We start from the raw sequence: 225,398 nt of genomic DNA on the forward strand, positions 1-225,398 counted from the left end.
GCAGGCCCTGCGGCTGGGTTACGCCGGCCTGATCCCGTTTGTCATCGGGGTGCTGCTGGCGTGGCTGGTCGAGCACGACGAGGCGCACGACTTCGTGCTCCGGGCGATCAACGTCTATGCCGCGGTGATCGTGTCGTTTCTCGGTGCGCTGCACTGGGGGCTGGCGATGCGCGCGCAGCCGGGCGAGTCGACCGCCTTCGTCTGGGGCATCGTGCCCTCGCTGGTCGGCTGGGTGGCGGCGCTGATGCCGGCCGGCGCCGGCCTGGTGATCCAGAGCGCCGTGCTGATCGCCTGTTACCTGGTCGATCGGCGGGCCTACCCGCTGCACGGCGTGGCCGGCTGGCTGACGCTGCGTTTCCGCCTGACGGTGGTGGCCACGCTGAGCTGCCTGCTCGCGGCATCGTTCGCCTGAGGGGCCGACCATGATCAGCTACCACGTCGAGATCGCCGACCTGCACGCCCACCTGTTCCGCGTCACGCTGACGGTGGCCAAACCGGCGGCCGAGCAGACCCTGAGCCTGCCGGTGTGGATCCCCGGCAGCTACCTGGTGCGCGAGTTCTCGCGCCACCTCAGCGGCCTGCAGGCGCGCCAGGGCCAGACCGAACGGGCGCTCGAACAGCTCGACAAGCGCAGCTGGCGGGTGCGCTGCAGCGGCCGGGCGGCGCTGGTGGTGAGCTACCTCGTCTACGCCTTCGACGCCTCGGTGCGCACCGCCTGGCTCGACAGTCAGCGCGGCTTCTTCAACGCCACCAGCCTGTGCCTGTGCGCCGAAGGCCACGAGGCCGACGAGCACCGCCTGAGCCTGGGCGCGCTGCCGGCCGGCTGGCAGGTCGCGACCGGCCTCGAGCGCACCGCCAAGAGCGGCAAGAACGCCTGGCGCGCCGACAGCTACGACGCGCTGATCGACCACCCGTTCGAGCTCGGTGCGTTCTGGCGCGGCGAGTTCACGGCCTGCGGCGTGCCGCATGAATTTGTCGTGGCCGGCGCCGCACCCGGCTTCGACGGCGAACGCCTGCTGGCCGACGCGCGCCGCATCTGCGAGGCGCAGATCCGCTTCTGGCACGCCGACGCCAAGCCACCGTTCGAGCGCTACGTCTTCATGCTGGCCGCCACCGACGACGGCTACGGCGGCCTCGAACACCGCAACAGCACCGCGCTGATCTGCAACCGCCGCGACCTGCCGCGCCGCCCGGCGCCGGGCAACGGCGTGGGCCTGAGCGAGGGCTACGTGACGCTGCTGGGCCTGATCAGCCACGAGTACTTCCACACCTGGAACGTCAAGCGCCTCAAGCCCGCCGAGTTCGCGCCCTACGACCTGACACGCGAGAACCCCACCGAGCTGCTGTGGTTCTTCGAGGGTTTCACCAGCTACTACGACGACCTGTTCCTGCTGCGCGCCGGCCTGATCGACGAGGGGCGCTATTTCAAGCTGCTCGCCAAGACGATCAACCAGGTGCTCGGCACGCCCGGGCGCCAGGTGCAGAGCGTGGCGCAGTCGAGCTTCGACGCCTGGCTCAAGTACTACCGGCCCGACGAGAACACCGCCAACGCCACCGTCAGCTACTACACCAAGGGCGCGCTGGTGGCGCTGGCGCTCGACCTGACGCTGCGCCGCGCCGGACGCGGCACGCTCGACGCCGTGATGCGCACGCTCTGGCAGCGCAGCGGCGGCGGGCCGATCAGCGAGGCCGACATCGCCGCGGCCTTGCAGCAGGTCGGCCGACGCGACTTCGCCGACGAACTGGCCGCCTGGGTGCACGGCACCGCCGACCTGCCGCTGGCCGAGCTGCTGGCGCTGATCGGCGTCGAGCTCAAGCGCGACCCGCCGACGCTGGCACAGCGCCTGGGTGCGCGCGTCAACGAGAGCCTGAAGGTGCAGGCGGTGCTGCGCGGTGGCGCGGCCGAACAGGCCGGGCTGGCGGCCGGCGACGAGCTGCTGGCGCTCGACGGCTGGCGGCTGGCCAAGCTCGACGACCTGCCGCTGTACGGCGGCTTCGAGCGGCCGCTGCCGCTGCTGGTCAGCCGCGACCGGCGCCTGCTGACCTTGACGCTGCCGGCGCCCAAGGTCGAGGGCGCCGTCAGCCTGACGGCCACGCCCAAGGCCGCGGCACCGGCGCTGCGACGCCGCCGCAGCTGGCTGGCGCAGTCGCTCGCCTGAGCGCGGGCGGGCGCGTCGTGAGAGCCCGTCCCGGTGACGTCTGATCGGCCCCGTCCCCGGTGGCGTGTCGTGCGCCGACCGGCGCTGGCCTGGGCCGCGCTGGCGGCGCTGCTGCTGCACCTGCTGGCGCTCGACGAACTGCACGAGTCGATGCAGTCGATCGACTTCCAGAAGCCCGCGATGGAGCGCCTCGAGGCGGTCTACACCCGCGTGCTGGCGCCGGTCGAGCCGGTCGAGGTGTCCGCGCCGGCTGCGCGGCCGACGGCGCGTCGCGCCAACCGCGCCGCGGTTGTGGCGGCAGCGGCTTCTGCGCCCGCCGAGGCCGCGTCTGCCGCGGCCGCGTCTGCGGCCGAGTCCGTTGCCCGTGCGGCCGACGAGGCCGCGTCCGCCGCGCTGGCCGGCATCGCGCCGGGCGTGGACGAGGCGGCTTCGGCGCCGACGGCCGACCTGGCCGCTGCGGCCGCCTCGGCCTCGGCTGCGGCGGGCGAAGCCGGGCCGGACGGCTCCACCGCCGGCGAGCCGGCCGCCAGTGCCGTGGCCCGGGCCGCGCCGGCCAGTGCGCCGGCCAGCCCCCAGGCGGGCGCATCGGCGCCGCTGCCGGCGTTCAGCTGGCCGGCTTCGACCCGCCTGAGCTACAAGCTCGACGGCTGGTACAACGGCGAGGTGCTCGGTCAGGCGCAGGTCGAGTGGCTGCGTCACGGCGAGCGCTATCAGGTGCACCTGGATGTCTCGGTCGGCCCGAGCTTTGCGCCGCTGGTGCGCCGGCGCATGAGCAGCGATGGCCGCATCACCGCCGACGGCCTGGCGCCGCAGCGCTACGAGCAGGAGACGACGCAGATCATCGGCCGCGACCGGCGCGTGCAGATGGCCTTCAGCGACACCGCCATCGTGCTGTCCAACGGCGAGCGGGTGCCCGCCCAGGCCGACGTGCAGGACACCGCCAGCCAGTTCATCCAGATCATCTACCTGCTGACCACCCGGCCGGCGCTGCGCCAGGTCGGCCAGTCGATCGAGTTCGGCCTGGCGCTGCCCAAGCGGGTCGACCGCTGGGTCTACGAGGTGGTCGAGCGGGTGGTGGTGGAGACCCCGCTCGGCCCGATCCCGACCCTGCACGTCAAGCCGCGCCGCCGCGCCGCGCCCGGCAACCTGACGGCGCAGATGTGGTACGCGCCGAGCCTGCAGATGCTGCCGGTGCGCATCCGCATCGAGCAGGACGAGGGCGTGTGGATCGACCTGCGGCTCGAACGCGCGCCCGAACAATCGGGCCCGTGAGCGCGCCGCGCGGTGTCAGCGCGGTCCGGCGCCGTGCTCGGTATAGTGCGCCGCAGCACGTTTGAAGCGTCGACAAACCCCTCCAGGAGACCCGCACCGATGAGCACGCCCTACGAAAACATCCTCGTCGAAACCCGCACCGGCGCGGGCTCGATGAACTACGGCTGGATCGCGCTGAACCGCCCCAAGGCGCTCAACGCGCTCAACGATCCGCTGATGGACGAACTCGGCGCCGCGCTGCTGGCCTTCGAGGCCGACGACCGCATCGCCTGCATCGTGCTGACCGGCAGCGAGAAGGCGTTTGCCGCCGGTGCCGACATCGCCATGATGGCGCCGTTCAACTTTGCCAACGCCTACCGCAAGGGCCTGATCTCGCGCAACTGGGACACCCTGCGCCAGGTGCGCAAGCCGGTGATCGCCGCGGTGGCGGGCTTTGCGCTGGGCGGCGGCTGCGAGGTGGCGATGGCCTGCGACCTGATCATCGCCGCCGACAACGCCCGCTTCGGCCAGCCCGAGGTCAAGCTCGGCATCATCCCCGGCGCCGGTGGCACGCAGCGCCTGCCGCGTGCGGTCGGCAAGAGCAAGGCGATGGACCTGGCGCTGACCGGCCGCATGATGGACGCCGCCGAGGCCGAACGCGCCGGGCTGGTCTCGCGGGTGGTGCCGGCCGCCGATCTGCACGCTGAAGCCGACAAGATCGCCCAGACGCTGTGCGGCTACTCGACCCTGACGCTGATGGCGATCAAGGAGAGCGTCAACCGCGCCTACGAGGCGCCGCTGTCGGAGGGCCTGCTGTTCGAGCGCCGGCTGTTCCACGCGCTGTTCTCGAGCAACGACCAGAAGGAAGGCATGGGCGCCTTCCTCGAGAAGCGCCCGCCGAGCTTCACGCACGACTGATCGGCCTTTCGGCCGCCGCAATGACAAACGCCCCGCAGTGCGGGGCGTTGTTCATGGCGCGAGGTCAGGTCAGGACTTGGCGGCCATGCGCCGTTCGATCTCGGCTGCGGGGATCGCGCCCGGGGCGCGGCTGCCGTCCTCGAACACGATCGCCGGCGTGCCGGTGACGCGGTGCTTGCGCGCCAGCGCGCTGTTGCGCTCGATCGCCGAGGCGTCGCAGTTGCCCATCGCCTTGGGCGGCAGGGTGCCGTCGACCATCCAGTTGCGCCAGGTGGCGGTGCTGTCCTTGGCGCACCAGATCGATTTCGATTTCTCGGGCGAATCGCCACCCAGGATCGGGATCACGAAGGTGTAGACGGTGACGTCCTTGACGTTGAGCAGGTCGCGCTCGAGCTTCTTGCAATAGCCGCAGTTGGGGTCGGCGAAGACCGCGATCTTGCGTGTGCCCTTGCCGTTCTTCCAGACCACCGCGTCCTTGAGCGGCAGGCTGTTGAAGTCGATCGCGGTGAGCTTGTCGACCCGCTCCTCGGTCAGGTTGCGGCGTGTGGCGGTCTCGATCAGCGAGCCCTGCAGCAGGTAGGTGCCCTTGGCGTCGCTGTACATCAGGTCGGTGCCGATGCGGACCTCGAACACGCCGGGGATCGGCGTCGGGCGGATCTCGTCGATCTTGGGCAGGCCCTGGAAACGCTCGGTCAGCGTCTTGCGGATGTCGGCCTCGTCGGCCAGGGCCGCACCGGCCCAGAGGGAGCAGGCGATGGCGATCAGGCGCAGCAGCATGGTGGTTTCCTTGTTCGGTCGGGCAACGGTTGCGCCGATGTTAGTGGGGGCTCAGGCGCCGAGCGCGGCGAGGTGTCTTGCCGGCGCGGCGCGGGTGTCGATCAGGTGTCGAGCGCGCGCGCGGCCAGCCAGCGCTTGACGGGGCTCAGGCGGTCGACCAGGGTCAGGCCGTGGTTGCGCAGGTCCTTCAGCGGGCCGGGCGGGGCGGCGAACAGCTGCAGCAGGCCGTCGGTCAGCGTGCCCATCATGCGCGTGGGCGCCAGGCGTTCGCGGGCGTAGCGGCGCAGCGTGCGCTCGTCGCCGGCGCTGCGCCAGGGGCTCGTGCGGCGCGCGTCGTGCAGCACGCGCACGAGGCAGCGCACGTCGGCCAGGCCGAGGTTCAGGCCCTGGCCCGACAGCGGATGCACCGCGTGCGCGGCGTCGCCCAGCAGCGCCCAGCCCGGGCCGATCCAGCGCTGTGCACGCGCGAGCATCAGCGGCCAGCCGGCGCGTTCGCCCGACAGCCGCAGCGTGCCGGCCGCGCCGCCGCTGGCCTCGTCCAGCGCCGCCTCGAAATCGGCCGGCGTGCAGGCCATCAGCTCGGCGGCACGGGCCTCGGGCAGCGACCACACCAGGCCGTAGGAATGGCCGATCTGCGGGCGGTCGAACGGCAGCAGCGCCAGGATGTCCGGGCTGCGGAACCACTGGCGGGCGATGCCGTGGTGCGGCGCATCGGCCACCAGCCGCGCCGCCACCGCGTGGTGGCCGTAGGGCCAGCGCTCGAAGACGGCGCCCAGCGCCTCGCGGGTGGCCGAATCGCGGCCCTCGCAGACCGCCAGCAGCGCGGCCGGCGCGTTCTGCTCGAGCCGCTGCACGTGCGGCGCGTAACGCAGCGCCTCGGCCAGCGCGGCGTCGAGCGCGGCGGCGTCGACGATCCAGGCCAGCGCGTCGACCGTCTGCTGCCAGGCGCTGAATTCGAGGTGGCCGCCGGCATCGCCGTCGATCTGCATCTCGTCGACGGCGGTGATGGCGTCGGCCGGCAGGGCGTCCCACACGCGCAGCTCGCGCAGCAGTTGCGCCGAGCCGGCGTTGAGCGCGTAGGTGCGCACGTCGGGGCCGCTGCGCGTGGGCGCCGGGGGCGTCACCAGCCCGACCTGCCAGCCCAGCCGGCTCAGCGCCAGCGCCAGGCTGGCACCGACCGGTCCGCCGCCGCGGATGCAGACATCGAGGGGGCGCGTTGCACTCGTGTTCATGGCGGCCATTGTAGAAAGCGGCAACGGCGCCTTGTGGCGCCGTTTCAGCGGGGGAGGGGTGTGGCGATCAGGCGCGTTGGGGGTAGACGCCGTTGAGCGCGATCTGGTAGCTCATGCCTTGTGCAGGGGCGGCCATCTTGGGGATCCCGAAGGTGGACTGGCCGTCGCCGCCATAGGTCGTTCCCATCAGCGAATACAGCGCCTGGTACTGCATGATCGGCAACAGCCGCCCGTCACACGGGGCCCAGCCCTCCATCTGGAACGGGAACGAGAACAACGCGATCATGCCGAGAATGGGGTCCATGGGGCTCACTCGAAAAGGTTGGTTGGGACGCTGTTCATGGTAGGTCGACGGCGCTGGGATCGCGTTGATTCGACGCACCGATTTGTCCGAAAGTGAAAAATCGCAACACTCCTGGCCCGCGCTATCCTGCCGTCCACCTGGATTCCCCGCCCGCCCATGTCCGACTTCATTCCCGACGACGGCAGCAGCCCGCTGCGCATCGCCAGCCTGCACATCTACCCGGTCAAGTCGTGCACGGGCATCACGCTCGACGAGGCGCTGCTGGCCGACACCGGCCTCGACCGCGATCGCCAGTGGATGGTGGTCGATCCGCAAGGCCTGTTCGTCAGCCAGCGCGAGACCCCCCGCATGGCGCTGATCCAGGTCAGCCTCAAGAACGGCGAGGCGGTGCTGCGCGCGCCCGGCATGCTGGCGCTGCACCTGCCGCTCGACGCCGCCGAGGATCCGATCGACGTGCAGGTGTGGGATGACCGCCTGAGCGCCTGCAGCATGGGCCGGACCGCCGACCAGTGGCTGAGCGATTTCCTCGGCCGGCCGCTGCGCCTGGCGCGCTTCGACCCCGAGCAGCAGCGCTACTCGAGCCGGCGCTGGACCGGCGACGTCGCCGCGGCCAACCTGTTTTCCGACGGTTACCCGATCCTCGTCACCGCCACCGCGTCGCTGGCCGACCTGAACCGGCGCCTCGCCGAGCGCGGCCAGCCGGCGGTGACGATGGCGCGCTTTCGGCCCAACCTGGTGCTCGACGGCATCGACGCCTATGCCGAGGACCATCTCGACGAGCTGCAGTTCGACACCCCCGACGGCCCGGTCACGCTGCGGCTGGTCAAGCCCTGCCCGCGCTGCCCGATCCCGAACACCGACCCGCTGACCGCCGAACGCGGCGACGAGCCCGGCCTGACGCTGGCCGGCTACCGCGCCGACGCGCGGCTCGACGGTGCTGTCACCTTCGGCATGAACGCGGTGATCGTCGCGGGCATCGACTGCCGCCTGAAGGTCGGCCAAAAAGGCCGCGGCACGGTCAGGTACTGAGCGCCCCCAAGGCCGCCGCTTGCGGCGTCCGCCCCCCCGAGGGGGAGCAAGGAAACTTGGGGCGGCCCGGCGTTTCCTTGAGCCCGGCGGGCGGCTCTCTACAATCGGTCCCTGTCCGGCGGTCGCCCTGGCCGCTCCTGCTCCTCCCCCCGAGATCCCCACCATGAGCCTCAAGTGCGGCATCGTGGGCCTGCCCAACGTCGGCAAGTCCACCCTCTTCAATGCGCTGACCAAGGCCGGCATCGCCGCCGAGAACTACCCGTTCTGCACCATCGAGCCCAACGTGGGGGTGGTCGAGCTGCCCGATCCGCGCCTGCAAGGTCTGGCACAGATCGTCCAGCCCGAGCGCATCCTGCCGGCGATCGTCGAATTCGTGGACATCGCCGGCCTGGTGGCCGGCGCCTCGCAGGGTGAGGGCCTGGGCAACAAGTTCCTCAGCCACATCCGCGAGACCGACGCCATCGTCAACGTGGTGCGCTGCTTCGAGGACGACAACGTCATCCACGTCGCCGGCAAGATCGACCCGATCTCCGACATCGAGGTGATCCAGACCGAACTCTGCCTGGCCGACCTCGGCACGGTCGAGAAGACGCTGCACCGCTCGCTCAAGGCGGCCCGCTCGGGCAACGACAAGGAAGCCGCCGCGCTGGTCAAGGTGCTCGAGAAGTGCCAGGCCGCGCTCGACCAGGCCCAGCCGGTGCGCAGCCTCGACTTCAGCAAGGAAGAGCTGGTCATCCTCAAGCCGCTGTGCCTGATCACCGCCAAGCCGGCGATGTTCGTCGGCAACGTCGACGAGACCGGCTTCGAGAACAACCCCTTCCTGGATCGCCTGAAGGAGTTCGCCGCCAAGCAGAACGCGCCGGTGGTGGCGATCTGCGCCAAGACCGAGGCCGAGCTGGCCGAGATGGAGGACGACGACCGCGCGATGTTCCTGGCCGAGATGGGCCAGGACGAGCCGGGCCTGAACCGCCTGATCCGCGCCGCCTTCAAGCTGCTGGGCCTGCAGACCTACTTCACCGCCGGGGTCAAGGAAGTGCGCGCCTGGACCATCCACGTCGGCGACACCGCGCCGCAGGCCGCGGGCGTGATCCACACCGATTTCGAGCGCGGCTTCATCCGCGCCCAGACCATCGCCTATGACGACTTCATCACCTTCAAGGGCGAGCAGGGCGCCAAGGACGCCGGCAAGATGCGCGCCGAAGGCAAGGAGTACGTCGTCAAGGATGGCGACGTGCTGAACTTCCTGTTCAACGTCTGAAGCCGGGCGCTAGCGCGATTCCGCCATGGCCCAGCCCAAGATCACCCGCATCGAAGTGCAGCGCTACAAGGCGGCACGCAACCTCACGGGGCTGGTCGAGATCGGTTTCGACGGCCTGTTCCTGCAGAAGCCGGCGCCCGAAGACCGCGAGCCGATGCACGTGCTGAGCATGAGCGAGGCCGATGCGCGCTCGCTGATGATGCTGCTCAAGTCGCAGCTGGCCGAGTTCGACAAGCGCAAGGCGCGCAGCCAGCGCTGAGACGGCCGTGCGCGGCGGGGCCGGTCACGCGGCGTCTGGTGCCGTGACTGCGGCGGCGGCGGGGGCTGCGACCGATGCGGGGCCCGCCTGCGCAGCGGCGGGTTCGTCGCCATCCGCCGCGGCTGCGTCGGCTTCCGGCTCCACCGTCACCGTGACCTCGACCGTCATGCCCAGGTAGGCCTCCTTGGGGCCCACGTAACTGCCGGTCAGCGGCACCGCCAGCGACGGGTCGCGCGCCACCGCGACGCGGATCAGGTTGCGCCCGCCGATGATGGCGTTGGTCGGGTCGAAAGGCAGCCAGCCGGCGCCCGGCAGATAGACGTGCACCCAGGCATGGGTCGCACCGCCGCCGACCACGCCGCCGGCGGCGTCGGTCAGCGTGTCGTCGTAGAGATAGCCCGACACGAAGCGTGCCGCCAGGCCCAGGCTGCGCACCGCCTCCATCATGAACAGCGCGAAATCGCGACAGCTGCCGCTGCCGAGCGCGAGCGTTTCGGTGGGCGTGCGGGTGCCTTCTTCGTCGCGCGATTCGTAGCTGAACTGCGCCTTGATGGCGCGCGTGATGGCGATCAGCACGTCCAGCGTCTTGTCGGTGCCGGCCTCGGCACAGACGGCGCGCACCCAGGCGTCGACGCGGTGGCCCGGGTCGGCGTGGTGGCGCTCGATGCTGCGGGCCAGATCGGGAATCTCGCGTGCCTCGTAGCTGAACGGCAGGCGCTCGGCATAGTCCTCGATCATGTCGACATCGGGCTCGACCGGGAAATGCTCGGCCACGAAGGTCGACTCGAAGCTCAGCTCGTCGGCCGGCTCCGCGAAGGTCGCCACCAGGATCGAGTTGGCGTTGACGTCGTGGGCCCAGCGCACGGTCGGCTGCGGCACGATGCGGATGCCGGTGTGCAGCAGCCGCAGGTCGTGGCTGTCACGCGGCCGGCACATGAAGCGGTGTTCGCTGAACTGCACCGGCTCGCGGTAGCGGTAGACGGTCTTGTGCGAGATCTTGAGCCGAGCCATGCCGGATCCTCCTGGGCGCGACTCTAAGCGCTTCATGTGTCGCCCGGACGGCACGACACCGCCCGGGCGGCGTGTCAGCCCAGGCTCACCGGCACGAAGATCTTGTCGCCGTCGCGCTGCACCAGCAGCGCCACGCGCTTGGGCTTCTTCATCAGCACCGACTGCAGCTGCTCGATGCTGCGCACCGGCTGGCCGTTGATCGCCAGCAGCACGTCGCCGGCCTCGATGCCCGCGCTCCTGGCCGCGCCGGTCACCTGTTCGACGAGCAGGCCCTGTTCGACCTGGGCGTCGCGGCGCTCCTGCGGCGTGAGCGGCCGCAGCGCCAGGCCGATCTGGCCGCCGCGCTGGGCGTCGTCCTCGGCCTGGGCGGTCGGGTTGGCGCCGTCGTCGGCGCTGCCCAGCTTGGCGTCGATGTCGCGGGCGGCGTGGTCGCGCCAGACCTTGAGCTGCACCTTCTGACCCGGCGTCGACAGCCCGATCAGGCTCGACAGCGAACCCGAGCGCAGCACCGGCTCGCCGTTGACCGCGGTGATCACGTCACCGGGCTGCAGGCCGGCGGCCGCCGCGGCGCTCTGGGGCGCCACGCTCGAGATCAGCGCGCCGTCCGGCCGGGGCAAACCGAAGGATTCGGCCAGCGCCTGGTCGACGTCCTGCACCGTCACGCCCAGCCGGGCGTGGCTGGCGCGGCCGGTGGCGACGATCTGGTCCTTGACCTGCAGCGCCACGTTGATCGGGATCGCGAAGCTCAGGCCCTGGTAGCCGCCGCTTTGCGAGTAGATCTGCGCGTTGATGCCGACCACCGCGCCGCCGCCGTCGAACAGCGGGCCGCCCGAGTTGCCGGGGTTGACGGCCGCGTCGGTCTGGATGAACGGCACCACCGCGTCACCCGGCAGCGAGCGGCCCTTGGCGCTGACGATGCCCTGCGTAGCGCTCTGCTCCAGCCCGTAGGGCGCACCGATGGCGAGCACCGGGTCGCCCACTTCGAGCTGGCGCGGGTCGCCCAGGCGCACGGTCGGCAGATCCTTGGCCTCGATGCGCAGCACGGCGATGTCGGTGGCCGGGTCGACCCCCAGCACCTTGGCCACGAACTCGCGCCGGTCGCTGAGCTTGACGGTGACCTCCTTGGCGTCGCGCACCACGTGGGCGTTGGTCAGGATCAGGCCGTCGGTCGAGATGATGAAACCCGAGCCCTGGCCGCGGAACGGCTGGTTCGGCTGCGCGCCGCGGCCGCGCCCGGGCTGGCCCGGCATGCCGCGGAAGAAGCGGAAGTACGGGTCGTTCTCGATGCCCGGCGGCAGGCCGCCCTGCGCCTGTTCCTCGGCGCTGGCCTGGCGTTCGCCCTTGACCACCACGCCGACCACCGCCGGGCCGAACTTGCGCACGATGCCGCGGTAGTCGGGCACCGCGCCGTCACCGGCGAGCATCGGCACGGGGGCCGGATTGACGGTGCCGAGCGCGAGCTGCGTCTGGGCCGCGGCCTGGGTCGCCTCGGTGTTGACGGCCGGGCGGCCCTTCATCCAGTCGGGCAGGCCGATCGCTGTGGCGGCGCCGGCACCCAGCACGCCGGCCGCGACCAGCGCGACCGTCAGGTTCTTGGTTTTCATCGCAGATCCTTCAAGGCTGTGGCGGGGGATTCCGCATGCCTGGCACGGTAGAAGGCGGCGATGAAGGGGGCGTGAGGCGAAGGTGAAGCGAAGGTGAAGGGGCGGTGCCGATTCAGGTCGAGGCCGGGGCGACCGCCGGCTCGGGAAACCTCAGCGTCACCCGCAGCCCGCCGAGCGGCGAATCGTCCAAAGTGAGCGTCGCGCCATGCCGCTGCGCCACCTGCCGCACGATCGCCAGGCCCAGGCCGCTGCCCGATTCGCTGCTGCTGGCGGCGCCGCGCACGAAGCGCTGGAACACCCGCTCGCGCTCGGCGGCCGGGATGCCGGGGCCGCTGTCGTCGACTTCGAGCACCGGCCGGCCGTCTTGCATATGCACGCTGATGCGCACCTGCGCGCCCTCGGGGCTGTAGCGCAACGCGTTGTCGACTAGGTTGCGCGCCAGCGCCAGCAGCGCGGCCGGGTCGCCGGACACCGTCACCGCCTGCGCCGGCAGATCGCTCTCGACACGGCTGCCGCGCGAGCGCGCGAGCGCCTCGTTGTGGGCGAGCGCCTGGCGGGCGATGTCGCACAGGTCGAGCTCGCTGGGTTCGACCGGCGGCGCGCCGGGCTCGCTGCGCGCCAGCGCGAGCAGCTGCTCGACCAGCCGCACGGCGCGCTCGATGCCGGCGCGCAGAGTGGCGATGGCCTCGTCGCGGTCGCCGTCGTTGCCGGCGCGCTGCAGCAGGTGGAGCTGGAGTTTCAGCGCCGTCAGCGGCGAGCGCAGCTCGTGCGCGGCGTCGGCGACGAAGGCGCGCTGGGTGTCGAGCGAGCCGCCCACGCGTTGCAGCAGCTCGTTGAGCGCGCGTGCCAGCGGCGCCAGTTCATCGGGCAGGCCGTCGGCGGGCAGCGGCGCGAGCGACGCGGCATCGCGCTGCCGCAAGCCGGCCGCCAACTGCTGCAGCGGCCGCAGCGCCCAGGTGGCCAGCACGCCGAGCGCCAGTGCCAGCAGCGGCGCCAGCAGCAGCAGCGGCGTGACGCTGCGCAGCGCCGCGTCGGCCGCCAGCCGCTGGCGCACGCGCACCGGTTGCGCCACCTGGATCACGCGGGTGCGGGTGGCGACGCTGTAGGTGCGCCAGAGCTGGTCGCCGGCGCGGATCTCGGCCAGCCCGAGCAGCGCACGCGCCGGCAGATCGGTGTGCAGGCGCGAGGCGTAGATGCTGCGGCCGTCGGCGCTCCAGATCTGCACCACGAAATCGAAATCCTCCTCGGCCAGCGCGCCGGCCTGCTCGGGCGCGATCTCGCCCTGGTCACGCAGCGACAGCGCCATCTGGCGCAGCTGGTAGTCGAACAGCGCCTCGCTCTCGGCCCGCACCTGGCGGTAGGTCAGCGCGGCAAACGCACCTGCGGCCAGCGCGATCAGCAGCAGCAGGCCGACCAGCAGTCGCGTGCGGATGGAAGTCAATTGAGCCCCTCGTCCGACGGGTACGTCGACCGATCCCCCACGGGGATGCGGGCCGGCTTGGGAGCGGCCCGGCGCTCGTCCCGCGCGTCTGGCAGTTTCATGGGCTGGCGCCGCCGTCGTCGGCCAGGCTGTAGCCCAGCCCGCGCATCGTGCGGATGAACCCCGGCCCGAGCTTGCGGCGCAGCTGGTAGATGTAGACCGAGACCGCGTTGCTCTCGATCTCCTCGCCCCAGCCGTAGAGCCGGTCTTCGAGCTGGGCGCGGGTGAGCATCGCGCCCGGCCGCGTCATCAGCGCTTCGAGCACGGCGATCTCGCGCGCCGACAGCAGCACCGGCTGGCCGTCGCGCGTGACCTGGCGGGTGGCCGGGTCGAGCGTGACGCCGCGGTGGCTGAGCACGCTCTGCGCGCGGCCGCTGTGGCGGCGCATCACGGCGCGGATGCGGGCGGCGAGTTCATCGAGCTCGAAGGGCTTGACGAGGTAGTCGTCGGCGCCGGCGTCGAGGCCGCGCACGCGGTCGCCCGGGCCGTCGCGCGCGGTCAGCACGATCACCGGCGTGCTGTCTTCGCGCGAACGCAGGCTGCGCAGCAGGCTGAGGCCGTCGGTTCCCGGTTCGGTCAGGTTGGAGGCGGCGCGACCGGGTGGCAGGCCGAGATCGAGCAGCACCAGGTCGAAACGTTCACTCGCCAGCGTGGCCTGCGCGGCGGCGACGTCGCGCACCCAGTCGACCGCCATGCCTTCGAGGCGCAGCGCGGCGCGCAGGCTGCTGCCGATCATCGGATCGTCTTCGACGAGCAGGAGGCGCATCAGCCCATCCGGTAGGTTTGAAGGTGGATGCTGGTTTCGGTGGCGCCGATGCCCTTGATCAGCCGCACCCGCTCCAGCACCGCGGCCAGTTCGGCCAGGTCGGCGGAGCGCAGTTCGGCCAGCAGATCCCAGCGGCCGTTGGTATCGTGCAGCGCGGCGATGCCGGGTTCGCCGAGCAGGGTGGCGATCACCTGGCGGGTCTGGTTGCCCTCGATCGCGATGCTCATCCAGGCGCTGATGTGCTGCGGCTGGCTGTCGGGTTTGAGGCGCACCGTGTAGCCGACGATCACGCCGGCGTCTTCGAGCTTGGTGATGCGGTTGCTGACCGTGCCGCGCGACACGCCGAGCTTGTGCGCCAGCGTGGCGACGCTGGTGCGGGCATCGGCGCGCAGCAGGGCGAGCAGTTGGAGATCGACGCTGTCCATTGCGCATTATGCGAACGATCGCTGTCAGAACGGCAGATGCCTGACAGATGCGCAGCGGTTTGGGGGCTGGCGGCTGACACGGCCGGGCCGAACAATCGATCTCAAGCATTGCCGCATATCAAGAGACACCGCCATGACCACGCTCCTCACCCCCCACGACATCGCCCGCATCGTTGCCGCCCAGGGCATCGCCGGGGCCTTGCAGCGCCTGGCCGGCTACATCGAGGCCGACTACCGCCGCTGGGCACAGTTCGACAAGACCGCGCGTGTCGCCAGCCACTCCGAATCCGGCGTGATCGAGCTGATGCCCGCCGCCGACGGCCAGCTCTACAGCTTCAAGTACGTCAACGGCCACCCCGGCAACACCCGGCTCGGCCTGTCGACGGTGATGGCTTTCGGCGTGCTGGCCGACGTCGCCACCGGCACGCCGCAGCTGCTGAGCGAACTCACGCTGACCACCGCGCTGCGCACCGCGGCGATGTCGGCGCTGGCCGCGCGTGTGCTGGCGCGGCCGGGCAGCCGTACGATGGCGCTGATCGGCAACGGCGCGCAGAGCGAGTTCCAGGCGCTGGCTTTCCACCACCTGCTGGGCATCGACGAGATCCGCCTGTTCGATATCGACCGCGCCGCCACCGCCAAGCTGATGCGCCACCTCGGCGGCGTGCCGGGCCTGGCGCTGATCGCCTGCGACAGCACCGCGCAGGCGGTGCGCGGCGCGCACATCGTCACCACCGTGACGGCCGACAAGACCTGCGCCACCATCCTGACGCCCGAGATGATCGAGCCCGGCATGCACCTCAACGCGGTCGGCGGCGACTGCCCGGGCAAGACCGAGCTGCACGCCGATATCCTGCTCGGCGCCAGCGTGTTCGTCGAATACGAGCCGCAGAGCCGCATCGAGGGCGAGATCCAGCACCTGCCGGCCGACTTTGCCGTCACCGAGTTCTGGCGCGTGCTGCTGCGTGTGGCGCCGGGCCGCCGGCGTGACGACGAAGTGACGGTGTTCGACTCGGTCGGCTTCGCGCTCGAAGACTTTGCCGCCCTGCGCTGGCTGCGCGACAGCGCCCGCGAGCTGGGCCTGGGCGAAACCATCGACCTGATCCCGCAGATGGCCGATCCGAAGGACCTGTTCGGCGAGCTGCGGCTGCCGCCGGCGCAGCACCGGCCCGTGCGCGCGGCCTGACGCACGGCGGCCGGCCTGGCCGGATCGTTCAGGCGTCGGCCAGCAGTACCCAGTGGTTGTCGGGCGCCATCGGCATCGGCCAGGGCAGGGCCTGGGCGGCCTGGCGCGGATGCCAGCGCGCCAGGCCGCGCGCCGCGGCGATCAGCACGCCGCGCTCGGCGGCGTCGGCAAAAGAGGCGAGCGCACAGGCATCGCCGAGTTCGGCCACCGTCTGCAGGCGCTGCGGCGCGCCCGGATGCCACCACAGCCCGAGGCCGGCCTTCTGGCCGCTGAGGATCAGGCCGCCACCGGGGCCGGCGGCGATGTCGCCGGCGTAACCCCCGGCCGTGGCCGGCGCGCGGGCGCCGGGTGTCTGCAGCGACCGGCCGTCCCACAGCGCCAGCAGCGGCGCCTCTGCGCGCTGCTGCGGCGTGTCGTGTTCGGCCTGCAGCGCCACGCCGAGCCGGCGGGAGTCGTCGTCGGTCCAGGCCAGATGGCGGATGCTCAGGCGCGCATCGGCCAGCCGCCACTGGCCCAGCAGCGCGCCGCTGCGTGCATCGAGCCGCACCAGCGACGGCGCCATCCGCTCGAGCGCCACCTTGTGGCCTTGCGGCGTGCGCCAGATGCCGCCGTTGGCGACGATCAGGCCACCGTCGCCATCGAGCAGGCACTGGTGCGGATCGACGCCGTGGCTGGGCCATTGCGCCACGCGCCGCAGGCTGCGCGGGTCGCGTACCGAGATCCAGCCCTCGCCCCTGGCCGGATCGGTTTCGGGGGTGTAGAGCCAGCCGGTCGAGGTGTCGGCCTCGACATGGCCGTTGAGCGTGCGCGCCGACGGCTCCTGAGACAGGTCCAGGCGCTGGCGCAGCCGACCGTCGCGATCGGCCGCCAGCAGCCAGCGTCCGGGCCGGTTGGCCACCGCGATGAAACCGCCGTCGGCGCCGGCCAGCAGGCCGTGGGCGCGGCCGGGGTTGTCGATCGCGCCGACCACCCGCACCGTGCCGGCGGCCCAGTCGCAATCGAGCACGCCGACCTGGTCGCGCTCGATGCCGTCGGCGCCGCGACCGCGCCAGGCCGCCGCCAGCCGCTGACGCGGCATCGGCTCGGCCGGCGGCCCGGCCTGCAACGCCGGCCGCCACGAAGCCAGCAGCGCCAGAGAACTCGATTGCAGGAAGAAGCGACGATGCATGGACGTCTCACAGGTTTGTAAATGCGAATGAATCGCATTATCTTGTGAGGACCGGCCACCGACCTTGCGCTGGCGCAGAAGCGGGCGACGAACTTGTCTCCCGATGCCTGCGGGTAAATACTATCTTCAATAGTTTTTCAATAGCTATCGTTGGCTTAGCGACAAACGAACCCCGGGCAGGCCCGCTCTTCATAGACTGACCATCCTGACGCGGCAAGGCGCTGCGATCCCTGCGAACCCACCTTGAAGGAGACCCCGATGGACCCCAAGACCTCTGCCGGACAATGCCCGGTCATGCACGGCGCCAACACCACGGCGGCCCAGTCCAACACCGCCTGGTGGCCGAACGCGCTGAACCTGGACATCCTGCACCAGCACGACACCAAGACCAATCCGCTCGGTGAGGGCTACCGCTACCGCGAGGCCGTCAAGCAGCTCGACGTCGCCGCGCTGAAGGCCGACCTCACCGCGCTGATGACCCGCAGCCAGCCCTGGTGGCCGGCCGACTGGGGCCATTACGGCGGCCTGATGATCCGCATGGCCTGGCACGCCGCCGGCTCCTACCGCGTCGCCGACGGCCGCGGCGGCGCCGGCACCGGCAACCAGCGCTTTGCGCCGCTGAACTCGTGGCCCGACAACGCCAACCTCGACAAGGCGCGCCGCCTGCTGTGGCCGATCAAGAAGAAGTACGGCGCGAAGATCAGCTGGGCCGACCTGATCGTCCTGGCCGGCAACGTGGCCTACGAGTCGATGGGCCTGAAGACCTACGGTTTCGCCTTCGGCCGCGAGGACATCTGGCACCCCGAGAAGGACATCTACTGGGGCTCCGAGAAGGCCTGGCTGGCGCCCACCGGCGGCGAAGGCAGCCGCTACTCCGGCCAGCGCGACCTCGAGAACCCGCTGGCGGCGGTGATGATGGGCCTGATCTACGTCAACCCCGAGGGCGTGGACGGCCAGCCCGACCCGCTCAAGACCGCGCAGGACGTGCGCGTCACCTTCGCCCGCATGGCGATGGACGACGAGGAAACCGTGGCGCTGACCGCCGGCGGCCACACCGTGGGCAAGTCCCATGGCAACGGCAGTGCCGCCAACCTGGGTCCGGCTCCCGAAGGCGCCGACGTGCACGAGCAGGGCCTGGGCTGGAACAACCACAGCTCGCGCGGCATCGGTCGCGACACCGTCACCAGCGGCATCGAAGGCGCCTGGACCACGCACCCCACGCAGTGGGACAACGGCTACTTCAAGCTGCTGCTCGGCTACGACTGGGAGCTCAAGAAGAGCCCGGCCGGCGCCTGGCAGTGGGAGCCCGTGGGCATCAAGGAAGACGACAAGCCCGTCGATGTGGAAGACCCCTCGATCCGCCTGAACCCCATCATGACCGACGCCGACATGGCGATGAAGATGGACCCGGCGTACCGCCGGATCAGCGAGCGCTTCGCCGCCGACCAGGCGTATTTCAGCGAGGTCTTCGCGCGCGCCTGGTTCAAGCTGACCCACCGCGACCTCGGCCCCAAGAGCCGCTACATCGGCCCGGAGATCCCGGCCGAAGACCTGCTCTGGCAGGACCCGGTGCCGGTGGGCCCGACCGCCTACGACGTCGGCGCCGTCAAGTCGCGCATCGCCACCAGCGGCCTGTCCGTCGGTGAACTGGTCGCCACCGCCTGGGACAGCGCCCGCACCTGGCGCGGCTCCGATTACCGCGGCGGCGCCAACGGCGCGCGCATCCGCCTGGCGCCGCAGAAGGATTGGGCCGGCAACGAGCCCGAGCGGCTGGCCCGCGTGCTGGCGGTGCTCGAGCCCATCGCTGCCGCCGCCGGCGCCAGCGTGGCCGACGTCATCGTGCTGGCCGGCAACGTGGGCGTCGAACTTGCCGCCAAGGCGGCCGGGTTCGACGTCACCGTGCCTTTCGCCCCGGGCCGTGGTGATGCGACCCAGGCGCAGACCGATGTCGAGTCCTTCGAGGTCCTGGAGCCGGTGGCCGACGGTTTCCGCAACTGGCAGCAGAGGTCCTTTGCCGTCCAGCCCGAGGAGATGCTGCTCGACCGGGCCCAGCTGATGGGCCTGTCTGCACCCGAGATGACGGTGCTGGTCGGCGGCCTGCGCGTGCTGGGCGCCAACCACGGCGGATCGAAGCACGGCGTCTTCACCGATCGCGTCGGCGCGCTTACGAACGACTTCTTCGTCACCCTCACCGACATGGCTCATGCCTGGGTGCCCACCGGCCGCAACAGCTACGAGATCCGCGAGCGCGCCAGCGGTGTGGTGAAGTACACCGCCACCCGCGCCGACCTGGTGTTCGGCTCCAACTCGGTGCTGCGCGCCTACGCCGAGGTCTACGCCCAGGACGACAGCCGCGAGAAGTTCGTGCGCGACTTCGTCGCCGCCTGGGTCAAGGTGATGAACGCCGACCGCTACGAGCTGCAGGGCTGAACCGCGGCGGTTCAGGGCTGGCTGCCGATGTGCAGCCAGCTCAGCTTGCGCCGCGGCAGCAGGTAGTCGATCTCGGCCTCGCTGCGCTCCTGCACGTGCAGCGAGCGTTCGATCTTGAGCGAGTCGTCGCGGCTCAGGTCGATGATCTCGGCGTGGCGGCGCGGCACGCTCGGTTCGTAGATCAGCACCTGCGGGCGCAGCGGGCTCTCGGTGGCGGCCGATGCCACCACCACGCCGCTGTGGCCGTCGCTCAGCTGCACCAGCGAGCCCGGCGGATAGATGCCCATGGCGCGCACGAACAGCTGCAGCAGCGTGACGTCGAAGGCGGCCTTTTCCTTCGACCACATCGTCGCCAGCGACTCCGACGGCGACAGCGCACGGCGCGGGTCGGCCGGATTGGTCAGGTTGTCGAAGCGGTTGGCGATGCCGATGATGCGTGCGGCCATCGGGATGTGGGCGCCCGTCAGCCCGGACGGATAGCCGTTGCCGTCGGCGCGCTCGTGGTGGTGCAGGACCGCCCCCAGCGCCTGCGCCGACAGGCAGCCGGCCCGCTCGGCGAGTTCGTGCCCTTTGCGGCAGTGGCCCTGGTAGATCGTCTCCTCGAAATGGCTGCGCTCGTGCTCGGGCTTGCGCAGCAGCGAGAGGTCGAGCGACACCTTGCCGATGTCGTGCAGCAGCGCGGCAACGCCGAGGTCCGTGAGCACCTTCTCGGGCAGCCGCGCCTGCTTGCCCAGCAGCAGCGCCAGCGTCATGACCGACAGGGCGTGCGCGTTGTGGGCGTCGGTGTGGCCTTTTTCGGCGATCAGCGCCAGCGCGCTGTCGGCGTCGCGGATCAGCACGGCGGCCGATTGCGCACTCACCTCCATCATCTGGCGCACGCTCTTGCGCGGATCCGACTCGAAGCCCTTGATCGCCGCGCCGACCTCCTTGGCCGCGTTCAGGTAGTGCGTCTGCGCTGCATCGAGCCGCGTGCGCAGCGCGTCGACCTTCTCGGCGCGGGCCTGCTTGTCGGCCATCTCGCGCGCCATCTGGGCGGCCAGCTCGGCGCGCTGGCGTTCTTCCTCAGGCGAGGGTGGCACCACCACCTTCGGCCGCGGCAGCGGCGCCGCGGTGCAGCGGCGCGGATCCGAAAACAGCTGCGGCAGGTTCAGCGCGGCGATCTTCTCGACCTGGTTCTGGTCGGAGACGACGAACGAGCTGCGGATGAACGGGTGATCCATCCAGTTCACCGGCAGCCGCACGTGCACGCCCGGCTGCAGCTGCGAGGCGTCGATGGCGACCTCGCCCTCGCGCTGCTGGGCGATGGACTTGTCGTGTTCGGGGGCAGATCCGCTGTCCGCGCTGTCCGGTGTCGTCATGGTCGGAATTGTGCCCTCGCCCCCGACGACCCTGCGCGAGGCCGCACCACGGCTTGTTGCGCTTTCATGGCGGCGAGCAGGCCGTCTTGCGGCTACGCTCACGGCCCATCTGCACATCCGTTCGATCGCCCCCGTTGCCATGAGCCCAGTCGCTGCGCCTGACCTGCCGGCCTCGCCGTCCCCCACCCCGCCGCGCCGCCTGCCGCGCTGGGCCCGCGTCTCGTTGTGGACCGCCGGCACGCTCGCCGTGCTGGCGCTGGCCTGGACGCTGCTGATCGGCAGCTGGCTGCCCGGTTTCATCAAGCCGCGCATCGAGGCCGCCGGCAGCGACGCGCTGGGCACGCCGATGGTGCTCGACCGCATCACCATCGCGCCCTGGAAGCTGGTGGTGCAGCTCGACGGCCTGCGGGTGGGCGAGGCCGCCGCGCCGCTGTTCACGCTGGGCAGCGCGCAGACGCAGCTCTCGTTGCAGAGCATCCGCCAGCGCGCCCCGGTGCTGGCCAGCCTGACGCTGCAGCAGCCGCGCGTGAACGTCGAGCGCCTGAGCGCCGAGCGCTTCAACTTCAGCGCCGTGCTCGACCACGTCAAGGCCCGCCAGGCCGCCCAGCCGCCCGCGCCGCCGAGCCCCGAGCCGGCCCGCTTCGCGCTGCACAACATCCGGCTCGAAGGCGGCGCGCTGCACTACCGCGACGCGGTGCTGCAGACCGAGCACCACGTCGAGGCGCTGCGCATCGGCCTGCCGTTCATCTCGTCGCTGCCCAGCGATGTCGAGACCGAGGTGCAGCCGCTGCTCGAAGCCCGCATCGACGGCAGCGCCTTGCGGCTCGACGGCCACGCCCGGCCGTTCGCGGCCGCCAAGCCGGCCGAACTGGCGCTCGACCTGCAAGGCGTCAAGCTGGCCGACTGGGCCAGCCTGCTGCGCGCAGTGCTGCCGGCCGAGTTCGCGCCGCAGGTGCTGCAAGGCCAGCTCGACACGAAGCTGGCGATCAGCTTCGAGGCCCGACCCGAACCGGCGCCGCCGAGCCTGCGCGTGCGCGGCGAGCTGGCGATCAGCGGCTTCGACCTGGCCGTGCCGACGCAGGGCGTGACGGCGGCCTGGCAGTCGTTCAGGCTCGAACAGATCGACCTCGCGCCGCTGGAGCGCCAGCACGCGCTGGCCCGGGTCGTGATCGACGGGCTGAAGCTGCAGCTCGTGCGCCAGAAACCCGGCGCTGCGAAGCCCGTGGCATCGGCATCGGCGGCATCGGCCTCGACCGCGGCCGCCGCTGCGCCCGCGCCGCTGCAATGGCAGCTCGGCGAACTGCGCTGCAACGGCTGCGCGGTGACGCTGCGCGACACCGGCATGACGCCGCCGGTGCAGCTCGACCTGGCCGACCTCCAGCTCGGGCTCAAGAACCTTGCCGGCCCGGCCACGGCGCCGATCGGCTTCGACCTGGCCACGCAGCTGAGCGCGGTGACCGGCAGCGCCAAGCCGTCGCCCGGCACGCTGAAGCTGGCGGGCGAGGTCAGCGGTCTGCTGCCCGGCCCGGCCGGTGCCGCGTTGCCGCTGGCGCTGAGCGCCGACGTCGGCCTCGACGCCATCGACCTGCGCGCCCTGCAGCCGTATCTGGCGCCGCACCTGAACCTCACGCTGGTGGGCGCCAAGGTCGGCACCGCCGGGCAGCTGAAAGTGAATGCGCCGGCCGGCGCCGGCTTCGCGCCCGAGACGCTGCGGGTCGACTACCGCGGCGCCGCCAGCCTGGCCGGCCTGCAGACGCAGGACAGCGTCAACGGCGCCGACTTCGTCGGCTGGCGCCGGCTGGCCCTCGACGGTCTGGCGGTCGACTGGCAGGGCGGGCCGGGTGGCGGCGCGACCAACGCCGACCTCGGCCGCATCAGCCTCGACGGCCTGCAGGCGCGCGTGATCCTGCACCCCGACGCGCACCTGAACCTGGCCGACATCGTCAAGCGCGAGCAGGGCGCGGCGCCGCAGTCGATCACCACGCCGCAGACCACGCCGCAGACGACCGCGCGCGCCAGCGCCGCCCCGGCCAGCGCGCCGGTGCCTGCGGCGGGCGGCGCGGCCGCGCCGCTCAAGCTGCGCTGGCAGGCGATCACGCTGCGCGACGGCGCGGTGCAGTTCACCGACAACTTCGTCAAGCCCAACTACACGGCGCGCCTGACGCAGCTCAAGGGCGAGGTCTCGGCGCTCAGCTCGGCGGCGCCCGAGCCGGCCCGGGTGTCGATCGCGGGCGCGCTCGACGACGGCGCGCCGCTGCGCATCGCCGGGCGCCTGCACCCGCTGGGCGCGCGGCTCTACACCGACATCGAGGCCTCGGCACGTGGCATCGCGCTGACGCGCATGAGCACCTACGCCGAGCGCTACGCCGGCTACGCGATCGAGAAGGGCTCGATGTCGGTCAACGTGCGCTACAAGATCGAGCAGGGCAAGCTCGAAGCCGAGAACCAGCTCTTCCTCGACCAGCTCACCTTCGGCGACGCGGTCGACAGCCCCGACGCGCTCAAGCTGCCGGTGCGCCTGGCGGTGGCGCTGCTCAAGAACAGCCGCGGCGAGATCGACCTGCGCATGCCGGTGGCCGGCACGCTCGACGACCCGCAGTTCTCGATCGGCGGCGTGGTCTGGCAGGTGGTGCTCAACCTGCTGGAGCGCGCGGTGACGGCGCCGTTCGCGATGCTGTTCGGCAGCGACAGCAACGAGGCCAGCCACCTGCCGTTCGAGCCAGGCTCGGCCGAACTCGATGCCGCGGCACGCGAGCGGCTCGACGCGATGGCCCGGCGCCTGATCGACAAACCGACGCTCAAGCTCGAAGCCACCGGTCGCGCCGACCCGCTGACCGACGGCGCCGCGCTGCAGTCGGCGTTTGCCGAGAAGGCCCGGGCCCAGGCCGCGGCCAGTGCCGCCAGCGCAGCGGCCAAGGGCACGGCCCGTCCCGACATGCGCACCTTCCAGGTGCCGGCGGCTGCCTCGGCGCCGGCGGCCGCCGCTTCGGCGCCCGTTCCGGCGCTCGACGCCGCTGCGCTGGACCGCGCCTTGCGCCAGCTGGCCGACCAGCGCGCCGACCGCGTGATGGCCTATCTGGCCACCCAGCTGCCGGCCGAGCGGGTGTTGCTGACGCGCTCGCAGCTCACCTCCGAACGCCCCGAAGGCGATCAGGGCCCGACCAGCCGGGTGCAGTTCGAATTGCGCTGAGCGGGCTCAGCGGTAGCCGATCAGCCGCCCGAGGGTGATGACGCCCAGCCACAGCCCGATCGAGAGCGCGCCGGCCCAGCGCCAGGCGGGCCGGGGCGCGGCGCCCGGCGTCACGCCCAGCAGCGCCCAGTGCGGCGAGCGGCGCAGCAGCAGCGCGTTGCACAGCGCCGCGCCGAGCAGCGCCAGCTTGATGCCGAACAGCGGCTCGTCGAGGTAGTCGGGCGGGCGTGTCGCGAACATCAGCGCGCCGGTCGACAGGGCCAGCACCAGCCCGCACACGGCCACCGGGATCAGGACGCGGGCGAGGGGTTCGAGCGGCACCGGCTTCCAGCAGCCGATCAGCCGCAGGTCGAGCGGCACGATGGCGCCGAACAGCAGGGCGATGCCGACGACATGCCCGGTGTTGACCAGCGGGTAGAGCCACAGCGACGCGCGCAGCGCCTGCGACAGCGTGCTGGCTTCGAGCGCGGCCGCCAGGGCCTCGAGCGGCATCAGCCGGCGCCGGCCGCGCGGTGCGTCAGGGCGGCCATTCAGTCGCGATCGGGGTAGAGGTCGAACTTCTGGCCGTCGATGAACACGCGTTCGGCCTTGAACACCTTCTTCTTCGGGTCGGCGTGGCGGTGGCCGGCGACGCTGAGCGTCACGCCCTTGACGAGCATCTCGTCCTTGAGCCCGATGCGCTCGTGGCGCCAGGGCTGGCCGACCTCGACGATCCACCGCACGCCGTCGACGTTCAGCGTCAGCTCGCCATGCGGGTTGCCCAGCTTGGCGGCGACGATCTCGCCGCGCAGTTCGGAGTTGCCGTCTTCGGCCCACGACCAGCCGTGATGCGCCACAGCCGGCAGCGCCAGCGCGGCGGCGAGCGCGGCGCCGCTCAGGGATCGAAGCCAGAGACGGCGCGGCAGATCGGCCGGTGTGTGTGACATGGGCAGCTCTCCTGGATGCCCAAAAATCCTACACCTGCGCGGCTATCCCCTGTCGTCTGTCGCGGTCACTGCGGCTTGAAACCGCTGGCCGCGATGATGCGCTGCCATACCTTCGCATACGCCTGCTCACGCGCGCCGAGCTGGGTGCCGCTCGTCAGTCCGACGCTCAGGCCCATCGCGGTCAGGCGGTCGTGCACCTCGCGCTGGGCGATGACGCGGCCGAGCGCGGCCGAGAAGGCGTCGAGGTTCGCCTTGGGCGTGCCGGCGGGCGCGAACACGCCGTAATACGGCACGTCCTCGAAGCCCGCCAGGCCGAGCTCGGCAAAGGTCGGCACGTCCGGCAGCGCCGGCTGGCGTGCGCCGCCCAGCACCGCCACCACGCGGATCTTGCCGGCCTTGTGGTTCTCGATGAAATCGGGGATCGAGCCGACGCCGGCGGCGATCTGGTTTCCGAGCATGTCGGTGATCATCGGCGCGCTGCCGCGGTAGGGCGCCGAGATCAGGTCGAGCTGGTACTTCTCGCCGATCACCTTGACGAGGAACTCCGGCACCGACGCCGGCGCCGGCACGCCCACCGCGCCCTTGCCGCCGCCCTGGGTCTTCACCCACGCCACGTACTCGGCCAGGCTGCGCGCAGGCGTGCCGCCCGAGACCGCCAGCGCATTGACGAAGGTGGCAAAACCCGCCACCGGCACGAAATCGCGCGCCGGCTCGAAGCCCGGCGTCTTCACCACCAGCGGCAGGATCGTGATGGTGTGGTCGTGCGACAGGAAGAACGTGCTGCCGTCGGCCGGCGACGCCTTCAAGGTCTGCGCGGCCAGCTGTCCACCGGCACCGGGCTTGTTCTCGACCAGCACCTGCGTGCCGAGCTCGTCCTTCAGCCGCTCGGCCAGCAGCCGCGCGATCGCGTCGGTGCCGCCGCCGGGCGGGAAACCCACCAGCAGCCGGATCGGTTTGGCCGTATCGGCCCGGGCCGGCGTGAACGGCGCTGCCGCAGCGGCCAGGCCGAGGGCGAGCGCCTGCCGGCGGGTGGGGTTGCGCGGGGTGCGTGGCGAGGCGGGCTGGGTCATGGTGCAGATCTCCGGGGCGGTCAGGTCAGGCTCAGGCGTTGAACGGCTGCGCGGCGGCGATCAGGTCGATCTCGACCGCGGCGTTCTTGGGCAGCGCGAACACGCCCACCGAGGTGCGCGTGTGCAGGCCGGCCGGGCCCAGCACGGTGGCGAACACCTCCGAGGCGCCGTCGCCTACTTCGCTGATCTGGGTGAACTCGGCGCTGCACTGCACGAACACGTTGACGCGCAGGATCTTGCGCACCCGCGACAGCGTGCCCAGCTCGCGCTGCAGCAGGGTCAGCGCGCGCAGGGCGCAGATCTGCGCCGCGCGCTGCGCATCGGCCAGCGCCACCTCGGCGCCTACCCGGCCGGTATAGGCCATGCGATCGCCCACCCGCGGCGTCTGGCCGCTGACGAACACCTGATCGCCATCGGCGACGACCGCGGTGTAGTTGCCGCCGACCTTGATCCCGGGGTCGATCAGGTAGCCGATGCGTTCGGCGAATTGGGCGAAGAGGGTGTCCGGATCGTGTTTCATGCGATCAGCCCTCGCGCCGCAGCGCCGGGAACAGCACCACGTCGCGGATGCTCACGCTGTCGGTCAGCAGCATCATCAGCCGGTCGATGCCGATGCCGCAGCCGCCCGTCGGGGGCATGCCGTATTCGAGCGCGCGGATGAAGTCGGCGTCGTAGAACATCGCCTCTTCATCGCCGGCGTCCTTGTTGGCGACCTGGCTCTGGAAGCGCGCGGCCTGGTCCTCGGCGTCGTTCAGCTCGCTGAAGCCGTTGCCGAATTCGCGGCCGGTGATGAACAGCTCGAAGCGCTCGGTGATCGACGGGTTGGCGTCGGATGCGCGCGCCAGCGGCGACACCTCGACCGGGTAGTCGATGATGAATGTCGGCTGCCAGAGCTTCTCTTCGACCACCGCCTCGAACAGGCCGAACTGCAGCGCCGCCAGCTTCCAGTGCTTGGGCGGCTCTTCACCGAGCGAGGTCAGCTTGGCGTGGATCACCGCGGCATCGTCGGCTTCGGCTTCGGTGAGACCGGCATGCACCACCAGCGAATCACGCACCGACAGCCGCGCGAACGGCTCGTCCAGATGCACCGGCTTGCCGGCGTAGCTGACCCGCGCCGAGCCGGTGGCCTGCGTGGCGGCGTGGCGCAGCAGCTGCTCGGTGAAGTCCATCAGGTCGTGGTGATTCCAGTACGCCGCGTAGAACTCCATCATCGTGAATTCGGGGTTGTGCCGAACCGAGATGCCTTCGTTGCGGAAGTTGCGGTTGATCTCGAACACGCGCTCGAAACCGCCCACCACCAAGCGCTTGAGGTACAGCTCGGGCGCGATGCGCAGGAACATCTCCTGGTCGAGCGCGTTGTGGTGCGTGACAAACGGCTTTGCGTTCGCGCCACCCGGGATCGGGTGCAGCATCGGCGTCTCGACCTCCAGGAACTGGTGCTCCAGCATGAAGCCGCGGATGCTCGCCACCGCCTTGCTGCGGGCGCGGAAACGCTCGCGCGCGCTGTCGTCGGTCATCAGGTCGACGTAGCGCTGGCGGTACTTCTGCTCCTGGTCGGTCATGCCGTGGTGCTTGTCGGGCATCGGCCGCAGGCTCTTGGTGAGCAGGCGCAGGCCGGTCACCTTGATCGACAGCTCGCCGCTCTTGGTGCGAAACAGCGTGCCGGTGGCACCCAGGATGTCGCCCAGGTCCCAGTGCTTGAAGGCGGCCAGCAGTTCGGCACCGACGTTGTCCTGCGTGATGTAGAGCTGGATGCGCGGGTTGCCGTCGGCCGAGCCGTCCTGCAGCGTGGCGAAACAGGCCTTGCCCATCACGCGCTTGAGCATCATGCGGCCGGCCACGCAGGCGGTGATCGGCGCGGCTTCGAGCGCCTCGTTGTCCTTGCCTTCATGCAGGCGGTGCAGGTCGGTGGCGTGGTCGGTGGGCTTGAAGTCGTTCGGGAAGACCGCGGTGCCGGCCTCGCGGTGCTGCTGGCGCATCACGGCGAGTTTTTCGCGGCGTTCGGCCATGAGCTGGTTTTCGTCGGCCGCGACGGGGGCTGCGGCGTGATGGGGAGTCGGGTGGCTCATGGGCGGTGGGCTCGGTGGAATGGCGGGAACGAAGCGGTTGAATCTGCTGCGATTTTAGGCGGCGGGGCGGCGCCTAAAATTCGTGGCTTCGCCCATCGAGCGCCCAGCGCCTGCGTCCATGCCAGCCGATCTGCCCATCACCGACCGAAAAATCAAGTTCGCGCTGGTGGGCTGCGGTCGCATCGCCAAGAATCACTTCGCCTCGCTGGCCCAGCACGGCGAGCGCGCCGAACTGGTCGCGGTGTGCGACAACCAGCCCGCCGCACTCGCTGCCGCCGTCGCCGCCACCGGCGCGCAAGGGTTCGCGTCGCTCGATGCGCTGCTCGCCGGATCGGACGCCGACATCGTCGTGCTGACCACGCCCAGCGGCCTGCACTCGCGCCAGGCCATCCGCGTCGCCGCCGCCGGCCGTCACGTGCTGAGCGAGAAGCCGATGGCGACCAAGTGGGACGAGGGCATGGCGATGGTGCAGGCCTGCCGCGACGCGGGCGTCAAGCTGTTCGTCGTCAAGCAGAACCGCCTGAACGCGACCATGCAGCTGCTGAAGAAGGCGATCGACGCCAAGCGCTTCGGCCGCATCCACATGGTCACGGTCAACGTCTTCTGGACCCGCCCGCAAAGCTATTACGACGAGGCGCCGTGGCGCGGCCGCTGGGACATGGACGGTGGTGCCTTCATGAACCAGGCCAGCCACTACGTCGACATGGTCGACTGGCTGGTCGGCCCGGTCGACAACGTGCACGCCTACACCGCCACCCAGGCGCGCGACATCGAGGCCGAAGACAGCGGCATCATGAGCCTGCGCCTGCGTGCCGGCGGCCTGGCGAGCATCGCGGTGACGATGCTGACCTACCCGAAGAACCTCGAAGGTTCGATCACCGTGCTGGGCGAACGCGGCACCGTGCGCATCGGCGGCGTGGCGATCAACGACATCCAGCACTGGGAATTCGACGAGCCGCGCCCCGAAGACGCCGAGGTCAAGGCGGCGAGCTACGCCACCACCTCGGTCTACGGCTTCGGCCACCCGCTCTATTACGACAATGTCATCAACACCCTGCGCGGCGAGGCGCATGCCGAGGTCGACGGCTACTCCGGCCTGCGCTCGCTGGAGGTGCTGATCGCCGGCTACCGCAGCGCGCGTGACGGCGTGCGGGTCGGCCTGCCGCTGGTGTTCTGAAACTCCCGAGGATCCTGCAATGAACCACTGGCAACACGAATCAGCCATCGTCGACCCCGGCGCACAGCTGGGCGAGGGCACCAAGGTCTGGCACTTCAGCCACGTCTGCCCGGGCGCGCGCATCGGCGACAACTGCTCGCTGGGCCAGAACGTCTTCATCGCCAACGACGTGTCGATCGGCCACGGCGTGAAGATCCAGAACAACGTCTCGGTCTACGACGCGGTGACGCTCGAAGACGACGTGTTCGTCGGCCCGAGCGTGGTCTTCACCAACGTCTACAACCCGCGTGCGGCGGTGTCGCGCAAGAGCGAGTACCTGCAAACGCGGGTCAAGCGCGGCGCCACGCTGGGCGCCAACTGCACCATCGTCTGCGGCACCACGATCGGCGAATACGCCTTCGTCGGCGCCGGCGCAGTGATCACGCGCGACGTGCCCGCCTACGCCCTGATGGCCGGCGTGCCCGCGCGGCGCATCGGCTGGATGAGCCGCAACGGCGAGCGGCTCGGGTTGCCGGTGCATGGCGAGGACGAGGCGGTGTGCCCGGTGACGGGGGAGCGGTATCGGTTGCGGGGGGATGTGGTGACGCGGGTCTCCACATCATGACTGAGGCAGAACCCGTGCCTACGATTGCCAAAGCCGAGCCACGCCGCGTCGACGGATTGCCGCGGCTTCAGGTCGAGCAGATGGGACCGATCCAGCATGCGGACGTGACTTTCGGTGATCTGACCGTCATCGTCGGTCCGCAGGCCACCGGGAAAAGCCTATTTTTGCAGACGCTCAAGCTGCTGATCGACCGGGACCAGATTCATGAGACCTTTCGCCACCACAGCATGAATTTCAGTGGGCGTGCCGATGCCTTTTTGGATGGCTATTACGGCCGTGGCATGGCGGGTGCGTGGAATGTCGAACAGTCGCGTTTGGTCTGGAACGGCAAACGCGTCCAACTTCCCGAGTACGCATCGCCGACCAAATCACCTAAGAGCAAGGTGATGCATGAACGTTTGTTCTACATCCCGGCTCAACGTGTCATGAGCCTCCCAGGAGGGGTCTCTCAGAACTTCGGCCAGTTCAACTATGGCGATCCGTACGCGCTGCGGGTTTTCAGCGATGCCGTCCATGATCTGATTCAGAACGAGTTTGGCGCGAAAGGCGAGTTGTTCCCCGCCGCCAATCGTCTTAATGCCACCTTGCGTGAGCCGATCAATGCACATCTGTTCGGCGGCAACAAGCTGGTTATCGACGATTCGGATTTCACCAAGCGTTTGGCGCTGGCGGTTCCCGGACAGTCGAAGCCGCTGGGATTCTTGTCGTGGTCCGCGGGACAACGAGAATTCGCACCGATGCTGATGGGGCTGTACTGGCTGTGTGCGGTAAGGCACCCACAGCGCATGTCCGGGAGGACCCAGGCCGAAATCATCGAATGGGTCGTGATCGAGGAACCCGAGATGGGCCTGCATCCGCAAGGCATCTCAGCCGTGTTGCTGATGGTGCTGGAGTTGCTGCGGAGAGGCTACCGGGTCGTGATCTCGACGCATTCGCCCGTGGTGCTGGAATTGGTCTGGGCGCTGCAGGAGTTCAAGAAACTTGGCGCGGATGAATCCGATGTCCGCAGACTGTTCGATCTGAAAGCCTCCGCCCCTGCCAAGGATTTGGGCAGGGTCGCGTTGGGCAAGGACTACCGGGTCTACCACTTCGACCGACAGCACGCAGTCCGCGACATCTCGAACCTGAGCCCTGGCGCCGAGGCGATCGCAGAATCCGAGTGGGGCGGCATCACTGGTTTCTCGTCACGTGTCAACGAAGTCATCGCAGCGGCGGTGAACCGTGCCGACGCTCGCACAAGGTTGCCACACTGATGGCAACGAGCCGCAAGCGCACAAGCACGTTGGCCCAGACTTCAGCCTTTGATGCGGCGGCCCGTGCGGCTGGAATAACGCCATGCACTGGCCTGGGCGCGGTCAAGGCCGAATACCGTTCCGGTGTGTCGCTGAAGCCGGAGCACCGGCACACCGCGAGCATCGACATTGACTCCCATTTCCACGCTACTGAGCCGACAGCGTCCCGCTGGGACTATGGCTTAGGCCTGCGCACCGAATCCGGTGACGAACTGATGGTCTGGCTCGAGCCGCATCCGGCGTCCAGCACAGGCGAAGTGCAGAAGATGCTCGATAAGCTGGTCTGGCTCAAGAACAAACTCGCTCAGCCGACCTTCGACGGTCTGCGTGTCTTGGAGCTGACCAGCCTTCGCAGACAGATCGTCCTCTACCGCTGGTTGGCCCTCACTGGGTCCATACGTATCTTGCCGAACAGCAAAGAGGCGCGCCGGCTTACACGGGCCGGTCTGTCGCAACCGCAGCGACACGTCCAGCTTCCTTGACTCCCAGAATTCACCATGCAATTCACCGACCTCAAAGCCCAATACACCGCCCTCAAGCCGCAGATCGATGCCGGCATCCAGGCGGTGCTTGACCACGGTCAATACATCATGGGCCCCGAGGTCAAGGCACTCGAAACCCGTCTCGCCGCGCGCACCGGGGTCAAACATTGCGTGACGGTGGCCAGCGGCACCGAAGCCTTGCTGATCGCGCTGATGGCGCTGGGTATCAAGGCGGGCGACGAGGTGATCACCAGCCCGTTCACCTTTGCCGCCACCGGCGAGGTGATCGCGTTGCTGGGCGCCAGGCCGGTGTTCGTCGACATCGAGCCCGATACCTGCAACCTCGACGCGACGCTGATCGAAGCGGCGATCACGCCGCGTACGCGGGCCATCATGCCGGTCAGCCTGTACGGCCAGGTGGCGGACATGGATGCGATCAACACCGTCGCCGCCCGCCACGGCCTGCCGGTGATCGAGGATGCGGCGCAGAGCTACGGCGCCACGTATCAAGGCAAGGCCAGCGGCGGGCTCAGCACGATCGGCTGCACCAGCTTCTTCCCGAGCAAGCCGCTGGGCTGCTACGGCGACGGCGGTGCGCTGTTCACCGACGACGACGCGCTGGCGCAGGCCGCGCGCGAGATCCGCGTGCATGGCCAGAGCGCGCGCTACACGCACACCCGCATCGGCGTCGGCGGACGCATGGACACGCTGCAGTGCGCGGTGGTGCTGGCCAAGCTCGAACGTTTCGACTGGGAGCTGGCGCGCCGGCGCGAGATCGGGGCGCGTTATCACCGGCTGCTGGCGCCGCTGACGGCATTGCCAAATGAGCGTGGATTGGGGTTGATCACGGTGCGGCCGGATCGCGACAGCGTCTGGGGCCAGTACACCGTGTTCGTGCCGCAGCGCGACAAGGTGCAGGCCGCGCTGCAGGCCGCGGGCGTGCCGACCGCCGTGCATTACCCGAAGCCGTTGCACCATCAAGCCGCTTACGCCGAGTTCTGCTGCCCCGATTGCTGCCCCAACAGCATCGCCGCCGCCGCGCGGGTGATGAGCCTGCCGATGAGCGCCGACCTGAGCGAGGAGGACCAGGACGCCGTGGTCGCCGCGCTGGCCGCTGCGCTCGACGCCCTCGCGCGTGACGGCGCCGCGCCCGCCGCACCTTGAGCGACCCCGCCCCGCCCGCGCCCACCCGCGGCCTGCTGCGCGCCACGCTCACGCTGCTGGCCGGCGGCGCGTTTGCGCAGGCCCTGCCGCTGCTGCTCGGGCCGTGGCTGACGCGGCTCTACACGCCCGAGGCCTACGGGCGTTATCAGCTGTTCGCGACGGTGGCGATCAACCTGTCGGTGGTGGCGTGTGCGCGGTACGAGTTCGCGTTGCCGTTGGCGCGCGCCGATGCCGAGGTGCAGGCTCTGCGCCGGCTGTGTTTGCGCATCCTGATGGTCGTCAGCGGGCTGGCGCTGCTGGGTGGCGTCGGCTGGGCCTGGACGCAGGGCGCCGCCTGGCCGCTGTGGCTCGGGCCGGCGGTGGCGGTGGGCGGGGCGCTGTCGCTGGCGACGATGCTGGCGGCGCGGCGGCAGGCGTTTCAGGTGCTGGCGTTCGGGCGGGTGCTGCAGTACGGCGGCGCGGCGATCGGCCAGGTCGGCGCGGGCCTGATGCAGTGGGGCGTGAGCGGGTTGGTGATGGCACCGGTGCTGGCGCAGTTGGCGACGACGTGGTTGCTGGGGCGCGGTGCCGTGAAGGCCCCGGCTGCTGATGACGCGGCGGCTCTGCGCCTGCGCGACGTGGCCCGGCGCTGGCGCGAGTTCCCGCTGCTCAATACGCCGCACGCCTTTGCTGGCGCGCTGCAGGACACGCTCGCGGTCGGCCTGATCGCCGCCACGCTGGGCCCGGCCGCCGCGGGTTTCTGGGGCCTGGCGCTGCGTTACCTGAAGGCGCCGGCCACGCTGGTGGGTGCCGCGGTGTCGCAGGCGCTGTATCCCAAGCTGGCCGAAGCCGGCCCGGGCGTGACGCTGGCCGGCCGGGCCGCCGTGCGGCGCGTGATGGCGGTGCTGATGCTGGCTGCCGCGCCGCTGGTGCTGGGCCTGTGGGCGCTCGGGCCGTGGCTGTTCGGCTGGTTGTTCGGCGCGGACTGGGCCGAGTCCGGCCAACTGGCACGGGCGTTGGCGCTGTACATCGGCGCGCACTTCGTGGCCTCGCCGCTGGCGGTCGTCACGATGGCCTGGGGCGCGCAGGCCTGGGCCTTGCGGCTGGCGATCTGGGGGCAGCTCGGCTTCGTGCTGGCGCTGGTCGGCGGACTGCAGGTCGGTGGCCTGGCGGGCGCGGGCTGGGCGGTGTCGCTGGTGATGGCGGGGTATTTCGGCTGGTACTTCTGGCGCCTGGCCAACTGGCCGCTGGCCGCCGGGCAGGCATCATCGGCGGCTGGACAAGGAGGAACGTCTTGAATTCGGGTCAACAAGAACAGGGTCGAGCGGGCAGGGGATGGTCATGATTCGGGCACATCTGAATCGCTGGCGCCGCCGGCTGCTGCATGCGCTGCAGTTCCGCACCGTCTTCGGCGAGCGCTCGCAGGGCCGCTGGCTGCCCAACACGCGCATCTCGCCGTCGACCTGCATCGAGTTCGAGGATCGGCTGACGCTGGGCGACCACGTCTACATCGGCCACTTCAACCTGATCGAGGCCAGCGGCGGGGTGGTGATCGAGGAGGGCGTGCAGATCACCAACCACGTCAGCATCGTCACCCACAGCTCGCACCGCAGCCAGCGCCTGCTCGGCCAGGCGTTCGTCACCTGGCCCAAGGGCGTACCACCGCCGATGGCGCCCGAGGCGCCGCCCGAGCTCGACTGGATCTCCGGCAAGCCGATCGAACGCCAACGCGCCGCGCCGAAGCAGCCTCCGGGCTGGGTGGCCGGGCCGGTGCACATCGGCGCCTACAGCTTCATCGGCCCGCACAGCCTGATCGAGGCCAACAGCCGGCTCGGCCGCGGCTGCATCGTCTGCGCGGGCAGCCAGGTGCGCGGCGAGTTCACCGAGTTCTCGATCCTCGAAGGCGCACCGGCGCGCGTGATCGGCGATGCCCGCCGTGCCGACCAGCGGCTGCTGAGGCAGCACCCTGAACTGCACGATCTGTACGCCGCCTGGGCCGGCGAGCCGGGCCGCGCGCGTTGAGCGGGGCCGGCTTGATCGCGCCGGTTGCGGCCCGCCCGGGTGGCTGGCGCCATGTGCTGATCGGCGATGCGCAGAGCCCGCATCTGCTGAAGTGGGCGCGCGCGCTGGCGCCGCGGGTGGAGCTGTACGTGGCGTCGAGCCGCGGTTTCGATGCCGGTTTCGATGGCCTGGTGAGCGCCGAGCGCCGGCTGGCCCTGGACGCCGACGTGCGGCATGGCGGCGGCAATGTCGCGACCTTGCGGCGCCTGCCCGAGCTGGCGCGCTGGCTGCGGCGCATCGACGCCGACTGGCTGCATCCGCATTACCTGACCTCGCACGGCACGCTGGCCGTGGCGGCCCGGTTCGGCTGGCGGCTGCGTGGCCGGATCGTCGGCTCGGCCTGGGGCAGCGACATCCTCGTCACGCCGCAGCAGGGCGCCGCGTGGCGCTGGCTGACGCGCCGGGTGCTGCGCGGTTGCGCGCTCAGCACCAGCGATTCGATGCACATGGCCGAGCAGATGCGCCGGCTCGGCGCGGGCGAGGTGATGGTGTTCCCGTTCGGCCTGGAGGCGCTGCCGCCGCCACCGCCGGCCAAGCAGCCGTGGCTGTTCTTCGCCAATCGCGGGCTGGAGCCGATCTATGCGCCCGAGCGGGTGCTCGACGTGTTCGCGGCCATCGCGCAGCAGCAGCCCGCGGCGCGGCTGGTGGTGGCCAACGACGGCTCGCTGCGCGCGGCCTTGCAGGCGCGCGCAGCCGCGATCGGACTGGGCGATCGGGTGCGGTTCGTCGGCCGGCTCGATGCCGTCGCGCAGGCTCGTGAGTACGCCCGCGCGGCCGGGTACCTGAGCCTGCCGGTCAGCGACTCGGTGTCGGTGTCGGTGCTCGAGGCGATGGCGCACGGCTGCGTGCCGCTGCTCAGCGACCTGCCGGCCAACCGCGAGCTGGTCGAGTCGGGCCGCAACGGGCTGATCCTGACCGGCATGCCGCAGCCGGCCGAGCTGGCCGCGCTGATGGCACGTGCCGACCCGATCGCCCGTGACAACCGCGCCTGGGTGCAGCAACATGGCCTTTTCGAACCGGCCGTGCAGCGGCTGCTGGCGCGGTTGGCGCAGTTGATGCCTGAGCGATGAACATCCTTTATCTGAATCACTACGCGGGCGCGCCGTCGCTCGGCATGGAGTACCGGCCCTACTACCTGGCGCGTGAATGGGCGCGCATGGGGCACCGGGTGCACATGGTGGCCGCGGGCTTCTCGCATGTGCGTTCACGCCAGCCGCTGCACGACGGGGCGCCGCTGCGCGCGCCGCTGCAGCAGGCCATCGACGGCATCACCTACCACTGGTTTCCGGCGCCGGCGTATCGCGGCAACGGCGTCGGCCGGGTGCGCAACATCGGTGCCTTCCTGGGCCGGGTCTGGCGCGCCACCGATGCGCTGATCACGCAGATCCGCCCGCAGGTGGTGATCGCATCGAGCACCTATCCGCTCGACATCTGGGTGGCGCGCCGCATCGCCCGCAAGGCCGGCGCCAAGCTGGTGTTCGAGGTGCACGACCTGTGGCCGCTGTCGCCGATCGAACTGGCCGGCATGTCGCCGAATCACCCGTTCATCCGCCTGTGCCAATGGGCCGAGGACACCGCCTACCGCGATGCCGATGTCGTGGTGTCGATGCTGCCCAAGGTGCACGACCACATGGCCAGCCACGGCCTCGACCTGGCCAAGCTGCACATCGTGCCCAACGGCATCGACCCCGACGAATGGGCCGGCACCACCGCGTCATTGCGCCAGGACGTCGCCACCGCCATCGTGCGCGCGCGCGCCGCCGGCCACAGCGTGGTCTGCTACGCCGGCTCGATGGGCTTGCCCAACGCGCTCGACACCCTGCTCGACGCCGCCGCGCTGCTGCGCGACGCGCCGATCACACTGCTGCTGGTGGGCGACGGCCACGAGCGCGAGCGCCTGACCGCGCGCGTGCAGGCCGAGCACCTGAACCGCGTGCAGGTCTTCGCGCCGGTGCCGAAGGCGCAGATCCCGGCGCTGCTCGACGCCATCGACATCGCCTACATCGGCTGGCAGCGGGTGCCGATCTACCGCTTCGGCATCGCGCCCAACAAGCTGATGGACTACATGATGGCCGGCTGCGCGGTGCTGCATTCGGTCGAGGCCGGCAACGATCCGGTGGCCGACGCCGGCTGCGGCCTGACGGTGCCGCCCGAGTCGCCGCAGGCGGTGGCCGAAGGGCTGCGTGCGCTGGCCGCGCTCAGCCGCGAAGACCGCCATCGCATGGGCGAGCGCGGCCGCGGCTACGTGCAGGCGCATCACACCTATCCGGTGCTGGCGCGGCGGTTCCTGGCGGCGTGCGGCGCGCAGGAGGGCTGAACATGTCGCAGCGCACACCGTCGCCCCGTCCCGCGCCCGGCTCCGCGGCGCGCCCGTTGACGGCCGGGGGCGATCTCCGCGAGATCGATGCGGTGGCGCAGCGCTACGAGCGCCGCGAGGCGGTGGCGCAGGCGCTGGCCGCCAGCGAAACCCTCGACCGCTACAGCCTGCTGCGGCCCGACGTCTGGCAGACCGTGCAGGAGCGCCAGCGCGTGATGCTGCAGATGCTGGCCGCGCGCGGCTGGTTCGACCTGGCGTCACGCCGGCTGGTCGAGGTGGGGTGCGGCGCGGGCGGCAATCTGCTCGAGTTCCTGCGCATGGGCTTCGTGCCGCAGCACCTCACCGGGCTGGAACTGCTGCGCCCGCGGTATGCGCAGGCGCGCCAGGTCCTGCCGCAGCAGTTGCGTCTGCACCTGGGCGATGCGCAGCGGGCGCCGATCGCCGAGGAGAGCATCGACCTGGTGTTCCAGGCCACGGTGTTCTCGTCGCTGCTCGACGACGCCTACCAGCAGCAGCTGGCCGACACGATGTGGCGCTGGGTCAAGCCGGGCGGGGCGGTGCTCTGGTACGACTTCACCGTCGACAACCCGCGCAACCCCGACGTGCGCGGCGTGCCGCTGGCGCGGGTGCGGGCGCTGTTTCCGGGCGCGCGGGTCGAGGCCCGGCGCGTCACGCTGGCGCCGCCGATCGCGCGTGGCATCTGCCGACTGCACCCGTCGCTCTACAGGCTGTTCAACAGCCTGCCGCTGCTGCGCACGCACATGCTGGTGTGGCTGGGCAAGCCGGCCAACTGAACTAGCATGCTGCGCCGGCACACGCGCCGGCACGCCGTTTTCTCCCACGTCAGCCTGTCTCAACCGCCGTCATGTCGCAGCCTTTTCTCCCCTTTGCACTGCCCGAGATCGGCGACGAAGAAATCGCCGAGGTGGTCGACACGCTGAAATCGGGCTGGGTCACGACCGGCCCGAAGGCGCGCCGCTTCGAGCAGGATTTCGCCGCCTTCCTGACCGAAGGGGCCGAGCCGGGCGCGGCGCCGATCGAGTGCATCGCCGTCAACTCGGCCACCGCCGGCCTGCACCTGGCGCTCGAGGCGCTGGGCATCGGCGCTGGCGACGAGGTCATCACGACCACGCACACCTTCACCGCCAGCGCCGAGGTGGCGCGCTACCTGGGCGCCGACGTCAAGCTGGTCGACATCGACCCGGCGACGCTCAACATTCACCCGGCGGCGATCGAGGCCGCCATCACGCCGCGTACCAAGGCGATCGTGCCGGTGCACTACGCCGGGCTGGCGGCCGACATGCCGGCGATCCTCGACATCGCGCGCCGCCACGGCCTGAAGGTGGTCGAGGACGCCGCGCACGCCTTGCCCAGCACGCTGGGCGGGCGGCTGATCGGCACGCTGGGCAGCGACGTCACGGTCTTCAGCTTCTACGCCAACAAGACCATCACCACCGGCGAGGGCGGCATGATCGCCACCCGCGACCCGGCGATCGCCGCGCGCTGCAAGGTGATGCGCCTGCACGGCATCAACCGCGACGCCTTCGACCGCTTCACCGCCAAGGTGCCGAGCTGGTACTACGAGATCGTGGCGCCGGGCTTCAAGTACAACCTGACCGACATCGCCGCGGCGCTGGGCATCCACCAGCTGCGCCGCGCGCACGCCTTCCAGGAAAAGCGCGACGAGCTGGCCTCGCTCTACAACGAGCTGCTGGCCGAGCTGCCGCTGATCCTGCCGCCGATGCCGGCGCTGGGCGAGCTGCACTCGTGGCACCTGTACGTGGTGCGCCTGACCGACCACGCCCGCATCGGCCGCGACGCGCTGATCGAGCAGCTCTACGCCGCCGGCATCGGCTGCAGCGTGCACTACATCCCGCTGCACCTGCACCCGTACTGGCGCGAGCGTTACGCGCTGCGCGCCGAGGACTTCCCGCACAGCCAGCACGCCTACGAGCGCATGCTGAGCCTGCCGCTCTACACCCGCATGACGGCCGACGACGTGCACCGCGTGGTGCAGGCGTTGCGCACCGCGCTGCTGGGCTGAGCGATGTTCGAGGGGATCGAGGTGATGCACGGCGCGAACCGGCGCGCGGGCTGAACGTGGTCAAACGCCTGTTCGATCTGGCCGTGGCCAGCCTCGCGCTGCTGCTGCTCGCACCGCTGCTGGCGGGCGTGGCGATCGCGGTCAAGCTCGATACACCCGGGCCGGTGTTCTACCGCCAGGTGCGGGTGGGGCGCGGCGGGCGCGAGTTCCGCATCCACAAGTTCCGCACCATGACGCACGACCCGGCCGACCGCGGCCCGCAGCTGACGGTGGGCGCCGATGCGCGCATCACCCGCGTGGGCGCCTTCCTGCGGCACAGCAAGTGGGACGAGCTGGCGCAGCTGATCGACGTCTGGCGCGGCGACATGAGCATCGTCGGCCCGCGCCCGGAGGTGCCGCGTTACGTGGCGCTGTATCCGGCGGACTTGCGTGAGCAGGTGCTGTCGGTGCGTCCGGGCATCACCGACGACTGCTCGCTCGATTTCCGCGACGAGGGCACGCTGCTGGCGCAATCGGCCGACCCCGAGCGCACGTATGTGGATCAGATCCTGCCGATCAAGCTGCGGCTGCAGGCGCGGTACGTGGCGCAGGCGGGGGTGCGGACTGACTTGCGCATCCTGGCGCGCACCTTCGCCGTGCTGGCCGGCCGGGTGACGCGGTGACTTGCGTGATGCCCCGCCCCGCTATGCTTGCCGCCCCATGATCTGGCAATCGCTCGACAGCATCCTCACCCGCATCCGCCCGCGCCGCGAAGTGCTCGCGCTGGCGATCGACGCGCTGGTGGTGGCGGCCTGCTGGCACATCACCTACCTGTTCCGGCTCGGCTTCGAGCGCTGGCACAGCGCCCGGCCGGATTACGACGTCTGGGTCATGCTGGCGCTGGTGGCGCTGTATCTGGGCGTGTTCGTCGCCTTGCGCGTGCCCAAGGGCATGTGGCGCTTCTCGGGTTTCGGCGAGGTGCAGCGGCTCACGTTGGCGTGTGCGATCGCCGGGCTGGTCGGCGCGGTGGCCGTGCTGATGGCGCAGCTGTCGCAGGTGCCGCGCGCGGTGCTGGCGCTGCACCCGGTCGTCAGCCTGATGGGGCTGGCGATGGTGCGCATCGGCTACCGCATGTTGTACGAACACATGCGTGGGCGCATCTCCGGCAGCGCCACCGAAACCCGCCGCGCGCTGGTGATGGGCGCGGGCGACGCGGCGCGGCTCTTGATCGCCGGCATCCAGCACCACGGCTGGGTGGTGGTCGGCCTGCTCGACGACGATCGGCGGCGCCTGGGCACACGCGTCAGCAACGTGCCGGTGCTCGGGCCGCTGGACAGTGCGCCGCGCTGGGCCGAGCTGCACGGCATCAGCCACATCATCGTCGCGCTGCCGTCGGCCACGCCGGCCGAACGCCGCCGCGCGCTCGACCTGGCCGCCGCCACCCATCTGCCGGTGGTGACGGTGCCCAGCGCCGCCGAGCTGCGCGAGGGAACCACGGTGACGCGGGTGCGCGAGATCGAGGCCGAAGACCTGCTCGGCCGCGAGCCGGTGCAGCTCGACGAAGGCGGCATCAGCGAGGCGCTGGGTGGCAAGGTGGTGCTGATCACCGGCGCGGGCGGTTCGATCGGCTCGGAGCTGTGCCGCCAGGTGGCGCGTTACGGCCCGCTCAAGCTGGTGCTCTACGAGCTGAGCGAGTTCGCGCTCTACCGCATCGAGCAGGAGCTGAGCGAGCACTTCCCGCATATCCCGCTGGTGCGGCTGGTGGGCGACGTGCGCGACCCGGAGCACCTGCGCGCCACCTTCACACGCGTGCGCCCGCAGGTGGTGTTCCACGCCGCGGCCTACAAGCACGTGCCGCTGATGGAGGAGGACAACGCCTTCGCCGCCTTGCGCAACAACACGCTCGGCACCTGGCGCGCAGCCAGCGCGGCGGCCGAGGCGGGCGCCGAACGTTTCGTGCTGATCTCGACCGACAAGGCCGTCAACCCGACCAACGTGATGGGCGCGAGCAAACGCGCGGCCGAGATGGTGATCGCCAAGCTCGCGGCCGAGGTGCTGGCGCGCGGCGGGCGCACGCGTTTCATGGCGGTGCGTTTTGGCAATGTGCTGGGTTCGTCGGGCAGCGTGATCCCGAAGTTCAAGGAGCAGATCGCCCGCGGCGGGCCGGTGACGGTGACACACCCCGACATCACGCGCTTCTTCATGACCATCCCCGAGGCTGCGCGACTGGTGGTGCAGGCCGCGGCGATCGGCGAGGGCGGTCAGGTGTTCGTGCTCGACATGGGCGAGCCGGTGCGCATCGTCGACCTGGCGCGCGACCTGATCCGCATGAGCGGCCATTCGGCCGACGAGATCCCGATCACCTTCAGCGGCCTGCGCCCGGGCGAAAAGCTCTACGAAGAACTGCTGGCCGACGCCGACGCGACGCTTGCGACGCGCTTCGAGCGCCTGCGCATCGCCCGCCTCGACGACCGCGGCCACGACGTGCAGGCATTGCTCGACTGGGCCGCCGAGCGCAGCAGCGCGCCCGACGACGAAGTGCGCGAACGGCTGGCGCGGCTGGTGTCGGAATACCGCCGCGCCGGGCATTGAAAACGGGGAATTCGCTTCCGGCCCGACAATCCGGCCGGTTCCAATCCTCGGGTTTCTTGACGTGATGCATCGCCGCTCCCTGTTGTCCCTCGCCGCTGTCGCCTTGTTGTTGACCGCCTGTGCCTCGGCGCCGCCGGTGGCCGTCAAGCCGCCGCCGTTGCCGCGCATCGGCCTGGCGCTGGGCGGTGGTGCCGCCAAAGGCTTCGCCCATGTCGGCGTGATCAAGGTGCTGGAAGCCGCCGGGCTGACGCCCACCGTGGTGGCCGGCACCAGCGCCGGCAGCGTGGTCGGGGCGCTCTACGCCTCGGGCTTGAGCGGTTTTGCGCTGCAGGAGCAGTCGTTTGCGCTCGACGAGGAGCGCATCAAGGACCTGACGCTGTTCGGCGTCGGCGGCGTGATCAAGGGCGACAAGCTGCAGGCCTATGTCAACGAGCTGATCAAGAACAAGCCGCTGGAGCAGATGAGCAAGCCGTTCGCGGCGGTGGCCACCGACCTCGACAGCGGCGAGCGGGTGATCTTCACGCGTGGGAACACCGGCCAGGCGGTCCGCGCCTCGTGCAGTGTGCCGGGGGTGTTCCAGCCGGCGCTGATCGGCGGCAAGCGTTATGTCGACGGTGGCCTGGTCAGCCCGGTGCCGGTGGACGCGGCGCGCCAGCTCGGCGCCGACATCGTCATCGCGGTCGACATCTCGTCGAAGGCGCGCGACGGCAAGGCGGCCGGCATGCTCAGCAACCTGAACCAGACCATCACGATCATGGGCCAGAAGCTCGGCGAGCAGGAGATGACACGCGCCGAGGTGGTGATCCGCCCGCGTGTGGGCCAGATCGGCGCGACCGATCTCGACCAGAAACACGTGGCGGTGCTCGAAGGCGAAAAGGCCGCCCAGGCCGCGCTGCCGCAGATCCGCGCAGCGATCGAGCGCTGGCAGCAGGCCCAGCTGGCGCGGGACGCGGCCACGGCCGTCAGGCGCTGAGGTCGCGCTCGCGGCGTGCGGGGTTGGCGCCGAGCGACCCGCCCGGCGCCGCGTTCATCGCGCCAGCAGCGGCTTGAGGAAGCGCCCGGTGTGGCTCTCGGCGCACTCGGCGATCTCTTCGGGCGTGCCGGCGATCAGCAGCCGCCCGCCGCCCGAGCCGCCTTCAGGGCCCATGTCGAGCAGCCAGTCGGCGGTCTTGATGACGTCGAGGTTGTGCTCGATCACGACGATGGTGTTGCCGGCGTCGCGCAGCTGGTGCAGCACTTTCAGCAGCAGGCCGATGTCGTGGAAGTGCAGGCCGGTGGTCGGCTCGTCCAATATGTAGAGCGTGCGGCCGGTGTCGCGCTTGGACAGCTCCAGCGCCAGCTTGACGCGCTGCGCCTCGCCGCCCGACAGCGTGGTCGCCGCCTGGCCGAGCTTGATGTAGCCCAGTCCGACGTCGAGCAGCGTCTGCAGCTTGCGCGCGATGCTGGGCACGGCGTTGAAGTAGGCGTGTGCGTCCTCGACCGTCAGCTCCAGCACCTGGGTGATGTTCTTGCCCTTGTAGAGCACCTCCAGCGTTTCGCGGTTGTAGCGCTTGCCGTGGCAGACGTCGCAGGCGACGTAGACGTCGGGCAGGAAGTGCATCTCGACCTTCAGCACACCGTCGCCCTGGCAGGACTCGCAGCGCCCGCCGGCGACATTGAAGCTGAAGCGCCCCGGCCCGTAGCCACGTTCGCGCGCCATCGGCACCTCGGCGAACATCTCGCGGATCGGCGTGAACAGGCCGGTGTAGGTGGCCGGATTGCTGCGCGGCGTGCGGCCGATCGGGCTCTGGTCGACGTTGATGACCTTGTCGAAGGCGTCCAGGCCTTCGATCTCGTCGTGCGGCGCCGGCTCGAGGTGGCTCTGGTAGAGCTTGCGTGCCACCGCGGCGTAGAGCGTGTCGTTGACCAGCGTGCTCTTGCCCGAGCCCGACACGCCGGTCACGCAGGTGAACAGGCCGACCGGGATCTCGGCCGTCACGCCGCGCAGGTTGTTGCCGTGGGCGTTGACGATGCGCAGCACGCGCGGATCTTTCTGGTCCGACAGCTTGTTGCGGCGCTGGGGGATGGCGATCTTGAGTACCTGGCCGAGGTAGCGACCGGTCAGCGAGTTGGGGTCGGCCGCCACGTGTTCGGGCGTGCCTTGCGACATCACCTGCCCGCCGTGTACGCCGGCACCCGGGCCCATGTCGATGACGTGGTCGGCGGCGCGGATCATGTCCTCGTCGTGTTCGACCACCAGCACGCTGTTGCCGAGATCACGCAGGTGCTTGAGGGTGCCGATCAGGCGATCGTTGTCGCGCTGGTGCAGGCCGATGCTGGGTTCGTCGAGCACGTACATCACGCCCGACAGGCCCGAACCGATCTGGCTGGCCAGGCGGATGCGCTGGGCTTCGCCGCCCGACAGGGTGTCTGCGCTGCGGTCGAGGCTCAGGTAATTGAGGCCGACGTCGTTGAGGAAACGCAGCCGCGCGCGGATCTCGCGCACCACCTTGTCGGCGATCTCGGCCTTGGCGCCCTTGAGGTGCAGGGTCTCGAAGTAGGCCAGGCAGTCGGCCAGCGTGGCGTGTTCGACCTGGTAGATCGCCAGCGGCTTGCGGCCGAGCGCGTCGTCCTGGTCGTCGACCAGCAGGACGTGGCGGGCCTCGCGTCGCAGCCGGGCGCCGTCGCAGTCGGGGCAGTGCTTGACGCTCTGGTAGCGCGTCAGGTCTTCGCGCACGGCGGGGGAATCGGTCTCGCGGAAGCGCCGTTCCAGGCTCGGCAGGATGCCTTCGAAGGGATGCTTGCGCTTGACGCTGCGTTTCTTGCCGCCTGCGCCTTCGGCTTCATACGTGAAGGCGATCTCCTCCTCGCCCGAGCCACGCAGCAGCACCTGCCGGTGTTCGGGGGCGAGTTCTTCGAAGGCGGTGTCGAGGTCGAAGTCGTAGTGCGCGGCCACGCTCTCGAGCAGCGAGAACGTGTACGAGTTGCGGCGGTCCCAGCCCTTGACGGCGCCGCTGGCCAGGCTGAGCGACGGGAAGGCGACCACGCGCTCGGGGTCGAACACGGTGACCATGCCGAGGCCGTCGCAGCTGGGGCAGGCGCCGACCGGCGAGTTGAACGAGAACAAGCGCGGTTCCAGTTCGGACAGCGAGTAGCTGCACACCGGGCAGGCGAACTTGCTGGAGTAGAGGTGTTCCCTGCCCGTGTCCATCTCGAGCGCGATGGCGCGGCCTTCGGCGATGCGCAGCGCGGCTTCGAAGCTCTCGGCCAGGCGCTGGGTGACGTCGGCGCGGCTCTTGAGGCGGTCGATGACGACGTCGATGTCGTGTTTCTCGGCTTTCTTGAGCTTGGGCAGGTCGGCGGCCTCGACCACCTGGCCGTCGACCCGGAAGCGCACGTAGCCTTGCGCCTGCATGCTCTCGAACAGTTCGACGAACTCGCCCTTGCGATCACGCACCACGGGTGCCAGCACCATCAGTCGGGTTTCGGCAGGCATGGCCAGCACGGCGTCGACCATCTGGCTGACGCTCTGAGCTTCGAGCGGCTGGCCGTGGTCGGGGCAATGCGGCGTGCCGGCGCGGGCGTAGAGCAGACGCAGGTAGTCGTGGATCTCGGTGATCGTGCCGACGGTCGAGCGCGGGTTGTGGCTGGTGGCCTTCTGCTCGATCGAGATCGCCGGGCTCAGGCCCTCGATCACGTCGACATCGGGTTTGTCCATCAGTTGCAGGAACTGCCGCGCGTAGGCCGACAGGCTTTCCACGTAGCGGCGTTGGCCCTCCGCATAGAGGGTGTCGAACGCCAGGCTGGACTTGCCCGAGCCGGACAGTCCGGTGATCACGACCAGCGCATGCTTGGGCAGGTCGAGGTCGATGTTCTTGAGGTTGTGGGTGCGGGCACCACGCACGCTGATCTTCGGGTGCGGATGCACGGTGGAAACACCGGTAGACATGAGGATGCAATCTGTCGAGGCCAAGCGGACGATCATAACGACGGGGTTGACGTCATCGGACGTGCACATTGGCTCGAGACTGCCGTGGGTGCCCCGTCGCGCTGGATGCCAATCAGGCGTTCAGCATTGCGGCGCGGCATCGAGTGGTCGCCCGTCGGCTGACGAGGAGTGCTCTATCAACACTCTCTATTTATATAGGCAGGAGGGGGCGGATCCGCTGCCGACGGGGTGGTGCGGATCGCTGTGCTCATGGGCTCTCAAAGAATTTCTCCCCAGCCACTTGCGCGCCGATGAAGTTCCGGTGCATAATTGCGGTCTTCGCTGCTCACCACCTAGTTGGCTTGCAGCAAGACCGGCGGCGATGCCAAAATGATTCAGGTTCTGACCTGCGTCGTGTTGGCGATCAAACAGTCGGTTGGTGATGTTAAAAACTTCTTCGAAAGTTGTTGACGAAACCAAAAAGACGGTTGATAATCTCGCCTCTGCGCTGTTTGCAACAAGTTGCTGACAGCAAGCGCAAGAAGTGGTCTGCAAAGACGGCGGCTTGCGATGTTCTTTAAAAATATACAGCCGATAAGCGTGGGCGTTTGAAGGCGAGTGCCAAGGGTTCTGTAGGCAACTGCGGGCTCGAGGTCTTATGGACTTTAAACGCTCATGGATAGAGAAGTGAAGTTCACTTCGATTCCTTAGAGCAAATCAAGATCGAACTGAAGAGTTTGATCCTGGCTCAGATTGAACGCTGGCGGCATGCCTTACACATGCAAGTCGAACGGTAGAGGAGCAATCCTCGAGAGTGGCGAACGGGTGAGTAATGTATCGGAACGTGCCCAGTAGTGGGGGATAGCCCGGCGAAAGCCGGATTAATACCGCATGAGACCTGAGGGTGAAAGCGGGGGACTCGCAAGAGCCTCGCGCTACTGGAGCGGCCGATATCAGATTAGGTAGTTGGTGGGGTAAAAGCCTACCAAGCCTGCGATCTGTAGCTGGTCTGAGAGGACGACCAGCCACACTGGGACTGAGACACGGCCCAGACTCCTACGGGAGGCAGCAGTGGGGAATTTTGGACAATGGGCGAAAGCCTGATCCAGCCATGCCGCGTGCGGGAAGAAGGCCTTCGGGTTGTAAACCGCTTTTGTCAGGGAAGAAATCCTTTGAGTTAATACCTCGGAGGGATGACGGTACCTGAAGAATAAGCACCGGCTAACTACGTGCCAGCAGCCGCGGTAATACGTAGGGTGCAAGCGTTAATCGGAATTACTGGGCGTAAAGCGTGCGCAGGCGGTTGTGTAAGACAGATGTGAAATCCCCGGGCTCAACCTGGGAACTGCATTTGTGACTGCACAGCTAGAGTACGGTAGAGGGGGATGGAATTCCGCGTGTAGCAGTGAAATGCGTAGATATGCGGAGGAACACCGATGGCGAAGGCAATCCCCTGGACCTGTACTGACGCTCATGCACGAAAGCGTGGGGAGCAAACAGGATTAGATACCCTGGTAGTCCACGCCCTAAACGATGTCAACTGGTTGTTGGGAGGGTTTCTTCTCAGTAACGAAGCTAACGCGTGAAGTTGACCGCCTGGGGAGTACGGCCGCAAGGTTGAAACTCAAAGGAATTGACGGGGACCCGCACAAGCGGTGGATGATGTGGTTTAATTCGATGCAACGCGAAAAACCTTACCTACCCTTGACATGTCAAGAATCTTGCAGAGATGTGGGAGTGCTCGAAAGAGAACTTGAACACAGGTGCTGCATGGCCGTCGTCAGCTCGTGTCGTGAGATGTTGGGTTAAGTCCCGCAACGAGCGCAACCCTTGTCATTAGTTGCTACGAAAGGGCACTCTAATGAGACTGCCGGTGACAAACCGGAGGAAGGTGGGGATGACGTCAGGTCCTCATGGCCCTTATGGGTAGGGCTACACACGTCATACAATGGCCGGTACAGAGGGCTGCCAACCCGCGAGGGGGAGCCAATCCCAGAAAACCGGTCGTAGTCCGGATCGCAGTCTGCAACTCGACTGCGTGAAGTCGGAATCGCTAGTAATCGCGGATCAGCTTGCCGCGGTGAATACGTTCCCGGGTCTTGTACACACCGCCCGTCACACCATGGGAGCGGGTTCTGCCAGAAGTAGTTAGCCTAACCGCAAGGAGGGCGATTACCACGGCAGGGTTCGTGACTGGGGTGAAGTCGTAACAAGGTAGCCGTATCGGAAGGTGCGGCTGGATCACCTCCTTTCTGGAAACAAGCATTCAAATTCTTGCGCCCACACTTATCGGCTGTACAAACGACAGTGACAGAACAGAATTGGGGTCTGTAGCTCAGTCGGTTAGAGCACCGTCTTGATAAGGCGGGGGTCGTTGGTTCGAATCCAACCAGACCCACCACCAATCAGACACGGGGGATTAGCTCAGCTGGGAGAGCACCTGCTTTGCAAGCAGGGGGTCGTCGGTTCGATCCCGTCATCCTCCACCATCCATTCTGTTCTTGCTGTTCGATGCAAACCAAAGTCTCGCGATTGTCGGTCGTGATTTTGGTTTGCCATCGAAAGTTGGCTGTTGTTCTTTAAAAATTCGTAGAGTCGAATCAGATTCACTGGCGGAAAGCGTTCAGCGTGTAAAGTGCTGGGCGCACCGTGCCGTCAGTGATAATTGATTGCGTCACCAGACATCAATACCGTGGAGCAATCTGCGGGAGTTGAAAGTACGGCGAAAACGTAAATACTCAAAATTTGGTCCTGGCCTAGTCCGCTGGGATCGAATCATTCCTTGACGATGTCTGCGAGAGTGGATGTCAAAGTTATAGGGTCAAGTGAATAAGTGCATGTGGTGGATGCCTTGGCGATTACAGGCGATGAAGGACGTGATAGCCTGCGAAAAGCTTCGGGGAGCTGGCAAATTAGCTTTGATCCGGAGATATCCGAATGGGGAAACCCACCCGCAAGGGTATCGCATGCTCAATACATAGGCATGCGAGGCGAACCCGGCGAACTGAAACATCTCAGTAGCTGGAGGAAAAGACATCAACCGAGATTCCGAGAGTAGTGGCGAGCGAAATCGGAAGAGCCTGCACGTTTTAGCAGTCGACTTATCAGAACGGAATGGAAAGTCCGGCCACAGCGGGTGATAGCCCCGTATGGAAAAAGTTGACTGTGGAACTGGGCGTGCGACAAGTAGGGCGGGACACGTGAAATCCTGTCTGAAGATGGGGGGACCATCCTCCAAGGCTAAATACTCGTAATCGACCGATAGTGAACAAGTACCGTGAGGGAAAGGCGAAAAGAACCCCGGGAGGGGAGTGAAATAGATCCTGAAACCGCATGCATACAAAAAGTAGGAGCCTCGCAAGGGGTGACTGCGTACCTTTTGTATAATGGGTCAGCGACTTACATTCAGTGGCAAGCTTAACCGTGTAGGGAAGGCGTAGGGAAACCGAGTCCGAATAGGGCGATTGAGTCGCTGGGTGTAGACCCGAAACCAAGTGATCTATCCATGGCCAGGATGAAGGTGCGGTAACACGCACTGGAGGTCCGAACCGACTAGTGTTGCAAAACTAGCGGATGAGCTGTGGATAGGGGTGAAAGGCTAAACAAACTTGGAAATAGCTGGTTCTCTCCGAAAACTATTTAGGTAGTGCCTCAAGTATTACCGTCGGGGGTAGAGCACTGTTATGGCTAGGGGGTCATGGCGACTTACCAAACCATTGCAAACTCCGAATACCGACGAGTACAGCTTGGGAGACAGAGCACCGGGTGCTAACGTCCGGACTCAAGAGGGAAACAACCCAGACCGCCAGCTAAGGTCCCTAAGATTGGCTAAGTGGGAAACGAAGTGGGAAGGCTAAAACAGTCAGGATGTTGGCTTAGAAGCAGCCATCATTTAAAGAAAGCGTAATAGCTCACTGATCGAGTCGTCCTGCGCGGAAGATGTAACGGGGCTCAAGCCAGTCACCGAAGCTGCGGATTTGCAATTTATTGCAGATGGTAGGAGAGCGTTCTGTAAGCCTGTGAAGGGAGCTTGTGAAGGCTGCTGGAGGTATCAGAAGTGCGAATGCTGACATGAGTAGCGTTAAAGGGGGTGAAAAGCCCCCTCGCCGTAAGCGCAAGGTTTCCTACGCAACGTTCATCGGCGTAGGGTGAGTCGGCCCCTAAGGCGAGGCAGAGATGCGTAGCTGATGGGAAACAGGTCAATATTCCTGTACCGATGTGTAGTGCGATGTGGGGACGGAGAAGGTTAGCTCAGCCAACTGTTGGATATGTTGGTTCAAGCCTGTAGTCATGGCCCTTAGGCAAATCCGGGGGTCTTAGATGAGGGGTGATAAGGAGTCTGCTTGCAGACGAACTGAGTGATACCCTGCTTCCAGGAAAAGCCACTAAGCTCCAGCTACACACGACCGTACCGCAAACCGACACTGGTGCGCGAGATGAGTATTCTCAGGCGCTTGAGAGAACTCTGGAGAAGGAACTCGGCAAATTGACACCGTAACTTCGGAAGAAGGTGTGCCTTTAGTAGGTGAACCATTGACTTGGGGAGCCCAATGAGGTTGCAAAGAATCGGTGGCTGCAACTGTTTAATAAAAACACAGCACTCTGCAAAGACGAAAGTCGACGTATAGGGTGTGACGCCTGCCCGGTGCTGGAAGATTAAATGATGGGGTGCAAGCTCTTGACTGAAGTCCCAGTAAACGGCGGCCGTAACTATAACGGTCCTAAGGTAGCGAAATTCCTTGTCGGGTAAGTTCCGACCTGCACGAATGGCGTAATGATGGCCACACTGTCTCCTCCAGAGACTCAGCGAAGTTGAAATGTTTGTGATGATGCAATCTCCCCGCGGAAAGACGGAAAGACCCCATGAACCTTTACTGTAGCTTTACATTGGACTTTGAACAGATCTGTGTAGGATAGGTGGGAGGCTTTGAAACCTGGTCGCTAGATCAGGTGGAGCCAACGTTGAAATACCACCCTGGTGTGTTTGAGGTTCTAACCTTGTCCCGTTATCCGGGATGGGGACAGTGTATGGTGGGCAGTTTGACTGGGGCGGTCTCCTCCCAAAGTGTAACGGAGGAGTTCGAAGGTACGCTAAATACGGTCGGAAATCGTGTTGATAGTGCATTGGCATAAGCGTGCTTGACTGCGAGACTGACAAGTCGAGCAGGTACGAAAGTAGGACAAAGTGATCCGGTGGTTCTGTATGGAAGGGCCATCGCTCAACGGATAAAAGGTACTCTGGGGATAACAGGCTGATACCGCCCAAGAGTTCATATCGACGGCGGTGTTTGGCACCTCGATGTCGGCTCATCTCATCCTGGGGCTGTAGCCGGTCCCAAGGGTATGGCTGTTCGCCATTTAAAGAGGTACGTGAGCTGGGTTTAAAACGTCGTGAGACAGTTTGGTCCCTATCTTCCGTGGGCGCTGCAGATTTGAGGAAGCCTGCTCCTAGTACGAGAGGACCGGAGTGGACGCACCTCTGGTGTACCGGTTGTCACGCCAGTGGCATCGCCGGGTAGCTATGTGCGGAAGAGATAACCGCTGAAAGCATCTAAGCGGGAAACTCGTTTCAAGATGAGATCTGCCGGGGCCTTGAGCCCCCTGAAGAGTCGTTCTAGACCAGGACGTTGATAGGCTGGGTGTGGAAGCGCAGTAATGCGTTAAGCTAACCAGTACTAATTGCTCGTGAGGCTTGACCCTATAACTTTGAGATCACTAACCTGATCGTCAAAGATGGAGTAATACGTGAACCGTACTGCTCTGGCAACGCAATCAATTATCGATTCGACTCTATGAATTCGCCAATGACCCGAGGAATCTCATTCCGTCTGGTCTTGGCAGCCCGTTACGCCTGACGACCATAGCGAGGTGGTCCCACTCCTTCCCATCCCGAACAGGACAGTGAAACGCCTCAGCGCCGATGATAGTGCGCATTCGCGTGTGAAAGTAGGTCATCGTCAGGCTTCTATTAATCCAAGCCCCCTTCCTCTCGCGAGGTAGGGGGCTTGGTATTTTGGGCGGCAGAATTCGTCTTCAATTGGTGAGCGTCCAGCCACACCACCGTGAGCGTCTGGCGGCGCCATCTTGACGCGCTGTCTGATTGCTGGAAGATGTTCGGCCGTTGCCGGTCGCTGTGCTGCGGCCGGGCTGGGCGATCAGGCTGGTTGCCCGCGATGAGACAGCAGGTCTTCGATGCGCGAAGCTGGGTGGCGATGGATGCGCGCCAGCAAGTCGCGCAGGTAGGTCCAGGGATCGATTTTGTTGAGCTTGGCCGACGTACGTATTCACCCCCCGGTATTGCCCCCTCCCGTCAAGCCGGTGAAGTTCGGATGAGCGGCGGGGCCAAGCGCGGCAAAGTGGCGAGATGGATTCGCAACCCACGCCCGACGAGCCCGGCAACACCACCGTGCCCCCGAAGCCGCAGACGCTGGCGCAATGCCACGCGGTGATCGACGCGCTGGGCCTGCAGATCGCGCAGTTGCGTGAGCACATGAACGCGCTGCAGGAGCGACTCAAGCTGAACTCGCGCAACTCGTCCAAGCCACCGTCCTCGGACGGGCCGGGCTCGGGTGGCAACCGGGCGCAGCGGCGCGCCAGCGGGCGTACTCGCGGGGCGCAACCCGCTGGAGGAGTTGCTGCTGGTGGCCTTCGCAGGCGTGGCCAGCGGGGCCGAAGACTGGGTCAGCGTGGCCGAATGGGGCCAGATCAAGCTCGACTGGCTGCGCCGCTTCCTGCCGCTCGCCGATTGCCTCGCACGACACCTGTGCGATGGGCCGACCTACACGTATCCCCCTCATGGGGGTGTCGATGCCCACCTAAGGGTGATGGCCATTTGCGCGTTTCGATCGCAAGATGAACGCCACACCTTCAGGAGCTCACCATGAATCAGCGCCCAGTCGTTCCGGTCTTCTCCAGTGCGATGCGTCACCTGCCGATGCGTCTGCTGGTCGAGCCGATGGAAGTGGATGCCGCGTTGGCGCGCCTGATGCCGCCCGTCGTTGTTGCCGGGGTGGTCGGTTCGAATCCTGCGAGGGAGACGGACATCGATTGGATGTGGACCGAAACGGGCCCCGGTGCGGTCGAAGTCACCGAGCATCTGTTGCCCGACGGGATCGATTTCCTGCAGTTCCACGCACTGCTGAGTGGTGTGGAACGCTGACGGCTCGTGATCCGTCGGGCTGCTCGTCGCTCGGGCGCGTCAGGCCAGCCGGCCGTTGCGGAAATCCTCGACAGCCTGAAAGATCTCCTGCTGCGTGTTCATGACGAACGGGCCGTACTGCGCAATCGGTTCACCCAGCGGCCGCCCGGCGATCAGCAGGGCGCGAGTCGGCTCTTGCCCGGCCTGCAGGCGCACACCATCACTGTCGGCTGCATTGCCGAGGATGGCCATGCGCTGCATCGGCACTTCGGTGGTGCTGCCGGGTGCGCCGATGCTCAGTTGGCCGCGGTAGACGTACACGAAGGCGTTGTGTTGCGCCGCCAGCGGCTGCTCGAAGCTCGCGCCTGGCTCCAGATGCAGATCGAGATAGAGTGGCTCGGTGGTCTCGCGCTGCATCGCACCCTCGACACCGTGGCTGCGGCCGGCGATCACCCGGACCCGCACGCCCGGCAGTTCAAGCTCCGGGATCTGCTGGCTGCCGATGTCGCGATACCAGGCCGGGCGCATCTTGTCGCGCGCCGCCAGGTTGAGCCAGAGCTGGAAGCCTTCCATGCGGCCCTCTTCCTGCTCGGGCAACTCGCTGTGGATCACGCCCCGCCCGGCGGTCATCCACTGAACGCCGCCGTTGCTCAGCAGGCCTTCGTTGCCGGCTGAATCGCGGTGGCGCATGCGCCCGGCGATCATGTAGGTGACGGTCTCGAAGCCCCGGTGCGGATGATCCGGAAACCCGCCGATGTAGTCCGCCGCCTCGTCGCTGCCGAAGGCGTCGAGCATCAGAAATGGATCGAGCCGGCGCTGCAGGTTCTGCGTCAGGACCCGCGTCAGCTTGACGCCCGCGCCGTCACTGGTCGGTTGCCCGACGATCAGGCGTTCGACCTGGCGTGGCTGCTGCAGCGCGGCTTGCGAGGCATCGGAACGAGGTTGGCTGGACAGGTTCATGCGCGATCTCCGTTCTTGTCATCCGTCAAACACGCGGATTGTGCTGCGCCGGCAGCGGATCTGCCGGCGCGGCCGACCGGTTCAGGCCGGCGGTCAGGCCGTTGCAGTGCCGAGTTGCAGCAGCGCGGCGATCTGTTCGCGGGCCTCGGCCACGCCTTGTGCGCTGGCCTCCGGGCCCATGCCCTGGCGCTCGGCGTAGATGAACTCGACGTCGGTCATGCCCAGGAAGCCCAGCACCTGGCGCAGATACGGCACCTGGTTGTCCGACGCCTGGTCGCGGTAGACGCCCCCTCGCGTCAGGACCACATGCACGCGCTTGCCCTTGAGCAGACCTTCGGGGCCGTTCGCGGTGTACTGGAACGTCACCTTCGCGCGCGCAATCGCGTCGATCCAGTTCTTCAGTTGGGCCGTGATGCCGAAGTTGAACATCGGTGCTGCGATCACCACCACGTCGGCGGCCTGGATCTCGGCGATCAGCGCGTCGTCGAGCGCCACGCGTTCGGCCTGGGCTGGCGTGCGCTGGTCGGCAGGCGTGAACAGCGCCTGCAGTGCGGCTTCGTCCAGCACCGGGTGCGGCGTGCGCGCGAGGTCGCGAACCACCACGCTGGCGGTGGGCTCGCCGTCGCGCAGGCGTGCCACCAGTTCGCCCGCGAGCTGGCTCGAGACCGAGCCCACGCCGTTGGCGAAGTTGCGGGCGCTGGAGTTGACTTGCAGGATCTTCATGGGAATTCCTATCGAACTGTTGAATGGGATGTCGTCACTGTATCGATCCGCCAGAGGTTGCAGAAGCCGTCGATCTGGATAAGATCGTTCCACTCATGCAACGAGCGCACCGCCTTGGACCTCCATGCCGACGATCTGATGCTGTTTTCCCGGGTCATCGACGCCGGCAGCCTGAGTGCTGCGGCCAAACGGCTCGAGTGGCCCAAGTCGACCGTCTCGCGCCGGCTGGCGGCGCTCGAGCGGCACTTCGGGGAGCGGCTGGTGCAGCGCAGCACCCGCAAGCTCACGTTGACGGAGTTCGGCCAGGGGGTGCTCGAACACGCCCGGCAGGTGGCCGCCGAAGTCGATGACGCCCAGGCGCTGGCCGCCCACCGCCAGCAGCGCCCGAGCGGCCGCCTGCGGGTGTCGATGCCGGGCGACGTCGCGACCCAGGTGCTGGGCGACATCCTGTCCGAGTTCATGGCGGCCCATCCGGCGATCGCGCTCGAGATGGACCTGTCGCCGCGCCGCGTCGACCTGATCGCCGAGAACTTCGACCTGGCCGTGCGCATGGGCGAACTGCAGGACGAGGCGCTGCTGAGCGCCCGCCGCCTGGCCGCGTTCACCGCCGGCCTGTACGTGGCACCGAGCTATCTGGCGCGCCATGGCCCGATCGTGCACCCGACCGATCTGGCGCGGGCGGACGGCCTGCTCCTGCTGGGCCGCGGCGGCGATGCCCGGCCGTGGCAGCTGCATGAAAGTGCCGGCGACGGCCACTGGACCGGCTTGCCCGTCACCCGCGCCACGGCCAACTCGCCCGAACTGCTGATCCAGCTCGCCCGCGCCGGTCGTGGCGTCACCGCGGTGTCGGACCTGTACGCTGCGCCGGCCGTGCGCACCGGCGCCCTGGTGCGCGTGCTGCCGGATTGGTGCCTGCCGTCGGTCACCGCCTGGGCGGTGTTTCCCGAGCGCCGGCTGATGCCGGCTCGCACCCGGGTCTTCATCGACGCGCTGCTGGTTGGCCTGGCGAAGCGCTGCGCCGGCCATCGCGGTGAAACCGATCCGCCAGCGGTCGTGCCTGCCGATGCGTCCGGCGCTGGCTCGCCAGGTGAGCCAGCGGCGCCGTAGGCTGGCGGGCATGACCTCGAATCCCGCCACCGAGTCCCCCGGACTCGCAATCTCTGCCGCGCCGATGCCGTCGATCACCACCACGCACCGGCGCCGCCTGCGTGCCATCTGGCGTTCGGCGGGCTGGCCCAGCCACGACATCGTCGACGCCGAGCTGCTGGCGGCCGGCCTGCTCGAACGCCGCGAGGACGTGAACGGCCGCACCACCTTGCGCGTCACCGACGCCGGCGTGCATGAACTGGTGCGCACGGCCGAAGGGCATCGCAGCGCGCGCAGCGCCCACGACGCGCTGGTGTCGCGCGTGGCGGCCACGCTGGCCCGCGACGGCCGCATCGCCTGGTGCGGCCTGAGCTTGCGGGCCTGGGTGACCACGCCGCAGGCGGATCAGCCGGCCGACGCCGTGCCCGACGGGCGCTGGCAGATGGCGATGCCCGACGTCTATTCGGTGCGCCAGACCAGCGTCGCCGCCTATCTGCTGCCGGTGGTGCACGAGATCAAGGTCAACCGGGCCGATCTGCTGGCCGATCTGCGCCAGGTGGCCAAGCGCACGGCGTACCGGCAGATGGCCGGCGCGCTGTTCTACGTGCTCGGCGAAGGGGTGGGCGATGTCGACGACATTCCGCCCGAATGTGGCGTCATCCGGGCCCACGGGGCGATCGGCTCGCATGCCCGCCACGCCGGCGAGCCGGTGCAGCTCGAGGTGCTGCGCAATGCGCCGACCCGCGCGATGGACGAGCCGGCCGGTCTGCCGTTCGCGATCTGGATGGCGCTGGCGCGGCTGACGCCGCAGGGCCTGCCGGACGATCCGCAGCTGCCGCTGATCGACGACGCGCCCTCGGTGCCGCCCGTCGACGCCTGACCGGCGCGTGCGCCTCAGGTGGCGGGCAGCAGGGTGTCGAGCCCACCTTGCAGGGCGCTCCACCAGCGGCTGCGCGGATCGCGTGCACGCCCCGCGACTTCACGTGCGCCGCCGCCCCAGCCGATGTGGCTGCGCACCGCCACGCCACGCTGGCGGGCGACATAGAGCAGGCCTTGCTTGGGCTGTTCCTGGCGCAGCTCGATGGCGCAGCGAACGCCGCCCGACAGCAGCATGCCGAGCGCCTGATCCGCCAGCAGGGGGTCGTGCGAGATCAGGCTGACCTGCGCGCTGCGGCGCTTCGCCGTCGACCCGGCGGCCAGCAGCCTGGCCAGGGCCAGGAAACGTGCGCCGACCGTCTGGCGGCTGATGCGCCCGGCGGTGAACGCCGCGCCGCTGCAGTCGAACGCCGGCCAGTCGTGCTCGAGCCGCACCCGCAGGCCCCAGTCGAGTGCCCGTCGGGCATCGTCGAGACTGCGGTCTCGGCTGGCCAGCAGGCTCAGCCCGAGCCGGGCGTGATGCACCTCCTGCAGATCCATCAGGCAGGCCATCGCCTCGTCGGCGGTTTCGAGTCCACCGTGCTCGAACAGCACCGGCATGGCCAGCGCATCGGCATGGCGGAGCACCTCGTGCAGCAGGCCGCGGTCATGGCCCAGCGCGGCGGGCTGGACCAGCAGCTGCGCCCGCGGCGTCAACCGGGCCGATTCATCCAGTGCCTTGCGATAGGCATCGGCCACTTCACGGTGGCTGGCGCCGCCGGGCGGCGTGAACGCCAGGGTGACGCCGATGCGCCAGCGCGCCAGGCGCTGCGCGTGGCACAGCGCCTGCGACAGGGCGGTCGACTGGCGTCGATCCGACAGCGCGAACGGCGCGCTGAGGTCGCCCGGCCGGGCCGAGAACGCCGGCTCCGCGGCAGCGCATTCGGTGCTTTCCAGGGCAGAAAGCGTCTCAGGGGCTGCAGGGAACTGCGGCCGGGCGTCAGCGTGCATCGGGGGTCTCCGGGCGGAGCCGTTGGCGGGTTGACTGCAACATTCATCAACAACTGTGATGAATTGTGCAGGTTGTCCGCCCACGCTAGCAAGCGGCAGGCCCGGATCCTCGGGTTTTCGATCAGGCGTTACTTGATCAGGCCTTCGGCCTTCATCGCCGCGATCACGGCCGGGCGGGCGGCGATGCGCGCGCGAAACGCCATCAACCGGGGCAGCCCGGAGATGTCCACGCCCACGTACTGGCCCCAGCCCGAGACCACGAACAGGTAGATGTCGGCCACGCTGTACTGCTCGCCGAGCAGGTAGCTGCGGTCGGCGAGCTGCTCGTCGACATAGGCCAGGCGGGCGAGCAGGCGATTGCGCGCGATCGGCTTGTAGTCGTCGGGCGTGTCGGGGGCGAACAGCGGCGAGAAACCCTTGTGCAGCTCGCTGGTGATGAAGTTCAGCCACTCCATCAGCTTGTAGCGCTCGATCGTGCCGGCCGCCGGGGCCAGGCCGCTGGCGGGCGCCTGGTCGGCGATGTACTGCACGATGGCCGGTCCTTCGGTGATCTGGGTGCCGTCGTCGAGCGCCAGCATCGGCACCTGGCCCTTCGGGTTGATGGCCAGGTAGTCGCTGCCGTCGGCCAGCTTCTTGGTCTTGGTGCTGGCGAGCACCAGTTCGAACGGCAGGCCGGTCTCGCGCAGGGCGATGTGGGGCGACAGCGAGCAGGCGCCGGGGCTGTAGTAGAGCTTCATCGATGATCTCTCTGATGGGGTTGTCGGGGTGCGTCCGACGGCCACGGGTCGACCGCCGGACGGCCTTGTACGCTACACGGTTTCGGCCCCGGCCGGCGAGGCCTGCGATCTGCAAGGGCCTGCGCAGCCGACCTGCCGATCCCCGAGCCGCAACCGGACCTGCCGATGACCCGCCCCATCCTCCCGAGCCAACAGATCCATCCCGCCGTGCGCGAGCGGGTGGCGCGCCTTCACGCCGACATCATTGCGCAGGTGCAGGCGGCCATCGAGGCCCATCCGGTGGTGGTGATCGGCATGTCGGGCAACCCGTTCCCGCGCAAGGCCCGGCGCCTGCTCGACGCCGCCGGCATCGCCCACCACGACCTCGATTTCGGCAGCTACCTGAGCCAGTGGAGACGCCGCAATGCACTGAAGATGTGGACCGGCTGGCCGACCTTTCCGATGGTCTTCGTGCACGGCCAGCTGGTCGGCGGCGCCAGCGACCTGCAGCGCCTGCTGGCCAGCGGCGAACTCGCGCTGATGCTGCGGCAGCCCGACCGGGCATGAGCGCCGTGCGCCGGGCGCTTTCGTGGTGCGCTCGGGCGTGCGCAAAGTCCGAACGGGTGCGTCCGACGGAGCTGCGCCATCGAGGTGCATGAGGCAAGCTGACGCTCGAGAACCTCCTCCCTCCGCCGAACCGGGATCCCGCCATGACCTTGCCCTCCGAACTGCGCAACCTCGACGTCGACCTGCCAGCCAGCCCGCGGGTGCTGGTGGAACTGCTCGCGCTGCTGCAGGACGGCGAGGTGCCGCTGGCTGCGGTCGCACAGTTGATCGAGTCGGACATGGCGCTGGCGTCGGCCGTCGTGCGCACCGTCAACTCGGCGATGTTCGGCCTGCTGCGACGGGTGCAGACGGTCGGCGAGGCGGTGCGTTACCTCGGCACCGACGAGGTGGTGGCGATCACCTACGAGAGCGCCTTGCGCGCGGCCTTCCCGCCCACGCCCGCGCTCGACGCGGTGTGGTCGCACGCCTCTCGCGCCGGCCTGCTGATGGGCCGCTCGGCGCAGGCGCTGGGACTGGATGCGCTGCAGGCGCACACCGCGGGCCTGTTCGCGCGCTGCGGTCAGGCGGTGCTGCTGGTCAAGGTGGCGCAGCCGTATGCGGCGCTGCTGGCCGCGGCCCGGGGCGATCGCCAGGCGCTGGTGCAGGCCGAGCAGAAGACCTTCGGCATCAACCACGCCGCCCTCGGCAGCGCGTTGTGTGCGGCCTGGGGCCTGGCGCCGGATGTCGTCAAGTACGTGCGCGAACACGTGCGCCCGCCGGGCCAGTGGGCCGAGCTCCAGACCCCGGTGCGCCGCCTGCTCGGTCTGGGGGCGGTCGTCGAGGCCCTGCTGGCCGACGCCAGCGTGAGCGTGGCCGATGTGGCCGCCGCGGTCTCGCCCGGCAGCGGTTGCGGCCCGGCCGATCTGGTGGCCGCGGTGCAGCCGTCGTGGCGGCGTCTGCAGGCGGTCGACGCCTGATCCGGATCCCCCCGCAAGCACCCGGTGGGCACGCCGCTTGCCAGTGCTTGCACTTCAAGGCCGCAGCAGTATGCTGGGCCACAGCCTTCCAGGAGCAGCTTGAATGGCCCGCGATGTTCCCTCCACGCCCAACCACATCCGCCTGACGTCCCACCCGGGCCAGGGCACCACCGGTGCGCCGGCCATCCAGTGGGGCGCGGCCGATCCGCTGCTGCGCGGCCCGATCGTCGGCAGCACCGTCAACCGCAGCCAGCGCAACGTCATCGGCACCCACAGCGGCAGCTACGGCGTCTACCGGGCCCTCGCCGTGGCGGCCGGCTCGCTCGAACGCGGCCACCGCACCGATCTCACCAACACCTCGCCGACCGACGTCATCGGCCCACACCCGCAGTGGGCCGATCCGCACAAGATCGTCTCGATCGACCCGTGGGGTGCGATGGTGGCGCGGGTCTACGCCGACTACATCGAACAGGGCTACGACATCCGCCCGACGCTGGCCGTCACGCGGGCCCACATCGACCTGCCCGAGATCCGCCAGGCGATGGCCTTCGGTCGCCTGAAGGCCGACGGCGAGGTGCTGCTCGAAAACGGCTCGGCGGTGGTGACCAAGGTGGCGGTCGAGCCGGTCTGGTGGCTGCCGGGCGTGGCCGAGCGCTTCAAGGTCAGCGAGGGCGAACTGCGCCGCACGCTGTTCGAGGAGACCGGCGGCATGTACCCCGAGCTGGTGACGCGCAGCGACATCGAGGTGTTTTTGCCGCCGATCGGCGGGCAGACGATCTACATCTTCGGCAACCCGCAGGACCTGGCCAACCCAGCGGTCACGCTGACCGCGCGGGTGCACGACGAGTGCAACGGCTCCGACGTGTTCGGCTCCGACATCTGCACCTGCCGCCCCTACCTGACGCACGCGATCGAGGAATGCATCGCCGGCGCGCAGAGCGTGGCGCACGGTGGGCGCGGCGGCGTCGGCCTGATCGCCTACAGCCGCAAGGAGGGCCGGGCGCTCGGCGAAGTCACCAAGTTCCTGGTCTACAACGCGCGCAAGCGGCAGGTCGGCGGCGACTCGGCCGACAAGTATTTCCTGCGCACCGAGTGCGTGGCCGGCGTGCAGGACATGCGTTTCCAGGAGCTGATGCCCGACGTGCTGCACTGGCTGGGCATCCGCAAGATCCACCGGCTGGTCAGCATGAGCAACGACAAGTACGACGCCATCACCGGCAGCGGCATCGAAGTGGGCGAGCGCGTCAAGATTCCCGACTCGCTGGTGCCCGCCGATGCGCGGGTCGAGATCGAGGCCAAGATCGCAGCCGGGTATTTCACCGACGGTTCGGTGCCCGACGAGGCGCAGCTGGCGGCCGTCAAGGGCCGCGGCCTGAGCTGAGGGCGCCGCGATGAGCGCGCACCTCCACGCCGCCGGTGACGCGACGGCCACGCCGCCCGCCAGCCTGGCCGATGCATTGCGCACGCTGCGCCAGCCGGCCACCATCCGCCAGCGCTGCACGGCCATCACGCTGGCCGCCAGCCAGGGCGAATCGGCCCACTTCACGATCGACCGCAGCCGCCTCGCCGCGGTGGCGATGCGCATCGCCACCCTCACGCGGGCGCGTTTTCCGAGCCTGACGATCCCGTATCACAGCCGCTGGCGCCACTTCGAGGCCGGCGGGGTCGACCGCAAGGATCAGCTCGACGCCCGGCTGGCCGGCCGCAGCCACGTCGCGGTGGCGCGCTCGCGCATCGACCTGGCGCTGATCAGCGTGCTGCTCGACGCCGGCGCGGGCCCGGATTGGCGTTATCTGGAGGCCGCGACCGGGCTGCATTTCACGCGCAGCGAAGGCCTGGCCGTGGCCAGTTTCGACGCCTTCATGGCCGGGCGGTTTTCAAGTGATCCGGGCGATCCCTACCGGGTCGACGCGGTGGCGCTGCTCAAGCTGCAGGCCGATGATCTGCGCGCGGTCTTCCAGGTGCGTGACGACAACCCGCTGGTCGGGCTCGACGGCCGCGCCGCCTTGCTGCGCAGCCTCGGCGCGGCGCTGCGTGCGCAGCCGCAGGTCTTCACCACCGTCGGCCAGCCCGGCCATCTGTTCGACGCGCTGACGCACCACCGCCACGCCCCGGCGCTCAACCACCACCATCCACAGCCGGGTGGGCACCACCACCAGGTCGGCGCGGCGCGCATCCTGGGCGCCTTGCTCGACGCTTTCAGCGCGATCTGGCCGAGCGGCCAGTGGCTCGTGTCGGGTGATCAGCGCGTGCCGCTCGGCGACGCCTGGCCGCATCCCGCCGCCGGCGGCAGCGGCCCGAGCGCCGGCTGGGTGCCGTTCCACAAGCTGTCGCAGTGGCTGACGTATTCGCTGCTCGAACCCTTCGAGTGGGCCGGCGTGCAGGTCACCGGGCTCGACGAACTGACTGGCCTGCCCGAATACCGCAACGGCGGCCTGCTGCTCGACGCCGGCGTCATCGTGCCGCGCGACCCGGCGTTTGCGGCCTCGCCGCGCACGCCGGCCGACCCGTGGGTGATCGAGTGGCGCGCACTGACCGTGGCGCTGCTCGACGAACTCGCGCCGCTGGTGCGCGCCGAACTCAGCGTCACCGCCGAACAGCTGCCGCTGGCCTGCATCCTCGAAGGTGGCAGCTGGGCCGCCGGCCGGCAGATCGCCGCCGAACGCCGCCTCGGCGGGCCGCCGCCGCTGGCCATCGTCAGCGACGGCACCGTCTTCTGATCTCCGATTTCTGCCCCCGCTCCGGAACAAGGAACCGCTCTCATGACTTCGCCCCAGGTCCACGTCGTCGGCCACCCGCTCGTCCAGCACAAGCTCACGCTGATGCGCCAGAAGGACCTTTCCACCAGCAGCTTCCGGCGCCTGCTCGAGGAGATCAGCCTGTTGATGGCCTACGAGGTCACGCGCGACATGCCGACCCGGCTGATCGAGATCGAGACCCCGCTCGAGACCATGCGCAGCCCGGTGATCGAAGGCCGCAAGACGGTGTTCGTGGTGATCATGCGCGCGGGCAGCGGTTTCCTCGACGGCATGCTGCAGGTGGTGCCGGGCGCGCGGGTGGGCCACATCGGCCTGTACCGCGACCCGAAATCGCTGATCGCGGTCGAGTACTACTTCAAGATGCCGCACGACATGCCCGAGCGCGACGCCATCGTGCTCGATCCGATGCTGGCCACCGGCAACTCGGCGGTGGCGGCGGTCGAGCGGCTCAAGGAGACGCGGCCGCGCTCGATCCGTTTCGTCAGCCTGCTCTCAGCACCCGAGGGGCTCGCGCACTTCCACGCCCACCATCCCGACGTGCCGGTCTACACCGCGGCCGTCGACCGGCAGCTCAACGAGCACGGGTACATCGTGCCGGGCCTGGGCGACGCCGGCGACCGGATGTTCGGCACCAAGTGAAGCCTGACATGACGGCGGCAGCGCCGGGCTGAAGCTGTCGGCGCGGGCGCGCGGCCAGTCGCGCGCGAACACCGCATCCGGCCAGGGGCCTTCACCCCGCTCGGCCGCCAGCACGGCGCCGGGCGGCACGTCGATCAGCCGGTCGGCCAGCGAGCCGACCGCATGGCGGCCGACATGGCGCTGGATGTGCGCCGGGCGGATCTCGTCCGGATGGCTCAGGCCGGCGGCCTGCAGCAGTTCTTTCAGCGCCTCCAGCGTGTAGCGGTGGAAGCGTTCGACGCGCTCGATCTTGTCGGGCATCACCCGTGCGCGCGGCTCGTGCCCGGCCCGTCTGGCGACGCCGGTCGGGCAGGCGCCGGCATGGCAGTCCTGCACCTGGATGCAGCCGAGCGCGAACATGAAGCCGCGTGCCGAGCTGCACCAGTCGGCGCCGAGCGCCATCACGCGGGCGATGTCGAAGGCACTCGCCACCGGGGTGATGCAGCCGATGCGGATGCGCTCGCGCAAGCCCGTGCCGACCAGCGTGTCGTGCACCAGACGCAGGCCGGCCGGCCCGGCCCGATCGAGCGGCGTGGTGCCGTTGTCGTCCTGCAGGCCGTCGACGACGATGAAATCGGGTGTCATGTGGGTGTGCCGCATCGCCTTGACCAGCGAAAACCACGCCAGCGGGTGGCCGGTGCACCACCGGATGCCCACCGGCTTGCCGCCCGAGAGCCGGCGCAGCCGCTCGATGAACAGCATCAGCTCGACCGGATGGCCGAAGGCGCCGCCGCCGGGGTCGGGCCATCGGTCCGGGCCGAGCGTGATCTCGATCATCCGGACCTGCGGCGCGGTGGCCTGTTCGGCAAACCGCACCGGATCGAAGCGGCCCAGCTCGTCGCGGCAGCCGACGTGCCCCGGGCCGATCTGCCAGATCAGGTCGCCGCCGTGCACCCGGTGCTGCGCGCTGATCGGGCCTTCGCTGGTGCCGTGGGCAAAGCCGCCGCGCCTGGCCGCGCCGCCGAGGGCCAGGATCGCGTCGGCCGACAGCGTGTCGGCGCTCGACGCATGGAGGTTGAAGACCGATGCGCGATACGGCTGGCGGCACGACGCCGCGCTGCCGATCAGCACCCGGAAGTCGTGGCCTGCGAGCGTGCTCGGCGTCGTCGCACGCCTCATCCACTCGTGGCCGCAGGCCGGCGCGTCGTGCGGGCTGCCCAGCGAGCAGGGGGCGCTGTCGATGAGGCGGTGGCGCTCCGGGCGCAGCCATTCGAGCAGGACGGGGAAATGGCGATCCAGGTGGCGATCCAGGGCGAGCAACCAGCCAGGCATGTCGACCTCCGCGGCGATCAGGGCATCGGGGATACCGGTGTGCATCGATGCTAGGCCGCACAGGCGTGGCGCCAAGGCTGCATGTGGGTGGGCGGCAGGGCCCAGTTCTGCGTTTTCGGGCCTCGATCCGGCCCTGGTTTTGCGGGATCGGGAGCCCCATTGTGGAAAAACGCGCACTCTGTCGCAGTCATCTCGAACAGTCGTTTGCATACTGAGCACCTCCACGAGCAACAGGTCCGGCCGTCATGCCCGGGGCTGCACAAAAACCAGGGATAGCCATGAACCGACTCCTCAGCCTCGATGAACTCGACACCGCCTGCGTGGCGCAGTGGCGCGAAGGCGCGCTCGATGCGTGTCGTGACACCGCTCGCCAGATGCGTGAACGCGCCATCGAGAGCGGTGATCTGGGCCAGGAGGCGCGTGCCGAACTGCATCTGGCGCTGTGCGATCAGCGCGAGGCGCGTTTTGCGCCGGCGCTGGCGGCTGCACGCCGGGCGGCGGCGCTGAGCCGGGTGGCGGGCGACACCGAGTTCGAGGTCGAGGCGCTGGCGCTGGTCTGTGCGGCCGGCTCGGTGCTCGGCCAGCCCGATGGCGCGCTCGAGGCGGGCTGCCTGGCGCTGCAGCTCGCCACCCAGTGCCCCGGCACGCTGGCGGCGGTGCAGGCCACCGACGTGCTCGGCCTGGCGCAGGCCTGGCTCGGCCAGACCGATGCGGCGCGCAACTGCTTCGCCAGCGGCGCCGGCCAGGCGCGGGCCGCTGGGCGGATCGACTGGGAGGCGCACCTGCTGATCCACGCCGCCTTCGCCGAAACCCTGATGCTGGCCATGCAGTGGGATGCGGCCGCCGGCCTGCCGACGCCAGCCCAGCGCCGCAGCGTCGAACAGGCGCTCGATGCCGCCCTGGCGCGCTGCGAAGTGACGCCCGGCGTGATGGCCGGCAACACCCAGCGCGGCGGCCGTTTCCTGCTCGGCTGGGTGCAGCTGATGCTGGCCTGCTGGCGCGGTGACGTGGCCCAGGCCGACGGCCAGCTCGGTGCCCTGCAGCCGAGGCCGCAGCATGAGCGGGCCTGGCTGGACCTGCTGGTGGCCTGGGCCGGCGTCGCGATCGCCGCGTCGCGTCGCGACTGGCCGCAGGTCGAAACCCAGGCCGCCCGGATGCTCGACGAATCCCGGCAGATGGGTCATCAGCCACTGGCCGAACAGGCCCGCCGGCTGCTGCTCGTGGCGCTGGCACGGCCCGGTCGCATGCGGCAGGGCTCGGCGGCCTTGCAGGCGCTGCAGGGCCGGCCGGCTGCGGCGGACGTCGACGCGCAGGCCCTGCGTCAGGACATGGCGAGCTTCGAGCTGCGCCTGCGTGACCTGAACAAGCGCCCGATCGGCCTGCCGGCCTGGCGCCGCGAAGACAGCCTGACCGGCCTGGCGAGCCGCGAACATTTCCAGGCCCAGGCCGACGAGCTGCTGCAGCGCGCCGACCCGGCCCGCGCGCAGGTCTCGGTGCTGGTGCTGGCGCTCGACCCCGGCCAGGTGCTGGCCGCCCATCACAGCCCGCTGGTGCGCGACCGCGTGCTGTGCACGCTGGCGGCGCTGCTGCGGCAGGTGCTGCGGGCCGGGGACCTGCCGGCGCGCTGGAGCCACGACGAACTCGGCGCCCTGCTGCAGCGCGCCAGCGGCGACGACGCGGCGCGGGCCGGCGAGCGGGTGCTGGCGACCGTGCGGGCCTACGACTGGTCCGGCATCTCGCCCGGCCTGGAGGTGCGGGTCTGCCTGGGCCACGCCAGCGCGCGGGTCGGTGACACACTCGACGCCATGATGCGGCGCTGCGAGTCGGCCCGCTTCGCCAGCCTGCGGCGCGAATACCGCCGCCTGCCGGACGCCGCCTGAGCCGCCGCGGGCACGATGCCTGCAAGGGGTGGCACAGGCTTCTTGTTCCACCCCGAATCACGCCGCCATGCCCGCCAACCCGACGCTCATCACCAACGCCAGCCTGCCCGACGGGCGCAGCGCCCAGGACGTCCTGATCGACGCCGGCCGCATCGTCGCGGTCGGCCCGCAACTGCCGAGCCCGGACGGCGCCGAGCGGATCGACGCCCAGGGCTGGCTGCTCAGCCCGCCCTTCGTCGACGCCCATTTCCACATGGACGCCACGCTCAGCCACGGCCTGCCGCGCGTCAACCGCAGCGGCACGCTGCTCGAAGGCATCGCGCTGTGGGGCGAGTTGAAGCCGCTGCTGACGCAGGAGGCGCTGATCGAGCGCGCGCTGCAGTACTGCGACTGGGCGGTGGCGCGCGGGCTGCTGGCGATCCGCAGCCACGTCGACATCTGCGACGACCGGCTGCTGGCGGTCGAGGCGCTGACCGAGGTGCGCCGGCGGGTCGCGCCCTACCTCGACCTGCAGCTGGTGGCGTTCCCGCAGGACGGCGTGCTGCGCGCGCCGACCGCGCTGGCCAACCTGAAGCGCGCGCTCGACCTGGGTGTCGACGTGGTCGGCGGCATCCCGCATTTCGAGCGCACGATGGCCGACGGCGCCGAGAGCGTGCGGCTGCTGTGCGAGCTGGCCGCCGAGCGCGGCCTGCGCGTCGACATGCATTGCGACGAGAGCGACGACCCGCTGTCGCGCCACATCGAGACGCTGGCGTTTCAGACTCAGCGCCTGGGGCTGCAGGGCCGCGTCACCGGCTCGCACCTGACCTCGATGCACTCGATGGACAACTACTACGTCTCCAAGCTGATCCCGCTGATCGCCGAGGCGCAGGTGCACGCGGTGGCCAATCCGCTGATCAACATCACGCTGCAGGGCCGCCACGACACCTACCCCAAGCGCCGCGGCATGACACGCGTGCCCGAGCTGATGGCCGCGGGCGTCAACGTCGGTTTCGGTCACGATTGCGTGATGGACCCGTGGTACTCGCTCGGTTCGGCCGACATGCTCGAAGTGGCGCAGATGGGCCTGCACGTGGCGCAGATGACCTCGCAGGCGCAGATGCAGGCGTGTTTCGACGCCGTCACGGTCAACAGCGCGCGCATCCTCGGGCTGCAGGATTACGGCCTGGCGCCCGGCTGCCACGCCGATCTGGTGCTGCTGCAGGCGCGTTCGCCGATCGAGGCGATCCGCCTGCGCGCCAACCGGCTGTGGGTGATGCGGCGTGGCCAGGTGATCGCCCGCAATGCGCCGGTCGAAACCCGTCTGTCCCTGCCCGGACGGCCGGCCCGGACCGATTGCACCTTGATGCGCGGATGAACCGGTCGAGCGCTGGCTTTGACTCGGTGTCTGGCTAGAATGATTTTGACCAATTGATGATGGGTTGAGAGCCCTTCGAGCACTGCCCATGAGACTGATCGCATCCCTCACCAGCCCCTACGCCCGCAAGGTGCGCATCGTGCTGGCCGAGAAGAAGCTCGAGTACAAGCTCGAGCTTGACGACCCCTGGTCGGCGCAGCCGCAGGTCGCGTCGCACAACCCGCTGGGCAAGGTGCCTTGCCTGTTGCTCGATGGCGGCGATGCGCTGTTCGATTCGCGCGTGATCGTCGAATACGTCGACACCCTGTCGCCGCTCGGCCGCCTGATCCCCGAGCGCGGCCGTGAGCGCGCCGAGGTGCGCACCTGGGAGGCGCTCGCCGATGGCGTGGTGGACGCCGCGGTGGCTGCGCGCCTCGAAGCCGTCTGGCCCGGTCGCACCGATGCCGAACGTTGCCAGGCCTGGATCGACCGCCACATCGACAAGGTGCAGGCGGGCGTGGCGGCGATGGCCAGGGACCTGGGCGAACAGGCCTGGTGCTGTGGCCTGCACCTGTCGCTGGCCGACATCGCGGTCGGCTGTGCCTTGTCGTACCTGGATTTCCGTTTCCCGGACCTGGCCTGGCGCACGCAATATCCCAATCTGGTGCGCCTGGTCGACAAGCTCGGCCAGCGCCCCAGCTTCGTCCAGACCCAGCCGCCGACCGCCTGAGGCCGTTCAGGCCGGTGCCAGCTGCAGCACCAGTTCGGCGCACCAGCCGTTCGCGTCGATGCCGATCTCGAGTTGCGCGCCGAGTTGCGTCGCGTGGCGCTGGGCCATCGCCAGTTCGTGGCCATGCGAGGCGGGCTGCCGCGCCGGGCCGGTGCTGGTGCGGCCGGTGTCGATGACCGCCATCCGCAGGTGCGAGCCGGTTTCGCCGTGCAGCAGGTCGAGTTCGAGGCGCACCTGGCCCGGTTCGGACGCGTGGCGCAGCACCTCGTCGAGGGCGTCCTGGGCGATCGCCAGCAAGCCCCGGGTCGTGTCCGCGGTCAGGCGCAGCGTGTCCACGCCCGTGCCGCGCGCCCAGCGCAGCGTCAGGCCGACCGCCACCAAGGACCGCGCAGCCTGTTGATGCCAAGGCGCGAAGGCGTCGACGAACCGTGCTTGATGAGCGTCCAGGCGCGACGGCGTGAGCGGGTCGACGGGGGCCCGCCAGACGCGCCGGTTCAGCAGCAGACCGGCGGCGGCCCGCAGCAGCGCGTGCATCGTCGCCGACATCCCGCGGCCCCGCATCACCGCCATGCCCGCCGCGGATGGCGGCGTGTGCCGTGCGGCGGACCCGGGCTCCAGCGCGGGAGGGTGTGCCATGTGCATCGCGGGATGTGTCGGATAACGGGGAAGGTGGCTCGTGTGATGGTTCACGTTGCGGGCCGGTTCGACAGCGCGAACCGGCAGCAAACGTGAAAATTTTCCGGCTCCCCCTTGACGTCGCCCATCCCGGAGATGTGGGGTGGCACCCGCCTGGAGGGCGGCGCCCCCGGGATGCGGGGACGGCAAATGAACGGCGCTACACTGGCCGGACAGCGCCGATTTGATCCGGCTTGCGGGCGCTCTAGAAATGCCGCTAAAGAGGTACACCCGATCAATCCGGTGTCGGCCTCTCGACGGCGCCGCCGGGTTTTTTGCTTTTCGGGATCCATGGTGACACTCGGCCACGTCACGGCCCAGCAGATGTCCTTCAGCGACGCGCTGCCGCTGCGCAGCGGCGCCGCCTTGCGCGACTACACGCTGGTCTACGAAACCTACGGCACGCTCAACGCCGACCGCAGCAACGCGGTGCTGGTGTGCCACGCGCTCAACGCCAGCCACCACGTCGCCGGCACCTACGCCGACAGCGACCGCAGCGAAGGCTGGTGGGACAACCTGATCGGCCCCGGCAAGCCGCTGGACACCAACCGGTTCTTCGTCATCGGCGTCAACAACCCGGGTTCGTGTTTCGGCTCGACCGGCCCGACCCATCCCAATCCCGCCACCGGCCGGCCCTACGGCGCCGATTTTCCGGTCGTGACGGTCGAGGACTGGGTCGACGCCCAGGCCCGCCTGCTCGACGGCCTCGGCATCGAGCGGCTGGCCGCCGTGATCGGCGGCAGCCTGGGCGGCATGCAGGCGCTGAGCTGGACGCTGCGCCATCCGGCGCGGGTCGGCCACGCGCTGATCATCGCCAGCGCGCCCAACCTGTCGGCGCAGAACATCGCCTTCAACGAGGTGGCGCGCCGGGCCATCATCACCGACCCCGATTTCCACGCCGGCCACTTCTACGCCCACGGCGTGGTCCCGAAGCGCGGCCTGCGGGTGGCGCGCATGATCGGTCACATCACCTACCTCAGCGACGACTCGATGGAGGCCAAGTTCGGCCGCGCCCTGCGCAGCGCCGAGCTGGCCTACAGCACCCAGGAGATCGAGTTCCAGATCGAGAGCTACCTGCGCTACCAGGGCGACAAGTTCAGCGAGTACTTCGACGCCAACACCTACCTGCTGATCACCCGTGCGCTGGATTATTTCGACCCGGCACGCGAGTTCGGCGGCAACCTGAGCGCGGCGCTGGCCGTCGCACGGGCGAAGTTCCTGGTCGTCAGCTTCACCACCGACTGGCGCTTCTCGCCGCTGCGCTCGCGCGAGATCGTCAAGGCGCTGCTCGACAACCGCCGCGACGTCAGCTATGCCGAGATCGCGGCCCCGCACGGCCACGATGCCTTCCTGCTCGACGACCCGCGCTATCACGGCGTGCTGCGGGCCTATTTCGAGCGTGTCGCCCAGGAGCTGCCCCGATGATCCGGCGCCAGACGGTGGAAACCATCGCCCAGCTCGTGCCGCACGGCAGCCGGGTGCTCGACCTCGGCTGCGGCGGCGGCGGACTGCTGGAAATGCTGTGCCGCGAGCGTGGCTGCAGCGGCTACGGCGTCGAGCTCGACGATGCCAAGCTGCTCGACTGCGTCAAGCGCGGCGTCAACGTCATCCAGCGCAACCTCGAGGAGGGGCTGTCGATCTTCGAGGACAACAGCTTCGACGTCGTGCTGCAGCTCAACACGCTGCAGAACCTGCGCAACACCGAGGCGATGCTGCGCGAGACCGCGCGCGTGGGCCGCATCGGCATCGTCAGCTTCCCCAACTTCGCGCACTGGCCGAACCGGCTCAGCGTGCTCAAGGGCCGCATGCCGGTGACCAAGGCGCTGCCCTACCAGTGGTTCGACACGCCCAACATCCGGGTCGGCACCTTTGCCGACTTCGAGGTGCTGGCCGGCCAGTGCGGGCTGCGTGTGCTCGAGGCCTTCGGCCTGCACGACGGCCAGGTGGTGCGGCGCTGGCCGAACCTGATGGCCAGCACCGCCGTCTTCAAGTTCGAGCGCGGCTGAGCCGCAGCGGCTGCGCCGTGACGTCCGTCACGGCCAGAGCGTGTGCAAATGTTGCCCGCGGTGTCGCCGTGCGGCCGCTGTATCCGCGCCCCCGTGCCACGACCCGGCCGGGCAACCGAGGCCGAAACCGCGGCCGTGCGGCTGGCCTGACGCCGCAGCGGATCGTGCAAATCCTTACACAAGGAAACCTGCGCGTCGCGGGGCTGTCACACCATCGCGTCACGCTGTCGAGGTGCCACCTGGTGCGCAGTCTCGACCCACGCGCCGTGCCACGGGCCGGGCGTCGATCGGCGTCACGATGACATCCACGCCGATGTCGCGCACAACATCAGAGGAGTACCCATGGTTCTGTCTTCGCCGCTGCATTCCCGTCCCGAATCGACATCGATCCCCCGTGAGCCGGCCGCCAGGCGGTCGCGCGAGGAGGTGGCCGGCATCTCGATGCCGTGGCGCTGCTGGTTGACCGGCTGCATGGCGGTGGTGATGCTGGCGGCCGGCGATGCACGGGCCGAGGACTTCGGCCAGGACCGCCGCCAGACCCACTACTCGACCACCGAGACGATGGCGCGGGTGGTGGCCAGCGCGCAGGCTCGCGGCCTGTCGGTGGTGGCGCGCATCCCGATGCCCGGGCAGCACGTCGAGTGGCTGGTGCTCGGCCCCAGCCCCGACGAGACGGCCGTGATCCAGCACGCCGGCGATGCCACCATCGACCTGCCGCTGACGCTGCAGATCAGCCAGACCGAAGACGGCGGCGCCGAGGTGCGGTTCCACGACGCCAGCATGCCCGGCGCGCACAGCCTGTCCGACGACCTGCGCGAGCGCATGGACGCCTTGCCCGGCCTGCTCGACGACGCCCTGGCGGTGCACTGACGCCCGCGCCGGGGTCGGGCGCTGCGGCCTAAACTGCCGCATCCCCAGCCGCCCCAGGAGCCCCGCATGAACGCACCCGAGCGCCACCCCGTTCTCGACCCCTCCGCGCTCGGCGCCAGCCTGGCGCAAACGTGGGACGCCGACATCCTGCCCGAGCTGCGCGACTACATCGCCGTGCCCGCCAAGAGCCCGATGTTCGATCCGCAGTGGCTCGAAAACGGCCACATCGAGGCGGTGGTGCGGCGCGCCGCGCAGTGGGTCGAGGCCCGCCGCGTCGCCGGCCTGACGCTCGAAGTCATCCGCCTGACCGACGCCGCCGGCCAGCCGCGCACGCCGGTGGTCTTCTTCGAGGTGCCGGCCACCCGGCCCGAGCCCGACGCCGGCGCCGCGCCCACCGTGCTGATGTACGGCCACCTCGACAAGCAGCCCGAGTTCAACGGCTGGCGCAGCGACCTCGGCCCCTGGACGCCGGTGGTCGAGAACGACAAGCTTTACGGCCGCGGCGGCGCCGACGACGGCTACGCGATCTACGCCAGCGTGGCGGCGATCGAGGCGCTGCAGGCGCAGGGCGTGGCGCACCCGCGCATCGTCGGCCTGATCGAGACCTGCGAAGAAAGCGGCTCCTACGACCTGCCGGCCTACGTGGATGCGCTGCGCGAGCGCCTGGGCAACGTCAGCCTGGTGGTCTGCCTCGACTCCGGCGCGGGCAACTACGAGCAGCTCTGGCTCACCACCTCGCTGCGCGGCAACGTCACCGGCACGCTCAAGGTCGAGGTGCTGACCGAAGGCATCCACTCGGGCGATGCCAGCGGCGTGGTGCCGTCGAGCTTTCGCGTGCTGCGCCAGCTGCTCGACCGGCTCGAAGACAGCCGCACCGGCCGCCTGCTGCCCGCCAGCCTGCATTGCGAGGTGCCGCCGCACCGCCTTGCGCAGGCGCGCGCCACCGCCGCGCTGCTGGGCGACGAGGTCTGGCGGCGCCTGCCGTGGTCCTGCGGCGCCGACGGCGGCCCGACCCTGCCGACCACCACCGACCCGACCGAGGTGCTGCTCAACCGCACCTGGCGGCCGACGCTGTCGGTCACCGGCGCCGAGGGGTTCCCGGCGGTGGCCCACGCCGGCAACGTGCTGCGACCCTACAGCGCCTTCAAGCTCAGCCTGCGCCTGCCGCCGCTGGTGGATGGGCCGAGCGCCGCGCTCGAACTCAAGCGCCTGCTCGAAGCCGAGCCGCCCTACAACGCCCGCGTCACCTTCGTGCCCGACGGCCGCGCCGGCGCCGAGGGCGCGACCGGCTGGGACGCGCCGCACCTGTCGCCGTGGCTCGAACGCAGCCTCGACGCGGCCTCGATCGCGCAGTTCGGCGCGCCGCTGGGCTACATCGGCCAGGGCGGCACGATCCCCTTGATGAACATGCTCGAACGCGGTTTCCCGCAGGCCCAGATGATGGTCTGCGGCGTGCTCGGCCCCAAGAGCAACGCCCACGGCCCCAACGAGTTCCTGCACCTGCCGTACGCCAGGCGGCTCACCGCCGCCGTGGCGCAGGTGATCGCCGATCACCCGTGAGCTTCGAAGGCGCCTGTCGGCTGCTCAGACGGGCTGAACCCCGAACAACCACGCCAGCGCCGAGAAGCTGCCGAAGGCGAGCACGGTCGAAGCCAGGATGATGCGGGCGATGCGGCCGTTGTCGGCGCCGTAGCGTTCGGCTAGCAGCGAGACGTTGCTGGCACTGGGCAGCGCCGCGGTCAGCACCAGCACCATCAGCTGGAACGACGACAGCGGCGCGCCCAGCCCGCGCGCCGCCAGGCCGACCAGCAGCACCAGCAGCGGGTGCAGCAGCAGCTTGATCAGCGCCACCGGCAGGTAGCGCGCCAGCGGCGTCGCCAGCGGCGGGCGCACCACCGCCATGCCGTTGACGGCCACCGGCGCATGCGGCTGGCCGGCGCGCCAGAGCACCGCGCCGATCGTGAACAGCGCCACCGGGCTGGCCGCGTTGGCCAGCATGCCGACCACGCTGGCGAGCGGGCCGGGCAGGCTCAGGCCGGTGGCCGAGGCCAGCGCGCCCAGCCCGATCGACCACGGCAGCGGGTTGCCGAACGCCGCGCGCAGCGAGCGCAGCACCGCCGCGCGGGTTTCGGCCGTGGCGCCGGGCGTGCGCACGAGTTCGACGCCCGGCGGCAGGGTGCTGGTGACGTCGTCGATCTGGCTCGGCGGCTGGGTGTGGCGCTCCTGGTGGGCCTGCGCGATCGCGATGCACAGCGAGCTGGTGATGATCATGTCGGCCATCACCGCCGTGATGACCGGCCCCGCGGCGGCCTGGCCGACCAGCGCCACCAGCAGCGGCACGCCCATGAAGCCGGAGTTCGGGAAGGCCGCGACGAGCGCGCCGAAGGCGGCATCCTTCAGGCCGACCGGCGACTTGAGCGTGACCGCGATCGTGAAGCCGACGATCACCAGCGCACACAGCAGGTAGACGCCCAGCACGACCGGATCGAACAGCTCGCGCACCGGCAGCGTCGAGCCGAAGCGGAACAGCAGGCACGGCAGCGCGAAATAGAGGACGAAGGCGTTCAGCCCCGGCACCGCGTCGAGCGGCAGGATGCGCCGCCGCGCGGCCAGGTAACCGGCCAGGATCAGCGCAAAAAACGGGACGGTGACGGAGAAGATCGCCTGCATGGGCGGCGAGTATCGCCGTGCTGCCGCAGCGGCCGAGCCGCCCCGGCGCCCCGCCGATCGCGCTTATTTCCTGGCGCGGATGCGCTCCAGCTCGGCGAACATCTCCTTGGACGTCGCCTCGCCGAACTCCTTGCTGAACTTGGCCACCACCGGCGCCAGCTTGGTGCGCATCCTGGCCTGCTCGGCGGCGGGCAGCTCGGTGATCTGCAGGCCTTCCTTCTTCAGCTCGGCCAGCGCCTTGTCGCTGAAATCACGGATGGTCTTGCGCTCGAACAGCGTGGCCTCGCGCGCGGCGTCCTGCACCGCCTTCTTCTCGTCGGCACTGAAGCCGTCCCAGGTCTTCTTCGACAGCAGCAGCACCCAGGCGCTGTAGATGTGGCGCGAGGTCACCATGTGCTTCTGCACCTCGAAGAACTTGCTCGCCAGGATGGTGGCGCCGGGGTTCTCCTGGCCGTCGACCGCCTTCTGCTCCATCGCCGAATACAGCTCGGTGAACGGCATCGGCGTGGCGTTGGCGCCGAGTGCGGCAAAGCTCTCGATGAACAGCGGGTTCTGGATCACGCGCACCTTCAGGCCGGCGATGTCGTCGGCCTTGGTGATCGGGCGGCGGCTGTTGGTCAGGTGGCGGAAGCCGTTTTCCCAGAACGCCAGGCCGACCAGGCCTTTCTCGGGCAGCTTGTCGAGCAGCTTCTGGCCGAACGGGCCGTCGAGCAGCGCATCGGCCTCCTGCTCGGTGTTGATCGTCAGCGGCAGGTTGATGACCCCGAAATCCTTGGCCAGGCTGACCAGCGTCGAGCTGTCGGGCACCGTCATCTCCAGGGTGCCGCCGCGCAGCGCCGAGGTCATCGTCACGTCGTTGCCCAGCGAGCCGCTGGCGTAGAGCTTGGCGTTGAGCTTGCCGCCGGACTTCTGCGCCAGCAGCTCGCCGAACTTCTTGACCGCCAGACCCTGCGGGTGATCGTCGGACAGGCCGATGCCGACCTTCAGCACTTTTTGCGCCGCGGCCGGGCCGGCCAGGGCCGTCATCAGGGCGGCGGCGAGGAGAAGGGTGCGGGTCTTGAAAGCCATCACGGAATCCTTGGTGGATGAACGGGCAGCGCCGTTCGCAGGTTGTGGAGCGGGAACAGGAAGAGAAACAGGAACAGGAACAGGAAAGGGCCAGGGCCGGATCGCGGCGCTCACGCCGCGCCGCTGTCGTGCAGCCAGGCGCTGACCTCGGCCTGCAGTTGCGCCGGCGCTTCGGTGGCGTCCACGCGCAGCACGCCGGGTTCGCCGATCGGCGATTCGAGGGTGGCGAACTGGCTGTCGACCAGGCTCGCCGAAAAGAAATGGGCGTTGCGGCCGGCCACGCGGGCCAGCGCCGCGTCGCGGTCGATGTCGAGGAACACGAAGCGCAGGCCCGGCGCGGCGCTGCGCAGCCGCTCGCGGTAGCTGCGCTTGAGCGCCGAGCAGGTCAGCACGATGCCTTGCGGCGCGTCGCGCAACTGCGCCGCCAGCGCCGCCAGCCAGTCGTCGCGGTCGGCGTCGGTGAGGGCGATGCCGCGGCTCATCTTGTCGCGATTGGCCGGGCCGTGGAAATCGTCGCCCTCGACCAGTGGCGCCGCTTCGGCCGCCGCCACCGCGGCAGCCAGGCTCGACTTGCCGCAGCCGGCGACGCCCATGAAGACCGTTGAAACCTGCATTTGGATAGCGCTATCTCGTCGGGTTGAAAAAATCCCTGTGGATCGACCGGCTGTCTCCGACTGCATTGACGGGCTGTACGGAGTTTCGATGCCAGGGTTCATGACTGCTTTGGATAGCGCTATCCTAGGCAAGAATGGCAGCCCTCGAATCCGTGTAAACCCTGGGACCATGAATCCAGCCCCCAAGCGGGCGCGTGCCACCGGCCGCGTCACCCTCTCCGACGTGGCGCAGGCAGCGGGCGTGAGCCCGATCACCGTGTCGCGCGCGCTGCGGGGCGAGCGCGCGGTCGATCCCGAGCTGGTGGCGCGCGCGCTGGCGGCGGCGCGCAAGCTGGGTTATGTGCCCGATCCGGCCGCGCGTGCGCTCGCTTCGCAGCGCAGCGCGCATGTCGCGGTGCTGATCCCGATGCTGTCGAACGCGCTGTTCGTCGACCTGCTCGAAGCCGTGCAGCGCACGCTGCGGCGCGCCGGCTACCTGGCGCTGATCGGCATCACCCACTACGACGCCAGCGAAGAAGAACAGCTGCTGCGCGAGCAACTGGTGCACCGGCCGGCCGGCCTGCTGGTCACCGGGCTGGACCGCAACGAGGCCACGCGCACGCTGATCGAGCAGGGTGGCATGCCGTGCGTGCACCTGATGGAGACCAGCCGCGAGCCGGGCGTGCACTGCGTCGGGCTGTCGCAGGCCGATGCGGCGGCGGCGATGACGCGCCACCTGCTCGACCGTGGCCGCCGGCGCATCGCCTTCGCCGCCGCGCAGCTCGACCCGCGCACGCTGCAGCGCCTGGAAGGCTGGCGCCGCGAGCTGAGCGCTGCCGGCCTGCACGACGCCCGGCTCGAATGGCTCAACCCGGCGCCGTCGTCGATGGCGCTGGGCGGGCGCATGTTCGAGCAGATCATGGCGCACACGCCGGCGGTCGACGCGATCTTCTTCTGCAACGACGACCTGGCGCAGGGCGCGCTGCTGGCTGCGGCGCGCGCGCGCATCGCCGTGCCCGAACGGGTCGCGATCGCCGGCTTCAACGACCTGATGGGCAGCGACCTGGTGATCCCGCCGCTGACCACCGTGCGCACGCCGCGCGCCGAGATCGGCGAGGCCGCCGCCACCATGCTGCTCAAGCTGATGCGCGGCGAGCCGGTGCCGCAGCCGTCGATCGACCTGGGTTACACGGTGGTGGTGCGCGAGAGCACCTGAGGCGCCTCGGCCCCTCAGCACTCGACGATGTTCACCGCCAGCCCGCCGCGGGCGGTTTCCTTGTACTTGCTCTGCATGTCGGCGCCGGTCTCGCGCATGGTCTTGATGACCTTGTCGAGGCTGACGAAGTGCGTGCCGTCGCCGCGCAGCGCCATGCGCGCGGCGTTGAGCGCCTGCACCGAGGCGACGGCGTTGCGCTCGATGCACGGGATCTGCACCAGCCCGCCGACGGGATCGCAGGTCAGGCCGAGGTGGTGCTCCATGCCGATCTCGGCGGCGTTCTCGACCTGCGCCGGCGTGCCGCCGAGCACCGCGCACAGCGCGCCGGCGGCCATCGAGCAGGCCACGCCGACCTCGCCCTGGCAGCCGACCTCGGCGCCGCTGATGCTGGCGTTTTCCTTGTAGAGCAGGCCGATCGCGGCGGCGGTGAGCAGGAACTCGATCACCCCGGCGTCGTTGGCGCCGTGCTGGAAACGTGAGTAGTAATGAAGCACCGCCGGCACGATGCCGGCCGCGCCGTTGGTCGGCGCGGTCACCACGCGGCCACCGGCGGCGTTTTCTTCGTTGACTGCCAGCGCGTAGAGGTTGACCCAGTCGAGCACCTGCAGCGGATCGCGCAGCGCGGCCTCGGGATGGCTGGTCAGATGGCGATACAGCTCGGCGGCGCGGCGCTTGACCTTGAAGCCGCCCGGCAGCGTGCCCTCGGTGGCGCAGCCGCGCCGCACGCAGTCCTGCATCACCTGCCAGATGCGCAACAGGCCGGCGTCGATCTCGGCGTCCGTGCGCCAATGGCGCTCGTTGCGGCGCATCACCTCGGCGATGCTGCAGCCATGCGTTTGCGTCAGCGCCAGCAACTCGGCGCCGCTGTGAAACGGCAGCGGCAGCACGGTGCTGTCGGGCGCGATGGCCTGGTGCCGCGTGCCGTCGGCGGCCACCTCGTCGCTGACCACGAAGCCGCCGCCCACCGAGTAGTAGATGCGGCTCTCGATCCGCGCGCCCGCGGCGTCGAAGGCTTCGAGCTTCATGCCGTTGGCATGAAAGGGCAGGGTCTCGCGGCGGTAGAAGGTCAGGTGCTCCTTCTCGACGAAGCCGACGGCGTGGCGCCCGGCCAGCCGCAACTGGCCGCTGCTGCGGATCAGCGCCAGCGTGGCCGGGACGGCCTCGATGTCGACCGACTCGGGCTCCTCGCCGAGCAGCCCGAGCAGCACCGCCTTGTCGCTGCCGTGACCCTTGCCCGTGGCGCCGAGCGAGCCGTAGAGCCGGGCCTCGACGCGCGCCACCTGTTCGAGCTGGCGCTGCTGGTCGAGCCGCTGCACGAACAGCCGCGCCGCCCGCATCGGCCCCACGGTGTGTGAACTCGACGGCCCGATGCCGATCTTGAAGAGGTCGAAGACGCTGACTGCCATGGCCGCGAGCTTGCGCCAGCGCGCGGCGCTTGAACAGGGGCGCGAACCTGGGGGCCGGCCGATCGGCTTCAGGCGGCCAGCGGCTCGTCGATGAAGCGGGCCTCGAACGCCGCCGCCGGCAGCGCCCGGGCACACAGGAAACCCTGGTACTGGTCGATCGCGCGGCCGGCGATCCAGTCGAGCTGGTCGCAGGTCTCGACCCCTTCGGCCACCACCGTCAGGCGCATCAGGCGGCACATCGAGACGATCATGTCGGCCAGCGGCCGGTCGGTGTCGAGGCCCTGGATGAAGGTCTTGTCGATCTTGACGGTGTGGATCGGGTAGCGCTGCAGCGCCGCCAGGTTCGAGTAGCCGGTGCCGAAGTCGTCGAGCGCGATCGACATGCCCATCGCCTCGAACGCGTCGAGCACCTCGCGCGGGCGCTCGTCGCGCGCCAGCAGCATCGACTCGGTGATCTCGATCTCCAGCCGCGCCGGACGGCCGGCCGCAACCCGCAGCGCCGCGCGGATGCCGTCGAGCAGGCCCGGGTGCGAGAACTGGCGCGGCGACAGGTTGACCGAGATCTGCAGGTCGAGCCCGCGCGCGGCCCACTCGGCCTGCTGGCGCGCCACCTGCTCGAACACCCGCAGGCCGATCGGCATGATCAGGCCGCTGCTCTCGCACACCGGGATGAAGTCGTCGGGCATCACCAGGCCGCGCTCGGGCGAGCGCCAGCGCAGCAGCGCCTCGGCGCCGACGACGCGGCGGGTGTGCACGCACACGCGCGGCTGGTAGAAGACCTCGAACTCGTCGCGTTCGAGCGCGTGGCGCAGATCGGCTTCGAGCGAGGTGCGCTGGCGCATCGCCACCGCCAGGCCTTCCTCGTAATAGGCCATGTCGTTGCGGCCGCGCTCCTTGGCGCAGTACATCGCCAGGTCGGCGTTGCGCAGCAGGGTCTCGACGTCGAGGCCGTCGCGCGGGTACAGGCTCACGCCCAGCGTCGGCGTCACGCGCACCTCGGTGCCCGACAGCGACAGCGGCTGGGCGATCGCCTGCGAGATGCGCTGGCGCACCCGCTCGACCTCGCCGACGATGTCCTTCGAGGCCACCAGGATCAGGAACTCGTCGCCGCCCAGCCGCGCCACCTGGTCGCTGCTGCGGATGGCGTTGCGCAGGCGCCGGGCGACGTGCACCAGCAGCTCGTCGCCGGCGGCGTGGCCGAGCGTGTCGTTGACGTCCTTGAAGTGGTCGAGGTCGATGAAGATCAGCGCCGCCGCCATGCCGGCGTCGCGGATGTCGGCCAGCGCCTGGGCGAAGCGCTCCATCACGTGGGCGCGGTTGGGCAGGCCGGTCAGGGCGTCGTGCAGGGCCTGGAAGCTGGCCTGCGCCTCGGTGTGCTTGAGGGCGCTGACATCGGCCTCGCTGACCAGCACCGCGTCGTGGCCGGTGACGGCGTCATGGCAGTGCCGCGCCGACATCTCGTGCCAGCGCTCGCCCTGCGCGGTGTGCACGGCGAGCGTGAAGTTGGCCGCCTGCTCGTGGGCGAGCGCGGCCATGAAACGCTCGCCCGACGCCGGGTCGACGATGCGCTCGCGCAGGGTCTCGCCCGGCGAGCGCACCGACGCGCGTGCGGCCGGGTTGCGGTAGAGCGGCGCGCCCGACAGGTCGTAGAGCGTGATCATCACCGCGGTGTGCAGCAGCGCCTCGACCGAGCGGGTCGACTCGGGCAGCTCGTCGAGCGCCGGCTTGCCCTGGCTGAGCATCGCCATGCGGCCGTCGTCGAGCCGGTGGCCGCTGTAGGTGAGGTTGAGCACCACCGGCGTGCCGCCCGGGTAGAGCGTCCAGCGTTCGTTGAAGACGGCGGCGTGGGTGATGAAGTCGGCCTGGTACTGCGCCAGGCGGCGCGCCACGGTGGCCGACATGTCGGCGCCCATGTCGCGGCGGCACAGCTCCCGCAGCGACTCGGCCTTCCACATCTTCAGCGCGGCGGCGTTGGCCCAGTGCACGCGCCGGCGGTCGAAGTCGTAGATCCAGACCGGCTGCAGGACCAGGTCGAGGGCACCGTAACGGGCGCTGCGACGGGCCAGTTCGACGGCGCCGGCCTCGGCGGGCGGGAGGGTGTGAGACATGGCGCAAACACGGATCGATCGGCCGCGCGCTGCCGCGCGGTACTGCCGGCGGATTGTCCCGGGCACGCGCCCGGCCGGCCGGCGTAGTTGCCGGATGGTTGACATCCGTCAAGGTGTCGCCGCGGCGCCGCCGGCGCCCCGTGTGTCGGGGGGATGGGCTGGATCGACCTCAAGTTAACTGAGGGCTGAAACGGGCTTTCATCTCGGGTTCGAGTTGAGCGGTCGGCCTGAAACTGGATGGGTCACGGGGTATCCCGGTCCGTTCATTCAGTGACGCCATGGCCTTCACGGGCCTGCCGGCGCCGCCTGCTTCCGATCCTGCGAGAACCGCATGAGCCATGTCTTCGACCTGCCCGGCGAGCTGACGATCTTCAGCGCCGCCGAGACCCGCACCGCCCTGCTCGCCTGGCTGGGCGGCCTGCCGGCCGAGCCCGAGCAGCCGATCGAGCTCGACGCCGGCCAGGTGCTCGACATCGACGGCGCCGGGGTGCAGCTGCTGTGCGCGTTCTCGGCGCTGATGTCGCGGCAAGACCGGGCCTGGCGGCTGGTGTCGCCCGGCGACACGCTGATCCAGCGCTGCCGCACGGCCGGCCTGTCGGCCTGGATCGATCGTCACGCCGGCCCGGCCGGGACCGAGGCGCTGTCATGAAAAAGAAGAGTTCCAAGTACGACGGCAGCTTCCTGGCCGACGCCCTCCCGACCTTCATCAACGAGGCCAACGAACAGACCGAGTCGCTCGAACAGCTGCTGCTGCAGCTCGAGGAACAGCCCGGCGACCGCGACCTGCTGGACGCGCTGTTCCGCTGCGCCCACACCGTCAAGGGATCGGCCGGCATGTTCGGTCTGGACAAGGTGGTCGACTTCACCCACCACGTCGAGACGCTGCTGTCGCGCATCCGCGACGGCCTGATCGACCTGGACCTGGGCGTGAGCACGCTGCTGCTGCAGTGCAACGACCAGATCCGCCACCTGATCGGCAGCGCCGCCGACGCCGGTGCCGACACGCCCGAGCAGGTCGAGCGCCGCGCCGACCTGGTGATGCAGCTGCACGCGCTGCTGGGCGCATCCGACCGCCGTGCGGCGGCCGCCGGCCCGGCCGATGCGTCGGTCGATCCGCCGGCCGACGCGCCCGACGACGATGCGCCCATGCTGCGCTGGCACGTGTCGGTGCAGTTCGGCCCCGAGACCTTCCGCAACGGCATGGACCCGCTGGCGGTCATCGCCTACCTCGAGACCCTCGGCAGCGTCGAGGCGATCGGCTGCGATCAGGCGGCGATCCCGGCGCTCGACGTGATCGACGCCGAGCAGTGCCACCTGGCCTTCGAGGTCTGCATCGACACCCGCGCCACCCGCGAGGAGCTTGAAGGTGCCTTCAGCTTCGTGCGCGACGACTGCGTGCTCCACCTGATCGACCTGCCCGAAGGGCCCGGGCGGCTGGCCCGCCTGATCGAGGCGCTGCCCGACCGCCCGCGCCTGGGCGACATCCTGATGTCGATCGGCGCCGTCACCCACGCCCAGTTGCAGGCCTGCCTGAATCAGCAGGCGCAGAACCGGCTCGCCACGCCCGACGAGGTGCCCCTGCTCGGCGAGCTGCTACAGACCAAGGCGGGCGTGCACGGCGAGGTCGTCGCGGCCGCGCTGGACAAGCAGCGCAAGCAGCGCGACCCGGCGCCCGGCGACGAGAACCGCTACATCCGCGTGCACGCCGACCGGCTCGATGCCGTGATCAACCTGCTCGGCGAGCTGGTGATCGCCGGCGCGGGTGCGGCGATGCTGGCGCGCCAGACCCGCCAGCGCAATCTGCACGAGGCCAACCAGAACGTCGTGCGGCTGATCGAGGAGATCCGCAACGGCACGCTGCAGCTGCGCATGGTGCCGATCGGCGAGACCTTCAGCCGCTTCCGCCGGGTGGTGCGCGACACCGCCTCGCAGCTGGGCAAGGAGGTGACGCTGGAGATCGTCGGCGGCGAGACCGAACTCGACAAGTCGATGGTCGAGCGCATCGCCGACCCGCTGATGCACCTGGTGCGCAACGGCCTCGACCACGGCCTGGAGACGCCGGCCGAGCGCCAGGCCGCCGGCAAGCCCGCGGTCGGCCGGCTGGTGCTGAGCGCGCGCCACGAGTCGGGCAGCGTGCTGATCCGCATCGACGACGACGGCCGCGGTATCCACCGCGAACGCGTGCTGCAGCGCGCCTGGGACCGCGGCCTGCTCGAGCGCGGCACGCGCCCGCCCGACGCCGAGATCCTGAAACTGATCTTCGAGCCCGGCTTCTCGACCGCCGAACAGGTCACCAGCCTGTCGGGGCGGGGTGTCGGCATGGACGTGGTGCGCCGCAACATCGAGGCCCTGCGCGGCAGCGTGCAGCTGCACAGCACCGAGGGCCTCGGCACGCGCATCGACATCCGCCTGCCGCTGACGCTGGCGATCATCGACGGCTTCCTGGTCAGCGTCGGGGCGTCGAAGTTCATCTTTCCGCTCGACACCGTGGTCGAGGTGATCGAGAACCGGCCGACCACCACCGGGTTCGATCGCCGCGGCCGCGGCACCGTCGAGCTGCGCGGGCAGGTGCTGCCGGTGGTCAGCCTGCGGGTCTTCTACGACCTCGAATCGCCACCGCCCGAGCGCGACAACATCATCGTCGTCAACGCCGGCGAAGCGCCGTTCGGCATCGTGGTCGACGCGCTGCTCGGCCAGCACCAGACCGTCATCAAGCCGCTCGGGCGCATCTTCAAGATGCTGCGCGGCCTGTCCGGCTCATCGATTCTCGGCAATGGCGAGGTGGCCCTGATCGCCGACGTCATGTCGCTCAGCCACCTGGCGGCGCAGCCGCCACGCGTTCACGTTCCAGCCTCCCGGCGCACCAGCGACAACGGCCCGACGGCCCAAACCCAGTCCGAAGGACAAGCATCATGAATCAGCACCAACCCTCCTGGATCGCCCGACTCCTCATCGGCGCCGAACTCCGCCAGGCCGCCGCCGAGGCGCAGAAGAACGAACAGGCGCGCGCCGACGCCGAATCCGCGCTGGCGCAGGTGAAGGCCCGGCTGGCCGAGGTCGAGTCCGAGCTGAAGGTGCGCACCGACATCATGAACGTGACGAGCATCGTCTCGGAGTCGGACAAGAAGGGCGACATCCTCAGCATCAACGCCAAGTTCTGCGAGGTCTCGAAGTACAGCCGCGACGAGCTGATCGGGCGCCCGCACAACACCACGCGCCACCCCGACATGCCCAAGGAGACCTTCAAGCAGCTGTGGCAGACCATCGGCCGCGGCGACACCTTCCGCGGCATCATCAAGAACCGCGCCAAGGACGGCACGCCGTACTACGTCGACGCGGTGGTGGCGCCGATCCTGGGCGAGAACGGCAAGCCGATGAAGTACCTCGGCGTGCGCTACGACATCACCGAGGCCGAGATCGAGCGCCAGAACGCCCGCGGCATCCTCGGCGCCATCGACGTGTCGTACGCCTACATCGAATTCGACCTGCGCGGCCAGGTGCTGCAGGCCAATGCCAACTTCCTGCAGCTGATGGGCTACCGGCTCGACGAGGTGGTCGGCCACCACCACCGCATGTTCGTCGACCCGGCGCATGCGGCCACGCCGGCCTACGACAACTTCTGGCGCGACCTCAATGCCGGCAAGCCGCAGAGCGAGGTCTTCAAGCGCATCACCAAGGCCGGCCGCGAGGTCTGGATCCAGGCCATCTACGCGCCGGTCAACGACGAGATGGGCCGGGTGGTCAAGATCGTCAAGATCGCCACCGACGTGACCCGCGAGGTCAGCGCCAACAACATGCTGCGCCAGGCCGTCGAGCAGGCGCAGGCCGTGACCGCCGCGGCGCGCGACGGCGACCTGACGCAGCGCATCCCGCTCGAAGGCAAGAGCGGCCCGATCGAGGCGCTGTGCAGCGGCGTCAACTCGCTGATGGAGACCACCTCGGTGATCTCGGCCGACGTCGGCCGGGTGCTGGCCGCACTCGCCGCGGGCGACCTGTCGCAGCGCATCACGCGCGACTACGCCGGCACCTTCGGCCGGCTCAAGGCCGATGCCAACGCCACCAGCGAGGCGCTGTCGGGGATCATCGAGGACGTCGGCCGGGTGTTCTCGGGCCTGGCCGGCGGCGACCTGTCGCAGCGCATCGACCGCGACGCCCAGGGCATCTTCGACCAGGTCAAGCAGGACGCCAACTCGACCGGCGACAAGCTCGCCAGCATCATCGACGAGGTGCGCGGCGCCGCCGACCAGCTCACCAGCGCGGCCAGCCAGGTCAGCGCCACGGCGCAGTCGCTGTCGCAGGCGGCCAGCGAGCAGGCCGCGTCGGTGGAGGAAACCACCGCGTCGATCGAGCAGATGTCGGCCTCGATCTCGCAGAACAGCGACAACGCCAAGGTCACCGACGGCATGGCCACCAAGGCCTCGAAGGAAGCCGGCGAGGGTGGCGAGGCGGTGACGCAGACCGTCAGGGCGATGAAGCAGATCGCCGCCAAGATCAGCATCGTCAACGACATCGCCTACCAGACCAACCTGCTGGCGCTGAACGCGGCGATCGAGGCCGCGCGGGCCGGCGAACACGGCAAGGGCTTCGCGGTGGTGGCCGCCGAGGTGCGCAAGCTGGCCGAGCGCAGCCAGGAGGCCGCCGCCGAGATCGGCGAGCTGGCCGCCAACAGCGTCTCGACCGCCGAGCGCGCCGGCAAGCTGCTCGACGAGATCGTGCCGTCGATCCGCAAGACCTCCGACCTGGTGCAGGAGATCTCGGCGGCGAGCGAGGAGCAGAGCTCGTCGGTCACGCAGATCGGCAGCGCGATGGGCCAGCTCAGCAAGGCGACGCAGCAGAACGCCTCGGCGTCCGAGGAACTGGCGTCCACCAGCGAGGAGCTGTCCGGCCAGGCCGAGCAGCTGCAGCAGGTGATCGGCTTCTTCAATGCCGGCGAGCCGCAGCCGCCGGCGGCGCGACCCGAGCGCCGTGCCGCCAATCAGCCCGACCGGGCCGTGCGACCCAGGGCCGTGGCCACGCAGAAGGCGCCGTCGGTGGCTGCACCGCGGGCCCGGGAAGTCAATTTCCGCCCGTATTGAGGAGCCGCGCATGACCGACCACACCCAGGCCGACGCCGCCGTGCCGGCCCAGTACCTCACGTTCACGCTCGGCGACAGCGTGTTCGCGGTGGGCATCGAGGCCGTGCGCGAGATCATCCAGTACGGCCCGATGGCCACCGTGCCGCTGACGCCGCGCTTCGTGCGCGGGGTCATCAACCTGCGCGGCGCGGTCGTGCCGGTGATCGACCTGCAGGCCCGGCTGGGCCGGGCGGCCGCGACCATCGGCGAGAAGAGCTGCATCGTCATCTTCGACGCCCGCTGCGAGGGCGAACGGGTCGACCTCGGGCTGCTGGTCGACGCGGTCAGCGAGGTGGTCGAGATCGCCCCCGCGCAGATCGAGCCGCCGCCGCAGTTCGGCGCCGTGGTGCGGCGCGACCACATCCGCGGCATGGTCAGGATCAAGGGCCGCTTCGTCGTCATCCTCGAACCCGGCAGCGCGCTCGACATCGAGGAGATGGCGCTGCTGTGCGAGCAGGAACAGGACAGGCTCGCCGCCTGAGCACCATGGTCGCCTTTCCGATCGACAAGCAGGTGCTCAGCGATCGCACCTTCGAGGCCATCACCGCGCTCATCTACGAGGCCATCGGCCTGTCGCTGAACGCGTCGAAGAAATCGCTGGTGGCGTCGCGGCTGGGCCCGCGCATCCAGCGGCTCGGCCTGGGCGGCTTCGACGACTACCTGGCGCTGCTGCGCGACGAGGCCGAGGCGGCCGAGTTCCAGATGGCGGTCGACCTGCTGACCACCAACGAGACCTATTTCTTCCGCGAGCCGGCGCACTACCAGGTGCTCGAACAGGAGCTGGCCTCGCGCAGCAACAAGAACGCGCCGCTGGCGGTGTGGAGCGCCGCGTCGTCGTTCGGCGACGAGGCCTACAGCACCGCGATGCTGCTGGCCGACCTGCAGCAGGCCGGGCGCATCGGCGCCGACTGGCACATCCTCGGCACCGACATCAGCCACCGGGTGCTGCTCGCCGCCAAGGAGGCGGTCTACCCCGAGGACCGGCTGCGCAACGTCTCGCCCGAGCGGCTGCGGCGCTACTGCCTGCGCGGCGAGGGGCCGGCGCAGGGCCAGGCCATGATCCAGGCCAGGCTGCGCGAGCGGGTGCGCTTCGGCCAGCTCAACCTGTGCAAGCCGTTCAGCGGCATCGGCCCGTTCGACGTGGTGTTCCTGCGCAACGTGCTGATCTATTTCGATGCCGAGACCAAGCGCCAGGTGGTCGACCGGGTGGTCGCCACGCTGCGCCCGGGCGGGCTGTTCTTCCTCGGCACCGCCGAAGGCCGGGTGCCGGCCGAGGTGCCGCTGACGGTGATCGTGCCCGGCGCCTTCCGCAAGCCGTCGAAGGTGTAGCGATGCCGGCCCCGACCCCGATCCCGCCCACGCACCGGCCCGTGCCGCCCTGCGCGCCTGCGTCCCGCCCGGTCGACCTGCCGCCACCGCGGTCGGTGCAGCTGGCGCCGGGCGATGTCGTCGTGGGCACCCGGGGCGACCGCTTCGAGACCCTGCTCGGCTCCTGCGTGGCGGTGGTGCTGAGCGACCCGCGGCGCACCGTGGGCGCGATGTGCCACATCGTGCATGCCGGCGAGCCCGGCCGCGACACGCCCGGCGACACCACCTTCGCACGCCCCGCGCTGCAGGCGATGGCCGACGGCCTGGGCCGCATCGGCCTCTCGGCGCGGCTGTGCCAGGCGCGGGTCTACGGCGGCGGCAACATGTTTCCCCAGCTCGTCAAGGCGTCCCACATCGGCGACACCAACGGCCAGCGTGTGCTGGCGCTGCTGGCCGCGGCCGGCATCGAGGTGGTCGCGCAATCGCTGGGCGGCAGCTGCTATCGCAAGCTGGCCTGGGTGGTCGGCCCGGCCGAGCCCGAATGCATCCGGGTCGACGTGCCGGTCCTCTCCAACAACTGAACGGAATCCATCTCCCATGCCCGCCATCAAGGTCTATGTGGTCGACGATTCGGCCGTCGTGCGGCAGACGCTCGCGCACATGCTGTCGGGCCTGGCCGACGTCGAGCTGATCGGCAGCGCCCCCAACCCGCTGATCGCCATCGAGGCGATGCGCAAGATGCGCCCCGACGTGCTGCTGCTCGACATCGAGATGCCCGGCATGGACGGCCTGACCTTCCTGCGCCAGGTGATGTCGAGCGACCCGATCCCGACCGTGATCTGCTCGACGCTGGGCGCCGAAGGCGGCCGGGTGGCGCTCGATGCGCTGGCCGCCGGTGCGGTGGCGGTGCTGGCCAAGCCCAAGTTCGGCCTCAAGCAGCACCTCGAGGAATCGCGCCAGGAAATGATCCAGACGCTGAAGGCGGCGGCGCGCTCCAGGCCGCGAGCCCGTGCTGCCGGCGCCGCGCCTGCAGCCGCCGCCAGGCCCGCCGGTTCACCGCGCCCGGCCTCGATCGGCTCGGTGCACGCGCTGGCGGTCAACAAGCCGGTCGTGATCGGCAGCTCGACCGGCGGCACCCAGGCGCTCGAGCAGGTGCTGACCGCGCTGCCGGCCGACGCACCGGGCATCGCCATCACCCAGCACATGCCCGAGAAGTTCACCGCGATGTACGCCACCCGGCTCGACGGCCTGTGCGCGATGCGTGTGCGCGAGGCACGCGACGGCGACCGGCTCGAGCGCGGCCTGGTGCTGATCGCCCCCGGCGGGCGCCACATGCAGCTGCGCCGCGCCGCCGGCCAGTACTACATGACGGTGGCCGACGGCCCGCCGGTGAACCGCCACAAGCCCTCGGTCGACGTGCTGTTCCGCTCGGCCGCCGACTGCGCCGGCGCCAACGTGCTGGGCATCATCCTGACCGGCATGGGCGACGACGGCGCGCGCGGCATGAAGACGCTGCACGACGGCGGCGCCCGCACGATCGCGCAGAACGAGGAAACCTGCGTCGTCTTCGGCATGCCCAAGGAGGCGATCAAGCTGCAGGCGGTCGACGACATCCTGCCGCTGGAGTCGATCGCCCGCGCCATCCTGCAGTTCGACGCCCGCGCCTGAGGTGGCGCGCGGTCGGGCGGGCGTCACGTCGACCCGCCACAATCGGCCGCCAGCACGCCATGCCTTGGCGTGAAGGAGTGGAAATGTCGATGTTGATCCTGGGACTGGTGCTGTTTCTCGGCGTGCACTCGGTGCGCATCGTGGCCGACGACTGGCGCACCCGCCAGATCGCGCAGCGTGGCGAAGGTGTCTGGAAGGGTGTGTATGCGCTGCTGTCGCTGATCGGCTTCGTGCTGATCGTCCAGGGCTACGGCCAGGCGCGGCTGGCGCCGGTGGTGCTGTGGACGCCGTGGGTCGGCGGGCGTCATCTGGCGAGCCTGCTGACGCTGATCGCCTTCGTGTTGCTGGCCGCGGCCTATGTGCCCGGCAACGCGATCAAGGCGAAGCTCAAGCACCCGATGGTGCTGGGCGTGAAGGTCTGGGCGCTGGCGCACCTGCTGGCCAACCACACGCTGGCCGATGCGCTGCTGTTCGGCGCCTTCCTGGTCTGGGCGGTGCTGGATTTCCGCAGCGCGCGCCGGCGTGCTGCGCCTGCGGTCGCGCCGGTGTCGGCCGCGCGCACCGGCCTGACGGTGGTCGCGGGGCTGGTCGCGTGGGCCGCCTTCGCGTTCTGGGCGCACGGCGCCTGGATCGGCGTGCGGCCGTTCGGCGGCGCGGGCTGATCGGCCATCGGGCCGGGGTGCGGCGGGGCGATCGATATGATCGGCGCCCCCGCAGTACCCGCAGTGCCCGCTCACTGGTCCGCCATGGCTGAAGCCCCGTCGACCCTCAACCCCGCCCAGCTGGAGGCGGTCAACCACCTGCACAGCCCTTGCCTGGTGCTGGCCGGCGCGGGTTCGGGCAAGACGCGCGTGATCACGCACAAGATCGCGCGGCTGCTGCAGGCCGGGCTCAAGCCCGACCAGATCGCCGCCATCACCTTCACCAACAAGGCGGCGCAGGAAATGCGCGAACGCGCCAGGTCGCTGATCGGCGCGCGCGCGGCCAAGCACCTGGTGATCGCGACCTTCCACAGCCTGGGCGTGCGCATGCTGCGCGAGGACGGCGAGTGCATGGGCCTGAAGCCGAAGTTCTCGATCCTCGACGCCGACGACGTGCTCGGCGTGCTGCGCGACGCCGGCGGCACCACCGACCCGAAGGTGGCGCGGCGCTGGCAGTGGACCATCAGCCTGTGGAAGAACCAGGGCCTGAACTGGGAGCAGGCCGAAGCCGCCGCCGCCGATGCCGACGAGCAGGTGGCCGCGCGCGTGATGAAGCTCTATCACGAGCGCCTGGCGGCCTATCAGGCGGTCGATTTCGACGACCTGATCGGCCTGCCGCTCAAGCTGCTGCAGACCAACGAGGCGGCGCGCCTGAAGTGGCGCCGCCAGCTGCGCCACGTGCTGGTCGACGAATACCAGGACACCAACGCCACGCAGTACGACGTGCTGAAAGAGATCGTCGGCCCCGACGGCGTGTTCACCGCCGTGGGCGACGACGACCAGAGCATCTACGGCTGGCGCGGCGCCACGATCGAGAACCTCAAGCGCCTGCCGCAGGACTACCCCACGCTCAAGGTCATCCCGCTGGAGCAGAACTACCGCTCGACGGCGGCGATCCTGAACGCGGCCAACAACGTCATCGCGCTGAACCCGAAGATCTTCCAGAAGAAGCTCTGGAGCGACCTGGGCGAGGGCGAGCCGGTGCGGCTGGTCGAGTGCGACCAGGAAGAGCACGAGGCCGAACGTGCGGTGGCGCGCATCCAGGGCATCCGCGCCAATGCCACCGGCGCCTACACCGGCACGACCGACTGGAAGGATTTCGCGATCCTGTATCGCGCCAACCACCTCAGCCGCAAGCTCGAGGAGGCGCTGCGCAAGGCCCAGATCCCGTACAAGGTGTCGGGCGGGCAGAGCTATTTCGATCGCGCCGAGATCAAGGACCTGTGCGCCTGGCTGCGCCTGCTGGTCAACCAGGACGACGATCCGGCGTTCCTGCGCGCGGTGACCACGCCCAAGCGCGGCATCGGCCACACCACGCTGGGCGCTTTGGGCGAGTTCGCCGGCAAGTGGAAGGTCAGCCTGTTCGAGGCGCTGTTCAAGGAGTCGCTCGCCGCCGCCTTGAGCGCCAAGGCGATCGGCTCGCTGCACGAGTTCGGCCGCTACGTGAACGACCTGGAGCACCGCGCCCGCCACACGGTGGGCGCCGAGGAAGCCAAGCCGATGCTGATGGAGTGGCTCAAGGACATCGGCTACGAGCAGTTCCTCTACGACGGCGAAGAAAACGAGAAGGTCGCCGCGGCGCGCTGGAACAACGTGGTCGACTTCGTCGACTGGATCGCCAAGCGCTGCGGTGGCCAGGTCGAGGCCGACGGCAGCGCGCAGGTCGAGATCGAGCGCAAGAGCGTGCTCGATGTCGCGCAGACCATCAGCGTCATCCTGAGCCTGGCCGAGCGCGGCGACGAGCAGGACATGGTGACGCTGTCGACGCTGCACGCCAGCAAGGGCCTGGAGTGGCCGCACGTGGTGCTGGTGAGCATCAACGAGGGCACGCTGCCGTTCCAGCGCGATGAAGAAGAGATGACGGCCGAGCGCCTCGAAGAAGAGCGCCGGCTGATGTACGTGGGCATCACGCGCGCCCGCAACACGCTGCTGGTGAGCACGCTGCTGCGGCAGAAACGCGGTCGCGAGGTCCGCAAGGCACTGCCGAGCCGCTTCATCGCCGAGATGAAGCTCGACGAGCGCACGGTGAAAGAAGACCCGCGCGAGAAGCTCAAGGCGCTGCGCGCCGAGTTCGCGGCCCGCGCCGCGGCGGCCAAGCCGGCCGTCTGAGCGACCGGCCGATCCGCCGCCGTCCCTTTCCTGATCCCCCCGCTCGATTGCGCGGCGCCGCCCGCGCGGCGCAGCCGTGCGCGCCTGCCCGGGCGTGAAGTCGATGCATGTCAATTTCCGGCTTGTTTTACAAATTGGGCTAATTGACGATGTCAAATGTAAGTTTGGGTGTTGTGACGGAAACAACCTGTGATTAATCGCTCGAATGGGGGTTGATGTTCTAAAAAGATGGGATAAAGTCCCACAAAACAACGGAGCGAGAGACCATGAGCCAGCCTTCCACACCCCTTCGAGTGCGTGCCCGGGCCATCTGGAGGCGGGCCCCGGTGACCGGGCTGCTGGTCTCTTCGCTGTTGGCGGTGGCGGGTGGGGCGGGGGCGTTCGAGCGCGACGACGCGCCGCGCCAGCCCAGTGCCCGCGCCTCGGCGGCGATGCCCGACGACGAGGGCGACACCGACCGCGTGATCGTCAAGTACCGTCGAGCCACCAGTGCCGACGCGCTGGACGAACGCGCGCTCAACGCACTGCGGGTGGCGGGCAACCGCAACGGCCTGGAGATCTCGCGCCTGCGTGGCAACGCCCGCGGCGGCCATGTGCTGCGGGCGAGCCGTCGCATGTCGATGGCCGAGGCGCGCCGCCTGGCCGACGAGCTGCGCAACGGCGATGCCGACATCGAATACGCCGAGCCCGATCGCCTGATGCAGGCGCAGTACCTGCCGAACGACCCGCAATACGCCAGCCAGTGGCACTACAGCGAGGCCGCCGCGGGCATCCGCCTGCCGCTGGCCTGGGACAAGAGCAGCGGCGCCGGCGTGGTGGTGGCGGTGCTCGACACCGGCGTGCGCCGCCACGCCGATCTGGCGGGCAACCTGCTGGCCGGCTACGACTTCATCGTCGACACCACCGTCGCCGCCGACGGCAACGGCCGCGACACCGACCCGACCGACCCCGGCGACTGGGCTGCCGCCGGCGAATGCGGCACCGGCTCGGCCGCGCGCAACAGCAGCTGGCACGGCACCCACGTGGCCGGCACGATCGCGGCGGTGTCCAACAACGGCGTCGGCGTGGCGGGCGTGGCGCGTGGCGCCAAGGTGCTGCCGCTGCGGGTGCTCGGCAAGTGCGGCGGCTACACCTCGGACATCGCCGACGCGATCGTCTGGGCGGCCGGCGGCGCGGTTGCCGGCGTGCCGGTCAATCCGACGCCGGCGCGGGTGATCAACCTGTCGCTCGGCGGCGTGGGGGCCTGCGACATCACCACCCAGAACGCCATCAACAGCGCCCGCAGCCGCGGCGCGGTGGTGGTGGTGGCAGCCGGCAACGCGACCGCCGACGCGGCGCGCTACAGCCCGGCGAGCTGCGCCGGCGTGATCACGGTGGCATCGGTCGGGCGCACCGGCGCGATCGCCAGCTACTCGAACTTCGGCGCCAATGTCGACGTGGCCGCGCCCGGTGGCGACGGCACCGCGACCATCCTGTCGACGCTCAACAGCGGCACCTCGAAGGCCCGCAGCGACAGCTATGCCGGCTACCGCGGCACCTCGATGGCGACGCCGCACGTGGCGGGCGTGGCCGCGCTGATGCTCGCGCGCAATGCGGCGCTGACGCCCGACGAGGTCGAGGCCCGCATCAAGAGCAGCGCGGCGGCGCGCGGTTTTCCGGTGTCATGCGCACAGTGCGGCGTGGGCATCGTCGACGCCAACGCGGCGGTCGACGCGGCGCTGGGCACCGGCACCGCGCCCGCCCCGGCACCGGCTCCCGCACCGGCGCCGACCCTCGGCACGCTGGCCGAGGTCGAGTCGAACAACACGATCGCGACCGCGCAGGCGCTGTCGGGCAGCCTGCTGCAGGTGAATGGCAGCATGGCCAGCGCCACCGATGTCGACCACTTCCGCATCAACATCGCGCCGGGCAAGACGCTGCTGGTCACGCTCGCGCCCAACGCCAGCTCCGACTACGACCTGATCGCCTACAACAGCGCGGGCATCCTGGTGGCGCAGAGCACGCTCGGCGTCGGCGTGGCCGACAGCGTCAGCCTGCTGAACTCGGGCAGCGCGGCGATCAGCGTGACGCTGCGGGTCGGCTATTTCAGCGGTGGCACCGGCAGCCCGGCCGGCAGCTACACGCTCAAGCTGTCGCAGTGAACGGCGGTTGAGCCAGGGGCTCGCCGGTCGGCGACGCCCGCGTGCGCCGGTTTCGATGGCCTGTGTCTACACCGTGGACACAGGCCATTTGTTCGATCCTGTGACGTCGGCGATCGGCGGTAAACAGCCGGCCGTGACAGTGGCATCGGTTTGTTTCCGGCGGTCAAGTTCGACCGCCGGTCTCCGAAGATCGGCGATCGCGACATCCGGCTGCCCCGGATCGCTCCGTCCATCGCCGCACCGAGGTCACATGAATCACAAACGGGAATCCCTGCGCACGAACCCCTGGGCCAGCACGGCGGCCGACTGGGCCTGGGGCATCGCGATCGGTGCGCTGCTGCTGGCGGCCGGCAGCTCGTGGTCGATGGCGCGTGGCGATCGGCGCGATGTCCGCGCCCCGACCCAGGCGACCGCCGACGAGGAGGGCACCGACCGGGTGATCGTCAAGTACCGCAACGCCGATCGCAGCCAGATCGATCCGACCACGCAGGGCTCGGTGCGGGTGGCCGGCAACCGCGCCGGCGTGCGCCTGAGCCGGCTGCGCGGCATGGCGCACGGCGGTCACGTGCTGCGCGCCGATCGGCGCCTGTCGCTGGCCGCGGCGCAGCGGCTGGCCGACGACATCCGCAGCGGCGACGCCGAGGTCGAATACGCCGAGCCGGACCGCATCATGACGATCCAGCTGGTGCCCAACGACCCTTCGTACGCCAGCCAATGGAACCTGTTCGAGGCCACCGCCGGCCTGAACCTGCCCGCCGCCTGGGACAAGAGCACCGGCGCCGGCGTGGTGGTGGCGGTGCTCGACACCGGCGTGCGTCCGCACGTCGACCTGGCCGGCAACCTGCTGGCGGGTTACGACTTCATCAACGACACCACGGTGGCCAACGACGGCAACGGCCGCGACGCCGACGCCTTCGACCCGGGCGACTGGGCCGCTGCCGGCGCCTGCGGCAGCGGCAGCGCGGCCGACAGCAGCAGCTGGCACGGCACCCACGTGGCCGGCACGATCGCCGCGCTGACGCACAACGCCCGCGGCGTGGCCGGTGTGGCGTTCGGCGCCCGGGTGCTGCCGGTGCGGGTGCTGGGCCGCTGTGGCGGCTACACCTCGGACATCGCCGACGGCATGGTCTGGGCGGCCGGCGGCAGCATCACGGGCGTGCCGGCCAATCCGACGCCGGCGCGCGTGATCAACCTGTCGCTGGGCGGCAGCGGCGCCTGCGGCACCACCACCCAGAACGCCATCAACAGCGCCCGCAGCCGCGGTGCGGTGGTGGTGGTGGCGGCCGGCAATTCGGCGGCCAACGCGGCCGGCTTCTCGCCGGCCGGCTGCGCGGGGGTGGTCACGGTGGCGGCGGTCGGGCGCAGCGGCGCGCGGGCCTCGTACTCGAACTACGGCACGGTGGTCGACGTCGCCGCGCCGGGTGGCGACGGCAGCTCGGGCATCCAGTCGACCCTCAACGCCGGCAGCAGCACGCCGGGCGCGGACAGTTATGCGTCGTACATGGGCACCTCGATGGCGACGCCGCACGTGGCCGGCGTGGTGGCGCTGATGCTGGCGCGCAACCCGGCGCTGACGCCCGACGAGGTCGAGGCCCGGCTGAAGTCGAGCGCGGCCGCGCGCGGTTTTCCGGTGGCGTGTTCGCAGTGCGGCAGCGGCCTGCTCGATGCCAACCGTGCGATCGACGCCGCCATCGGCAGCGGCACGACGACGCCCGCCCCGACCCCGGCACCGGCTCCCACGCCGACCCCCGCCCCCACCCCGAGCCTGACGCAGGTTGCCGAAGTCGAATCCAACCATGCCCGCTCGTCGGCGCAGGCGATCAGCGCCAACCCGGCGCAGGTCAACGCCACCATCGGCAGCACCTCGGACACCGACTATTTCCGCGTCACGTTGGCGGCTGGCAGGACCCTGGTCGCCACGCTCGCGCCCAACGCCGGCTCCGACTACGACCTGTACGCCTACAACGCCGCCGGCACGCGGGTGGCGTCGAGCGTGCTGGGCACCGGTGCGGTCGATACCGTATCGGTGCGCAACGCCGGCACCGGCGCGACCACCGTCTACGTGCGGGTGCTGCGCTACAGCGGCGGCACGGGCGCCACCGGCGGCCGGTACACGCTCAAGTTGGCGCAGTGAACGTCGGTTCGCCGGCCTGAAGCGGCGCCGGCCATTGCAGCGCCGCGCCGCTTTCCTGCCGGGGCCGGCGCGCCAGGCTGCGGTGCAGCTGGGCCAGTTCGGGCATCGACGGCGCGGCGGGGTCGGCCGGGGCGGTCGGCAGGGCCGGCGCCGGCGGCACGCGGTACTGGATCGCCGCGCCGGCCAGCACCTCGCCCATGATGGTGGCGCCGAGTGCCGGCGACAGCACATGGCCCTGGAACTCGTCGCAGCCCTGCTCGCGCAGGAAGGCCAGCTGGGCATCGGTCTCGATGCCTTCGGCGATCACCCGCAGGCCCAGCGTGTGGGCCAGGCCGATGATGGCCGCGCAGATCGCCGCGCCGTCGCCGTCGACGTCGGCCACGAAGGAGCGGTCGATCTTCAGGCCGTCCATCGGCAGGCGCCGCAGCATCGCCAGCGACGAGCAGCCGGTGCCGAAGTCGTCGATCGCCAGCTGCACGCCGGCCTCGCGCAGCATCAGCAGGCGCGTGCTCAGCGTGGCGGTGGCGGCGCGGGCGGCGGCGGTGTCGGTCATCAGCGCGGCTTCGGTCAGCTCGATGCAGAGGTGGCGACCGGCCAGCCCGGCGTCGGCCAGCGAGCGCAGCACGCGCGCCACGAAGTCGGGCTGCTGCAGCTCCTGCGGCGTGACGTTGATGGCGATGCGCGGCACCTCGAGCCCGCGGTCGAGCCAGCGGCGGATCTGCCGGCAGACCCGCTGCAGCACCCAGTCGCCCAGCGCGACGATCAGGCCGTTGGCTTCGGCCATCGGGATGAACAGGCTCGGCGGCACGCTGCCGCCGGCGCCGTCGGGCCAGCGCAGCAGCGCTTCGGCGCCGGTCAGCGCGCCGGTCTGCAGGTCGACCTGCGGCTGGTAGTGCAGCTCGAAGCTGCCGTCGGCGATGGCGCGGCGCAGGCGCGCCTCGAGCCGCAGGCGCTCGCGCTGGCGCGGGGCGAGGTCCTGCTCGTGGAACTGGCACTGGCCGGGGCCGCGGCTGCGTGCGTGGTGCAGCGCCCGTTCGGCCGCCTCGAGCAGCGCGGTGGCTTCGACGCCGTCGTGCGGCAGCAGGCCGATGCCGGCGTTGGCGCTCAGGCTGGCTTCTTCGCCGGCCACCGTGAGCGGCTCGCCGGCCTGCTTCAGCAGCTGGCGCGCCAGCTGCAGGGCCTGCTCGCCGTGCGAGATCTGCGGCCAGACGATCGCGAAGCCGCCGTCCCAGCGGTACAGCTCGGCGGCCGGGCGCAGCCGGTGGCGGTCGGCCTCCTGGCGCAGCACGTCGGTCAGCCGCGTCTCGATCGCGTCGACCATGTCGCGGCGGATCGCGGTGCCGAGCGCGGTGTCGATCTCGGCCAGGCGGTTCAGGCCGACGAGCAGCAGCGCGCCCATCGCGCCGAGCTGGCGCGCCTGGCCGACGGCCTCGTCGATGGCGGCGATCAGCTCGGGCGCCGGCCGGGCCGCGCTGCCGCCGTGCAGGCTGCGACTGCTCGTCGGCGCGCGTTCGGGGGAGGCGTGTCCGGGTGTCGTGTGTCCGTGTGTCGCGGGGGCCGGCCGCTGCGCAGCGGCCCCGGGCGGCAGCTGCACCGGCTGCCGGGTCAGCCGCGTCAGCCGGGCCGCCAGGCGGGCCATCGTCTCGATGTCGGCGGCCGTGTCGTCGAGCACCAGCAGCGACAGCGCGCCGGCCCGCAGGGCCTCGTGGCGCCAGTCGATGCCGTCGCTGCGGGCTGCGCCGGGCAGCAGCGCGAGCAGCGCGGGGGCGACCGGTGTCGCACCGGGCCGGGTGGGCGGCTCGCCGGACACGGGCGGGCCGAACTCGCGGATCTCGAGCGCCAGGCCGCGCTGGCCGGCGTGGCCGAGCACCGGTTGCATGCCGCGGGCGAACAGCGCGCTCGCCAGGGGCCCGCGCAGGCGCGCGCCCACCTGCAGCAGGACCCGTGCCGGGCTGGTCCTGGGCGTGCGTGCACCGAGCATCGGGACGGTCGGCTCGGCGGTGTGGCGGGGGAGGGGCGTATCCGTCTTGGCAGGCATGGGGGCGGTGCGGTGGAGCGTCTGAGAAGAGGTGCCGCCGCGCGCTTGCAGCGCCTGGGGCGGGCCCCTGTTCTATCGGCGCGAGTCCCCCTCGGCTTGATGGTCGGGCTGCGCCCTACAATCCAGAGCTTTGTCTTTCGCTCGAGGAGCCTGACGGTGTTCATTTCCAATGCATTCGCGCAAGCGCCCGCCGCCACTGCCGCCGACGGCGGTTCGTCTTTGATGAGCATGCTGCCGCTGGTGCTGATGTTCGTGGTGCTCTACTTCATCATGATCCGCCCGCAGCAGAAGCGCGCGAAGGAGCACAAGGCCATGATCGACGCGATCGGCAAGGGCGACGAGATCGTCACGTCCGGCGGCCTGCTGGGCAAGGTCACCAAGATCGGCGACAACTACCTGTCGATCGAGATCGCCAACGGCGTCGAGGCCCAGTGCCAGCGCGGTTCGGTGATTCAAGTGCTGCCCAAGGGCACCATCAAGTAAGCCACGGCGACCCCGCGGGGTTCAACCCGGGCGGTGCATCCTGCACGCGCCCGGACCCGCCGCCACACGGGGCTCGGCCCCGAGGACGTGACGATGAACCGTTATCCCTGGTGGAAGTACCTGATCCTCGCCATCGCGGTGCTGGTCGGGTCGCTTTACACCCTGCCCAATTTCTTCGGCGAAGCGCCGGCCGTGCAGGTCTCGAGCGGCAAGGCGACCGTGAAGGTCGATGCCTCGCTGGTGCCGCGCGTGCAGCAGGCGCTCGCCGGTGCCGGCCTGTCGCCCGACTTCGTGCAGCTCGAGGGCCTGTCCGTGCGCGCCCGCTTCGGCGACACCGACACCCAGCTCAAGGCGCGGGATGCGGTCGTCAAGGCGCTCAATCCGGATCCGTCCGACCCGAGCTACATCGTCGCGCTGAACCTGATCTCGCGTTCGCCGCAGTGGCTGACGGCGATGCGCGCGCTGCCGATGTACCTGGGCCTGGACCTGCGCGGCGGCGTGCACTTCCTGATGCAGGTCGACATGAAGGCGGCGCTGACCAAGAAGGCCGAGTCGCTGACCGGCGACCTGCGCGCGCTGCTGCGCGACAAGTCGATCCGCCATGCCGGCATCGTGCGCAACGGCGATGGCGTCGAGGTGCGCCTGCGCGACGCGCCAACCCAGGCCCGCGCGCTGGCGCTGCTGCGCGAGCAGCAGCCCGACCTGCTGTGGGTCGAGTCCACCGACGGCACCGAATTCAAGCTCGCCGGCACGCTCAAGCCCGAGGCCGCGCGCAAGGTCCAGGAACAGGCCGTCACGCAGAACATCAACACCCTGCACAACCGCATCAACGAGCTCGGCGTGGCCGAGCCGGTGATCCAGCAGCAGGGCCTCGACCGCGTGGTGGTGCAGCTGCCGGGCGTGCAGGACGTCGCCAAGGCCAAGGACATCATCGGCCGCACGGCCACGCTCGAGGTGCGCCTGGTCGACGACAGCACCGAGGCGCAGGCGGCGCTGTCGGGCGGTGGCCCGGTGCCGTTCGGCACCGAGCGCTACACCGAACGCGGTGCGCGCGCGATCATCGTCAAGCGTCAGGTCATCCTGACCGGCGAGAACCTGACCGACGCGCAGGCCGGCTTCGACGAGAACCAGCAGCCCGCCGTGCACCTCACGCTCGATGCCCGCGGCGCGCGCATCTTCCGCGACGTCACGCGCGAGAACATCAACAAGCGCATGGCCATTCTCCTGTTCGAGAAGGGCAAGGGCGAGGTCGTCACCGCGCCGGTGATCCGCAGTGAAATCGGCGGCGGGCGGGTGCAGATCTCGGGTTCGATGTCGCCGGTCGAGTCGGCCGACACCGCGCTGCTGCTGCGCGCGGGCTCGCTGGCCGCGCCGATGGAGATCATCGAGGAGCGCCTGATCGGCCCCAGCCTGGGCGCCGAGAACATCGCCAAGGGCTTCGACAGCGTGCTGTACGGCTTTGTCGCGATCGCGATCTTCATGTGCTGCTACTACCTGCTGTTCGGCGTCTTCTCGACCCTGTCGCTGGGCGTGAACCTGCTGCTGCTGGTGGCGGTGCTGTCGATGATGCAGGCCACGCTGACGCTGCCGGGCATCGCCGCCATCGCGCTGGTGCTGGGCATGGCGATCGACGCCAACGTGCTGATCAACGAGCGCGTGCGCGAGGAACTGCGTGCCGGCGCCTCGCCGCAGATGGCGATCCACACCGGCTACGAACGCGCCTTCGCGACCATCCTCGACTCGAACGTCACCACGCTGATCGCCGGCCTGGCGCTGCTCGCCTTCGGCTCCGGCCCGGTGCGCGGCTTCGCGGTGGTGCACTGCCTGGGCATCCTGACCTCGATGTTCTCGGCCGTGATGTTCTCGCGCGGCCTGGTGAACCTCTGGTACGGGCGCAAGAAGAAGCTGCAGAAGGTCTCGATCGGCCAGGTGTGGCGACCGGCCGGTGCGGTCGCCGAACCCGGCTCCGGCGTCAGCGTCGGCAAGCAGGCCTGAACCCCGTCGCCCCCAGGAGCATTCATGGAGTTTTTCCGTTTCCGGCGCGACATCCCGTTCATGCGGCATGCGCTGGTCTTCAATGTCATCTCGTTCCTGACCTTCGCGGCAGCGGTGTTCTTCCTGATCACGCGCGGCCTGCACCTGTCGATCGAGTTCACCGGCGGCACGGTCATCGAGACCGAATACGCGCAGAGCGCCGACATCGCCCGCGTGCGCGGCACCATCGAGACGATGGGCCTGGGCGAGGTCCAGGTGCAGAAGTTCGGCACCTCGCGCGACGTGCTGATCCGCCTGCCGCTGCGTGAAGGCGTCAAGCAGAACGAGCTGGTCGGGCGGGTCTTCACGCAGCTGTGCACGGCCGAGCAGGGCACGGTCAGCCAGCAGCAGACCACCACCGACAAGGGCGAGACGATCAGCCGCCAGGTCTGCCAGACCGCCGCGGGTGCCGAGCCGCTGAAGCTCTCGCGCAGCGAGTTCGTCGGCCCGCAGGTCGGCAAGGAACTGGCCGAGGACGGCGCCAAGGCGCTGGCGTTCGTGATCGTCGGCATCATGATCTACCTCGCGCTGCGCTTCGAATGGAAGTTCGCGGTCGCGGCGATCATCGCCAACCTGCACGACGTCATCATCATCCTGGGCTTCTTCGCGTACTTCCAGTGGGAGTTCTCGCTGTCGGTGCTGGCGGCGGTGCTGGCGGTGCTGGGCTACTCGGTCAACGAGTCGGTGGTGATCTTCGACCGCATCCGCGAGGCCTTCCGCCGCTACCGCAAGATGACGACTGTCGAGGTGATCGACCACGCCATCACCAGCACGATGAGCCGCACCATCATCACCCACGGCTCGACCCAGATGATGGTGCTGTCGATGCTGCTGTTCGGTGGCCCGACGCTGCACTACTTCGCGCTGGCGCTGACGATCGGCATCCTGTTCGGCATCTATTCGTCGGTTTTCGTGGCGGCGGCGATCGCCATGTGGCTGGGCGTCAAGCGCGAGGATCTGGTGAGCACCCCGCGCAAGGACCACGATCCGAACGACCCGAACACGGGTGCCGTGGTCTGACGCTGGTGTAGAGTTCCTTCACCGCACCCTTCCGCCACCCGCTGCCCACCCCATCACCCATGGCCTCTGCCGTTCACTCCCCGGCCCTGGCAGCGCAGGCTCGACGGTTCTACTTCGAGCTGCTGCTGCGTGAGTTGCCGCGGGTGATCAAGGCGGTCAACCAGGGGGCACGTGAGCTGATGAGCCAGTCCGGCTCTCCCGAACTGGTGACACGGCGGCGCGATCTGGTGCTGGACCTGCCGCGCCAGGCGCCGCGCTGGCATCAGTGCATGGTGCAGGCCTTGCGTGCCGCGGTGACGCCGCCGCCGCCCGGCACCCAGCGGCCGGCCCACACCCTGATGGCGACCAAGGCCAGCGAGCTGGCGCTGGTCGACGACGACACGATCGAGCTCGAGATCGTCGCCTCGCGCATGGCGCTGGCGATCATGGACAAGGCGTCGTGGGAGTTCTCCGACCTGCGCTATCGCATGTCGGCGCTGGAGCGCCGCGAGGAGATGGACGCCCACGACGTCCTGCGCCCGCACGTGCTGGCACGTGCCACGGTGGATGGCTGGCGCGCCGGGGGGCTCACGCTCGACCACTGGCGCACCGCCCAGCAGGTCATGCACGAGGAGTTCGCCAGCCTGATCCAGGAGGCCTACCACGAGACCAACCGCTGGCTGATCGGCCAGGGCGTGTGCACCGACGTCAACCTGCGGCCCTTCATCCGGCGCAGCCGCGACCTGGGTGTCGCCACCGGCAGCGGTGCCCTCGGTGCGCCGTCGGGCGCTTCGGCACACGGTCCGCACACCGGGCCGGGCACGGCACCGGCGCCGATGTCGCCACCCGCCGCGCCGGCCGCCGGTGCAGGCGGCAGTCCGGCCGCGCGCTATCCGACCCCGACCGGCTACGCCAAGGACAAGATGCAGCCGACGCCGGAGACGGCGCACCAGTTCGCCCCGACGGTGGTCGCCGGCCTGTCGCCGGCGGCACGGCATCCGGGGCCGACCTCGCGCGGATCCGGCTCGGCGGAGGGCTCGGGCGGCGGCGGTGGCGATCGCCGCGATGTCGAGGAAGAAACCCGGCTGATGACACATTCGCCGTCGCTGGTGCGATCGCTGGAGCAGGCCGAAGCGGTGCTGGGGCGGCTGAACCGGCTGGTGTCGCGTCAGGTGCCCGAGTTCAACGGTTCGACCATCGCCCAGCCTCATCCGGCGTCGCCCGGTCTGCGGGCTGCCATCAACGACGCCCAGACCGCGGTTCGCCAGCGGTTTGACGCGCGCGGTGCGCCCGCGGCAACCGGTGGGCCACCGGTGCTGGGCGCTGCCCAGATGGTCAGCACGCCCGCGCTCCTGCAGGAGTTGCAGACCCGCAAGCAGGCCCTGAAGCAGGCGGCGAGCACGCCGGTCGAACGCGCCACGATCGAGATCGTCGCGCTGATGTTCCAGAGCCTGCTGACCGAGGAGCGCATCCCGACCGCGGTGCGGGTCTGGTTTGCCCGGCTGCAGATGCCGGTGCTGCGCGTGGCGATCGTCGAACCCGACTTCTTCGCCACCGTCGACCATCCGGCGCGCCAGCTGATCGACCGCATGGGCGCCTGCGTGATGGGTTTCGAGGCCGGCAGCGCGGGGGTCAGCGAAGCGCTCGAGAAAGAGATCAAGCGTGTCGTGCAGGTGGTCGAGGCCTACCCCGACACCGGCCGGCGGGTGTTCCAGACCGTGCTGACCGAGTTCGAGCGCTTTCTCGAGAACTACTTCAAGACCACCCACGCCGCGGCCAGCAAGGGCGTCAGCCTGGCGCAGCAGATCGAGCAGCGCGAGACGCTGGCGATCCAGTACACCATCGAGTTGCGCAAGATGCTCAACGAGGTGCCGGTGCATGACGGCGTGCGCGAATTCCTGTTCCACGTCTGGGCCGATGTGCTGGCCACGGCCGCGGTCAAGTCCGGCCAGGGCAGCGAGGCCACCAAGCTGATGCAGCGCGCTGCCGCCGATCTGATCTGGCTGGCCAGTGCCAAGGTGTCGCGCGAAGAGCGCTCCGAAGCCATCCGCCGCCTGCCGCCGCTGTTGAAGAAGCTGCGCGAAGGCATGGGCTCGGCCGGTGTGCCGCAGGTCAAGCAGGACGAATACATCCAGGCGCTCAACAACTCGCTGGCCGCCGCCTTCTCGGCACGCACCGCGACGATCCCGACCGAGCGGCTCGAAGAGCTGATGATGCAGCTCGAGACCATCGAGGAACTGCTGCCCGATGCCGAGAACTTCGAGATCGACGAGTCGATGGTGCGCGACCTGTCAGGCCACGAGGATGGCGACATGGAAGTGGTCGCCGAAGGCGGGTCGATGCCCACGCCTGCCATGCTGGCCTGGACCGGCAACCTGCAGGTCGGCTCCTGGTTCAAGCTCGATTACCGTGGCCGTGTCGATCCGGTGCAGATGGCCTGGCAAGGCATGCGCAAGCAGTTCTGCCTGTTCGTGACGCCGACCGGCCGCGGCATCATGTTCCAGAAGCACCGCTTGGCTTCGTTCCTGCAAGCGGGTTTGCTGGTGCCGGTCGAGGAAGAGTCCCTGACCGTGCGCGCCACGCGCGACGCGCTGGCCAAGCTCGACGCCGACCCGGATCGCCTGCTGCATTGACGTCAGGCCTTCCGACAGGCGGGCCGCCGCCGGTCAGTGGATCAGGCGGTCTTCCGCGTCGACGAAGAGTTCGTCCAGGATGAGGGCGTCCGGTTCTTCGCCGAGGCTCCAGAACACCATCAGCACGATGATCTTGAGGTCTTCGAGCGCAACCGGGCCGCCACCGAGGGCCATCGCCCGATCGACCGCGATTTCACGCATGGCCGGCGGCAGCACGCCGGCCGACTCGAGGAAGCTGATGAACGCGATCGATGCGAGGCCCAGGTGGTCCTGTTCGCTCGGCGAATAGACCCGCAACGAAAGCTCGCTCTGGGTGCCGATGTGCGATTCGGCGGCGCCCGCCAGGCCGTCGAGCCAGGTCAGTGCGTCGGCGATCTCTTCGCTCTCGAAGCCGACGGCAGAGAGCTTCTTCGACAGCTGGTCGTGATCCGGACAGGCGTCCGGACGCCAGTAATTTTCGTAGAGGTATACGAGCACGTCGAACATGAAGTGACTATACCCCAGGGCTGTCGGCGCAACGGTCGCGCCACCCGTGTGCGCTGTCACATTTCAGTTCATGCCTGCGCCCGGCGCTGGAACAGCTGCCCCGGCAGGCGCACGACCTGGCCGCTCAATTCGAGATCGAGCAGGTGCACGTTGAGTTCGGCGGTCGCCCAGCCCGTGCGCGCCTGCAGCACGTCCAGGGTGGCGGCGCTCCAGCCCAGGGCCAGCAGGATCGGGTCGTCGACGTCATCAGGGGGCGGGTTGGCGTCGTCGGGTTGCTCTGCGGCCGGTTCCGCGTGTGCAGGGCCGGTGCTGACTGCCGCTGCGGGGACGGCCAGATGGAGTTCTTCGAGCACGTCCTGCGTGCTCTCGACCAGCTTGGCGCCCTGGCGGATCAGGGCGTGACAGCCGCGTGACTGCGGGTTGTGGATCGAGCCGGGGATGGCGAACACCTCGCGGCCGAATTCCGATGCGAGCCGCGCCGTGATCAGCGAACCCGATTTCAGCGCCGCCTCGACCACCAGCGTGCCCATGCCCAGGCCGGCGATCAGGCGGTTGCGCAGCGGGAAGTGGGCCGCCAGCGGTGGCGTGCCGATGGAGAACTCGCTCAGCAGCAGGCCGCGATCGGCGATCTCGCGCGCCAGTTTCAGATGGGCGCGCGGGTAGACCCGATCCAGCCCGGTGCCGACCAGTGCGATCGTGCTGCCGGTGCCGCCCAGTGCGCCTTCGTGGGCGGCTCCGTCGATGCCCGCGGCCAGGCCGGACACGATGGTCAGGCCGGTCCGGCTGAGCGAGGCCGCGAACGCGCGGGCGTTGTCGGTGCCCTCGGGTGTCGGGTGGCGGCTGCCGACGATCGCCAGCGCCGGGCGTTGCAGCAAGTCGAGCTTGCCCTGTGCGTAGAGCAGCAGCGGCGGGTCGGGCAGATTCAGCCAGATCGAGGGATAGGCGGGGTCTGCCAGGGTCAGGATCCGGCGCCCGGGTTCGCCAGTCAGCCACGCGGCGGTGCGCTCCACCAGCAACGCCAGGCCCTCGGGGGCCTGCTCGAGCTTGGCGGCGGTCGCCTTGTCGATCACGCCGGCGCGGGCCGACACGCTGGCCGAGAGCACCGCTTGCGGGCTGCCGAACGCCGCCAGCAGCCGGCGTGCACTCTGGCGGCCGACGCCGGGTGTCTCGAGCAGTTGCAGCCAGGCGGCCAGTTCGTCGCGATCCACGGGCGGGGGCGGTCAGGGCTGCGTGATGCGATCGCCTGCGCGGACGGGGGTCTCGGAGCTCAGGATCAGCCCGTAGGAGACCCGGTTGAAGACGCGGAAGATGAACAGGTTGCCATTGCGCTCGTCGGGCAGGCGCAACGCCTGGCGCTGCGGATCTTCGGCGTCGCGCACCAGCGAGCCGGTCCGCCAGATCGCCAGCACGTGGCCGGGTTCCATGCCGGTGGACTTGCCGCGGTTGACCGACACGATCTGGTTCTGCCCGGCATGCAGGCCGTCGCCGTAGATCGACACGACCAGCGCCTCCAGCGGTGCGGCGGGCGAGTGCGGCACGTACAGGCTGTCGTCTCGCGGCGGCGCGGCGGCCAGGCGGTCGCCCACGCCGGCCTCCTGGCGCAGCGACACCAGGTTGAAGGTGGCCGGCACGAGCTCGGTGGTGTTTTCGGCGCCGGGCTGGGTCCGGCCGGGCTGGATGTATTCGGCGCTGCCGACGAAGGCCGCTTCGTAGCCCAGCACCTCGCCGCTGGCCGGATCGTGCAGGGGTTTGGCCTGGCGGAAGACCTGCCAGTCGCGCCGTGGCGGCAGGTCGCCGCGCACGTAGGCGATGTCGCCACGGCCGAGCAGCACGCGGCCCTCGCGCCCGGCGACGATGCGTGGGGCGCTTTCGAGCTCGTTGCTGTCGAGCACCACGGCATCGTTGAGGAAGGGCTGGATCAGGTGCATCGCGATCGGCCCGATCGGGCCGCGATCGATGCCGGCGGCGCGCGCGCGTGGCGACAATTTCTGTGTGCCGCCCTCGACCGCGCGCCCCATTTCGAGGCGTGCCCGTCCGTTGCTCTTGACCAGCACCAGCAACTGGCCCGGATAGATCAGGTGCGGATTGCGGATCTGTTCGAGGTTCATGCCCCACAGTTCGGGCCAGCGCCACGGGCTGCGCAGGAAGATCTGCGAGATGTCCCAGAGCGTGTCGCCGCGCTTGACGGTGTAGCTGTCGGGGGCGTCGGGCGCCAGCTCGGACAAGGGCACGCCGGCCTGTGCCACCTGCCGGGCAGTGCTGCGCTGGCCCGCGGTAATCGGATAATCGGGAAAAGCCTGCGCCTGGCTGTCGAGCGCCACCGAACACAACGCAAGTCCGAGCAGGCCGCCGAGCAGCGCCGACAGCGGCTGCGAGCGGACGATGGGGGGGTGACGCAGGATCATGGGCCGCAGCTCCGTGGGTGCTGAACAGGCAGTCTGCCAGCGCCAGAGGAAATGAACCGCAGGCCTCGGCATGGCATCCGGACTTGCGCGAAAATCTTCATTCAGTTTCATAAATTCTGCCTCTAAACCCTTGATGCTGCAATGAAATCGGCAGCGCCATCGGACCCCTGTCATGAGCCTGTTACCCATCCTTCGCTACCCCGATCCGCGGCTCAACAAGATCGCCAGGCCGGTGATCCAAGTCGACGAGCGTATCCGCCAACTGGTCTCCGACATGTTCGAAACCATGTACGAGGCACGCGGAATCGGCTTGGCCGCCACACAGGTCGACGTGCATGAGCGCGTGATCGTGATCGACGTCTCCGAAGAGCGCAACGACCCGCTGGTGCTGATCAATCCGCGCATCGTCGCGGCCAGCGAGGAAATGATGGTCGGCGACGAAGGCTGCCTGTCGGTGCCGACCATCTACGACCGCGTCGAGCGGCATGCGCAGGTGCAGGTCGAGGCGCTCGACCGCAACGGCCAGCGCTACGAGTTCGAGGCCGACGGCCTGCTGTCGGTGTGCGTGCAGCACGAGATGGATCACCTGCTCGGCAAGGTGTTCGTCGAATACCTGTCGCCGCTCAAGCGCAATCGCATCCGCAGCAAGATGATCAAACGGGGTCGCGACGACGGCGAGTCGGCATGACGAGTCTGCGGGTCGCGTTTGCCGGCACGCCGGAGTTCGCGCGTGCCGCCCTGGCGCGCATCCATGCAGCCGGCCACGACGTGCCGCTGGTGCTGACGCAGCCCGACCGGCCGGCCGGTCGTGGCATGAAGCTGCAGGCCTCGCCGGTCAAGCAGCTGGCGCTCGATCTCGGTGTGCCGGTCGCCCAGCCCATGAGCCTGCGGCTCGACGGCAAGTACCCGGCCGAGGCGGCGGCTGCGCAGGCTGCGCTGCTGGCGGCGCAGATCGACGTGATGGTGGTGGCCGCCTACGGCCTGATCCTGCCGGCCTGGGTGCTCGAACTGCCACGCCTGGGCTGCCTGAACATCCACGCCTCGCTGCTGCCGCGCTGGCGCGGCGCGGCGCCGATCCACCGCGCCATCGAGGCCGGTGACACGCAGACCGGCATCACGCTGATGCAGATGGACCAGGGCCTCGACACCGGCGCGATGCTGCTGACCGCCGTCGAGCCGATCGGCCCGGCCGACACCACCGCGAGCCTGCACGACCGGCTCGCCGTGCTGGGCGCCGAGCTGGTGCTGCAGGCGCTCGACGCCGCGGCCGCCGGCACCTTGCAGCCGGTGGTGCAGCCGCTCGAAGGCGTGACCTACGCCCACAAGATCGACAAGCGCGAGGCGCCGATCGACTGGTCGCTGCCGGCGGCCGTGATCGAGCGTCGGGTGCGTGCCTTCGATCCGTTTCCCGGCGCCACCTTCAGCCTGGGCGGCGACACGCTCAAGCTCTGGTCGGCGCAGGTGGTCGACCTGCCGGCCGGTCACGGTCATGCCGCCGGCGAGGTGATCTCGACCGAGGGCGGCACGCCGCTCGTCGCCTGCGGCGAGGGCGCCCTGGCCTTGACGCAATTGCAACGGGCCGGCGGCAAGCGGCTGAGCGGGCGCGACTATCTGCAGGCCCGGCCGGTCGTGGTCGGCGTGCGGGCCGGTTGACGCCGGGGCCGTGCGGCGCGGCACTGTCTCAAGTCGGCCCGTCCGTGTGCCGATAAACCGGCAGAGCTGCTGCCCGTCCCCATCATGCGCATCCTGACTGTCCTTGCCCTCCTGCTTGCCAGCGTCCTCGTGGCGGGCTGCGATGCGCTCGGCATCGAGAGCACCACCGCCACGGCGGCCCGCAAGGAGGCCGACGGCATGGCCATCGGCAGCGCCTGCCGGCACGCCCTGCGCGCGATCGAGGACTGCTACACGCTCAATCCGAAGGCGGCCAAGGCGTCGGTCTACGCCGGCTGGCGCGAGATGGACGAATACATGCGCGAGAACAAGATCGAGGGCGTCGTCCCGGTGATCCCGCGCAAGTCGGCCAAGCCGGCCGCGCCGGCCTCGGCCCCGGACGGCGCCGAAACGTCCGATGCCGCTGGCGCCACCGGCGATGAGCGCCACGGCACCGCCCGGTCCGAGGCCGAGGCACCGCCTGCCGAGCCTGCTGCCCGCAGCAAGGCTCACAACAAGGTCGCGGCGCGCGAACTCACCACGCACTGAGCACGCCGCGCTGAATCGTCGGCGCGACCACGCGGCGGGCGCCGCGGCTGTCGTCGCGTCGTGGCGCGCCCGAAACCGCCCGGTGGGAGAATTGCGGGATGCCCCGCCTCGCCGCCCTGCGCCGCGCCTCCCGTGAACTGCTTGCCGACCCGCACTTGCGGCGCGGCGCGGCCGACATGCTGCCGATGCTGCCCGGCGTGGCCGCATGGGGTCTGGTGACCGGCGTGGCGATGGTCAAGAGCGGCCTGAGCGTGCCGCTGGCCCTGCTGATGACGCTGACCGTCTACGCCGGCACCTCGCAGCTCGCCGCCTTGCCGCTGATGGCGGTCGGCGCGCCGATGTGGGTGGTGCTGATGACGGGTTTTGTCGTCAACCTGCGGTTCCTGATCTACAGCGTGCACTGGCGCTGGTACTTCGGCGGCCTGCCGCGGTCGACGCGCCTGTGGCTCGGCTACCTGGCCGCCGACCTCAATTACGCCCTGTTCCTGAAGGCCTGGCCCGAGCCTCGGCCCGAACCCGGCCAGGTGCCGTATTTCATCGGCGGCGTGGCGGTGGTCTGGCTCGGCTGGCAGCTGCCGAGCTTCGTCGGCATCGTCGCGGCCGACGTCATCCCGCCGCAATGGGGGCTCGGATTTGCCGGCACGCTGGCGCTGATCGGGCTGACCTGCACGTTGCTGATCGATCGCGCCACCTGGGTCTGCGCCGCCGTCGCCGCATCGGCGGCCGTGGCGGCTTATGCCTTGCCGTACAAGCTGCACATCGTCGTCGCCGTGGCGGCGGCCGTGGCAGCCGGGCTGATGATGGATGGCCTGGGCGGCAAGGGCCGTGCGCTCGACGCCTTGCGCGCCTGGCGCGACCAGCGCGGGCGCGCCGGCTGAGCGGCACGCCGCTCACGCCTCGAAACTGGCCTCGTTCAACGTCAAGAATCATGGACACCTGGGAAGCCGCTCTCACCATCGTCGGCCTGGCCTTCATCACGCTGCTCACGCGCGGCCTGTTCCTGTATCCGCACAAGGAGTGGCCGCTGCCGCACTGGGCCAAGCGGGCGCTCAAGTACGCGCCGCTGGCTGCGCTGGTGGCCATCGTCGTGCCCGAGGTGCTGCTCACGCAGGGCCGGCTGCTCGGCACGCTGGCCGACGCGCGACTGCTCGGCGCCGTCGCCGGCGTGCTCTATTTCAGCTGGCGCCGCGGCATCCTCGGCACCATCGTGACCGGCATGCTCGTCTACCTGCCGCTGCGCATCGGCCTGGGCTGGTGAGCGAGCATCGGCGCCGGGCCCGTTCTCGTTTCTTCGTTCCTTCGTTCCCAACCAACCACCGTCAGACACCATGAAAATCCTGCGCCTTCAAGACCTCATCGCCGCCGGCCAGGTGGCCGGCCAGCGCGTGTTCATCCGCGCCGACCTCAACGTGCCGCAAGACGACGCCGGCCACATCACCGAAGACACCCGCATCCGCGCCTCGATCCCCTGCATCGAGATGGCGCTCAAAGCCGGCGCCGCGGTGATGGTCACCAGCCACCTGGGCCGCCCGACCGAGGGCGAGTTCAAGCCCGAGGATTCGCTCGCGCCGGTGGCCGCGCGCATGGGCGAGCTGATGGGCCGCGAGATCCCGGTGATCGCCAACTGGACCGACGGCGTCGAGGTCGCGCCCGGCCAGCTCGTGATGCTGGAAAACTGCCGCCTCAACAAGGGCGAGAAGAAGAACAACGAAGCGCTGGCGCAGAAGATGGCCGCGCTGTGCGACATCTTCGTGCACGACGCCTTCGGCACCGCGCACCGCGCCGAAGCCTCGACCTACGGCATCGCCCAGTTCGCCAAGATCGCCTGCGCCGGCCCGCTGCTGGCCGCCGAGATCGACGCCATCAGCCTGGCGCTGGCCAATCCGAAGCGCCCGCTGGTCGCCATCGTCGCCGGCAGCAAGGTCAGCACCAAGCTGACCATCCTGAAGGCGCTGTCGGCCAACGTCGACGGCCTGATCGTCGGCGGCGGCATTGCCAACACCTTCCTGCTGGCCGCGGGCCTGTCGATCGGCAAGAGCCTGGCCGAGCCCGACCTGGTCGGTGAAGCCCGCGCCGTGATCGACGCCATGAAGGCCCGCGGCGCGGCGGTGCCGATCCCTGTCGACGTGGTCTGCGCCAAGACCTTCTCGCCGACCGCCGAAGCCACCGTCAAGGCCGCCACCGACGTGGCCGACGACGACCTGATCCTCGACATCGGCCCGCAGACCGCCGCCATCCTGGCCGCGCAGCTGAAGGCCGCCGGCACCATCGTCTGGAACGGCCCGGTCGGCGTGTTCGAGTTCGACGCCTTCGCCCACGGCACCGAGACGCTGGCGCGCGCCATCGCCGAGAGCGACGCCTTCAGCATCGCCGGCGGCGGCGACACGCTGGCGGCGATCGCCAAGTACGGCATCGAAAAGGATGTCGGCTACATCTCGACCGGCGGTGGGGCTTTCCTGGAGGTGCTCGAAGGCAAGACGCTGCCGGCGTTCGAGATCCTGACGAAGCGCGCGGCGGGTTGATCGCCTGTTGCTCACAGGTCGGTTCCACCGACCTGTGACGCCAGCGAGGGCCGCCGAAAGGCGGCTTTTTTTCATCCTCGACCAAACGCCCTTGCTGCCTATCGTCTGGGCGTCTGTCCCGCCACGCGAGCAGCCTGCAGATGTGGCGTTTGTCGCAGTCCTCGTCGATTGCGACAACACAGCGCCGGATGTGCTGGAGCACGCGTTACGCGTGGTCGCGCAATTTGGACAGGTCGTGCTGCGGCGGGGGTATAGCAGTCACACGACGCTCGCCAACAAATGGCAGGAAGCGCTGGTGCGGCTGGCGTTCACGCCATGTCTGCAATTTCAATACGCGGCTGGCAAGAACACCTCGGACATTGCTTTGGCTCTGGACGCGTTGGAGGCGATGTTCGATCGCCGGTCAGACACCTTTTGTCTGGTGACCAGCGATTCGGATTTCGCGTATCTGGGCGGGCTGGGCCAGTACCTGAAGCGGACCGACCCGGCCTTTTCGCCGAAGACCGACGGGCACTGCGGACTGCTCGACATGCTGCGCACCTACGACCTGCTGGTGGTGCAGCAGGAGCCCGGTGGGCACTGGACTGTGCGGCTCGAGCCCAGGGCGGAAGGCGAAGAGGGCTGACAGGCCGCCGGCACCCTCGTCCATCCCGATATCGAGGCGCTTGTTGTGGGTTGAGTGATGCACACTCATCAACGAAGTCCGATCGATTCAGGAGCTTTTGATGACCGTTCCCGCCCTGATCTCTCTCTCGGCCGGCGATCTGGCACCGATCTGCCGGCGCCACGGCATCCACCGGCTGGCCGTGTTCGGCTCGCGGCTGAAGGGCACGGCTCGCGCAGACAGCGATCTGGATCTGCTGGTCGAATTCGAGCCGGGTCGCGTGCCCGGATTGCTGGGCCTGAGTGCGATCGAGATCGAGTTGACCGAGGCGCTGGGCGTCAAGGTCGATCTGCGCACCGCGCAGGACCTGAGTCCCTACTTCCGCGACGAAGTGCTCCGGCAGGCACAGGTGGCCTATGCAGGCTGACGACCGCATCCGGATTCGGCACATGGTCGATGCGGCCAACGCCGCTCGCGGCTTCCTGTCCGGTCGGCAGCGCGCCGACCTCGATACCGACCAGATGCTGCTGTTTGCCGTGGTGCGAGCCATCGAGATCATCGGCGAGGCTGCCGCGCGGGTCTCCCCGGAATGTCGTGCCGCCGTGCCGGGCGTGCCCTGGCCGGCCATCATCGGCATGCGCAATCGCATGGTGCATGCGTATTTCGACATCGACCACGATGTGGTGTGGCAGACGGTGCAGGTCGAACTGGCGCCGCTGATGTCGGTCTTGCAGGCCGCGTTGAATCGGCCTTGAATCAACGCCACGACACCGATCTGGCCTGAACCCTGCGCGAGGGGGCGCCACCCAACCTCACCTTTGACACCATGCCTCTTGCGCATGGCGTTCAGGCCTGGCCGGCATGAAGGCGGGCTAAGCGTTATCCCGGGCCCAGGGCGGGCATAACGGGGCTGTAATCTGCGCGACCTTTCGAAGATCACAGTCTCAGGAGACTCCGATGCCTGCCCTCACTCCCGCCGAACAGGCCCTGCGCGACGCTGCGCTCGAATATCACCGCTCGCCGGTGCGCGGCAAGATCGCCGTCACGCCGCTCAAGCCGCTGATGAACCAGCGCGACCTGTCGCTGGCCTATTCGCCGGGTGTCGCCTACGCCTGCCTGGCGATCCAGGACGATCCGTCGCTGGCGGCCGAATACACCTCGCGCGCCAACCTGGTCGGCGTGGTCACCAACGGCACCGCGGTGCTGGGCCTGGGCGACATCGGCCCGCTGGCGGGCAAGCCGGTGATGGAAGGCAAGGGCTGCCTGTTCAAGAAGTTCGCCGGCATCGACGTGTTCGACATCGAGCTGGCCGAGCGCGACCCCGACAAGCTGGTCGACATCATCGCCGCGCTGGAGCCGACGCTGGGCGGTGTCAACCTCGAGGACATCAAGGCGCCCGAGTGCTTCTACATCGAGAAGAAGCTGCGCGAGCGCATGAAGATCCCGGTCTTCCACGACGACCAGCACGGCACCGCGATCATCTCGGGCGCGGCGCTGCTCAACGGGCTGGAGCTGGTCGGCAAGCCGATCGGCGACGTCAAGCTGGTGGTGTCGGGCGCGGGTGCGGCGGCGATCGCCTGCCTCGACCTGATGGTCGGCCTGGGCGTTCGACTCGAGAACATCTACGTCTGCGACTCCAAGGGCGTGATCCGCGAGGGCCGCGCCGACGTGCAGGCCGGCAAGCTCGATGAATCGAAGCAGCGTTACTGCCAGCGCACCAACGCGGCCACGCTGGCCGACGTGATCCGCGGCGCCGACGTGTTCCTGGGCTGCTCGGCGCCGGGCGTGCTGACGCAGGACATGGTGGCCACGATGGGCGACAAGCCCATCATCCTGGCGCTGGCCAACCCCGAGCCGGAGATCCGCCCCGAGCTGGCGCGCGCCGCCAAGCCCGACTGCATCATGGCGACCGGCCGTTCTGACTACCCGAACCAGGTCAACAACGTCCTGTGTTTCCCGTACATCTTCCGGGGTGCACTCGACTGCGGCGCCACCACCATCAACGAGGCGATGAAGCTGGCCTGCGTGCGCGAGATCGCCGCGCTGGCCAAGGAAGAAACCAGCGACGAGGTGGCCGCCGCCTACGCCGGCCAGGAGCTGCAGTTCGGGCCCGAGTACATCATCCCCAAGCCCTTCGACGTGCGGCTGATCCTGCGCATCGCGCCGGCGGTGGCGAAGGCAGCGGCCGACTCGGGCGTGGCGGCGCGGCCGATCGCCGACCTGGAGGCCTACCGCGAGTCGCTGACCCGCTACGTCTACCAGACCGGCATGTTCATGCGCCCGGTGTTCGCCGCCGCCAAGCGCGCGCCGGCCCGGGTGGTCTACGCCGAAGGCGAGGACGAGCGCGTGCTGCGCGCGGTCCAGGTGGTGCTGGCCGAGGGCCTGGCCAAGCCGATCCTGGTCGGCCGGCCGAACGTGATCCAGATGCGCATCGAACGCGCCGGCCTGCGCCTGAAGGCCGGTGTCGATTTCGAGGTGGTCGATCCGGAAGACGATCCGCGTTTCCGCGCCTGCTGGGAGGAGTACCACCGCGTGATGGGCCGCGAGGGCGTGTCGGTCGAGGCCGCCAAGGCGGCGGTGCGGCGCTCGACCACGCTGATCTCGGCGCTGCTGCTCAAGCGCGGCGACGCCGACGCGATGCTGTGCGGCCTGCACGGCCGCTACGACAGCCACTTCGAGCACGTCAAGGCGGTGATCGGTGCGCGCCCCTGCACCCGCGTGATGGGCACGATGAACGCGCTGATGCTCGAGGAGCACAACCTCTTCATCACCGACACCTTCATCAACGAGGAGCCGAGTGCCGAGGAACTGGCCGAGATCGCCCGGATGGCGGCCGAGGAAGTGCGCCGCTTCGGCGTGCCGCCGAAGGTGGCGTTCCTGTCGCACTCGGTGTTCGGCTCGTCGAACCGGGCGTCGGCCAGGCGCATGCGCCTGGCGCGCGACCTGTTCGTGGCGCGCTGCCCCGAGATCGAATGCGACGGCGAGATGCACGGCGATGCCGCGCTGTCCGAGAAGATCCGCCGCCAGGTGCTGCCCGAGACCACGCTCACCGGCTCGGCCAACGTGCTGGTGCTGCCCAACATCGACGCGGCCAACATCCTGTTCAACGTGCTGAAGGTGACCTCCGGCCACGGCGTGACGATCGGCCCGATCCTGCTCGGCGCGGCCGCGCCGGTGCACGTGCTGACGCCGTCGGCGACGATGCGGCGGGTGGTCAACATGACCGCGCTGGCGGTGGCCGACGCCGCTGCGCTGCGTCGTTCGTAACCGCGCTGTTCCTGACTGGGCCCGATAATCCGGCGCCGCTGCCCTGTGACCTCTACCTGACGAGGCGCTGACGGCGGTGCCGACCCACCCTGGAGACTGCCTGATGCCCCGCCATACCAAGATCGTTGCCACCCTCGGCCCTGCTTCGTCCGACCCGGCGGTGCTGGAACGCATGATCCGCGCCGGGGTCGACGTGGTGCGATTGAACTTCAGCCATGGCAAGGCCCAGGACCACATCGACCGCGCCAACCTCGTGCGCGACGTGGCGCGGCGGGTCGGCAAGCCGGTGGCGATCATGGCCGACCTGCAGGGCCCGAAGATCCGCGTCGGCAAGTTCGCCGAAGGCAAGGTCATGCTGGAGAACGGCATGCCCTTCGTGCTGGACGCCGCACGCACCGAGCTCGGTGACCTCGGCGGCGTGGGCCTCGACTACAAGGAACTGCCGCGCGACGTGCGCCCCGGCGACACGCTGCTGCTCAACGACGGCCTGATCGTGCTGACGGTCGACGCGGTGCGTGGCGAGGAAGTGCGCACCACGGTCAAGGTGGGCGGCGAGCTGTCCAACAACAAGGGCATCAACAAGCAGGGCGGCGGCCTGACCGCGCCGGCCCTGACGGCCAAGGACATGGACGACATCAAGACCGCGATGTCGTTCCAGTGCGAGTACCTGGCCGTGTCGTTCCCGAAGAACGCCACCGACATGGAGATGGCGCGCCAGCTGGCCAACGTCGCCGGTGAACCGTGGCGCCACAAGCCCGGCATGATCGCCAAGATCGAGCGCAGCGAGGCGATCCCGCTGCTCGATTCGATCCTGCGCGCCAGCGACGGCATCATGGTCGCGCGTGGCGACCTGGCCGTCGAGGTGGGCAACGCCGCGGTGCCGGCGCTGCAGAAACGCATGATCCGCATGGCGCGTGCGCTCGACAAGATCACCATCACCGCCACGCAGATGATGGAGTCGATGATCCTGGCGCCGATCCCCACGCGCGCCGAGGTTTCCGACGTGGCCAACGCCGTGCTCGACGGCACCGACGCCGTGATGCTGTCGGCCGAGACCGCCGCCGGCAAGTACCCGGTCGAGACCATCGAGCAGATGGCCGCCATCGCGCTGGCTGCCGAGGCCGCCGAAGAGACCAAGCTCGACGCCGACTTCCGCAACAAGACCTTCGGCCGCATCGACCAGTCGATCGCGATGGGCGCGCTGTTCACGGCGCACCACCTGGGTTGCAAGGCGATCCTGGCGCTGACCGAGTCGGGTTCGACCGCGCTGTGGATGAGCCGCTACCAGATCGACGTGCCGATCTACGGCCTGACGACCACGCCGCTGTCGGAGCGTCGCATGGCGCTGTACCGCAACGTGCGGCCGATCCTGATGGCCAAGTTCGACGACCGCGACACCGCGCTGGCCGCGGCCGAGCGCCTGCTGGTCGAGCGCGGCGTGCTCATGCCGGGCGATACCTACGCCATCACCTGCGGCGAGCCGATGGGCTACCCGGGCGGCACCAACATGCTCAAGGTCTGCCGGGTCGCCTGAATCGGGGGTGTCGCGGCCGCAGGTTGTGCACGGGAGAGGGTTTCGCGTGCGAGGCGAGTCGGTCGACGCTCGTAGAATTCTCGGAGTTTCAGCGCGGTTTCATGACGGCGTGGCAGCGGGTGTCTCCCGACAGACCGGCTGACCGTCGCGCGGCATGATGGAGCCGGGCCGCGCTCGCCGGTTTTGTCCACACTCTGAGGTTTTGCCATGTCACTCGTCTCGATGCGCCAACTGCTCGACCATGCCGCCGAAAACGGCTACGGCATTCCGGCGTTCAACGTCAACAACCTGGAACAGGTGCAGGCCGTGATGGCCGCGGCCGCCGAAGTCGGCGCGCCGGTGATCCTGCAAGCCAGCGCAGGTGCCCGCAAGTACGCCGGCGAGGCCTTCATCAAGCACCTGATCCAGGCGGCTGTCGAGGCCTACCCGCACATCCCGCTGGTGATGCACCAGGACCACGGCCAGACCCCGGCGATCTGCCAGGGCGCGATCAACCTGGGCTTCGGCTCGGTGATGATGGACGGCTCGCTGCGCGAGGACGGCAAGACCCCGGCCGACTTCGCCTACAACGTCGACGTGACCCGCAAGGTGGTCGACATGGCGCACGCGGTGGGTGTCACGGTCGAAGGCGAACTCGGCTGCCTGGGTTCGCTCGAGACCGGTGAAGCCGGCGAGGAAGACGGCATCGGCGCGGTCGGCAAGCTCGACCACAGCCAGATGCTGACCGACCCCGAGGAGGCGGCCCAGTTCGTCAAGGCGACCCAGCTCGACGCGCTGGCGATCGCCATCGGCACCAGCCACGGCGCCTACAAGTTCACCCGCCCGCCCACCGGCGACGTGCTGGCGATCTCGCGCGTCAAGGAGATCCACGCCCGCATCCCCAACACCCACCTGGTGATGCACGGTTCGTCGAGCGTGCCGCAGGACCTGCTGGCCCTCATCAACCAGTACGGCGGCAAGATGAAGGAAACCTACGGCGTGCCGGTCTCCGAGATCCAGGAAGCGATCAAGTTCGGCGTGCGCAAGATCAACATCGACACCGACATCCGCCTGGCGATGACGGCTGCGGTGCGCAAGTTCATGGCCGAGAACCCCGAGAAGTTCGACGCCCGCGAGTGGCTCAAGCCGGCGCGCGAGGCGGCCACGAAGATCTGCAAGCAGCGCTACATCGAGTTCGGCTGCGAAGGCCAGGCCGGCAAGATCAAGGCGGTCGGCCTCGACGAGATCGCCCGCCGCTACGCCAGCGGCGCGCTGGCGCAGCAGGTGCTCTGATTCCTGCCTGACCGGCGGCGCGGCCAGCGCGCTGCGCACGCGATATCACGACGGCCCGCCTCTGGCGGGCCGTCTTGCTGTCCGCCCTACAATTCCGTCACATTTGGACGTCTGACCGTGACTGCTGCCCTGCTCGAATCCCAACTCCATTCCCTGCCGCTGCTGGCCCGCGGCAAGGTGCGCGACAACTACGCCGTCGGCACCGACCGCATCCTGATGGTCGCCAGCGACCGGCTGTCGGCCTTCGACGTCATCATGGGCGAGGGCATCCCCGGCAAGGGCGAACTGCTGACCCGCGTGGCGCTGTACTGGTTCGACCGGCTCGGCCACATCGTGCCGAACCACCTGACCGGCGCCGATCCGGTGTCGGTGGTGGCGCCCGACGAGGTCGACCAGGTGCGCGGCCGCTCGATGCTGGTCAAGCGGCTCAAGCCGTTGCCGGTCGAGGCGGTGGTGCGTGGCTACCTGGCCGGCAGCGGCTGGAAGGAATACCAGGAAACCCGCTCGGTCTGCGGTGTCGCGCTGCCGTCCGGGCTGACCAATGCGGCCCGCCTGCCGGCGCCGATCTTCACCCCGGCCACCAAGGCCGAGATGGGCGATCACGACATCAACATCAGCTTCGAGCGCATGAGCGAGATCATCGGCGCCGATCTGGCCGAGCGCGTGCGCGCGATCTCGATCCAGCTCTACAGCAGCGCTGCCGAGATCGCGCTGTCCAAGGGCATCATCATTGCCGACACCAAGTTCGAGTTCGGCCTCGATGAAGATGGCACCCTCACGCTGATGGACGAGGTGCTGACGCCCGACTCGTCGCGCTACTGGCCGATCGAGCACTACCAGAGCGCCTACGCGCAGGGTCGCAATCCGCCGAGCTTCGACAAGCAGTTCGTGCGCGACTGGCTCGAGTCGGTGCGCATCGACGGCCAGCCCTGGAACAAGCAGGCGCCGGCGCCGGCCCTGCCGGACGACGTCATCGTCCACACCGCGGCCACCTACCGCGAGGCACTCGAACGCCTGACCGCCTGAATCGCCGGGCCGGTCGCCGTTCACCATGTACCGACTGCTCACGTCGCTCGAGGAGGCGATCGCCCTCGGCCGCATCCCGGGCGAAGTGCCGTTCCTGCGCGCCGAGCGGGCGGTGGTCCATGCGCGGCTCGGTGAGCTGGAGCTGGCGCGGCGCGAGGTCGCGATCCTGCGGGGGCTGTCCGAAACGCAGACCAGTCCGGCCCTCAACGCATGGCTCTGGCTGGCCGAGGGATTGGCCGACTACTACGAGAACCTGAGCCTGCGTGCGCGCGATCGCGTGCACCGTGCGATGGCGCTGGCGGCCTCGCTGAAGTCGGCGCGTGTGCATGCGCTGGCGGCGGCCTGGCTGGCGCACATGAGCTTCCGGGTGCACGACTACACCGCCACCGTGCAGCACCTGGGCACCGCGTTGCGCATGGCCGCGGCCGAGCACCATGCGGCCCGCTCGCGCGCCTGCATCGTCGTGGCCGGCGTCTACCACTACGCCGGGCGCGAGGACCTTGCGCAGCCCTGGTACCTGCAGGCGCGAACCCACGCCGCCACCGAGGGCGACGGCGCTGCGCTCAGTTCGATCATGTACAACATGGCGGCGCTGCGGGTGATGGGGGTGCGCCTGGCCGAGCGCTTCGGCGCGGCCGACGAGCTCAAGGCCAAACGCGCGAGACTCGGCACCGAATCGTCGCTGTTCCTCGACCAGAGCGTGCGGACCAAGGCGCTCAGCAACCACCCGCCGATCCAGCGCGCGTTGATCCTGACGGCACACGGCGAGTTTGCCGAGGCGCTCGGCCTCTACGAACACCACCTGACCGAAGCGCTTGCCGAAGGCCTGACCGGCTCCGAATGCCTGTTCCAGGCCGATCGGGCCTGGTGCCTGCTCGAACTCGGCCGCAGCGACGAGGCCCTGAGCGCCGCACGGCTGGCCGATTCAGCCTTCCTCTACGCCACCGAGCCCGAAGAAGAGGCCATCGCGCACGCGCTGCTGTCGATGGTCTTCGAGCGCCTGGGTCTGCCCGACGTGGCGCTCGTCCATGCCGATGCGGCGCAGCGCATGCACGGGGTCTACCAGGCGCACTGTCGCACCCTGTTGCAGGCGATGGACGCGGCGCAGCTCGAAACCCTGCGCCTCGGCCCGATCGCGGCCTGAGCCGGACCGGGCGATCCGCTCAGCTCAGAACAGCACCATGCTGAGCTTGCGGCGGTACTGATCCAGCAGCGGATCGGCCGGCGCGACGGCGGTCTTGCCGGTGAGTTCCAGCGCGCCCTTGGCTTCTGCCGCCGCGGGCTTGGGTGCGGGCTTGGTCATCAGTTCGAGGATCGCCACGTAGGTCTTGCGCGCCAGGCCTTCCGACCAGGCCTTGTCGCGCATCAGGATCTCGAGCAGCTCGTCCATCGCGGCGGTCAGGTCCTGCTGCGCGAACAGCACCTGGGCGCGCTCGAAGCGGGCCGCGAAATCGCGCTTGTTGGCGGCGATGGCGGCGTCCAGCTCGGCCGCCGGGCGGGCCTGCTGCGCCGCTTCGCCGGCATCGAGCCAGGCGCCGAGCGCGGCCAGCCGGGTGTCGTGGAGCGCCTTGCTCGCCACCGGCTGATAGGCCCGGCGCGCCTCGGCCAGCCGGTTCATCTGCAGCAGCAGCTTGATGTAGTCGTAGCGCGCGGCGTCGTTGGCCGGGTCGATCGCGACCGCCTCCTGCAGCTTGGCCAGCGCGGCGTCGGGGTTGTCCTCGGCCAGTTCGGCGGCCTCTTCGAGGTCGGCCTCGGCTTCGAGCGATTCGAGGCTGGGCACGTGCTTGTCGAGGAACTCGCGGATCTTGTCCTCGGGGATCGCGCCGACGAAGCCGTCGACCGGCTGGCCCTGCGAGAACATCACGCAGAACGGGATCGAGCGCACGCCGAACATCTGGCTGAGCTGGCTCGAGATCTCGGGCACCTCGTCGCTGTTGAGCTTGGCGAGCACGAAGCGGCCTTCGTAGGCGGCCTCGAGCTTTTCGAGCACCGGGCCGAGCTGCTTGCACGGGCCGCACCAGGGCGCCCAGATGTCGAGCAGCACGGGCTGCTGCTGCGATCCATGGATCAGTTCGGATTCGAAGTTCTGGAGGGTGATATCGATCATTGAGGTACCGCCTAAAATCGCGCTTTTGCCTTTTGCCCGGAGTCTGCAGTGAACAGCGCCTCGCCCGTGGTCGGCATCGTCATGGGTTCCAACAGCGATTGGGACACCATGCAGCATGCCGCGCAGATTCTCGCCGACTTCGGCGTGCCCTTCGAGGCGCGTGTCGTCTCGGCTCACCGCATGCCCGACGACATGTTCGCCTACGCCGAAAGCGCGCGTGGGCGCGGCCTGCAAGCCATCATCGCCGGTGCCGGCGGTGCCGCGCACCTGCCCGGCATGCTGGCCGCCAAGACCACCGTGCCGGTGCTCGGCGTGCCGGTGGCGAGCAAGCACCTGCAGGGGGTCGACTCGCTGCATTCGATCGTGCAGATGCCCAAGGGCATCCCGGTCGCGACGTTTGCGATCGGCGTCGCCGGCGCCGCCAACGCGGCCTTGTTCGCGGTGGCGCAGCTGGCCAACCACGACGCCGCGCTGCTCGAAAAGCTCGAAGCCTTCCGGGTGCGCCAGACCGAGGTCGCCCGCGCCATGAAGCTGGGGGACTGATGACGTCGACCTCCCACGTCATCCCGACCCTGCTGCCCGGCCAGGCCTCGCCGGCTGCGCCGCAGCGCCTGGCCACGCTCGGCGTGATGGGCGGCGGCCAGCTCGGGCGCATGTTCGTGCACGCCGCGCAGCAGCTCGGTTTCCGCACCGCGGTGCTCGAACCTGACGCCACCAGCCCGGCCGGCCTGGTCGCCCACGCGCATGTGGTGAGCGACTACCTCGACGCCGCCGGGCTCGATCGCCTGGCCGACGAGGCCGACGCCATCACCACCGAGTTCGAGAACGTGCCCGCCCAGGCGCTGCGCCAGCTCGCCTTGCGCCGGCCGGTGGCGCCCGCGGGTGACGTGGTCGCGGTCTGCCAGGACCGCGCCGCCGAGAAGGCGCATTTCGCCGCCAGCGGCGTGCCCTGCGCGCGCAACCACCTGATCGAGACCGAAGCCGACCTGGCTGCGGTCGACGCCGCGCTGCTGCCCGGCATCCTCAAGACCGCGCGCCTCGGTTACGACGGCAAGGGCCAGCGCCGCGTGTCTGACCGCGCCGAGCTGGCCGCCGCGTGGCGCGAGCTGCAAGGCGTGCCGTGCCTGCTCGAACAGATGTTGCCGCTGGCGCAGGAGCTGAGCGTGATCGTCGCCCGCTCGGCCACCGGCGAGCTGGTGCACCTGCCGGTGCAGCAGAACCTGCACCGCGACGGCATCCTCGCCGTCACCGTCGTGCCCGCGCCCGACATCGATGCCGCGACGCAGGCCGAAGCGGTGGCCGCGGCCGGCCGCATCGCGCACGAACTGGCCTACGTGGGCGTGCTCTGCATCGAGTTCTTCGTGCTCGCCGACGGCCGGCTGGTGGCCAACGAGATGGCGCCGCGGCCGCACAACTCCGGCCATCACAGCGTCGACAGCTGCGATATCTCGCAGTTCGAGCTGCAGGTGCGCACGCTCGCCGGCCTGCCGCTGGCCGAGCCGCGCCTGCATTCGAGCGCGGTGATGCTCAATCTGCTGGGCGACCTCTGGTTCGACGCCGCCGCGGGTGCCGATGCCGCCGAGCGCACGCCCGACTGGCGGCCGATCCTGGCGCTGCCCGGCGCGCACCTGCACCTGTACGGCAAGCAGTCGGCGCGGCGGGGCCGCAAGATGGGCCACCTGACCTTCACCGCGGCCTCCCCGCAGGCCGCGCGTGATGTTGCCCTGCAGGCCGCGGCGCTGCTCGGCATCGAGCCGTTCTGAGTCGGGTCGATCCGATGCCGCAACGCCTGCAGACCCGCACCGAAGCCGAAACCGCCGCCGCGGTGGCCTTGGCCGCGCAGCGCCTGGCCGCGGGCGAACTGGTCGCCTTTCCGACCGAAACCGTCTACGGCCTGGGCGCACGTGCCGACGACGCCGACGCGGTGGTCAAGATCTTCGCCGCCAAGGGCCGGCCGAGCGATCACCCGCTGATCGTGCACGTCGCCGACGCGGCGTCGGCGCTGGCCTTCGCGGCCGAGCTGCCGCCGGTGGCGCGCCGCCTGATGGACGCCTTCTGGCCCGGCCCGCTGAGCCTGGTCGTGCCGCGCCGTGCCGATGTGGCGGCGGCGGCGGCCGGCGGGCAATCGAGCGTCGGCCTGCGCTGCCCGGCGCATCCGGTCGCGCAGGCCTTGCTGCGCGCCGCCGCTGCGGCCGGCGTGCCGGGCGTGGCGGCACCGAGCGCCAACCGCTTCGGCCGCGTCAGCCCGACCCGCGCCGCCCACGTGATCGACGAGTTCGCCGACCTGGCCGACCTGCCGGTGCTCGACGGCGGCGACTGCGAGCTGGGCATCGAGTCGGCCATCGTCGACTGCACGCGCGGCTACCCGGTGCTGCTGCGCCCCGGTTGCCTGGGCGCCGCGCAGATCGAGGCCGCGGCCGGCGAGCCGCTGCGCTCGCGCGACGAGCAGGCGCCACGCGCATCGGGCACGCTCGAAGCCCATTACGCGCCGCGCGCCAAGGTGCGCCTGATGGATCGCCAGCAGATCCAGACCGCCCTGCAGGTGCTGCACGGCAGTTTGCCGGCCGGTAAAGCTGCCAGGGCCGCCGCGCCGGGGCTGACACTGGCGGTATATTCGCGCGGCCCGCGACCGGCCTCCCAGCCGGGCGTGCTCTGGCGCACGATGCCCGCTGATGCGGGGGCCGCGGCGCACGAGTTGTTTGGTGTGCTGCGCGAGCTCGATGACGCGCTCGTGCAGCTGATCTGGGTCGAGCAGCCGCCGTCCGAGCCCGCCTGGGACGGCGTGCGCGATCGGCTCCAGCGCGCCTCGGCGGCCTGAGCCAGGCCCCCGATCCGCCGTCGCCGTTACCCGTTCTTGTGGAGACTTGATGAGTCCGTTGCCCCTGTTCGCGCGCGCCCTGCGCTGCGCTGCCGCCGTTTTTGCGTTCACGGTCCTGCTGTCGGGCTGCGACAGTTCCAGCCGGATCGAGGACTACGTGCCCACGCGGGTGATCTCGTTCGGCGACGAGCTGAGCCTGATCAAGGGCGACGGCAGCAAGTACACGATCAACGGCTTCACCAGCGGCACGACCACGCGCGATTGCACCGTCAATCCGGTCTGGAACCAGTCGCTGGCCAGCAACTTCGGTCTGGCCTTCCCGGCCTGCAAGCCGGCCACCCTTGCGATAGCCAACGGGTCGATGAATGCGGTCCAGGGCGTCAGCGTCGCCGGGGTCGAGACGCAGGTGAATGCGGTCGCGAGCAGCGAATTCGTGCCGTCGACGCTGGTCACGATCCAGGGCGGCATGTGGGACGTCATCAGCGCCTACAACACCTACAAGACCAACGCGAACCGCGATGCGGCCTTCGTGCTGGTGCGCGCCGCAGGGGCCCAGCTGGCCGGCCTGGTCAACCGGATCGCCAACAACGGTGCGGGCGCCCGCGTGCTCTACGCCACCGTGCCGGACCTGGGTTATTCACCGTTGGCCATCACGGAGCAGGCTGCAGCGGGCACCTGCGTGGTCGACTGCCGGCAGTTCCTGATCGACCTGTCGGCGGCCTTCAACGAGTCCTTGCGCGTCAACGTGCTCAACGACGGCCGCTACGCCGGCCTGGTGGCGTTCGACGACATGCTGCGTTCGATGGCCAATCCGACCATCCGCACGACGGTCTACGGCTTGATCAACACCGATGCCGCCACCTCGGTGGCCGCCTGCACCAACCCCGACACCAGCCTCTGCGACACGACGACGCTGGTCCCCGAACTGGCCGGTTCCGCCACCGGCTACCTGTGGGCCAGCGACCGCCTGCCGGGGCCGAACTGGCATTCACGGGTGGCGGGCGTGGCCATCACCCGCGCGCGCAACAACCCGTTCTGACGCATCGACCGGCGCGTCCGTCCGGACGCGCCCGCTCATCGCGGCGCGGTGGGTTCCTCGACACTCCAGCGCAGCACCGCATCCAGCACCTGGCGCGCGCCGTCTCGGCTGGCCTGCGGGTGATTGAGCATCGCGACCACCACCTGGCGCTGACCGTCCGCGCCGTGCACCACGCCCGCGATCGCGGCCACGTTGGCCAGCGAGCCGGTCTTCAGGTGCGCCCGGCCGGCCACTGAAAACGCCCGGCGCGCCGTGCCTTCGCCCGCCAGCGGCAACGAGCCGAGCAGGTCGGGCATCCACGGCTGGCGCCACGACCACTGCAGCCAGCGGCCCAGGCAGCGCGGCGTGATGCGTTCGTCGCGCGACAGGCCCGAGCCGTTGTCGAGCCGCAGCTCGGCGCTGTCGCAGCCGACCGCGCCGAGCAGGTTGGCCACGGGCTGGCGTGCTGCCTCGAACGTGGCCGGCAGCTGCGGGCTCAGCGCCAGCAGCATCTGCTGGGCGATCTGGTTGTTGCTGTGCAGGTTCATGTCGCGCATGACCTCGGCCAGCGGCGGCGACAGGAATGCGGCGGTCTCGGGCAGGCCGGCCGGCACCAGGCCCTCGCGCACGCGGCCCTGCAGGCGCCCGCCGAGGGCGCGCCATTGCGCCTCGATCACGCGGGCGGCGTAGCTGGCGGGCTCGTTGTAGGCGATTGGCCAGTTGCGTTCGCCACAGGCCAGCGGGTAGCTGCCGGTCAGGCGCCAGCGCTGCGGCGAACTGAAATCCGCCTGCAGGCCGGCACGCCAGTCGTTGCAGGGCCCGTCGCTCAGTCGCACGCTGTCGGGCGGTGTCCAGCCGGCGAGCGCCGGCTCGGCGCTGACGCTGGCGACACCGCGGGCCGGATCGGGACGAAAGCCCAGCGTGATGCTCTTGTAGTTGACCAGCAGCGCGTCGGGTCGCACGTTGTACGGCTTGAGCGGCTCGCCGTCGAAGGCGGCCGGGTCGATCTCGGGCAGCGCGTATGCGCTGCGGTCGAGCACGATGTCGCCGCGGATCTCGTCGATGCCGAGCTGCTGCACCTGGCGCAGCAGCAGCCACAGCCGCTCGGGCACCAGTTTCGGGTCGCCGCCGCCCTTGATGTGGAGCGAGCCGGCCAGCACGCCCTGCCGAGGCGTGCCGTCGAGGTGGAGGGTGGTGTGCCATTGAAAGCTGCGGCCGAGCTGCTGCAGCGCCGCCGCCGAGGTCACCAGCTTCATCAGCGAGGCCGGATGCGCCAGCTGCCCGGCCTGGTGGCTCAGGCGCGCCTCGCCGCCGCCGGCCGGGGCGATCCACAGGTAGAGGCTGTCGGCGGGCAGCTGGGCCTGCGCCAGCGCGGTGCGGATCGTCGTGGGCAGCGGCGTGCCCGGCTGGCCCGCCGGCGGCACCTGCGCGCCTGCGGAGGGTGCGCCGGTGCCGCCGGCCAGCAGCATCAGGCCGCACATGGCCCGCAGCGACGGCCCCGGCGGCAGACCGAGCAACGGTGGACGAGACGGGAACCGGTTCGGCAAGGCAGGCATCGGGCGCAAGGTGGAGGGCAGGGCGCGGCAGTATCCCCGGCCTGCGCCGCGTGCGCGGCTGCCCCGCTGCACGAGGGGCGGCCGTTACACTGAAAGCGCCTTTCGCCGCCCAGGAAACCATGTCGTCGCCCCGACTGCTCGCCCTCGATACCGCCACCGAAACCCTGCACCTGGCCCTCGTGCAGGGGGATCAGGTGCTGACCCGCGCACTGCCGGGCGGGGCACAGTCGTCGGCCCTGCTGCTGCCGGCGGTGGCCGAGCTGCTGGCGCAGGCCGGCTGGACGCTCGCGCAGCTCGATGCCGTCGCCTTCGGCCGCGGGCCGGGCGCCTTCACGGGGCTGCGCAGCGCCTGCTCGGTCAGCCAGGGGCTGGCGCTCGGGCTGGATCGGCCGCTGATCGCGCTCGACACGCTGGCGGCGGTGGCCGAGGCGGCATTCCAGCGCGGCGCCGGCGCGCAGGTGTGGGCTCTGCTCGACGCCCGCATGGGCGAGATCTACGCGGCGCCCTGGCGTCGCATCGGGCCCGGCCACTGGGCGGCGCCCGACGATCTGGCCGCGGGTGTTGATCCGGCGCCGTGCCTGTACACGCCGGCCGCCCTGCTGCGGGCGATCGAGGCCGCCCCGGCCGATCTGGCCGGCCCCGGGCTCGACGCCCATGCCGATGCGCTGGCCGCCGCGCCCGGCCGCCGCTTGGCCGCGGCGCTGCCCGACGGCGCGGCGCTGGCGGTGCTGGCGCGTGCGGCGCATGCCCGCGGCGCATGGATCGATCCGGCGCTGGCGCTGCCGCTCTATGTGCGCGACAAGGTCGCGCAGACCACCGTCGAGCGCGGCCTGGCTCGCCAGGCGGCCGCGTCGTCGGCGGCGTGAGGGGCCGATGAGCGCCCGCGCCTCGAACTGGCCCGCCGCGCCGATCCTGCGCAGCATCGGCATCGAACACCTCGACCAGGTGATGGCGATCGAGCTGCAGGCCTACCCGTTCCCGTGGAGCCGCGGCAATTTCGTCGACGCGCTGGCGGCCGGGTATCTGGCCCAGTGCCTGCAGGCGCCGAGCGGCGAGCTGCTGGCCTACCAGTTCGCGATGGCCGGGTTCGAGGAGTGGCATCTGCTGAACCTGACGGTCGCGCCGGCGCATCAGGGCCAGGGCCACGGCCTGCGCCTGCTCGACACCCTGGCGCAGCACACGCGCGCGACCGGCGCGCATTTCCTGTGGCTGGAGGTGCGGCCGAGCAACCTGCGGGCGCGCGCGCTCTATCACCGCTTCGGTTTCGAGCAGATCGGCTTGCGCCGCGCCTATTACCCCGATACCGGCGGGCGCCGCGAAGACGCGCTGGTGCTGCGCTGGCGCGCGGGTGCTGCGGAGGCTGCCGATGCCGTGGACTGAACGCCAGCGGGCGATGCTCGGCGAGATCGGCATCCGGCTGTGGCCGTCGCCGCAGGCCGGGGCCGCTGAAACGCCGGCCGCGCCGCCGGCTGCCGTGCCGGTGGTGCCCGTCGCCCGATCGCTGGCCCAGCCGGCGCCGGGCTTGGCCGTGCCCACGGCGGCCAACCCTGCGCCGAGTGCGACCGCACCGCCGCCATCCGTTGTCCGTCCGCGAGTCGACCCCGCACCGGCCGCACCGGCCGCACCGCTGGCCCGGCCCGGCGGCCTGATCCAGGCTGCGCCGGCCGGCGCGGTGTCGGCGCTGGACTGGCCCGAGCTGCAGGCGGTGGTCGAGGCCTGCCGGGCCTGCGGCTTGTGCGAGAGCCGGCGCCAGACCGTGTTCGGCGTCGGCCATCACCAGGCGCACTGGATGCTGGTCGGCGAGGCGCCGGGCGAGCAGGAGGATCTGCAGGGCGAGCCCTTTGTCGGCAAGGCCGGCCAGCTGCTCGACAACATGCTGCGTGCGGTCGGCCTGACCCGCGAGCAGGCCGAGCCGGCGCGGCAGGTCTACATCGCCAACGTCCTGAAGTGCCGTCCGCCCGGTAACCGCAACCCCGATCCGCAGGAGGTGCAGCGCTGCGAGCCTTTCCTGCAACGCCAGGTCGAGCTGGTGCGCCCGCGCCTGATCCTGGCGATGGGGCGGTTCGCGGTGCAGTCGCTGCTCAAGACCTCGGAGCCGATCGGCCGCCTGCGTGGCAAGTCGCATCACTACCACGGCGTGCCGGTGGTGGTGACCTATCACCCGGCCTATCTGCTGCGCAACCCGCTCGACAAGGCGCGCGCCTGGGAAGACCTCTGCCTGGCGCGTGAGCTGATCCAGGCCGCGGCCTAGCGTGCGCGCCGCACGCGCTTCAGTGGCGCGTGCCGAGGTAGCGCTTGCGCCAGAAGAAGGCGCCCAGCCCGACTGCCACGCTGGCCATCAGCGCCATCGCGATCCAGAAGCCGGTGTTGCTGTGGATCAGCGGCAGGAAATCGAAGTTCATGCCGAAGATGCCGGTGATCAGGTTCAGCGGCAGGAAGATCGCGGTCAGCACGGTGAGCGTGCGCATGATGTCGTTGGTGCGCTGGCCGAGCGCCGAGAAGTGCATCTGCATCGCGCTTTCGGACGACGATTCGAGCCGCCGCACGTGGCTCAGCACCCGTTCGATGTGTTCGAGCACGTCGCGTGAGCGCACCCGCAGCAGTTCGCGCTCGCGCGCGGCCTGGCTGTCCTTGGCCGGGGGCCACTCGTCGAGCGCGTCGATCCACTCCTGCATCGCGCTGCGCTGGTCTTCGCAGATGTCCTCGAGCTGATGCAGGCTGTTGCGCGATTCGAGCAGCGCCTGCCAGTTCCGGTGGCGGCTGCGCGGGCCGAGCAGCTTGTTCTGCAGCGTGTCGAGCTGGCGGCTGAGCAGCCGGCGCAGCTCGAGGTATCCGTCCACCATGTGGTTGACGATGCGCAGCATCAGGTCGGCCGGGCTGGCGGGCAGGCGGCTCGTGCCACCCGAGACGGGCTGGATCTGGGTCAGGCGCTGGGCGAAGAACTCGCGCACCGGGCAGTCGGCCGGGTGCACGGTCAGCAGCACGCGGTCGAACACCGCAAAGCCGACCGGATGGGTGTCGATCGCCTGCAGCGCCTGCATCGCCTGGGCGGTGCTTTCGGGCGTGGGCGGGCCATTGCTGCCGGGGGCTGCGGCCAGGCGACGGAACACCAGCAGGTCGTACCACGAGGTGTAGTCGTAGTGCGAGGGCAGGTGCTGGTTGAGCAGGTCGGAGATGTGCAGGTCGACCAGGCTGCCGCCCGTCCAGCGGTGCAGCGCCGCCTGCACCTGCGCCACCTGGACCTCGAACTCGCGCCGCGGGCAGGCCAGCCAGAGGTGGCCGCCCGGCGGCAGCTGGTCGGGCCAGGCGTCGAGTTCGACGCAGCCGCTGTCGTCGATCAGGAACGCGCGCATCGGGTCGGGACGATCCTCAGGGCTGCTGGCGCAGCAGGCGTGCCGCTTCGATCGCGAAGTAGGTCAGCACGCCGTCGGCGCCGGCGCGCTTGAAGGCGAGCAGGCTTTCCATCATCACCGCGTCGTGGGCCAGCCAGCCGTTGGCGGCGGCGGCCTTGAGCATCGCGTATTCGCCGCTGACCTGGTAGGCGAAGGTCGGCACGCGGAACTCGTCCTTCACGCGCCGCACGATGTCGAGGTACGGCATGCCGGGCTTGACCATCACCATGTCGGCGCCTTCGGCCAGGTCCATCGCGACCTCGCGCAGCGCTTCGTCGGAGTTGCCGGGATCCATCTGGTAGACCTTCTTGTCGCTCTTGCCGAGGTTGCCGGCCGAGCCGACCGCGTCGCGGAACGGGCCGTAGAAGGCGCTCGCGTACTTGGCGCTGTAGGCCATGATGCGGGTGTGGATCAGGCCTTCGGCCTCGAGCGCGCGGCGGATGGCGCCGATGCGGCCGTCCATCATGTCGCTGGGGGCGACGATGTCGACGCCGGCTCGTGCCTGCACCAGTGCCTGCTTGACGAGCACGTCGATGGTCTCGTCGTTGAGCACGTAGCCGCTGTCGTCGATCAGGCCGTCCTGGCCGTGGCTGGTGTACGGGTCGAGCGCGACATCGGTCATCAGGCCGAGCTCCGGAAAGCGGCGCTTGAGTTCGCTCACGACCTGGGGCACCAGGCCGTCGGGATTGCAGGCCTCGCGGCCGTCCGGGGTCTTGCCGTCTGGTCCGAGCACCGGGAACAAGGCCATCACCGGGATGCCCAGGGCCACGCACTGTTCGGCTACCGGCAGCAGCTGATCCAGGCTGCGCCGCTGCACGCCGGGCATCGAGGCCACGTCCTGCACCAGGTTCTGGCCCTCGAGCACGAAGACCGGATAGATCAGGTCGCTGACCTGCAACTGGTGCTCGCGGACCAGCGCGCGGGTGTGGGCATCGCGGCGCAAGCGCCGCGGGCGGCTGATCGGATAGCTGGCTGGAGCGAACATGCAACGGTCCTGATGGGTGCGCGTCGTCGCGCGGGATGGCGCACATTGTCGCCGGGCCGAACTGAAGCTGAACCGCATCGGCAGTTGTCAGTGTGAGCCCTGATCTTGCACAGGTCCATTGCGCTGCTACACTCGTTTCCGAGCGATGCGCCGCAAGGTGCTCGTTCCCTGCTTTTCCTCCCTGAGCAGGTGCCTTACCGTGTTGACAGCGTTAAGGCTTTGCGGCCCCAGCACAGCTGGGGCTCTTTTTTTGCCTGTTCGATCTTGATCGGCGCTTCAGGCCGTGGCGCTGATGCGCCCGCCCGGGTGTCACGGCGAGCCGCCGGCGCGGCCCCTTGGACGGACGCGATGGGCGCTATCGATGGCTCGGAACGGCGCCCCGCGTGGCCGGGTGCAGTCCGCCGCCTGCCGATGCGCCAGGATGACCGATGTCGTGGGTGGTCACGTCAGCACCATCGAGCGAGTTCGGCTGGGTGGCGTGCAGTTCGTCGAACCAGGTGCTGCGCGGCGGCTCCCTGGAACCGGGCGACTCGTCGTCGGCGTCAGCGGGAACCCGGCCGCGCAGACGCCCCCCCGAGCCGTGGAGCGGCTGCTCCAGCGGGCTGGTATCGGGCCCGGCGTCGCGCTCGTCCGACTCGGTGTCGGGAGCGAAGGCCTTGCGGACGGCTGAAGGATCCGGCAGCAGCGCCTCGTTCCAGACGTGCAAGGGAATCCCCGCTGCCCGCAGCACGCGCTCGACCCGCAGGTGACGCTTGCGTGCCCGCTCGGTCTCGACGCGCTCGGACTGTCGAACTTCCACCACCGCCAGCACATTGGAGGCCGAGTCGCAGATCATCAGGTCGACACACACATGTCCGACACGGCGCAGCCACTCGACATACGAGTGGCGTGTCGGTACCTTGATGAAGTGCGAGATCGGCACCTGCGCCAGGATCAGGTGATCCGGCAGGGCGCGGCTCAGGACTTCGTAAGCGCGCTGGTGGCGCACGGTCAGCACACGGGTGGCATCGGGCGGCCAGCCGATGACCGTGTCGACGGCATCCAGGGTCCGTGGCCGGCCGGCCGGTGGCGCGGAAGCCTTGTTCACGTGGCTGCGTCGCCATGCCCAATAGAGCAAGGCGACGCCGATGGCCGACAGCGCGACCAGAATGAAGGGTGTTGATTCCAGAACCGAGAAATCCATCACTGCAAGTTTGCCTGGGGAACCAGGAACGTCAATCCCGTCAAGGATGTGATGAATGTAACAGTCTCGATGAATTTGATGAGCGGCCTGTTCCCCGGCGTTGCGAAAAAACTGATACCGGCGAGTTCACCGGCCCATGCCGGGGAAGCCGCGCTTGGCACCGCCGAAGCGCTTCATCATCTTCATCAGGCCACCGCCCTTCATCTTCTTCATCATGTCGCGCATCTGCTCGAACTGGTTGAGCATGCGGTTGACTTCCTGCACCTGCACGCCGGCACCGGCGGCGATGCGGCGCTTGCGGCTGGCCTTGATCAGGTCGGGCTTGCGGCGTTCGAGCGGCGTCATCGAATTGATCATGCCCTCCATCCGGCGCACGTCCTTCTCGGCCTTGCCCATGTCGGCCTGGCCGGCCTTGGCGGCCATCTCGGCCGGCAGCTTCTCGAGCAGGCTCGACAGCCCGCCCATCTTCTTCATCTGGCTGAGCTGCGACAGGAAGTCGTTCAGGTCGAAGGCATCGCCGCTCTTGATCTTGTCGGCCAGTTTCTGCGCGGACTGCATGTCCACGCCCTTCTGTACCTCCTCGACCAGCGCCACGATGTCGCCCATGCCGAGCACGCGGCCGGCGTGGCGGTCGGCGTCGAAGACCTCCAGGCCGTCGATCTTCTCGGACACGCCGGCGAACTTGATCGGCGCGCCGGTGATGCTGCGCACCGACAGCGCCGCGCCACCCCGCGAGTCGCCGTCGAGCTTGGTCAGCACGATGCCGGTCAGCGGCAGCGCCTCCTTGAAGGCGCGGGCGGTGTTGATGGCGTCCTGGCCCTGCATCGCGTCGACCACGAACAGCGTCTCGATCGGGGTGAGCGTGGCGTGCAGGTCCTTGATCTCGGCCATCAGCGCTTCGTCGATCGCCAGTCGGCCGGCGGTGTCGACCAGCAGCACGTCGAAGTGGTGCTTGCGGGCGTAGTCGATCGCGGCCAGCGCGATGTCGCGCGGCTTCTGGTCGCCCTGGCTCGGGAACCACTCGGCGCCGGCCTGCCTCGTCACCGTCTTGAGCTGCTCGATGGCGGCCGGGCGGTAGACGTCGGCCGAGACCGTCAGCACCTTCTTCTTGCGTCGCTCGATCAGGTGCTTGGCCAGCTTGGCGGTGGTGGTGGTCTTGCCCGCGCCCTGCAGGCCGGCCATCAGGATCACCGCCGGCGGCTGCACCGTGAGGTTGATGTCGGACACCCCCTCGCCCATGGTGGCGGCGAGCTCCTTGTGCACGATGCCGACCAGCGCCTGACCCGGGTTGAGCGAGCCGGCGACCTCCTGGCCGAGTGCCTTCTCCTTGACGCGGGCGATGAAGTCGCGCACCACCGGCAGGGCGACGTCGGCCTCGAGCAGGGCCATGCGCACTTCGCGCAGCATGTCCTGCACGTTGGATTCGGTGATGCGCGCCTGGCCGCGCATCGTCTTGACTAGTTTGGACAGGCGATCGGAAAGGGCGGATGCCATCGGGGGTCCCGAAGTAGGTGCTGGAGGCCGGAAGGAGGGCGGGCGCACGCGTGTGGCGCCCGGCTTGGCGCCAGGCCGGCCGAGGCCGGGCAGCCCGAAAGTACACTGTGCGGGTGATTCTATCGAGCGACCCTTCCGTGTCTTCGTCCGTCTGGTTCGTCGTGCCTTCCGTGCTGGCCATGCTGGCTTACGCGATCGCTGCCCGGGGTGTCGGCGGCGCCTGGCCCTACCGTGCGTTGACGCTCGCCTGGGTGGCCCATGGCACGGCTTTCCTGACCCATCTGTTCGGCATCGGCCTGGCCGGTGACGGCGCCCGATTCGGCTTTGCGCCGGCCCTGTCGGCCACGGCCTGGCTGGTGCTGGCGGTGCACGCGGTCGAGAGCCGCTTCCTGCCGGTGCCGGCGGTGCGGCGCCTGCTGTCGGTGCTGGGGGGCGTGTCGGTGCTGCTGGCGCTGCTGTTCCCGGGCGAGGGGGCGATCCATTCCGGCTCGCCCTGGGCGCCGCTGCACTGGTTGCTCGGGCTGGCGTCCTACGGCCTGTTCGGCGCGGCCGTGCTGCACGCGGCCTGGCTCGACCGGGCCGAGCGCGCCTTGCGGGCCCGCACCCTGCCGGCCGGTCCGAGCGGCCCGTTGCCGCTGCTGATGCTCGAGAAGCTGACCTTCCGCTTCGTCGCGGCCGGTTTCGTCGTGCTGTCGATCGCGGTGCTGCTGGGCGTCTGGTTCACGCCGGCCTGGCGCTGGGATCACAAGACCGTGTTCTCGATGCTGGGCTGGCTGGTGTTCGCCGGTCTGCTCGGCGGGCGCCAGATCTTCGGCTGGCGCGGCCGGCGCGCCACCCGCTGGCTCTATGTCGGCACCGGCCTGCTGCTGCTGGCCTATGTGGGGTCGCGCTTCGTGTTCGAGGTGCTGCTGCATCGTTCGGCAACGATGGCGGGGCTGGGCTCGTGAGGGTGCTCTGGTGGATCCTGCTGGGCCTGGCGGCGGTCTGGCTGTTCAAGAGCTGGCGTCGCCGCATCGATCGTGCCGACGAGCCGGCCGCGCCGCCACCGACCCGGCCGGCGCCGCCCACGCTGCCGCTCGAGATGGTGCGCTGCGCCCACTGCGGCGTGCACCTGCCGTCCAGCGAGGCGATCCAGTCCGCCGGCCTGCCGTATTGCAGCCCCGCGCACCGTGACGCCGGCCCGCGCTCACCGGCGCGAGGTTGAATCGTGATGCCTCCTCGCGGCCCGATGGGCTTGCCGCCTTTTGTCGATTCCGACCTGCCGCCGCGCCAGGCCGGGCGTGCGGCCGTGCGGCGCGAGTCGTGGTTTGCCGGCCTCGGTGCCGGCGCCGATTCGACCCGGCCGCAGGAAGAGGACGAACCCCGCGCGCCGGACCCTGTTCAGCCGCCGCGTCGCCGCCTGGCCTGGCCGGGCCGGCCGGCGGCCGACAAGTCGATCCCGCTGCCCGACACCGTGCCGGCCGACCTGTTCCAGGCGCCTGCGCCGCCAGCGCCCGAGCCCGCGGCGGCGCCGACCCGCCCGCCCAGGTCCGGCCCGCCGACCGAAGCCCCGGCCGATTCGCAGCGCGACGAATCCATCCTGCGCGCCGAAGCGGACACCACGCCGCCGAAGGCCTTCCAGCGCATCTTCCGCGGCTTCGTCGTGGCCCGTGCGCTGCTGGGCGTGCTGCTGCTGGCGATGCAGGGCGTCATCACCGTCTATGCGAGCGTCGGCCCGTCGTTGTCGGGGCTGGCGGTGTGTGCCGCCTACAGCCTGAGCAGCCTGTGGCTGCTGGCGCAGGTCGAGATGCACTGGCCGCCGCGACTCGGCCCGGCGCTCGGCGCCGGCGGCCAGCTGCGGCGCCGCTGGGTGCTGGTGACGGTCGGGGTCGATCTGCTGTGTTTCTCGCTGCTGCTGGTGGCGACCGCGCAGGGGCCGCTCAACATCGGCGCCTTGCTGCTGCTGCCGGTGCTGATGGCCGGGGCGCTGATGCCGCGCCGGGCCGGCGTGGCGGTGGCGGCCGGCGTGGTGATCGTCATGCTGGCGGGCGCCTGGTGGCGGGTGCTGGCCGGGGCCGAGATGGCGGCCCAGCTCACCCAGGCCGGCATGTCGGGCGCCGTGGTGTTCGCGATGGCGCTGCTGACCACCGAGATGGCCGAGCGGCTGGCGCGCCAGGAGGTCACCGCCCGCAGCACCCTCGAGCTGGCGCGCCAGCAGGCGCTGCTCAACCGCCTGATGATCGAGGAGATGCAGGACGGCGTGATGGTGGTCGACCGCATCGGCCACGTGCGTGCCGCCAACCCGGCGGCGATGGCGCTGATCGGCGCACCGCAGGGCCGCCGTTTTGCCGCCTTCGACCTGCAGGAGCACGAGGCCTGGTTGCCGTTGTGGACGGCGCTCGAGCGCGGTTATGCGCACGGCATCTGGCCCGAGGGCGGCGAAGAGATCAGCCTGCAGCTCAACCAGGGCCCGCACATCGAGGCGCGTGGCCTGCGCGTGCGCATGCGCTTCACGCGGCGCCGCGATGCCCGCTCGGGCGAGGCGCTGTGCGTGCTGTTCCTCGAGGACCTGCGCATGCTGCGGGCCCGCGCACGGCAGGAGAAGCTGGCTGCGATGGGCCGGGTCTCGGCCGGCATCGCGCACGAGATCCGCAATCCGCTGGCCGCCATCTCGCAGGCCAATGCCTTGCTGGCCGAGGACCTCACCGTGCCGGCGCAGCGCCAGCTCGCGCGCATGGTGGCCGACAACGTCGAGCGCCTGCAGCGCATCGTCGACGACGTGATGGAGGTCGCCCCTGGCGCGCCGCGTGATGCCCCCGCGATCGACCTGCCGTTGCAGGTGCAGGCCCTGTGCGCCGAATGGGCCCGCACCGCCGGCCTGCCGCAGGCCGGCCAGAGCCCGCTGCGGGTCGACGTGGACGAGGGTGTCATGGCCGTCAAGTTCGATCCCGACCACCTGCGCCGGGTGCTCGTCAACCTGCTCGAGAACGCCCTGCGCCACGGCAGCGGCCGCCCCGATGCGCTGTGGGTGCAGGTGCAGTCGCGCGGCACCGACGAGGTGGTGCTGTCGGTGGCCAGCGATGGTGCGCCGATCGCCGGCGATGTCGAGCCCTACCTGTTCGAGCCCTTCTTCTCCACCCGCAGCCGCGGCAGCGGGCTGGGCCTGTACATCTGCCGCGAGCTGTGCGAGCGCTACGGCGCCACCATCGAATACCGCCCGCGTGGCGCGGGTGCCCGCCATCGCAACGTGTTTGTCCTGACCCTGCCGCGCAGGGTGCCGGTGCCGATGTCGGCGCGCCAACCGAAGTTTTCATGAGCCCGTCGCCCCTCCACAGCCTGCTGGTCGTTGATGACGAGCCGGACCTGCGCACGCTCTACGAACTGACGCTGCTGCGCGAGGGCTACGAGGTCGAGACCGCGGCCACCGTCGAGGAGGCCTGGGCCCAGTTGAAGGACCGCACCTACAGCGTGCTGATCACCGACATGCGGCTGCCCGACGGCAACGGCCTCGAGCTGCTGCGGCGCCTCGAGCAGAGCGGCCGCAGCGAGCGCACCATCGTCATCACCGCCTACGGTTCGGCCGAAAACGCCGTGCTGGCGCTCAAGGCCGGGGCCTACGACTACCTCACCAAGCCGGTCGACCTGAAGCTGTTCCGCAGCGTCATCGCCTCCGCGCTGGGCCGCACGCCGAACGTGCGCGGCACGGCGGCGTCGGCGGATGTGCCGGCCGATTTCGGCCACGGCTCGCGCCTGCTTGCGCGCCGCAGCAGCGACAACGGCAGTGCCGCCTTGCGGCGCATGGCCGGCCAGTCGCAGGCCATGCAGCAGGTGCGCGAACTGGTCGAGAAGGTTGCGCGCAGCATGGCGCCGGTGCTGGTCCAGGGCGAGTCGGGTACCGGCAAGGAACTGGTCGCGCGCTCGATCCACCAGGTCAGCGCGCGCGCGGCCCAGCCCTTCATCGCGGTCAACTGCGGCGCCATCCCCGAGCAGCTGCTCGAGGCCGAGTTCTTCGGCTACCGCAAGGGCGCCTTCACCGGCGCGGCCGAAGACCGCGAGGGCTTCTTCCAGGCCGCGCGCGGCGGCACCCTGTTCCTCGACGAGATCGGCGACCTGCCGATCTCGATGCAGAGCAAGCTGCTGCGGGCGATCCAGGAGCGTGCCGTGCGGCCGGTGGGCGCGGTCAGCGAGGTGCCGCTCGACGTGCGCATCATCAGCGCCACCCATCGCGATCTCGCCACCGAGGTGGCGGCGGGGCGTTTCCGCCAGGACCTCTATTACCGCCTCAACGTGATCCAGATCCGCGTGCCGCCCTTGCGCGAGCGCAGCGACGACCTGCCCGAACTGTGCACCCGCGTGCTCGAACGCATCGCCGCCGACACCGGCCTGACCCAGATCCCGCGGCTGACCGTGCAGGCGCTCGAACACCTGGCGCGCTACGACTTCCCTGGCAACGTGCGCGAGCTCGAGAACCTGCTGCACCGCGCGCTGGCCCTGTCCGGCGCGGCGCAGATCTGTGTCGACGACCTCGAGCTGCCGCGTGGCCAGGCCCGCGCGGGCGAGGGCGGCTGGGGCGTTGCGCCGCCCGCATCGACCGCCTTGCAGGCGACCCAGCCGCCGGGGGCTGCCGTGGCGGACACCGGCGCCCCGCCGGCCAGCCTCGCCGACCTGGCGATCCCGACCGACCTCGTCGGCTACCTCGACGAGGTCGAGCGTGCGGTGCTGGTGCGCGCCCTCGAACGCCACCGCTACAACCGCACCGCGGCCGGCTCCAGCATGGGTCTGACCCTGCGGCAGATGCGCTATCGCATGGCGCGCCTGGGCATCCACGTCGCCGGCGAGGGCCTGATGGTCGACGACGTCGACGGCACCGGCCTCGAATGACACCCGGGTGCGGCATGCGCCGCAGCGGCGCATGGTCACGTGGCTGGCATCGCGATGCGCGCCGGGTGCCGAGCCCGAACTTCGGGTCGCGGCCGGTGGGTGCATCGATCGATCTGGCGGTGGTGCATTCGATCAGCCTGCCGCCCGGCGTGTACGGCGGTGACGCGATCGAGCGCTTCTTCACCAACCGGCTCGACCCGGCCGCGCATCCCTATTTCGCCACCCTTGCCGGACTGCAGGTGTCGGCCCATTTCGTCATCCGGCGCGATGGCGAACTGCTGCAGTTCGTCGATGTGCGCGAGCGTGCCTGGCATGCCGGCGCATCGAGTTGGCGGGGCCGTTCCAACTGCAACGACCACAGCCTGGGCATCGAGCTCGAAGGGCTCGAGGGGCAGCGTTTCGAGCCCGCGCAATACCGCGTGCTGGCGGGCCTGCTGCGCGATGCACGCACGGCCTGGCCGCTGCGGGAGGTGGTCGGTCACGAGCACATCGCACCGGGGCGCAAACACGATCCCGGCGCCGGTTTCGACTGGTGCCGGCTGGCCCGTCATCTGCGCGGCGCGCGCCTGTGGGTGCCCGCCGAGGTGCTCGCCCAGCCGTGCCGTGCGGTCGTGCGCAGGGCCTGAAATGCAAGAGCCGCGCTGCTGCGCCGATTCGCACGCCGCACACTAGCGCTAGTGCTTCGACGTGGTTTTGGCACTAGATGTAGTGCTCTCCGTGTTATCCTTTCGCCCAGACAAGCCACTGCCCATGTGGCCCGGCACCGCCTCTCGAAGGCCTCGCCGGGCGCTGTCCGATTGATGCGGCAGGGGTTGCCTCCGGGCTTTCGTCCGCTTGGCGGGCAGCCCATTCCTGGCGCTTGTCGCCACTCTGTTTCACGCCTGCCTCGCGCTGAGTTTCTTGGTGCGTGCGGGCATTTTTTTGCCGCGACGGCTGGCCGTCGCGGTGCAGGTCCTGAGCCGATCAGGACCGATGCAAGGAGATCCGATGCAAGCCACTGGCACCGTCCACAACGTCTCTCGCGCGCCGACCGTCGGCCAGGTCCACCGCGATGCCGCGGCCAATGCGTCGGCCTATGTCGGCTATCAGATCATCCGCCGCAACGGCGCGGTGGTGGCCTTCGAGCCGCACAAGATCACGGTCGCCCTGATGAAGGCCTTCCTGGCCGTGCACGGCACCCACGGTGCGGCTTCGGCCAGCGTGCGCGAGACCGTCGACGGCCTGACCGAAGCGGTGGTGCGCGCCCTGATGCGCTCGCGCCCGAGCGGCGGCAGCTTCCACATCGAGGACATCCAGGACCAGGTCGAGCTCGGCCTGATGCGCGGCGGCCACCACGACGTGGCGCGTGCCTACGTGCTGTATCGCGAGCGCCGCACCCAGGAGCGCGCCAGCCAGGGCCGTGCGCCGGTGGCGGCCGAGCCGGCCGTGATGGTGACCGATCGCGGCCAGCGCGTGCCGCTCGACATGGCCCGTCTGGCCGGCCTGATCGAGGCCGCGTGCGCCGATCTGGGCCCCGAGGCGATCGGCGCGCCGGTGCTGGCCGAGACGCGTCGCAACCTGTATGACGGCGTGTCGATCGACGAGGTCTACAAGGCCTCGATCCTGGCTGCGCGCACGCTGATCGAAAAAGACCCGAGCTACAGCCGCGTCACTGCCCGCCTGCTGATGCACACCATCCGCCGCGACGTGCTGGGCGAGGAGGTCACGCAGGCCGAGATGGCGGCGCGTTATGCCGATTACTTCCCGGCCTTCATCAAGAAGGGTGTCGACGCCGAACTGCTCGACGAGCGCATGGCGCAGTTCGACCTGGCTCGCCTGGGCGCGGCGCTGAAGGCCGAGCGCGACCTGAACTTCGACTACCTCGGCCTGCAGACGCTGTACGACCGCTACTTCCTGCACATCAGGAAGCAGCGCATCGAGATGCCGCAAGCCTTCTTCATGCGCGTGGCGATGGGCCTGGCGCTCAACGAGATCGACCGCGAAGCGCGTGCGATCGAGTTCTACGAGGTGCTGTCGGCGTTCGACTTCATGTCGAGCACGCCGACCCTGTTCAATGCCGGCACGCGCCGCTCGCAGCTGTCGAGCTGCTACCTGACGACGGTGCCCGACGACCTCGAAGGCATCTACGACGCCATCAAGGACAACGCGCTGCTGAGCAAGTTCGCCGGTGGCCTGGGCAACGACTGGACGCCGGTGCGTGCGCTGGGCTCGCACATCAAGGGCACCAACGGCGAATCGCAAGGCGTGGTGCCCTTCCTGAAGGTCGTCAACGACACCGCGGTGGCCGTCAATCAGGGCGGCAAGCGCAAGGGCGCCGTGTGTGCCTATCTGGAGACCTGGCACCTCGACATCGAGGAGTTCCTCGAGCTGCGCAAGAACACCGGCGACGACCGCCGCCGCACCCACGACATGAACACCGCGAACTGGATTCCGGACCTGTTCATGAAGCGCGTGATGGAAGGCGGCGACTGGACGCTGTTCTCGCCCGCCAACTGCCCAGACCTGCACGACCTGTTCGGCACTGCCTTCGAGGCCGCCTATACGGCCTATGAAGCCCGCGCGGACCGCGGCGAGATCACCTTCTTCAAGCGCGTGCGGGCGGTCGACCTGTGGCGCAAGATCCTGTCGATGCTGTTCGAGACCGGCCACCCCTGGATCACCTTCAAGGACGCCTGCAACGTGCGCTCGCCGCAGCAGCATGTGGGCGTGGTGCATTCGTCGAACCTCTGCACCGAGATCACGCTCAACACCAATGCCGGCGAGATCGCGGTCTGCAACCTCGGCTCGGTCAACCTGGCCCAGCACGTCAAGGACGGCGAGGTCGATCAGGCCAAGCTGTGCCGCACGGTGACCACCGCGATGCGCATGCTCGACAACGTCATCGACATCAACTACTACGCCGTCAAGAAGGCGCGTGACTCGAACCTGCGCCATCGCCCGGTCGGCCTCGGCATCATGGGCTTCCAGGACGCGCTCTATCAGCTGCGCGTGCCTTATGCGTCGAACGAGGCGGTCGAGTTCGCCGACCGTTCGATGGAGGCGGTCTGCTATCACGCCTATTGGGCCTCCACCGAACTGGCCGCCGAGCGTGGCCGCTATGCCACCTACCGTGGCTCGCTGTGGGATCGCGGCATCCTGCCGATCGACTCTATCGCGCTGCTGGCCGAACAGCGCGGCGGCTATCTCGACGTCGACACCCGCACCACGCTCGATTGGGATGCCCTGCGTGCGCGCATCGCCCAATACGGCATGCGCAACAGCAACTGCGTGGCCATCGCACCGACTGCGACCATCAGCAACATCATCGGCGTCGATGCGTCGATCGAACCGTGCTTCGGCAACCTCTCGGTCAAGAGCAACCTGTCGGGCGAGTTCACCGTGGTCAACGAGTACCTGGTGCGCGACCTCAAGGCGCTCGGCCTGTGGGACGACGTGATGGTGATGGACCTCAAGCACTTCGATGGCAGCCTGCGCCGCATCGACCGCGTGCCAGAAGAACTCAAGCGCCTTTATGCAACGGCCTTCGAGGTCGAGACGCAATGGCTGGTCGAGGCCGCGGCACGGCGCCAGAAGTGGATCGACCAGGCCCAGAGCCTGAACATCTACATGGCCGGTGCATCGGGCAAGAAGCTCGATGAGACCTACAAACTCGCGTGGTTGCGTGGCCTCAAGACGACCTACTACCTGCGCACCATGGGCGCCACGCATGCCGAGAAATCGACCGTCAAGGCCGGGTCGATGAACGCGGTGTCGAACGGTGCGCACGGCTCGGCTTCCGAGCCGGCCGCAGTCTCATCGAATGAGCCTGCCACCGACGTCAAGTTCTGCGCCATCGACGATCCGTCGTGCGAGGCTTGCCAGTGATCGTGGCGCAGCGCAGCGCCTCACTTGCATGGTTTGCCATGTCAATAAGTGCTTGGTGTTTCGACACAACATTCAGATAATTCAAGCTGTTAGGAAGTCAGACATGCTGGTCTGGGAAGACACCCCGCGTTCAACGCCAACCCCCGCGAGTCCAATGCCTTCGAACGTCTCTCGCGACGTCTCGATGCGGGTCTCGTCACCGTCATCGGTGCCTTCGTTCTCGCACCCGTTCGTGCAATCGACGTCGCAGCCTCCGGCCGCGCCATCGGCTGCATCAGCCGCCGCTGATGCAGCACGCCGCGTCAACGTGGCCGACAAGCGCATCATCAACGGCCAGACCGACGTCAACCAGCTGGTGCCGTTCAAGTACAAGTGGGCCTGGGAGAAGTACCTCGCCACCTGCGCCAATCACTGGATGCCGCAAGAGGTCAACATGTCGCGCGACATCGCGACCTGGAAGGACCCCAATGGCCTGACCGATGACGAGCGTCGCCTCATCAAGCGCAACCTCGGCTTCTTCGTCACCGCCGATTCGCTCGCGGCCAACAACATCACGCTGGGCACCTACCGCCACATCACGGCGCCCGAGTGCCGTCAGTTCCTGTTGCGCCAGGCCTTCGAAGAAGCGATCCACACCCACGCCTACCAGTACATCGTCGAGTCGCTGGGCCTGGATGAAAGCGAGATCTTCAACGCCTATCACGAGGTCGCGTCGATCCGCGAGAAGGACGAGTTCCTGATCCCGTACATCGACGCGATCATGGATCCGCACTTCAAGACCGGCACGCCCGAGAACGACCAGACGCTGCTGAAGTCGCTGATCGTCTTTGCCTGCCTGATGGAGGGCCTGTTCTTCTACGTCGGCTTCACGCAGATCCTGGCGCTGGGTCGGCAGAACAAGATGACCGGCGCGGCCGAGCAGTACCAGTACATCCTGCGTGACGAGTCGATGCACTGCAATTTCGGCATCGACCTGATCAACGCCATCAAGCTCGAGAACCCGCACCTCTGGACACCGGCGTTCAAGGCCGAGATCAAGGCGCTGTTCCTGAAGGCCGTCGAGCTTGAATACCGTTATGCCGAAGACACCATGCCGCGTGGCGTGCTCGGCCTCAATGCATCCATGTTCAAGGGCTATCTGCGCTACATCGCCAACCGGCGGGCCACGCAGATCGGCCTTGAAGAGCTCTTCCCGAACGAGGAAAACCCGTTCCCCTGGATGAGCGAAATGATCGACCTGAAGAAGGAGCGCAATTTCTTCGAAACCCGCGTCATCGAGTACCAGTCCGGCGGTGCGCTGTCCTGGGACTGATCGGTCTCCGCAGCGTCTGGCCAGGCCGGGGCGTTCTCGTTGATCGCGGCAATCCGATTCCGGCGCGGCACGCAGCGATGCGTGTCGCGCTCAACTGTATTCACGGTGCCCAGGCGTCTCTCCAAGACAGACCTGTGGAACGCGGATCACCCGGCCAGTCGAATGGGCGGGGTGTTTTGTCAACTTGATCAAGGAGAACTGTGATGGCAACTGCAAAGAAGGCCGCGGCCAAGAAGGCCGTCGCGCCGAAGCCCGCGGCGAAAACCGCTGCACCGAAACCCGCGCTGAAGAAGGCCGCTCCGGCCAGGAAGGCTGCCGTGGTCGCTGCGGCTCCGGTTGCGGCTCCCGCTCCGGCCAAGAAGGCGGCAGCGAAGAAGGCTGCTCCGGCCAAGAAGGCGGCGGCCGCTCCGGTGGCGAAGAAGGCCGCTGCACCGGTGGCCAAGGTGCCGGCCAAGAAGGCTGCTGCCAAGAAGGCGGCACCGGCTGCTGCCCCCGCTCCCGCGCCTGCCGCCAAGCCGGCTCTGAAGAAGGCTGCACCGGCCAAGAAGGCGGCTGCAGCAGCGCCCGCCAAGGCGCCCGCGAAGGCGCCTGCCAAGGCACCGGCGAAGAAGGCTGTTGCAGCGAAGAAGGCTGCACCGGCAACCAAGGCTGCACCGGCCAAGAAGGCCGCAGCGAAGAAGGCAGCCAAGAAAGCCGCAGCGCCCGCTGCCCCTGGCCCTGCGACCTCGCCTGCAGCCAAGACCACGCTCAGCCCTCAGGCGGCCTGGCCTTTCCCGACGGGCGACAAGCCCTGATGATTCAGGCGGCCCGCAAGGGTCGCCGGTCCGATCATCCAGCCCGGCCATGGCCGGGCTTTTTTGCGCGTAGCCCATGCCCACCTCGTCGCGTCGAACCGCCGTGCCGGCCGCTGTTGCCGGCGTCCCGGTCCTGCAGGCACCGTTCCTGATCCAGCAGCCCGACGAGGTGTTCCTGATCGACGTGGCCGTGGTTCCCAACGCTCGACGCACCGAGGTCGTCGGCCTGCATGACCAGGCCTTGCGGCTTCGTCTCGCGGCGCCGCCGGTCGATGGTGCGGCCAATGACGCCTTGCAGCGCTGGCTGGCCGACGAGCTGGGGGTGTCCAAGCAGCAGGTGAGCCTGTTGCGCGGTGCCAGCGGGCGTCGCAAGCGGCTGCGCGTGCAGGTGCCCCCTGCGCAGATGGCCGCGTGGCTGGCGGCGCTCAGGTTGGCCGGGCTGCTCGACGCATGAGGCCTTTGCGGGCCGCGGCGGCGACTGTTGCGCTTCAGCCTCGCGTCGGCCCGGGTCGTGTCTCGGGTGTCATGTCGGCGGCGTGGCGCTCGCCGCTGGTCGACGAGGCCGGTGGGCTGTCGGGCAGGTGCGCCGCCAGATGTTCGGCCAGCTTGGTGTAGTTCCCGTAGAGCCGGCGGTACTTGCTGCGCAGGCGGGCGACCTCGTCGATCTGCACCTGCTTCTTGTCCCGTTCGGACTGCGCCTCTGCCAGGGCCTCGGCCAGTGCGGCCCGCAGTTCGAGGAGCTGGCGGGCGGCGGTCTCGCGCGAGATCGCCAACGTCTGCTCGGACTCCCGCCGCGCGCGCACGGCCTGCCGATGCTGATGCCAGAGCAGCGCGCCCGCCAGGGTGAGCAGCAACGCCACCAGCGATCCTTCGAGCAGGCTCATCGGCAGGTCCCTTCCTGAATCGAATGCAGGGGCCGGGTGCCGGCTCAGAGGCCGAGTTCCGCCGGATCGAGCCGGTGGTTCTGGGTGCCCGCCGAGGCGATCTTGATGGCGCCCACGCGGTTCGCCAGTTCGACGCTGCGCACCAGATCCCAGCCGCGCTCGAGCCCGTACAGCAGGCCGGCCCGGAACGCATCGCCGCAGCCGGTGGGGTCGACCACCGCGCTGGCCTCGATGCCGGGCACGCGGGTGACCTGGCCCTGGATCCAGACGTCGCAGCCCTCGTGGCCGAGCGTGACGATCAGGCCACGCAGGTGCGAGCGCGACAGCGTGTCCAGATCGCAGCCGGTGCGGTCGCACAGCATGCGGCCTTCGTAGTCGTTGACCGTGACCCAGGTGGCCAGGCTCAGGAAGTGCTGCAGCTCGGCGCCGTCGAACATCGGCAGGCCCTGGCCCGGATCGAACACGAACGGGATGCCGGCGTCGGCCATCTGCCGGGCGTGCAGCAGCATGGCCTCGCGGCCGTCGGGCGCGATGATGCCGATGGCGATGTCACCGGCCGGGTTGGGGACCACCAGGCGCGCGGCCTGTTGCATGGCGCCGGGGTGGAAGGCGGTGATCTGGTTGTTGTCCTGGTCGGTCGTGATGTGGCACTGCGCGGTGTAGGCGTCGGCCAGCAGCTCGATGTGGCGGGTGTCGATCTGCATCGCCTTCAGGCGCGCCAGGTAGCCCTCGCCGTCGGCGCCGACGGTGGCCATCACGCGCGGCTCGCCGCCGAGTGCCTTCAGGCTGTAGGCGATGTTGCCGGCGCAGCCGCCGAACTCGCGCCGCAGCGTCGGCACCAGGAACGAGACGTTCAGGATGTGGATGTGCTCGGGCAGGATCTGCTGCGCAAAACGGCCGTGGAAGTTGGCGATGGTGTCAAAGGCAAGGGATCCGCATATCAGCACAGGCATGGTCACTCCGGAAATCAGACAGGCGCCGCGAGGCGCACGCGAGTGCCGATTGTCACGCCTGGGCCGACGTGGCTGGCGCAGCGCAGCGGTCGGACGCGGAGGCGCAGGGGGTGATCCGTCGCGCCGGGTCGATCGGCGTGAGGCGGGCGGCGCGGTGGCCGCCATCGGAGGGATCAAAAAGAAGGGAGGCGGGACGTGGATGCCGGGCGCTCGCTCTCTCTTGCCCGCAACGCCCGCCTCCCTGGGACCTCAGCCGGTCCCGAAGGCTTCTCTGAGGAGAGACACAAAGAAGATGATCGACTGCTGAAATGAAGCCTGCCGCGCTCAGCGCATCTGTGCGCTGGCCTGGGGATCGTCCAGATTCTCGGAGCCGGCGAAGGCGCTCAACGCAAAGACCAGTGCCGCAGCCGCCGCCCAATCGGTCCAACGAAATTTTTTCATCCTGCTTCCCCGCACGGTGTGCTTTCGGCCCGGAATTGCCGACCCGAAGTGAAAAATGCAGCAACCGTGCCAGCCACAAGATGTGTACGGGATCACGCCCTGGTGGTGCTCGGGAATTGGTTTTTAGCAAGACTGACGTGTCGTGTCAGGCGGCGTGACGGAAATGGTCAGTCTGGCTCGACGGGGCGGATTCGGTGACGACCGGGAGCTCGGCAGGCGCATGCGCGGCCTCGAACAAGGCGCGTGCCTGGGGCCGGCCGTAGAGCCAGCCCTGCGCCAGCTGGCAACCCATCTCGCGCAGGACCTGTACCTGCTCGTGGGTCTCGACCCCTTCGGCGACCAGCTCGAGCTGCAGGCTGTGGCCCATCGCCACGATGGCGCGCACCAGGCTGGCGCGGGCGGGGTGGGTGGCGACTTCGTTGACGAAGGAACGGTCGATCTTCAGCGTGCTGATCGGGAACCGCGTCAGGTAGCCGAGCGCCGAATAGCCGGTGCCGAAGTCGTCGATCGCCAGCGTGAAGCCGAGCCGGCTCAGCTCGGCGAGGATCTCGCTGACCTGGCCGCGGGTGTCGATCAGCAGGCTTTCGGTGATCTCCAGTTCGATCCACTCCGGCCGACAGCCGGTCTCGTGCATCACGGCGCGCACCATCGCCACGAAGTGCGGCGACCAGAACTGGCGCGGCGACAGGTTGACGGCGATCTTGAGTGCCTCCTGGCCGCGCGCGCGGCGGGTGCGGTTCCAGTGGGTGGCGGCGGTGCAGGCGGTGCGCAGCACCCATTCGCCGATCGGGATGATCAGGCCGGTGTCTTCGGCCACCGGGATGAAGCGGTCCGGCGGCACCATGCCGCGCTCGGCGTGGTGCCAGCGCAGCAGGGCCTCGGCACCGACCACCCGGTCGGTGCGCATGTCGACCTTGGGCTGGTAGTGCAGCTCGAGTTCGCCGCGTTCGATCGCGCGCCGCAGGTCGCCTTCGAGCAGCACCCGCTCGCGGGCGCGCTCGCTCTGCTGGGCGGCGTAGAACTGGTAGCCGGCGCGGCCGAGGCCCTTGGCGTCGAACATCGCCACGTCGGCGCAGCGCAGCAGCGCCTCGGTGTCGTCGGCGTCCTGCGGACTGACGGCGATGCCGATGCTGGCCGACACGTAGACCTCCACGCCCGCCACCGAGAACGGCCGTGTCAGGGTGTCGATCAGCGCCTGGGCCTGCTGGGCCGCGGCGGCGCTGCTGGCGATGGCCGGCAGGATGATCGCGAACTCGTCGCCACCGAGCCGCGCCAGCGAGGCCGTGTCGCCCAGGACCCGCTGCAGCCGCTGCGCTGCCATGCCCAGCAGCAGATCGCCGGCGTGGTGGCCGAGGGTGTCGTTGATCGCCTTGAAGTGATCGAGGTCGAGCATCAGCAGCGCGCTGCGTTCGCCCTGCCTGAGCATGCCGGCCAGCGCCTGCATGAACCAGGCGCGGTTGCCCAGGCCGGTGAGCGGGTCGTTGAACGCCAGCTTCTGCAGTTCGCGCTGGGTCTGCTTGAGCTCGCTGGTGTCCTGCAGCGTCGACATCAGGCGCGTGACGCGGCCGTCGGCGCCGGTCTCGAGGTGCTGCACCACCATCAGGTCGCGCACGCCTGCGGGTGTCGACACCTGGGTCTCGTAGCGCAGCTGGCTCTGGGTCTGCTGCAGCGAGTTGCGGATCAGCAGCCGCACGCGTTCGCGGTCGGCGGGCACCACCAGCTCGACGATGTCGCGGTGTTCGAGGGCGCCGACGCCGTCGAGCCCGAGCATGCGCTGTGCGCCGGCCGACAGCTGTGCCTGCGCGGCGCCGGCGTCCCACACCAGGTGGCCGACATGGGCCATCTGCTCGGCCATTTCAAGGCGCTGCAGGGTGTCGCGCTGGGCCAGGCTGGCGCTGTGGCGGGCCCGGATCGCGCGTTGCATGCTGCGCGGCAGGCTGACCGTCACCGTCAGCATGAACGTGAACGAGCAGAACGCCAGGAAGTGCTGCGCGCCGCTGCTGCCCAGCGCCATGACGAGCGTGATCGGCAGCAGCGTGAGCACGCCGAACAGCGGCACCAGCAGCGGCAGCGTGCCCACCAGCGCGGCACTGCCGGCCACGATCACCAGCAGGCAGACCAGGATCAGGGCTTCGTCCTGCGCGGTCGGCACCGCCAGGCTCATCAGGCCCAGGCTGCCCCAGGTCAGACCCTGGGCGATCGTGAAGACCAGCGCCAGCTGCCGCCACCGCGCCAGGCTGTGGCGCTCGGCGCCGCCGTGCATGTAGTGCAGCGTGGTGGTCAGTCGGCCGACGATCAGCAGCTCGGCCGCCAGCAGCCAGCTGCGCAGCCAGAGCGCCGGCAGGGCGTCCTGCAGCGCCAGCACGACCAGCAGCGCGCCGATCGCGCCGCCCAGCAGCGCGGCGGGCGACTGGCGATAGAACAGGTCGACCATCTGCGCCGAGACATCGCCGCGCGGTTGGGCGGCCTGCGGCGTGGCAGCGGTGTCCAGGTTGGCGGGATCGGTTCGGCTCGACAAGGCAGGGTTCCTGGCAGATCGGGCCTGCGGAGGTGCATGCCCAATCTGCAAGATCGGCCGTTCGAGTGCCCAACGTGAGCCCGCCGCAGGGCGGTATCCGTGACGGTTCGCACGAACGGGCGCAGCTGCGCGCGTCGGCACCGCCGCGTGGCGGCTAGAGCGCCGCGCGCTGGCCGTCGACGAAGACCGCCAGCTCGCCTGGCGTCAGGGCGATCCAGTCCTCGTTGCGCGTCAGCGGCTCGGTGACGATCAGCGCGACCCGGTCGGTCGGCGTGGTCTGGGTGGCGAAGTCGACTGTCAGATCGTCGTCCTGCAGGTGGGCGCTGGCGAACGGGTGGCGGCGCAGCACGTAATGCAGGCGCGTCGAGCAATGCGCCCACAGCGCCTCGCCGTTGCCGAGCAGGAAGTTGAAGGTGCCGTGGCGCGCCACCTGCGGCACCAGCTCGGCCAGCGTCTCGCTCAGGTGCGCCACGCTCGGCAGGCTGGCGTGGTTCTTGGCCAGCTCCTGCAGCAGCCAGCAGAAGGCGCGTTCGCTGTCGGTCTGGCCGACCGGGTGGTAGGCGGCGTGCAGCTTGGGCTTGAAGTCGGTGAGGTTGCCGTTGTGCGCGAACACCCAGTAGCGCCCCCACAGCTCGCGCTGGAACGGGTGGGTGTTCTCGAGCGCCACGCCGCCCTGCGTCGCCTTGCGGATGTGCGCCAGGATGTGGCGGCTGCGGATCGGGTAGTTGCGCACCATCTGCGCCACCGGCGACTCGGTCGCGCTGTGGTGATCGACGAACAGCCGCGCGCCGGCCCCTTCGAAGAAGGCGATGCCGAAGCCGTCCTTGTGCTCGACCGCACGCTGCGAGAAGCCCGTGAAGCTGAAGACCAGGTCGGTCGGCGTGTTGGCGTTGAGGCCGAGAAGTTGACACATGGTGCGCGCCCGGATCCAGGCTTCAGACGGTGAAGAGTTTCAGCATGCCACGCAGCGAGATCAGGGTGCCGGGGTTGCTGGTCTCGTTGAGCAGGCCGCTCATGCGCTGGCGCATGCCCGGGCTGCGCCGGGCGCGCCAGATCACCAGGTCGGCCAGCCACGGGTAGCGGTTGATGTGGTTGGCCCGCGCATAGAGCGAAAAACGCGGTTTCAGGGTCGCCAGGCGGGCGTCGTAGTCGGCCAGCGTCTGCGCATCGGCCGGTGCCGCCGCCGAGCCCTGCGCGCGCCCGGCCAGCAGCGCCTCGGCCGCCATCAGGCCGGTCTCGAGCGCCTTGCCGATGCCTTCGCCGGTGAAGTCGTAGGTCGAGCCGATCGCCTCGCCGGTGGCCAGCAGGCCGGGCCGGCCGGTCCGCGCGCCCGCCAGCGTGCAGCGCAGCGGTGCGCCCTTGAGCTCGCTGACCCACTCGCCGCCCTGCATCAGCGCCTGCGCCGGGGCGTGGACGCGCGTGAAGGCGTCGAACATGTCGCGCAGATTGGCGGCGTCGGTGCTGGCGTCGCGCTTGAAGAACGAGCCCACGCCGATGTTGTAGACGTCGCCGCCGCACGGGAAGATCCAGCCGTAGCCGGGGCTCAGCGCCCGGTGCCAGACCACGTCCATCGTGGTCTGCCGTCCGGCCAGCGCCGGGTTGCGCACATGCGCGCGCAACGCCACGCCGCTGGGCGCACGGCGCTCGCACAGGCCGGCGCCGAGCATCGCCGGCATCGCCGCGCCGGTGGCCAGCACGACCCAGCCGGCGCGCAGTTCGTGGATCGTGTCGGCGCCGGCCTGGCGCAGCCGCGCACCGCGCACCCGGCCGCCGTCTTCGATCAGACCCTCGAACTTCACCGGTGTGTGCAGCCGCGCGCCGCCGGCCTGGGCGTGGCGCACCAGCAGGTGGTCGAGGATGCGCCGCGGCAGCACCGCCAGCCGGCCGGCGACGTCGACCTGACCCCCACGCGGCGCGACGCAGCGCACATGGCCGATCGGCTGCGCCTGCGCCATCACCGCGTCGAGCACGCCCAGCCGCGCCAGCGCGGCGTGGGCATCGGGGATCAGGCCGTCGCCGCAGACCTTGTCGCGCGGGAAATCGTGCTGATCGACCAGCACCACGTCGACCCCGGCACGCGCCAGCCAGGTGGCGCAGGCGCTGCCGGCCGGGCCGGCGCCGACCACCAGCACCTCGCAGTCCGCGGGCAACGGCGCGCGTGGCAGGGCGCGGCGCGCCAGGTCGGGGTCGGGCAGGGGCGGGTCGTGAGGCATCGGGCGGGTCGGAGGTCGCAGCAAGGCCGGTGGCCCCAGGTGCGGCGGGCGGTGGGTCGGGCCGATTTTAGAGAGCCGTGCGGACGGCAGAATCGGCGTATGAACGGGCCCTGTTTGCTGCCGAATCCCTGCGCCACGCGTCCCGTCCTTCACCGGCTCGCTGCGGTGCTGCTCGTGCTCGGGTTGTGCGGCCCGGCGCGGGCGGAGCCGGCGCCCACCGAGCCGGCCCCGACCGCGCCATCGCCGCGCCTGAAGACCTGCGGCACGGCGCAGCAGCCGCGGCCCTGCGTCGGCCTGGTGCTGTCGGGCGGCGGCGCACGCGGCCTGGCGCATGTGGGCGTGCTGAAGGTGCTCGAGCGCGAGCGCATCCCGGTCGACCTGATCGCCGGCACCTCGATGGGCGCCATCATCGGCGGCCTGTTCGCCAGCGGCATGGGCGCGGCCGAACTCGAGCGCGAGCTGCTCGCGCTCGACTGGGAGGCGCTGTTCGCCAGCCGGGTGCCGCGCGAGACGCTCAGCCAGCGCCGCAAGGAAGAAGACTTCGAGATCTCGCCCGCGGTCGAGATCGGCCTGGCGCGCGACGGCAGCCCGATGCTGCCGCTGGGCTCGGTGTCGAGCCGCGGCCTCGAGCTGCTGCTGCGCCGCTACACGCTGCCGGTGCGCACGGCGCCGCATTTCGACGCCCTGCCGATCCCGTTCCGCGCTGTCGCCACCGACATGGAGAGCGGCGCGCCGGTGGTGTTCGAGCGCGGCGACCTGGCGCAGGCGCTGCGCGCGAGCATGTCGGTGCCGGCGGTGTTCCCGCCCACCGACGTCGACGCCCGCGTGCTCGGCGACGGCGGCCTGGTCGACAACCTGCCGGTCGACGTGGTGCGGGCGCTGGGCGCGCAGGTGGTGATCGCCGTCAACATCGGCACCCCGCTGGCCGCGCGCGACACGCTGGGCACGGTGCTCGGCCTGACGGCGCAGATGATCAACATCCTGACCGAGCAGAACGTGCAGCGCTCGATCGCCGGGCTCGATGCCGAGCGCGACCTGCTGATCGCACCCGAACTCGGCAAGATCACGGCCGCCGACTTCGGCCGCGTGCGCGAGCTGATCACGCTCGGCGAAAGCGGCGCCCAGGCGCTGCAGCCGCGGCTGCAGGCGCTGGCGCTGCCCGCGCCCGAATGGGCGGCACACCAGGCCGCGCGCCGGCGCGAGTGGCCGCAGACGGCGCCGATCACCAGCGTGCGTTTCGAGGGCGCCGACATCACCTCGCCGCAGCGCCTGGCCGGCGCGCTGGCCAGCCAGCCCGGCCAGCCGTTCGACATCGACCGCGCCGAAGCCGACACCCGCGCGCTGGCGGCCTCGGGCGACTACCTGCACGCCGACTACGGGCTCGAGGACCTGCCGGCCGGCACCGGGCTGGTGTTCCGGCTCGAAGAGAAACCGTGGGGCCCGCACTACTTCCGGCTCGGTCTCGACGTGGCGAGCGACTTTGTCGGCCGCGGCGAGTTCAACCTCAAGCTCAGCCACAACCGCCACTGGCTCAACGAGGCCGGCGGCGAGTGGCGCAACCGGCTGCAGATCGGCTCGGTGCCGCGCTGGCACACCGAGTGGTATCAGCCGGCGGGCCTGCTGCTGGCCGATGGCGGCGACACCTTCGTCTCGGTGCACAGCGATGTCGAGCGGCGCCGCATCAACGTCTACGCGCCGCTGGCGCCGAGCGCCGACGCCGCCGGTGCGCCGCTGCTCGGCCGCTTTGCGCGCGCGCACTGGCGCGCCGGCATCGACCTCGGCCGCCCGCTCGGCTCGTGGGGCGAGTGGCGGCTGGGCGTGGTGCGCCAGGCCCAGCATTTTTCGCCCGAGATCGTGGCCGGCGGCAGCAGCGTGTCGGCGCTCGAGTCGAGCCGGGCGCAGGAGTGGGCGCTGCGCGGCGCGCTGCTGCTCGACCAGCTCGACCACGTCAGCTTTCCGCGCCGCGGCTGGCGCGTGCGGCTGGTCGGCGAGGTCGGCCGGCGCTGGGTGGCGGAGTCGGTGCTGGCCGGCGGCACCGAGTCCTTCCATCGCCTGGAGGCCGACGCCAACACCGTCACCAGCGCGGGCCCGCACACGCTCGACGCCAGCCTGCGCCTGCGCCATGCGCACCAGGGCCTGATCCAGGGCCTGGGCTACTACACGCTGGGCGGTTTCCACAACCTGTCGGGCTACCAGGCCGAGCAGCTGTCGGGCAACGAGGTGCTGCTGGGCCGGCTGACCTACACCGTGCGGCTGAACCAGCGGCCGGTCCTGACCCGCGGCTTCTTTGCCGGTGCCTCGCTCGAGGCCGGCAACGCCTGGGCGCGCAGCAGCGAGGTCGATCTGGGCCGCCTGCGCGGTGGCGGCAGCGTGTTCCTGGGCGCCGACACCGGCCTCGGGCCGCTCTATTTCGGCCTGACCTGGGCGCCGCGCGGCAGCGCCGGGCTGTACCTGCAGCTCGGCCGTCCGTGAGCGGCATGCGCCGACGTCAGCGCAAGGAGCTTTGCCGCACCACCAGCTCGACCGGCAGCGTGCGCGGGGGCGTCGGCTGGCCGGCGACACCGTCGAACAGCGCCTGCACGATCTCGATGCCGGCGGCGGCGATCGGCTGGCGCACGGTGGTCAGCGGCGGGTCGGCGTGGCTGGCCCACTCGATGTCGTCGTAGCCGACCACCAGCACCTGCTGCGGCACCGCGCGCCCGTACAGCCGCAGCAGTTGCATGCTGCTGATGGCGAGCACGTCGCTGCAGGCGAAGATGGCGTCGAACGCGATGCCGCTCTCGATCAGGCGGGTGAGCGCGGCGCGCGCCTGGCCGGTCTCGAACGGCACGTTCAGCTGCAGCGCCGGGTCGGGTGCGATGCCGGCCTCGGCCAGCGCCTGGTGGTAGCCGGCCAGCCGCTGCGCGACCTCGGGCAGGGACGGGTCGCCCATGAAGACGATGCGCCGGCCGCCGCGTTCGATCAGGTGGCGGGTGGCCAGCTGGCCGCCGGCGAGGTTGTCGCCGCCGACGCTGCAATAGACCTGCTGCGGCAGCTGCGCGCCCCACACCACCAGCGGCGCACCGCGCTGCGCCAGCGCGTTGAGCTGGGCGTGGTGGCGCCACTGGCCGATCAGCACGGTGCCGATCACCGCGCCCGATTCGTACAGCTGGCTGGCGGCGGCCAGGTAGCCGGAGTCGACCCGCGACAGCAGCAGGTCGAAGCCGCGGTCGGTCAGCGCATCGGCCAGGCTGCCGAGCATGGCCAGGAAAAACGGATCGGTGATGTGCTGACGGCTCTGCTCGTCGTACGGGATCACCACCGCGACGGTGCGGTTCTGCTTGGTGCGCAGGTTCTTGGCGCCGATGTTGACGGTGTAGTTCAGCGAGCGGGCCAGTTCGCCGATGCGCTGGCGCGTCGCCAGGCTGACCTCGGGGCTGCCGTTGAGCGCGCGCGAGACGGTGGCCACCGAAACCCCCGCCAGCCGCGCCAGGTCGGCCATCTGCGGGCGGACACGTTCGCCGGTGTCGGCCGGTGATGCGGCTGGCGGCGTGGTGGGGGCGGATCGGCGGGTCGGCATCGAGCGGCGCTGCGGCGGGTCGGTCAGGCGGCGGGTTCGGCCGGGTCGGCCGGGATGACGACGTCATCCGGCGTCTCGAAGCGTTCGGCCCGCAGGGCTGCGCTCGCGGCCAGCAGGCCGCCCTCGATCGGCGCGGCCGACGCGTCGCGCCAGTCGTGCAGGGTCTGCGCCACGTCCTCGACACCCTGGCGCTTGAGCGCGGAGAACAGCGTCACCGACAGATCCGACTGGTCGGTCGACAGGTCGGCCAGGAAATCCTGCGCCGAACGCAGCGCCGCGCTGGCCTCCTTGCGGTTGAGCTTGTCGGCCTTGGTCAGCAGCACCAGCAGCTTGACCTCGCCGGTCACCACGCGCGGGCCGACGAATTCGAGCAGCTGGCGGTCGAGCGCGGTGAAGCCGTGGCGCGAGTCGATCATCTGCACCACGCCCGCGAGGTTGCGGCGCATCTTCAGGTAGTCGGCCATCACGGCCTGCCAGCGCAGCTTGGCGGCACGCTCGACCGCCGCGTAGCCGTAGCCGGGCAGGTCGGCCCAGAGCGCGCTGGGCGCGTCCTTGGGGCCGAGCTCGAACAGGTTGATGTGCTGGGTGCGGCCCGGCTTCTTGGACGCGAAGGCGAGCTGGCGTTGCTGTGCCAGCGTGTTGATCGCGGTCGACTTGCCGGCGTTGGAGCGGCCGACGAAGGCGATCTCGGGCAGATCGTGCGCCGGCAGCTGGTCGAGGCGGCTCGCCGTGGTCAGGAAACGCGCCGTGTGAGCCCAGGAAAGGGCGGCGCGCGTGGCGTCCGCGCCACCTTGGGTGGGAGCTGGGTTGGGGGTCATCATCCGGCATTGTAAAATCCTTCGGTTTAACGTCCACCCAGCCCCGCCCACCCATGAAATCGCCTGCCCAGAAGCTCCTTGCCCTGCTCGCTGCTGTCACGCTGGCCACCCCGCTGTGGGCGGCCGATGCGGCACCCGCCGCCAAGGTGGATCCCGCCAAGGGAGAAGCCCTCTCGGCCCAGGTGTGCGGCGCCTGCCACACCGCCGACGGTTCGCGCGGCACGCCCGCCAACCCGATCCTGCAGGGCCAGCACCCTGAATACCTGGTCAAGCAGCTGTCCGAATTCAAGGCCGGCAAGCGCGACAGTGCCGTCATGAAGGGCTTCGCCTCGATGCTGAGCGACGCCGACATGAAGAACGTCGCCGCCTTCTACGCCGGCAAGCAGGCCAAGCCGGGCGCTGCCAAGGACAAGGACCTGGTCGTGCTGGGTGAAAAGATCTACCGCGGGGGCATTGCCGATCGCAGCATCCCGGCCTGCTCGGGCTGCCACAGCCCGACCGGCGCCGGCATCCCCGCGCAGTACCCGCGCCTGGCCGGCCAGCACAGCGACTACACCGAGCTGCAGCTCAAGGGCTTCCGCGACGGCGTGCGCAAGAACAACCTGCAGATGACCGGCGTGGCCGCCAAGCTCAACGATCGCGAGATCAAGGCCGTGTCCGACTACATCGCCGGCCTGCACTGATCCGCACGTCTGCCTGAACTGCCCCGAAAGGCCGGTCACTGACCGGCCTTTTTGCTGGTGCGCCCGTTTCAGTGCCGGCTCACGGCGCCGATATGCAGGACGAGAGGAAACCACCATGCCCCACGTTCTGCGCAGCCCCGACGGCCAGGTCGACAGCATCCACCGCCACGCCGTGCCCGGCAGCGAATTCCTGGGCGACGACGCGCCCGAGCTGCGCCAGCTGCTGGGCGACAGTGCCGGCGGCTCGGCCGACGCTGCGTTCGCCAGCCTCGATGCCGGGCTGATCCGGGTGCTCGAGGACCTGGTCGACGTGCTGGTGGCGCGCAACATCATCCGCATCACCGATCTGCCCGGCGAGGCGCAGCACAAGCTGTTCGCGCGCAAGAACTTCCGCGACCGGTTCCAGCGCAATTCCCTCGATCTGGGCGTGGCCGACCAGGGCATGGCCGGACTGCTGAGCTTTCCCGGCACGCCCGCCCGGCACACGGATTTCGATGCACTGTAAGAATCGGCGCTGCTGCCGCGACTGAGCGGGCAGACACCGTTTCGCGTCGGCCACCCAGCCCGGGTGGTGCGCGGGACGCGAGGAGCACGCATGTCGACACGCCGCCACAGCCACCCCGACGCCGGATTCATCCACCCGATCGCCAGCGAGATCACGCCCAGCGGCGTCTATGCGTCGCGCCGCGACCTGCTGCGCCTGGGCGGCCTCGGCGCGTTGGCCGGCCTCGGTCTGGGCCATGAAGCCTGGGCGCAGGCCGGTGCCGTGGCGCGGCCGGGCAAGCTCGCCGCGCTGGCGTCGGCTCGCAGCAGCGTGGCCGGTGCGCAGGTGATGGAAAAGATCACCGCCTACAACGATGCATCGACCTACAACAATTACTACGAGTTCGGCACCGACAAGGCCGACCCGGCCCGGAACGCGCACAAGCTGATCACCCGGCCGTGGACCGTCACGGTCGAGGGCGAGTGCCTCAAGCCCGGCGTGTTCGACATGGAGGCGCTGCTCAAGCTCGCGCCGATGGAAGAGCGCATCTACCGCATGCGCTGCGTCGAAGGCTGGTCGATGGTGCTGCCGTGGGTGGGCTGGTCGGTGGCCGAGCTGCTCAAGAAGGTCCAGCCCAAGGGCAACGCCAAGTACGTCGAGTTCGTGACGCTGGCCGACCCCAAGCAGATGCCCTTCGTCGGCTCGCGCGTGCTCGACTGGCCTTATATCGAAGGCCTGCGCCTCGACGAGGCCATGCATCCGCTCACGCTGATGGCCTTCGGCATGTACGGCGAGGTGCTGCCCAACCAGAACGGCGCGCCGCTGCGCCTGGTGGTGCCGTGGAAATACGGTTTCAAGGGCGCCAAGTCGATCGTCAGGATCCGCCTGGTCGAGAAGCAGCCGGCCACGGCGTGGGTCAAGGCCGGGCCGCAGGAATACGGTTTCTATTCGAACGTCAACCCCAACGTCGACCACCCGCGCTGGAGCCAGGCCACCGAGCGCCGCATCGGCGAGGACGGGCTGTTCGCCAAGAAGCGGCCGACGCTGATGTTCAACGGCTACGAGGCGCAGGTCGGCCAGCTCTACGCCGGCCTGGATCTCAAGAAGAACTACTGAGATGGACGCCGCCTCGATCGCCTCCCGCGGCGGTGCAGCGAATGCTGGGTCGGTGCAGGTTCGGCCGGCCGGGCTGGCCAGCCGCGCCCACACGCTGCTGCAGCGCGCGCTGCTCAAGCCCTGGGCCAAGCCGGTGATCCTGCTGCTGTGCCTGCTGCCGATCGCCGGCTGGGTCTGGGGCGGCGTCAACAACACGCTGGGCGCCAATCCGGCCGAGACCATCCTGCGTGGCACCGGCCTGTGGACGCTGCGCATGCTGTGCATCACGCTGGCCGTCACGCCGCTGCGCACCTGGGGCAAGCTGCCGGGGCTGGCGCGCATGCGCCGCCTGTTCGGGCTGACGGCGTTCTTCTACGGCGTGCTGCATTTCCTGTCCTACGCCTGGCTCGACATGGGCTTCGACCCGGCGGCGATCGTGCGCGACCTCGACAAGCGGCCGTTCGCGCTGGTCGGCTTTCTCGCGCTGCTGCTGATGCTGCCGCTGGCGCTGACCTCGTTCAACCGCGCGATCAAGGCCATGGGCGCGGCACGCTGGCAGCTGCTGCACAAGCTGGTCTGGCCGGTGATCGGGCTCGGGTTGCTGCACTTCCTGTGGATGCGCGCGTCCAAGCAGCGCTTCGACGAGGTGGCGCTCTACGCGGTGCTGGTGCTGCTGCTGATCGCGGCGCGCTGGCTGCGCAGCCGGATGACGCCCGCTGCCACACGACCGGCAACGACGCGACGCTGAAGCGCGGGTGCGCTATCTTGTCCTGCGACAAGGCCGTGCCCGGATGCGACGCCACAATCGGCCGCGATGAGCACCCCCGCACCCGCCGCAGCTTCCGCCGCTGTCACCCGTCACAGCCGTTTCGAAGACCTGCAGGCGCTGCTGTCGGGCACCTTGCTGATCGCGCTGGCGGTGCTGATGTACCGCCACGCCGGGCTGCTGTCGGGTGGCACGGCGGGGCTGGCCTTCCTCGGCCACTACGCCAGCGGCTGGCGTTTCGGCACCTTGTTCTTCCTGATCAACCTGCCGTTCTACTGGCTGGCCTGGCGGCAGATGGGCCGGGCGTTTTCGGTCAAGACCTTCCTGGCCGTGCTGCTGCTGTCGGCCGAGTCCGAAGTGCTGCCGCAACTGATCTCGTTCCGGACGCTCGAGCCGCTCTACGCCGCGGTGATGGGCGGGCTGCTGATGGGCACCGGCTTCCTGATCCTGTTCCGCCACCGCGCCAGCCTGGGCGGCGTGGGCATCCTGGCGCTCGCGCTGCAGGAGCGCCGTGGCTGGCGCGCCGGCCACGTGCAGATGGCGGTCGACGTGATGATCGTCGCGATGGCGCTGTGGCTGGTCGAGCCGCAGAAGGTGCTGATGTCGATCGCCGGCGCGGTGGCTCTGAACATGATTCTTGCGATCAACCACCGGCCCGGGCGCTACATCGCCCAATGAGGCCGATCACGGCGCCCCGGTCGCCGTGCTGAGCTGACGGTCCAGCTGATCGCGCTTGCCGCGTGCGGCGGGGTCGCCCAGGTGGGCGGCGACGTCGTACCAGTAGCGCGCCAGCCGCAGGTCGACCGCCACGCCCAGCCCCGTTTCGTACATCGACGCCACCAGGTATTGCGCGCCGACGTCGCCGGCGCGGGCGGCCTTGCGATACCAGTCGAGCGCCTGGCTTTCGTCGCGCGCGATGCCGCGGCCCAGGTAGTAGGCGGTGCCGACCGCCACCTGCGAATCGACATGGCCCGCGTCGGCCGCGCGGCGCAGCCAGGGCAGGGCGCCGGCCGGGTCGCGTCGTCCGAGCCGGCCGCTTTCGTGCAGTTCGGCGAGTGCCAGTTGCGAGCTGATGAAGCCGGCTGCGGCGGCCTGTTCGAGCAGGCCGCGGGCGGTCTCGACGCTGGCGGGCGTGACCTCGCCGCCCAGGTGCATCACCGCCAGGTTGTGCATCGCCGCCGGCAGGCCGGCGCGGGCGAGTTCGTCAAACGCACGGGCGGCCTTGTCAAAGTGGCCGGCGCGGTGTTCGATCACCGCGGCGATCAGCGCCGAGGCCGAGCCCGCCGCCCCGTTGCCGGCGCCGGGCGCCGCCAGCGTGGCCGCAGCCGGTGCCGCGATCGCCGCCTGGCTGCCCGCAAGCACCAGCAGCGCCAACGCTCGGCGGACACGGTGCGATCGCCGGTTCGGCTTCGATGCGCGGCGGGCGGGCGTGGCGTGATCGGGTTGCATGACCGGAAGATACGTGAACGTCGCGCCTCATGGAGAGCCTGTGTCGGCACCGGGGTCGGCCGGGGCATCGGCCGCTTTCGCCGTGCTGGCCGACAATCCCGCGTGGCGCTCCGCCCGAACCTGCAACCTTGCCCATGCTGATCCGCAACCTGGCCCGCGTGCCTTACGAGCCCACCTACGACGCGATGCGCGCCTTCACCGCCGCGCGCACGCCCGACAGCGCCGACGAACTCTGGCTGTGCGAGCACGATCCCGTCTACACCCAGGGCATCGCCGGCAAGGCCGAGCATGTGCTCGCGCCCGACGGCGTGCCGGTGGTCGCCACCAACCGCGGCGGCCAGGTCACGTACCACGGGCCGGGGCAGGTGGTGGCCTACCCGCTGGTCGATCTCAAGCGGCTGGGCATCTATGTCAAGGAGTACGTCTACCGGGTCGAAGAGGCCGTGATCCGCACGCTCGCCACCTGGCACGTCACCGGCCACCGCGTGAGCGGCGCGCCGGGTATCTACGTGCGGCTCGACGACCCGTTCGATCACCGCGCGCTGACCGGCCCGCACGATCCGCGCGACCCGTTCCGCGGCCTGGGCAAGGTGTCGGCGCTGGGCATCAAGATCGCCAACCACTGCACTTACCACGGCGTGGCGCTGAACGTGGCGATGGATCTCTCGCCCTATGCGCGCATCAACCCTTGCGGTTATGCAGGGCTGCAAACAGTCGATCTGGCTACACTCGGCGTCGCCGCCGAATGGCCCGACGCAGCGCAGCGCCTGGGTGATCGGCTCGCCGCGCTGCTCGCGCCCTGATCGATTTCCGGGCGTCCGGCGCCCCTTCAGTCCACGGCTTGCGCCCCGGCCCAGCCGCCCGCACGGATCGCCCCATGTCCACCGAAAACACCACCCGCCAGGCCGAGACCGGCGCTGCCTACGACGCCACCGCCAAGCAGAAGGCGCAGGCCAAGACGGCGCGCATCCCGATCAAGGTGGTGCCGGCCGAGACGCTGAAGAAGCCCGACTGGATCCGCGTCAAGGCTGGCTCGCCGACCACGCGCTTCTACGAGATCAAGAACATCCTGCGCGAGCACCAGCTGCACACCGTCTGCGAGGAAGCCAGCTGCCCGAACATCGGCGAATGCTTCGGCAAGGGCACCGCGACCTTCATGATCATGGGTGACAAGTGCACCCGCCGCTGCCCCTTCTGCGACGTCGGCCACGGCCGGCCCGATCCGCTCGACGTCAACGAGCCGGCCAATCTGGCCAAGACGATCGCGGCGCTGAAGCTCAAGTACGTCGTCATCACCTCGGTCGACCGCGACGACCTGCGCGACGGCGGCGCCGGCCATTACGTCGAGTGCATCCGCCAGACCCGCGCCGCCTCGCCCGAGACGCGCATCGAGGTGCTGGTGCCCGACTTCCGCGGCCGCATGGACCGCGCGCTCGAGATCCTCAAGACCGCGCCGCCCGACGTCATGAACCACAACATGGAAACCGTGCCGCGCCTCTACAAGGAAGCGCGTCCGGGCGCCGACTACCAGTTCAGCCTGACGCTGCTCAAGCGCTTCAAGGAAGAAGTGCCCGGCGTGCCGACCAAGAGCGGCCTGATGGTCGGCCTGGGCGAGACCGACGACGAGATCCTCGACGTCATGCGCGACATGCGCGCCCACGACATCGACATGCTGACGATCGGCCAGTACCTGGCGCCGTCCGGCCACCACCTGCCGGTGCGCCGCTACGTGCACCCGGACACCTTCAGGATGTTCGAGACCGAGGCCTACAAGATGGGCTTCACCCACGCCGCCGTCGGCGCGATGGTGCGCAGCAGCTACCACGCCGACCAGCAGGCGCACCAGGCGGGCGTGGACGGCGCGATCGGCTGATCCGGTCTCGGGGGTCGGGACTTTCGGCACCCCGAGCGGCATTGACTCGGCTCGGCGGCGGCGCAAAGATGCCGCCAGGTTCACCCTTGCGAGCTGCCGTGTCCACACGCCGCATCTGGTTGCAGGCCGCCGCGCTGGCCGCGGTGTCCGGGGCGGTGCCAGCCCGGGCGGCGCCCGCGGCGGGTTTGGCGATCGTCGGCATCCTCGAAGGCAGCGCCAGGCTGATCCGCCGGGCGCAGCGGTTTGCCGTGCTCGAAGGGCTGGCGCTGCAGGCCGAAGACATCGTCGAGACCGCGGCCGGCGGCTTTGCGCAGATCGAATTCGCCGACGGCCTGCTGATCGGCCTGGGCGATCGCAGCCGCCTGATGCTCGCGCCGCGCTGGACGCCTTCCGCGGCGCGCGACAAGCCGGCCCGCGCGCCGCTGCTCTACCTGCTCGACGGCTGGCTCAAGTTCAGCCAGGGCGGCGCGGCGCCGGCCGGGCCGGCCACGCGGGGCGACTGCCTGAGCCCGCGTCTCGCGTTGAACTGCAAGGACGCCACGGTGGTGTTGCAGCTCGAGGCGGCGCAGTCGGCCGCATTCGTCGAGACCGGCGCGTTGCGCCTGGCCGAGCGGGGCGGCGCGCGCGGCACGCTCGACGTGCCGGCCAACGGCTTCGTCGTCCTGCGCGCGACCGGCAAGCCCGAGCTGGCGCAGCGGCCGTCGGCGGACTTCCTGGCCGGCATGCCGCGGCCGTTCCGCGATCCGCTGCCCGCGCGTGCCGCGCGCTTCGCCGGGCGCGAGATCGTGCCCAAGCCGCTGGCCGAGGTCAGCTACGACGACGTCTCGGCGTGGCTGCAGGCCGAGCCGGCGCTGCGCCTGCCGCTGCTCAAGCGCTGGCGCGGGCGCGCCGCCGATCCGGCGTTCCGTCGCGCGGTGCAGGCCAACCTGGCGGCCCATCCCGAGTGGGAGCCGGTGGTCTATCCGGAACGTTTCCGGCCCAAGGACGGCGGCTCGGCCGGGTCACGCTGACGGCGGTACCTGCGCCGCCGCGCCGGGTGCGGCGCTCGCCTGATCCTTCAGCCACGCGTTGAAGGACTCCACCTCGGGCCGCTTGGCGTGGCGTGCCGGGTAGACCAGGAAGTGCGCCTGCACCCGCACCGCCCGGGCGGTGTCGAACAGCGGCGCCAGCCGGCCCTCGGCGATGTGCGCTTGGGCGATGGTGGCGCTCTCCAGCGCCACGCCCAGGCCCTGCACGGCGGCGTCGAGCGCGAGCTGGGCGCGGTCGAAGCGCAGCGCGAAGCGCTCCGGGCCCTGCGTCACGCCCTGCGTGGTGAGCCAGTCGGCCCACTGCACCACGCTGACGGTGCTCTGGATCAGCGGCGTGAGCAGCAGCTCGGCCGGCTCGCGCAGCCGGTGGCGGGCGATGAAGGCGGGGCTGGCGAGCGGCAGGATGGGCTCCTCGAAGATCGGCTGCACCACCAGGTCGGGCCACTGCGGCGTGCCGTAGCGCACGTCGAGATCGGCTTGGCCGAGCGCGAAATCGCTGTGCGTCGGCGAGGCCGACAGGAACAGCGAGATGCCCGGATGGGCCTGGGCGAAGTGCGCCAGCCGCGGCATCAGCCACAGGCTGGCGAAGCTCGGGCTGGCGTGCACGTACAGGCTGTTGCGCACGCCCTGGCGCACGTCGTCGGTGGCCGCGCCGATGGCACCCAGCGCGCCGGCGACGCGGCGCAGGTAGCCCTCGCCGGCGGCGCTGAGCTTGACGCCCTGCGCCGAGCGGTCGAACAGCCGCACGCCGAGAAACGACTCCAGCCGGGCGATCTGGTGGCTCACCGCCGAGGCGGTCAGGTTGAGCTCGCCGGCGGCCAGCGCGAAGCTGCGGCGGCGCGCCACGGCCTCGAAGGCCTGCAGGTTGGCGAGGGGCGGGATGTGGGCCATGGCGGGTGCTCGGGGGGTGTTCGGATGTTCGATCGGGCGGTGCCGGATCGGCGGGTCGGGCGCCAAGGGGGGATTCCCTTTGATGCGTCGCCACATGACAAACCATCAGCTGGCACTGAAATCTTATCGTTTGTCTTCATGTGGGTGGCCGCCAAGAATGCGCTCCATGCCGCCACTGGCGTTCATCCCACGGAGACACATCCCATGCTGCTGAAAGACAAAGTCGCCCTGATCACCGGCGGTGCCGGCCCCAACGGCCTCGGTTTCGCCACCGCCCGCATGATGGCCGAGCAGGGCGCGCGCATCGTCATCCTCGACCTGGCCCAGGCCGACCCGGCCGGCGCCGCCGCCCGCCTGGGCCCGCAGCACATCGGCGTGGTCGCCGACGTGACCGACAAGGCATCCTGCGAGCTGGCCGCCAGGACGGTGCTCGAAACCTGCGGCCGCATCGACGTGCTGGTCAACAACGCCGGCATCACCCAGCCGCGCAAGACCGTCGACATCACCGGCGCCGACTACGACGCCGTGCTGGACGTGAGCCTGCGCGGCACGCTCTACATGTCGCAGGCCGTGCTGCCGGCGATGCGCGCGCAGAAGGGCGGCGCGATCGTCTGCATCTCGTCGGTCTCGGCGCAGCGCGGCGGCGGCATCCTGGGCGGCCCGCACTACTCGGCGGCCAAGGCCGGCGTGCTGGGCCTGGCGCGGGCGATGGCGCGTGAATACGGCAACGACAACGTGCGCATCAACTGCGTCACGCCGGGCCTGATCGCCACCGACATCAACAAGGGCCTGATCCCGGCCGACCGCATGGTCGGCATCCTCGAGCAGATCCCGCTCAACCGCATCGGCGGCCCCGACGACGTCGCCGGCTGCGTGGTGTTCCTGGCCAGCGACCTGGCCAGGTACTGCACCGGCGTCACGCTCGACGTCAACGGCGGCATGCTGATCCACTGAGCCACTGACCCATTTCCGGAACGCTGCGCGTTTCGTTTTGCGCAACACGCCGCCGCCTGCGGCGCAGGGATGATGCGGCGCAGCCGCCGTCCCGCAGGCATCCGAATTCTCGAAGGCCGCGCCACGACGCGGCACCCCCACCGGAGACAGACATGCAACGCAGAAACCTCACCCTCGCCTCGATCGCCTTTGCCGTGCAGGCCCTGCTGGCCGTCGGCGCCGCGCAGGCGCAGGCCGTCAAGCTCTCGCTCGGCCACGGCGCCGCGCCGGGCAATCCGCGCCACGAGGCATCGGTCAAGTTCGCCGAGGTGGTCAAGGCCAAATCGGCCGGCCGCATCGAGGTGCAGGTGTCGCCGTCGGCGCAGCTGGGTGATGACGCGGCGATGGTCACCGCGCTGCGCACCGGCGCGATCGATTTCAGCGCCAACTCGCAGGGCGCGGTGGCCGGCGTGGTGCCGGAGTACGCGGCCTTCGGCATGCCGTTCCTGTTCGCCAACCTGCCGCAGGCCTGGAAGGTGCTCGACGGCCCGCTCGGCCAGGAGCTGGCACAGAAGTCGGCCGACAAGGGCCTGGTGGTGCTGGGCTACTGGGACAACGGCGTGCGCCACATGTCCAACAGCAAGCGCCCGCTGCTCAAGCCCGAAGACCTCAAGGGCCTGAAGATGCGCACCCCGCCCGACGCGGTGACGGTCGACATCATGCAGAGCCTGGGCGCCGAGGCGCAGCAGATCAAGTTCGCCGAGCTCTACGTGGCGCTGCAGCAGGGCGTGGTCGACGGCCAGGAGAACCCGCTGATGAACATCCACGCCAGCAAGCTCTACGAAGTGCAGAAGTTCATCTCGCTGACCGGCCACAAGTACGAGATGACGCCGTTCCTGATGAGCAAGCGCAGCTGGGACAAGCTCTCCGACGCCGACAAGAAGGCGGTGCAGGAAGCCGCCGCCGAAGCCACCGCGCTGCAGCGCAAGCTCTCGCAGGAAAGCGACGAGAAGCTGGTGGCCGACCTGAAGGCCAAGGGCGTGCGTGTCGACGTGGCCGACAAGGCCGCCTTCGAGAAGGCCACCGGCACGGTCGACGACAAGTGGATGGCCAGCCCGATCGGCCCCTTCGTCAAGAAGGTGATCACGACCGCCCGCGCCCAGTGAGCTCGCGCGGCCGGATCCGGCCGCGCCCATCCCGGCCGCCCCGCGCAGCCTGCGTGCGGGCGGCTTCAGGAGTGTCCCGATGAAATCCCTCGAACGCGCCATCACGCGGGTCTGCCAGTCGGTGATGTGGATCACCACGGCGGTGATCTTCGTGATCCTCGCCATCAACACCCTGCTGCGCTACAGCACCGGCGCCAGCCTGCAATGGGGCAACGAAGTGCCCGAGCTGCTGTTCCCGTGGCTGGTGATGGCCGGCGTGGTGCTGGGCGCCGTGCACGGCTCGCACATCACCACCAGTTTCCTGATGGACGCTGTGCCGGCGGCCCTGCGCCGCATCGTCGCGGTGCTCGGCTGGCTGGGCGTGGCGGGGCTCTACGCCACGCTGACCTGGGCCACCTGGAACATGCTCGACATCGTCGCCGACGAGAAGAGCCCGATCCTGCAGGTGCCCGGCTCGGTCACCTACGGCTGCGTGATGGGTGGCATGGCGATGCTCGCCGTGCTGGCGCTGGGCTCGGCCTGGACGGCCTGGCGCGGCGAGTCGAACGGGCTCGGCCACGGCCAGGGTCACGATGACGCCGCCGCCGCACCGCAAGTCAACATCGCCTGAACCCGGAGTCACGCCATGACCGCATTGATCCTGATGGTGTTCGGCATCGCGGCGGTGGCCGCCGTGCCGATCGCCCACGCCCTGCTGATGGCCGCGATGGCGGCCGCCGCCACCTCCGACCGGGTGCCGCTCGACCTGCTGGTGCAGCAGATGGTGGCGCAGGTGCAGAGCTTTCCGCTCATCGCCATCCCCTTCTTCATGCTGACCGGCACGCTGATGATGGGCGGCAAGCTGGGCGAGTCGCTGATCGGTGTGCTGACCACGCTGATCGGCCGCTTCCACGGCGGCCCCGGCCAGGTCGGCGTGCTGTCGTCGACCCTCTTCGGCGGCGTGTCGGGCTCGGCGGTGGCCGACGCCTCGGCGATCGGCTCGCTGCTGATCCCGTGGCAGAAGCGGCTCGGTTATCCGCCGGCGTTCTCGGCTGCCACGCTGGCGGCGGCGGCCACGATCGACATCCTGATCCCGCCGTCGATCCCGATGATCCTGTTCGCGCTCAGCAGCAACACTTCGATCGCCGCGCTGTTCGTGGCCGGCATCCTGCCCGGACTGGCGATGTGCGTGGGCTTCATGGCGGTGTGCTGGTGGGTCGGCAAGCGCCGCAACTTCCCGCGCGACGTCCGCACGCTCGACTGGCCGGTGTTTCGCAAGCAGCTGCTGTACGCCTCGCCCGCACTGGTGCTGCCGGTGCTGATCATCGTCTTCCTGCGCTTCGGCATCGCCACGCCCACCGAGGTCAGCGTGCTGTCGACGCTCTATGCCGGCGTGGTGTCGGCGGTGATCTACCGCGACCTGGGCATGAAGCGCCTGAACCACGCGGTGTTCGAGGCCGGCCTCGCCACCGGCGTGGTGCTGCTGGTGATCATGGCCTCTGCCGCGATCGGCTGGCTGCTGACCTACGACCACATGCCCGACGGCGTGGTCGCCTGGGCCACCGCCAACCTCGACAGCGCCTGGAGCGTGATCCTGCTGATGAACCTGCTGATGCTGGTCTGCGGCATGTTCATCGACCTGCCCGCCGCCGTGCTGCTGCTCACGCCCGTGTTCGTGCCGCTGGCCAACGCGATCGGCATGGACCTGACGCAGCTCGGCATCATGATGACCGTCAACCTCGCGATCGGCCTCTACACGCCGCCGGTCGGCACCACGCTGTTCATCACCAGCGCGGTGGCCCGCGTCAAGGTGGGCGAGACGGTGCGCGAGCTCGGGCCGTTCTACCTCGTCGCCTTCGGCATCCTGGCGCTGGTGTCCTACGTGCCCGCCACCATCCTGCGCTGAGTTTTCAGGGAACCCACCATGACCCATCTCCACGTGCCGGCCACGCCCGGCAGGGATCGCATCGTCTCGATCTCGGGCGCGCCGTACGACGGCTACCCGGCGCCGCACATGTTCGAGAGCCTGGCGCGGATCGGCGCCACGCACGTCGAGCCGGCCTACATCGTCGGCTACACCGAGCCGTTCGACGAGTCGTCGTTCACCGACGAGCGCGGCGCCGAATACGCCCGCTGGCTGGCCGACGCCGGCATCGGCTGCTTCGCGATGTCGTCGCACATCGACCTCGGCCGGCCCGACGCATTGGCCGTGTTCGCCGGGCGCATGCGCTTTGCGGCCCGCATCGGCGCCAAGGTGATCAACACCAACGCCACGGCGCGCGCCAACGAGGCGCGGTTCTTCCAGAACATCGAGCCGCTGGCCCGGCTGGCCGAACAGCTCGACCTGGTGATCGGCCTGGAGAACCCCGGCGACGGCTCCGACAACCTGCTCAACACCGCCGCCGACGCACAGGCCCTGCTGGCGCGCATCGGCCACCCGCGGGTCGGCCTGAACTACGACGCCGGCAACACCCTCTCGCACCGCCCGGCGGTGTCACCCGCCGACGATGCGCTGGCCGCCATGCCGCTGTGCCTGCACACCCACGTGAAGGACGTGCAGCGCCGCCCCGAAGGCTATTTCTTCACCGCGCTGGGCGAGGGCGAGATCGGCTGCGACCGCATCCTGCGGGCCATCGCCGCCACGCCTCTGAGTCTGTCGATCGAGATCCCGATGCGCCTGCATCGCGGCCCCGACGCCCAGCCCAGCCGCGCCGCCTGGCGTGTGCCGGTGGCCGACATCGAGGCGCGGCTGACGGCGGCGCTGGACTACGTTGGCCATCACCTGGCAGCGGCCCGGCAGGCGGCCTGACCGCCCGGCAAGGTCGGCTCAGCTGCCTGCCCGCGTCGCGTCGTCCAGATGCAGCACCGCCATCGCGTTGCTCGCGGTGGTGGCCAGCGTGTCGATCGAGCCGGTGCGCAGCGCGCCCAGCAGCGCCGTCACCTTGGTGTTCTCGGCCGCGATCGCGATCACGTTGGGGATGCGCTGCAGGTCGCCGGTGTGCAGCCCGACCACGCGGCCCTGGATCGGCGCCAGCGACGGCAGGCCGTGGATGTCGATGAAGTCGTAGCCCATCACGTCGCCGACCGTGCCCGAGCGCTTGGCCTCGGCGATCTCCTGGGCGGTGAACCAGCCCATGCGCACCATGTTGCTGTCTTCGCTCATGTCGCCCACGCCGACCAGCGCGATGTCGGCGCGGCGCGCCTTGTCGAGCGTGTGGCGCACGGTGTCGTTGTCGACCAGCGCGCGGCGCAGCGCGGCGTCGCCGACCATCGCCGGCGCGTAGAGCGTCTCGCTCTCGCCGCCGTAACGCGCGGCCAGGCGGCGGCAGATGTGGTCGGGGTTCATCGACTCGCCGCCGCGGTAGCTGCCGCCGATCGCGCAGACGAAGGTGCAGTGGCGCTGCGTCGCGCTCATCGCGTGTTCGCTCACGGCGCTGACGTTGCGGCCCATGCCGACCGCCACGATCGCGCCGTCGCTCAACGTGCGCTCCAGGTACGTCGCCACCAGACCACCGAGCAGCGCGCGCTGCTTGTCCGGGTCCTTGTGATCGACCGACAGCAGCGCCCGGCTGATGCCGAAACGCTCGATCAGCTGCGCCTCCAGATCGACCGTCTTGGTCGGGTGGTGATGCACCCGGATCTCGACGATGCCCAGCTCCTGCGCGCGCTTGAGCACCCGGCCGACGGTGGCGCGGCTGATGCCGAAGCGGCGCGACAGTTCGTCCTGCGTCTGCCCGTCGATGTAATACAGCGTGGCGATCTGCGTCAGCTCCTCGTGCGACATCGGCGACGAGGCGGCGCTGCGGGCAGGCGGTTTGTCGAGCGGGCGGGCGGCGGTATCGGTCATGTCGGGGCGATTGTCTCCGAGGCCCGCACCCGCCGATCAGGGCTGGCGCAGGCGCTGCTCGTGGGCCGCCAGTGCGTCCAGCTTCGACTGCGAGCGGGGCTCGAACGAGCTGCCGATGAAGGCCTGCACGATCGCCTTGGCCAGCTCGATGCCGACCACCCGCGCGCCGATCGTGATGATCTGGGCGTCGTTGCTCTTGCTGGCGCGCTCGGCCGAGTAGGTGTCGTGCGCCTGCGCGGCGCGGATGCCCGGCACCTTGTTGGCCGAGATCGCCATGCCGATGCCGGTGCCGCAGAACAGCAGGCCGCGCTGGGCCTCGCCGCGCGCCACGCCTTCGGCCAGCGCCACGCCGATGTCGGGGTAGAGCACCGGCGCGTTGTCGTGCGTGCCGTAGTCCTGCACCTCGTGGCCCTGGGCGGCGAGCTCGGCCTTGATGGCGTCCTTCATCTGGCAGGCGGCTTCGTCGCAGCCGATGGCGATCTTCATGGGGTGTCTCCGTGTCGTGAAGGCGTGAGCGGATGCTCTCGCATCGAGCGAATTAGCGCATGACGTGCGCGCAGATGTCAACTTGATTGCGCATCCGCTCATCGCCACCGTGGCTTTCCAGGCCGATGCTTTCGGGCGGCTGAGCATCGATTCCCCGAGGGATGGGCGGCTGTCCAGTCGATTTCTCCTGACCATGAACAGGCTCGGACCTTGCGCATCCGCTCAAGTCAATTTACGATCGCTCATCATCAGAGCAAACGCTCACGCACAGAGCGCCGGAGACATCACCCATGGCCATGAACCGCGTCATCAACAACCCCGACCTGGTGGTCGAGGACATGCTCACCGGCTGGCTGGCCGCTCACGCCGCCACCGTCTGCGCCACTGCCGAGAACCCGCGCGTGGTCAAGCGGGTGCAATCGCCCGAGGCCGGCAAGGTGGGGGTGGTGACGGGTGGCGGCTCGGGCCACGAGCCGGCGTTCCTGGGTTACGTGGGCGACGGCATGGTCGACGCGGTGGCGATCGGCGAGATCTTCTCGTCGCCCACCGCCAAGAGCTTTCTCGACGCGATGCGCGCGGCCGACGGCGGCGCGGGCGTGGCCTGCCTGTACGGCAACTACGCCGGCGACAACATGAACGTGAAGATGGCCATCCAGATGGCCGAGCGCGAGGGCATCGTGGTGCGCACCGTGGTCGCCAACGACGACGTGCCGTCCGCGCCCAAGGGCGACGAGGCCAAGCGCCGCGGCGTGGCCGGCGAGATCGTGATGTGGAAGGTCGGCGCGGCCAAGGCGGCGATGGGCGGCAGCCTGGACGAGGTGATCGCCGCCGCGCAGAAGGCGATCGACCACACCCGCAGCATCGGCATCGGCCTGTCGGCCTGCGTGATTCCGGCGGTGGGCCACGCCAACTTCACGATCGAACACGGCACGATGGAAGTCGGCATCGGCCACCACGGCGAGCCCGGCATCGACGTGCGCGCCACCGCCAGCGCGGCCGAGATGGCCGAGATGATGCTCAACGTCGTGCTGCCGGATCTGCCGTTCGGCGCCGGCGACCGTGTCGCGGTGCTGGTGTCGGGCCTGGGCGCCACGCCGCTGATGGAGCAGTACATCCTGTACGGCGAGATCCGCAAGCGCCTGGCCGCACAAGGCATCACGGTGGCCTTCAACCAGGTCGGCAACCTGTTCACCTCGCTCGAGATGATGGGCGTGACGCTGACGCTGATGAAGCTCGATGACGAGCTCGAAGCCTGCCTCGCGCACCCGTGCAGCTGCGTCGGCCTGACGGTGGCCGGTGATGCGAGTCAGGCCTCAGCCGGCCGCGCCTACAGCGGCTCGGCCACCGCGAAATCGACCGGGCCGGTGGCCGCACGCGCCGCCGCCGTGGCACGCACCGCCGTCGGCCCGGCGCTGGCGCTGAACGGCGCCGGCGGGCTGGTGCGCGACCTGATCGACACCATCGTCGCCAACCGCCAGTACCTCAGCGACATCGACGGCCTGATCGGCGACGGCGATCACGGCATCAACATGGCCAAGGGCTTCACCGGCTGCGGCACGCGGCTCGATGCGCTGGGCGACGCGGCGCAGTCGCTGCCTGCGGCGCTGGAGCAGCTGTCGAAGGCGCTGATGGACGACATCGGCGGCTCGATGGGCCCGCTCTACGGCAACTTCTTCCTCGGCTTCGTCAACACGCTGGAGCCGCACGCGATGCTCGATGCGGCGCTGTTCGGCGATGCCTTGGCCGCGGCCGTGGCCAACGTGCAGGCGATGGGCAACGCCCAGGTCGGCGACAAGACGCTGATCGACACGCTGATCCCGGCGCTGGCCGCGTTCAAGGCCGCTCAGGCCGGCGGCGCCGACTTCAGTGCCGCGTTGTCCGCGATGAGCGCCGCGGCCGAAGCCGGCAAGGATTCGACGAAGGCGCTGCAGGCGCGCATCGGCCGCTCGGCCCGGCTGGGGCCGCGTTCGATCGGCGTGCTCGATGCCGGCGCCACCTCGTGCTGCCTGATCCTGCAGACGCTGGCGCGCTCGCTGCAGCAGCGCCTCGCGGCCTGATCGCCGCCCGTCTGGCCCAGCTCCGTTCTCGTCTTGAACCGAACGGCTCCGCAGGCCGCCGATGCGGCTTTGCGGCGCGTCCGCTCGTCCCTGTCTGACCCGCTCCTCTGCTTCTTTCTGCCGGAACCCATCGCATGACCGCACCGACCCGCACCACCCTCGCCAACGCCCTGCGCGTGCTCGCGATGGACGCCGTCCAGCAAGCCAACTCCGGCCACCCCGGCATGCCGATGGGCATGGCCGACATCGCCGAATCGCTGTGGCGCCACACCGTGCGCCACAACCCGGCGAACCCGAAGTGGCCCAACCGCGACCGCTTCGTGCTGAGCAACGGCCACGGCTCGATGCTGCTGTATGGCCTGCTGCACCTCACCGGTTACGACCTGCCGATCGAGCAGATCAAGCGCTTCCGCCAACTGCACAGCCAGACGCCGGGCCATCCCGAACTCGGCTACACGCCGGGTGTCGAGACCACCACCGGCCCGCTCGGCCAGGGCATCGCCAACGCGGTCGGCATGGCGCTGGCCGAGCAGCTGCTCGCGGCCGAGTTCAACCGCGACGGCCTGCCGGTGGTGGACCACCACACCTACGTCTTCCTCGGCGACGGCTGCCTGATGGAGGGCGTGAGTCACGAGGCCTGCTCGCTCGCCGGCACCTGGGGTCTGGGCAAGCTGGTGGCGTTCTGGGACGACAACGGCATCTCGATCGACGGCCACGTCGAAGGCTGGTTCACCGACGACACGCCCGGCCGCTTCGAGGCCTACGGCTGGCAGGTGATCCGCGCCGTCGACGGGCATGACCCGGCGGCGCTCGATGCGGCCATCGCCGCCGCACGTGCCGAGTCCGCCAAGCCGACGCTGATCTGCTGCAGGACCGTGATCGGCAAGGGCTCGCCCAACAAGGCCGGCACGCACGACAGCCACGGCGCGCCGCTGGGCGCGGCCGAGATCGCCGCTTCGCGCGCCGCGCTGGGCTGGACGCGTGCGCCGTTCGAGATCCCCGCCGACGTCGGCGCCGCGTGGGATGCGCGTGAAGCCGGCGCGCTGGCCGAAGCGGCTTGGAACGAGTTGTTCGTCGCCTACGAACGCGCGCACCCGGCGCTGGCCGCCGAGTTCCGTCGCCGCATGGCCGGCGAATTGCCCGCCGGCTTTGCCGATCTGGCCGATGCCGCGCTCGCCCAGGTCGTCGACAAGGGCGAGACCCTCGCCAGCCGCAAGGCCAGCCAGAACGCGATCGCCGCGCTGGTGCCGGCGCTGCCGGAGATGGTCGGCGGCTCGGCCGACCTGGCCGGATCGAACCTGACGCTGTGGCCGCAGGCCATTCCGGTGGCGGCGGCGGAGCAAGCCGGCGCCGGGCCGTCCCAAGCCGGGTTGCAGCCCCCGCGGGGGGCGGACGCGGTAGCCCGCGGCCGGGGGTCCTACATCCATTACGGCGTGCGCGAGTTCGGCATGGCGGCGGTCATGAACGGGCTGACGCTGCACGGCGGCCTGCGCACCTTCGGCGGCACCTTCCTGATGTTCAGCGAGTACGCGCGCAACGCGCTGCGCATGGCCGCGCTGATGAAGCTCAACCCGATCTACGTCTTCACGCACGACTCGATCGGCCTGGGCGAGGACGGCCCGACGCACCAGCCGGTCGAGCAGACTGCCACGCTGCGGCTGATCCCGAACATGGACGTCTGGCGCCCGGCCGATGCGGTCGAGACGCAGGTGGCGTGGACCGCGGCGATCGAGTCGCGCGATCACCCGACCAGCCTGATCCTGAGCCGCCAGAACCTGCCGCACAACCTGCGCAGCGCCGAGCAGATCGCGGCGATCCGCCGCGGCGGCTACGTGGTGAGCGAAGCCTCGGGGGGGGCCGCCCGCGCCGTGGTCATCGCCACCGGCAGCGAGCTGGGCCTGGCGATCGCCGCGCAGAAGCAGCTGGCCGCGCAAGGCGTGCCGGTGCGTGTGGTGTCGATGCCGTCGACCCACGTGTTCGACCGGCAGGACGCGGCCTGGCGCGACAGCGTCTTGCCCGCCGGCTTGCCGCGTGTGGCGGTCGAAGCGGGCGTGACCGACGGCTGGCGCAAGTACGTCGGGCTCGATGGCGCGGTGGTCGGCATCGACCGCTTCGGCGAATCGGCGCCGGCGGGCGAGTTGTTCGCGCTGTTCGGCATCACGGCCGACGCGGTGGTGGCGGCGACGCTGGGCGTGCTCGGCGTGTCGGCGCGCGCAGGCAGCCGGGTCGCGCCGGTGGCGGCGCACGGCCAGCAGATCTGGCTCGACAAGCTCTCGCGCAGCCTGGTGGCCAGCGGCGAACTGCAGCGCTGGGTCGACGAGCACGCGGTGGCCGGCGTCACCAGCAACCCGGCGATCTTTGCGCAGGCGCTGGCCGGCGATGCGGCCTACGCGCCGGCGCTGGCCGAGCTGCGTGGCGTCGAGCCCGATCTGGAGCGCCGCTTCGAGCGGCTCGCCATCCCCGACGTGCAGGCCGCCTGCGACGTGCTGCGCCCGCTGTACGAACGCAGCCGCGGTGAGGCGGGTTACGTCAGTTTCGAGGTCTCGCCCAGCCTGTCGCGCGACGGCGCCGGCACGCTGGCCGCTGCCCGCCGGCTGTGGGCACAGATCGCACGCCCGAACGCGATGATCAAGATCCCCGCCACGCCCGAATGCCTGGAGGCGATCAGTGCCGCGCTGGCCGACGGCATCAACATCAACGTCACGTTGATGTTCTCGCGCCGCCATGCGGAGCAGGTGTTCGCCGCCCAGGCCGAGGGGCTGCGCCGTCGCCATGCGGCCGGGCTGGCGGTCGACCGCGTGCGCTCGGTGGCGAGCGTGTTCGTCAGCCGCGTCGACGCCAAGGTCGACCCGCTGCTCGAAGCTTCGGCCGACGCGGGCGCGAAGGCCTTGCTCGGTGAAGTCGCGATCGCCAGCGCCCGCTGCGCTTACGCACGGTGGCTCGACCGCTTCGGCGGCAGCGCCTTCGCCGGCCTGCGGGCCGCCGGCGCGCAGCCGCCGCTGTGCCTGTGGGCGAGCACCGGCAACAAGAACCCGGCGTACCGCGACGTGCGTTACGTCGAGGCGCTGATCGGCCCGCAGACCGTCAACACCGTGCCCGACGCGACGCTGGCCGCCTTCGCCGACCACGGCGAAACGGCGCGCACGCTCGACACCGATCTGGCCGGCGCGTCGCTCATCGTCGAGCGCGCCGCCGCGCTCGGCATCGACCTCGATGCGATCGGCGAGACGCTGCAGGCCGAGGGCTTGCTGCAGTTCGAGCAGGCGTTCGAGCGCCTGCTGCAGTCGGTCGCCTGACGCGGCGCGGCGGGCGGGCTCGACGGCATCGACGAGGGGGCGTCGATACGCAGATCCAGGCCCGCGGCATGGTTGTCGGGCCGCCGCGTCCGCGCTACGGTACGCTGCGGCGGCCCGGTCTGCCGCGCCGTTTCTGCGGCGACGACACCGCCCTCACCAGCGCCCGGATGCCCGTGCGGACGAGGTCGTGGTCCTGCGGGCCGTCGCCGTGTTCTTCTCGACGTGAGGGAGGTCTGACATGTCGCACGCTGACCGTGCCGCCCTATACTCGCAAAATGAACGAACCGGTACATTCTGCGCGCGTCCGTCCTGCCCGCAATGGGCCGAAGGCCAAGGCGCCGACCCGCACCAACGATCCCGAGCGCACCATGGCCGGCATCCTGGAGGTGGCGACGCAGGAGTTCGCCGAGAAGGGTCTGGCCGGGGCGCGCATCGACGAGATCGCCGCTGCCACCCAGACCAGCAAGCGGATGATCTACTACTACTTCGGCAGCAAGGAAGGCCTGTACATCGCCGTGCTGGAGGAGGCCTACCGCCGCGTGCGCAGCATCGAGGCCGAGCAGCAGCTCGAAGGTCTGCCGCCCGAGCAGGCGCTGCGCCGGCTGGTGGCGTTCACGTTCGACCACCACCACAACAACCCGGCCTACATCCGGCTGGTGGCCTCCGAGAACATGAACCGCGCCCAGTTCATGGCGCAGAGCCGCATCATCCAGGGCCTGAACGTGCCGGCGATCGAGGCGATCCGCCGGCTCTACGAGCGCGGCGTGGCCAGCGGCGAGTTCCGCCCGGGGCTCGACGTGGTCGACATCCACGCCTCGATCTCGGCGCTGACGTTCTTCAACGTCTCGAACCGCCACACCTTCGGACTGATCTTCAAGCACGACCTCGGTGCGCCCGAGACGCTGGCCCTGCGCCGCGCCAACATCGTCGAAATGATCGTGCGCTACGTGCGCGCCTGAGACGCCGCGCGGCGATCGCCGCAGCGCGTTGCCGGTTGCGGCGAGCTGGATTCCGGATCGGGAAAACCCTCGTACGTAAAACGAACTAGTTCGTACATTATTGCGGCGTTGACGCTGCCGTCCCCCACAGCGCCACCGGACGCCTCGGTCAGGCGCCAACAACCTTGTTAGGAGACGCGATGAACCGCGTGATTGATGTCTACTGCCGCGTCCTGGAATGGGCGCTGGTGGTCATGCTGGCGCTGATGGTCGTGCTGGTGTTCGGCAACGTGGTGATGCGCTACGCCTTCAACTCGGGCATCACGGTGAGCGAGGAACTCGCGCGCTGGCTGTTCGTGTGGATGACGTTTCTGGGCGCCATCGTCGCGCTCAAGGAGCACGGCCACCTCGGCACCGACATGCTGACCTCGCACCTGTCGCTGGCGGGCAAGAAGGTCTGCGCGCTGATCTCGCAGGTGCTGATGCTCTACGTCACCTGGTTGCTGTTCTCGGGCAGCTGGGCCCAGGCGGTCATCAATCGCGAGGTCGAGGCCCCGGTCACCGGCCTGTCGGTGGCGATCTTCTACGGCGCCGGCATCGTCTTTGCCGTCTCCAGCGCGGTGCTGCTGCTGATGCAGCTGTGGCGCACGCTCAGCGGTCAGGCCACCGAGGCCGAGCTGTCGATGAGCCAGGAGTCCGAAGACCTGGCGCAGGTGCAGGCGCTGCACCTCGACCAGAGCCAGACCTTCAAGAAGCGCTGAGCCAGGAGACACAACAATGACCGTATTCATCTTCCTCGGCTCGCTGCTGGCGGCCATGGCCATCGGCCTGCCGATCGCCTATTCGCTGCTGCTGTCGGGCGTGGCCCTGATGTGGCACCTCGACCTGTTCGACGCCCAGATCCTGGCGCAGAACGTCATCAACGGCGCCGACTCCTTCCCGCTGCTGGCGGTGCCCTTCTTCATGCTGGCCGGCGAGATCATGAACGTCGGCGGCCTGTCGCGTCGCATCGTCAACCTGGCGTTGACGCTGGTGGGCCACAAGCGTGGCGGCCTGGGCTTCGTGGCCATCGTGGCGGCCTGCCTGCTGGCGGCGCTGTCGGGTTCGGCGGTGGCCGACACCGCCGCGCTGGCCGCGCTGCTGCTGCCGATGATGGTGCGAGCCGGGCATGACAAGGCCCGCGCGGGCGGCCTGATCGCCAGCGCCGGCATCATCGCGCCGATCATCCCGCCGTCGATCGGCTTCGTGATCTTCGGCGTGGCGGCCAACGTGTCGATCAGCAAGCTGTTCCTGGCGGGCATCGTGCCGGGGCTGCTGATGGGCCTGAGCATCGCGGTGACGTGGTATTTCGTCTCCAAGAAGGAGAACATCACGCCCCCGCCCAAGGCGAGCTGGGCCGAGCGCATCGTGGCGCTGCGCCAGGCGACCTGGGCGCTGGTGCTGCCGGTGATCGTGATCGTGGGCCTGAAGTTCGGCGTCTTCACGCCGACCGAGGCGGCGGTGGTGGCGGCGGTCTACGCGCTGTTCGTCTCGACCGTGATCTACGGCGAGCTCAAGCTGCACCAGCTGCACGAGGTGTTCGTCAGCGCCGCCAAGACCACCGCGGTGATCATGTTCCTGGTGGCCGCGGCAATGGTCAGCGCCTGGCTGATCACGGTGGCCGACATCCCGAGCAAGATGATCACGCTGCTCGAGCCGTTCATGGACAACCAGACGCTGCTGCTGCTGGCGATCATGTTCCTGGTGATCGCGGTGGGCACGGCGATGGACATGACGCCGACCATCCTGATCATGACCCCGGTGCTGATGCCGGTGATCAAGGCCGCGGGCATCGACCCGGTGTACTTCGGCGTGCTGTTCATCATGAACAACGCCATCGGGCTGATCACGCCGCCGGTGGGCACGGTGCTCAACGTGGTGGCCGGGGTGGGCAAGATGAAGATGGACGAGGTGACCAAGGGCGTCATGCCGTTCATGCTGGCCCAGTTCTTCGTCATGTTCATGCTGGTGTTCTTCCCCTCGATCGTCACGGTGCCGGCCAAGTGGCTGGCCAACTGACGCGGCCTCTCGAACGTTATTTCCTGTTCCCGCATGCCGGGCGCGTCAGGTACGCCGCGCCCGGCCAGCATCCACACGCGTACTGCCGTCCTTTCTGATTCGACCGGAGACTTCCCCATGAAACGTCTGTTCATCAAGACCGTGCTCGCCACCGTTGCCCTGGCTGCCTGCGGCTTTGCCGCTGCCCAGGAACGCACCTTCAAGTTCGCCCTGCAGAACCCCAAGGGCCACCCGCTGGAAGTGGGCGCATCCAAGTTCGCCGAACTGGTCGCGGCCAAGTCGGGCGGCAAGTTCAAGGTCAACGTGTTTGCCGGCGGCACGCTCGGTGGCGACGCCGCCAACGTGTCGGCGCTGCAAGGCGGCACGATCGAGTTCGTGATGCTGAACTCGGGCATCCTGGCCTCGCAGGTCAAGGACTTCGAGGTGTTCGACTTCCCCTTCCTGTTCGCCAATGCGAAGGAGGCCGACGCCATCGTCGACGGCCCCTTCGGCCAGAAGCTGCACGCCAAGCTGGCCGACAAGGGCATCATCGGCCTGGCCTACACCGAGCTGGGTTTCCGCAACATCACCAACAGCAAGAAGCCCATCAACACGGTGGAAGACCTTGCCGGCCTGAAGCTGCGCGTGATCCCCAACGCGATCAACGTCGACTGGGTCAAGGCGGTGGGCGCCAACCCGACGCCGCTGGCCTTCCCCGAGGTCTACGCCGCGCTGGAGCAGAAGGCCATCGACGGCCAGGAGAACCCGCTGAGCGTGATCCTGGCCAACAAGTTCTTCGAGGTGCAGAAGAACCTGGCGGTGACCAACCACCAGTACAACCCGCAGTCGATCATCTTCAGCAAGAAGGTCTGGGACAGCCTGACGCCGGCCGACCAGAAGGTGCTGCAGGACGCGGCCAAGGAGGCCTCGGCCTTCCAGCGCAAGGTCAACCGCGACAAGTCGGCCGACGACCTGGCCGAGCTGAAGAAGGCCGGCATGACCGTCACCGAGTTCAGCGCCGCCGAGCAGGCCAAGCTGCGTGACAAGTTCAAGCCGGTGATCGACAAGCACGGCGCCGCCATCAGCGCCACCGTCGCCGAAGTGCAGGCCGAGCTGGCCAAGATCCGCAAGTAAACCGCGCTGGGCCGGGGCGGCGATCGTTGTCCGCCCCGCTCTCGCATCGATCGATTCAAGGACCGCCCGATGAACATCCTCGTCCTCAACGGCATCAACCTCAACATGTTCGGCAAGCGCGATCCCAAGCAGTACGGGACGATCACGCTGGCGCAGATCGACGAGCAGCTCGACGCGCTGGGCGCCGAGCTGGGCGCCACGGTGCAGCACTTCCAGAGCAACCACGAGGGCGAGATGGCCGAGCGCATCCACCAGGCCCATGTCGACAACGTCGACGCGGTGCTGATCAACGCCGGCGCCTGGACCCACTACAGCTACGGCATCCGCGACGCGCTGGCGATCCTGAAGTGCCCGATCGTCGAGGTGCACATGTCCAACATCCACGCCCGCGAGCCCTTCCGCCACCACTCGGTGATCGCCGAGATCGCCCGCGGCCAGATCGCCGGTTTCGGTGTCGACAGCTACCTGATGGGCCTGCGCGCCGCGGTCAACCTGGTCAACGCCGCCAAGGCCGGCTGAGCCTGCCGCCGGTCCGCCACTCCCGTCCACGAGGTCACCCGCCATGCGCCGTTCGATCGCCACCGTTTCGCTCTCCGGCATGTTGAAGGAGAAGCTGCAGGCCGCGGCCGCGGCGCATTTCGACGGGGTCGAGATCTTCGAGAACGACCTGCTGCAGTTTTCGGGCACGCCACGTGACGTGCGCCGGATCTGCGAGGACCTGGGTCTGGCGATCGACATGTTCCAGCCCTTCCGCGATTTCGATGCGCCCACCCCGGCGCAACTGGCGCGCAGCCTCGAGCGCGCCGAGCGCAAGTTCGACGTCATGGCCGAGCTGGGCACGCCGCTGATCCTGGTCTGCTCGAACGTGCAGCCCGATGCGATCGGCGATGTCGATCAGCTCGCCGAGCAGTTCCATCAGCTCGCCGAGCGCGCCGCCAAACGCGGCATGCGCATCGCCTACGAGGCGCTGGCCTGGGGCAGCCAGGTCAAGCTGTTCTCGCAGGCCTGGGCGGTGGTCGAGCGCGTGAACCACCCGAACCTGGGCCTGGCGCTCGACAGCTTCCACACCCTGTCGCTGCGCGACGACCCGGCGCCGATCGCGAAGTTGCCGGGCGACAAGATCTTCTACATGCAGCTCGCCGACGCGCCCTGGCTCGCCTGGGGCCCGAGCGACGTGCTGACCTACAGCCGCCATTACCGCTGCTTCCCGGGCCAGGGCGAGCTCGACGTCACCGGCTTCGTGCGCGCCGCGCTCGACGCCGGCTACACCGGGCCGATCTCGCTGGAGATCTTCAACGACGAGTTCCGCTCGGCGCCGGCCCGCGCCAACGCGGTCGACGCGATGCGCTCGCTGCTGTGGCTGGAAGAACAAGTGCGCCACACGCCGCCCGCACCGCAGGCCAGGCCCGTCACGGTGCCGCTGTTCGACCCGCCGCCCGCGCCGGTGCTGACCGGCTGGTCGTTCATCGAGTTCGCGGTCGATCCGGCCACCGCCACGCGGCTGGCCGGGCAGCTCACGAGCCTGGGATTTGCGCGCATCGGCCGGCACCGATCGAAGGACGTCGACCTGTACGGCCAGGGCGACGTGCGCATCGTGCTCAACCTCGAACAGGATTCGTTCGCCCGCAGCCACTTCGACGTGCACGGCACCTCGGTCTGCGCGCTGGCACTGGCCACCGTCGACGCCCAGGCCGCATTGGTGCGGGCCGAGGCGCTGGCCTGCCCGCGTGTCACCGGCCGCATCGGCAGCGACGAGCTGAGCATCCCGGCGGTGCGCTCGCCCGACGGCAGCCTGCTGTATTTCTGCGATGCCAAGCAAGGCGGCCACTCGTTCGAGGCCGACTTCATCATCGACGCCGAAGCCCTGCGCAACACGCCGGCCGGCGTCGGTGCCCGCGTCGATCACCTGACCCAAGCGCTGCCGGGCGGCCAGGTCGAGCCGTGGGTGCTGTTCTACCGCGCGGTGCTGGGCCTGGCGCCGCAGCGCAACACGGTGCTGCACGACCCCTACGGCATCATGCGCAGCCGCGAGATCGAGTCGGCCGACGGTGCGGTGCGCTGCTCGCTGATGGTCTCGGAGCGCGACAACACGGCGGTGTCGCGCTCGGTGTCACGCTTCGGCGGTGCCGGCGTGCAGCAGATCGCGATCGGCGTGGGCGACGCGATCGCCACCGTCACCGCGCTGCGCCAGCGCGGCGCGCCGCTGCTGCCGGTGCCACACAACTACTACGACGACCTGGCCGCCAAGTACGAGCTCGATCCGGCCTTCCTGGCCGCGCTGCGTGCCGCCGGCGTGATGTACGAGCGCGACGCCAAGGGCGAGTTCCTGCACGCCTACACCGCGCCGTTCGAGGACCGCTTCGAGTTCGAGTTCGTCGAGCGCCGCGGCGCCTACGACCTCTACGGCTCGACCAACGCGCCGGTGCGCCTGGCCGCGCTGGCCGAGTGGCGCGCGTCGCACGGCCGCTGACCGACCCCTTTCATCTTCTGCATGGCGCCGCTGCGCCGTGCCCCTGGAGTCCCCCATGAACATCCGTGGCACCACCGGCCTGATCGCCCACATCGGCTACCCGACCCACGCCTTCAAGGCGCCGATGATCTACAACCCGTATTTCGAGCAGGCCGGCATCGACGCCGTCGTCATGCCGATGGGCTGCAAGCCCGAGGACTACCCGGCCTTCCTGCGCCTGGTGTTCAGGCTCAGCAACATCCGCGGCGCGCTGATCACGATGCCGCACAAGGTCACCACCGTGGGCCTGCTCGACGAGGTCTCGCCCACCGCGCAGATCGCCGGCGCCTGCAACGCGGTGCGCCTCGGGCCGGACGGCCAGCTGCAGGGCGACATGTTCGACGGCGAGGGTTTCGTGCGCGGCCTCCAGCGCAAGGGGCTCGACCTGCACGGCAAGCGCGTGCTGGTGGTCGGCGCCGGCGGCGTCGGCTCGGCGATCGCGGCCTCGCTGGCGGCTGCCGGCATCGGTGCGATCGGGCTGTTCGACGCCCGTGCCGAATCGGCCGAGGCGCTGGGCCAGCGCCTGAGCCAGCATTACAAGACTCTGGACGTGCGCACCGGCAGCAACGATCCGGCCGGCTACGACGTGGTGGTCAACGCCACGCCGATGGGCATGAACGACGGCGACGAGCTGCCGATGGACGTGTCGCGCATCGCGCCCGGCAGCTTCGTCGGCGAGGTGGTGATGAAGACCGAGATGACGGCTTTCCTGCGCGCCGCCCAGGCGCGTGGCTGCGCGGTGCAGATCGGCTCGGACATGCTGTTCGAGCAGATCCCGGCCTACCTCGAATACTTCGGCCTGCCGACCACCACGCCCGAGGTGCTGCGCTCGGTGGCGCGCCTCAGCTACTGACCCTCGGGGGATCGACCGCTGTACCCGGCGGGCGAGGGGCTCGCGACCTCAGGCGCGTTCGCCGGTGATGTAGTGCTCGAGCTGCTCGATGATGAAGCGCTGCTCCGAGATGATGTCCTTGACCAGGTCGCCGATCGAGATCAGGCCGAGCAGCTTGCCGTCGGCCATCACGGGCAGGTGGCGCAGGCGGTTTTCGGTCATCAGCGCCATGCATTCGGAGCTGGTCTGGTCGGGCCGCACGAACATCACGTCGGCGGTCATGATGTCGCGCACCGGCGTCTCTCTCGACGATCGCGACATCAGCGCCACCTTGCGCGCGTAGTCGCGCTCGGTGACGATGCCGACCAGCTGCTCGCCTTCGGTCACCAGCAGGGCGCCGATGCCTTTTTCTGCCATCAGCTTGACGGCATCGAACACGGTGGTCGACGGCGTGGTGGTGTGCACCACGGCCTGGGGTTTGCTCTTGAGGATGTCGGCTACGCTGGTCATGATGGGCTCGTCGGACAGTTGGAATGGAAAGATCATAGAACCGCACGCCCCGGCGTCACAGCGTCGTGATCGGCGCTGACGTGCGGCTGCATCGGTGGCGGTCTGCTGTCAGCGTCGCAGGTTAGGCGGCAGGGGGATGCGTTCGGTTTCGCCGGGCACCTGGCCGAGGGCGTCGTGCTCCCAGGCCTCGGCGGCGGCGGCGATGCGCTCACGGCGCGTCGACACGAAGTTCCACGCCATGTGGCGGTGTCCGAGCGGCGCGCCGCCGACCAGCGCCACCCGCGCCGCTTCGGCCCCGGCACGCAAGGTGGCGACCCGGTCGTCGGGCAGCACGACCAGCGTGTGCGGCTCGAACGACTCGACCGTGCCGTCGCCCATCACCAGCTCGAACGGCGCGTCGACGCCGTAGAGCGCGCGTTCGATGCCGGCCGTCGGCGCCGGCAGGGCGCACTCGGCGCGGGCATCGAGGGCGTGATCGAGGAACAGCGTGGGCGAGCGGGTCGACACCGGCGAGCTCAGGCCGTGCGCGCTGCCGACCAGCACCCGCACGCGGGCGTCGCAGCGTTCGAGCGACGGGATGCGTGCGGCGGGCGTGTGCTCGAACTGCGGCTCGGTTTCTTCATCCGCCTCGGGCAGCGCCACCCACAGCTGCAGGCCGTGCTGGGTGTAGCCGCGCCCGCGCAGATCGTCGGGGCGGCGCTCGGAGTGCACGATGCCGCGCCCGGCGGTCATCCAGTTGATCGCGCCGGGCTCGATGCGCTGCGACACGCCGAGCGAATCCCGGTGCTGCAGCACGCCCTCGAACAGATACGTCACCGTCGCCAGGCCGATGTGCGGGTGCGGGCGCACGTCGTGGTTGTCGTCCGGCCCGACGTGCAGCGGGCCGAAGTGGTCGAGGAACAGGAACGGCCCGACCGCTTGGCGCTGCGCCGCCGGCAGCGCGCGCCGCACGACGAAACCGCCGCCGATGTCCTTGGTGTGCGGGTGCAGGCGTTCGAGCGGCATGGCGGGCTCCGGGCGATTCAGGTGTCAGGCAACGGGCGAGGGCTGGCGCGACCGGCTTTCGTCCGCCAGCCACTGGCCGATGATGGCCGCGCTGGCCTGCGCCGCCACCACGTCGATGAAACGCAGGAAGTCGACGTGGGCCGAATCGTCGGCGCGGTCGGAGATGGTGCGCAGCACCGCGCACGGCAGGCCGAGGTCATGGCAGACCTGCGCCAGTGCGGCGCCTTCCATCTCGACCGCCAGCGCCTCGGGCAGCGCGCCCTGCAGCGCCAGGCTCTGCGCTGCGGTGGCGACGAACAGGTCGCCGCTGATGACCAGGCCGCGGTGCAGCACCGGCGCGGTCACGCCCAGCGCCTGGGCATCCGGCCCGTGGTGATCGGGGCGCGCCAGCACCGCCTGCACGGCGTCGGCCAGCGGCGTGTTGAGGGCGGCGTCGGTGTCGAAATGCGAGCGGCCGGTCAGCGGCACCTCGTAGCGCGGAAACAGCGGCGAGGCGTCCATGTCGTGCTGCAGCAGGGTCTCGGCCAGCACCACGTCACCGACCCGCACCTGTGCGCCCAGGCCGCCGGCCACGCCGGTGAAGATCAGCCGGCGCGCGCCGAAGCGTTCGGCCAGCAGCACCGCGGTGGTGGCCGCCGCCACCTTGCCGATGCCGCACAGCACCAGCACCACCGGCTGGCCGTGCAGCGTGGCGCAGTGGAAATCGCGCCCGGCCACGCGCTGCAGGCGGGTGTCCTCGCACAGCGCCAGCAGCGCGGCCATCTCCTGCGCCATCGCGCTGACGATCGCGGTCGGTCGCATCGTTCAACCGCCCAGGCCGAGGGCGCGTTGCACCATGCGCGCCATCGATTCGCCGCGCACCTGCTTGACCTCGGTGATGAACTCGCGCGCCACCGCCTCGAGCTCGGCGATGTTCTGCGCTCGCTCGATGCGCAGCGTGTAGCGGTAGCCGCGGAACAGGCCGAGCGTCTCGCGCAGCAGCGCGTTCAGGCTGTCGTAGAGCTCGGTGTAGCCCAGGCCGGTGCTGCCCTCCGGCAGGCCGCCGGCATCGAGCGGGATGAAGGTGCTGATGTCCTCGGGCAGCCGTGACGGCAGCGTGCCCGCCGTCGTCTCCAGGAACGACGAGTCCGTCGCATGCGCGATCGGCAGGGGCACCTGGCGGTGGCGGTCGGGCGATACCGGCTCGTCGAAGGTGGTCGGTAGCGGTGCCTTGGCGGCGGCGCTGAGCCCGAACGGCTTGGCCGCCCCGAGCGGCGCCGGGCGGGTGACGGGGGGCCAGGCGTCGAGCCCGGCCGGTTCGGTGGGCTCGAAGGCGGCCGGCCGCGACGGCAGGCCGGGGCCGGGCTGGAGCTCGATCAGGCCGGCTTCGATCAGGATTTCACCGTCCGTCAGCGACGCACCGTTGATCATGCCGATCCAGCTGTCGAGGCTCTTGGAGCTGTCGAGTATCAGCAGCAGGTTGCGCGCCGCGCGGGGCAGGTTGATGCTGCGCTCGCGCACCTCGCGACGCCCGCGATCGGTCTTGCGGAAATATTCAGCCATGGGTCATTGTCGATGCAAGCCGCGCATCGGGCGCGCTCATGGCGCCACAGCCGGCTTGTCGCGCAGTTCGCGGCGCAGCACCTTGCCGACCGGCGTCTTGGGCAGGTCCGGGCGGAACTCGATCAGGCGCGGGCGCTTGTAGCCGGTCAGGTTCTGCTCGCAGTAGGCCCGCACGTCGGCTTCGGTGAGCGACGGATCCTTGCGCACGATCACCACCTTGACGGCCTCGCCGGTGCGGGCATCGGCCACGCCGACCGCGGCGCATTCGAGCACGCCAGGCATCTGCGTGAGCACGTCCTCGATCTCGTTGGGATAGACGTTGAAGCCCGACACCAGGATCATGTCCTTCTTGCGGTCGACGATGCGGAAGTAGCCGCGCTCGTCGACCATGCCGATGTCGCCGGTGCGGAACCAGCCGTCGGCGGTCATGACCTTGGCGGTCTCGTCCGGGCGCTGCCAGTAGCCGGCCATCACCTGCGGGCCCTTGACCGCGATCTCGCCGGCCAGGCCGGGGCCCACTTCGGCGCCGTTGTCGTCGAGCAGCCGCACGTCGGTGTTGGGGATCGGCAGGCCGATGGTGCCCGAGTAGGCCGTGGTGTCGGTCGGGTTGGCCGCCACCACCGGCGAGGTCTCCGACAGGCCGTAGCCTTCGCAGATCGGGCAGCCGGTCTTCTCGAGCCAGAGCTTGGCGGTGGCCTGCTGCACCGCCATGCCGCCGCCGGCCGAGATCTTCAGGTGGCTCCAGTCGACGCTGCCGAAGTCGGGGTGGTTGGCCATCGCGTGGAACAGCGTGTTGACGGCCGGGAAGGTGTGGAAGCGCCGCCCCGCCAGGGCCTTGAAGACGGCCGGCAGGTCGCGCGGATTGGGGATCAGGATGTTGCACGCCCCGACCCGCAGGCCCAGCATCATGTTCACGTTGAAGGCGAAGATGTGATAGAGCGGCAGCGCGCAGACCTGCACGATCTGCTCGCCCGCGGGCACCTTGTGCAGCGCCGGCTGGTACCAGGCCTCGCTTTGCAGCAGGTTGGCCACCAGGTTGCGATGCAGCAGCACGGCGCCCTTGCTGACGCCGGTGGTGCCGCCGGTGTACTGCAGCACCGCGACGTCGTCCGGGCCGGTGCTGACCGGTTTCGGGGTCTTGCCCCGGCCTTCGGCCAGCGTGTCCTTGAAGCGCACGGCGCCCGGCAGCTCGAAGGCCGGCACCAGCTTCTTGACCTTGCGCACCACGAAGTCGACGATCAGCCCCTTCGGGAAGCCCATCAGCTCGCCCATCGACGCCAGCACCACGTGCTTGACCGGCACCGCCTTGCGCACCTGCTGCAGCGTGTGGGCGAAGTTCTCCAGGATCACCAGGATGCGCGCGCCGCAGTCCTTGAGCTGGTGCTCGAGCTCGCGCGGCGTGTAGAGCGGATTGACGTTGACCACCACGCCGCCGGCGCGCAGCACCCCGGCCACCGCCACCGGATACTGCGGCACGTTGGGCATCATCAGCGCCACCCGGTCGCCCGGCTGCAGCCCTTGCGCCTGCAGCCAGACCGCAAAGGCGCGCGACAGCTCGTCGACCTGCCGGTAGCTGAAATCGCGGTCGAGGTAGCGGTAGGCCGGGCGGTCGGCGTTGCGCGAGAAGCTCTCGTCGATCAGCGCGACCAGCGAGCCGTATTGCGCCACGTTGACCTCGGCCGGCACGCCGGCCGGGTAGTGTTTGAGCCAGATCTTGTTCATGGGTTGCCCGAGCGTTTGAGCCGGATTCTGACGTGGTTCTGACGCCTGCCGACCCGGGATTTCCGGGGGTGCAAAAACCCTGCGGACCGCACCGGCGCAAAAAAAGAGGCCGGCTGGGCCGACCTCTTTCCTGTGCGTGTCCGCACCACCCGGCGGGGTGGTGGCGCCGTCGTCCTACTCGATCGCCTTGACCATGTCCTCGACCACCTTCTTGGCGTCGCCGAACACCATCATGGTCTTGTCCATGTAGAACAGCTCGTTGTCCAGGCCGGCATAACCCGCGGCCATCGAACGCTTGTTGACGATGATGGTCTTGGCCTTGTAGGCCTCGAGGATGGGCATGCCGTAGATCGGCGTGCCCTTGGTCAGCGCGGCCGGGTTCACCACGTCGTTGGCGCCCAGGATGATGGCCACGTCGGCCTGGCCGAACTCGCCGTTGATGTCCTCCATCTCGAAGACCTGGTCGTAGGGCACCTCGGCCTCGGCCAGCAGCACGTTCATGTGGCCCGGCATGCGCCCGGCCACCGGGTGGATCGCGTACTTGACCGTGATGCCCTTGTGCGTGAGCTTCTCGGCCAGCTCCTTCACGGCGTGCTGGGCGCGCGCCACCGCCAGGCCGTAACCCGGCACGATCACCACCGTCTCGGCGTTGCCGAGCACGAAGGCGGCGTCGTCGGCGCTGCCGCTCTTGACCGGTCGCTGCTCCTGCGCGCCGGCTGCTGCCGTGGCGGTGTCACCGCCGAAGCCGCCCAGGATCACGTTGAAGAACGAGCGGTTCATCGCCTTGCACATGATGTACGAGAGGATGGCGCCCGAGCTGCCGACCAGCGAGCCGGCAATGATCAGCATCGAGTTGTTCAGCGAGAAGCCGATGCCGGCGGCCGCCCAGCCCGAGTAGCTGTTGAGCATCGAGACGACGACCGGCATGTCGGCGCCGCCGATCGGGATGATGATCAGCACGCCCATCACGAAGGCCAGCGCCAGCATCGCGAAGAACGCCGGCCAGCTTTCGGTGAAGGTGAACACCAGGCCCAGGCCGATGGTGATCAGACCGAGCACCAGATTGAGCATGTGCTGGCCGCCGAACTGCACCGGCTTGCCCTGGAACAGGCGGAACTTGTAGGTGCCCGACAGCTTGCCGAAGGCGATCACCGAGCCGCTGAAGGTGATGGCGCCGATGGCCGCACCCAGGAACAGCTCGAGCCGGTTGCCCGCGGGGATCGGCTCGCCCTTGACGGTGATACCGAAGGCCGACGGCTCGGCCACCGCAGCGATGGCGATGAACACCGCCGCCAGGCCGATCATGCTGTGGAAGAACGCCACCAGCTCGGGCATCTTGGTCATCTCGACGGTCTTGGCGCGCCAGGCGCCGTAGGCCGCGCCGGCCAGCAGGCCGATCAGCACCCAGACCATGCCGCTGGCGTTGCCGGCGGCGAGCTTGACGATCAGCGCGGCGGTGGTCAGCACGGCGATCGCCATGCCGATCATGCCGAACAGGTTGCCGCGGATCGAGGTGGTCGGATGGCTCAGGCCCTTCAAGGCCTGGATGAAGCAGACGCTGGCGACGAGGTACAGCAGCGTGACGAGGTTCATGCTCATTTAGTGTTTCCCCTCGACGGCCTTGGCCGGACGGTCTTTCTTCTTGAACATTTCCAGCATGCGGCGCGTGACGAGGAATCCGCCGAACACGTTGACCGCGGCCAGCGCGACCGCCAGCACGCCCATGGTCTTGCCGAGGGTGGTTTCGGTCAGCGCGGCCGCCAGCATGGCGCCGACGATCACGATCGCCGAGATCGCGTTGGTCACCGCCATCAGCGGCGTGTGCAGCGCGGGCGTGACGGTCCAGACCACGTGGTAACCCACGTAGATGGCCAGCACGAAGATGATCAGGTTGATGATGGTGGGGGAGACGATGTCCATGCTCAGGTCCTCTTCAGTTCGCCGTTTTGCGTCATCAGGCAGGCCGCCACGATGTCGTCGTCCATCGGCACCGCAAGCGTTCCCTCTTTGGTGAGGATGAGCTTGAGGAAGTCGAGCACGTTGCGCGCGTAAAGCGCCGACGCGTCGGCCGCCACCAGCGCGGGCAGGTTGGTCTCGCCGACGATCGTCACGCCGTGCACCTTGACGGTCTGGCCTGCCACGGTCAGCGGGCAGTTGCCGCCGCCGATCTCGCCAGCCAGGTTCGGGCCCTTGCCGGCGGCGATGTCGACGATCACCGAGCCCGGTTTCATGGCCTTGACCATGTCCTCGGTGATCAGCGTCGGCGCGGCGCGGCCGGGGATCAGCGCGGTGGAGATGACGATGTCGGCCATCGCCACGCGCTTGGCGACCTCGATCTTCTGGCGTGCCATCCAGCTCGGCGGCATCGGCTTGGCGTAGCCGCCGACGCCGACCGCGGCTTCGCGCTCCTCGTCGGTCTCATACGGCACGTCGATGAACTTGCCGCCCAGCGATTCGATCTGCTCCTTGACGGAGGGGCGCACGTCGGACGCCTCGATCACCGCGCCCAGGCGCTTGGCGGTGGCGATCGCCTGCAGGCCGGCCACGCCGACACCCAGGATCACCACGCGGGCGGCCTTCACGGTGCCGGCGGCGGTCATCAGCATCGGGAAGAAACGCTGGTACTTGTCGGCGGCCATCATCACCGCCTTGTAGCCGGCGATGTTGGCCTGCGAGGACAGCACGTCCATGCTCTGCGCGCGGGTGGTGCGCGGCGCGGCTTCGAGCGCGAAGCTGGTCAGGCCGGCGGCGGCCAGGCGCTGCAGGCCGGGCTTGTCGAACGGATCGAGCATGCCCACCAGCGTGGTGCCGGCGCGGTAGCCGGCCAGTTCGGACTCGGACGGCGCGCGCACCTTGAGCACCAGATCGCAGGCGAGCACGCCGGCGGCATCGGTGATCTCGGCGCCGACCGCCACATAGGCCTCGTCGGGGGCGCTGGCGGCCACGCCCGCGCCGCTCTGAATGCGCACGGTGTGACCCTGCGCCTTGAGTTTTTTCGCCGTCTCGGGCGTCACGGCCACACGGGTTTCCCCGGCAGCCAATTCCAGCGGCACTCCAACCAGCATCTCGCCCCTCCTGTTGTGGGTGCGGCAGCTTACACACTTTTGGTGAACGAACGGCCCCCCGTGTCATCCCGGAGACAGCCTGATCTGCATGTGACGTGCCGGTACGATTGCGACATGGCTGAACACCGATGGAAACCCAATGTGACGGTCGCGGCCGTGGTCGAGGCGGATGGCCGCTTCCTGCTGGTCGAAGAAGAGACGGTCGAGGGCCTGCGCCTGAACAATCCTGCCGGCCACATGGATTGCGGTGAATCGCCGCTCGAGGCGGTGGTGCGCGAGACCCTCGAAGAGACCGCCCGGCACTTCAGGCCACGGCATTTCCTGGGCGTCTACCTGTCACGTTTCCAGCGGCCGGCCACCGACGAGGACGTCACCTACCTGCGCCTGGCCTACGCCGGCTCGGTCGGTGAGCCCGTGCCCGGGCGCGCGCTCGACAGCGGCATCGTGCGCACCGTCTGGATGGATCTGGACGAACTGCGCGCCAGCCGCGCGCGCCACCGCAGCGCGCTGGTCCTGCGCTGCATCGAGGATCACCTCGCGGGCCGGCATCACCCGCTCGACGTGGTGACGGCCGACGCCACGCTGCACGCGCCCGAGATCAAGCGGGCGTTCTGAGCGCAGCAGCGTCCGCCGCCTGCGGCAGCGGGTGCCCGGACCGCACCGGCGCCGCCGTTGCGCGCGGCCGCAGCGTGTGCCAGGCCGCGAGCACGGCGGCGGGCGTGAGGTCGAGCAGGCGGGCGCGTTCGTCCGGCTCGCGCGGGCCCAGCGGCACGACGCTGGCACCGGCCGTGCGCGGCACCCAGCGCAGCCAGCCGAAGCGGCCGTACAGCACCACCAGCGGGCAGTCCATCGCGCCGGCTACATGGGCCGGCCCGGTGTCGACCGAGATCATGCTGTGCGCCAGCGCCGCCAGCCCGACCAGGCGCGGCAGCGGCGCCTCGCGGGCGATGTTGAGCACCTGATCGGCGCCCGCGCCCGTGGCATCGACGATCTCCTGCACCAGCCCGGCCTCGCGCGGGCTGCCGCAGACCAGCACCGCTGCGCCCGGCAGGCCGGCCAGCACGCCGCGGATCACCTCGGCCCAGTGACCGCTCGGCCAGTGCTTGTCGTGCGCCGCGGTGGCGATGCGGCCGCGTTTGTGGGTCTTCTTGTTGCCCGGCTGGATCAGCACCAGCGCGCGGCCGGCCAGGCCGCGCTGCGCCAGCCACTCGCGGGTCTGCACGGTCCATTCGGCCGGCGCATGCAGCCGGGGCAGCGGCGCGATGTCAGGCCGGTCGTCGTGCGGCCCCGGGCAATCCGGGGCGTCGAGGCGGGCCACCTGCAGCCACCAGTCGGCCCAGTGGATCGGCTGTGCCGGGTGGTGATCCCAGGCCCGCACGATGCGCCCGGCCGGCAGGCCGGCGCGCGCCAGCAGGCGGGCGGCGTGTTCGTCGCGCTCGCACAGGTAGATCGGGCCGCGGTGGGCCCGCAGCCAGCGCACCGCCGTCCACTGGCTCGGCGTCAGCCAGTACGGCGCACGCCGGCTGCTCACGCTGCGGATCTCGCCCACCGCCGGGTCGTGGCCCAGCACGATGGGCGTCCAGGCGCCGGACGTCAGCAGGTGCACCGGCCGGCCGTAGCGCCGGGCCAGCGCGGCCAGCAAGGGGGTCAGCAGGACGGCATCGCCGAGGGCCGGGAAGCGGATCACGACCGGCGCATCGGGGTCGCTCGTGCGGGAATCGTCAGAGTGGGTCCACATCATGGGCAAAAGCGTATCAGGCCCGCATGGGCGTGGCCATCGACAGGGCCGCGACCGCCCGACGCGAGGCTGCCCCGATGTCGCCGCGGGCGCGTATGCTGGGGTTCCAACCTCACCGGACCAGACCGCCATGAGCCAGCCCCACATTGCCCAGAAAGCCCCATTCCCCGTGGCCGTCGAGGCCGGCAAGAGCTACTGGTGGTGCGCCTGCGGGCAGAGCAGGAACCAGCCGTTCTGCGACGGCTCGCACAAGGGCAGCGCGTTCTCGCCGATGGAATACAAGGCCGCCGAGGCCGGCACGGTGTATTTCTGCGGCTGCAAGCACAGCGCAAAGGCGCCCTTGTGCGACGGCACGCACAAGTCGCTCTGATCTGACGGGTCATTGCGCGCCCCCGGGATAATCCGGGGGTGAACACCCAACTGCCTCCCAAACAGCGCATCGTCGTCGGCCTCAGCGGCGGCGTGGATTCGGCCGTGAGCGCCTGGCTGCTCAAGCAGCAGGGCCATGAAGTGGTCGCCATCTTCATGAAGAACTGGGAGGACGACGACGACAGCGAGTTCTGCTCGTCGCGCCAGGACTTCCTCGACGCCGCCTCGGTGGCCGACGTGCTGGGCATCGAGATCGAACACGTCAACTTCGCGGCCGAATACAAGGACCGCGTCTTCGCCGAGTTCCTGCGCGAGTATTCGGCCGGCCGCACGCCCAACCCCGACGTGCTGTGCAACGCCGAGATCAAGTTCAAGGCCTTCCTCGACCACGCCATGCGCCTGGGCGCCGACCGGATCGCCACCGGCCATTACGCCCGCGTGCGCCACAACCCGGCCACCGGGCTGCATGAACTGCTCAAGGGGCTCGACCCGCTGAAGGACCAGAGCTACTTCCTGCACCGTCTCAACCAGGCACAGCTGGCCAGCACGCTGTTCCCGGTCGGCGAACTGCCCAAGACCGAGGTGCGCCGCATCGCGCTCGAGATCGGCCTGCCCAACGCGAAGAAGAAGGACTCGACCGGCATCTGCTTCATCGGCGAGCGGCCGTTCCGCGAGTTCCTGAACCGCTACCTGAGCCACGAGCCCGGCCCGATCAAGGACGACCGCGGCCGGCGCATCGGCGAGCACGTCGGCCTGAGCTTCTACACGCTCGGCCAGCGCAAGGGCATCGGCATCGGCGGCCTCAAAGAGAAGGGCGCGCCGCGCGGCGGTGGCGAGCACGAGCCGTGGTTCGTGGCGCGCAAGGACCTGGCCAGCAACACGCTCTACGCCGTGCAGGGCCACGACCACCCGTGGCTGCAGTCGCAGCGCCTGAGCGCCGACGACGCCAGCTGGATCGGCACCGTGCCGCAGCCCGGCCAGGGCGGCCTCGCGGCCAAGACGCGCTACCGCCAGGCCGATTCGGCCTGCGCCGTCGACGCGCTCGATGCGGCCGCACGAACGCTGTCGATGTCCTTCCCCGCGCCGCAATGGGCCGTCACGCCCGGCCAGAGCGTGGTGCTCTACGAGGGCGAGGTCTGCCTGGGCGGTGCGGTGATCGCGGCGGCTGACCAGCGCGCCTGACCGCTGTCGTTCAGTCCGTCTCGTTCGCGACGGTGCTCGCCGCCGGCAGCACTGTCGCGCGGCAGGCGCCGAAGCCGATCGCCCGGTAGCCGGCGCGTTCGCAGCGCCCGTGCAGCTCGACGCTGTCGCCGTCTTCCAGGAAGCGCCGCTGTTCGCCGTTGGGCAAGGTGATCGGCGTGCGTCCGCCGGCGCTCAGTTCCAGCAGCGAGCCGGCCTGATCGGGGCGCGGGCCCGACAGCGTGCCGGTGCCCAGCAGGTCGCCGTTGCTCAGGCTGCAGCCGTTGACGCTGTGGTGGCTCACCAGCTGAGCCACCGTCCAGTAGGCCGCGTCGGCGTAGTTGGAGCGGCTGATGCACACCGCCGGTTGACCCGCTGCGCGCATCGCGGCGGTCTGCAGGCGCACCTCGAGGTCGACGTCGATGGCGCCCTGCGCACGCTGCGCGGCCGAGTCCAGATACGGCAGCGGCGGCGGATCGCCGGCCGGGCGCTCGAAGGCGCGGCGGAACGGCGCCAGCGCCTCCATCGTGACCATCCACGGCGACACCGTGCTGGCGAAGTTCTTCGACAGGAAGGGGCCCAGCGGCTGGTACTCCCAGGCCTGCAGGTCGCGTGCGCTCCAGTCGTTGAACAGCGCCAGGCCGAACACGTGTTCCTCGGCCTGCTCGATCGGGATCGCCTGGCCTTGCGCATTGGGCCGGCCGATGAAGATGCCGAGCTCGAGCTCGAAGTCCAGCCGCTGGCTGGGCATCAGCTGCGGCGCCTCGGCGCCCGCCGCCATGACCTGGCCCATCGGCCGCACGAAATCCTGGCCGCTGACGCCGATGGTCGAGGCGCGGCCGTGGTAGCCGATCGGCACCCACTTGTAGTTCGGCAGCAGCGGCTGGTCGGGCCGGAACAGCTTGCCGACGGTGGTGGCGTGGTGGATGCCGACGTAGAAGTCGGTGTAGTCGCCGATCTGGCACGGCAGGCCGAGCTGCACCCGCGCCATCGGCAGCAGCGCGTCGCGCCAGCGCGCCTGCTGCCCGCTGCCGGCGCGCAGACCGGCCGACAGGGCGCGGCGCAGCTCGAGCCGGGTCTCGGGCTTGAGGCGCATCAGGCGGTTCATCTCGGCGTGGTTGATCAGGCCGATGCGGCGCAGTTCGAGCACCTGGTCGCCGATCGCCACGCCGATGCGCCAGTCGAGGTCAGCGGCCTCGCGGAAGCGCCCGAACGGCAGGTTCTGGATCGGGAACTCGCAGGCCGGATCGTTGGCCGATTCGACCCAGCTGCGCAGCGCCGGGTCGTGGGTTTCATCGACCCCGTAGAGCGCGCTCACGACTTGAACTCCCGCGCGTGCAGGAAATCGGCGTGTCTTGGCGCGCGTTTGGTCTTGCTCCAATCCTCCAGCATGTCCCACTTGACCGCATCGAGCCTGGCGATCATCGCGGTCTCGTCGGGGTCCGGGCAGGCCAGTTCGACACGATGGCCGTTCGGATCGAAGAAGTAGATCGAGTGGAAGGCGCCGTGGTCGGTCACGCCCAGCACCTCGACGCCGTTGGCCTCCAGGTGGGCCTTGAATTCGAGCAGCGTGGCGCGGTCGGCCACCCTGAAGGCGATGTGCTGCACCCAGGCCGGCGTGTTCGGGTCCCGGCCCATCGGCGGCTGGGTCGGCAGCTCGAAGAAGGCCAGCACGTTGCCGCCGCCGGCATCGAGAAAGATGTGCATGTACGGGTCGGGTTCCTTGGTCGACGGCACCAGGTCCTCGGCGATGGCCAGCACGAAGTCCATCTTCAGCATCTTCTGATACCAGAGCACGGTTTCCTTGGCGTCGCGGCAGCGGTAGGCAACGTGGTGGATGCGATCGATTTTCATGGCAGCTCCCGTCACTCGGTGGCGAGCACGCCGCGGCGGATCTGGTCGCGCTCCAGCGACTCGAACAGCGCCTTGAAATTGCCCTCGCCGAAGCCTTCGTCGCCCTTGCGCTGGATGAACTCGAAGAACACCGGGCCGAGCAGCGTGCCGGAGAAGATCTGCAGCAAGAGGCGCGGCTTGCCGCCTTCGGTCGAGCCGTCGAGCAGGATGCCGCGCGTCTGCAGTTCGCTCACCGGCTGGCCGTGGCCGGGCAGGCGAGCGTCGAGCATCTCGTAGTAGCTCGCGCTCGGCGCCGTCATCAGCGGCACGCCGGCCAGCGCCAACCGGTCGACGGTGGCCAGCAGGTCGTCGCAGATCAGCGCGACGTGCTGGATGCCCTCGCCGTTGAACTTCATCAGGAACTCCTCGATCTGGCCGCTGCCCTTGCTCGACTCCTCGTTGAGCGGGATGCGGATCTTGCCGTCGGGCGCGGTCATCGCACGGCTGGTCAGGCCGGTGTATTCGCCCTGGATGTCGAAGTAGCGGATCTCTTTGAAGTTGAAGAGCTTCTCGTAGAACGCGCCCCAGAACGCCATGCGGCCACGGTAGACGTTGTGCGTCAGGTGGTCGATCAGCTTGAGGCCGTGGCCGACCGGGTGGCGGTCGACGCCTTCGATGAAGGCGAAGTCGATGTCGTAGACCGACTCCCCATCCTTGAACCGGTCGATCAGGTAGAGCGGTGCGCCGCCGATGCCCTTGATCGCGGGCAGGCGCAACTCCATCGGGCCGGTGGGCATCTCGATCGGCTGGGCGCCGAGTTCGAGCGCGCGCTGGTAGGCGTGGTGCGAGTCGCGCACCCGGAACGCCATGCCGCAGGCACACGGCCCGTGTTCGGCGGCGAAGTAGGCCGCCGGGCTTTTCGGGTCGCGGTTGACGATGAAGTTGATGTCGCCCTGGCGGTACAGCAGCACGTCCTTGCTGCGGTGCCTGGCCACCAGGGTGAAGCCGAGCTGCTCGAACAGCGGCTCCAGGACGTCGGGTGTGGGCGATGCGAATTCGACGAACTCGAACCCCATCAGGCCCATCGGGTTTTCAAACAGGTCAGCCATGGATTTTCTCCGTGCGGAAAGGATGGTCAGGGAGTCGCCCGGCGCGTCAGCCGATGCGCTCGAGTTCGTGCTGGAACAGCTTGGCGCGCCGGGCGTAGCTGGCGGCGCTCTCGATCAGGTTCGCGACCTCTTCGTCGGTCAGCTCCCGCATCACCTTGGCGGGTGCGCCGATGATCAGCGAGCGGGCCGGAAAGCGCTTGCGCTCGGTCACGATGGCACCGGCGCCGACGAGGCTGTGCGGGCCGATCACCGCACCGTTGAGCACGACGGCCTGGATGCCGATCAGCGAGCCCTCGCCGATCGTGCAGCCGTGCAGCATGGCCTGGTGGCCGACCGTCACGTTGGCGCCGATGTCGAGCGCAAAGCCCGGGTCGGCGTGCAGCACGGCGCCTTCCTGGATGTTGCTGGCCGCGCCGATGCGGATCGGCTCGTTGTCGCCACGCAGCACCGCGCCGGACCACACGCTGGCCTGTTCGCCGAGAACGACCCGGCCGATCAGCGTGGCTTCGGCGGCCACGTAAGCCGAGGCCGGCACCTGCGGCGCCTGGCCGCTGAGACGGTAGAGGCTCATGGCGCGCTCACTCCAGCGTGATGCCGGCCTTCTTGACCAGGCGGGCGTAGCGGTCCTGCTCGGTCTTGAAGAACTGCAGCGCGGCTTCGGGCGTGCTCGGGTTGATGAAGTTGTCCTGCTTGAGCATCGCCGCCTTGACCTCGGGGTCGTTGAACGCGGCCACCACGGCCTCGTGCAGGCGCTTGACCTGCACGGGCGGCAGGCCCTTGGGTGCGACGAAGGCAAACCAGCCGGCCACGTCGACGTCGGGGAAGCCCTGTTCGGCGATCGTCGGCAGGTCGGGCAGCGAGGCCGCGCGCTGCTTGCCCATCACGCCGATGGCGCGCAGCGTGCCGCTCTTGAGGTGGCTCTGCACCGCCTGCACCGCGGCCACGCCCAGCTCGACCTGGCCGCCGATCACGTCGGAGATCATCGGCCCCATGCCCTTGTACGGGATGTGGCGGATCTGCACGCCGGCGGCGTCGACGAACATCTCGCCGGCCAGGTGGATGATGGTGCCGTTGCCCGACGAGCCGTAGTTGTAGCCGTCCGGCTTGGCCTTCAGGAAGGCCTGCAGCTCCTTGGCGTTCTTGGCCGGCACCTTGGCCGGATTGACCACCAGCACGAAGTGCGAGCCGCCGACGACCGAGATCGGTGTCAGGTCGGCGATGCCGTCGTAGGGCATCTTCTTGAACACGCTCGGGTTGACGGCGTGGTTGTTCGAGACGATGCCGATCGTGTTGCCGTCCGGCGCGGCCTTGACGATCGCCTGCGTGCCGGTGATGCCGCCAGCGCCGGGCAGGTTCTCGATCACCACCGGCTGGCCGCCGAGCGCCTTCGACAGCGCCAGCTGCGCCGAGCGGGCGATCACGTCGACCCCCGAGCCCGGGCCGACCGGCAGGATGATGCGCAGCGGCGCGGTCGACTGGGCCTGGGCGACGCTGGCGCCGACGGTGAGGGCGAGTGCGGCGGCGAGGGTCGAAATCGCCGAAAGGGCGGGCAGCGCCAGCAGCGGGCGGCGGCGCAGGGGGATCGTGTTCATCGGGGTTGTCTCCTGGTTTCTGGTCTGGGGCCGGGGGATGAAGCGGGGGAGGTCATGCCGCCGTGCGGCTGGCGTGTAGGCGGGCCAGCACCTCGTCGGTGTGTTCGCCCACCCGCGGCAGCGCGCTGCGTACGCCGGGGCGGTGGCCGTCCATCAGCAGCGGCAGCAGCACGACCTGGGTGGTGTCGCCGTCGTCGGTGGTCATCGGCGCCAGGCCGCCGCTGGCGAGCAGGTGCGGATCGTTGACCAGCTCGTCGGGCCGGGTGATCGGCGCATACGGCAGGCCGGCGGCTTCGAGCCGGGCCGAGAGCGCGGCCTTGCGCTGCAGCGCCATCGTCTCGCCCAGGCGCTTGAGCAGCTCAGGGCGCACGGCCACGCGCTGGGCGTTGCTGGCCAGCGCCGGGTCGGCGGCGAGGTCGGGGCGATCGAGCACCTGGCACAGGGTCTGGAACTGCTTGTCGCTGGTCGCGGCGACGAACAGCTGCTCGCCCTCGGCCAGCGTGAAGACGTCGTAGACGCTCCAGGCCGACACGCGGCTGGGCATCGGCGGGGCGGGCTCGCCGGTCATCAGGAACTGCTGCACGTGCTGCGCCGACAGGAAGGCGCAGTTCTCGAACAGCGCGCTCTGGATCTCCTGGCCGCGGCCGGTGCCGTGGGTCGGGTGGTCACGCTCGCGCAGCGCGGCCAGCACGCCGATGGCGCCGAACATGCCGCCCATGATGTCGTTGACGCTGGTGCCCGCGCGCAGCGGCCGGCCTTCCGGGCCGGTCATGTAGCTCAGGCCGCCCATCATCTGCACCACCTCGTCGAGCGCGGTGCGGTGTTCGTAGGGGCCGGGCAGGAAACCCTTGTGCGAGACGTAGATCAGCCGCGGGCATTGCGCCGACAGCGTGGCGTGGTCCAGCCCCAGCCTGGCCATCAGGCCGGGGCGGAAGTTCTCCAGCATCACGTCGCTCTGCGCGATCAGCTCCTTCGCGGTGGCCAGGCCCTCGGGGGTCTGGATGTCGAGCACCACGCTCTTCTTGTTGCGGTTGAAGCTGCGGAAGAAGCCGATGCCCAGGCCCGGCAGGCTGCGCGTCTTGTCGCCGCCGGGCGGCTCGATCTTGATGACCTCGGCGCCCAGGTCGGCCAGGACCATGCCGCAGGTCGGGCCCATCACCATGTGGGTGAACTCGATGACGCGCACGCCTTCGAGCGGCAGGCGGCGGGGAGAGGACGGGGCGGTGTTCATGGCGTGGGCGCTTTCGTGCGGAAGATGGAGGCAGTGCGTCGGCAGGCGGCGCGCGGTGTTCGGCGGACGGTCAGCGCGCGCTGGCGCGTGCCGGTCTGAAAGTCCCGGGCAGGCCGGCGCGCCACAGCGCGCCGTGGGTGGGCTCGCCCGGGATCCAGCCGACCACCTGCGCGCGCAGGCGCAGGAGTGCGTCGAGGTCGAGGCCGGTGTGATGGCCCATCGCCTCGAGCATGAACGCAAGGTCTTCGGTGGTGGCGTTGCCGCTGGCGCCGGGCGCGTGCGGGCAGCCGCCGATGCCGGCCAGGCTGGCGTCGAATCGCGCCACGCCGAGGTCCAGCGCGGCTGCGACGTTGGCCAGCGCCAGGCCGCGGGTGTCGTGGAAGTGGCCGCAGCAGAATCGCTCGCCGGCGATCTTCAGCGCCTGCTCGAACAGCCGGGCGACCGCGCCCGGGTCGGCGTAACCCACCGTGTCGGCCAGGCTGACGCGGTCGGCGCCGGCGTCGAGCAGGGCCTGCAGCAGGCGCAGCACCTCGCTCACCGGCACCTCGCCCTGGATGGTGCAGCCGAAGGCGGTGCCGACGCCGCCCTCGATCAGCGTCTTGCGGCCCGATGCATCACGTGCCGCACGGATGCGGCCGAGCTCTGCCACCACCTCGTCGGGCGTCTTGCGCAGGTTGGCCAGGCTGTGCGCGTGGCTGGCCGACAGCGGCAGGATCATCAGGTGCGCGTCGCCGTCGAGCGCGCGCTCGGCGCCCTTCAGGTTGGGCACCAGCACGCTGGCCTTCAGGCCGGGCAGGGTTCGGGCGTAGGCCAGCAGCTCGGCGGTGTCGGCCAGTTGCGGCAGCAGCCGCGCCGGCACGAAGGAGCCGACCTCGATCTCGCGCTGGCCGGCGGCGTGTGCGGCGGCGAGCCAGGCGCGCTTGTGTTCGGTCGGCACGATCGTGGCGATGCTCTGCAGGCCGTCGCGCAGGCCGACTTCACGGATCACGACGGGGCGGGGAGAAGGGTGGGGCATCGCGGGTCTCCGGTGCGGCGGGCCATGCGGGTGCTGACCTCTGACGTGACTTTAGGGTTGCCGGATCCGGCGCTGAAGTGGTCTCTTGGCAGCAGGGAGATGCCGATCCGGAATCCCTGGCCGCGCACAATCGCGCCATGCGCGACCTCGACCTCAAATCGCTGCGCCTGCTGGTGGCGGTGTGCGACTGCCAGAACATCAAGCTGGCGGCGCAGCAGGAACACATCGAACCCTCGGCGATCAGCAAGCGCATCGCCCAGCTCGAGGCCACGCTCGGCACGCCGCTGCTGGTGCGCGGGCGGCGCGGCGTGCTGCCCACGCCGGCCGGGCTGGCGCTGCTCGAACACGCGCGCACGTTGCTCGACACGCTCGAGCGCATCGAGACCGACGTGGCGGCCTACGCCGGCGGCCTGCGCGGCCACGTGCGGCTGGTGGCCAGCGTGTCGGCGATCGCCGAGTCGCTGCTCGACGACGTCGCGCTGTTCATGCGCGACCCCGACAACCGCGGCATCCGGATCGACATCGAGGAGCGCCTGTCGACCGACGTGGTGCGGCTGGTGCGCGACGGCCGCGCCTCGATCGGCGTGTGCTGGGACAGCGTCGACCTGGCCGGCCTGTCGCACGTCGGCTACCGCCGCGACCAGCTGGTGCTGGCGGTGCACCCCGAGCACGAGCTGGCGTCGCGCCGCTCGCTGCGCTTCGAGCAGACGCTGGCGCACGAACACGTCGGCCTGCCGCCGACGACGGCGGTGTATTCGATGCTGCACCGCGCCGCCGCGCGGGCCGGGCGCACGCTGGTCAACCGCGTGGTGGTGTCCAACTTCGACGCCGCGCTGCGGGTGGTGCGCGCCAACCTGGGGCTCAGCGTGATCCCGATGCAGGTCAGCCGGTCGTGGGCGGCGTCCGGCGAGATCGTCGCCATCCCGCTGCTCGACGGCTGGGCGCAGCGGCGCTTCGCGGTGTGTTTCCGCGAGCGCGGCGCGCTGACGCCGGCGGCGGCGCGGCTGGTCGATTTCCTGGTCGGCCGGGCCGAGGCGGCAGAGGCTGCCGATGGTGTTGAACCGGCTGAACCGGCCGGCGGCCCCGCCGCCTGAAGGCGGCCGAGCGCGGTCGGGCCGGCGCCGTGCGCTGGCGCCGATTGGGGTTTGCGAGTGGGTGCTTGCAAATGTCGTGCGCTGTGCGCACAGTCGGTCACTGTGCCGGAGGTGGCTCGCTACGCTTGACTTGACGCTTGATAACCCCCGCCCGCGCTGCCATGTCCGCCCCCGCCGCAACCCTGTCCGCCGACGACGACGCGCTGCTCGCCGCGTCGCCGCGCGACTTCGTTGCGGCGCTGCAGAGCGGCCTGCTGGTGATCGAGGCCTTCGACCAGGACCGCCCGCGGCTGTCGATCAGCGAGGTGGCGCAGCGCGCCGGCCTGACCCGCGCCGCCGCGCGCCGCCACCTGCTCACGCTCACCGCGCTCGGCTACGCGCGCCAGGACGGCCGGCTGTTCGCGCTGACGCCCAAGGTGCTGCGTTTCGGCCAGAGCTACATGCACTCGGCGCGGCTGCCGCGGCTGCTGCAGCCGCAGCTCACGCGGCTGGCGCTGACGCTGCAGGAAGCCAGCTCGGCCGGCGTGCTCGATCACGACGACGTCATCGCCCTGGCTGCGGCCACCGCCGGGCGGGTGGTGTCGGCCACCTTGCAGCCGGGCACCCGCGTGCCGGCCTGGTGCACCGCCAACGGCCGGGTGCTGCTGGCCGCGCTGCCCAACGACGCGCTGACCGACTTCCTGGCGCGCCAGGTGATGCTGCCGCTGACGCCGCAGACCATCACGCAGCCCGAACGCCTGCGGCTCGAGATCGAGCGCGTGCGGGTGCGCGGTTACGCGCTGGTCGACCAGGAGCTCGAACCCGGCCTGCGCACGCTCTCGGTGCCGCTGCGCAACTACCGCGGCGACGTGCTGGCCGCGCTCAACATCAGCGCCCACGCCGGGCGCATGCGCAGCGAGGAACTGCTCGAGCGCTGCCTGCCGATGCTGCTGGAGGTGCAGGCGCATCTGCGCGAGCACCTGTAGGCCGCGCCGCTTCGTGCCGGCCGGTTCACCCCACCGAATTTCACCCCCACCCCCGAACCTCGAACCCCGCTCACAGGAGACAATACATGAGCACCCAACGCACCCAGGTCGCCATCATCGGCGCCGGCCCCTCGGGCCTTCTGCTCGGCCAGCTGCTGCACAAGGCCGGCATCGCCAACATCGTGATCGAGCAGCGCAGCGGCGACTACGTGCTCGGCCGCATCCGCGCCGGCGTGCTGGAGCAGGTCTGCGTCGACCTGCTCGACGAGGCCGGTGTCGGCGCGCGCATGCACCGCGAGGGCCTGGTGCACCACGGCATCGAGCTGGCCTTTGCCGGTCAGCGCCACCGCATCGACCTGAGTGGCCCGACCGGCGGCAAGGCGGTGATGGTCTACGGCCAGACCGAGGTCACGCGCGACCTGATGGACGAACGCACCGCCAACGGCGCGCCGATCGTCTACGAGGCCGAACACGTCGAGGTGCACGACTTCGACGGCAGCAACCCGCGTGTCACCTACCTGAAGGACGGCGTGCGCCACGAGGTGCTGTGCGACTTCATCGCCGGCTGCGACGGCTTCCACGGCGTCTGCCGCGCCAGCGTGCCGGCCGGGGCGATCCGGAACTTCGAGCGCGTCTACCCGTTCGGCTGGCTCGGCATCCTGGCCGACGTGGCGCCGGCGGCCGACGAGCTGATCTACTCGAACCACGAGCGCGGCTTCGCGCTGTGCAGCATGCGCAGCAAGACACGGGTGCGCCACTACGTGCAGTGCTCGCTGCAGGACAAGATCGAGGACTGGAGCGACGCGCGCTTCTGGGACGAGCTCAAGAGCCGCCTCGACCCCGAGGCCGCCGCCACGATCCCGACCGGCCCGTCGATCGAGAAGAGCATCGCGCCGCTGCGCAGCTTCGTGGCCGAGCCGATGCGTTTCGGCCGCATGTTCCTGGCCGGCGATGCCGCCCACATCGTGCCGCCCACCGGCGCCAAGGGCCTGAACCTGGCGGCGGCCGACGTGCGGTATCTCAGCCGCGCCTTCATCGAGTTCTACGCCGACAAGACGGCAGCCGGCATCGACGACTACTCGCGCAAGGCGCTGCGCCGGATCTGGAAGGCCGAGCGCTTCAGCTGGACCATGACCAGCCTGCTGCACAAGTTCCCGGCCGGCGCGGGCGACACCGGCGACGTCGGCTTCAAGCTGCAGATGGCCGAGCTCGACTACCTCGTCAACTCGCCGGCCGCGATGGCCTCGCTGGCGGAAAATTACGTCGGTTTGCCATTCGAGGAGTGAGCGTCATGTGCTGTTGAGCCGCTGGTTGGGGGATTGGGTCGACATCGTCACGCCGCAGACGCTGCGGGCCGACCTGCAGGCCGGCCTGCTGGGGGCGCTGCTGGTGCTGCCGCAGGGCATCGCGTTTGCCACGCTGGCGGGGCTGCCGCCGCAGTACGGCCTGTACAGCGCGGTGCTGCCGGGCATCGTCGCGGCGCTGGCCGGTTCGAGCCGGCACGTGGTGTCGGGGCCGACCAACGCCAATTCGCTGGCGCTGATGGCGATGCTGGCGCCGCTGGCGGCCACCGGCAGCGCGCCCTACATCGAGCTGGCGCTGGCGGTCACGGTGCTGGTCGGGCTGATGCAGCTGGCGGTGGGCGCGCTGCGGCTCGGGCTGCTGGCCAACTTCATCTCGCCCGCCGCGCTGCAGGGTTTCACCAGCGGCGCGGCGCTGCTGATCGCGGTGCACGCGCTGCGCGACGGGCTCGATGCCGGCGTGCCCGGCGGCCAGAGCGCCGCCGCCACGCTTTGGCAGACGCTGCAGGGCCTGCCGCACACCAACCTCGCCGCGCTCGCCGCCGCCACCTCGGCCTTGCTGATCGCAGTGCTGGTGCGGCGCAGATGGCCACGCTCGCCGCACATGCTGATCGGCCTGCTGCTGGCCACCGCGCTGGGCTGGCTGCTGCGCCATGAAACCGGCGCCACGCTGGTGCTGACCGGCGCGCTGCCCAGCCCCCTGCCGTCCTGGCATCCGCCGTCGTTCGACACCGCCACGCTCGGCACGCTGTTCGAGAAGGCGCTGGCGCTGTCGGTGATCGCGCTCGGCCAGTCGCTGTCGATCGCCAAGGTGCTGGCGGCCCGCTCGGGCCAGCGGCTCGACGTCAACCGCGAGTTCGTCGGCCAGGGCCTGTCCAACCTGATCGGCGGTTTCTTCTCGTGTTACCTGTCGTGCGGCTCGCTGAACCGCTCGCTGCCCAATCTGCAGGCCGGCGCGCGCACGCCGCTGGCAGCGGTGGCCGCGGCGCTGTGGCTGCTGCTGCTGGTGGCGCTGCTGGCCGAGCCGCTGGCGCAGATCCCGCGTGCGGCGATCGCCGGGCTGCTGTTGCTGGTGGCGGCGTCGCTGCTCGACCTGTCGGCCTGGCGCTACCTGTGGCGGCTCGACCGCAGCGAGTTCGCGGTCGCCGCGGCCACGCTGCTGGCGACGCTGACGCTGCGGCTCGAAAGCGCGATCCTGCTCGGCACCGGGCTGTCGCTGGTGATCTACCTGTACCGCACCTCGCGCCCGGCGATGCGGCTGATGGGTTTCGACCGCTGGCGTGCCGACCGCCGTTTCGTGGTGCGCGCCGATACGCCCGAGCCGCTGCCCGCCTGCCCGCAACTGCACCTGCTGCGCATGGAGGGCGCGATCTACTTCGGCGCCGCCGCCCATGTGGCCGATCAGCTGCACGCGCTGCGCGCCGCGCCCGACGCACCGCGCCACCTGCTGGTGATGGCCAAGAGCATGAACTTCATCGACCTGGCCGGCGTCGAGGTCTGGGAGACCGAGCTGCGCGAGCGCCGCGCGCTGGGCGGCGATCTCTACTTCCACCGCCCGCGCCCGCAGGTGCTGGCGATGTGGCGCAGCAGCGGTTTCCTGCAGCGCCTGGGCGAGGACCACGTCTACCCCGACAAGCGCAGCGCGCTGGCCGACATCTACCGCCGGCTCGACCGCAACGTCTGCGCTCAGTGCCAGGCGCGGGTGTTCTGGGAGTGCCGCGACGACGATCCGCGCGCCCTGATCTGATCGGCCCTGGCCGGCGGTTTCCCGGTGGCCTGCAGGGGTCGTACAAGTCTGGGAACATCGCCTCCCATGCACCGCACCCCCTCTTTTCGACGCGTTTCGATCGGGCTCCTGCTGTCGCTGATCGTGGCCGGCACGCTGCTCGGCTGCGGCACGCTCGACGAGAAACAGCGCGCCTGGATCTTCCAGCCGTCCAAGAACACCTGGCGCGGCAGCGCCTGGGCGGCCGAGGGCATGGACTCGGTGTGGATCGATTTCAAGAGCGCCGAGACCGGCCAGCCGGTGCGCCTGCACGGCCTGTGGCTGGCGCAGCCCAGGGCCGACGCGCCCGTGCTGCTCTACCTGCACGGCGCGCGCTGGAACGTGCGCAGCAGCGCCACCCGCATGCGCCGCCTGCACAGCCTGGGCTTTGCGGTGCTGGGGGTCGACTACCGCGGCTTCGGCGAGAGCACCGACACCCTGCCGTCGGAGGCGATGGCCTACGAAGACGCCCGCGCCGCCTGGGACTGGCTGGCGCAGCAGCATCCGCAGCGCGCGCGTTTCGTCTTCGGCCACTCGCTGGGCGCGGCCATCGCGGTCAATCTGGCGGGCCAGGTGAGCGATGAATCGGGCGTCATCCTCGAAGGCAGTTTCCCGTCGATCGCCGACGTGGTGGCGGCCTCGCGCTGGGGCTGGCTGCCGGTGTCGCCGCTGATCACGCAGCGTTTCGAGGCTGGCGAGCGGGTCGCCGCGATCGGCTCGCCGCTGCTGGTGGTGCACGGCAGTGCCGACCGGCTGATCCCGCCCGAACTCGGCCGCGCGCTCTACGACAAGGCGCGCGAGCCCAAGCGCTTCGAGCTGGTCGAAGGCGGCTCGCACCACAACACCAACGCCGTCGGACTCGACCAGTACCGCGCCGCGGTGCGCGCGGTCTTCGGCCTGGCGAGCGACGAGCGCCTGTCGCTCGACTGAACCCCGCGCCGGCCGCGCCGCTGCTAACGTGCGCGCCATGAATACCCACACCTACACCCTGCGGGTCGAGTTCGGCGACTGCGACCCGGCTCAGATCGTCTGGTTCCCGAACTTCTTCCGCTGGGTCGACGCGGCCAGCCGGCACTTCTTCGTGCAGTGCGGCCTGCCCGACTGGAAGGTCAGCGAACGCGAGCGCGGCATCATCGGCACGCCGCTGGCCGACACCCAGGCCAAGTTCGTGCGCCCGGCCTCCTACGGCGACGTGCTGCAGATCGAGAGCGGCGTGTCGGAGTGGCGGCGCAAGAGCTTCGTGATGAAACACGTGATCCGCCGCGCCGACCTGGTGCTGGTGGAAGTGACCGAGGTGCGCGTGTTCGCCCGCCGCAAGGGCGATGGCGGCGACCCGCACGCGATCGAGGCGGTGGCGGTGCCGGAGGACTGGCGCGCGCTCTGCGAATGACCGGCGAGTGATCGCTCAGCGGCCGAGCGCCGAGGCCGGCACGAAACCCTTCGGCAGACCCGCCTCGGGTGTCATGCCGTAGATCGCCTCGCCCGGCAGGCCGGCCCGCAGCGCATCGCGTGCGGCCATCAGGCGCGCGAGGTCGATGCCGGTGCGCACGCCCATGGCCTCGAACATGAACACCAGGTCCTCGGTGACGACGTTGCCCGACGCGCCCGGCGCATAGGGGCAGCCGCCCAGGCCGCCGAGCGAGGCGTCGAAGGTGCGCACGCCCACGTCGTACGCGGCCAGGCAGTTGGCCAGGCCGAGACCGCGGGTGTTGTGCAGGTGCGCGGCGCCGGCGTGCGCACCGATCGCCGCGCGCAGCCGCGTGAACAGCCGCCGCACCTGCGCCGGGTTGGCCATGCCGGTGGTGTCGGACAGGCCGGTTTCGTCGGCGCCTGCCTGGGTGAGCTGCTCGGCCAGCCGGATCACCTCGTCCTCGGCCACCGCGCCCTGCAGCGTGCAGCCGAAGGCGGTCGAGATCGCGGCCTCGACCTTCACGCCCGGCGCGCTCTGGTCGCGCAGGCGTACCACGGCGCGCACCTCGTCGACCATCTGCTCGCGGGTCTTGCGCACGTTGGCGAGCGAGTGCGCCTGGCTGGCCGACACCGGCAGCGTCAGCTTGTGCACGCCCGCGGCCAGCGCGGCCTCGGCGCCGCGGGTGTTGGGCACCAGCGCCATCACGGTCCAGCCGGGCAGGCCGAGGGCATGGCGCACCACCTCGGCCACGTCGGCCATCTGCGGCAGCAGGCGGGCCGGCACGAAGGAGCCGACCTCGATCTCGCGCAGGCCGGCGGCGTGCAGGGCGTCGATCCAGGCCCGCTTGGCGGCGGTCGGCATCACGGCCGCAACGCTCTGCAGGCCGTCGCGCGGGCCGACCTCGCTGATCAGCACGTCGGTGCGGCTTGTCATCGGCACGCTCCGGGGCGCATCAGAACCGGCTCTCGACACCCGGCGAGCGGATGCGCTGGTGGATGGCGCGGGCGTGGGCCACCCAGCCGTGGGTCTCCCAGCGCCAGTACATCAGGGCGCTGCGGATCCACTCGTCGGCGGCGTAGGCGATCCAGATGCCGACCAGGCCGAACTCGCGGCCCAGCAATACCGAGCCCACGCCCAGCACCAGGATCAGCGAGGTGATGCTCGCCGCCACCGGGTAGATCACGTCGCCGGTGGAGCGTAAAGCGCCCAGCACCACCAGGTTGGCGACCCGGCCGGTCTCGAGCGCGAACGAGATCCACAGCAGCGTCTGCGCCATCTCGATGATGGCCGGGTCGCGCGTGAAACCGCGCATCAGCCAGGGCGCGGCCGCGGCGGCGATCAGCGCCAGCGCGCCCGATGCCAGCAGGCCGTTGCGCAGGCCCTTGCGCACCAGCTGGTGGGCGGTGCGGAACTCGCCCGCGCCGATCAGGTGGCCGACCATGATCTCGCAGGCCCAGCCGATCGCCAGGCTGATCAGCAGCACGTAGCGCAGCGTCTGCAGCGTGTAGGCCTGGGTGGCGAGCGCGGCCACGCCCAGCTTGGCGGCGGCCGACAGCGACATCATGAAAGCGATGCGGTAACCCAGTTCGAGCGACGCGCCGGGGATGCCGATGCGCAGCACCGGCGCCAGCGCACGCACCGGGCAGACCCACCAGTCGCGCCGGTGCGGCACCAGCTTCATGTTGATGCGCCACAGCCGCAGGTGCAGCACCACGCCGAGCGCGCGGCTGATCGTCAGGGCCAGCGCGTAGCCGGGCAGGCCCAGGCCGTCCCAGCCGCCGACACCCAGCATCAGCGGGAAGGCCAGCACCACGTGGCTGGTGTGCATCAGCACCATCACGACCAGCGCGTCGCGCGCCCGCAGGTGGGCGCGCAGGATGCTGGCCATCGTCAGGTTGTAGGCCTCCAGCAGCAGCGCCAGCGCGAGCAGCGGCAGATAGGGCTCGGCCAGCGCCATCACCGCGTCGGGGGCGTTGAGCACGTCGAGCGTCCAGTTGCTGCCCAGCAGCACCCACAGCGCCGCGGCGGCGCCGGCCCAGGTGCTGGCGCCCAGGCCGACCAGCGCGGTGCGGCGCGCCGCTTCGGGCTGATGGCCGCCGATCGCCTGCGTGATCGTCACCCCCACGCCGATCGCCAGCACCCGGAAGATCACGAACAGCGTCTCCATCACCTGGTTGGCCATGCCGAAGGCGCCGGCCGCGGCGTCGGAGATCTCCGACGCCATCCACAGCCCGGCCATCGCCACGCTGATGCCGATCAGGAACTCCCCCAGGATCGGCCCGGCAATGGGGGTGATGTGCGGGCGTGGGGTTTTGGCCATGGTGCTCTTGTGCGGGCGTGAGGGGCGATTGTGCGTAGTAATCGGGCTGTAACCCAGGGGTGGTCGCGGTGAGTTTCGAGGACACGCGCTGTCGCAAAGGCGGGGTGGTGAGGCGCGGCGTCGAGTGCGGGGCGGTGATCGGGCATTCAGTGAGTGGGGAGCGTTCCTGTCACAGGGACCTCTCGCGGTGCGCTCGCCTAACAATACTAGTGATGCCATAGTTGACACTAGTGTTTCATGGTGGGACACTAGTGAATCACTTTGATCTGGAGGCTCAAATGCAAAAGTTTGAAGTTGACGATGACTTGGCCGCACTCGTGGAACGGCTCGCCAAACCCCGACCTTTCGAGAATTTGTCGTTCAATGCTGCCTTGCGCCGCGTCTTACAGGGGCAGGAGCTTTCGGCAGCGAGAGCAACAGAACCAGATGAAATTGACAGACTGCTTGGCGAAGCTAACGCAGTATCTGCAAGGGAGCCAAAGAAGGCGCCGTCGCCAAGCGCGGCTGAGTGGGCTGCTTCCGTTCCTGAATTGAAAGACCGCAGGGGCATGACCACTTGGAAGGCGATTTGTGACCTACTCAAGATTGATACAGCCGGAGACTCAGCGCGCCGGAAGTTGAAGAACTGGGTCAAGCTTCACAGGTCAAAATGGCCAGCGGTACCGGACATCGACTGACGGTGACGTCTCTCAAGTATGTCGCGCTAAGTATTTGATTTATGTAGGGCGGGTGCGAGCGACGGACTTTCGGAACGATTTGCGGGCGTGGGCCGATTACTTCGCTAACCCACTTCGAGTGGACATAAAAGCTACGCGAGTTCTGCCATGAGTGAAATTTTCCGAGGCAGGTATACGGCGCAGATCGAAGGCCCGTTTGTGGTCTTCATCATCGGCATGCGGATCAACCGTTTGCTGGCCGTACACAAATGGCTCCCGGTTGCGCAGGCCATGGGACCCATGGTGAAGCACCTGATGGCGCACAAGGAACTCGGGTTACTGCACGCCCAGAGTTATGCCTACTGGCGCGGTGCCGCACTCGTTCAGTACTGGCGATCTTTCGAGCAACTCGAACGCTTTGCGCGCGACCCGTCGCTCAATCATTTGGAACCCTGGAAGCGGTTCAATCGGGCGGTCGCCGCAGACGGCAGCGTCGGTATCTGGCATGAAACCTACGTGGTGCAAGCTGATCAATACGAGTGCATCTACGGCAACATGCCGAAAATGGGTTTGGCGTTGGCAGGTACGCATATGGCAGCCATCGGTGCCAAGGAAACGGCGAAGCGCCGCTTGGGAATGAAAGGTGATCCGGCGGTTGCTTCTTACGATAATCCGCAGTAGTTTGAGCACGGTAGTACTAAAACTATTTTATTTATTTGCACCCATGAGCAATCTGCCTGATCTCCCTGAAGCACGTCTCGGCCGCTATCGTCATTACAAAGGCGGCGAGTACGAGGTTGTCGGCGTTGCCCGCCACAGTGAAACGCTTGAGCCCATGGTGGTGTATCGCCCGCTGTACAACGAGACCGGCCTTTGGGTACGCCCCTACGAAATGTTCTTCGGGCAGATCGAAGTTGACGGACAGCCACAACTGAGGTTCGCCCCTGTCGATTGATATGGACGACTCGTCCAACAGAATGTTGCGCTCGCTCGTCATTGGGCGTCTGAAAGCGATCCATGGCGACAGAAATCCCCGGCATCGAAAAACTCCGCGCACTTGCACATCGCCGAGTCAGCCCGCGGCTGATATTGCCGCTGGCCCTGCTCGTGCTCGCAGCCATCGGTGCGCGGCAGTTCGGCGAGATATCCCTGTCGCTGGGTGCGCATCAATACGCCCGTTTCTTCTATCTCGTCGCCGCTTGGCAGGGCAACTCGGCGGCGCAGAACAACCTCGGCGCGCTCTACCTGGAAGGCAAAGGGGGTTTCCCTGACCCCGTGGCCGCTGCGCACTGGCTGCAGAAGGCCGCGGAACAAGGGCAATCAGCGGCGGCGTTCAATCTCGGCAATCTCTACGAAGAGGGTCGTGGTGTCCCGAGGGACAGTCGGCGGGCCGCGGCGCTGTTCGAGCAGGCGGCTCAGGCCGGTGATCATGACGCGGCCTTCAACGCCGGTCGCCTGTATGCCGATGGACGCCCGGATTTGCCCAAGGACGTGAACGCGGCGATCAAGTGGTACACCAAATCCGCAGACGCCGGATTCGCCTCCGCGCAGTACAACCTGGGCAGCCTGTATGCGCAGGGTGATGGCGTTGCCAAGGATTTCAGCATGGCGGCGCAGTGGTATCAACGTGCGGTCAAGTCCGGGCACCCGAAGGCGCAGCTGGATCTGGGATCCATGTATGCGTTCGGGATTGGCGTTGACAGAGATCTCGCTCGTGGACTGCAGTTGCTTGAAGCGGCGGCGCAGACAAAAGAACTCGCCCCCAAGGCCAAGGCTCATGCGGCCCTCGCCTGTCGGGACCGCACGCCTTTGGAGCGGGATCTCTGTGACCGTCGTGTCCGGAACTGACGCCAGATCCTCGTTCCAGCCCTTGCGATCGAGGTGCGCCACCACGGCATCCCGGCGGCCGAGGGCTGGTCTGCGTGGCCTGCATACTGACGAGATGCCTTGCGGCCGGGTCGCCGCCGAGGCCGTTTTCGATGCGCTGCACGCGGCCCCGCCTGCGGCGCCAGGAGCCTGAACTTGAATCCACCTTCGCCATCCCGTCCGGACGCGGACACCGCGCCCGCATCGGTCAGCTTTGCCGAGGCGCTGCGCTTCTGGCTCAAGCTCGGTTTCATCAGCTTCGGCGGGCCGGCCGGGCAGATCGCCATCATGCACACCGAGCTGGTCGAGCGCCGGCGCTGGATCAGCGAGCGGCGGTTCCTGCACGCGCTCAACTACTGCATGCTGCTGCCCGGCCCCGAGGCGCAGCAGCTCGCCACCTACATCGGCTGGCTGATGCACCGCACGTGGGGCGGCATCGTGGCCGGCGCGCTGTTCGTGCTGCCGTCGCTGTTCATCCTGATCGCGCTGTCGTGGATCTACATGCGCTTCGGCGACCTGCCGCTGGTGGCAGGCATCTTCTACGGCATCAAGCCGGCCGTGACGGCGCTGGTGCTGCACGCGGCGCACCGCATCGGCACGCGGGCGCTGAAGAATCGCTGGATGTGGGGCATCGCCGCGGCCGCCTTCGTGGCGATCTTCGCGTTCGACACGCCGTTCCCGGCCATCGTCGCGGCGGCTGCGTTGATCGGCCACTTCGGTGCCAAACATGCGCCGACGGTGTTCGCGCTCGGCGGCGGGCACGGCGCGGCCAAACAGGGTTACGGCCCGGCGCTGATCGACGATCACACGCCCACGCCTGACCATGCGCGCTTCTCGCGCAGTCACTTGGCCAAGGTGCTGGCCGTCGGGCTCGGGCTGTGGGCGCTGGTGATGACCGTGCTGGTCGCCACCCAAGGCCTGCACGGCACGCTCGCCACGATGGGCTGGTTCTTCACCAAGGCCGCGCTGCTGACCTTCGGCGGCGCCTACGCGGTGCTGCCGTATGTCTATCAAGGCGCGGTCGAGACCCATCAATGGCTCAGCGGCGCGCAGATGATCGACGGCCTGGCGCTCGGTGAAACCACGCCCGGCCCGCTGATCATGGTGGTGGCCTTCGTCGGCTTCGTCGGCGGCTGGCTGACGCAGGTCTTCGGCGCCGATGCGCTGTTCATGGGCGCAGCGGTGGCGGCCACGGTGGTGACGTTCTTCACCTTCCTGCCGTCGTTCGTGTTCATCCTGGCAGGTGGCCCGCTGGTCGAGGCCACCCACGGCAAGCTCGGGTTCACCGCGCCGCTGAGCGCGATCACCGCGGCGGTGGTCGGCGTGATCCTGAACCTGGCGCTGTTCTTCGCGTACCACGTGCTGTGGCCGCAGGGTTTCGGCGGACGCTTCGATGCGGTCTCGGCCGTGATCGCGGTGGCGGCGGCGCTGGCGCTGTTTCGATTCAAGATCGGCGTGATGCCGCTGCTGGGTGGCTGCGCAGCCGCCGGGCTGGCGGTGACCCTGCTGGCGCCGGCGCTGCGCTGAAGGTGGGCGCCGCGCCGTCGTCAGTGACGATGCCGGTGGTGCGCGTCGGGTACATGGGGATGGCCGTGCCGCATCGGCTCATGGTGATGGGCGTGGCTGTGTTCGCCGGCCGGCATCGGATCGTGACGGTGTTCGTGGTGGCCGTCGTCGTGCCGGTGGGCGTGTTCATGGTCGAGCGCCTCGTGCGGGTGTTCGTGGCCGTGTGATTCGGCCAGGTGCAGCAGCACGCCCGCCAGCATCAGCACGCTGCCCAGCGCCATCACCCAACTCGCCGATCGGTCACCGAGCACCACCGCCAGCACGGCACCGATGAAGGGCGCGAAGGCGAAGACCGAGCCGGTGCGCGCAGCGCCGAAGGCGCGTTGTGCCAGCAGGTAGAAACGCAGGCTCAGGCCGTAGCCGGTGGCGCCCACGGCGAGCAGTGCCAGTGCCGCCACGACGCCGGGCAGGGGCTCACCCGATGCGATCGCCAGCAACGTGGTCGCCGTGGCACCGAGCGCCGCCTTGGCCATCACGACCTGCGCCGGGTCACGCTCGGCCAATGCGCGCGACAAGGTGTTGTCGATGCCCCAGGCCGCCGTGGCCACCAGCACGGCCAGCAGGCCGAGAAGCTGGGTGCCACCCGTGCGCCCCTGATCGAGCACCAGCACCATGCCACCGGCCAGCAGCAGCGCCATCGCCGCCCGGACCCGCCGGTCCAGGGTCTCGTGATAGAGGCGCCAGGCCAGCAGCGCGGTGAACAGCGCTTCGAGCGTCAGCATCAACGACGCGCTGGTGCCGCTGGTGCGCTGCAGGCCCCAGGCCAGCGCGACCGGCCCGATCACCGCCCCGAAGCCGGCCATCGCCAGCAGGCGGCGGGCGTCGCTGCGTCGGAGGCGGGCTTCGGCCTCGACCGGCTGCCTCAGCGCCGCACCCAGGACTGCGGCGCCCGCATACAGCAACGCCGCGGTGCTGAAGGCGCCCAGGCCGGCGCCGAAGTGCTGCACCAGCGGCGTGCTGATACCGAACAGCGCCGAAGCCAGCAGCGCCAGCACGCCACCGCGCAAGGCGGGCCCACGTGGTGGCGTCGCCATCGAGGTCTTCAATCGAGCGCGATCGCGGTCGGCTCGAGGTCGCACTGCAGCGCCAGCACCTCGACCACCAGCGCGTGGTCTTCACGCTGCGGCAGGCCCGAGACCGTGACCGTGCCGACGCAGGCGCCGCCCGCCAGCCGGACCGGGAAACTGCCGCCGTGGCTGGCGTAGTCGCGGGCGGGCAGGCCCATCATGGTTTCGAGCGAGCTGCCTTCGAGCGCCAGCGAGCGGCCCACCGCGTACGAGCTGCGATGCAGCAGCTCGACGGTGTTGCGCTTGCGCCGGGCCCAGTCGGCGTTGGCCGGCGTGGTGCCGGGCATGGCGTGGAAGAACACCAGCTCGTGCGCCAGCCGGATCTCGATCGTGACGGCGTGGCCGCGGGCTTCGGCCAGGCGCTTGAGCGCCAGGCCGATGTCCCAGGCGATGGCCTGGTTGAAGTGCGGCAGGTGCAAGCGGCTCTCCTGGTCGGCGATGCGCGCCAGGTCGTGCTGCAGCGTCTTCATCTGATCGCTGGTGAGGGGGCTCATGGCGGGGCTCCTTGAAGGGCAGAAGCAGCCACCTCGAGGTGGCGCAGGGTCATGGTCGGGCGCCGGGGCGGCGCGGTGTCGTCACGGCACGCCCAGGCCGCGCAGCACGTCGTAGCAGGCGCCCATGGTGTGGTAATCGGTCTTGCCGGCGGGGCTCTTCTCGTCGGAACAGGCGCGGTTGTCGGGCGTGCGGATGCGGTACCAGGCGCCGTGCCGGTGGTCGATCATGTGGGCCCAGCTGTAGGCCCAGATGCGGTCGTACCAGTCCCAGTAGGCCTCGTCGCCGGTGCGCACCGCCAGCAGCGCGGCGGCGCCGAAGCTCTCGGCCTGGACCCAGAAATACTTGTCGGCATCGCAGACCTCGCCCCCTGGGGCAAAGCCGTAGACCAGGCCGCCGTTTTGCGCGTCCCAGCCGTGGCGCATGGCGGTGTCGAAGAAACGCTGCGCGGTGGACAGCAGCCAGGCCGGGCGGTGGTTGACCGGCAGGTGGCGCTCCAGCTGCATCAGCAGCTTGGCCCACTCGGTCAGGTGGCCGACCTGATAGCCCCAGGGCCGGAAGATGTTGCTCTTGTCGTCGCGGTTGTAGTCCCAGTCGACCGACCAGTCGGCGCGGTAGTGCTCCCACACCAGGCCGTCGGCCAAGGCGGCCTGACGCTGCGTGATCGACTCGGCCAGCGTCAGCGCGCGCTGCAGGTACTTGGCGTCGCGGGTCGCGTCGTAGGCGGCGATCATGGCTTCGCAGCCGTGCATGTTGGCGTTCTGGCCGCGGTAGGGGCCGACCTGCCCGTCTTGCCACTGCTGGGGCGTGGCCTCGTCGGCGTAGAGGCCGTGGGCGGGCTCCCAGAAGCGCTGCTCCATCAGCTCGAAGGTGGCTTCGAGCCCGGCGCGTGCCTCGTCCACGCCGGCCATCACGGCGTGGGCGTGGGCCAGCAGCACGAAGGCCAGGCCGTAGCAGTGGTGGGTGCCGTCCTGCACGGTGGCGCGGCGGCCGTCCCAGTCGATCTGCCAGGCGTAGCCACCTTGTGGTTGGGCGTGCGCCTGCTGCAGAAAGGCCAGGCCGTGGCGCACGCGCTGCTGATAGTCCGGGTACACGGCCGCGCCGAAGCGCCGCCACGCCATCGCGTGGTTGAAGACGAAGCGCGTGCTGCTGACGAGGTGGCGGGTGCGGTGGTCGTAGACCGTGCCGTCGTCCTTGTAGAAGTGGAAGAAACCGCCGCTCGGGTCGACGCAGCGGGCGTCGTAGAACGCCAGCGTGTGGCGGATGTGGCCGAGCAGGAAGTCGGGTGAACGGAAGTCGGGGTGTGCGGAGGTGTCGGTCATGGCGGTGTCCTGTTCCTGTGGTCAGTCCCGGGTCTTCCGGCCCATCGGTGCCCGCTCGGGTGCCTGCATCTGCGCCACGGCGGTGCCGTCAGTCGATGGCGGCGGTCGCGGCCTCGACGGCGCTGCTGCTGTCGATCCGGCTGCTGGCGCGCACGATCAGCGTGACCGGCAGGGTGGTCTCCTGCGGCATCTCGGCGCCGCGCATGATCAGCTCGACGCCGGTGCGCCCGAGCGCCGCCTTGTCGACCCGCAACGTGGTCAGCGGCGTCGGGGCGTAGCCGGCGGCGGGGATGTCGTCGAAGCCGACGATGGCGATGTCCTGCGGCACGCGCAGGCCGGCTTCCTGGCAGACCTCGAGCGCGGCCAGCGCGGCGGTGTCGTTGTAGGCGAACAGGGCGTCGGGCCGCGGGTGCAGGCGCAGCAGCACGCGCATGGCGGCCTCGGCGCCGCTGGCGACATCGAGGCCGGGCGGCGCGATCACTTCGAGGTCGGGGTCGGCCAGCACGCCGGCCTCGAACAGCGCGCGGCGATAGCCCAGCTCGCGCTCGCGGCTGCTGAAGTGCGCCAGCGAGCCGGCCAGGTAGGCGATGCGGCGCCGGCCGAGGTCGAGCAGGTGGCGGGTGGCGAGGTAGCCGCCCATCCGGTTGTCGGGGTTGACCGAGGCGCAGCCGGGCATCCAGAAGTCGACCAGCGCCATCGGCAGCTCGAGCCCCTTGAGCAGCGTCAGCAGCTCGGCCTCGAAATAGCCGGCGGCGAGCAGCGCGTCGGGTTCGTGCAGGCGCAGCAGGTCGCGCACCGGATCGGCCGGCCCGGCGGCCAGCAGCGTGGGCGCGATGCCGAACTCGCGGCAGGCTTCTTCGACGCCGTGCATCACCAGCGAGAAGAACGGGTTGAGCGCGAAGCTGCTGTGATGGCGGTGCACCAGGAACACCAGCCGCTGCGCCTTGCCCGAGCGCAGCCGGTCGCTGTCGTAGCCGAGCTGGCGGGCCACCGCACGCACGTGGCGGCGGGTTTCGTCGGACAGGCCGCGCTGGTTCTTCAGCGCCCGCGAGACGGTGCCGATCGACACGCCGGCGGCCAGCGCGACTTCGCGGATCGTCACGCGCATGGCGACGCCTGCGCGGTCATGGGCTGCCCCGAACCGGCGATCTCGCAGCCGGACGAGGTGGATGCGGCGGGATCGGCGGCGGGGGTCATGGATCGGTCCGCAGGGGTTGTGAATCGAAAGGCCAGTGTAAGGATGAGGCTTGTTTTTAGTAAACAGCTAAACGATCCATTTTTTGTTCTGGTTTACCCGCATCGATCGACACGTCGTGACGTGTTTTTGCGCTTCCGCGTGTCATCCGAGTGCCGACATGCCTCGTTGTGGACTCACGCGCACGGCAACGTGCGCAGGTTTCAACCGAAAAACATCCAGTCCCCCGACCCATGAAATACCTGCTGCGCAACGACCATCAAGCTCCGCGTCGCCCGCCCGTGCCGGAGCGTTCGACCGACAAGGGTCAGAAACACGAGTCGTTCGACTTCGGGCGCATCGGTTTCGATCAGCGCAGCATGGCGCTGGCGCAACGCATGGACCGCAAGCGCTGATGCCGTGCGAGGCACAGGCCGCGCGCCGTGCTTCCGATGTTCAGTCCTGGTTCATTTTCGTGAGCAACTGTCTGCGCTCACGGCAGCCGGGATGGCTGTTTCGAGCCCGTTGTCGGGGCTGCTCCGAGCTGCATCGGATGAGGTGATTCCGGCTCTCCGGGGCGGGTATTCACGCCTGTGACACGTTCGGGGCGTGCCTTGCTCGGTGAATCGACCTGATAGCAGGTGTCCGGCCTGTCGTCGATGCGTCCGCTCACGGAGTCGGGATTTCTTGTCAGCAATTCGTCACAGATTGGCGGCTATTTGCACGATACGGTATCGTGCAAATAACTCATCCAGGAGCTGACATGAGCCCCGATCTGTCCAGCAGTACCCTCTCCGCCACCGTTGCCGGGCTGACCCGGTTGCTGGTTGTCCTCCTGATGGCGCCGGGTGTCATCGCCGCGGCGCTGGTGGCCGGTGCGCTGGCGCTGTGCCTGATGCCGCTGCTGCTGCTGGTCGCCCCGGGGCGCCGCGCGGGTTTCTCGATCCACTCGCTGATGCCCATGCGGGCCCAGATGGCAGCACGCCGCCCAGCGGGCAGCTGAGCGGCGTGGCAATTCGCAAGCGCCGCTCGGGCGCTTGCCAGTCTGGCGATTACTGCTTGACCGCTTCGGTCTGGATTACCAGGCGGATGTCATCCTGGAAACCCCAGTCCAGGCCGTACTTCACGCCCCAGGCGCTGCGCTTGAGGGTCGCCTCGAAGTCACCACCGCACACCTCGCGCTTGAGCATCGGGCTGTCGTAGCAGTTGAACTGCGTGGCCTTGAGCGTCAGCGGCAGGGTCTTGCCCATCAGCGTGAACATGCCGCTGACTTCGCTGACCTTGTCGCCGGTGAAGACGAACTTGTCACCCACGAAACGTGCCGTCGGAAACTTCTCGGCGTCGAGGATCTCGGCGCTCTTGATGTGGCTGTTGAACGGGCCGGTGCCGGTGTTGATCGACGCGACGTCGATCGTGATGTCGACCTTGCCGGTCTTGGCTGCGCGGTCGAACTGGACCGTGCCTTCCTTCTTGTCGAAGCGGCCACGGTTCGTGCTGGTGCCGAAGTGGCCGATCTCGAAGGTCACGAACGTGTGGGTCGGCTCGATCGCGTAGGTCGCCGCCTGGGCGGTACCGGTGACGAATGCCGACACGGCGGCCAGGGCAAGCAGGGACTTCTTCATGGAGACTCCTTGGGGGTCGTGGGGGTGAAAAGGGGTGGATTCGGGGGGTGCGGCTCAGAGTGCGGCCATGCCGCTGATCTGCAGCTTGAACTTCACCTGGACGTCGTTGGCGACCATCGAGGTGTCGGCCCAGTCGCCGTCGCCGATCTTGAAGTCGAGGCGCTTGATCGCGAAGCTGCCGGTCGCGGTGGTCGCGCCGCCGGCCTGGGCCAGCGCCACCGGCACGGTCACGTCCTTGACGGCGCCCTTGATGCTCAGCTTGCCGGCCACTTCATATTTGCCGCCGCCCAAGGCCTTGATCGCGCTCGACTGAAAGGTCGCCTGCGGGAACTTCGGCACGTTGAACCAGGTGGCCTTGGGCAGCTCGGCATCGGATTCGGGCACGCCCAGGGTGGCGCTGCCGAGGTCGATGCTGAAGCTCACCTTGCCGCCTTCGGGCTTCTTCGGATCGAACGCCAGCTGGGCGTCGAACTTGCGGAACTTGCCTTCGACCGGCACGCCCATCTGCTTGCTGACGAAGCCGATCTCGCTCTTGGCGGCATCGACTTTCTGCTGCGCGCAGGCGGCGCCGCTGGCCAGGAAGGTGAACGCGGCCACGGCGGCGGTGAAGGTCAGTGAGGTGTTCATGGTTCGGGTCTCGGTGAAAAGGGTGCGTCGTGCGTGTGGCTCAGGCCGGGCCGATGCCCATGCGGCCGAGCAGGCGGTCGCGGTCGATCCACTGGTGCTTGAGTGCGGCGCCGATGTGCATCAGCACCAGCGCGCCCAGCCCGAAGGCGGCCAGCTTGTGCAGCGGCTTGATCAGCTCGGCCAGTTCCTTGTCGACGCCGATGAAGTCGGGCAGCGGCAGCACGCCGAACCAGACGATCGGGAAGCCGGCCGCCGAGCTGTAGGCCCAGCCCGTCAGCGGGATGGCGAAGAACAGCAGGTACATCAGGTGGTGCGTGCCGTGATGGGCGATGCGCTGCCAGCGCGGCATGGCGGCCTCGACCTCGGCCGGCAGGGCCGGCGGGCGGTGCGTCAGGCGCCACAGCAGGCGCAGCGCCGACAGCGCCAGGATCACGACGCCGGCCCACTTGTGCCAGTTGTAGAGCTTGAGCCGCTGCGGCGAGAACGGCAGGTCGGTCATGTAGACCCCGACCGCGAACGAGCCGATGATCGCCAGCCCCAGCAGCCAGTGCAGGGCGATCGCCACGCTGCCGTAGCGTCGGGCGGGGGTCGGAGTGGAGGTGGTGTTCATCGATGCAAGCGGGGCTTGGGATGAACGGGAGCTTAGGTGTCGACCCCGCTGCGGCGGTTCACCGACCTTGACGCATCCATTTGAAAACTCTGAATGTTGATCCGCGGCAAACACCGCGGACCGGATGCGTGGCAGCGCCACGGATCAGCGCCGGGCGGCCTTCCAGCGTTCGATCTCGGGGCCGATCGCGTCCAGGCTCGAGATCAGCAGCACGCCGTCGACCGCCCGCCGGTGCAGCGCCGCCAGCGGGCTGCCGGCCCAGATCTCGACTTCTGCGGGCAGCCGCGAGCGCAGTTCCGCCAGGCTGTCGGCAGCCTGGTTCGGGTTGCTGGCGGCGCTGAAGCTGAGTGCGACGATGTCGGTCGCGTGGGCCTGGCTGGCCAGCATCAGGTCATGCAGCGGCGTCTGCCGGCCCAGGTTCATGGTGGTGCAGCCGTGCACCAGGAACAGCGCGTCGGCCATCAGCAGGCCCAGGCCGTGGGCCTCGAACGGAAACGTCGTCAGCACCACCCGCGGCCGCGACGCCGCGCTGGCTTCGGGTGACGCCGACATGGCGGTGCGCAGCACGGTCTCGAGGGTTTCGCTGCACAGGTGCTCCTCGAACACCTCCAGCTGCCCGCGCGCCCAGGCCTGGCCGACCTCGGCCACCAGCGGCATCGCCAGATCGATGACGAACCGCTCCAGCCCGACCCGCAGAAGCGCCTGGCTCAGGGCCCGACGCAGTGCGCCGAGGTCGTGCGCGCGCAGCAGGCGCAACAGGCGCTGGACCTCGGTGTCGTCGTGCGCGTCGGTGCTGGCGCGGGCGGCCGGGCTGCCGCCGACGGGGCTGCCATCGCCCAGCCGCTGCAGCTCGTCGAGGCTCAGGTTGACGATGCGGCCCGGGCGATGGCCGGCGTCGAGCATGCGCTTGACGTGGCGCAGCCGCTCGACCTGATCGGGCGGATACAGGCGCTCGCCGTTGGCGTCGCGGCTGGGCTGCGGGAAGCCGTAGCGGCGCTCCCACACCCGCAGGGTGTCCTTGCCGATGCGGGTGTCGCGCTCGACCGCGGCGATCGTCAGCGACAGCGGCGAGGCCGGCGCTTCGGTGGGTGATTCGATGCTCATGCGCAGGCCCGGCCAGCTGCGCCAACGCGCATCGGCGAGAGGGTGGGGGTGATGATCAAGCCTCGACTCGGCATGGATATGTCTTGGACAACTGGTTGAATAATTGGATTCAAGCTTCTAATATAGCCACGAGTTCAGTTATTGACCAGGACAAAGCATGGACAACCCCTTCCGTCGTCGAGCCCTTCTGGGCCTTGCGGCCTGGCCGCTGGTGCTGGCATCGGGCCAGGCGTCGGGTGCGTCGACGGCCTGTCCGGCGCTGCTTGACCGATCGATCCCCCGGCTTCAGGACGAGCAGGCGCAAGCACTCTGCCAGTACAGCGGCAAGGTGCTGTTGATCGTGAACACCGCCAGCGCCTGCGGCTACACCTCGCAATACGAGGGGCTGCAGAAGCTGCATGAACAGTACCGCGAGCGCGGCCTGGTGGTGATGGGTTTTCCGTCCAACGACTTCGCCGGCCAGGAGTCGGGCGACAACCGGCAGATCGCCGAGTTCTGCGAGAACCAGTTCGCCGTGCGCTTCCCGATGTTCGTCAAGGGCGCCGTGCGGGGCCCGCAGGCGCAGCCGCTGTATGCCGACCTGAAGCGGCTGAGCGGCCAGGCGCCGGGCTGGAATTTCCACAAGTACCTGGTCGGCCGCGACGGCCGGTCGGTGCGCAGTTACGCCAGTGCCGTCGGCCCGGACGATCGTCGTCTCAGGCTGGACATCGAAACCTTCTTGAATGCCCGTTGAGCGATGCAAATTTTCACAAACCCGCCCGCACATGGGCATGAACCGGCGGAACTTTCAACCGGTGCGACTGTCGTAGTCAGCACGCGTGCTGGCTCGGAGGAGCGCCCGGCGCGTGATCAGGGTTCGTCCCGCCCCCAGTTTCAATCGTGCAGCCGACCGGCTCGAACGGTCGCCCTCCCGAAGCGCATTTCCTCCTCCTCCCTCCCTCCCTCGTTCGCTTCGGGACGCTGCACGGTTGCCTTCCTGCCGCCCGCTGCACCCGCCACTCCGGTGCAGCGGGTTTTTCTTGGCGGGGCCTGAACCATGCGACGCATTGCTGTCATCGGTTCGGGCATTGCCGGCCTGTCCACCGCCTGGCACCTGAGCGAGCCGGGCGCCGGCTGCCGGGTCACGCTGTTCGAGGCCAACGACTACGTCGGCGGCCACACCCACACGGTCGACGTCAGCCTGCCCGATGGGCACGGCGAGCGTGTCACGCACGGGGTCGACACCGGTTTCCTGGTCTTCAACCGCCGCACCTACCCGGAGTTGCTGAAGCTGTTCGCCGCGCTCGACGTCGAGGTGGCGGCCTCCGAGATGTCGTTTTCGGTGCAGGCCGAATCCGGTGGCCTGGAGTGGAGCGGCTGCAGCCTCGACACCGTGTTCGCCCAGCGCCGCAACCTGCTGCGCCCGCGTTTTCTCGGCATGCTGGCCGAGGTGCTGCGCTTCAACCGCCTGTGCACCGCGCTGGCCGAGGCCGGTGACGATACCGCGCTGGCGCAGGGCATCGGCGATTTCCTCGACGAGCACCGCTTCGGCCAGGCGTTCCGGCGCTGGTACTTCCTGCCGATGATCGGCTGCATCTGGTCGTGCCCGACCGAGCAGATGCTGGCCTTCCCGGTCGCCACGCTGATCCGCTTCTGCCACAACCACGGCCTGCTGCAGGTGACCGATCGGCCGCAGTGGTACACGGTGGTCGGCGGCGCGCGCAACTACGTGCAGCGCATGCTGCCGCGCATCGCCGACCTGCGGCTGGCGACGCCGGTGATCGGCGTGCGGCGCACCGGCCTGGGCGCGGGCGTGCAGGTGTTCAGCGCCACGGGTGCCGAGCATTTCGACGAGGTGGTGTTCGCCTGCCACAGCGACCAGACCCTGCGCATCCTCGGCGCCGAGGCCAGCCAGGCCGAACGCGCCGTGCTGGGCGCGATCAGCTACCAGCGCAACCGCGCCGTGCTGCACACCGACGCCAGCCTGCTGCCGCAGCGCCGCAAGGCCTGGGCGGCCTGGAACTACGAACACGCACCCGACGTCGACACCGAAAGCTCGGGCGTGTGCCTGCATTACCTGCTCAACCGCCTGCAGCCGCTGCCGTTCGCGCAGCCGGTGGTGGTGTCGCTGAACCCGGTGCGCGAGCCACGGGCCGACCAGGTGCTGGCGAGCTTCGACTATGCGCACCCGGTGTTCGACCTCGGCGCGATCGCCGCGCAGCGCCGGGTCGGCGAACTGCAGGGCCGCCAGCACAGCTGGTTCTGCGGCGCCTGGACCGGCTACGGCTTCCACGAGGACGGCCTGAAATCCGGCCTCGCGGTGGTGGCCGGCCTGCGCGAGCGCTGGGCCGGCTCGACCGACAGGCTGGCCGCATGAGCCCGCCGGGCCGCCCCCAGGGCGAATACCGGCGTGCGCCGCACGAAGGCGCCCCCGTGAACGCCGCCGCGCTGATCGGTCGCGGCACGGTACGCCACACGCGGCTGCGGCCGGTGCTGCACGCCTTTGCCTACCCGACCTGGTTCCTGATGCTGCCGATGCGCAGCCTGCGCCGCCAGCCCCTGGCCGCACTGCCGCGCAACCGCGCCGGCGTGGTCAGCTTTCACGACGCCGACCACGGCGCGGGCGGCGCCGACGCGCTGGCCTGGTTCGAGGACCTGCTGCGCCAGGAAGGCGTCGACGGCGTCGACGGTGAGGTCTGGCTGCAGACCTATCCGCGCGTGCTCGGGTATGCCTTCAAGCCGGTCAGCTTCTGGTACGGCCACGCCGCCGACGGCCGGCTGAAGGCGGTGCTGGCCGAGGTCAACAACACCTTCGGCGAGCGCCACTGCTATCTGCTGCACGGCGAGCACCTCGCATTCGGCCGCGAGCTGCTG

201 protein-coding genes, 2 tRNA genes, 3 rRNA genes, 4 pseudogenes and 1 riboswitch (2 of these 211 cut by a window edge) are annotated in these 225,398 nt (G+C 69.6%); of the genes and pseudogenes, 135 read left to right on the plus strand and 75 right to left on the minus strand.

Annotated elements, in window-relative coordinates:
* From LCHO_RS01310 to LCHO_RS01325, 4 genes are all read left to right on the plus strand, one after another.
* On the plus strand, window positions 1-412 hold the 3' portion of the coding sequence (locus tag LCHO_RS01310; RefSeq protein WP_012345300.1) for a DUF3429 domain-containing protein. 65 nt of this gene lie to the left of the window's left edge; the window shows 412 of its 477 coding nt (coding positions 66-477); its start codon lies off the left edge, out of view; the stop codon is at window positions 410-412.
* A gap of 10 nt (window positions 413-422) precedes the next feature.
* The gene (locus LCHO_RS01315; RefSeq protein WP_012345301.1) at window positions 423-2,159 is read left to right on the plus strand and encodes a M61 family metallopeptidase; all 1,737 of its coding nucleotides are present in this window, start codon (window positions 423-425) and stop codon (window positions 2,157-2,159) included.
* Between the two features lie 69 nt (window positions 2,160-2,228).
* Window positions 2,229-3,431, plus strand: coding sequence for a DUF3108 domain-containing protein (locus LCHO_RS21860; RefSeq protein ID WP_012345302.1), 1,203 nt, complete (start codon window positions 2,229-2,231; stop codon window positions 3,429-3,431).
* A 99-nt stretch (window positions 3,432-3,530) separates the two neighbouring features.
* Window positions 3,531-4,328: an enoyl-CoA hydratase gene (locus LCHO_RS01325; protein WP_012345303.1), complete on the plus strand. Its 798-nt coding sequence runs from the start codon at window positions 3,531-3,533 to the stop codon at window positions 4,326-4,328.
* A 69-nt stretch (window positions 4,329-4,397) separates the two neighbouring features.
* Here the strand turns inward: LCHO_RS01325 and LCHO_RS01330 are convergent, their stop codons facing one another.
* The 3 genes from LCHO_RS01330 to LCHO_RS01340 form a co-directional block, all read right to left on the minus strand.
* The gene (locus LCHO_RS01330) at window positions 4,398-5,105 is read right to left on the minus strand and encodes a DsbC family protein (RefSeq protein ID WP_012345304.1); all 708 of its coding nucleotides are present in this window, start codon (window positions 5,103-5,105) and stop codon (window positions 4,398-4,400) included.
* Window positions 5,106-5,206: 101 nt separating this feature from the next.
* Window positions 5,207-6,346, minus strand: coding sequence for an FAD-dependent monooxygenase (locus LCHO_RS01335; RefSeq protein WP_012345305.1), 1,140 nt, complete (start codon window positions 6,344-6,346; stop codon window positions 5,207-5,209).
* A 58-nt stretch (window positions 6,347-6,404) separates the two neighbouring features.
* Complete coding sequence (locus LCHO_RS01340; protein ID WP_012345306.1) at window positions 6,405-6,641, minus strand: phage tail protein; 237 nt, start codon at window positions 6,639-6,641, stop codon at window positions 6,405-6,407.
* 156 nt (window positions 6,642-6,797) lie between these two features.
* On the opposite strand from LCHO_RS01340, the gene LCHO_RS01345 reads away from it, so the two are divergent.
* From LCHO_RS01345 to LCHO_RS01355, 3 genes are all read left to right on the plus strand, one after another.
* Complete coding sequence (locus LCHO_RS01345) at window positions 6,798-7,670, plus strand: MOSC domain-containing protein (RefSeq protein ID WP_012345307.1); 873 nt, start codon at window positions 6,798-6,800, stop codon at window positions 7,668-7,670.
* A 163-nt stretch (window positions 7,671-7,833) separates the two neighbouring features.
* Window positions 7,834-8,928 carry a redox-regulated ATPase YchF gene (gene ychF / locus LCHO_RS01350; RefSeq protein WP_012345308.1) on the plus strand — a complete coding sequence of 365 codons (1,095 nt, stop codon included), beginning with the start codon at window positions 7,834-7,836 and terminating at the stop codon, window positions 8,926-8,928.
* A gap of 25 nt (window positions 8,929-8,953) precedes the next feature.
* Window positions 8,954-9,187, plus strand: a complete 234-nt coding sequence (locus LCHO_RS01355) for a hypothetical protein (protein WP_012345309.1) — start codon at window positions 8,954-8,956, stop codon at window positions 9,185-9,187.
* A 24-nt stretch (window positions 9,188-9,211) separates the two neighbouring features.
* Here LCHO_RS01355 and LCHO_RS01360 read toward each other — a convergent pair whose 3' ends face one another.
* The 5 genes from LCHO_RS01360 to LCHO_RS01380 form a co-directional block, all read right to left on the minus strand.
* Window positions 9,212-10,198, minus strand: coding sequence for a transglutaminase family protein (locus LCHO_RS01360; protein ID WP_012345310.1), 987 nt, complete (start codon window positions 10,196-10,198; stop codon window positions 9,212-9,214).
* 74 nt (window positions 10,199-10,272) lie between these two features.
* Complete coding sequence (locus tag LCHO_RS01365; RefSeq protein WP_012345311.1) at window positions 10,273-11,802, minus strand: Do family serine endopeptidase; 1,530 nt, start codon at window positions 11,800-11,802, stop codon at window positions 10,273-10,275.
* A gap of 112 nt (window positions 11,803-11,914) precedes the next feature.
* A complete protein-coding gene (locus LCHO_RS01370) occupies window positions 11,915-13,243 on the minus strand; it encodes an ATP-binding protein (protein ID WP_012345312.1) in 1,329 nt (442 codons plus the stop codon).
* Between the two features lie 97 nt (window positions 13,244-13,340).
* Window positions 13,341-14,048: a response regulator gene (locus tag LCHO_RS01375; RefSeq protein WP_012345314.1), complete on the minus strand. Its 708-nt coding sequence runs from the start codon at window positions 14,046-14,048 to the stop codon at window positions 13,341-13,343.
* The gene (locus tag LCHO_RS01380) at window positions 14,048-14,473 is read right to left on the minus strand and encodes an Lrp/AsnC family transcriptional regulator (RefSeq protein ID WP_012345315.1); all 426 of its coding nucleotides are present in this window, start codon (window positions 14,471-14,473) and stop codon (window positions 14,048-14,050) included. Before LCHO_RS01380 ends, LCHO_RS01375 begins: the two co-directional genes overlap by 1 nt.
* Before the next feature lie 133 nt (window positions 14,474-14,606).
* On the opposite strand from LCHO_RS01380, the gene LCHO_RS01385 reads away from it, so the two are divergent.
* Entirely contained in the window at window positions 14,607-15,656 is a 1,050-nt protein-coding gene (locus tag LCHO_RS01385; RefSeq protein WP_012345316.1) for an ornithine cyclodeaminase, read from the plus strand.
* Between the two features lie 28 nt (window positions 15,657-15,684).
* Here LCHO_RS01385 and LCHO_RS01390 read toward each other — a convergent pair whose 3' ends face one another.
* A complete protein-coding gene (locus LCHO_RS01390) occupies window positions 15,685-16,824 on the minus strand; it encodes a DUF1513 domain-containing protein (protein ID WP_012345317.1) in 1,140 nt (379 codons plus the stop codon).
* A gap of 258 nt (window positions 16,825-17,082) precedes the next feature.
* Between LCHO_RS01390 and katG the strand changes: the two genes are divergently transcribed.
* A complete protein-coding gene (gene katG / locus LCHO_RS01395) occupies window positions 17,083-19,254 on the plus strand; it encodes a catalase/peroxidase HPI (RefSeq protein ID WP_012345318.1) in 2,172 nt (723 codons plus the stop codon).
* An 11-nt stretch (window positions 19,255-19,265) separates the two neighbouring features.
* On the opposite strand, the gene LCHO_RS23585 is transcribed toward katG, so the two are convergent.
* Window positions 19,266-20,612: a cyclic di-GMP phosphodiesterase gene (locus LCHO_RS23585; protein WP_012345319.1), complete on the minus strand. Its 1,347-nt coding sequence runs from the start codon at window positions 20,610-20,612 to the stop codon at window positions 19,266-19,268.
* 139 nt (window positions 20,613-20,751) lie between these two features.
* On the opposite strand from LCHO_RS23585, the gene LCHO_RS01405 reads away from it, so the two are divergent.
* Entirely contained in the window at window positions 20,752-23,802 is a 3,051-nt protein-coding gene (locus tag LCHO_RS01405; protein WP_012345320.1) for a DUF748 domain-containing protein, read from the plus strand.
* A 6-nt stretch (window positions 23,803-23,808) separates the two neighbouring features.
* Here the strand turns inward: LCHO_RS01405 and LCHO_RS01410 are convergent, their stop codons facing one another.
* The 5 genes from LCHO_RS01410 to lysS form a co-directional block, all read right to left on the minus strand.
* Window positions 23,809-24,294 (minus strand): hypothetical protein, encoded by a 486-nt coding sequence (locus tag LCHO_RS01410; RefSeq protein ID WP_012345321.1) that lies wholly within the window; start codon window positions 24,292-24,294, stop codon window positions 23,809-23,811.
* 38 nt (window positions 24,295-24,332) lie between these two features.
* Complete coding sequence (locus LCHO_RS01415; protein WP_012345322.1) at window positions 24,333-24,728, minus strand: DUF6152 family protein; 396 nt, start codon at window positions 24,726-24,728, stop codon at window positions 24,333-24,335.
* Window positions 24,729-24,793: 65 nt separating this feature from the next.
* Complete coding sequence (locus tag LCHO_RS01420) at window positions 24,794-25,798, minus strand: Bug family tripartite tricarboxylate transporter substrate binding protein (protein WP_012345323.1); 1,005 nt, start codon at window positions 25,796-25,798, stop codon at window positions 24,794-24,796.
* Window positions 25,799-25,829: 31 nt separating this feature from the next.
* Window positions 25,830-26,318, minus strand: a complete 489-nt coding sequence (locus LCHO_RS01425; protein WP_012345324.1) for a RidA family protein — start codon at window positions 26,316-26,318, stop codon at window positions 25,830-25,832.
* A gap of 4 nt (window positions 26,319-26,322) precedes the next feature.
* Window positions 26,323-27,867 carry a lysine--tRNA ligase gene (gene lysS, locus LCHO_RS01430; RefSeq protein WP_012345325.1) on the minus strand — a complete coding sequence of 515 codons (1,545 nt, stop codon included), beginning with the start codon at window positions 27,865-27,867 and terminating at the stop codon, window positions 26,323-26,325.
* Between the two features lie 118 nt (window positions 27,868-27,985).
* Here lysS and LCHO_RS01435 point away from each other — a divergent pair, with 118 nt between their 5' ends.
* The 14 genes from LCHO_RS01435 to LCHO_RS01500 all read left to right on the plus strand — a co-directional run bounded on the left by LCHO_RS01435 (window position 27,986) and on the right by LCHO_RS01500 (window position 42,531).
* Window positions 27,986-29,044: a Gfo/Idh/MocA family protein gene (locus tag LCHO_RS01435; protein WP_012345326.1), complete on the plus strand. Its 1,059-nt coding sequence runs from the start codon at window positions 27,986-27,988 to the stop codon at window positions 29,042-29,044.
* Window positions 29,045-29,063: 19 nt separating this feature from the next.
* Complete coding sequence (locus LCHO_RS01440; protein ID WP_012345327.1) at window positions 29,064-29,648, plus strand: acyltransferase; 585 nt, start codon at window positions 29,064-29,066, stop codon at window positions 29,646-29,648.
* Entirely contained in the window at window positions 29,645-30,901 is a 1,257-nt protein-coding gene (locus tag LCHO_RS01445) for an AAA family ATPase (protein WP_223210485.1), read from the plus strand. Before LCHO_RS01440 ends, LCHO_RS01445 begins: the two co-directional genes overlap by 4 nt.
* Window positions 30,901-31,422: a hypothetical protein gene (locus LCHO_RS01450; RefSeq protein WP_012345329.1), complete on the plus strand. Its 522-nt coding sequence runs from the start codon at window positions 30,901-30,903 to the stop codon at window positions 31,420-31,422. The genes LCHO_RS01445 and LCHO_RS01450 overlap by 1 nt, the downstream gene beginning before the upstream one ends.
* A gap of 15 nt (window positions 31,423-31,437) precedes the next feature.
* Window positions 31,438-32,586: a DegT/DnrJ/EryC1/StrS family aminotransferase gene (locus LCHO_RS01455; RefSeq protein ID WP_012345330.1), complete on the plus strand. Its 1,149-nt coding sequence runs from the start codon at window positions 31,438-31,440 to the stop codon at window positions 32,584-32,586.
* Window positions 32,583-33,863, plus strand: coding sequence for a lipopolysaccharide biosynthesis protein (locus tag LCHO_RS01460; protein ID WP_012345331.1), 1,281 nt, complete (start codon window positions 32,583-32,585; stop codon window positions 33,861-33,863). Before LCHO_RS01455 ends, LCHO_RS01460 begins: the two co-directional genes overlap by 4 nt.
* A 46-nt stretch (window positions 33,864-33,909) precedes the next feature.
* Window positions 33,910-34,587, plus strand: coding sequence for an acyltransferase (locus tag LCHO_RS01465; protein ID WP_043704720.1), 678 nt, complete (start codon window positions 33,910-33,912; stop codon window positions 34,585-34,587).
* An 11-nt stretch (window positions 34,588-34,598) separates the two neighbouring features.
* The gene (locus LCHO_RS01470) at window positions 34,599-35,696 is read left to right on the plus strand and encodes a glycosyltransferase (RefSeq protein WP_012345333.1); all 1,098 of its coding nucleotides are present in this window, start codon (window positions 34,599-34,601) and stop codon (window positions 35,694-35,696) included.
* Window positions 35,693-36,943: a glycosyltransferase family 4 protein gene (locus LCHO_RS01475; protein ID WP_012345334.1), complete on the plus strand. Its 1,251-nt coding sequence runs from the start codon at window positions 35,693-35,695 to the stop codon at window positions 36,941-36,943. The genes LCHO_RS01470 and LCHO_RS01475 overlap by 4 nt, the downstream gene beginning before the upstream one ends.
* A 2-nt stretch (window positions 36,944-36,945) precedes the next feature.
* On the plus strand, window positions 36,946-37,737 hold the full coding sequence (locus tag LCHO_RS01480; RefSeq protein WP_012345335.1) for a class I SAM-dependent methyltransferase: 792 nt from the start codon (window positions 36,946-36,948) through the stop codon (window positions 37,735-37,737).
* Window positions 37,738-37,808: 71 nt separating this feature from the next.
* A complete protein-coding gene (locus tag LCHO_RS01485; protein ID WP_012345336.1) occupies window positions 37,809-38,987 on the plus strand; it encodes a DegT/DnrJ/EryC1/StrS family aminotransferase in 1,179 nt (392 codons plus the stop codon).
* 56 nt (window positions 38,988-39,043) lie between these two features.
* The gene (locus LCHO_RS01490; protein ID WP_012345337.1) at window positions 39,044-39,649 is read left to right on the plus strand and encodes a sugar transferase; all 606 of its coding nucleotides are present in this window, start codon (window positions 39,044-39,046) and stop codon (window positions 39,647-39,649) included.
* 37 nt (window positions 39,650-39,686) lie between these two features.
* Entirely contained in the window at window positions 39,687-41,558 is a 1,872-nt protein-coding gene (locus tag LCHO_RS01495; protein ID WP_012345338.1) for a polysaccharide biosynthesis protein, read from the plus strand.
* Between the two features lie 64 nt (window positions 41,559-41,622).
* Window positions 41,623-42,531 carry a patatin-like phospholipase family protein gene (locus LCHO_RS01500; protein ID WP_012345339.1) on the plus strand — a complete coding sequence of 303 codons (909 nt, stop codon included), beginning with the start codon at window positions 41,623-41,625 and terminating at the stop codon, window positions 42,529-42,531.
* Between the two features lie 54 nt (window positions 42,532-42,585).
* Here LCHO_RS01500 and uvrA read toward each other — a convergent pair whose 3' ends face one another.
* Entirely contained in the window at window positions 42,586-45,486 is a 2,901-nt protein-coding gene (gene uvrA / locus LCHO_RS01505) for an excinuclease ABC subunit UvrA (RefSeq protein ID WP_050757444.1), read from the minus strand.
* Between the two features lie 704 nt (window positions 45,487-46,190).
* Between uvrA and LCHO_RS01510 the strand changes: the two genes are divergently transcribed.
* From LCHO_RS01510 to rrf, 5 genes are all read left to right on the plus strand, one after another.
* Window positions 46,191-47,717: ribosomal RNA gene (locus LCHO_RS01510) — 16S ribosomal RNA — on the plus strand.
* A gap of 72 nt (window positions 47,718-47,789) precedes the next feature.
* Window positions 47,790-47,866, plus strand: a tRNA-Ile gene (locus tag LCHO_RS01515).
* Window positions 47,867-47,878: 12 nt separating this feature from the next.
* Window positions 47,879-47,954: transfer RNA gene (locus LCHO_RS01520), tRNA-Ala, on the plus strand.
* Window positions 47,955-48,284: 330 nt separating this feature from the next.
* Window positions 48,285-51,165, plus strand: a 23S ribosomal RNA gene (locus LCHO_RS01525).
* Window positions 51,166-51,315: 150 nt separating this feature from the next.
* Window positions 51,316-51,428, plus strand: a 5S ribosomal RNA gene (gene rrf, locus LCHO_RS01530).
* Together the 16S, 23S and 5S rRNA genes with 2 tRNA genes alongside form the textbook arrangement of a ribosomal RNA operon.
* Window positions 51,429-51,620: 192 nt before the next feature.
* On the opposite strand, the gene LCHO_RS24270 is transcribed toward rrf, so the two are convergent.
* Window positions 51,621-51,749: a transposase domain-containing protein gene (locus LCHO_RS24270; protein WP_083772794.1), complete on the minus strand. Its 129-nt coding sequence runs from the start codon at window positions 51,747-51,749 to the stop codon at window positions 51,621-51,623.
* 80 nt (window positions 51,750-51,829) lie between these two features.
* Between LCHO_RS24270 and LCHO_RS23830 the strand changes: the two are divergent.
* The 3 genes and pseudogenes from LCHO_RS23830 to LCHO_RS01535 all read left to right on the plus strand — a co-directional run.
* A pseudogene (locus LCHO_RS23830) lies at window positions 51,830-52,075 on the plus strand (DUF6444 domain-containing protein); the annotation flags it as partial.
* Window positions 52,035-52,349: a transposase family protein gene (locus tag LCHO_RS22515; protein ID WP_083772652.1), complete on the plus strand. Its 315-nt coding sequence runs from the start codon at window positions 52,035-52,037 to the stop codon at window positions 52,347-52,349. The pseudogene LCHO_RS23830 and the gene LCHO_RS22515, both read left to right, overlap by 41 nt.
* Complete coding sequence (locus LCHO_RS01535) at window positions 52,346-52,624, plus strand: hypothetical protein (RefSeq protein WP_012345341.1); 279 nt, start codon at window positions 52,346-52,348, stop codon at window positions 52,622-52,624. Before LCHO_RS22515 ends, LCHO_RS01535 begins: the two co-directional genes overlap by 4 nt.
* A gap of 39 nt (window positions 52,625-52,663) precedes the next feature.
* Here LCHO_RS01535 and LCHO_RS01540 read toward each other — a convergent pair whose 3' ends face one another.
* Both LCHO_RS01540 and LCHO_RS01545 read right to left on the minus strand, forming a co-directional pair.
* The gene (locus LCHO_RS01540; protein ID WP_012345342.1) at window positions 52,664-53,563 is read right to left on the minus strand and encodes a pirin family protein; all 900 of its coding nucleotides are present in this window, start codon (window positions 53,561-53,563) and stop codon (window positions 52,664-52,666) included.
* A 93-nt stretch (window positions 53,564-53,656) separates the two neighbouring features.
* On the minus strand, window positions 53,657-54,286 hold the full coding sequence (locus tag LCHO_RS01545) for an FMN-dependent NADH-azoreductase (RefSeq protein WP_012345343.1): 630 nt from the start codon (window positions 54,284-54,286) through the stop codon (window positions 53,657-53,659).
* Between the two features lie 114 nt (window positions 54,287-54,400).
* Here LCHO_RS01545 and LCHO_RS01550 point away from each other — a divergent pair, with 114 nt between their 5' ends.
* Both LCHO_RS01550 and LCHO_RS01555 read left to right on the plus strand, forming a co-directional pair.
* A complete protein-coding gene (locus tag LCHO_RS01550; RefSeq protein WP_223210486.1) occupies window positions 54,401-55,393 on the plus strand; it encodes a LysR family transcriptional regulator in 993 nt (330 codons plus the stop codon).
* A 10-nt stretch (window positions 55,394-55,403) separates the two neighbouring features.
* On the plus strand, window positions 55,404-56,252 hold the full coding sequence (locus LCHO_RS01555) for a hypothetical protein (protein ID WP_012345345.1): 849 nt from the start codon (window positions 55,404-55,406) through the stop codon (window positions 56,250-56,252).
* Window positions 56,253-56,266: 14 nt separating this feature from the next.
* On the opposite strand, the gene LCHO_RS01560 is transcribed toward LCHO_RS01555, so the two are convergent.
* The gene (locus LCHO_RS01560) at window positions 56,267-57,238 is read right to left on the minus strand and encodes a hypothetical protein (protein WP_012345346.1); all 972 of its coding nucleotides are present in this window, start codon (window positions 57,236-57,238) and stop codon (window positions 56,267-56,269) included.
* A 128-nt stretch (window positions 57,239-57,366) separates the two neighbouring features.
* On the minus strand, window positions 57,367-57,975 hold the full coding sequence (gstA, locus tag LCHO_RS01565; protein ID WP_012345347.1) for a glutathione transferase GstA: 609 nt from the start codon (window positions 57,973-57,975) through the stop codon (window positions 57,367-57,369).
* A gap of 165 nt (window positions 57,976-58,140) precedes the next feature.
* Here gstA and LCHO_RS01570 point away from each other — a divergent pair, with 165 nt between their 5' ends.
* The 5 genes from LCHO_RS01570 (at window position 58,141) to upp (ending at window position 62,875) form a co-directional block, all read left to right on the plus strand.
* Window positions 58,141-58,521 (plus strand): glutaredoxin domain-containing protein, encoded by a 381-nt coding sequence (locus LCHO_RS01570; protein ID WP_012345348.1) that lies wholly within the window; start codon window positions 58,141-58,143, stop codon window positions 58,519-58,521.
* 143 nt (window positions 58,522-58,664) lie between these two features.
* Window positions 58,665-59,477 (plus strand): HDOD domain-containing protein, encoded by an 813-nt coding sequence (locus LCHO_RS01575; protein WP_012345349.1) that lies wholly within the window; start codon window positions 58,665-58,667, stop codon window positions 59,475-59,477.
* Window positions 59,478-59,580: 103 nt separating this feature from the next.
* Window positions 59,581-60,858, plus strand: a complete 1,278-nt coding sequence (locus LCHO_RS01580; protein ID WP_012345350.1) for a GTP cyclohydrolase II — start codon at window positions 59,581-59,583, stop codon at window positions 60,856-60,858.
* Between the two features lie 10 nt (window positions 60,859-60,868).
* A complete protein-coding gene (locus LCHO_RS01585; protein WP_012345351.1) occupies window positions 60,869-62,197 on the plus strand; it encodes a URC4/urg3 family protein in 1,329 nt (442 codons plus the stop codon).
* A 42-nt stretch (window positions 62,198-62,239) separates the two neighbouring features.
* Window positions 62,240-62,875: a uracil phosphoribosyltransferase gene (gene upp, locus LCHO_RS22520; RefSeq protein ID WP_012345352.1), complete on the plus strand. Its 636-nt coding sequence runs from the start codon at window positions 62,240-62,242 to the stop codon at window positions 62,873-62,875.
* 228 nt (window positions 62,876-63,103) lie between these two features.
* Here upp and LCHO_RS24230 read toward each other — a convergent pair.
* Window positions 63,104-64,396 (minus strand): annotated as a pseudogene (locus tag LCHO_RS24230) (glutamate synthase-related protein); the annotation flags it as partial.
* A gap of 68 nt (window positions 64,397-64,464) precedes the next feature.
* On the opposite strand from LCHO_RS24230, the gene LCHO_RS01600 reads away from it, so the two are divergent.
* The 3 genes from LCHO_RS01600 (at window position 64,465) to LCHO_RS01610 (ending at window position 68,132) form a co-directional block, all read left to right on the plus strand.
* Entirely contained in the window at window positions 64,465-66,066 is a 1,602-nt protein-coding gene (locus LCHO_RS01600; RefSeq protein ID WP_012345354.1) for a GGDEF domain-containing protein, read from the plus strand.
* A 67-nt stretch (window positions 66,067-66,133) separates the two neighbouring features.
* A complete protein-coding gene (locus LCHO_RS01605) occupies window positions 66,134-67,423 on the plus strand; it encodes an amidohydrolase family protein (RefSeq protein ID WP_012345355.1) in 1,290 nt (429 codons plus the stop codon).
* Window positions 67,424-67,511: 88 nt separating this feature from the next.
* Complete coding sequence (locus LCHO_RS01610) at window positions 67,512-68,132, plus strand: glutathione S-transferase N-terminal domain-containing protein (protein WP_012345356.1); 621 nt, start codon at window positions 67,512-67,514, stop codon at window positions 68,130-68,132.
* Between the two features lie 6 nt (window positions 68,133-68,138).
* Here LCHO_RS01610 and LCHO_RS21865 read toward each other — a convergent pair whose 3' ends face one another.
* The gene (locus LCHO_RS21865) at window positions 68,139-68,768 is read right to left on the minus strand and encodes an ATP-binding protein (protein WP_150105396.1); all 630 of its coding nucleotides are present in this window, start codon (window positions 68,766-68,768) and stop codon (window positions 68,139-68,141) included.
* A 205-nt stretch (window positions 68,769-68,973) separates the two neighbouring features.
* Window positions 68,974-69,049: riboswitch (SAM riboswitch) on the plus strand.
* A gap of 49 nt (window positions 69,050-69,098) precedes the next feature.
* On the opposite strand from LCHO_RS21865, the gene metX reads away from it, so the two are divergent.
* The 4 genes from metX (at window position 69,099) to LCHO_RS01635 (ending at window position 73,243) form a co-directional block, all read left to right on the plus strand.
* The gene (metX, locus tag LCHO_RS01620; RefSeq protein WP_012345358.1) at window positions 69,099-70,232 is read left to right on the plus strand and encodes a homoserine O-succinyltransferase MetX; all 1,134 of its coding nucleotides are present in this window, start codon (window positions 69,099-69,101) and stop codon (window positions 70,230-70,232) included.
* The gene (metW, locus tag LCHO_RS01625) at window positions 70,229-70,813 is read left to right on the plus strand and encodes a methionine biosynthesis protein MetW (protein ID WP_012345359.1); all 585 of its coding nucleotides are present in this window, start codon (window positions 70,229-70,231) and stop codon (window positions 70,811-70,813) included. Before metX ends, metW begins: the two co-directional genes overlap by 4 nt.
* Before the next feature lie 342 nt (window positions 70,814-71,155).
* Window positions 71,156-71,683, plus strand: a complete 528-nt coding sequence (locus LCHO_RS01630; RefSeq protein WP_012345360.1) for a DUF302 domain-containing protein — start codon at window positions 71,156-71,158, stop codon at window positions 71,681-71,683.
* A gap of 66 nt (window positions 71,684-71,749) precedes the next feature.
* Window positions 71,750-73,243: a M20 family metallopeptidase gene (locus tag LCHO_RS01635; RefSeq protein WP_012345361.1), complete on the plus strand. Its 1,494-nt coding sequence runs from the start codon at window positions 71,750-71,752 to the stop codon at window positions 73,241-73,243.
* 24 nt (window positions 73,244-73,267) lie between these two features.
* Here LCHO_RS01635 and LCHO_RS01640 read toward each other — a convergent pair whose 3' ends face one another.
* From LCHO_RS01640 to LCHO_RS01650, 3 genes are all read right to left on the minus strand, one after another.
* Window positions 73,268-74,353 (minus strand): AEC family transporter, encoded by a 1,086-nt coding sequence (locus LCHO_RS01640; protein WP_012345362.1) that lies wholly within the window; start codon window positions 74,351-74,353, stop codon window positions 73,268-73,270.
* Between the two features lie 63 nt (window positions 74,354-74,416).
* Window positions 74,417-75,421, minus strand: coding sequence for a TRAP transporter substrate-binding protein (locus tag LCHO_RS01645; protein ID WP_012345363.1), 1,005 nt, complete (start codon window positions 75,419-75,421; stop codon window positions 74,417-74,419).
* 110 nt (window positions 75,422-75,531) lie between these two features.
* Complete coding sequence (locus LCHO_RS01650) at window positions 75,532-76,035, minus strand: gluconokinase (RefSeq protein WP_012345364.1); 504 nt, start codon at window positions 76,033-76,035, stop codon at window positions 75,532-75,534.
* 169 nt (window positions 76,036-76,204) lie between these two features.
* On the opposite strand from LCHO_RS01650, the gene gntR reads away from it, so the two are divergent.
* Window positions 76,205-77,230, plus strand: coding sequence for an HTH-type transcriptional regulator GntR (gene gntR / locus LCHO_RS01655; protein ID WP_012345365.1), 1,026 nt, complete (start codon window positions 76,205-76,207; stop codon window positions 77,228-77,230).
* A 14-nt stretch (window positions 77,231-77,244) separates the two neighbouring features.
* Here the strand turns inward: gntR and LCHO_RS01660 are convergent, their stop codons facing one another.
* Both LCHO_RS01660 and LCHO_RS01665 read right to left on the minus strand, forming a co-directional pair.
* Window positions 77,245-78,636: an L-serine ammonia-lyase gene (locus LCHO_RS01660; RefSeq protein ID WP_012345366.1), complete on the minus strand. Its 1,392-nt coding sequence runs from the start codon at window positions 78,634-78,636 to the stop codon at window positions 77,245-77,247.
* A 68-nt stretch (window positions 78,637-78,704) separates the two neighbouring features.
* Window positions 78,705-80,744: a putative bifunctional diguanylate cyclase/phosphodiesterase gene (locus tag LCHO_RS01665; RefSeq protein WP_012345367.1), complete on the minus strand. Its 2,040-nt coding sequence runs from the start codon at window positions 80,742-80,744 to the stop codon at window positions 78,705-78,707.
* A 331-nt stretch (window positions 80,745-81,075) separates the two neighbouring features.
* On the opposite strand from LCHO_RS01665, the gene LCHO_RS01670 reads away from it, so the two are divergent.
* The 11 genes from LCHO_RS01670 (at window position 81,076) to LCHO_RS01720 (ending at window position 95,919) form a co-directional block, all read left to right on the plus strand.
* Window positions 81,076-81,393 carry an STAS domain-containing protein gene (locus LCHO_RS01670; RefSeq protein WP_012345368.1) on the plus strand — a complete coding sequence of 106 codons (318 nt, stop codon included), beginning with the start codon at window positions 81,076-81,078 and terminating at the stop codon, window positions 81,391-81,393.
* Window positions 81,390-83,660 carry a chemotaxis protein CheA gene (locus tag LCHO_RS01675; RefSeq protein WP_012345369.1) on the plus strand — a complete coding sequence of 757 codons (2,271 nt, stop codon included), beginning with the start codon at window positions 81,390-81,392 and terminating at the stop codon, window positions 83,658-83,660. Before LCHO_RS01670 ends, LCHO_RS01675 begins: the two co-directional genes overlap by 4 nt.
* The gene (locus LCHO_RS21870; RefSeq protein WP_012345370.1) at window positions 83,657-85,819 is read left to right on the plus strand and encodes a methyl-accepting chemotaxis protein; all 2,163 of its coding nucleotides are present in this window, start codon (window positions 83,657-83,659) and stop codon (window positions 85,817-85,819) included. Before LCHO_RS01675 ends, LCHO_RS21870 begins: the two co-directional genes overlap by 4 nt.
* A gap of 10 nt (window positions 85,820-85,829) precedes the next feature.
* Window positions 85,830-86,339 (plus strand): chemotaxis protein CheW, encoded by a 510-nt coding sequence (locus LCHO_RS01685; RefSeq protein ID WP_012345371.1) that lies wholly within the window; start codon window positions 85,830-85,832, stop codon window positions 86,337-86,339.
* 5 nt (window positions 86,340-86,344) lie between these two features.
* Window positions 86,345-87,187 carry a CheR family methyltransferase gene (locus tag LCHO_RS01690; protein ID WP_012345372.1) on the plus strand — a complete coding sequence of 281 codons (843 nt, stop codon included), beginning with the start codon at window positions 86,345-86,347 and terminating at the stop codon, window positions 87,185-87,187.
* Between the two features lie 2 nt (window positions 87,188-87,189).
* Window positions 87,190-87,747: a chemotaxis protein CheD gene (locus tag LCHO_RS21875; protein ID WP_012345373.1), complete on the plus strand. Its 558-nt coding sequence runs from the start codon at window positions 87,190-87,192 to the stop codon at window positions 87,745-87,747.
* 16 nt (window positions 87,748-87,763) lie between these two features.
* The gene (locus LCHO_RS01700; protein ID WP_012345374.1) at window positions 87,764-88,834 is read left to right on the plus strand and encodes a protein-glutamate methylesterase/protein-glutamine glutaminase; all 1,071 of its coding nucleotides are present in this window, start codon (window positions 87,764-87,766) and stop codon (window positions 88,832-88,834) included.
* Between the two features lie 83 nt (window positions 88,835-88,917).
* Window positions 88,918-89,496, plus strand: coding sequence for an NnrU family protein (locus LCHO_RS01705; protein ID WP_012345375.1), 579 nt, complete (start codon window positions 88,918-88,920; stop codon window positions 89,494-89,496).
* Between the two features lie 84 nt (window positions 89,497-89,580).
* Window positions 89,581-91,644, plus strand: a complete 2,064-nt coding sequence (locus LCHO_RS01710) for an ATP-dependent helicase (RefSeq protein ID WP_012345376.1) — start codon at window positions 89,581-89,583, stop codon at window positions 91,642-91,644.
* Between the two features lie 326 nt (window positions 91,645-91,970).
* A complete protein-coding gene (locus LCHO_RS01715) occupies window positions 91,971-93,785 on the plus strand; it encodes a S8 family peptidase (RefSeq protein ID WP_223210487.1) in 1,815 nt (604 codons plus the stop codon).
* 250 nt (window positions 93,786-94,035) lie between these two features.
* Window positions 94,036-95,919: a S8 family serine peptidase gene (locus tag LCHO_RS01720; RefSeq protein ID WP_012345378.1), complete on the plus strand. Its 1,884-nt coding sequence runs from the start codon at window positions 94,036-94,038 to the stop codon at window positions 95,917-95,919.
* Here the strand turns inward: LCHO_RS01720 and LCHO_RS21880 are convergent.
* Window positions 95,903-97,957, minus strand: coding sequence for a putative bifunctional diguanylate cyclase/phosphodiesterase (locus LCHO_RS21880; protein WP_012345379.1), 2,055 nt, complete (start codon window positions 97,955-97,957; stop codon window positions 95,903-95,905). The two genes, LCHO_RS01720 and LCHO_RS21880, sit on opposite strands and share 17 nt — an antisense overlap.
* 156 nt (window positions 97,958-98,113) lie before the next feature.
* Between LCHO_RS21880 and yajC the strand changes: the two genes are divergently transcribed.
* From yajC to LCHO_RS01745, 4 genes are all read left to right on the plus strand, one after another.
* Window positions 98,114-98,440: a preprotein translocase subunit YajC gene (yajC, locus tag LCHO_RS01730; RefSeq protein WP_043703707.1), complete on the plus strand. Its 327-nt coding sequence runs from the start codon at window positions 98,114-98,116 to the stop codon at window positions 98,438-98,440.
* 93 nt (window positions 98,441-98,533) lie between these two features.
* The gene (gene secD, locus LCHO_RS01735) at window positions 98,534-100,435 is read left to right on the plus strand and encodes a protein translocase subunit SecD (RefSeq protein WP_012345381.1); all 1,902 of its coding nucleotides are present in this window, start codon (window positions 98,534-98,536) and stop codon (window positions 100,433-100,435) included.
* 24 nt (window positions 100,436-100,459) lie between these two features.
* Complete coding sequence (secF, locus tag LCHO_RS01740) at window positions 100,460-101,494, plus strand: protein translocase subunit SecF (protein WP_012345382.1); 1,035 nt, start codon at window positions 100,460-100,462, stop codon at window positions 101,492-101,494.
* 59 nt (window positions 101,495-101,553) lie between these two features.
* Window positions 101,554-104,106, plus strand: coding sequence for a DUF1631 family protein (locus tag LCHO_RS01745; protein ID WP_012345383.1), 2,553 nt, complete (start codon window positions 101,554-101,556; stop codon window positions 104,104-104,106).
* A gap of 33 nt (window positions 104,107-104,139) precedes the next feature.
* Here LCHO_RS01745 and LCHO_RS01750 read toward each other — a convergent pair whose 3' ends face one another.
* The 3 genes from LCHO_RS01750 to LCHO_RS01760 all read right to left on the minus strand — a co-directional run bounded on the left by LCHO_RS01750 (window position 104,140) and on the right by LCHO_RS01760 (window position 106,997).
* Entirely contained in the window at window positions 104,140-104,592 is a 453-nt protein-coding gene (locus LCHO_RS01750; protein ID WP_012345384.1) for a Smg family protein, read from the minus strand.
* A gap of 68 nt (window positions 104,593-104,660) precedes the next feature.
* Window positions 104,661-105,800: a DNA-processing protein DprA gene (dprA, locus tag LCHO_RS01755; RefSeq protein WP_012345385.1), complete on the minus strand. Its 1,140-nt coding sequence runs from the start codon at window positions 105,798-105,800 to the stop codon at window positions 104,661-104,663.
* A gap of 12 nt (window positions 105,801-105,812) precedes the next feature.
* Window positions 105,813-106,997 carry a LysM peptidoglycan-binding domain-containing protein gene (locus tag LCHO_RS01760; protein WP_012345386.1) on the minus strand — a complete coding sequence of 395 codons (1,185 nt, stop codon included), beginning with the start codon at window positions 106,995-106,997 and terminating at the stop codon, window positions 105,813-105,815.
* Window positions 106,998-107,169: 172 nt separating this feature from the next.
* Here LCHO_RS01760 and def point away from each other — a divergent pair, with 172 nt between their 5' ends.
* The 14 genes from def (at window position 107,170) to LCHO_RS01830 (ending at window position 120,565) form a co-directional block, all read left to right on the plus strand.
* On the plus strand, window positions 107,170-107,685 hold the full coding sequence (gene def, locus LCHO_RS01765; RefSeq protein ID WP_012345387.1) for a peptide deformylase: 516 nt from the start codon (window positions 107,170-107,172) through the stop codon (window positions 107,683-107,685).
* Window positions 107,686-107,690: 5 nt separating this feature from the next.
* Window positions 107,691-108,650: a methionyl-tRNA formyltransferase gene (gene fmt / locus LCHO_RS01770; protein WP_043704740.1), complete on the plus strand. Its 960-nt coding sequence runs from the start codon at window positions 107,691-107,693 to the stop codon at window positions 108,648-108,650.
* Window positions 108,651-108,734: 84 nt separating this feature from the next.
* Window positions 108,735-109,196 (plus strand): hypothetical protein, encoded by a 462-nt coding sequence (locus tag LCHO_RS01775; RefSeq protein ID WP_012345389.1) that lies wholly within the window; start codon window positions 108,735-108,737, stop codon window positions 109,194-109,196.
* A 98-nt stretch (window positions 109,197-109,294) separates the two neighbouring features.
* Window positions 109,295-110,074, plus strand: coding sequence for an AzlC family ABC transporter permease (locus tag LCHO_RS01780; RefSeq protein ID WP_012345390.1), 780 nt, complete (start codon window positions 109,295-109,297; stop codon window positions 110,072-110,074).
* A gap of 50 nt (window positions 110,075-110,124) precedes the next feature.
* Complete coding sequence (locus LCHO_RS01785; protein WP_012345391.1) at window positions 110,125-110,454, plus strand: AzlD domain-containing protein; 330 nt, start codon at window positions 110,125-110,127, stop codon at window positions 110,452-110,454.
* Between the two features lie 70 nt (window positions 110,455-110,524).
* Window positions 110,525-111,718, plus strand: coding sequence for a phosphoglycerate kinase (locus LCHO_RS01790; protein ID WP_012345392.1), 1,194 nt, complete (start codon window positions 110,525-110,527; stop codon window positions 111,716-111,718).
* Window positions 111,719-111,809: 91 nt separating this feature from the next.
* On the plus strand, window positions 111,810-112,343 hold the full coding sequence (locus LCHO_RS01795) for an NYN domain-containing protein (RefSeq protein ID WP_223210488.1): 534 nt from the start codon (window positions 111,810-111,812) through the stop codon (window positions 112,341-112,343).
* Window positions 112,344-112,443: 100 nt separating this feature from the next.
* Complete coding sequence (locus tag LCHO_RS01800) at window positions 112,444-112,749, plus strand: nucleotidyltransferase family protein (protein WP_012345394.1); 306 nt, start codon at window positions 112,444-112,446, stop codon at window positions 112,747-112,749.
* Window positions 112,750-112,771: 22 nt separating this feature from the next.
* Window positions 112,772-113,077 (plus strand): HepT-like ribonuclease domain-containing protein, encoded by a 306-nt coding sequence (locus LCHO_RS01805; protein WP_223210489.1) that lies wholly within the window; start codon window positions 112,772-112,774, stop codon window positions 113,075-113,077.
* 202 nt (window positions 113,078-113,279) lie between these two features.
* On the plus strand, window positions 113,280-115,589 hold the full coding sequence (locus LCHO_RS01810) for an NADP-dependent malic enzyme (RefSeq protein WP_012345396.1): 2,310 nt from the start codon (window positions 113,280-113,282) through the stop codon (window positions 115,587-115,589).
* Window positions 115,590-115,692: 103 nt separating this feature from the next.
* Window positions 115,693-117,123 (plus strand): pyruvate kinase, encoded by a 1,431-nt coding sequence (gene pyk / locus LCHO_RS01815; RefSeq protein ID WP_012345397.1) that lies wholly within the window; start codon window positions 115,693-115,695, stop codon window positions 117,121-117,123.
* 207 nt (window positions 117,124-117,330) lie between these two features.
* Window positions 117,331-118,395, plus strand: coding sequence for a class II fructose-bisphosphate aldolase (fba, locus tag LCHO_RS01820; protein WP_012345398.1), 1,065 nt, complete (start codon window positions 117,331-117,333; stop codon window positions 118,393-118,395).
* A 117-nt stretch (window positions 118,396-118,512) separates the two neighbouring features.
* Window positions 118,513-119,421: a phosphoribosylaminoimidazolesuccinocarboxamide synthase gene (locus LCHO_RS01825; RefSeq protein WP_012345399.1), complete on the plus strand. Its 909-nt coding sequence runs from the start codon at window positions 118,513-118,515 to the stop codon at window positions 119,419-119,421.
* Window positions 119,422-119,446: 25 nt separating this feature from the next.
* Complete coding sequence (locus LCHO_RS01830) at window positions 119,447-120,565, plus strand: hypothetical protein (RefSeq protein WP_012345400.1); 1,119 nt, start codon at window positions 119,447-119,449, stop codon at window positions 120,563-120,565.
* A gap of 24 nt (window positions 120,566-120,589) precedes the next feature.
* Here the strand turns inward: LCHO_RS01830 and LCHO_RS01835 are convergent, their stop codons facing one another.
* Entirely contained in the window at window positions 120,590-121,528 is a 939-nt protein-coding gene (locus LCHO_RS01835) for a tetratricopeptide repeat protein (RefSeq protein ID WP_012345401.1), read from the minus strand.
* Window positions 121,529-121,609: 81 nt separating this feature from the next.
* On the opposite strand from LCHO_RS01835, the gene purE reads away from it, so the two are divergent.
* The 4 genes from purE to LCHO_RS01855 are packed head-to-tail and all read left to right on the plus strand — an operon-like array spanning window position 121,610 to window position 125,385.
* A complete protein-coding gene (gene purE / locus LCHO_RS01840) occupies window positions 121,610-122,071 on the plus strand; it encodes a 5-(carboxyamino)imidazole ribonucleotide mutase (RefSeq protein WP_050757446.1) in 462 nt (153 codons plus the stop codon).
* Window positions 122,071-123,291, plus strand: coding sequence for a 5-(carboxyamino)imidazole ribonucleotide synthase (locus LCHO_RS01845; protein WP_012345403.1), 1,221 nt, complete (start codon window positions 122,071-122,073; stop codon window positions 123,289-123,291). Before purE ends, LCHO_RS01845 begins: the two co-directional genes overlap by 1 nt.
* 14 nt (window positions 123,292-123,305) lie before the next feature.
* On the plus strand, window positions 123,306-124,346 hold the full coding sequence (locus LCHO_RS01850) for an L-threonylcarbamoyladenylate synthase (protein WP_012345404.1): 1,041 nt from the start codon (window positions 123,306-123,308) through the stop codon (window positions 124,344-124,346).
* Between the two features lie 49 nt (window positions 124,347-124,395).
* On the plus strand, window positions 124,396-125,385 hold the full coding sequence (locus tag LCHO_RS01855; protein WP_012345405.1) for an SGNH/GDSL hydrolase family protein: 990 nt from the start codon (window positions 124,396-124,398) through the stop codon (window positions 125,383-125,385).
* Window positions 125,386-125,420: 35 nt separating this feature from the next.
* On the opposite strand, the gene dacB is transcribed toward LCHO_RS01855, so the two are convergent.
* On the minus strand, window positions 125,421-126,920 hold the full coding sequence (gene dacB / locus LCHO_RS01860) for a D-alanyl-D-alanine carboxypeptidase/D-alanyl-D-alanine endopeptidase (RefSeq protein ID WP_083772655.1): 1,500 nt from the start codon (window positions 126,918-126,920) through the stop codon (window positions 125,421-125,423).
* Window positions 126,921-127,039: 119 nt separating this feature from the next.
* Between dacB and tsaB the strand changes: the two genes are divergently transcribed.
* Genes tsaB through LCHO_RS01875 form a run of 3 tightly spaced genes read left to right on the plus strand, consistent with a single transcriptional unit; the run spans window position 127,040 to window position 129,171 of the window.
* Complete coding sequence (gene tsaB / locus LCHO_RS01865) at window positions 127,040-127,786, plus strand: tRNA (adenosine(37)-N6)-threonylcarbamoyltransferase complex dimerization subunit type 1 TsaB (RefSeq protein ID WP_012345407.1); 747 nt, start codon at window positions 127,040-127,042, stop codon at window positions 127,784-127,786.
* Between the two features lie 7 nt (window positions 127,787-127,793).
* Window positions 127,794-128,300: a ribosomal protein S18-alanine N-acetyltransferase gene (gene rimI, locus LCHO_RS01870; RefSeq protein WP_012345408.1), complete on the plus strand. Its 507-nt coding sequence runs from the start codon at window positions 127,794-127,796 to the stop codon at window positions 128,298-128,300.
* Window positions 128,287-129,171: a uracil-DNA glycosylase gene (locus tag LCHO_RS01875; protein WP_012345409.1), complete on the plus strand. Its 885-nt coding sequence runs from the start codon at window positions 128,287-128,289 to the stop codon at window positions 129,169-129,171. The genes rimI and LCHO_RS01875 overlap by 14 nt, the downstream gene beginning before the upstream one ends.
* A 19-nt stretch (window positions 129,172-129,190) precedes the next feature.
* Here LCHO_RS01875 and LCHO_RS01880 read toward each other — a convergent pair whose 3' ends face one another.
* From LCHO_RS01880 to ffh, 4 genes are all read right to left on the minus strand, one after another.
* Entirely contained in the window at window positions 129,191-130,273 is a 1,083-nt protein-coding gene (locus tag LCHO_RS01880) for a magnesium transporter CorA family protein (RefSeq protein WP_012345410.1), read from the minus strand.
* A 16-nt stretch (window positions 130,274-130,289) separates the two neighbouring features.
* Window positions 130,290-131,297 (minus strand): porphobilinogen synthase, encoded by a 1,008-nt coding sequence (hemB, locus tag LCHO_RS01885; protein ID WP_012345411.1) that lies wholly within the window; start codon window positions 131,295-131,297, stop codon window positions 130,290-130,292.
* Between the two features lie 355 nt (window positions 131,298-131,652).
* On the minus strand, window positions 131,653-132,480 hold the full coding sequence (locus tag LCHO_RS01890) for a DUF2726 domain-containing protein (protein ID WP_012345412.1): 828 nt from the start codon (window positions 132,478-132,480) through the stop codon (window positions 131,653-131,655).
* Between the two features lie 126 nt (window positions 132,481-132,606).
* Entirely contained in the window at window positions 132,607-133,974 is a 1,368-nt protein-coding gene (ffh, locus tag LCHO_RS01895; protein WP_012345413.1) for a signal recognition particle protein, read from the minus strand.
* Between the two features lie 179 nt (window positions 133,975-134,153).
* Here ffh and LCHO_RS01900 point away from each other — a divergent pair, with 179 nt between their 5' ends.
* The 9 genes from LCHO_RS01900 (at window position 134,154) to LCHO_RS01940 (ending at window position 145,258) form a co-directional block, all read left to right on the plus strand.
* The gene (locus LCHO_RS01900; RefSeq protein ID WP_012345414.1) at window positions 134,154-134,921 is read left to right on the plus strand and encodes a cytochrome C assembly family protein; all 768 of its coding nucleotides are present in this window, start codon (window positions 134,154-134,156) and stop codon (window positions 134,919-134,921) included.
* On the plus strand, window positions 134,918-135,178 hold the full coding sequence (locus LCHO_RS01905; protein ID WP_012345415.1) for a PP0621 family protein: 261 nt from the start codon (window positions 134,918-134,920) through the stop codon (window positions 135,176-135,178). The genes LCHO_RS01900 and LCHO_RS01905 overlap by 4 nt, the downstream gene beginning before the upstream one ends.
* Window positions 135,179-135,202: 24 nt before the next feature.
* On the plus strand, window positions 135,203-137,269 hold the full coding sequence (locus LCHO_RS01910) for an ATP-binding protein (protein ID WP_150105398.1): 2,067 nt from the start codon (window positions 135,203-135,205) through the stop codon (window positions 137,267-137,269).
* Window positions 137,266-138,834: a sigma-54-dependent transcriptional regulator gene (locus LCHO_RS01915; RefSeq protein ID WP_012345417.1), complete on the plus strand. Its 1,569-nt coding sequence runs from the start codon at window positions 137,266-137,268 to the stop codon at window positions 138,832-138,834. Before LCHO_RS01910 ends, LCHO_RS01915 begins: the two co-directional genes overlap by 4 nt.
* Window positions 138,831-139,460: a 1,6-anhydro-N-acetylmuramyl-L-alanine amidase AmpD gene (ampD, locus tag LCHO_RS01920; RefSeq protein ID WP_012345418.1), complete on the plus strand. Its 630-nt coding sequence runs from the start codon at window positions 138,831-138,833 to the stop codon at window positions 139,458-139,460. The genes LCHO_RS01915 and ampD overlap by 4 nt, the downstream gene beginning before the upstream one ends.
* 361 nt (window positions 139,461-139,821) lie before the next feature.
* The gene (locus LCHO_RS01925; RefSeq protein ID WP_012345419.1) at window positions 139,822-142,698 is read left to right on the plus strand and encodes a ribonucleoside-diphosphate reductase subunit alpha; all 2,877 of its coding nucleotides are present in this window, start codon (window positions 139,822-139,824) and stop codon (window positions 142,696-142,698) included.
* Between the two features lie 103 nt (window positions 142,699-142,801).
* The gene (locus LCHO_RS01930) at window positions 142,802-144,010 is read left to right on the plus strand and encodes a ribonucleotide-diphosphate reductase subunit beta (RefSeq protein WP_012345420.1); all 1,209 of its coding nucleotides are present in this window, start codon (window positions 142,802-142,804) and stop codon (window positions 144,008-144,010) included.
* A 203-nt stretch (window positions 144,011-144,213) separates the two neighbouring features.
* Window positions 144,214-144,804: a hypothetical protein gene (locus tag LCHO_RS01935; protein WP_043703722.1), complete on the plus strand. Its 591-nt coding sequence runs from the start codon at window positions 144,214-144,216 to the stop codon at window positions 144,802-144,804.
* Between the two features lie 76 nt (window positions 144,805-144,880).
* Window positions 144,881-145,258, plus strand: a complete 378-nt coding sequence (locus LCHO_RS01940; RefSeq protein WP_012345421.1) for a DUF167 domain-containing protein — start codon at window positions 144,881-144,883, stop codon at window positions 145,256-145,258.
* 34 nt (window positions 145,259-145,292) lie between these two features.
* On the opposite strand, the gene LCHO_RS01945 is transcribed toward LCHO_RS01940, so the two are convergent.
* The 5 genes from LCHO_RS01945 to LCHO_RS01965 form a co-directional block, all read right to left on the minus strand.
* Window positions 145,293-145,688: a hypothetical protein gene (locus LCHO_RS01945; protein ID WP_012345422.1), complete on the minus strand. Its 396-nt coding sequence runs from the start codon at window positions 145,686-145,688 to the stop codon at window positions 145,293-145,295.
* A 44-nt stretch (window positions 145,689-145,732) separates the two neighbouring features.
* Window positions 145,733-146,641, minus strand: coding sequence for a carbohydrate kinase family protein (locus LCHO_RS01950; protein ID WP_012345423.1), 909 nt, complete (start codon window positions 146,639-146,641; stop codon window positions 145,733-145,735).
* Between the two features lie 586 nt (window positions 146,642-147,227).
* The gene (locus LCHO_RS21885) at window positions 147,228-149,600 is read right to left on the minus strand and encodes a putative bifunctional diguanylate cyclase/phosphodiesterase (RefSeq protein ID WP_012345425.1); all 2,373 of its coding nucleotides are present in this window, start codon (window positions 149,598-149,600) and stop codon (window positions 147,228-147,230) included.
* 154 nt (window positions 149,601-149,754) lie between these two features.
* The gene (locus LCHO_RS01960; RefSeq protein ID WP_012345426.1) at window positions 149,755-150,513 is read right to left on the minus strand and encodes a class II glutamine amidotransferase; all 759 of its coding nucleotides are present in this window, start codon (window positions 150,511-150,513) and stop codon (window positions 149,755-149,757) included.
* Between the two features lie 22 nt (window positions 150,514-150,535).
* Entirely contained in the window at window positions 150,536-151,813 is a 1,278-nt protein-coding gene (locus tag LCHO_RS01965) for an NAD(P)/FAD-dependent oxidoreductase (protein ID WP_012345427.1), read from the minus strand.
* Window positions 151,814-151,978: 165 nt separating this feature from the next.
* Here LCHO_RS01965 and LCHO_RS01970 point away from each other — a divergent pair, with 165 nt between their 5' ends.
* Window positions 151,979-154,285 (plus strand): patatin-like phospholipase family protein, encoded by a 2,307-nt coding sequence (locus LCHO_RS01970; protein ID WP_190274831.1) that lies wholly within the window; start codon window positions 151,979-151,981, stop codon window positions 154,283-154,285.
* A gap of 16 nt (window positions 154,286-154,301) precedes the next feature.
* Here the strand turns inward: LCHO_RS01970 and LCHO_RS01975 are convergent, their stop codons facing one another.
* Both LCHO_RS01975 and yihA read right to left on the minus strand, forming a co-directional pair.
* Window positions 154,302-155,372: a LacI family DNA-binding transcriptional regulator gene (locus LCHO_RS01975; protein WP_223210491.1), complete on the minus strand. Its 1,071-nt coding sequence runs from the start codon at window positions 155,370-155,372 to the stop codon at window positions 154,302-154,304.
* Window positions 155,373-155,395: 23 nt separating this feature from the next.
* Window positions 155,396-156,193 (minus strand): ribosome biogenesis GTP-binding protein YihA/YsxC, encoded by a 798-nt coding sequence (gene yihA, locus LCHO_RS01980; protein WP_012345430.1) that lies wholly within the window; start codon window positions 156,191-156,193, stop codon window positions 155,396-155,398.
* Window positions 156,194-156,243: 50 nt separating this feature from the next.
* Between yihA and LCHO_RS01985 the strand changes: the two genes are divergently transcribed.
* The 5 genes from LCHO_RS01985 to LCHO_RS02005 all read left to right on the plus strand — a co-directional run bounded on the left by LCHO_RS01985 (window position 156,244) and on the right by LCHO_RS02005 (window position 159,896).
* Window positions 156,244-156,873 (plus strand): c-type cytochrome, encoded by a 630-nt coding sequence (locus LCHO_RS01985; RefSeq protein WP_012345431.1) that lies wholly within the window; start codon window positions 156,244-156,246, stop codon window positions 156,871-156,873.
* Between the two features lie 115 nt (window positions 156,874-156,988).
* On the plus strand, window positions 156,989-157,378 hold the full coding sequence (locus LCHO_RS23590) for a hypothetical protein (protein ID WP_012345432.1): 390 nt from the start codon (window positions 156,989-156,991) through the stop codon (window positions 157,376-157,378).
* 90 nt (window positions 157,379-157,468) lie between these two features.
* Complete coding sequence (gene msrP / locus LCHO_RS01995; RefSeq protein WP_012345433.1) at window positions 157,469-158,473, plus strand: protein-methionine-sulfoxide reductase catalytic subunit MsrP; 1,005 nt, start codon at window positions 157,469-157,471, stop codon at window positions 158,471-158,473.
* Window position 158,474: 1 nt separating this feature from the next.
* Window positions 158,475-159,200: a protein-methionine-sulfoxide reductase heme-binding subunit MsrQ gene (locus LCHO_RS02000; protein WP_012345434.1), complete on the plus strand. Its 726-nt coding sequence runs from the start codon at window positions 158,475-158,477 to the stop codon at window positions 159,198-159,200.
* 66 nt (window positions 159,201-159,266) lie between these two features.
* On the plus strand, window positions 159,267-159,896 hold the full coding sequence (locus LCHO_RS02005) for a YitT family protein (protein ID WP_012345435.1): 630 nt from the start codon (window positions 159,267-159,269) through the stop codon (window positions 159,894-159,896).
* 6 nt (window positions 159,897-159,902) lie between these two features.
* Here LCHO_RS02005 and LCHO_RS02010 read toward each other — a convergent pair whose 3' ends face one another.
* A complete protein-coding gene (locus LCHO_RS02010) occupies window positions 159,903-160,667 on the minus strand; it encodes a tetratricopeptide repeat protein (RefSeq protein WP_012345436.1) in 765 nt (254 codons plus the stop codon).
* A gap of 134 nt (window positions 160,668-160,801) precedes the next feature.
* Here LCHO_RS02010 and lipB point away from each other — a divergent pair, with 134 nt between their 5' ends.
* From lipB to LCHO_RS02025, 3 genes are all read left to right on the plus strand, one after another.
* Window positions 160,802-161,470, plus strand: coding sequence for a lipoyl(octanoyl) transferase LipB (gene lipB, locus LCHO_RS02015; RefSeq protein WP_012345437.1), 669 nt, complete (start codon window positions 160,802-160,804; stop codon window positions 161,468-161,470).
* 74 nt (window positions 161,471-161,544) lie between these two features.
* Window positions 161,545-162,540, plus strand: coding sequence for a lipoyl synthase (gene lipA / locus LCHO_RS02020; RefSeq protein WP_012345438.1), 996 nt, complete (start codon window positions 161,545-161,547; stop codon window positions 162,538-162,540).
* Window positions 162,541-162,638: 98 nt separating this feature from the next.
* Window positions 162,639-163,550 (plus strand): FecR family protein, encoded by a 912-nt coding sequence (locus LCHO_RS02025; RefSeq protein ID WP_043703727.1) that lies wholly within the window; start codon window positions 162,639-162,641, stop codon window positions 163,548-163,550.
* Here LCHO_RS02025 and LCHO_RS02030 read toward each other — a convergent pair.
* Window positions 163,542-164,459 carry a LysR substrate-binding domain-containing protein gene (locus LCHO_RS02030; RefSeq protein ID WP_012345440.1) on the minus strand — a complete coding sequence of 306 codons (918 nt, stop codon included), beginning with the start codon at window positions 164,457-164,459 and terminating at the stop codon, window positions 163,542-163,544. The genes LCHO_RS02025 and LCHO_RS02030 overlap by 9 nt on opposite strands.
* Before the next feature lie 204 nt (window positions 164,460-164,663).
* Here LCHO_RS02030 and LCHO_RS02035 point away from each other — a divergent pair, with 204 nt between their 5' ends.
* From LCHO_RS02035 to LCHO_RS02055, 5 genes are all read left to right on the plus strand, one after another.
* On the plus strand, window positions 164,664-165,413 hold the full coding sequence (locus tag LCHO_RS02035) for an SDR family NAD(P)-dependent oxidoreductase (protein WP_012345441.1): 750 nt from the start codon (window positions 164,664-164,666) through the stop codon (window positions 165,411-165,413).
* Between the two features lie 152 nt (window positions 165,414-165,565).
* Window positions 165,566-166,558, plus strand: a complete 993-nt coding sequence (locus tag LCHO_RS02040; RefSeq protein ID WP_012345442.1) for a TRAP transporter substrate-binding protein — start codon at window positions 165,566-165,568, stop codon at window positions 166,556-166,558.
* 79 nt (window positions 166,559-166,637) lie between these two features.
* The gene (locus LCHO_RS02045; protein WP_012345443.1) at window positions 166,638-167,168 is read left to right on the plus strand and encodes a TRAP transporter small permease; all 531 of its coding nucleotides are present in this window, start codon (window positions 166,638-166,640) and stop codon (window positions 167,166-167,168) included.
* A 15-nt stretch (window positions 167,169-167,183) separates the two neighbouring features.
* Window positions 167,184-168,443 carry a TRAP transporter large permease gene (locus tag LCHO_RS02050; protein ID WP_012345444.1) on the plus strand — a complete coding sequence of 420 codons (1,260 nt, stop codon included), beginning with the start codon at window positions 167,184-167,186 and terminating at the stop codon, window positions 168,441-168,443.
* Between the two features lie 18 nt (window positions 168,444-168,461).
* Window positions 168,462-169,346 (plus strand): sugar phosphate isomerase/epimerase family protein, encoded by an 885-nt coding sequence (locus tag LCHO_RS02055; protein ID WP_012345445.1) that lies wholly within the window; start codon window positions 168,462-168,464, stop codon window positions 169,344-169,346.
* An 18-nt stretch (window positions 169,347-169,364) separates the two neighbouring features.
* Here the strand turns inward: LCHO_RS02055 and LCHO_RS02060 are convergent, their stop codons facing one another.
* Both LCHO_RS02060 and LCHO_RS02065 read right to left on the minus strand, forming a co-directional pair.
* Window positions 169,365-170,384, minus strand: a complete 1,020-nt coding sequence (locus LCHO_RS02060; RefSeq protein ID WP_012345446.1) for a sugar-binding transcriptional regulator — start codon at window positions 170,382-170,384, stop codon at window positions 169,365-169,367.
* A 36-nt stretch (window positions 170,385-170,420) separates the two neighbouring features.
* Entirely contained in the window at window positions 170,421-170,870 is a 450-nt protein-coding gene (locus tag LCHO_RS02065; RefSeq protein WP_012345447.1) for an RpiB/LacA/LacB family sugar-phosphate isomerase, read from the minus strand.
* A 290-nt stretch (window positions 170,871-171,160) separates the two neighbouring features.
* Here LCHO_RS02065 and dhaL point away from each other — a divergent pair, with 290 nt between their 5' ends.
* From dhaL to LCHO_RS02110, 10 genes and pseudogenes are all read left to right on the plus strand, one after another.
* On the plus strand, window positions 171,161-172,927 hold the full coding sequence (gene dhaL, locus LCHO_RS02070) for a dihydroxyacetone kinase subunit DhaL (protein ID WP_012345448.1): 1,767 nt from the start codon (window positions 171,161-171,163) through the stop codon (window positions 172,925-172,927).
* Between the two features lie 134 nt (window positions 172,928-173,061).
* Window positions 173,062-175,125 (plus strand): annotated as a pseudogene (tkt, locus tag LCHO_RS23840) (transketolase); the annotation flags it as partial.
* 36 nt (window positions 175,126-175,161) lie between these two features.
* Window positions 175,162-176,223: pseudogene (gene tal, locus LCHO_RS23845) on the plus strand (transaldolase); the annotation flags it as partial.
* Between the two features lie 275 nt (window positions 176,224-176,498).
* Entirely contained in the window at window positions 176,499-177,182 is a 684-nt protein-coding gene (locus LCHO_RS02080) for a TetR/AcrR family transcriptional regulator (RefSeq protein ID WP_012345450.1), read from the plus strand.
* Between the two features lie 179 nt (window positions 177,183-177,361).
* Window positions 177,362-177,922: a TRAP transporter small permease gene (locus LCHO_RS02085; RefSeq protein ID WP_012345451.1), complete on the plus strand. Its 561-nt coding sequence runs from the start codon at window positions 177,362-177,364 to the stop codon at window positions 177,920-177,922.
* A 16-nt stretch (window positions 177,923-177,938) separates the two neighbouring features.
* Complete coding sequence (locus tag LCHO_RS02090) at window positions 177,939-179,219, plus strand: TRAP transporter large permease subunit (RefSeq protein ID WP_012345452.1); 1,281 nt, start codon at window positions 177,939-177,941, stop codon at window positions 179,217-179,219.
* A 117-nt stretch (window positions 179,220-179,336) separates the two neighbouring features.
* Window positions 179,337-180,332, plus strand: coding sequence for a TRAP transporter substrate-binding protein (locus LCHO_RS02095; RefSeq protein WP_012345453.1), 996 nt, complete (start codon window positions 179,337-179,339; stop codon window positions 180,330-180,332).
* A 69-nt stretch (window positions 180,333-180,401) separates the two neighbouring features.
* Window positions 180,402-180,851 carry a type II 3-dehydroquinate dehydratase gene (gene aroQ / locus LCHO_RS02100; RefSeq protein ID WP_012345454.1) on the plus strand — a complete coding sequence of 150 codons (450 nt, stop codon included), beginning with the start codon at window positions 180,402-180,404 and terminating at the stop codon, window positions 180,849-180,851.
* Between the two features lie 43 nt (window positions 180,852-180,894).
* Window positions 180,895-182,802, plus strand: coding sequence for a bifunctional sugar phosphate isomerase/epimerase/4-hydroxyphenylpyruvate dioxygenase family protein (locus LCHO_RS02105; protein WP_012345455.1), 1,908 nt, complete (start codon window positions 180,895-180,897; stop codon window positions 182,800-182,802).
* A gap of 55 nt (window positions 182,803-182,857) precedes the next feature.
* Window positions 182,858-183,694, plus strand: coding sequence for a shikimate dehydrogenase family protein (locus LCHO_RS02110; RefSeq protein ID WP_012345456.1), 837 nt, complete (start codon window positions 182,858-182,860; stop codon window positions 183,692-183,694).
* 48 nt (window positions 183,695-183,742) lie between these two features.
* Here LCHO_RS02110 and LCHO_RS02115 read toward each other — a convergent pair whose 3' ends face one another.
* The 8 genes from LCHO_RS02115 to LCHO_RS02155 all read right to left on the minus strand — a co-directional run bounded on the left by LCHO_RS02115 (window position 183,743) and on the right by LCHO_RS02155 (window position 191,517).
* Complete coding sequence (locus tag LCHO_RS02115; protein ID WP_043704756.1) at window positions 183,743-184,183, minus strand: CBS domain-containing protein; 441 nt, start codon at window positions 184,181-184,183, stop codon at window positions 183,743-183,745.
* A 108-nt stretch (window positions 184,184-184,291) separates the two neighbouring features.
* Entirely contained in the window at window positions 184,292-185,188 is an 897-nt protein-coding gene (locus LCHO_RS02120) for a pirin family protein (protein WP_012345458.1), read from the minus strand.
* A gap of 24 nt (window positions 185,189-185,212) precedes the next feature.
* On the minus strand, window positions 185,213-185,989 hold the full coding sequence (locus LCHO_RS02125) for a 5'-methylthioadenosine/adenosylhomocysteine nucleosidase (protein WP_012345459.1): 777 nt from the start codon (window positions 185,987-185,989) through the stop codon (window positions 185,213-185,215).
* A gap of 3 nt (window positions 185,990-185,992) precedes the next feature.
* Window positions 185,993-186,730, minus strand: coding sequence for a hypothetical protein (locus tag LCHO_RS21890; protein WP_012345460.1), 738 nt, complete (start codon window positions 186,728-186,730; stop codon window positions 185,993-185,995).
* 36 nt (window positions 186,731-186,766) lie between these two features.
* Window positions 186,767-188,452, minus strand: coding sequence for a long-chain-fatty-acid--CoA ligase (locus LCHO_RS02140; protein ID WP_012345461.1), 1,686 nt, complete (start codon window positions 188,450-188,452; stop codon window positions 186,767-186,769).
* A 174-nt stretch (window positions 188,453-188,626) separates the two neighbouring features.
* On the minus strand, window positions 188,627-190,051 hold the full coding sequence (locus LCHO_RS02145; protein WP_012345462.1) for an NAD(P)(+) transhydrogenase (Re/Si-specific) subunit beta: 1,425 nt from the start codon (window positions 190,049-190,051) through the stop codon (window positions 188,627-188,629).
* Window positions 190,052-190,372, minus strand: a complete 321-nt coding sequence (locus tag LCHO_RS02150) for an NAD(P) transhydrogenase subunit alpha part 2 (protein WP_012345463.1) — start codon at window positions 190,370-190,372, stop codon at window positions 190,052-190,054.
* Between the two features lie 2 nt (window positions 190,373-190,374).
* Window positions 190,375-191,517: a Re/Si-specific NAD(P)(+) transhydrogenase subunit alpha gene (locus LCHO_RS02155; RefSeq protein ID WP_012345464.1), complete on the minus strand. Its 1,143-nt coding sequence runs from the start codon at window positions 191,515-191,517 to the stop codon at window positions 190,375-190,377.
* 114 nt (window positions 191,518-191,631) lie between these two features.
* Here LCHO_RS02155 and LCHO_RS02160 point away from each other — a divergent pair, with 114 nt between their 5' ends.
* Complete coding sequence (locus tag LCHO_RS02160) at window positions 191,632-192,132, plus strand: NUDIX hydrolase (protein WP_012345465.1); 501 nt, start codon at window positions 191,632-191,634, stop codon at window positions 192,130-192,132.
* Here LCHO_RS02160 and LCHO_RS21895 read toward each other — a convergent pair.
* A complete protein-coding gene (locus tag LCHO_RS21895; RefSeq protein WP_012345466.1) occupies window positions 192,116-193,258 on the minus strand; it encodes a glycosyltransferase family 9 protein in 1,143 nt (380 codons plus the stop codon). The genes LCHO_RS02160 and LCHO_RS21895 overlap by 17 nt on opposite strands.
* Before the next feature lie 127 nt (window positions 193,259-193,385).
* Here LCHO_RS21895 and LCHO_RS02170 point away from each other — a divergent pair, with 127 nt between their 5' ends.
* Window positions 193,386-193,625, plus strand: coding sequence for a CDGSH iron-sulfur domain-containing protein (locus LCHO_RS02170; RefSeq protein ID WP_012345467.1), 240 nt, complete (start codon window positions 193,386-193,388; stop codon window positions 193,623-193,625).
* A gap of 38 nt (window positions 193,626-193,663) precedes the next feature.
* The gene (mnmA, locus tag LCHO_RS02175) at window positions 193,664-194,806 is read left to right on the plus strand and encodes a tRNA 2-thiouridine(34) synthase MnmA (RefSeq protein ID WP_012345468.1); all 1,143 of its coding nucleotides are present in this window, start codon (window positions 193,664-193,666) and stop codon (window positions 194,804-194,806) included.
* 10 nt (window positions 194,807-194,816) lie between these two features.
* Here the strand turns inward: mnmA and fahA are convergent, their stop codons facing one another.
* From fahA to LCHO_RS02210, 7 genes are all read right to left on the minus strand, one after another.
* A complete protein-coding gene (gene fahA, locus LCHO_RS02180) occupies window positions 194,817-196,121 on the minus strand; it encodes a fumarylacetoacetase (RefSeq protein WP_012345469.1) in 1,305 nt (434 codons plus the stop codon).
* Window positions 196,118-196,657 carry a VOC family protein gene (locus LCHO_RS02185; RefSeq protein ID WP_012345470.1) on the minus strand — a complete coding sequence of 180 codons (540 nt, stop codon included), beginning with the start codon at window positions 196,655-196,657 and terminating at the stop codon, window positions 196,118-196,120. The genes fahA and LCHO_RS02185 overlap by 4 nt, the downstream gene beginning before the upstream one ends.
* An 11-nt stretch (window positions 196,658-196,668) precedes the next feature.
* Window positions 196,669-197,745: a 4-hydroxyphenylpyruvate dioxygenase gene (hppD, locus tag LCHO_RS02190; protein WP_012345471.1), complete on the minus strand. Its 1,077-nt coding sequence runs from the start codon at window positions 197,743-197,745 to the stop codon at window positions 196,669-196,671.
* Between the two features lie 46 nt (window positions 197,746-197,791).
* The gene (locus tag LCHO_RS02195) at window positions 197,792-198,316 is read right to left on the minus strand and encodes a gamma carbonic anhydrase family protein (protein ID WP_012345472.1); all 525 of its coding nucleotides are present in this window, start codon (window positions 198,314-198,316) and stop codon (window positions 197,792-197,794) included.
* 7 nt (window positions 198,317-198,323) lie between these two features.
* Complete coding sequence (locus tag LCHO_RS02200; RefSeq protein WP_012345473.1) at window positions 198,324-199,337, minus strand: Bug family tripartite tricarboxylate transporter substrate binding protein; 1,014 nt, start codon at window positions 199,335-199,337, stop codon at window positions 198,324-198,326.
* A gap of 52 nt (window positions 199,338-199,389) precedes the next feature.
* Window positions 199,390-200,568, minus strand: coding sequence for a CaiB/BaiF CoA transferase family protein (locus LCHO_RS02205; RefSeq protein WP_012345474.1), 1,179 nt, complete (start codon window positions 200,566-200,568; stop codon window positions 199,390-199,392).
* Between the two features lie 70 nt (window positions 200,569-200,638).
* On the minus strand, window positions 200,639-201,583 hold the full coding sequence (locus LCHO_RS02210) for a hydroxymethylglutaryl-CoA lyase (protein WP_012345475.1): 945 nt from the start codon (window positions 201,581-201,583) through the stop codon (window positions 200,639-200,641).
* 137 nt (window positions 201,584-201,720) lie between these two features.
* Here LCHO_RS02210 and LCHO_RS02215 point away from each other — a divergent pair, with 137 nt between their 5' ends.
* The 6 genes from LCHO_RS02215 to LCHO_RS02240 all read left to right on the plus strand — a co-directional run bounded on the left by LCHO_RS02215 (window position 201,721) and on the right by LCHO_RS02240 (window position 208,098).
* A complete protein-coding gene (locus LCHO_RS02215) occupies window positions 201,721-202,677 on the plus strand; it encodes a LysR family transcriptional regulator (RefSeq protein WP_012345476.1) in 957 nt (318 codons plus the stop codon).
* Window positions 202,678-202,838: 161 nt separating this feature from the next.
* Window positions 202,839-203,642 carry an IclR family transcriptional regulator domain-containing protein gene (locus LCHO_RS02220; RefSeq protein ID WP_012345477.1) on the plus strand — a complete coding sequence of 268 codons (804 nt, stop codon included), beginning with the start codon at window positions 202,839-202,841 and terminating at the stop codon, window positions 203,640-203,642.
* Between the two features lie 86 nt (window positions 203,643-203,728).
* The gene (gene pobA, locus LCHO_RS02225) at window positions 203,729-204,928 is read left to right on the plus strand and encodes a 4-hydroxybenzoate 3-monooxygenase (RefSeq protein ID WP_012345478.1); all 1,200 of its coding nucleotides are present in this window, start codon (window positions 203,729-203,731) and stop codon (window positions 204,926-204,928) included.
* Between the two features lie 7 nt (window positions 204,929-204,935).
* Window positions 204,936-206,690 carry a SulP family inorganic anion transporter gene (locus LCHO_RS02230; protein ID WP_012345479.1) on the plus strand — a complete coding sequence of 585 codons (1,755 nt, stop codon included), beginning with the start codon at window positions 204,936-204,938 and terminating at the stop codon, window positions 206,688-206,690.
* A 66-nt stretch (window positions 206,691-206,756) separates the two neighbouring features.
* Window positions 206,757-207,638, plus strand: a complete 882-nt coding sequence (locus tag LCHO_RS02235) for an alpha/beta hydrolase (RefSeq protein WP_012345480.1) — start codon at window positions 206,757-206,759, stop codon at window positions 207,636-207,638.
* 37 nt (window positions 207,639-207,675) lie between these two features.
* Complete coding sequence (locus tag LCHO_RS02240) at window positions 207,676-208,098, plus strand: acyl-CoA thioesterase (protein WP_012345481.1); 423 nt, start codon at window positions 207,676-207,678, stop codon at window positions 208,096-208,098.
* A gap of 15 nt (window positions 208,099-208,113) precedes the next feature.
* On the opposite strand, the gene LCHO_RS02245 is transcribed toward LCHO_RS02240, so the two are convergent.
* Window positions 208,114-209,052: a hydroxymethylglutaryl-CoA lyase gene (locus LCHO_RS02245; RefSeq protein ID WP_012345482.1), complete on the minus strand. Its 939-nt coding sequence runs from the start codon at window positions 209,050-209,052 to the stop codon at window positions 208,114-208,116.
* 19 nt (window positions 209,053-209,071) lie between these two features.
* On the minus strand, window positions 209,072-210,439 hold the full coding sequence (locus LCHO_RS02250) for an MATE family efflux transporter (RefSeq protein WP_012345483.1): 1,368 nt from the start codon (window positions 210,437-210,439) through the stop codon (window positions 209,072-209,074).
* Window positions 210,440-210,717: 278 nt separating this feature from the next.
* On the opposite strand from LCHO_RS02250, the gene LCHO_RS23245 reads away from it, so the two are divergent.
* The 5 genes from LCHO_RS23245 (at window position 210,718) to chrA (ending at window position 214,488) form a co-directional block, all read left to right on the plus strand.
* A complete protein-coding gene (locus LCHO_RS23245) occupies window positions 210,718-211,116 on the plus strand; it encodes a hypothetical protein (RefSeq protein ID WP_150105400.1) in 399 nt (132 codons plus the stop codon).
* Window positions 211,117-211,263: 147 nt separating this feature from the next.
* On the plus strand, window positions 211,264-211,776 hold the full coding sequence (locus LCHO_RS02255; RefSeq protein WP_012345484.1) for a DUF4188 domain-containing protein: 513 nt from the start codon (window positions 211,264-211,266) through the stop codon (window positions 211,774-211,776).
* Window positions 211,777-211,819: 43 nt separating this feature from the next.
* Complete coding sequence (locus LCHO_RS22525; protein WP_012345485.1) at window positions 211,820-212,050, plus strand: DUF1653 domain-containing protein; 231 nt, start codon at window positions 211,820-211,822, stop codon at window positions 212,048-212,050.
* A gap of 62 nt (window positions 212,051-212,112) precedes the next feature.
* A complete protein-coding gene (locus LCHO_RS02265; RefSeq protein WP_012345486.1) occupies window positions 212,113-212,943 on the plus strand; it encodes a tetratricopeptide repeat protein in 831 nt (276 codons plus the stop codon).
* A gap of 174 nt (window positions 212,944-213,117) precedes the next feature.
* Window positions 213,118-214,488, plus strand: coding sequence for a chromate efflux transporter (gene chrA, locus LCHO_RS02270; RefSeq protein ID WP_012345487.1), 1,371 nt, complete (start codon window positions 213,118-213,120; stop codon window positions 214,486-214,488).
* 20 nt (window positions 214,489-214,508) lie between these two features.
* Here the strand turns inward: chrA and LCHO_RS02275 are convergent, their stop codons facing one another.
* From LCHO_RS02275 to LCHO_RS02290, 4 genes are all read right to left on the minus strand, one after another.
* Window positions 214,509-215,561 carry a DMT family transporter gene (locus LCHO_RS02275; RefSeq protein ID WP_012345488.1) on the minus strand — a complete coding sequence of 351 codons (1,053 nt, stop codon included), beginning with the start codon at window positions 215,559-215,561 and terminating at the stop codon, window positions 214,509-214,511.
* An 8-nt stretch (window positions 215,562-215,569) separates the two neighbouring features.
* Window positions 215,570-216,088 carry a heme-degrading domain-containing protein gene (locus tag LCHO_RS02280; protein ID WP_012345489.1) on the minus strand — a complete coding sequence of 173 codons (519 nt, stop codon included), beginning with the start codon at window positions 216,086-216,088 and terminating at the stop codon, window positions 215,570-215,572.
* A gap of 81 nt (window positions 216,089-216,169) precedes the next feature.
* A complete protein-coding gene (locus LCHO_RS02285) occupies window positions 216,170-217,408 on the minus strand; it encodes an AGE family epimerase/isomerase (RefSeq protein WP_012345490.1) in 1,239 nt (412 codons plus the stop codon).
* A gap of 88 nt (window positions 217,409-217,496) precedes the next feature.
* Window positions 217,497-218,516: a LacI family DNA-binding transcriptional regulator gene (locus LCHO_RS02290; protein WP_012345491.1), complete on the minus strand. Its 1,020-nt coding sequence runs from the start codon at window positions 218,514-218,516 to the stop codon at window positions 217,497-217,499.
* Between the two features lie 320 nt (window positions 218,517-218,836).
* Between LCHO_RS02290 and LCHO_RS23600 the strand changes: the two genes are divergently transcribed.
* Window positions 218,837-218,998 carry a hypothetical protein gene (locus LCHO_RS23600; protein ID WP_012345492.1) on the plus strand — a complete coding sequence of 54 codons (162 nt, stop codon included), beginning with the start codon at window positions 218,837-218,839 and terminating at the stop codon, window positions 218,996-218,998.
* Between the two features lie 347 nt (window positions 218,999-219,345).
* Window positions 219,346-219,585 carry a hypothetical protein gene (locus LCHO_RS02295; protein ID WP_012345493.1) on the plus strand — a complete coding sequence of 80 codons (240 nt, stop codon included), beginning with the start codon at window positions 219,346-219,348 and terminating at the stop codon, window positions 219,583-219,585.
* A 49-nt stretch (window positions 219,586-219,634) separates the two neighbouring features.
* Here the strand turns inward: LCHO_RS02295 and LCHO_RS02300 are convergent, their stop codons facing one another.
* The 4 genes from LCHO_RS02300 to LCHO_RS02315 form a co-directional block, all read right to left on the minus strand.
* Entirely contained in the window at window positions 219,635-220,204 is a 570-nt protein-coding gene (locus tag LCHO_RS02300; RefSeq protein WP_012345494.1) for a YceI family protein, read from the minus strand.
* Window positions 220,205-220,258: 54 nt separating this feature from the next.
* Entirely contained in the window at window positions 220,259-220,831 is a 573-nt protein-coding gene (locus LCHO_RS02305) for a YceI family protein (protein WP_012345495.1), read from the minus strand.
* A gap of 40 nt (window positions 220,832-220,871) precedes the next feature.
* Window positions 220,872-221,441, minus strand: coding sequence for a cytochrome b (locus LCHO_RS02310; protein ID WP_012345496.1), 570 nt, complete (start codon window positions 221,439-221,441; stop codon window positions 220,872-220,874).
* Between the two features lie 144 nt (window positions 221,442-221,585).
* Window positions 221,586-222,545: a MerR family transcriptional regulator gene (locus LCHO_RS02315; protein WP_012345497.1), complete on the minus strand. Its 960-nt coding sequence runs from the start codon at window positions 222,543-222,545 to the stop codon at window positions 221,586-221,588.
* A gap of 157 nt (window positions 222,546-222,702) precedes the next feature.
* On the opposite strand from LCHO_RS02315, the gene LCHO_RS02320 reads away from it, so the two are divergent.
* The 3 genes from LCHO_RS02320 to LCHO_RS02330 all read left to right on the plus strand — a co-directional run.
* Window positions 222,703-223,278: a glutathione peroxidase gene (locus LCHO_RS02320; RefSeq protein ID WP_012345498.1), complete on the plus strand. Its 576-nt coding sequence runs from the start codon at window positions 222,703-222,705 to the stop codon at window positions 223,276-223,278.
* Window positions 223,279-223,581: 303 nt separating this feature from the next.
* Window positions 223,582-224,901, plus strand: coding sequence for an NAD(P)/FAD-dependent oxidoreductase (locus LCHO_RS02325; protein WP_012345499.1), 1,320 nt, complete (start codon window positions 223,582-223,584; stop codon window positions 224,899-224,901).
* 56 nt (window positions 224,902-224,957) lie between these two features.
* A protein-coding gene (locus LCHO_RS02330; RefSeq protein ID WP_043704765.1) for a DUF1365 domain-containing protein crosses the window boundary here: on the plus strand, window positions 224,958-225,398 show its 5' portion. It continues 330 nt past the right edge of the window; the window shows 441 of its 771 coding nt (coding positions 1-441); the start codon lies at window positions 224,958-224,960; its stop codon lies off the right edge, out of view.

Origin of the sequence: Leptothrix cholodnii SP-6, from assembly GCF_000019785.1 — a bacterium.
GTDB classification, from domain to species: domain Bacteria; phylum Pseudomonadota; class Gammaproteobacteria; order Burkholderiales; family Burkholderiaceae_C; genus Sphaerotilus; species Sphaerotilus cholodnii.

Excerpts from the sequence above, each read along its gene's own strand:
- LCHO_RS02095 (WP_012345453.1), top strand. The coding sequence starts at position 179,337 with ATGAAACGTCTGTTCATCAAGACCGTGCTCGCCACCGTTGCCCTGGCT.
- LCHO_RS01670 (WP_012345368.1), top strand. The coding sequence starts at position 81,076 with ATGAGCCATGTCTTCGACCTGCCCGGCGAGCTGACGATCTTCAGCGCC.
- LCHO_RS02205 (WP_012345474.1), bottom strand. The coding sequence starts at position 200,568 with ATGAACACCGCCCCGTCCTCTCCCCGCCGCCTGCCGCTCGAAGGCGTG.
- LCHO_RS01930 (WP_012345420.1), top strand. The coding sequence starts at position 142,802 with ATGCTGGTCTGGGAAGACACCCCGCGTTCAACGCCAACCCCCGCGAGT.
- LCHO_RS02085 (WP_012345451.1), top strand. The coding sequence starts at position 177,362 with ATGAACCGCGTGATTGATGTCTACTGCCGCGTCCTGGAATGGGCGCTG.
- LCHO_RS02090 (WP_012345452.1), top strand. The coding sequence starts at position 177,939 with ATGACCGTATTCATCTTCCTCGGCTCGCTGCTGGCGGCCATGGCCATC.
- LCHO_RS01890 (WP_012345412.1), bottom strand. The coding sequence starts at position 132,480 with ATGGATTTCTCGGTTCTGGAATCAACACCCTTCATTCTGGTCGCGCTG.
- LCHO_RS01915 (WP_012345417.1), top strand. The coding sequence starts at position 137,266 with ATGAGCCCGTCGCCCCTCCACAGCCTGCTGGTCGTTGATGACGAGCCG.
- LCHO_RS01420 (WP_012345323.1), bottom strand. The coding sequence starts at position 25,798 with ATGACCCAGCCCGCCTCGCCACGCACCCCGCGCAACCCCACCCGCCGG.
- LCHO_RS01560 (WP_012345346.1), bottom strand. The coding sequence starts at position 57,238 with ATGCACGCTGACGCCCGGCCGCAGTTCCCTGCAGCCCCTGAGACGCTT.
- LCHO_RS01335 (WP_012345305.1), bottom strand. The coding sequence starts at position 6,346 with ATGGCCGCCATGAACACGAGTGCAACGCGCCCCCTCGATGTCTGCATC.
- LCHO_RS01425 (WP_012345324.1), bottom strand. The coding sequence starts at position 26,318 with ATGAAACACGATCCGGACACCCTCTTCGCCCAATTCGCCGAACGCATC.
- LCHO_RS02310 (WP_012345496.1), bottom strand. The coding sequence starts at position 221,441 with ATGAACACCACCTCCACTCCGACCCCCGCCCGACGCTACGGCAGCGTG.
- lipA (WP_012345438.1), top strand. The coding sequence starts at position 161,545 with ATGTCCACCGAAAACACCACCCGCCAGGCCGAGACCGGCGCTGCCTAC.
- LCHO_RS01800 (WP_012345394.1), top strand. The coding sequence starts at position 112,444 with ATGACCGTTCCCGCCCTGATCTCTCTCTCGGCCGGCGATCTGGCACCG.
- LCHO_RS23585 (WP_012345319.1), bottom strand. The coding sequence starts at position 20,612 with ATGACGACACCGGACAGCGCGGACAGCGGATCTGCCCCCGAACACGAC.
- ychF (WP_012345308.1), top strand. The coding sequence starts at position 7,834 with ATGAGCCTCAAGTGCGGCATCGTGGGCCTGCCCAACGTCGGCAAGTCC.
- LCHO_RS01365 (WP_012345311.1), bottom strand. The coding sequence starts at position 11,802 with ATGAAAACCAAGAACCTGACGGTCGCGCTGGTCGCGGCCGGCGTGCTG.
- LCHO_RS01605 (WP_012345355.1), top strand. The coding sequence starts at position 66,134 with ATGCCCGCCAACCCGACGCTCATCACCAACGCCAGCCTGCCCGACGGG.
- LCHO_RS21890 (WP_012345460.1), bottom strand. The coding sequence starts at position 186,730 with ATGGCTGAATATTTCCGCAAGACCGATCGCGGGCGTCGCGAGGTGCGC.
- LCHO_RS02170 (WP_012345467.1), top strand. The coding sequence starts at position 193,386 with ATGAGCCAGCCCCACATTGCCCAGAAAGCCCCATTCCCCGTGGCCGTC.
- LCHO_RS02250 (WP_012345483.1), bottom strand. The coding sequence starts at position 210,439 with ATGGCCAAAACCCCACGCCCGCACATCACCCCCATTGCCGGGCCGATC.
- upp (WP_012345352.1), top strand. The coding sequence starts at position 62,240 with ATGACTTCGCCCCAGGTCCACGTCGTCGGCCACCCGCTCGTCCAGCAC.
- LCHO_RS01375 (WP_012345314.1), bottom strand. The coding sequence starts at position 14,048 with ATGCGCCTCCTGCTCGTCGAAGACGATCCGATGATCGGCAGCAGCCTG.
- LCHO_RS01875 (WP_012345409.1), top strand. The coding sequence starts at position 128,287 with ATGCCGTGGACTGAACGCCAGCGGGCGATGCTCGGCGAGATCGGCATC.
- LCHO_RS01635 (WP_012345361.1), top strand. The coding sequence starts at position 71,750 with ATGAACGCACCCGAGCGCCACCCCGTTCTCGACCCCTCCGCGCTCGGC.
- LCHO_RS02255 (WP_012345484.1), top strand. The coding sequence starts at position 211,264 with ATGAGTGAAATTTTCCGAGGCAGGTATACGGCGCAGATCGAAGGCCCG.
- LCHO_RS02185 (WP_012345470.1), bottom strand. The coding sequence starts at position 196,657 with ATGAAAATCGATCGCATCCACCACGTTGCCTACCGCTGCCGCGACGCC.
- LCHO_RS01645 (WP_012345363.1), bottom strand. The coding sequence starts at position 75,421 with ATGGCTTTCAAGACCCGCACCCTTCTCCTCGCCGCCGCCCTGATGACG.
- LCHO_RS01935 (WP_043703722.1), top strand. The coding sequence starts at position 144,214 with ATGGCAACTGCAAAGAAGGCCGCGGCCAAGAAGGCCGTCGCGCCGAAG.
- msrP (WP_012345433.1), top strand. The coding sequence starts at position 157,469 with ATGTCGACACGCCGCCACAGCCACCCCGACGCCGGATTCATCCACCCG.
- LCHO_RS02325 (WP_012345499.1), top strand. The coding sequence starts at position 223,582 with ATGCGACGCATTGCTGTCATCGGTTCGGGCATTGCCGGCCTGTCCACC.
- LCHO_RS01805 (WP_223210489.1), top strand. The coding sequence starts at position 112,772 with ATGGTCGATGCGGCCAACGCCGCTCGCGGCTTCCTGTCCGGTCGGCAG.
- LCHO_RS01975 (WP_223210491.1), bottom strand. The coding sequence starts at position 155,372 with ATGCCGACCCGCCGATCCGCCCCCACCACGCCGCCAGCCGCATCACCG.
- LCHO_RS02010 (WP_012345436.1), bottom strand. The coding sequence starts at position 160,667 with ATGCAACCCGATCACGCCACGCCCGCCCGCCGCGCATCGAAGCCGAAC.
- LCHO_RS02080 (WP_012345450.1), top strand. The coding sequence starts at position 176,499 with ATGAACGAACCGGTACATTCTGCGCGCGTCCGTCCTGCCCGCAATGGG.
- LCHO_RS01575 (WP_012345349.1), top strand. The coding sequence starts at position 58,665 with ATGACCTTGCCCTCCGAACTGCGCAACCTCGACGTCGACCTGCCAGCC.
- LCHO_RS02160 (WP_012345465.1), top strand. The coding sequence starts at position 191,632 with ATGGCTGAACACCGATGGAAACCCAATGTGACGGTCGCGGCCGTGGTC.
- LCHO_RS01545 (WP_012345343.1), bottom strand. The coding sequence starts at position 54,286 with ATGAAGATCCTGCAAGTCAACTCCAGCGCCCGCAACTTCGCCAACGGC.
- katG (WP_012345318.1), top strand. The coding sequence starts at position 17,083 with ATGGACCCCAAGACCTCTGCCGGACAATGCCCGGTCATGCACGGCGCC.
- LCHO_RS02125 (WP_012345459.1), bottom strand. The coding sequence starts at position 185,989 with ATGCGACCGACCGCGATCGTCAGCGCGATGGCGCAGGAGATGGCCGCG.
- LCHO_RS01760 (WP_012345386.1), bottom strand. The coding sequence starts at position 106,997 with ATGATCCTGCGTCACCCCCCCATCGTCCGCTCGCAGCCGCTGTCGGCG.
- LCHO_RS01405 (WP_012345320.1), top strand. The coding sequence starts at position 20,752 with ATGAGCCCAGTCGCTGCGCCTGACCTGCCGGCCTCGCCGTCCCCCACC.
- LCHO_RS01330 (WP_012345304.1), bottom strand. The coding sequence starts at position 5,105 with ATGCTGCTGCGCCTGATCGCCATCGCCTGCTCCCTCTGGGCCGGTGCG.
- LCHO_RS02245 (WP_012345482.1), bottom strand. The coding sequence starts at position 209,052 with ATGACAAGCCGCACCGACGTGCTGATCAGCGAGGTCGGCCCGCGCGAC.
- LCHO_RS02240 (WP_012345481.1), top strand. The coding sequence starts at position 207,676 with ATGAATACCCACACCTACACCCTGCGGGTCGAGTTCGGCGACTGCGAC.
- LCHO_RS21865 (WP_150105396.1), bottom strand. The coding sequence starts at position 68,768 with ATGGCACACCCTCCCGCGCTGGAGCCCGGGTCCGCCGCACGGCACACG.
- LCHO_RS23600 (WP_012345492.1), top strand. The coding sequence starts at position 218,837 with ATGAAATACCTGCTGCGCAACGACCATCAAGCTCCGCGTCGCCCGCCC.
- LCHO_RS23590 (WP_012345432.1), top strand. The coding sequence starts at position 156,989 with ATGCCCCACGTTCTGCGCAGCCCCGACGGCCAGGTCGACAGCATCCAC.
- LCHO_RS02040 (WP_012345442.1), top strand. The coding sequence starts at position 165,566 with ATGCAACGCAGAAACCTCACCCTCGCCTCGATCGCCTTTGCCGTGCAG.
- LCHO_RS01925 (WP_012345419.1), top strand. The coding sequence starts at position 139,822 with ATGCAAGCCACTGGCACCGTCCACAACGTCTCTCGCGCGCCGACCGTC.
- LCHO_RS21880 (WP_012345379.1), bottom strand. The coding sequence starts at position 97,957 with ATGCCTGCCAAGACGGATACGCCCCTCCCCCGCCACACCGCCGAGCCG.
- LCHO_RS01340 (WP_012345306.1), bottom strand. The coding sequence starts at position 6,641 with ATGGACCCCATTCTCGGCATGATCGCGTTGTTCTCGTTCCCGTTCCAG.
- LCHO_RS01380 (WP_012345315.1), bottom strand. The coding sequence starts at position 14,473 with ATGGACAGCGTCGATCTCCAACTGCTCGCCCTGCTGCGCGCCGATGCC.
- LCHO_RS01540 (WP_012345342.1), bottom strand. The coding sequence starts at position 53,563 with ATGAACCTGTCCAGCCAACCTCGTTCCGATGCCTCGCAAGCCGCGCTG.
- LCHO_RS01830 (WP_012345400.1), top strand. The coding sequence starts at position 119,447 with ATGTACCGACTGCTCACGTCGCTCGAGGAGGCGATCGCCCTCGGCCGC.
- LCHO_RS01360 (WP_012345310.1), bottom strand. The coding sequence starts at position 10,198 with ATGGCTCGGCTCAAGATCTCGCACAAGACCGTCTACCGCTACCGCGAG.
- LCHO_RS02200 (WP_012345473.1), bottom strand. The coding sequence starts at position 199,337 with ATGAACACGATCCCCCTGCGCCGCCGCCCGCTGCTGGCGCTGCCCGCC.
- LCHO_RS02315 (WP_012345497.1), bottom strand. The coding sequence starts at position 222,545 with ATGAGCATCGAATCACCCACCGAAGCGCCGGCCTCGCCGCTGTCGCTG.
- LCHO_RS01910 (WP_150105398.1), top strand. The coding sequence starts at position 135,203 with ATGGGCTTGCCGCCTTTTGTCGATTCCGACCTGCCGCCGCGCCAGGCC.
- LCHO_RS02295 (WP_012345493.1), top strand. The coding sequence starts at position 219,346 with ATGAGCCCCGATCTGTCCAGCAGTACCCTCTCCGCCACCGTTGCCGGG.
- LCHO_RS01785 (WP_012345391.1), top strand. The coding sequence starts at position 110,125 with ATGGACACCTGGGAAGCCGCTCTCACCATCGTCGGCCTGGCCTTCATC.
- LCHO_RS01675 (WP_012345369.1), top strand. The coding sequence starts at position 81,390 with ATGAAAAAGAAGAGTTCCAAGTACGACGGCAGCTTCCTGGCCGACGCC.
- LCHO_RS01385 (WP_012345316.1), top strand. The coding sequence starts at position 14,607 with ATGACCACGCTCCTCACCCCCCACGACATCGCCCGCATCGTTGCCGCC.
- LCHO_RS01630 (WP_012345360.1), top strand. The coding sequence starts at position 71,156 with ATGGTTCTGTCTTCGCCGCTGCATTCCCGTCCCGAATCGACATCGATC.
- uvrA (WP_050757444.1), bottom strand. The coding sequence starts at position 45,486 with ATGTCTACCGGTGTTTCCACCGTGCATCCGCACCCGAAGATCAGCGTG.
- LCHO_RS01940 (WP_012345421.1), top strand. The coding sequence starts at position 144,881 with ATGCCCACCTCGTCGCGTCGAACCGCCGTGCCGGCCGCTGTTGCCGGC.
- hppD (WP_012345471.1), bottom strand. The coding sequence starts at position 197,745 with ATGGCTGACCTGTTTGAAAACCCGATGGGCCTGATGGGGTTCGAGTTC.
- LCHO_RS02300 (WP_012345494.1), bottom strand. The coding sequence starts at position 220,204 with ATGAAGAAGTCCCTGCTTGCCCTGGCCGCCGTGTCGGCATTCGTCACC.
- LCHO_RS02000 (WP_012345434.1), top strand. The coding sequence starts at position 158,475 with ATGGACGCCGCCTCGATCGCCTCCCGCGGCGGTGCAGCGAATGCTGGG.
- LCHO_RS01585 (WP_012345351.1), top strand. The coding sequence starts at position 60,869 with ATGAGCGCGCACCTCCACGCCGCCGGTGACGCGACGGCCACGCCGCCC.
- pyk (WP_012345397.1), top strand. The coding sequence starts at position 115,693 with ATGCCCCGCCATACCAAGATCGTTGCCACCCTCGGCCCTGCTTCGTCC.
- LCHO_RS02110 (WP_012345456.1), top strand. The coding sequence starts at position 182,858 with ATGAACATCCGTGGCACCACCGGCCTGATCGCCCACATCGGCTACCCG.
- LCHO_RS01810 (WP_012345396.1), top strand. The coding sequence starts at position 113,280 with ATGCCTGCCCTCACTCCCGCCGAACAGGCCCTGCGCGACGCTGCGCTC.
- LCHO_RS01775 (WP_012345389.1), top strand. The coding sequence starts at position 108,735 with ATGCGCATCCTGACTGTCCTTGCCCTCCTGCTTGCCAGCGTCCTCGTG.
- secF (WP_012345382.1), top strand. The coding sequence starts at position 100,460 with ATGGAGTTTTTCCGTTTCCGGCGCGACATCCCGTTCATGCGGCATGCG.
- tsaB (WP_012345407.1), top strand. The coding sequence starts at position 127,040 with ATGTCGTCGCCCCGACTGCTCGCCCTCGATACCGCCACCGAAACCCTG.
- gntR (WP_012345365.1), top strand. The coding sequence starts at position 76,205 with ATGAATCCAGCCCCCAAGCGGGCGCGTGCCACCGGCCGCGTCACCCTC.
- LCHO_RS01345 (WP_012345307.1), top strand. The coding sequence starts at position 6,798 with ATGTCCGACTTCATTCCCGACGACGGCAGCAGCCCGCTGCGCATCGCC.
- LCHO_RS01880 (WP_012345410.1), bottom strand. The coding sequence starts at position 130,273 with ATGCGCGCGTTCCTGATCGACGACAGCGGCTGCGTCGAACTCGACGCC.
- LCHO_RS01720 (WP_012345378.1), top strand. The coding sequence starts at position 94,036 with ATGAATCACAAACGGGAATCCCTGCGCACGAACCCCTGGGCCAGCACG.
- LCHO_RS02215 (WP_012345476.1), top strand. The coding sequence starts at position 201,721 with ATGCGCGACCTCGACCTCAAATCGCTGCGCCTGCTGGTGGCGGTGTGC.
- LCHO_RS02115 (WP_043704756.1), bottom strand. The coding sequence starts at position 184,183 with ATGACCAGCGTAGCCGACATCCTCAAGAGCAAACCCCAGGCCGTGGTG.
- LCHO_RS01745 (WP_012345383.1), top strand. The coding sequence starts at position 101,554 with ATGGCCTCTGCCGTTCACTCCCCGGCCCTGGCAGCGCAGGCTCGACGG.
- LCHO_RS01415 (WP_012345322.1), bottom strand. The coding sequence starts at position 24,728 with ATGTCACACACACCGGCCGATCTGCCGCGCCGTCTCTGGCTTCGATCC.
- LCHO_RS02155 (WP_012345464.1), bottom strand. The coding sequence starts at position 191,517 with ATGCTGGTTGGAGTGCCGCTGGAATTGGCTGCCGGGGAAACCCGTGTG.
- LCHO_RS02220 (WP_012345477.1), top strand. The coding sequence starts at position 202,839 with ATGTCCGCCCCCGCCGCAACCCTGTCCGCCGACGACGACGCGCTGCTC.
- LCHO_RS01600 (WP_012345354.1), top strand. The coding sequence starts at position 64,465 with ATGAACCGACTCCTCAGCCTCGATGAACTCGACACCGCCTGCGTGGCG.
- LCHO_RS01535 (WP_012345341.1), top strand. The coding sequence starts at position 52,346 with ATGAATCAGCGCCCAGTCGTTCCGGTCTTCTCCAGTGCGATGCGTCAC.
- LCHO_RS01850 (WP_012345404.1), top strand. The coding sequence starts at position 123,306 with ATGCCGCAACGCCTGCAGACCCGCACCGAAGCCGAAACCGCCGCCGCG.
- LCHO_RS02045 (WP_012345443.1), top strand. The coding sequence starts at position 166,638 with ATGAAATCCCTCGAACGCGCCATCACGCGGGTCTGCCAGTCGGTGATG.
- LCHO_RS01440 (WP_012345327.1), top strand. The coding sequence starts at position 29,064 with ATGAACCACTGGCAACACGAATCAGCCATCGTCGACCCCGGCGCACAG.
- LCHO_RS01325 (WP_012345303.1), top strand. The coding sequence starts at position 3,531 with ATGAGCACGCCCTACGAAAACATCCTCGTCGAAACCCGCACCGGCGCG.
- LCHO_RS02060 (WP_012345446.1), bottom strand. The coding sequence starts at position 170,384 with ATGACCGATACCGCCGCCCGCCCGCTCGACAAACCGCCTGCCCGCAGC.
- secD (WP_012345381.1), top strand. The coding sequence starts at position 98,534 with ATGAACCGTTATCCCTGGTGGAAGTACCTGATCCTCGCCATCGCGGTG.
- LCHO_RS02105 (WP_012345455.1), top strand. The coding sequence starts at position 180,895 with ATGCGCCGTTCGATCGCCACCGTTTCGCTCTCCGGCATGTTGAAGGAG.
- LCHO_RS01475 (WP_012345334.1), top strand. The coding sequence starts at position 35,693 with ATGAACATCCTTTATCTGAATCACTACGCGGGCGCGCCGTCGCTCGGC.
- LCHO_RS01660 (WP_012345366.1), bottom strand. The coding sequence starts at position 78,636 with ATGGCAGTCAGCGTCTTCGACCTCTTCAAGATCGGCATCGGGCCGTCG.
- rimI (WP_012345408.1), top strand. The coding sequence starts at position 127,794 with ATGAGCGCCCGCGCCTCGAACTGGCCCGCCGCGCCGATCCTGCGCAGC.
- LCHO_RS02235 (WP_012345480.1), top strand. The coding sequence starts at position 206,757 with ATGCACCGCACCCCCTCTTTTCGACGCGTTTCGATCGGGCTCCTGCTG.
- LCHO_RS02050 (WP_012345444.1), top strand. The coding sequence starts at position 167,184 with ATGACCGCATTGATCCTGATGGTGTTCGGCATCGCGGCGGTGGCCGCC.
- LCHO_RS02320 (WP_012345498.1), top strand. The coding sequence starts at position 222,703 with ATGGACAACCCCTTCCGTCGTCGAGCCCTTCTGGGCCTTGCGGCCTGG.
- LCHO_RS01455 (WP_012345330.1), top strand. The coding sequence starts at position 31,438 with ATGCAATTCACCGACCTCAAAGCCCAATACACCGCCCTCAAGCCGCAG.
- LCHO_RS02065 (WP_012345447.1), bottom strand. The coding sequence starts at position 170,870 with ATGAAGATCGCCATCGGCTGCGACGAAGCCGCCTGCCAGATGAAGGAC.
- dhaL (WP_012345448.1), top strand. The coding sequence starts at position 171,161 with ATGGCCATGAACCGCGTCATCAACAACCCCGACCTGGTGGTCGAGGAC.
- LCHO_RS02150 (WP_012345463.1), bottom strand. The coding sequence starts at position 190,372 with ATGGACATCGTCTCCCCCACCATCATCAACCTGATCATCTTCGTGCTG.
- ampD (WP_012345418.1), top strand. The coding sequence starts at position 138,831 with ATGACACCCGGGTGCGGCATGCGCCGCAGCGGCGCATGGTCACGTGGC.
- LCHO_RS01700 (WP_012345374.1), top strand. The coding sequence starts at position 87,764 with ATGCCCGCCATCAAGGTCTATGTGGTCGACGATTCGGCCGTCGTGCGG.
- LCHO_RS02030 (WP_012345440.1), bottom strand. The coding sequence starts at position 164,459 with ATGGCCCACATCCCGCCCCTCGCCAACCTGCAGGCCTTCGAGGCCGTG.
- LCHO_RS21870 (WP_012345370.1), top strand. The coding sequence starts at position 83,657 with ATGAATCAGCACCAACCCTCCTGGATCGCCCGACTCCTCATCGGCGCC.
- hemB (WP_012345411.1), bottom strand. The coding sequence starts at position 131,297 with ATGTTCGCTCCAGCCAGCTATCCGATCAGCCGCCCGCGGCGCTTGCGC.
- LCHO_RS01480 (WP_012345335.1), top strand. The coding sequence starts at position 36,946 with ATGTCGCAGCGCACACCGTCGCCCCGTCCCGCGCCCGGCTCCGCGGCG.
- LCHO_RS01355 (WP_012345309.1), top strand. The coding sequence starts at position 8,954 with ATGGCCCAGCCCAAGATCACCCGCATCGAAGTGCAGCGCTACAAGGCG.
- LCHO_RS01985 (WP_012345431.1), top strand. The coding sequence starts at position 156,244 with ATGAAATCGCCTGCCCAGAAGCTCCTTGCCCTGCTCGCTGCTGTCACG.
- pobA (WP_012345478.1), top strand. The coding sequence starts at position 203,729 with ATGAGCACCCAACGCACCCAGGTCGCCATCATCGGCGCCGGCCCCTCG.
- LCHO_RS01410 (WP_012345321.1), bottom strand. The coding sequence starts at position 24,294 with ATGCCGCTCGAGGCCCTGGCGGCCGCGCTCGAAGCCAGCACGCTGTCG.
- LCHO_RS01315 (WP_012345301.1), top strand. The coding sequence starts at position 423 with ATGATCAGCTACCACGTCGAGATCGCCGACCTGCACGCCCACCTGTTC.
- fba (WP_012345398.1), top strand. The coding sequence starts at position 117,331 with ATGTCACTCGTCTCGATGCGCCAACTGCTCGACCATGCCGCCGAAAAC.
- LCHO_RS01610 (WP_012345356.1), top strand. The coding sequence starts at position 67,512 with ATGAGACTGATCGCATCCCTCACCAGCCCCTACGCCCGCAAGGTGCGC.
- metW (WP_012345359.1), top strand. The coding sequence starts at position 70,229 with ATGATCCGGCGCCAGACGGTGGAAACCATCGCCCAGCTCGTGCCGCAC.
- LCHO_RS01640 (WP_012345362.1), bottom strand. The coding sequence starts at position 74,353 with ATGCAGGCGATCTTCTCCGTCACCGTCCCGTTTTTTGCGCTGATCCTG.
- LCHO_RS01960 (WP_012345426.1), bottom strand. The coding sequence starts at position 150,513 with ATGTGTCAACTTCTCGGCCTCAACGCCAACACGCCGACCGACCTGGTC.
- LCHO_RS01750 (WP_012345384.1), bottom strand. The coding sequence starts at position 104,592 with ATGTTCGACGTGCTCGTATACCTCTACGAAAATTACTGGCGTCCGGAC.
- LCHO_RS02120 (WP_012345458.1), bottom strand. The coding sequence starts at position 185,188 with ATGCCGCTCGAACGCCTGCACCCGCACACCAAGGACATCGGCGGCGGT.
- LCHO_RS01705 (WP_012345375.1), top strand. The coding sequence starts at position 88,918 with ATGTCGATGTTGATCCTGGGACTGGTGCTGTTTCTCGGCGTGCACTCG.
- gstA (WP_012345347.1), bottom strand. The coding sequence starts at position 57,975 with ATGAAGCTCTACTACAGCCCCGGCGCCTGCTCGCTGTCGCCCCACATC.
- lipB (WP_012345437.1), top strand. The coding sequence starts at position 160,802 with ATGCTGATCCGCAACCTGGCCCGCGTGCCTTACGAGCCCACCTACGAC.
- purE (WP_050757446.1), top strand. The coding sequence starts at position 121,610 with ATGGGTTCCAACAGCGATTGGGACACCATGCAGCATGCCGCGCAGATT.
- lysS (WP_012345325.1), bottom strand. The coding sequence starts at position 27,867 with ATGAGCCACCCGACTCCCCATCACGCCGCAGCCCCCGTCGCGGCCGAC.
- LCHO_RS01945 (WP_012345422.1), bottom strand. The coding sequence starts at position 145,688 with ATGAGCCTGCTCGAAGGATCGCTGGTGGCGTTGCTGCTCACCCTGGCG.
- LCHO_RS01390 (WP_012345317.1), bottom strand. The coding sequence starts at position 16,824 with ATGCATCGTCGCTTCTTCCTGCAATCGAGTTCTCTGGCGCTGCTGGCT.
- LCHO_RS01710 (WP_012345376.1), top strand. The coding sequence starts at position 89,581 with ATGGCTGAAGCCCCGTCGACCCTCAACCCCGCCCAGCTGGAGGCGGTC.
- LCHO_RS02145 (WP_012345462.1), bottom strand. The coding sequence starts at position 190,051 with ATGAGCATGAACCTCGTCACGCTGCTGTACCTCGTCGCCAGCGTCTGC.
- LCHO_RS02290 (WP_012345491.1), bottom strand. The coding sequence starts at position 218,516 with ATGCGCGTGACGATCCGCGAAGTCGCGCTGGCCGCCGGCGTGTCGATC.
- yihA (WP_012345430.1), bottom strand. The coding sequence starts at position 156,193 with ATGATGACCCCCAACCCAGCTCCCACCCAAGGTGGCGCGGACGCCACG.
- LCHO_RS02140 (WP_012345461.1), bottom strand. The coding sequence starts at position 188,452 with ATGAACAAGATCTGGCTCAAACACTACCCGGCCGGCGTGCCGGCCGAG.
- LCHO_RS02305 (WP_012345495.1), bottom strand. The coding sequence starts at position 220,831 with ATGAACACCTCACTGACCTTCACCGCCGCCGTGGCCGCGTTCACCTTC.
- LCHO_RS01665 (WP_012345367.1), bottom strand. The coding sequence starts at position 80,744 with ATGTCTCACACCCTCCCGCCCGCCGAGGCCGGCGCCGTCGAACTGGCC.
- LCHO_RS02005 (WP_012345435.1), top strand. The coding sequence starts at position 159,267 with ATGAGCACCCCCGCACCCGCCGCAGCTTCCGCCGCTGTCACCCGTCAC.
- LCHO_RS01435 (WP_012345326.1), top strand. The coding sequence starts at position 27,986 with ATGCCAGCCGATCTGCCCATCACCGACCGAAAAATCAAGTTCGCGCTG.
- LCHO_RS01780 (WP_012345390.1), top strand. The coding sequence starts at position 109,295 with ATGCCCCGCCTCGCCGCCCTGCGCCGCGCCTCCCGTGAACTGCTTGCC.
- LCHO_RS01855 (WP_012345405.1), top strand. The coding sequence starts at position 124,396 with ATGAGTCCGTTGCCCCTGTTCGCGCGCGCCCTGCGCTGCGCTGCCGCC.
- LCHO_RS21895 (WP_012345466.1), bottom strand. The coding sequence starts at position 193,258 with ATGATGTGGACCCACTCTGACGATTCCCGCACGAGCGACCCCGATGCG.
- LCHO_RS01495 (WP_012345338.1), top strand. The coding sequence starts at position 39,687 with ATGATCTGGCAATCGCTCGACAGCATCCTCACCCGCATCCGCCCGCGC.
- LCHO_RS02275 (WP_012345488.1), bottom strand. The coding sequence starts at position 215,561 with ATGGCGACGCCACCACGTGGGCCCGCCTTGCGCGGTGGCGTGCTGGCG.
- dacB (WP_083772655.1), bottom strand. The coding sequence starts at position 126,920 with ATGCCTGCCTTGCCGAACCGGTTCCCGTCTCGTCCACCGTTGCTCGGT.
- LCHO_RS22525 (WP_012345485.1), top strand. The coding sequence starts at position 211,820 with ATGAGCAATCTGCCTGATCTCCCTGAAGCACGTCTCGGCCGCTATCGT.
- LCHO_RS02265 (WP_012345486.1), top strand. The coding sequence starts at position 212,113 with ATGGCGACAGAAATCCCCGGCATCGAAAAACTCCGCGCACTTGCACAT.
- LCHO_RS02195 (WP_012345472.1), bottom strand. The coding sequence starts at position 198,316 with ATGAGCCTCTACCGTCTCAGCGGCCAGGCGCCGCAGGTGCCGGCCTCG.
- LCHO_RS02055 (WP_012345445.1), top strand. The coding sequence starts at position 168,462 with ATGACCCATCTCCACGTGCCGGCCACGCCCGGCAGGGATCGCATCGTC.
- metX (WP_012345358.1), top strand. The coding sequence starts at position 69,099 with ATGGTGACACTCGGCCACGTCACGGCCCAGCAGATGTCCTTCAGCGAC.
- LCHO_RS02210 (WP_012345475.1), bottom strand. The coding sequence starts at position 201,583 with ATGCCCCACCCTTCTCCCCGCCCCGTCGTGATCCGTGAAGTCGGCCTG.
- LCHO_RS01580 (WP_012345350.1), top strand. The coding sequence starts at position 59,581 with ATGGCCCGCGATGTTCCCTCCACGCCCAACCACATCCGCCTGACGTCC.
- LCHO_RS23245 (WP_150105400.1), top strand. The coding sequence starts at position 210,718 with ATGCAAAAGTTTGAAGTTGACGATGACTTGGCCGCACTCGTGGAACGG.
- def (WP_012345387.1), top strand. The coding sequence starts at position 107,170 with ATGAGCCTGTTACCCATCCTTCGCTACCCCGATCCGCGGCTCAACAAG.
- LCHO_RS01555 (WP_012345345.1), top strand. The coding sequence starts at position 55,404 with ATGACCTCGAATCCCGCCACCGAGTCCCCCGGACTCGCAATCTCTGCC.
- LCHO_RS01650 (WP_012345364.1), bottom strand. The coding sequence starts at position 76,035 with ATGCAGGTTTCAACGGTCTTCATGGGCGTCGCCGGCTGCGGCAAGTCG.
- aroQ (WP_012345454.1), top strand. The coding sequence starts at position 180,402 with ATGAACATCCTCGTCCTCAACGGCATCAACCTCAACATGTTCGGCAAG.
- LCHO_RS01900 (WP_012345414.1), top strand. The coding sequence starts at position 134,154 with ATGCTGGCTTACGCGATCGCTGCCCGGGGTGTCGGCGGCGCCTGGCCC.
- LCHO_RS01445 (WP_223210485.1), top strand. The coding sequence starts at position 29,645 with ATGACTGAGGCAGAACCCGTGCCTACGATTGCCAAAGCCGAGCCACGC.
- LCHO_RS01450 (WP_012345329.1), top strand. The coding sequence starts at position 30,901 with ATGGCAACGAGCCGCAAGCGCACAAGCACGTTGGCCCAGACTTCAGCC.
- LCHO_RS01690 (WP_012345372.1), top strand. The coding sequence starts at position 86,345 with ATGGTCGCCTTTCCGATCGACAAGCAGGTGCTCAGCGATCGCACCTTC.
- LCHO_RS01500 (WP_012345339.1), top strand. The coding sequence starts at position 41,623 with ATGCATCGCCGCTCCCTGTTGTCCCTCGCCGCTGTCGCCTTGTTGTTG.
- ffh (WP_012345413.1), bottom strand. The coding sequence starts at position 133,974 with ATGGCATCCGCCCTTTCCGATCGCCTGTCCAAACTAGTCAAGACGATG.
- LCHO_RS01485 (WP_012345336.1), top strand. The coding sequence starts at position 37,809 with ATGTCGCAGCCTTTTCTCCCCTTTGCACTGCCCGAGATCGGCGACGAA.
- LCHO_RS02285 (WP_012345490.1), bottom strand. The coding sequence starts at position 217,408 with ATGACCGACACCTCCGCACACCCCGACTTCCGTTCACCCGACTTCCTG.
- LCHO_RS02280 (WP_012345489.1), bottom strand. The coding sequence starts at position 216,088 with ATGAGCCCCCTCACCAGCGATCAGATGAAGACGCTGCAGCACGACCTG.
- LCHO_RS01790 (WP_012345392.1), top strand. The coding sequence starts at position 110,525 with ATGAAAATCCTGCGCCTTCAAGACCTCATCGCCGCCGGCCAGGTGGCC.
- LCHO_RS21875 (WP_012345373.1), top strand. The coding sequence starts at position 87,190 with ATGCCGGCCCCGACCCCGATCCCGCCCACGCACCGGCCCGTGCCGCCC.
- LCHO_RS01685 (WP_012345371.1), top strand. The coding sequence starts at position 85,830 with ATGACCGACCACACCCAGGCCGACGCCGCCGTGCCGGCCCAGTACCTC.
- LCHO_RS01845 (WP_012345403.1), top strand. The coding sequence starts at position 122,071 with ATGACGTCGACCTCCCACGTCATCCCGACCCTGCTGCCCGGCCAGGCC.
- LCHO_RS01965 (WP_012345427.1), bottom strand. The coding sequence starts at position 151,813 with ATGCCTCACGACCCGCCCCTGCCCGACCCCGACCTGGCGCGCCGCGCC.
- LCHO_RS01835 (WP_012345401.1), bottom strand. The coding sequence starts at position 121,528 with ATGATCGATATCACCCTCCAGAACTTCGAATCCGAACTGATCCATGGA.
- LCHO_RS01950 (WP_012345423.1), bottom strand. The coding sequence starts at position 146,641 with ATGCCTGTGCTGATATGCGGATCCCTTGCCTTTGACACCATCGCCAAC.
- LCHO_RS02035 (WP_012345441.1), top strand. The coding sequence starts at position 164,664 with ATGCTGCTGAAAGACAAAGTCGCCCTGATCACCGGCGGTGCCGGCCCC.
- LCHO_RS01570 (WP_012345348.1), top strand. The coding sequence starts at position 58,141 with ATGACCCGCCCCATCCTCCCGAGCCAACAGATCCATCCCGCCGTGCGC.